Raw genomic sequence first — 230686 nt, 5'->3', positions numbered from 1 at the left:
GTCGGTGGCCACGGCGCGGATCACACCGGCCGAGACTTCAAGCAGCATGCCGTTGAGGTAGTAGCGCACGTCCTGCTGGGCCATGGCGAAGCTGGTGCGTTCGATCAGTCGACGCAGTTTGCTCTGCTCCAGGCTGCAGGTCAGCGAACCCGGGCCTTCTTCAACCGTCGGGAAATCGTTGGCCGGCAGGGTCGACAGGGTGAAACGGCTACGACCGGCCTTCACGACCAGCTTCTGCTCGTCGACCTTGATGTCGATCAGCGCGTCATTGGGCAGGCTCTTGCAGATGTCCATCAGCTTGCGCGCAGGCACGGTGATGGAACCGGTTTCGGCCGGCTCTTCAAGTTGCACGCGACCGACCAGCTCGACTTCCAGGTCGGTACCGGTCAGCGACAGTTGCTGGCCATCGACGACCAGCAGCACGTTGGACAGTACCGGCAAGGTCTGTCGGCGCTCGACGACGCCTGCGACCAGTTGCAGGGGTTTCAACAGGGCTTCGCGTTGAATGGTGAAATGCATGGTCTAGTCCCTTGCCTTAATAAGCTGCGCTGGTGTTCATCAAGTGGTCAGTGTACGCAGCAGGTTCTTGTAGTCCTCGCGGATGTCCGCGTCGGATTCCTTAAGTTCGTTGATCTTGCGGCAGGCGTGCAACACCGTCGTGTGGTCGCGACCACCAAACACATCGCCGATTTCCGGCAGGCTGTGGTTGGTCAGCTCCTTGGACAGCGCCATGGCCACCTGACGCGGACGTGCCACCGAGCGCGAACGGCGCTTGGACAGCAGGTCGGAAATCTTGATCTTGTAGTACTCGGCGACAGTGCGCTGAATGTTATCCACAGAGACCAGTTTGTCCTGCAGTGCCAACAAGTCTTTCAGTGATTCGCGGATCAACTCGATGGTGATGTCGCGGCCCATGAAGTGCGAGTGGGCGATCACGCGTTTCAGCGCACCTTCCAACTCACGGACGTTGGAACGAATTCGTTGGGCGATGAAGAACGCCGCATCGTGAGGCAACTCGACTTTGGCCTGGTCGGCCTTCTTCATCAAGATCGCCACGCGGGTTTCCAGCTCCGGCGGTTCGACGGCAACCGTCAGGCCCCAGCCGAAGCGGGATTTGAGGCGTTCTTCAAGGCCTTCGATTTCTTTCGGGTAGCGGTCACTGGTGAGAATGACCTGCTGGCCCCCTTCAAGCAAAGCGTTGAAGGTGTGGAAAAACTCTTCCTGGGACCGCTCTTTACGGGCGAAGAACTGAATATCGTCGATCAGCAGAGCGTCCACCGAACGGTAGAAACGCTTGAACTCGTTGATCGCGTTCAGCTGCAGCGCCTTGACCATGTCGGCCACGAAACGCTCGGAATGCAGGTACACGACCTTGGCATTCGGGTTCTTCTTTAATAGATGGTTACCCACTGCGTGCATCAAGTGGGTTTTACCCAGGCCGACGCCGCCATAAAGGAACAGCGGGTTATAGCCGTGCTTGGGATTGTCCGCCACCTGCCAGGCCGCCGCGCGGGCAAGCTGGTTGGACTTGCCTTCGACGAAATTCTCGAAGGTGAAGGTGCGGTTCAGGTAACTGGTGTGCTTGAGCGCGCCTTCGACCTGCACCGTGCGCTGTTCGGCGCGAACCGGGGCCTGTTGCGAGGCTGCACCGGCCATCGGGTCGAAGCTGTCGCGGGAAGGCTCTTCACTGACTTCCTCGGTTTTCTGCGTCGAGCGCTTCGCCGGGGCTGCACTTGGAGCAGGGGCTGGGGCACTGGCCGGCGCGGTATTGGCCTGAGCCTGAGACACCTGCGCAGCGGCCAAGGGCGCATTCGGCGCGGCACGCGGTGCCGAGCTGCGTTTGCTGCCTATTAATAAGGAAAGCGCTGGCGCCATGCCGTTGCCGTGCTCATCCAGCAGTTCAAGGACGCGACCGAGGTACTTTTCGTTGACCCAGTCCAGCACAAAACGGTTCGGTGCGTAGACGCGCAACTCGTCGCCTTCGGCTTCGACCTGTAGTGGACGGATCCAGGTGTTGAATTGTTGGGCAGGCAGCTCCTCGCGCAAAAGCTCCACGCACTGCTGCCAAAGTTCCACTGACACGGATATCCCCTAAGTTGAAAGCCGGTGAGGCAAAAACAAGCGGCCATTGTAGCGGCGAGCCGTCCACTTATCCACATGCAGGTTGTGTGGTGACCATGATTAATCAATGCGTTAACCGGTAAAAAGGCGACCAACGGTGTGTGCATAAGCTCTGTGGATAACCGCCTCTGAGGGCACTGGACAACTGGGGGTGGAACTCGGTGGATAACCAGCCTGTGGATAACAGGCCATTCCACACACAGGTTATCCGACAGCGCAGCACAGGCTGACCACGGTTTTCCACTGTAGTTGTCATTCTCTGTACATCATGCTGTACAAGGGCTGAAGATGGTTATCCACAGAAGAGGGCGGCCCTAGCTTTTACAAGCTTTACAGAAAAGCTTTAAATAATTCCCTTCTTTATTTTTATGTCTGGCAAACAGGTTTTCGGTTCCGGAAGCTCCAGAGATCTATTTATAAGGAAACGCTGGTTGGAAATTGACCTGAAGGCTTGCTTTCTCTAGAATCCCCGGTCTCTTAAAACGGGGGCCATTCCGGCCCGTTGTGGACGAACCAGGTAACACGACATGAAACGTACTTTCCAACCAAGCACTATCAAACGCGCTCGTACCCACGGTTTCCGTGCTCGCATGGCTACCAAGAACGGTCGCGCTGTCCTGTCGCGTCGTCGCGCCAAAGGTCGTGCGCGTCTGGCAGTTTGATAATCCGGTACTGGAGGTGAGTCAGGACTTCAGTCGGGAAAAGCGTCTGCTTACCCCCCGGCATTTCAAGGCAGTCTTTGACTCCCCTACCGGCAAGGTTCCGGGGAAAAATCTCCTGCTCCTTGCGCGCAACAACGATCTTGATCACCCCCGTCTCGGGCTGGTTATCGGGAAAAAGAGCGTAAAGCTCTCCGTTGAGCGCAATCGCCTCAAACGTCTGATGCGCGAATCGTTCCGTCTGCACCAGGATTCTCTGGTCGGCTGGGATATCGTTATCGTCGCGCGCAAAGGTTTGGGCGACGTAGAAAACCCCGAATTGATTCAGCATTTCGGCAAACTCTGGAAGCGTCTGGCCCGTAACAAGCCAGTTCCAGCGGTCAAAACCGAAACTGTAGGGGTAGACAGTCCAGATGCGTAAACTGGCACTCGTTCCGATCCAGTTTTATCGCTACGCCATTAGTCCTTTGATGGCCAGTCACTGTCGTTTCTACCCCAGTTGTTCTTGCTACGCGTATGAAGCCATCGAAAATCATGGCCTTCTGCGCGGTGGCTGGCTGGCCTTTCGTCGTTTAGGTCGCTGTCATCCGTGGAATCCCGGTGGTTATGACCCGGTTCCACCTATCCCTACCTCCCGTTCTTCTTCGATGGCCGAGTAATCATGGATATCAAACGCACGATCCTGATCGTCGCCCTGGCAATCGTGTCCTACGTTATGGTTCTTAAATGGAACCAGGACTATGGTCAGGCTGCCCTGCCGACTCAGAATGTTGCTTCCAGTACGACTGCATCCGGTTTGCCGGACACCGTTCCTGGCAATAACGCTTCCGCCAGTGACGATATTCCGCGCGCCGCAAGCGATACCAGCGCACCTGTGGAAACCCCGGTCGCTGCCAGCAAGGATCTGATCCAGGTCAAAACCGACGTGCTCGATCTGGCGATCGATCCACAGGGCGGTGACGTTGCTCAACTGACTTTGCCACTGTATCCACGTCGTCAGGATCGTCCTGATGTGCCGTTTCAGCTGTTCGACAACGGCGGCGAGCGTACTTATCTGGCACAAAGCGGCCTGATCGGCACTAACGGTCCGGACGCAAGCCCGGCCGGTCGTCCGGTTTACGCCTCGGAGAAGAAAAGTTATCAACTGGCTGACGGTCAGGACCAATTGGTCGTCGACCTGAAGTTCAGCAAGGATGGCGTCAACTACATCAAGCGTTTCACCCTGAAACGCGGCCTGTATGACGTAACCGTGACCTACCTTGTGGATAACCAGAGCGCGCAGCCTTGGTCGGGTTCGATGTTCGCCCAGCTGAAGCGTGACGCCAGTGCCGACCCTTCGTCGACCACTGCCACCGGCACCGCGACTTACCTGGGTGCTGCCCTGTGGACAAGTTCCGAGCCGTACAAGAAAGTGTCCATGAAAGACATGGACAAAGGTCAGCTCAAGGAAACCGTCACCGGTGGCTGGGTAGCCTGGCTGCAACACTACTTCGTGACTGCATGGGTTGCGCCGAGGGGCGAAAACAACATCGTTCAGACGCGTAAAGACAGCAAAGGCAACTACATCATCGGTTACACCGGTCCTTCGTTGACCGCTGCACCGGGTGCGAAAGTTGAAACCAGCGCCATTCTGTACGCCGGGCCGAAAAGCCAGGCCGTGCTGAAACAGTTGTCCCCAGGTCTGGAACTGACAGTCGACTACGGCATTCTGTGGTTCATCGCTCAGCCGATCTTCTGGTTGCTGCAACACATCCACGCGATCGTGGGTAACTGGGGCTGGTCGATCATCTTCCTGACCATGCTGATCAAAGGGATCTTCTTCCCGCTGTCGGCTGCCAGCTACAAATCCATGGCGCGCATGCGTGCCGTAGCACCGAAACTGGCTGCACTGAAAGAGCAACATGGCGATGACCGGCAGAAAATGTCGCAAGCCATGATGGAGCTGTACAAGAAAGAGAAGATCAATCCGCTGGGCGGCTGCTTGCCGATCCTCGTGCAGATGCCGGTTTTCCTTTCGCTGTACTGGGTTCTGCTGGAAAGCGTGGAAATGCGCCAGGCGCCGTTCATGCTGTGGATCACCGACCTGTCGATCAAGGATCCGTTCTTCATCCTGCCGATCATCATGGGCGCGACCATGTTCATCCAGCAGCGTCTGAACCCGACTCCGCCGGATCCGATGCAGGCGAAGGTCATGAAAATGATGCCAATCATCTTCACCTTCTTCTTCCTGTGGTTCCCTGCTGGTCTGGTGCTGTACTGGGTTGTGAACAACTGCCTGTCGATTGCCCAACAGTGGTACATCACGCGTAAGATCGAAGCGGCGACGAAAAAAGCCGAGGCGTAACTTACTCTGTGGATAACACCACTCAAAACGCCCCCTAGTGGGGCGTTTTGCTATCTGCCACTTTTGTCTGGATACCGGTTTATGAGCGCACCTCGTGAAACCATCGCCGCTGTCGCCACCGCTCAAGGTCGCGGCGGTGTCGGCATTGTCCGCATTTCCGGGCCGCTGGCCAGCGTTGCGGCCAAAGCCATTAGCGGCCGTGAACTGAAACCGCGTTACGCGCATTACGGTCCGTTTTTCAGTGCTGATCAGCAGGTGCTGGACGAAGGTCTTGCGCTGTATTTCCCGGGACCGAACTCGTTTACCGGCGAAGACGTGCTTGAACTGCAGGGGCACGGTGGCCCGATCGTTCTCGACATGTTGCTCAAGCGCTGTCTGGAACTGGGTTGCCGTCTGGCTCGCCCGGGTGAATTCAGCGAGCGCGCGTTCCTCAATGACAAACTCGACCTGGCTCAGGCCGAGGCCATCGCCGACCTGATCGAAGCCAGTTCTGCACAGGCTGCACGCAATGCCTTGCACTCCCTGCAGGGCGCGTTTTCCAAGCGTGTGCATAACCTAACCGAACAACTGATCGGCCTGCGCATCTACGTCGAAGCCGCCATCGACTTCCCGGAAGAGGAAATCGACTTCCTGGCCGACGGTCACGTGCTGAGCATGCTCGACAAGGTACGTGAAGAGTTATCCACCGTGCTGCGTGAAGCCGGGCAGGGTGCCTTGTTGCGTGATGGCATGACGGTAGTGATCGCCGGTCGTCCGAATGCCGGAAAGTCCAGCCTGTTGAATGCCCTGGCTGGACGCGAAGCCGCGATCGTGACCGAAATTGCCGGTACCACCCGGGATATCCTGCGCGAACATATCCACATCGACGGCATGCCGTTGCACGTTGTGGACACTGCAGGTCTGCGCGACACCGACGATCAGGTGGAAAAGATCGGCGTCGAGCGTGCGTTGAAAGCGATTACTGAAGCGGATCGGGTGCTGCTGGTAGTCGATGCCACCGCGCCGGAAGCTGCAGATCCGTTTGCCCTATGGCCGGAATTCCTCGAAACCCGGCCGGATCCGGCCAAAGTCACCTTGATCCGCAACAAGGCTGATCTGACAGGTGAGACGATTGCCCTGGAAGTCAGCGACGATGGTCACGTAACCATCAGCCTCAGCGCCAAATCCGCTGGCGAAGGTCTGGAGTTGCTGCGCGAACACCTCAAGGCCTGCATGGGCTATGAGCAAACCTCGGAAAGCAGCTTCAGTGCCCGTCGCCGTCATCTGGAGGCTCTGCGCCATGCCAGTGCAGCGCTGGAACATGGTCGCGCACAGCTGACGTTGGCCGGTGCCGGTGAACTGCTTGCCGAGGATTTACGTCAGGCCCAGCACTCTCTGGGAGAAATCACCGGGGCATTCAGTTCCGATGACCTGCTTGGCCGGATCTTCTCCAGCTTCTGCATCGGCAAATAACCAAAGGGGCTGTGGACAATTTATCCACAGCCCCTTTTCGTTTCACCAGTTGTAAGACACCGTACCGAGTAAGGTGCGATCTTCGCCCCAATAGCAACGGCCGGCATCGTTGCATCCCGACACATATTCCTTGTCGAACAGGTTCTTCGCATTCAGGTCGACGCTCCAGTGTGTGTCGATCTGATAGCCGATGGCCGCATCCACCAAGGTGACGTCGCCGGCATCCAGCTTCCCGTAGAGCGAAGGCGAGGTGTAGGCGAAGGCACTGTCGAAGTAACGCACGCCACCACCCACGTACAAACCTTTCAAATCGCCATTGAGGACACGGTACTTGGCCCAGACCGACGCCTGATTTCGTGGCACGCCGGTCATCTGGTGGCCTTTGACCAACGAGGTCACCGCGTCCTTGGTAATCCGCGCGTCGGTGTAGGTGTACGCCGCTGTCACATTGAGGTTCTGGGTCAGATTGCTGTTGAGTTCCAGCTCCACGCCTTTGGAACGGCTTTCGCCTACCTGGCGGTAGGTCGATGTGGTCGAGTCGAAGTAGGTGTCGTCCTTTTTGCGCAGGTCATATACCGACGCGGTGAACGCGGTATCCCAGCCGATCGGTTCGTACTTGAGGCCCACTTCGTATTGGCTGCTGGTGATCGGATCGAGCGGCGCGCCGGCATTGGATATCTGCTGCACCGGCACGAACGACGTGGAATAGCTGACATACGGCGTCATGCCGTTGTCGAACTGGTACATCACGCCGCCCTGGTAGGTGAACTTCTTGTCCTCGGAACTGATGTTGCTGCCCTTGGCCACCTTGTCGCGGAAGTCACTGTCGACCCAGTCCTGACGACCGCCAAGCAGGAACAGCCAGTGGTCATACTTGCTCTGGAGCTGTGCATAAACACCTTTCATCTGCTGCTCAAGCAAGGTGTTCTGCACTGCAATCGGCGTGGTCGGGTCGCGCAGATAAACTGGGTTATAGATGTCGATCGGCCCGACGATGCCGGCATTCCAGTCCTGATTGAACGAAGTGCGGTCGTAGCTGGCGCCGAAAAGCACGGTGTTTTCCAGCTCGCCGACCTGGAATCTGCCTTCCAGCTGGTTATCCAGCGAATACACCATGGATTTGTTGAAGCGATCGTACGCGGTCATGTTCAGGCGCGTGCCGAAGCCTGCGTTATTGAGGTTGCCCGGCCAGGTTTCATGGCGGGTGATCCGCGACTGCATGTAGCGCGAGTTCTGGCGGAACTGCCAGTCATCGTTGAAGGAATGGCTGAACTCATAACCGGTGCTCCAGGTTTCCCGTTCGAAGGTGTTCCAGTCCGGATCGCCAAGCATGGTGCCTTTGGATAGCTTGCCGTTGGGATTGCTCAGCAATGTGCCGGCCGCCGGCAGACCCAGTTCCATATTGGTGTGATCATTCTGGTAGTTGGCCAGCAGGGTCAGGGTGTTGAAGTCGTCGAAATTCAGCGTCAGCGACGGTGCGACGTAAATACGGTCATCCGGTACTTGATCAGTCTGGGTGTCCGACTTGCGCCCGAGCATCACCACTCGCCCCAGCACATTGCCGCTGTCGTTGAGTGGCCCGGATACATCGACGCCGATCTGCCGGCGATTATTCGAGCCATAACCCAGTTGCACTTCGCCGCGTGGAGCTGCGGTCGGCCGCTTGCTCACCAGATTCACCAGGCCGCCCGGTGCGTTTTCCCCATAGAGCAAGGACGATGGTCCACGGAAAATTTCCACGCGTTCCAAACCGTAAGGTTCGGTGCTGGTGTCATAACGGTTGCCCTGCACACGAAGTCCATCGCGCAACAGGCCGTAGCCGTAATCGGTGGCGTTGAATCCTCGTATGTAAAACAGATCGCCGGCCAGGCTGTCGCCCGCTGCAAACGGTGGGGCAAAGATGCCGGGAACGTAGCCGAGTACCTCGGTGAGTGTCTGAGATTTCTGATCTTCCATGCGCTGTGCGGTGACGACTGACACCGAACGTGGTGTTTCCGACAACGGCGTGCTGGTTTTCGTACCGATCCGGCTGTTCTGTGCCTTGTAACCGACGTCGGCGGCGTAATCCAGATCCATCGGGTTGGCGAGCTGGCCATTGATGTTGGTCGGTGCCAGTTCCAGCGAGTCACCAGTCGGCAGCGCCTGCAGAATGTAGCTGCCCGGCGCCTGAGGCACGGCTTGCAGACCGGAGCCTTGCAGCAGTTGGGCGAATCCCTGTTCGACGGTGAAGTTGCCGTTCAGTCCAGTACTGCGTAAACGGCTGGTCTGCTGCGGCGAGAACGACAGAATCACGTTTGCAGTGGAGGCGAATTGGCTCAAAGCATTGTCCAGCGGGCCGGCAGCAATGGTGTAGCGCTGCGCGACCGTTGCCGCGAAGGCGTTATTGGTCATTACCAGGCAGGACGCGGCACTGGTCATCAGTAGGCTGTAGGCAATGCAGTGGTGGGAAAAGCGCTGACGGAACGTGGGAAGACGCATGTGTGGATAAGCCCTGAAGGTGGCGAAGAGCCGCGTTTATCGCGATTACCTGTAGGGCCGGGTCAGGAAAAAAAAAGATAACCCTGTTTTCGATTTATTTTCCCCTGGTGATTTTCAATCAGACGTTATGGCTGATCGAGACCCAGTAACGACTGAAGTAGCGAACGTTGATCGGTAACGAGGCCTGAAGATTGGCCAGCACGGCATCGGTGGAATCGAGCCGAAAGGTGCCGGATACCCGTAGATCCCGGGCACGACTATCGCAGTGCATAACACCGCTGCGATAACGCCCAAGCTCTTCGATCACCTCGCCCAGCCGCGCATCGAGCACAATCAGCTGGCCATTGGTCCAGGCCACTGCCGAGGATTCGAAGGGTTGAATGAGCCCGATATGCCGACTATCGAAATCCGCACCTTCGCCTGCTTTCAAGATCATCGCGCGCGTTGATTGATCAGCGGGTTGCACGCTGACCCGATCTTCCAGCACGCCAACCCGCGTTGAACCCGACAGCTTATGCACAGAAAAACGGGTACCCAACGCTTGAATTCGGCCATCCCCGGTTTCGACCAAAAACGGCCGCTGATCGCCGAGCTTGCCGGTCTGAATGAGGATTTCACCCGAGCGCAAACGAATCAGCCGTTGCGTTGCGTCGAAAGACACATTGATGGCCGTATCGGTATTGAGCTGGATCTGGCTGCCATCCGCCAATGAGATGTTGCGACGCTGGCCAACGCCGGTTTTGTAATCAGCCCAGGCATTTCCAAGGGAGGTATGTTGTTGGGCGTTCCAACCCAGAATCCCCGTCCCGGTCGCGAACAGCAACAGTTTCAGGATCTGACGCCTTTGTTGGCCGGTATTCAGTGCGCGACGTTTCAAATCCAGCGGCAAAGTGCCGAGCTGACGCTGCAGTTGTTCCATCTGGTTCCAGGCCGCCAGATGTGCTGGATCGCTATCTATCCACAGCTGCCAGGCTTTTTGATCGGCGAGAGTCGGCGGATCGGCCTGAAACTGCACGTACCAACTGGCAGCCGCTTCGAAAACCTTGCGGTTCGGTGCAGTGGCCATCAACGCTGCGCCATGATCAGGGCACATTCCGTCAGAGCGCGGATCATGTGCTTCTTTACTGTGGTCAGGGAAACCTGCAACTGCACAGCGATCTGTTGATAAGTCAGGCCGTCGATCTGCGAAAGCATGAAGATCTTCTGGGTTCGCGCGCCCAGACCGGCCAAGGCTTTATCCACAGCGATCAGGGTTTCGATGATCTGCGCCTTGTCTTCTTCGCTGATGGCGGTGGCTTCTGGTCGAGCAGCCAAGGTCTGCAAGTAGGCAACTTCGATGGCCTGTCTTCGATAGCGATCAATGACGAGGCCGCGGGCAATGGTCGCCAGATAATCCCGCGGTTCGCGAATCTGCGACGCGTTACGTGCCGCGAGGATCCGCACGAAAGTGTCATGCGCGACATCGGCAGCATCGCAGGCGTCATGCAGTTTGCCCTTGAGCCATCCATACAGCCACGAATGGTGTTGCTCGTAGATTTGCTCGATCGCAGCATGATGGGCGGGTAGGGACATGGGAGAAACTGATGAGTTAATGATAATAGCTATTATTAGCCTCTGTTACGTTCTCTCACAATAGCCCTGTCACCTCCCTCTATCGGCTTCCTGCTCGTCATCGATCTCTCGGTGGCGTTTTATTGCGTCCTGAAAAAACCGTTTGGTTGAATTTCTGTGGATTAAGCCCTGTGAATAACCGCCTCTGAGGCCAGTTGATAACAGGGCCTGAAAACTGGATATAACTGCCCCTGTGGATAACCACCCCATTCATCCACAGGCTTAAACCGGTTATCCAAGGGCCTCATTGCCACCTAGCCACAGGGTTTTGAAACTCTGTACACATTGAATAATAAGGCCTGTAGCAATCTATCCACAGAAAGGTCGGTCAGTAAGAATAAGCATTAAAACAAAGGTTTTATAAATTTCTCTCTTTTTTATTCTTTTAACCTCGAGTTCTCCACAGCTGGTTAAATTTTGTGCAAAGGGTTCTTTAGGAAGGGCGAAGTCCCTATACTTGTCGACCAGGTCCAGAAACCTGATCTCAAAATATTCCTGAATACCTACTTAAGCAGGCACGAGGTGCGTGGTGGATTTCCCTTCCCGTTTTGAAGTGATCGTCATCGGCGGCGGTCATGCCGGTACCGAGGCAGCACTGGCCTCAGCACGTATGGGGGCAAAAACCCTGTTGCTGACGCATAACGTGGAAACCCTCGGTGCCATGAGCTGCAACCCGGCCATCGGTGGCATTGGCAAAAGCCATCTGGTCAAAGAAATTGACGCCCTTGGTGGCGCGATGGCCATGGCTACCGATCTGGGTGGCATCCAGTTTCGCGTGTTGAACAGCCGCAAAGGTCCGGCCGTACGGGCGACCCGTGCGCAAGCCGACCGTATTCTGTACAAGGCCGCTGTCCGCGAAATTCTGGAAAACCAACCGAACCTGTGGATATTTCAACAGGCCGCTGACGACTTGATCGTCGAGCAGGACCAGGTACGCGGTGTTGTCACGCAAATGGGTCTGCGGTTCTTCGCCGATTCCGTGGTGTTGACCACTGGTACGTTCCTCGGTGGACTTATCCACATCGGTTTGCAGAATTTCTCCGGCGGTCGTGCCGGTGACCCGCCGTCGATTGCCCTTGCACATCGTCTGCGTGAACTGCCGCTGCGTGTCGGTCGCCTGAAAACCGGTACGCCACCGCGCATCGATGGCAAATCTGTGGATTTCTCGGTCATGACCGAGCAACCAGGCGATACGCCGATCCCGGTCATGTCGTTCATGGGCAACAAGGAACAGCATCCACGCCAGGTCAGTTGCTGGATTACCCACACCAACGCCCGCACCCACGAAATCATCGCGGCGAACCTGGATCGTTCGCCGATGTACTCCGCTGCCGGCGAGATCGAGGGCATCGGTCCGCGTTATTGCCCGTCGATCGAAGACAAGATCCATCGCTTTGCCGACAAGGAAAGCCATCAGGTGTTCATCGAGCCGGAAGGCCTGACCACCCATGAGCTGTACCCGAACGGGATATCCACAAGCTTGCCGTTCGACGTGCAATTGCAAATCGTGCAATCGATCCGAGGCATGGAAAACGCGCACATCGTGCGTCCGGGTTATGCGATCGAGTACGACTACTTCGATCCGCGTGATCTGAAGTACAGCCTGGAAACCAAGGTGATCGGCGGCCTGTTCTTCGCTGGCCAGATCAACGGCACCACCGGTTACGAAGAAGCCGGTGCGCAAGGTTTGCTCGCCGGGGCCAACGCCGCGTTGCGTGCCAAGGGCAAAGAAGCCTGGTGCCCGCGTCGCGATGAGGCGTACATCGGCGTACTGGTCGACGATCTGATCACCCTCGGTACCCAAGAGCCGTACCGCATGTTCACTTCCCGTGCCGAGTACCGCCTGATTCTGCGCGAGGACAACGCCGACCTGCGTCTGACCGAAAAAGGTCGCGAGCTGGGTCTAGTCGATGACGCGCGTTGGGCGGCCTTCTGCAAGAAACGCGAAAGCATCGAACTCGAAGAGCAACGTCTGAAAAGCACTTGGGTTCGCCCAGGCACTCAGCAGGGCGATGCGATTGCGGAAAAATTCGGCACGCCGCTGACTCACGAATACAACTTGCTCAACCTCTTGAGCCGTCCGGAAATCGACTACGCTGGTCTGGTCGAAGTGACCGGGCAGGGCGCCGAAGATCCACAGGTCGCCGAACAGGTTGAAATCAAGACCAAATACGCCGGTTACATCGACCGTCAACAGGACGAAATCGCCCGTCTGCGCGCCAGTGAAGACACGAAATTGCCTGTGGATATCGATTACACCAACATTTCCGGTCTCTCCAAGGAGATTCAGAGCAAGCTCGGTGCCACGCGTCCGGAGACGCTCGGCCAGGCTTCGCGGATCCCGGGTGTGACCCCGGCAGCGATTTCGCTGTTGATGATTCATTTGAAAAAACGCGGCGCGGGCCGTCAGTTGGAGCAAAGCGCTTGAGTTCTAAGGTCACTTCGCAACACGCCGAAGAGTTATCCACAGGAGCCCGCGAGCTCGGTGTCAATCTCAGCGCAGCCCAGCACGAATTGCTGCTGGGTTACCTGGCCCTGTTGATCAAATGGAACCAGGCCTACAACCTGACTGCAGTGCGCGATCCTGATGAAATGGTTTCGCGGCATCTGCTCGATAGCTTGAGCGTGATGTCGTTCATCGAAAACGGCCGTTGGCTCGACGTCGGCAGTGGCGGCGGCATGCCGGGGATCCCGTTGGCGATCCTGTATCCGGACTCGCAAGTCACCTGTCTGGACAGCAACGGCAAGAAAACCCGCTTCCTGACTCAGGTCAAACTCGAACTCAAACTGGATAACCTGCAAGTTATCCACAGTCGCGTCGAAGCCTTCCAGCCTGCCCAGCCATTCAACGGGATCATTTCCCGGGCTTTCAGCAGTATGGAGAACTTCACCAACTGGACTCGCCACCTCGGCGATGCCGATACGCGCTGGCTGGCAATGAAGGGCGTTCATCCGGCCGATGAGCTGGTAGCATTGCCGGCAGACTTCAAACTCGATAGCGAACACGCCCTGGCCGTACCCGGTTGCCAAGGCCAACGCCATCTGCTGATACTGCGCCGCACGGCATGATTGGGAACACAAGCAAGAATGGCTAAGGTATTCGCGATAGCGAACCAGAAGGGTGGTGTGGGCAAGACCACCACCTGCATCAACCTCGCAGCATCCCTGGTCGCGACCAAGCGCCGGGTGCTGTTGATCGATCTCGATCCACAGGGCAACGCCACCATGGGTAGCGGTGTGGATAAACATGGCCTGGAAAACTCGGTCTACGACCTGCTGATCGGCGAATGCGATCTGGCCCAGGCCATGCACTACTCCGAGCACGGCGGTTATCAACTGCTGCCGGCCAACCGCGACCTGACCGCGGCAGAAGTGGTTCTGCTGGAAATGCAGATGAAGGAAAGCCGTCTGCGCAGCGCGCTGGCGCCGATCCGTGAAAACTACGATTACATTCTGATCGACTGCCCGCCGTCGCTGTCGATGCTCACATTGAACGCACTGGTTGCCGCTGACGGGGTGATTATCCCCATGCAGTGCGAATACTTTGCGCTCGAAGGCTTGAGCGACCTTGTGGATAACATCAAGCGCATCGCCGAACTGCTGAACCCCAACCTCAAGGTCGAAGGTCTGCTGCGCACCATGTACGACCCGCGGCTGAGCCTGATGAACGATGTTTCGGTGCAGCTGAAGGAACACTTTGGCGAGCAGCTGTACGACACGGTGATCCCGCGCAACATCCGCCTGGCCGAAGCACCGAGCTACGGTATGCCGGCACTGGCCTACGACAAGCAATCGCGCGGCGCGCTGGCCTATTTGGCCCTGGCGGGCGAGATGGTTCGCCGTCAGCGCAAAAATTCACGCATCGCCGCTGCCCAGCCAACTTAAGGAATCCCCATGGCCGTCAAGAAACGAGGTCTCGGACGTGGACTGGATGCACTGCTGAGTGGTCCGACCGTCAGCGCGCTGGAAGAACAGGCGGCGCAGGCCGATACCCGTGAACTGCAACACCTGCCGCTGGATCTGCTGCAGCGTGGTAAATACCAGCCACGCCGCGACATGGACCCGCAGGCGCTGGAAGAGCTGGCGCAGTCGATCAAGGCGCAAGGCGTGATGCAGCCGATCGTGGTGCGCCCGATTGGCGGTGGCCGCTTCGAAATCATCGCCGGTGAACGCCGCTGGCGCGCCAGCCAGCAGGCTGGCCAGGAAACCATCCCGGCGATGGTCCGTGATGTGCCGGATGAAACCGCGATCGCCATTGCGCTGATCGAGAACATCCAGCGTGAAGACCTGAACCCGATCGAGGAAGCCGTCGCCTTGCAGCGACTGCAGCAGGAATTCCAGCTCACTCAACAGCAGGTGGCCGAGGCTGTGGGTAAGTCCCGCGTGACTGTGGCTAACCTGTTGCGACTTATTGCACTGCCTGAAGTCATCAAGACCATGCTGTCCCACGGTGACCTGGAAATGGGTCATGCCCGTGCTTTGCTCGGTCTGCCGGACAATCAGCAGGTGGAAGGGGCGCGACATGTTGTCGCACGCGGCCTGACTGTGCGCCAAACCGAGGCACTGGTTCGTCAGTGGTTGAGTGGCAAACCGGAGCCTGTGGAAGCGGCCAAACCCGACCCGGATATCGCCCGGCTCGAACAGCGTCTGGCCGAGCGCCTAGGCTCTGCGGTGCAGATTCGCCACGGCAAGAAGGGAAAAGGTCAGCTGGTGATCGGTTACAACTCACTCGATGAGCTTCAAGGTGTGCTCGCACACATCCGCTGAAACATTTCCTCATGTAGCGCGCAGTCGGAAATCACTACCTGACAGTTGAATAGGGGCAGAACCGCCCCTATACTCTGCGCGCATTTTGTCGGCACAAATTATGCCAAGTTATTGAATTCTGGCAGCCGACCATTGGAGAGCAAACGTGATGGAAACCCGCAAGCCAAACCGCCTGCCGTTCCATCGCCTGGCGGTTTTTCCGGTGTTGATGGCTCAATTTGTCATTTTGCTCATTGCCGCTTTGGCGCTCTGGCAATGGCACGGAGTCGTTGCCGGATACTCGGGACTTTGCGGAGGCCTGATAGCCTTGCTGCCCAATGTTTATTTCGCTCACAAGGCATTTCGGTTTTCCGGCGCCCGAGCAGCCCAGTCCATCGTCCGGTCATTTTATGCCGGCGAGGCAGGCAAACTGATTTTGACGGCAGTGCTGTTTGCACTGGTGTTTGCAGGTGTGAAGCCATTGGCGCCGATCGCAGTATTCGGCGCTTTCGTGCTGACTCAGTCGGTCAGCTGGTTCGCTCCCCTGCTGATGAGAACAAGACTTTCGAGACCTTAGGGCGTTTGAGGCAACCATGGCAGAAACAACCGCTTCGGGCTATATCCAGCACCACTTGCAGAACCTGACCTTCGGTCAGCTACCTAACGGCGGCTGGGGCTTTGCCCATACCGCAGCAGAAGCCAAGGAAATGGGCTTCTGGGCTTTCCACGTCGATACCCTCGGCTGGTCGGTCGCGCTGGGTCTGATCTTCGTTTTCCTTTTCCGCATGGCGGCAAAGAAAGCAACATCGGGTCAGCCAGGTGCTTTGCAGAACTTCGTTGAAGTATTGGTCGAATTCGTCGATGGCAGCGTGAAAGACAGCTTCCATGGCCGTAGCCCGGTGATCGCACCGCTGGCACTGACCATCTTCGTCTGGGTGTTCCTGATGAACGCCGTCGACCTGGTACCGGTCGACTGGATTCCTCAGCTGGCCATCCTGATCACCGGCGACCACCACATCCCGTTCCGTGCCGTGTCGACCACCGACCCGAACGCGACCCTGGGCATGGCGTTCTCGGTTTTCGCACTGATCATTTTCTATAGCATCAAGGTCAAGGGCATCGGCGGCTTCATCGGCGAACTGACCCTGCACCCGTTCGGCAGCAAGAACATCTTCGTTCAGGCCCTGCTGATCCCGGTGAACTTCCTGCTGGAATTCGTGACCCTGATCGCCAAGCCGATCTCTCTGGCCCTGCGTCTGTTCGGCAACATGTATGCCGGCGAGCTGGTGTTCATTCTGATCGCTGTGATGTTCGGCAGCGGCCTGCTCTGGCTGAGCGGCTTGGGCGTTGTTCTGCAGTGGGCGTGGGCTGTGTTCCACATCCTGATCATCACTCTGCAGGCGTTCATCTTCATGATGCTGACCATCGTCTACCTGTCGATGGCGCACGAAGAAAACCATTAAGAGCAGCCTTGGCTGATCTGATGTCCCTCCCGGTCAAACGGGAGGGGGCTCTTAACCGGGCCTCTGAAACGATTTGTTTTACCGCTTTAATCTAAAAAACCTAAACCATACGACGTAAAAGTCGGGAGGAAAGATGGAAACTGTAGTTGGTCTAACCGCTATCGCTGTTGCACTGTTGATCGGCCTGGGCGCACTGGGTACCGCAATTGGTTTCGGCCTGCTGGGCGGCAAGTTCCTGGAAGGCGCAGCGCGTCAGCCAGAAATGGTTCCAATGCTGCAAGTTAAAATGTTCATCGTTGCCGGTCTGCTCGACGCCGTAACCATGATCGGTGTTGGTATCGCTCTGTTCTTCACCTTTGCGAACCCGTTCGTTGGTCAGATCGCTGGCTAATTACCCGGATTCTTCCGAGTAATTTGGTGTGATGGACAACGTAACTGCGAGGTGTTGGCGTGAACATTAATGCGACCCTGATTGGCCAGTCCGTTGCGTTCCTGATTTTTGTACTGTTCTGCATGAAGTTCGTATGGCCTCCGGTCATCGCGGCACTGCACGAACGTCAAAAGAAGATCGCTGATGGTCTGGACGCTGCCAGCCGTGCAGCTCGCGACCTGGAGTTGGCCCAAGAGAAAGCGGGTCAGCAACTGCGCGAAGCGAAAGCTCAGGCAGCTGAAATCATCGAGCAAGCCAAGAAACGCGGTAACCAGATCGTTGAAGAGGCTGTTGAAAAAGCCCGTATCGACGCTGACCGTGTGAAGGTTCAGGCTCAAGCCGAGATCGAACAGGAACTGAACAGTGTCAAAGACAAGCTGCGCGCCCAAGTGGGCTTGCTGGCTGTCGGCGGCGCCGAGAAGATCCTGGGTGCCACAATCGATCAAAACGCGCACGCAGAGCTGGTTAACCAACTGGCTGCTGAAATCTAAGCGAGGGCGATCATGGCAGAACTGACCACGTTGGCCCGACCTTACGCTAAGGCGGCCTTCGAGCACGCTCAGGCCCACCAGCAACTGGCCAATTGGTCAGCCATGCTCGGCCTGGCTGCAGCGGTGTCGCAAGACGACACCATGCAGCGCGTGCTCAAGGCCCCGCGACTGACGAGCGCAGAAAAGGCCGCCACGTTCATTGACGTGTGCGGCGACAAGTTTGATGCCAAGGCACAGAACTTCATCAATGTCGTTGCCGAAAACGACCGTCTCCCGCTTCTGCCGGAGATCGCCGCTCTGTTCGACCTGTACAAGGCCGAACAAGAGAAGTCGGTAGACGTTGAAGTGACCAGTGCTTTCGCATTGAACCAAGAACAGCAAGACAAACTCGCCAAGGTTCTCAGTGCACGACTCAACCGGGAAGTGCGCCTGCAAGTTGCGGAGGATGCTGCCCTTATAGGGGGTGTCGTTATCCGCGCCGGCGACCTGGTTATCGATGGCTCGATTCGCGGCAAAATCGCGAAACTTGCCGAAGCATTGAAATCTTGAGTTTGAAGGGGCAGCAGAGCAATGCAGCAACTCAATCCTTCCGAAATAAGTGAAATTATCAAGGGCCGCATCGACAAGCTCGATGTGACCTCCCAAGCCCGTAACGAAGGCACTGTCGTCAGCGTATCTGACGGCATCGTGCGGATTCACGGTCTGGCCGACGTCATGTACGGCGAGATGATCGAGTTTCCGGGCGGCGTCTACGGTATGGCCCTCAACCTGGAGCAAGACTCCGTAGGTGCCGTTGTACTGGGCGCATACACCAGTCTGGCTGAAGGCATGAGCGCCAAGTGCACCGGCCGCATCCTCGAAGTTCCGGTTGGTAAGGAACTGCTGGGTCGCGTAGTCGATGCACTGGGTAACCCTGTTGACGGCAAAGGTCCACTGGGCAACACCTTGACCGACGCGGTCGAGAAAGTTGCACCGGGCGTGATCTGGCGTAAGTCGGTAGACCAGCCTGTACAGACTGGCTACAAGGCTGTCGATGCCATGATCCCTGTCGGCCGTGGCCAGCGTGAGCTGATCATCGGTGACCGTCAGATCGGTAAAACCGCTCTGGCGATCGACGCGATCATCAACCAGAAAGACAGCGGCATTTTCTGCGTCTACGTAGCGATCGGTCAGAAGCAATCGACCATCGCCAACGTGGTTCGCAAGCTGGAAGAAAACGGCGCCCTGGCCAACACGATCATCGTGGCTGCCAGTGCTTCGGAATCTCCTGCGCTGCAATTCCTGGCACCGTACTCCGGTTGCACCATGGGTGAATTCTTCCGCGACCGCGGTGAAGACGCGCTGATCGTTTATGACGATCTGTCCAAGCAAGCAGTGGCTTACCGCCAGATTTCCCTGCTGCTGCGCCGTCCACCAGGCCGTGAAGCTTACCCAGGCGACGTGTTCTATCTCCACTCCCGTCTGCTGGAGCGCGCATCCCGCGTTTCGGAAGAATACGTAGAGAAGTTCACCAACGGCGCAGTGACCGGCAAAACCGGTTCCCTGACCGCACTGCCGATCATCGAAACCCAGGCTGGCGACGTTTCCGCATTCGTTCCGACCAACGTGATTTCCATCACCGACGGTCAGATCTTCCTGGAATCGGCCATGTTCAACTCGGGCATCCGCCCTGCAGTGAACGCCGGTGTTTCGGTATCCCGTGTGGGTGGTGCCGCTCAGACCAAGATCATCAAGAAGCTGTCCGGTGGTATCCGTACCGCTCTGGCTCAGTACCGTGAACTGGCGGCATTCGCCCAGTTCGCTTCTGACCTGGACGAAGCGACCCGTAAGCAACTTGAGCATGGTCAGCGCGTTACCGAGCTGATGAAGCAGAAGCAATACGCACCAATGTCGATCGCTGACATGGCGCTGTCGCTGTATGCCGCTGAGCGTGGGTTCCTGACTGACATTGAAATCGCCAAGATCGGCAGCTTCGAACAGGCGCTGATTGCTTTCTTCAACCGCGATCACGCCGATTTGATGGCCAAGATCAACGTTAAAGGTGACTTCAATGACGAAATCGACGCTGGCATGAAAGCCGGTATCGAGAAGTTCAAGGCCACCCAAACCTGGTAAGCCGCAGCGGGAGCCGCAAGGCTCCCGCTTGCTAACCTGATAGGTGTTACATGGCAGGCGCAAAAGAGATTCGCAGTAAGATTGCGAGCATCAAAAGCACGCAAAAAATTACCAGCGCCATGGAAAAAGTGGCGGTGAGCAAAATGCGCAAGGCACAAATGCGCATGGCAGCCAGCCGTCCTTATGCGGAGCGTATCCGCCAGGTAATTGGGCATCTGGCCAACGCCAACCCGGAATACCGCCACCCGTTCATGATCGACCGTGAAGTAAAGCGCGTTGGTTATGTCGTCGTGAGCAGTGACCGTGGTTTGTGCGGCGGCTTGAACACCAACCTGTTCAAGGCCCTGGTCAAGGACATGGCGGTAAACCGCGAAAACGGCGTCGAGATTGATCTGTGTGTAGTCGGTAGCAAGGGTGCGGCCTTTTTCCGCAACTTCGGCGGTAATGTCGTTGCAGCTATCAGCCACCTGGGTGAAGAGCCGTCGATCAATGATTTGATCGGCAGCGTCAAGGTGATGCTGGATGCCTACCTGGAGGGCCGTATCGATCGCCTGTCCGTGGTATCCAACAAGTTCATCAACACCATGACACAACAGCCTACCGTGGAGCAGTTGATTCCACTGGTGGCAACCCCGGATCAAGAACTCAAGCACCACTGGGACTACCTCTACGAACCAGACGCCAAAGAGCTGCTTGACGGCTTGATGGTGCGCTACGTGGAGTCGCAGGTTTACCAGGCGGTGGTCGAGAACAACGCAGCTGAACAAGCTGCGCGGATGATCGCGATGAAGAACGCTACCGACAACGCCGGTGATTTGATCAGCGATTTGCAGCTGATCTACAACAAGGCGCGTCAGGCTGCGATCACCCAAGAGATCTCGGAAATCGTCGGCGGCGCTGCCGCGGTTTAACGGTTCAAATATTCAGAGGATCCAGCTATGAGTAGCGGACGTATCGTTCAAATCATCGGCGCCGTTATCGACGTGGAATTTCCACGCGACAGCGTACCGAGCATCTACAACGCTTTGAAAGTTAAAAGCGATGCCGGCACCACTCTGGAAGTTCAGCAACAGCTGGGCGACGGCGTGGTTCGTACCATTGCGATGGGTTCCACCGAGGGCTTGAAGCGCGGTCTGGAAGTTACCGACTCCGGCGCAGCCATCTCCGTACCGGTCGGTAAAGCGACCCTGGGCCGGATCATGGACGTCCTCGGTAACCCGATCGACGAAGCTGGCCCGATCGACACCGAAGAGCGTTGGGGCATTCACCGTCCAGCGCCTTCGTTCGCTGAACAGGCAGGCGGTAACGACCTGCTGGAAACCGGCATCAAGGTTATCGACCTGGTTTGCCCGTTTGCCAAAGGCGGTAAAGTCGGTCTGTTCGGTGGTGCCGGTGTAGGCAAAACCGTAAACATGATGGAACTGATCCGTAACATCGCCATCGAGCACAGCGGTTATTCCGTGTTCGCCGGTGTGGGTGAGCGTACTCGTGAGGGTAACGACTTCTACCACGAGATGAAGGACTCCAACGTTCTGGACAAAGTGGCACTGGTTTACGGTCAGATGAACGAGCCGCCGGGTAACCGTCTGCGCGTAGCACTGACCGGCCTGACCATGGCCGAGAAGTTCCGTGACGAAGGTAACGACGTTCTGCTGTTCGTCGACAACATCTATCGTTACACCCTGGCCGGTACTGAAGTATCCGCACTGCTGGGCCGTATGCCTTCGGCAGTAGGTTACCAGCCGACCCTGGCTGAAGAGATGGGCGTTCTGCAAGAACGTATCACTTCGACCAAGGAAGGTTCGATCACCTCGATCCAGGCGGTATACGTACCTGCGGATGACTTGACCGACCCGTCGCCAGCGACCACCTTCGCCCACTTGGACGCCACCGTCGTTCTGTCCCGTGACATCGCTTCCCTGGGTATCTACCCAGCGGTAGATCCACTGGATTCGACTTCGCGCCAGCTGGATCCGAACGTAATCGGTCAGGACCACTACGACACCGCTCGCGGCGTTCAGTACGTTCTGCAACGTTACAAAGAGCTGAAAGACATCATCGCGATCCTGGGTATGGACGAGCTGTCGGAAGCCGACAAACAGTTGGTTAACCGTGCTCGTAAGATCCAGCGCTTCTTGTCGCAGCCGTTCTTCGTGGCTGAAGTCTTCACCGGTGCTTCGGGTAAATACGTTTCCCTGAAAGACACCATTGCTGGCTTCAAAGGCATCCTCAACGGTGACTACGACCACCTGCCAGAACAAGCGTTCTACATGGTTGGCGGCATCGAAGAAGCGATCGAGAAAGCCAAGAAACTGTAATCCCGGCGCCCGGCAACGGGCGCTAATTTAGGTTGAGGCAATCAGATGGCTATGACAGTCCATTGCGATATCGTCAGCGCGGAAGGGGAAATCTTTTCCGGCCTGGTCGAGATGGTGATTGCGCACGGTGCACTGGGTGATCTTGGTATCGCTCTGGGTCACGCGCCGCTGATCACTAATCTGAAGCCAGGTCCGATCCGCCTGATCAAGCAAGGCGGGGAAGCCGAGGTGTTCTACATCTCCGGTGGTTTCCTCGAGGTTCAGCCGAACATGGTCAAGGTGCTTGCCGATACCGTGCAACGTGCCGCCGACCTGGATGAAGCTCAAGCCCAGGCAGCTCTCAAGGCTGCCGAAGCTGCTCTGCACGAGAAGAGCGCAGATTTCGACTACGGAGCTGCGTCCGCACGTCTGGCCGAGGCCGCAGCTCAGCTGCGCACCGTCCAGCAGATCCGCAAGAAGTTTGGCGGTTAATCCGTCAGCCACTTGTTGTGCGATTGATAAAAAAGGGTAGCCTCGGCTACCCTTTTTTCTTTTCCGATTTTTACAACCCGGTCGCAGTTGCTGACCACCCAGGATTGGTAGCCAGTCATGTCTCTCGAAATCGTTATCCTCGCGGCCGGTCAAGGCACCCGTATGCGTTCGGCGTTGCCGAAAGTGCTGCACCCGGTAGCCGGCAATTCCATGCTTGGGCATGTTATCCACAGCGCACGGCAGCTCGATCCACAGCGCATTCATGTGGTGATCGGCCACGGTGCCGATGTGGTGCGTGAGCGTCTGGCGGCTGACGACTTGAATTTCGTGCTGCAGGACAAGCAATTGGGCACTGGTCATGCAACGGCTCAGGCTGTGCCGTTCATCAGCGCCGACACCGTGTTGATCCTCTACGGTGACGTGCCATTGATCGAAGTCGAAACCCTGCAGCGCCTGCTTAAACATGTCGTGCCGGGGCAGATGGGCCTGTTGACCGTCGAGCTGGAAGATCCGACCGGTTACGGCCGCATCGTGCGTGATGCTGACGGCAAGGTCGCAGCCATCGTTGAGCACAAAGATGCCAGCGAAGCCCAGCGCGCAATCACCGAAGGCAACACCGGCATCCTCGCCGTCCCGGCCAATCGCCTGTCCGACTGGATGAGCCGCCTGTCGAACAACAACGCGCAGGGCGAGTATTACCTGACCGACGTAATCGAAATGGCGGTTAACGACGGCTTGGTGGTAGCTACCGAGCAACCGCACGACCCGATGGAAGTGCAGGGCGCCAACGATCGCAAGCAACTCTCCGAGCTGGAGCGGCATTACCAGTTGCGCGCCGGCCGCCGTCTGATGGCTCAAGGCGTGACCCTGCGTGACCCGGCGCGTTTCGATGTGCGCGGTGAAGTGACCGTTGGTCGCGATGTGCTGATTGATGTCAACGTGATTCTCGAAGGCAACGTTGTTATTGAAGACGACGTGGTGATCGGCCCGAACTGTGTAATCAAGGACAGCACCTTGCGCAAAGGCGTGGTGATCAAGGCCAACAGCCACATCGAAGGTGCGGTTCTCGGTGAAGGCAGCGATGCCGGTCCGTTCGCCCGTCTGCGTCCGGGCACGGTGCTCGAAGCACGCGCGCATGTGGGTAACTTTGTCGAACTGAAAAACGCGCGCATGGGTGAGGGCGCCAAGGCCGGGCATCTGACCTATCTGGGCGACGCGGAAATCGGCGCCCGCACCAACATTGGCGCGGGCACCATTACCTGCAACTACGATGGCGCCAACAAGTGGAAAACCGTGTTGGGCGAGGACGTGTTCATCGGCTCCAACAACTCGTTGGTCGCACCTGTGGATATCTCGTCCGGGGCAACCACCGCGGCTGGTTCGACCATTACGCAGAATGTGGATAACGCGCAGTTGGCCGTTGGTCGGGCGCGGCAGAGAAATATCGATGGCTGGAAGCGGCCGGAGAAGATCAAGAAGAGTTGAGTTATCCACAGTAGCTTTACGATCAAAAGATCGCAGCCTTCGGCAGCTCCTACATGGGGTGCCGAGTCTGCGATTTTTTTATGGCCTGAGCTTGACGATCGACGGGCAATGGGTTTTGATTGCTTCCGTTATCTTTCGAATCGAAACTTATACCAACATGTCGAAACGCAATACGCCTCAACGCCGACATAATATTCTCGCCTTGCTCAATGAGCAGGGCGAAGTCAGCGTGGATGAACTGGCCAAGCGCTTCGAAACCTCGGAAGTTACGATCCGCAAGGATCTGGCTGCGCTGGAAAGCCATGGTCTGTTGCTGCGCCGTTACGGCGGGGCGATCACCATGCCGCAGGAATTGGTCGCTGAACCGGGCCAAAGCGTTTCAAAGTACAAACAGGCGATTGCCCGCGCCGCCGTCAAACGTATCCGCGAGCACGCCCGCATCATCATCGACAGTGGCAGCACCACTGCGGCGATGATTCCCGAGCTTGGCCAGCAGCCGGGTCTGGTGGTGATGACCAACTCCCTTCACGTGGCCAACGCCTTGAGCGAACTCGAACACGAGCCGGTGCTGCTGATGACCGGCGGCACCTGGGATCCGCATTCGGAGTCCTTCCAGGGCCAAGTGGCGGAGCAGGTACTACGCTCTTACGACTTCGACCAGTTGTTCATCGGCGCCGATGGTATCGATCTGGTGCGCGGTACCACCACGTTCAACGAGTTGCTTGGCCTGAGCCGGGTGATGGCTGACGTGGCGCGTGAAGTCATCGTGATGGTCGAGGCCGACAAGATCGGCCGCAAGATTCCCAACCTGGAGCTGCCGTGGAGCAGCGTCCATACCCTCATTACCGATGATCGCCTGCCTGAAGATGCGCGCGATCAGATTCAGGCCCGCGGTATCAGCGTGATTTGCGCGGCTGTCAGTCAGGAGAAATAAGCATGTGTGGAATTGTCGGCGCAGTAGCTGAACGTAATATCACCGCCATCCTGCTTGAAGGCCTCAAGCGCCTTGAATACCGCGGCTATGACAGCGCCGGTGTGGCAGTTTTCACCAACGACGAAAAGCTCGAGCGCATGCGCCGTCCGGGCAAGGTCAGCGAGCTGGAAGCGGCGCTGGCCGCACAGCCGCTGGTTGGCCGTCTCGGTATCGCCCACACCCGTTGGGCGACCCACGGTGCACCGTGCGAGCGTAACGCGCACCCGCATTTCTCCGGTGATATCGCTGTGGTGCACAACGGCATCATCGAGAATCACGAAGCCCTGCGTGAGCAACTGAAAGCGCTGGGTTACGTGTTCACTTCGGACACCGACACCGAAGTCATCGCGCACCTGCTGAGCCACAAACTCAAGGATCAGCCTGACCTGACCGTCGCGCTGAAAGCCACCGTCAAAGAACTGCACGGCGCCTACGGTCTGGCCGTGATCAACGCACAACAGCCGGATCGTCTGGTTGCCGCACGCAGTGGCAGCCCGTTGGTGGTCGGTCTGGGCCTGGGCGAGAACTTCCTCGCGTCCGACCAATTGGCCCTGCGCCAGGTCACTGACCGCTTCATGTACCTGGAAGAAGGCGATATCGCCGAAATTCGTCGCGATAACGTGCAGATCTGGGACGTCAACGGCAACGCCGTCGAGCGCCAGACCGTGCAGTACAGCGATGGTGCCGAGGCCGCTGATAAAGGCGAGTTCCGCCACTACATGCTCAAGGAAATCCACGAGCAGCCGTCCGTGGTGCAGCGCACCCTCGAAGGTCGTCTGAGCCCGAACCAAGTGCTGGTGCAGGCCTTCGGTCCACAGGCTGCCGAACTGTTCGCCAAAGTGCGCAACGTGCAGATCGTCGCCTGCGGTACCAGCTACCACGCCGGTATGGTCGCGCGTTACTGGCTCGAAGAACTGGCCGGTATTCCGTGTCAGGTCGAAGTCGCCAGCGAATTCCGTTACCGCAAGGTGGTGGTGCAGCCGGACACCCTGTTCGTCACCATCTCCCAGTCCGGTGAAACCGCCGACACCCTGGCCGCGCTGCGCAACGCCAAAGAGCTGGGCTTCCTCGCCAGCCTGGCGATCTGCAACGTCGGCATCAGCTCGCTGGTGCGTGAGTCCGACCTGACGCTGTTGACCCAGGCTGGTCGCGAAATCGGTGTGGCTTCGACCAAGGCGTTCACCACGCAACTGGTCGGCCTGCTGTTGCTGACCCTGTCTCTGGGTCAGGTACGCGGCACGCTCGGCAAAGGCGTTGAAGCCACGCTGGTGGAAGAGTTGCGTCGCCTGCCGACCCGTCTCGGCGAAGCGCTGGCGATGGACAGCACGGTGGAAAAAATCGCCGAACTGTTCGCCGAGAAGAATCACACCCTGTTCCTCGGCCGTGGCGCGCAGTTCCCGGTCGCAATGGAGGGCGCCTTGAAGCTCAAGGAAATCTCCTACATCCACGCCGAAGCCTACCCGGCCGGTGAGCTGAAGCACGGCCCGCTGGCGCTTGTGGATAACGACATGCCGGTGGTCACCGTAGCGCCGAACAACGAACTGCTGGAGAAGCTCAAATCCAATCTGCAGGAAGTCCGCGCCCGTGGTGGTGAACTGATCGTATTCGCTGACGAGAAGGCCGGGATGACCAACGGCGAAGGCACCCATGTGGTGCAGATGCCGCACATCCATGACATTCTTTCGCCGATCCTCTACACCATCCCTCTGCAGTTGCTGTCTTACTACGTCGCCGTGCTCAAGGGCACCGACGTCGACCAGCCGCGCAACCTGGCGAAGTCGGTGACGGTGGAATAAGTTATCCACAGCTGACATTGACCCGCAAAAATCGCAGCCTCGGCTGCGATTTTTGTATCTGAATCGAGGACATCCATGGACCGCTTCCAGGAAATGCAGATCTTCGCCACCGTGGCCCAGGAGCAGGGTTTCTCGGCAGCGGCGCGGCGTCTTGGCTTGTCCGCGGCCAGTGTCACCCGCGCCGTGGCGGCGCTGGAGCAGCGCATCGGTACACAGTTGCTGATTCGCACGACACGCACTGTGCACCTCAGCGAGGCCGGTCAGCGTTATCTGGAAGACTGTCGGAGAATTCTCGCCGAGGTGCAGGAAGCCGAGGATTCGGCGGCCGGCAGTCACGCCCAACCCCGTGGGCAATTGACGGTGACCGCGCCGGTTCTGTTCGGTGAGTTGTTTGTCACGCCCCTGATGACCAGTTATCTGACGCAGTATCCAGACGTTTCGATCAATGCGCTATTGGTCGATCGGGTGGTGAGCATGGTCGAGGAGGGCATCGATGTCGCGGTGCGCATTGGTGAGTTGCCGGACAGCAATCAGCACGCGATCCGGGTCGGCGAGGTGCGGCGAGTGATCTGTGGTTCGCCGGACTATCTGGCTCGACACGGCCGTCCCGCGCATCCGCAGGCACTGGCTGGTGCGCCGGTGGTGGCGACCTCGGCCATCGGTCAGTTGCGCAGCTGGCCGTTTGTGGATCAGGGCGAAGCGCTCAGCGTGCGACCCGAGCCTCGACTGGTGGTCACCGCCAACCAGGCGGCGATTGCCGCGGCCTGCCTGGGGTTGGGACTGACTCGGGTGTTGTCCTATCAGGTCGCCGGCAAGGTGGCCTGTGGTGAACTGGAAATTGTCCTCGCCGATTTCGAACTGCCACCGCTGCCGATTCACGTGGTGTATCAGGGCGGACGCAAGGCTCCGGCGCGGGTGCGCAGTTTTGTCGACCATGCGGTGAAGGCCTTGCGTGAGCATCCGGCGCTGTAGAACGCGGCTTTATTTCATCCGGTGAAATAATTGATTGCGATTGCTGGTGATTCTGTTGCTTTGAAGATGGGTGGAAGATGGCCTCCATCGGCGCTGCCATCCCGAACGGCGCCCTCTCCAGCGGAGTCGACCATGCAAGCGATCAAACTCTACAACTTCCCGCGTTCCGGCCACGCCCATCGGGTGGAGCTGATGTTGTCCCTGCTGCAACTGCCGACCGAACTGATCCTGGTCGATCTGGCCAAGGGTGAGCACAAGCAGGCACCGTATCTGGCAATCAACAGTTTCGGCCAGGTACCGGCGATTGACGACGGCGGCGTGGTGCTGGCCGACTCCAACGCGATTCTGGTGTACCTGGCGCTCAAGTACGGCAATGGCCGCTGGTTGCCGACCGATCCGGTCGGTGCGGCACGGGTACAGCGCTGGTTGTCGGCCGCTGCCGGGCCGATTGCTTTCGGACCTGCTGCTGCACGATTGGTGACGGTGTTTGGCGCACAGTTGAATGCTGAAGAAGCGATCACCCGCGCGCACAACCTGCTCAAAGTGATGGAGGTGGAACTGGGCAAGAACACTTACCTGGCCGGCAGCGAACCCACCATCGCTGACGTGTCCGCCTATAGCTACATCGCCCATGCGCCGGAAGGCAACGTGTCGCTGGACGACTACGCCAACGTGCGTGCCTGGCTGGCGCGTGTCGAAGCCTTGCCCGGTTTTGTCGGCATGCCGCGCACGGTCGCCGGTCTGCAAAAGACTGCCTGAGAGGTCGGCCCGATCTGATCGAGTTATCCACAATGCGCCGGCGGCGCGGGGAGATGCGTGATGGAACGTTCACCGTGGCACGCTGGCGAGCAACAACTGCAGGCCCATGTCGGCGTTGCCGAGCGTATGGAGGCCTTCGGCCGAAAAGTGATTCGCGACTGGATGCCGGATCAGCACCGCGCATTTTATGAGCAATTACCGTTCATGCTGTACGGCGCGGTCGATACCGACGGGCGTCCATGGGCCAGCGTGCTCGAAGGCGCGCCGGGGTTTGCTCATTCGCCTGATCCCGAGCATCTGCATTTCGCCAGCCAACCCGTTGCTGATGACCCGGCGCAATTGCGCAATGGCGAGCCGATCGGGTTGCTCGGCATTGAATTGCATACCCGCCGCCGCAATCGCCTCAACGGTCATGTCGACAATCTGACCGTGCAGGGTTTTGAGGTGAGCGTGGATCAGGCTTTCGGCAACTGTCCTCAATACATTCAACTGCGCCAGTTCCAGCGCGTGCCGCTGAGCGATCCGCAGACGCGGCCAGCGCAGCACGACGACGGTCTTGATGACGCAGCCAGAGCCATGATCGAAGGCGCCGATACCTTCTTTGTCGCCAGTTACGTCGATGTGGACGGACAACGTGCGGTGGATGTTTCCCATCGTGGCGGGCAGGCCGGGTTTGTCCGGGTTGAAGGTAATCGCCTGACCATCCCGGATTTTGCCGGCAACCTGCACTTCAACACGCTCGGCAATCTGCTGCTCAATCCCAAGGCTGGTCTGCTGTTCATCGACTTTTCCACAGGCGATGTGCTGCAACTGAGCGGGCGGACCGAAATCATCCTCGACGGGCCGCAGATCGAAGCGTTCCAAGGCGCCGAGCGCCTGTGGACGTTCGAGGTGGAGAAGTTAGTGCGGCGTCCGGCGGCATTGGCCTTGCGCTGGCGCTTCGACGGCATGTCGCCCACCAGCCTGCTGACCGGCACCTGGGCCCAGGCCGATGCACGCTTGCAGGCCAAGGCCCTGGGTGACCGCTGGCGGCCGCTGCGGGTGACCCGTATCGAAAGGGAGAGCCAGCACGTCCGCTCGATTTATCTGCAACCGGATGACGGTGCGGGGATGCCGGTGTTTCAGGCCGGCCAGCATCTACCGCTGCGCTTCAATCTGGGCGGTGAAACGCATATTCGCACTTACAGCCTGTCGAGTGCGCCATCGGATGATTTCCTGCGCATCAGTGTGAAACGCGAGGGCCTGGTTTCAGGCCATTTGCACCAGCGGGTCCGGGTCGGCGATGTCCTTGAGGCACGGGCGCCACAGGGGCACTTCACGGTGGCGCCGCTGGAACACAGGCCGCTGGTGCTGTTGGCGGCGGGGGTTGGTATCACGCCGTTGCTGTCGATGCTGCGTGAGGTGGTGTACCAAGGTCTGCGCACCCGGCGGATTCGGCCGACGTGGTTGTTGCAGAGTTCGCGTAGCCTGGTCGATCAGCCGTTTCGCGAGGAAATCGATCGCGTGCTGGAAAGTGCTGGCGATGCGGTACGGGTGATTCGCCTGCTCAGCCAGCCGGAAGCCGATGTGCACGAGGGCGAGGATTTCGACCGGCATGGGCGCATTGACGGGGCACTGCTGCGCGATCTGTTGGAGGTCGAGGATTACGACCAGATCGATTTTGCTGTCTGTGGTCCCGGCGCTTTTACCCAAAGCATCTACGACAGCCTGCGTGAGCTGGACATTCGCGACGCGCGGATACACGCCGAAACCTTCGGCCCGTCGACGCTCAAGCGCCAGCCGGATCCGGATGCGACGGTCATCGAGCAACCACCGGCCGCCATCACGTCCGTACCGGTGATGTTCGAACGTTCTGCCAAGGAGGCGCGCTGGCAGCCGGACGGCGGCAGTCTGCTGGAGCTCGCGGAAAGCCGCGGCCTGCGCCCGGAGTTCAGTTGCCGTGGAGGTTCGTGCGGCACCTGCAAGACGCGGTTGGTCAGTGGTGCGGTGAATTATCCACAGCCCCCGGCAGACATGCCGGAAGCGGGGCAGGTGCTGATTTGCTGCGCGGTGCCGGCGCAGAGCGAGCGGCCGTTGGTGCTGGATCTGTAATGCCCCCCTGCGGCAGCTCCTACAGAGGATTGATGTGTTGTGGTGGATCAGGCGTAAGACAGATCTTTCTCTTCGAGCAGCTCCTGATACAACTCGGTCCACTTGCGGCCCATTTCATCGGCGGTGAACAGCTGCCGGTAGCGTGCTTCGGCCTTGACGCCCATGGCCGCCGCGCGTTCGGGGTTTTCCCAGAGGGTGCGCATCGCCTCGCGAAACGCCTGAGGATTGCTCGGCGGCACCACCAGCCCGGTTTCGTTGTGGATATTGATGTAGCTGGTGCCGGTGCCGATTTCGCTGGAGATCATCGGTTTGCCGTACATCGCGCCTTCCAGCAGCGAAATGCCGAACGCTTCGGAACGCAGGTGCGACGGAAACACGATGGCGTAGCTCAGTTGCAGCAGGGCGACCTTGTCTTCATCGCCCAGGCGCCCGAGGAAGTGGATGTTACGCAGGCCCAGCGCCGCAGCCTGGGCGTGCAACTCCAGCTCGAGCGGCCCGGCGCCGACGATCACCACCGGATAGTCCAGGTCCTTCAAGGCATCGAGCAGGATGTGCAGGCCCTTGTAATAACGCATGACTCCGACGAACAGGAAAAACTTATCCCCAAGCTGCTGGCGCCAGCGATTCATCCGTTCGCGATCGGCCTGTGGATAACCGGCCTTGTTCAAACCGTACGGAATCACCCGGGTCTTGTCCTGGAACTGCTGCAACACATCGCTGGTGTGCAGGTAGTTCGGCGAGGCCGCGACAATCCGGTCGGCGCTGGCAAGGAAGCGGTTCATCAGCGGCCGGTAGAGTTTGAGCAGATGCTTCTGGCGAATTATGTCCGAGTGATAGGTCACCACGCTCGGTTTGTTCATGCCGCTGGCAAAGTGCACCAGGTCCATGAACGGCCACGGGAAGTGGTAGTTGACTACATCGGCCTCGGCCGCCAGCTCCCGAAACTGTTTGAACACGCTCCAGGAAAACCCGGTGGAGGCGAACTGGATGTCGAGTCGGGCGCGATGCACTTCGTGTTGGCCGAGTTGCATCACGGCAGGGGTCGGGTCGGCGCTGAGGGTCAGCACCTGGCCGTCGATGCCGTGATGCGCGCCGCTTTCGCAGAGCTGGAAGATCACTTGTTCGATGCCGCCGACCGAATCTGGCAGGTACGTCTTGAAAAAATGAAGAACTCGCATTCAGCCTCCCATGGCCTGGCGGTAGGCACCGGCGGTGGCCTGTGCGCAACGTTCCCAGGAAAAAAGCCGCGTCCGGTGCAATCCGGCTTCTCGGCAGGCCTGCCAATGCGCTTGATCGTCGATCAGACGGTTCAGCGCATCGCGCAAGCCGTGTGCATCGTCAGGTTCAATATAGTTGCCTGCCGCGCCGGCGACTTCCGGCATGGCTGAAGAACGGGTGAGAATCACCGGGGTGCCACTGGCCATGGCTTCCAGTACCGGTAAACCGAAACCTTCATACAGCGACGGAAACACCAGCGCACGGGCGCCGGCCAGCAGTTGTGCGACCTGTTCATCCGGCAGATAGCCGAGCAGGCAAACGTGCCCTGAGGCCAGGGCCTGGCGCAGTTCATCGCTGAACTGGGCCTGTTGCCAACCGGCCATGCCGACGATCAGCAGCGGAAAACGCTGGCGCACGGCCTCTGGTAGCAGGGCGTGGGCACGCAGCGCCAGGCTCAGATTCTTGCGCGGCTCCAGGGTACCGACACACAGGAAGTATTCGCGTGCGACAACGGCGTGGGCCTTGAGCACCGCCTCGATGGCGTCCGGTTCCCGCGGATGAAAGCGCTCGGCCACACCCAGTGGCGCCACCACGAAACGCTCGGCCGGCAGACCAAAATAAGCCTGCGCCTCGTCGGCAATTGCCTGCGAGTCGGTGATGATCCGTTGCGCCTGTTGCACGCCAGCCACCAGACGCCGTTCGATTTCCTTGAGACGCGCCGCCGGTTGGGTGTCAGGAAAGTGCAGGTGAGTCAGGTCGTGCAGAGTGATCACGGTCGGGCCGTCGAAGGCCAGCGGCCACAGGCTCGGCTCGTGATACAGATCGATGCCTTGCGCACGGCCTTGATCGAAACGTTTCTGCTCCAGCCAGCGCCGTGCCTGATAGGCCCCGGGGATCTGCCGCAGCAGTGGCGTCAGGCGCGAGTAGCCGGGCATGGCCGCCTCCGGCAAGACCGAGCTCCAGCCCCAGCCATGGAACAACGCTACTTCGACGTCGGTGGTGCTGCGCAAGGCGCGGACCAGTTCGGCGACGTAATGACCGATGCCGGCGCGTGGCGCCTGAAGAATCCGCGCGTTAAGAGCAATGCGCATGCTGGCCTTCGGATGCGGGCAGTGGATGGTTCAGATTGCGCTCGATGCGCTGCACCAGTTGCGCGCTCGCTTCGCGCCAGCTCAGCCAGCGCCATTGATCCAGGCTCATGGGCGCCGGAAACTGCCCCGAGCGCTCCATCCCGAGCACCAGGTCGGTAAGGCTCTGCGGGTTGTGCAGATCGAAATACGCCATGTAATCGCCGCCGATTTCGCGGAACACCGGGATGTCGCTGGCCATCGCCGGCAGCCCGCGTTGCATGGCTTCCACCAGAGGCAGGCCGAACCCTTCGACATGCGACGGGAACACCAGCGCCGTGGCGTGGGAATAGGCGTGCTCCAGGCTTTTGTCCGAGAGCGAGTTGAACATGAACAGGCGACGGTTGAGTTGTGGATGCTGGCGGATTCGCTCGATCAGCGCCTCGCACTTCCAGCCGATTTTCCCGGCAATGCACAAGCGCGCCGTGGAGCCGGCAGCCCAGGCCTGTTCGAAGGCATCGAGCAGGTAGGCGTGGTTCTTGCGCGGCTCGATGGTGCTGACCATCAGGAATACCGGCTCCGGGGTATTGAACAGGTTCAGCAGGTTGCGATCGACCTCCGCTGCGGCGTCGGTCAAGTCCAGTTCGGAACCGAGGTGGAAATAATCGAACCAGCGCTGCTGCACCTGTTGCGTGCCGATCCGGCGCAGCATCTCCTGGCGTACTTGATCGCGGATGGTGGTCGAGATCGCGACATAGCCATCGGCGGTGCGCGCAATCCAGTCGAACCAGTCGTTGAACACCTTGACCAGACCCGCGTCGCAAAACTGTGGATGGGTCAGCGGGATCAGGTCGTAGATCACCGACACGATACCGACGCCGTCGCGTTTGAGTTGTTCGGCCAAGGGGAAAAAGTTGGCGTGCCAGGACGAGTCGAGCAATACCAGTTGATCACCAGCCTGATGTTGCAATGGCACGCAGCGCTCGGGCACCGGCTTGCCCTTGAGCAGGCGCCCGAGCACGCGCATCGGCAGGCTCAAACAGGCGAACGCGGTGAGTCGGCAGAGTACGTACAACACTCGCCGGGTGAAATGTGACCGGCTGAAAGGCCAGCGTCGTTCCAGAGCGCGATGGCGCAGCCAGAAGCCGTTGGCCCATTGTTCGAGCTTCACCCGCAGGCTGGTCAGATTGATTTTCGGGGTTTTGATCGGCGCCAGGCTTTTAACCTGATACAGAGCGCCGTTGAGCATCACCACCGGGATGCATTCGCGCTCGGCGTTGGCGTCGGGCAACTGTTGAATGACGTTGCGCACTACCCGTTGAATGCCCGAGTTGGCGGACGGGTGTTCGAAAACGTAGGTGCACTCCACCAACAGTCGTGTCATTGCGAGATTTCCCTATCAGGCAGTTGCTCGGTGTTTTCGCTGGAGCGGCTGATCTCGGTCCGGGCTTGCAGCCATGAGCAACCGACAAAGTCTTCCTGACGGTTGTTGATGACGTGGAAGACCAGACCGTAATCGCGCCATTCGAAGTTGCGATCCAGATGCGAATCCAGGCGCGACAGGCTCAGCGCCACCGAATAGCTGCCCTTGCCCAGGCGCATGTCGAAGGCGAAGCGGAACGTCACCTGTTCCCCTGCACTCAGTTCGCTGATCGCTTGATCCTGGCGATGGGTATTGATGCCGTAGATCGCCTGGCCGAGGCGGTCCTTGATCAGAAAGCCCAGCACCAGCCGTTCGATGTCCTCGCGCACGGCGGTCTGAACTTCCAGCACCACCGGCTGGCCGACTTCCGCCACTTCCAGACTGCGTCCTTGAGCGTCGAGCAGACGCACGCTGACAATCCCCGCCTCACCAGTCCCGGAAATGGTCTGCACCTGGCCGTTGGCGAGCATTTCCTGGCGCACGATCTGGCCTTCGCGCTGGGCAAGCATGGCGTTGTAGTAGTCCATGACCTCTTCGGGTTTGCCGCGCATGGCCAGGCGGCCGTTCTCCAGGAGGATCGCGGTGTCGCAGATCGACTGAATCGCCGAGCGGTCGTGGGACACGATCAGCAACGTGGTACCGGCCTTGCGGAAGTTGCGGATGCGCTCGAAGCTTTTGTGCTGGAAGTAGGCGTCGCCCACCGACAGTGCTTCATCGACGATCAGGATGTCCGGACGCCTGGCGGTGGCAACGCTGAAGGCCAGGCGCATCTGCATGCCACTGGAGTAGGTGCGTACCGGGTGATCGATGGCTTCGCCGATTTCGGCAAAACTCTCGATTTGCGGCATCAGCGCTTCGATCTCTTCGACCTGCATGCCCAGCAACTGGCCGGCCATGAACGCGTTCTGGCGGCCGGTGAAGTCCGGATGGAAACCCATGCCCAGTTCCAGCAGGGCGGCGACGCGGCCTTGCAGTTGAATCTGCCCGCAACTCGGTTGCGTGGTGCCGGTGATCATCTTCAGCAGCGTGCTTTTGCCCGCGCCGTTGACCCCGACGATGCCGACCGCTTCACCGGGTTGAATCTCGAAATCGATGTCCTGCAGAACCCAGTGCAAGTGGTGTCGGGTGCCGGAAAATGGCACCAGCCATTCGAACAACCGACTCCAGCGATTGGGGTATTGTTTGTAGGCCTTGCCCAGGCCACTGACGCGTATATGCCCCATCAGAGTTCATCCACCATTTCGCCGACACGTTGCCGGAACAGGCGCAGGGCCATGGCGCAGAACAGCAGGCCGATGATCAGCAACGGCAGCAGCGACGGCCAGTTCGGCCACTGGTTATAGAGGAACACGTTCTGGTAACTGCTCATCAGCGCCGTCATCGGGTTGAGGCTGATCAGGTGCTGGATGCCCGGCGGCAGGATCGACAGCGGGTAAACGATCGGTGTCAGCCAGAACCAGAACTGCAGGCAGATGCCGAACATCTGCCCGACATCGCGGAAGAATACGTTGAGAATGCCGAGGATCATCCCCAGCCCGGCGGCGAAGATCACCTGTACCAGCAACAGCGGAATCAGCGCCAGCAAGGCCATGCCGGGCAGACGCCCGCTGATCAGCAGAAAGCCGAAGAACAGCGCGAGAATGATCGCGAAGTTGATCCCGGCGTTGAGCAGCGCAATCACCGGCAGGCAGATCCGCGGGAAGCTGATTTTCTTCAGCAGGTTGGCGTTTTCCAGAAACATGCTCTGACTGCGCGAGGTGATTTCCGCGAACAGTCCCCAGGTCAGCAGGCCGGCGCACAGGTACACGCTGTAGGCCAGACCGTCATCGACGCCCGGCAGGCGCGCGCGCATGATCTGGGAAAAGATCACCGTGTACACGACGATCATCGACAACGGGTTGAGCACGGTCCACAGCGCGCCGAACAGCGAATTGCGATAACGCGCCTGAAACTCCCGCTTGACGCTGCCGAGGATGAATCCGCGGTAGCTGCGTAGCGAGCGATACAGGGAAAGCAGCATCAAACCGTCCTGCCGTATTGGTCTTCGAAGCGCACGATATCGTCTTCACCGAGGTATTCGCCGCTTTGCACTTCGATGATCACCAGGTCGATCACCCCGGGGTTTTCCAGGCGATGGCGGTGGCCGGCGGCAATGAACGTCGATTCATTCTTGGCCACCAGATGCGTGCCGCTGCCGTTGTTGGTGACCTTGGCCATGCCCTCGACCACCACCCAGTGTTCGTTGCGGTGATGGTGCATTTGCAGTGACAGCTTGCCGCCGGGCTTGACCACGATGCGCTTGATCTTGAAGCGCGGGCCTTCCTCGAGCACGGTGTAGGTGCCCCACGGACGGCTGACCGTGCGATGCAGGCGGTAGGCTTCGTGGGATTTGTCCTTGAGCTGTTTGGCGACGCGTCGCACATCCTGGGCGCGATCAGCATGGGCCACCAGGACCGCGTCGGCGGTGTCGACGATGATCAGGTTATCCACACCCACGGCGGCCACCAGTCGGCCTTCGCTCTGCACGAAGTTGTTGTGGCTGTCGATGAACACCGCTTCGCCGCTGGCGCGATTGTTGTCGGCATCGGCCGGCACCAGTGCCGCCACGGCGCCCCACGAACCGATGTCGCTCCAGTCGAAACCAGCGGGCACTACCACGACTTTGTCGGAGCGTTCCATCAACGCGTAATCGATAGAGATGTCGGTGATTTCAGCGAACAGTGTCGGCGACAGTTCCTGTTGCAGACAGCCGACGGTTTCCACCGGGGCGCTGGCCTCCATGCAGGCACGGGTCTGCTCCAGCAACTCCGGCGCGTGCAATTGCAACTCGTTGATCAGGGTCGCGGTGGTGAAGCAGAACATGCCCGAGTTCCACAGGAAGTTGCCGCTTTCCAGGTAATGCGTGGCAGTTTGCAGGTCGGGCTTTTCCACGAAACGCTGCACTTTTGCTGCGCCTTTGGCATCCAGTGGAGCGCCGGTTTCGATGTAGCCGAAGCCGGTTTCCGGGGCGGTCGGCAGCACGCCGAAGGTCACCAGATAACCGTCCTTCGCCAGGTTGACCGCGTGTTCGACGGCGCTCTTGAGCGCTTCCTGATTAACGATCAGATGGTCGGCGGGCATCACCACCATGATCGCATCGTCGCCGTGCAGCGCCTGCAGCGACAGGGCAGCCGCAGCAATCGCCGGGGCGGTGTTGCGCCCGGTCGGCTCCAGCAGGAAGTGTCCGCGATGGCGCGACACGTGGGCGGCGCAATAGTGATCCTTGCTCTGGAAGTAGTATTCGCGGTTGGTCACCGTGACAATGTCGCCCCAGCCGTCCAGCAATGCGGCGGCACGCTGATAGGTCTTGCCCAGCAGCGACTGGCCGTCGGGCAGGGTCATGAACGGCTTGGGATGGCCCTCGCGGGACACCGGCCACAGACGAGTGCCGGCGCCGCCGGACAGAATCACGGGGATCAGCATGGCCTACTCCTTGGCGACGCGTTTCATGTCCGCATCCATCATCATGCGGATCAGGGTGTCGAGGTCGGTTTTCGGTTTCCAGCCCAGCACGCGCTGCGCCTTGGCCGGGTTGCCGAGCAGCACTTCGACTTCGGCCGGGCGGAAGAACGCCGGGTCGATCTTCACGTAATCGCGGTAGTTCAAACCGACGTGATCGAAGGCGATGCGACACATCTCGCGCACGGTGGTGGTGACACCAGTGGCGACCACGAAATCGTCAGGCTTGTCCTGTTGCAGCATCAGCCACATGGCTTCGACGTAATCGCCGGCAAAGCCCCAGTCGCGTTTGGCGTCGATGTTGCCCAGGGCCAGTTCCTGCTGCTTGCCCTGTTTGATGCGGGCGGCGGCGTCGGTGACCTTGCGGGTGACGAATTCAATGCCGCGCAGTGGCGATTCATGATTGAACAGAATGCCGCTGCTGGCGTGCAGGTCGAAACTTTCGCGGTAGTTGACGGTGATCCAGTGACCATACAGTTTGGCAACACCGTAGGGGCTGCGCGGGTAGAACGGGGTGTTCTCGTCCTGCTGCTCAGCCTGAATCAGGCCGAACATTTCGCTGGTCGAGGCCTGATAGAAACGCGTGTGCGGGCTGAACTGGCGGATCGCTTCGAGCAGGTGGGTCACGCCCAGGCCATCGACGATGCCGGTGGTCACCGGTTGATTCCAGGACGCGGCGACGAAGCTTTGCGCAGCCAGGTTGTAGACTTCGTCCGGTGCCGACTTGATCACCGCGCGCTGCACCGAGCAGGCATCGGCCATGTCACCGTCCAGGTAGACGATGTCGCCTTCGACGCCCATCTCGCGCAGGCGCCAGCGCGAATCGCTGCTGCGCCGTGCGACCAGACCGTGAACCTTGTAGCCCTTGTCGAGCAGCAGTCTGGCCAGATAAGCGCCGTCCTGGCCGGTGATCCCTGTGATCAGTGCACTTTTCATTCTTGTCGTACTCGCTGCTCCCAGTCGGACAGGATCGTCCGCAGGGATTGTTGTGTTGTAATTTTCGGCGTCCATCCCGTGGTCTGGGCGAGCCTTGCGTGACTGCCGCAAACGCGGCGCTGATCCGCACGGCGCATGCGCGCCGGATCCTGCACCAGTTGCAGGTCGACCTCGGCCAGATCGCCCAGCTGTTCGATCAGACTGCGGATGCTTTGCTCGCGGCCCGAGCAAATGTTGTAGACCTGCCCCGGCGTACCCTTTTCCAGCAGAGCGAAATACGCCGAGATCACATCGCCGACATCGAGGAAATCGCGCGTGACGTCAATGTCACCGACTTCCAGTTGCGCGGCTTGCAGGCCCTGTTTGATGCGGTTGATCTGGCGTGCAGCACTGGCGATGACAAAGTTGTCTTTCTGCCCGCTGCCGATATGGTTGAACGGCCGCGCCACCAGCATCGGCCAGCCTTCACTCAGGCCCCATTGCAGGCAGAGAAACTCCGCCGACAGTTTGCTCACGGCGTAGGGATTGCGCGGGCATGGCGGTTGCAGTTCAGTGATGGGCAGGGCGCTTTCGGCAACCTGACCATAGACGTCGCCGGAGCTGACATACAGGAAAGTCCCCTGAAATCCGCGCGCCTTGAGCGCCTGTAACAGATTGAGGGTACCGAGCAGATTGATTTCGAGCGTGCGGGCCGGATCGCGGAAGGCTTCGGGAACGAAGGTCTGGCCGGCCAGATGAATCACCGCGTCGGGCAATTGTGGCCACAGGTCGACGAGGCTGGCAGGTGCCGTGAGATCGTAGGGTGCAGCAGCAGGCAGCAGTTCCCATGTCGAGTCAGGCTGAGCCAGACGCGACTGGAGATGTTGTCCCACGAATCCACTGAGGCCCGTGATGAACAGACGCTTTTTCAAACAGCGACCCCTTGGTCTTTAACTTTCGCCACTTTCCCACAGGCTTTGAGGAGAAGTCTGTCAGGCCGGATGAAAAGACCGACATGATGGCAGGCGAAGTCGTTGTTGTAGTTGTTTGTTACCAATCTGTGCCAAATGCGCAGCAATTTCAACAGCGCAAACCGTGACCGGTCAGTTCTCGTCAGCGTAGCCCGATTTATTCTCGTCGGGCGGTTCCCGGATTCGCGACGGATGTGTTTAGAATGGCCCTCGTCGCCATCTCCCCAGGTTCGCCGGGGTGGTTGCGCAACAGGGTGAAACCAGCCACTAAAACAAGAACGAAGACGAGCTCCATGACGAAGGACGAGCAGCGGTGATCCCGACTCGCTCCAGCGCTTGGCCGTCATAGCGTGAAACTGCCGGGATGGTGGTTTCACCGTGGGATGCCATGAATTTCATTCTTTACTCGGACGTCAACGATCGCTCCATCAGCCAGAGCCTGGGGCGTCCGGAATACAGCTATTACTTCGTGCTCAAGGCCTACCGTCCTGTGCTGGAAAGCCTTGGGCAAGTGCACGTGGTGTCGTCGGCGGCCGAAGTCGACCCGCTGTACCGCCAGTTGCAACTGGCCGGTCAGGATTGTCTCTTCCTTTCGTTCGCTCCGCCGCATAAAACCCCGACCGACCTGCAATGCCCGGTGGTCTGCGTGATTGCGTGGGAGTACGACTCGATCCCGGTCGCTCCTCGCGAAGAAGACGCTCACCATGACTGGAGCCAGATCCTCGCGCGTCACGGTCGGGCGATCACCCTGTCCAGCCACACGGCACAGGCCATTCGCCGGACCATGGGCGAAGATTTCCCGGTCCTGGTGTTGCCGACACCTTTGTGGGAAGGCTTCGCCGGGGTGCGCCGGCAGTTCCCGCCTGCTGCGGTGAACCCGGGCGCGGTGTTGCAGATCAAGGGCTGCATTATCGATAGTCGCACGCTCGGGTTGTCGGCCGATGGGCTGATCGCGCCCGCAGTCGATGTGCAGGAGCCGCAGCCCGAAGCGGTGGTCAAGCCCGAAGCCGCGCCACTGCCGCCACTGACCTTGCGCCGACGTGCGTTCATCACCAAACACTACCTGCGCGAAAGTTACCGGGCCGCCGCGACACCGAACGAGCACGGGCCGCTGTTTCTGCTCAAGCACAACCTGCTGCTGTGGTACCGCGAAGCCGTGCGCGATTTGCTGCCGGTCGCTCTACGCCGCCAGCTCTTCCGGTTGCGCACTCCAGCCCCTGAGCCGTTGCCGCCAGCGGTCAGTGTCGACGCACCGACGGCGGCCGAGCATCCACAGGCCTGCCTGCCGGACACCAGTTCCACGATCCAGGCCGAGGTCAGCGGCGTGGTGTATGTGAGCGTGTTCAACCCCGAAGACGGGCGCAAGAACTGGCATCACCTGATCACGGCTTTCTGCTGGGCCATGCGCGATGTCGAAGATGCCACGCTGGTGCTGAAGATGACGCAGAACGATCTGGCGACCTATTACGTGCACCTGATCACCTTGTTGTCGCAGTTGTCACCGTTCGCCTGCCGGGTGGTGGTCATGCACGGCTATCTGGAGGACGAAGAGTTCGCCAGGCTTTACGGTGCGGCCAGTTTCTACGTCAATGCGTCGCGCTGCGAAGGTCTGTGTCTGCCGCTGATGGAGTTCATGTCCTGCGCGCGTCCGGTGATTGCGCCGGACCATACGGCGATGCACGACTACATCGACGAACGTGTCGGTTTCATCGTCAAGTCCAGCCGTGAGCCGACCATCTGGCCGGATGATGTGCGGATCCTCTACCGCACTCTGCGCCATCGCCCGGACTGGGGCTCGTTGAAAAAGGCCTACGAGGACAGCTACGCCATGGCCAAGAACGATCCTCAGGCCTATCAGGCCATGGCTCATGCTGCCAATGAGCGCATGCGCGAGTACTGCAGTTTTGCTCCGGTGCAGCAGCGTCTGGCGCAGTTTCTTCAATTGACGCCGAGTGCAACGCCGCAGCTGATCGCCGAGGCAGGGACTGCATCATGCTGATCATCATTCATTCCGAAACCAACAAGAGCAATATTCAGCAGAACCTCGGCCGGCCCGAATACAGCTACTACTTTGTGCTCAAGGAATTCCGCCCGGTTCTGGAGCGCCTGGGGCAAGTGATTGAAGTGAGCAATCCGGACGACCTGGTCGATCGCCTGTACTTCGATTGCCTGAGCCGTGGCGAGGCGTGCGTATTTCTGTCGTTCTCACCGCCGCATCGCACGCCGATTCATTACGCCTGCCCGACCATCCCGGTATTTGCCTGGGAGTTCAGCACCATCCCCACCGAGAGCTGGCACGGCGAGCCGCGTCACGACTGGCGCGTGGTGTTGAACGCCTGCGGCATGGCGATTACCCATTCGAGTTTCACGGTGAACGCGGTCTGCGACGTGATGGGCGCGGACTATCCGATCTGCGCGATTCCCGCTCCCGTGTGGGATCGCTTCGCCGCACGCGGTGCGCAGTTGCGCAAGCAGCCGGTGGTTGAAGCGGTGCAGTTGAAGTTGCGCGGCCTGTTGCTCGACAGCCGTACGGTGGATCTACGCGCGTACGGTCCACCGGGGTTGTGCGAAGGCACGCCGCTGTCGTTTGCCGGGCCGCCGCAGGACTGCCAGTTGCAACTGGACGGCGTGGTCTACACCTCGGTGTTCAACCCGTACGACGGGCGCAAGAACTGGCAGGACATGATCAGTGCCTTCTGCACCACGTTCCGTGAGGTCGCCGATGCGACCCTGGTGCTTAAGCTCACGCACCATGACATCGCCAACGCCCTGAGCGACATGCTGCATCACCTGTACAAGAACCAGTCCTACCAGTGCCGGATCGTGCTGATCCACGGGTATCTGGCGGACGCCGATTATGAGGCGCTGGTGCAGGCCACCAGCTACGTGGTCAACAGTTCCTATGGCGAAGGGCAGTGCCTGCCGCTGATGGAGTTCATGTCCTGTGGCAAACCGGCCATCGCCCCGTTGAACACGGCGATGGCCGACTACGTCGACAGCGAAAACGCATTCATCGTCGCTTCCACCGAGGAGCTGACGGCCTGGCCCCACGACCCACGCGCCGCCTACCGTACCCTGCGCTACATGACCGATTGGGACTCGCTGTGCGCGGCGTATCGCGACAGCTACGCGGTGGCGAAAAACGATGTCGAACGCTATGCGCGGATGTCCCGGCATGCCGTGCACAACCTGCAGAAATTCTGCAGTCAGGCGAGCGCTGAAGAACGTCTGCGGAGCTTTTTGGCCCAGCGTGCGCAAGCCATCAAACCGTCGTCCGTGGAAGCCGCGAGCGCATGATCCGGCGCCTGCTCGCACGCTTGCGTCCGGCACCCTTGCCTGTCGCACCTGAGCCGCCCGGCCTGGTTTCGCCACGGGATGTGGGGTTGCATGACGCGATTCTCGACGGCTGGTTTTTGCAAGGCAGCGGCGAGTTGCTCAAGGGCTTCGCGATCACGGCTGACGACACCTTGCTCGACGTCGGTTGCGGCGAAGGCGTGGCGACGCTGTTCGCGGTGCGGCAGGGCGCCTCGGTAATCTTCACCGACAGCGAACATGCCAAGGTCCGCGATCTGGCCCGGCAGGTTGAGGCGCAGAGCACCAAGCCGAATCTGGGGCTGGTCAGCAACAGTCTGCCACTGCCGCTGGCCGCCGGTTGTGCGAGCAAAGTGGTGTGCATGGAAGTGCTGGAGCACATCGACCAGCCCGAACCGTTCATGGCCGAACTGGTGCGCATGGGCCGCCCGGGCGCGCAGTACCTGCTGAGTGTTCCGGCACCGGTAGGCGAGCACCTGCAACAGGGCATTGCCCCGGCCAGTTATTACCAGACGCCCAATCATGTGCAGATTTTCACCGAGCAGCGCTTTGCCGAACTGGTGGAGAACGCCGGGCTGGTGATAGAGCATCGACAGGCCAGCGGGTTCTTCTGGGTGATGGGCATGATTTTCTTCTGGGCCAGCGAACGCGCTGCGGGCCGTGACCTCGGTGGCGCGGTGCGCGACCGGATTCAGGCGCCGTATCCGCCGTTGATGGAAAGCTGGGCGCGCACCTGGCAAGACCTGCTGGCGCAGCCCGACGGTTTGGCAATCAAGCAGATGCTCGACCGCTTCATGCCCAAGAGCCAGGTGATCATCGCCCGCAAACCGCTGGCTGGCGAAGCCCGGAGTCAGCCATGAGTGCCAGGCGAATCATGGACATCGAGGTGCTGCGCGCCATTGCGGTGCTCGGGGTGTTGTTCCATCACTTGCAGGGCAGTCTGTTCACCGACACGGTGCCGTTGCTGGAAAAAATCCATGCCTGGGTGCAACCGTGGTGGGGCGTCGATCTGTTTTTCGCGATCTCCGGCTTCGTCATCGCGCGCAGCCTGATCCCCGCGCTGCAAGGCTGCACGACGCGTCAGGAGTACTGGCAGCAGACGCGCAATTTCTGGCTGCGGCGGGTGTTTCGCCTGTTGCCGTCGGCCTGGTTGTGGCTGGCGCTGATTCTCCTCGCGTGTGTGTTTCTCAACCGCTCCGGTGCCTTTGGCAGCTTGCACGCCAACCTGCAGGCGACGCTGGCGGGGGTGTTGCAGTACGCCAATTTCCGTTTTGCCGACAGTTTCTTTCATTACGAGTACGGCAGCAGTTTCGTCTACTGGAGCCTGGCGCTGGAGGAGCAGTTTTACCTGCTGTTCCCGCTGCTGATTGTGCTGTGCCGCAAGCATCTGGTCTGGGCCTTGCTGGCGCTGGTGGCGGTACAACTTTTCACCCTGCGCACGCCGTTGCTGATGGTGGTGCGCACTGATGCCCTGGCGCTCGGCGTGCTGCTGGCGCTGTGGAGTGCGCAACCTTCTTACCAGCGCTGGCAGCCGACGTTTCTGCGGCGACCGTGGGCTGGCGTGTCAGTGTTGATCGGCGTGGCGCTGCTGATGAGTTTCATGGCCACCGACCGTTTCACTTTCGCGCCTTATCGCATCGGCTCGATTGCCGTGCTCGGCGCGTTGCTGGTGTGGATTGCTTCGTACAACCGCGATTACCTGCTGCCGGCGGGCCATTTGCAGCGGCTGATGGCGTGGATCGGCAGTCGTTCCTACGGCATTTACCTGATTCATATCCCGGCCTATCTGCTAGTGCGGGAGCTGATCTTCCGTTTGCAGGCTGCCGGTTTACCGAGCCCGGCCGGGCACCCGATTCTCACCTTGCTGATCGCCTTCGGCCTGATCGTGCTGCTCAGCGAGCTGAACTACCGCTTCATCGAAATGCCGATGCGTAATCGCGGTGCTGCTCTGGTGCGGCGCCTCGATACGTCCCGAACCGCCGTTTCAACCCCCGGAGCCACCTCATGCTGAGCCTCTTGAAAAAACTCACGGCGGCGACGCCTGCACCGGCCCCCGCGCAACCCGTCGCCCCGGCAGCGGACAAGGTCGATCCGTACATGCTCGGCCTCTACGATGCCAAGCTCAGCGGCTGGTTCAATCAGGAGACCGGCGAGCTGTTCAAGGGCTTCCCGGTCACCGCCGATGACACCTTGCTCGATGTCGGCTGTGGTGACGGCGGCAACGTGCATTTCTGCGGCATGCGCGGGGCGAAGATCATCATTGCCGACATCGATGGCGCCAAGGTTGAGGCTACTCGCCAGCGCCTGAGCGATACCCCGGCGCGCAGCGTCGAGTGCCACGTCACCGACTGCAATCCGTTGCCGATTGCCGACGGCACCGCCACCCGCGTGGTGTCCACCGAAGTCATCGAGCACGTCGACGACCCGGCGCAGTTCCTCGCCGAGCTGGTGCGGGTCGGCCAGTCCGGTGCGTTGTATCTGCTGAGCGTGCCGCACCCAAGCTCGGAAGATTTGCAGAAGGACATTGCGGCGCCGGAGTATTTCCAGAAGCCCAACCACATTCGCATCATCAGTGAAGAGCAGTTCAAGACGATGGTCAGCGACGCCGGGCTGGAGCTCATCAGCCACAGCCAGTACGGTTTTTACTGGTCGATGTGGATGCTGCTGTTCTGGGAAGCCAAGGTCGATTTCAGCAACCCGGATCACCCGTTGCTCGAGCATTGGGCCAACACCTGGCAAGCGGTGCTCGATTCGCCGCGTGGTGCGCAGATCAAGCAGGCGCTGGACGCAGTGGTGGCGAAGAGTCAGGTGATCATTGCCCGCAAGCCCTGAGTGCTTTTGTGTAACCTTGCAGCCTGATGTCTCAGGGATCTGCAAGGTATGCGCGTTATCGTCGGGTTGTCGGCCATGCTGGCGGTGTTGTTGCTCTGTGCTTGTGAACGACAGGACGCAGCGCCACTCGATCAGCAACTCTACGTCTGGCAACGCCAATGGACGTCCGCCCATGAGCTCGCGCTGAAAGACAGCCGCAGCGACTTTTCGACCCTGCGCGTGCTGGCTTTGCAGGCATTCCCCAATGACGGCTGGCATCGGGCGCGTATCGATGCGCCGTTGCTCAAGTGCGATGGCCGGCCTCTGATCGCGGTGATTCGCCTCGACGGTCAGCTCAAGGCGCTCGATCAGCAGCAGGTGAGCGCAAAGATCCTTCAGATGCTGGCTGACTGGCAAGCGCAGGGGCTGACCGTGAGCGGGGTCGAGATCGATCACGACGCCGGTAATGCGCGCCTGCCGGCCTATACCGATTTCCTTGTGAACCTGCGTGGCGCATTGCCGGCCAACCTGCCGCTGAGCATCACTGCGTTACCGGCCTGGCTCGACAGTCCGCAACTGCCGGCGCTGCTGGCCAGCGTCGACAGCAGTGTGCTGCAGGTGCACGCGGTCAGCGATCCGCGTCGTGGTCTGTTCGACCCCGAGCAGGCGCGGCGCTGGGCCAAGGCCTGGGGGCAGGTGACCGACAAAGCGTTTTATCTGGCGCTGCCGGCCTACGGCGTGGCGCTGCTGCCGGATGCCGATGGCGCCCCGGTGGTGGAAAGTGAAGTGCCACTCGAGCGCGGCGGCCAGCGGCGCGAATTGCTCGCCGATCCGCAACAACTGAGCCGACTGGCCAATGACATGCGCGAGGATCGCCCGGAACATCTGGCCGGGTTGATCTGGTTTCGCCTGCCGCTACCCAATGATCGCCGCGCCTGGAGCCTGGGCACGCTGCGCGCCGTGGCCCGCGGTGATGCGTTGAGCAGCCAACTCGGTCTGGCGTTCAGCGACCACGATGGCCTGCAGGACATCGCCCTGCGCAATGTCGGAAACCTCGACAGTGCCTGGCCCGCACGTATCACCGTCAAGGCCAGCGCTTGCGAAGGCGCTGATGCGCTTGCCGGTTACTCGTTGCAACAGAGCGCGGATCTGCTTACCTTCACCCGCCTGCGCGACGGTCGTCTGCCGGCGGGCGGACAGCGCGCCATCGGTTGGGCACGCTGTGCATTCATTGATCAAGGAGGTTCGCATGTTGACCCGTAACTGGCCCCGCCATCTGCTCTGCCTGAGCCTCAGCCTGCCGCTGGGTTCGGCGCTGGCCTGCGGTCCGGACTTCCCGATGCGCCTGCTCGACAATCGCGGGCAAAGCCTGGCCGATTTGCCGGAGGGCAACTTCAACTTCGAGATCAGCCGCCTCGGCAAGACCATTGCCGGGCTGAAGAACGTCACCGCTGCGACGCACAATCCCGACGACATGTACGGCGACGCAAGCGAGCCTGCTGCGCTGCGCGAAAAAGCCGAGCAGGTCGGTCTGAGCGCCGAGCAACAGGCACTGGTCAAGCAACTGCGTGGCCTGAGCGATGCGCGTCAGGTCGAGGCGCAGGGCGCCAGCCTGCCAGCGGAAATCCGCTTGTACGTGGCCGGCGCGGTGGCGTTTGCCACTGGCGATCATCCGCTGGCGATCGAATACTTCAACAAAGTGCTGGCACTGCCGGCCGATCAGCGCCCGCTGCGCAGCACCTGGGCGGCTTATTCCCTGGGCCGTGCCTGGTTTGCCACGAGTGCCGAGGCGGGCGATGTCATCGAAGTGCTGGAGGACGCACGTGCGGCCTTCCGTCAGGCTCGACAACTGAGCATCGATGGTTTCAGCGATCCGCTGGAGCTGGGGGTTGCCAGCCTCGGTGAAGAGGCGCGGGTGCTGCGCAACGCCGGTGACTGGAACGGCGCCATCGAACTGTACGAAGCGCAGAACCTGCACGGTTCGGCCGTGGGTTACACCTCGCTGAAACAACTGATGAATGAGCTGGCCGAACTGCCCGAGCCGCAACTGGCGAAGCTGCTGGAGCGCAAGGCGGTGCAGCAACTGGTCACCGCTTCGTTGATCAGCCGCATGGGCTGGTCATTCGACGAGCAACCGCCGAATGAGAAGAAACTCATCAAGCTGCTGCAGGACAGCACCCGTGGCAGCCTGGAAAACGCCGATCGGCTGGCAGCGATGAACTATCAACAGGGTGATTACGCCAGCGCCAAGGCCTTCCTTGAAAACGCCGGTGACGGTGGATTGGCGTGGTGGCTGCGGGCCAAGCTGGCAGTGCGTGACGGCGATAAAAATGCCGCGGCTGCCGCCTATGCCAAAGCCGCGCAGGCGTTTCCGCAGAGCGAAGATTGGGGTTACCGACGCACTCCGGACTGGGACTTTGAAACCGTTCAGCCGAAATGCCGGGTCGAGGGCGAAAGCGCGATTCTCGCGCTGCAACGCGGCGAATACCTGCAAGCGTTCGTGCAGCTGTATCGCAGCAACAGCATCTACTGGTTCGACGCGGCGACGGTGGCCGAGCGCGTGCTGACGGTCGATGAGCTCAAGCGTTATGTCGATGACAACGTGCCGGCGCCGCCGGCGCTGACCCAGCAACAGCGCGACAATTACGTGCCGCTGCCGGTCGCCGCCAGCCTGCGCAATCTGCTGGGGCGACGCTTGCTGCGTGAAGGGCATTACGAGGAAGCGGTCGGCTATTTCGACAATCCCGATCTGCAGCACAAGGCCCGTCTGTACGGCGAGCAAAGGATGAAGGCTGACGCTGCGTGGTGGCCGACCAAACGCGCCAGCGCCTTGTACAACGCGGCGTGGACCGCGCGTGAATGGGGCATGGACATTCTCGGTTACGAGATGGCGCCGGACTACGCCACGTTTGGCGGCAACTACAGCCTGGAAAGCACCGAGCTGAAAGTCGGGCCGCTGGTGGCCGAGGCTGAAGTACAGCGTCAGAAGGCCAGCCAGGCGCAGCCGGACGAGCGTTATCACTACCGTTTTGTCGCCACCGCGCTGGCCAGCCGGGCCGCGGATAACTTGCCGCACACCAGTCAGGCGTTTGCTGCGGTGTTATGCAATGCCGTCGGTTTCAACAGCAGCCTGGAAGAGCAGAGCGCGCTGTATCGGCGTTACGTCAATGAAGGCGCGTACGTGCTGTGGGCGGTGGACTTCGGTAATCAGTGCCCCTATCCGGATTTCGAAAACGCCGACAAGCGTTACGTCACCCAGGTGACCGATGCCGCGCGCATGGCTCTGCGGCCTTACAAATGGCCGGTACAGATCGGCGCGATCGTACTGGCGGTCGGCGTTGCATTGGCGCTGATCAGCCGGCGCCAACGCAAGTCCCGCAAACCCTAGGCCTGCTGGATAAACGTCAAGCGCACGGCGAAGCCGATCAACAGGCTGCCGAACAGCCATTGCTGAACGCGTTGGGCGGTTGGACTGTGTTGCAGCCAACGGCCCAGCGCCGCGCCGGTCAGGGCATAGGCGCTGTCGAACAGCAGCCCCACGCCCACCAGCAGAACACCGAGGGTGGCAAATTGGGTCAGCACCGCTGCGCCGTCACTGACGATGAATTGCGGTAACAGCACCGAGCAGAACAGCAGCGCCTTGGGGTTGAGCAAATTGGTCAGCAGGCCACGGCGAATCGCCTCGCGCCATTGTCCTTGGGTGTCAGTCACGGCAGCCGTATTCAGGTTCGGCAGCAAGCTGCTGCGCAAGCATTGAATGCCGATCCACAGCAAGTACGCCGCACCAGCCAGGCGCACCAGATCAAACGTCCACGGCGCCGCCTTGAACAGCGCCGCCAGACCCAATGCCGCCAATGCCACGTGACAGCCCCGGGCGATCGCCAGGCCAACGGCGGTTGCCAGCGCCGCACCGCGACCCTGGCGGGCACCGGTTTGCAGCAACAGAATCATGTCCGGGCCGGGCAACAGGAAGACCACCGCCAATGCCAGAAAAAACAGCCAGAAACTCGTCATGTCGCAGCCCTTTCGTTATCGACTCGGTGAGCAAAGTCTATGGCGCAAGGGCGGGGCAGGTGCTTGCGAAGTCAGCTTCAAAAACCCTTGGGATTGGCATAACCTGCTTTCTTTTTGCGCCTTGACCAGCAGGATCTGCCAACCATGAAACTCGATGCTTTTGATCGCAAGATTCTCGCCGCCCTGCAGCGCAACGGACGGCTGAGCAACGTTGAGCTGGCGGACGAGATCGGCCTGTCGGCGTCACCTTGCCTGCGCCGGGTGCGGATGCTGGAGGAGGCCGGGGTGATTCGTGGCTATCAGGCCAACCTCGATCGTGATGAAGTGGGACTGGGGCTGACGGTGTTTGTCGGGGTCAAGGTCGAGCGCCACAACGATGAGCAGGCCGAAGCTTTTTACGCGGCAGTCACCGCACTGCCGGAAGTGATCTCGGCGTTTCTGGTGTCGGGGGAGTCGGACTTTCTGTTGCAGGTGGTGGTGCCGGACCTGCGCGCGTATGACCGCTTTCTTAGCGGCTGTCTGCTGAAGCTGCCGGGGGTGAGTGACATTCGCAGCAACTTTGCGATTCACACGGTGAAGACGCCGGGGGCGTTGCCGTTGGGGCATCTTCCGCTGTAGAGCGGGTTGCTCCCACATTCGACCGCAATCCTCCAGCGGGAACACGGTCAACTGTGGGAGCTGGCTTGCCAGCGATAGCGGTGTGTCAGCGACCGCAACGGTTAAAGGACTGACGCCATCGCTGGCAAGCCAGCTCCCACAGGGTTTGGGTGACCACCTACATTTGCGTCGCCATCCCCTCGACATTCATCGCCGCCTGACGCAGCGCCTCGGAGCGGGTCGGGTGCGGATGGCAAGTCAGCGCGATATCTTCGGCAGACGCACTGAACTCCATGGCCACGCAGTACTCACCGATCATTTCGCTGACGCTCGGGCCGACCAGATGCACGCCGAGAATTTCGTCCGTGCGTTCGTCGGCGAGGACTTTGGCGAAGCCTTCGGTCTCATGGTTGATCTTGGCCCGGCTGTTGGCGGTGAACGGAAACTTGCCGACCTTGTAAGCACGCCCTTCAGCCTTGAGCTGCTCTTCGGTCTTGCCGACGCTGGCCAGCTCCGGCCGAGTGTAGATGACGTTGGGGATCAGCTCGTAGTTGACCTCGCCGGCCTTGCCGACGATCTGTTCCACGCAGGCCATCGCTTCGTCTTCGGCCTTGTGCGCGAGCATCGGCCCGGATGTCACGTCACCGATTACCCAGACGCCGGAGGCTTCGGTGCGGTGCTGGCGGTTGGCGAGCATGCCGCGCTTGTCGGTGCTCAGGCCGACGTTCTCCAGGCCCAGGCCTTTGGTGTACGGGCGCCGGCCGATCGCGACCAGCACGTAGTCGGCTTCCAGTAACTCGGCGCTGCCACCGGCGGCGGGTTCGACGCTGAGTTGCACACCGTTGACCGAGGGGGTGGCGCTGGTGACCTTCGAACTCAATTTGAAGCTGATGCCTTGCTTGCTCAGCGAACGCTGCAGGGTTTTGCCGGCCTCGCCGTCGACACCGGGGCAGATGCGGTCAAGATATTCGACCACGGTCACCTGGGCGCCGAGACGCCGCCAGACCGAGCCCAGTTCCAGGCCGATCACCCCGGCGCCGATCACCACCAGATGCTTGGGCACTTCACTCAGCGACAGCGCGCCGGTGGAGTCGAGGATGCGTTGATTGTCGATCTCGACGCCGGGCAGGGGCGTGGGTTCGGAGCCGGTGGCGATGATGATGTCCTTGGCGCTCAATTCGGTCTTGTTGCCCTGATCGTCGGTCACGCTGACTTTGCCCGGGCCATCGATGTGGCCCCAGCCCTTGATCCAGTCGACCTTGTTCTTGCGAAACAGAAACTCGATGCCTTTGGTCAGTCCGCTGACGCTCTCGTCTTTCTGTTTCATCATTTGCGCGAGGTTGAGCGTGGGTTTGACCTCGATGCCGAGGTTGGCGAATTCCGCACCCATGGCCGCGTCGTACAGCTCCGAAGCATGCAGCAAGGCCTTCGACGGCATGCAACCGACGTTCAGGCAGGTGCCGCCGAGGGTGGCGCGGCCTTCCACGCAGGCTGCCTTCAGGCCCAGCTGGCCGGCGCGGATCGCCGCGTTATAACCACCGGGGCCGCCGCCCAGAATGACCACGTCGTAGTTGCTCATGCTGTTGCTCCTCGTTGGGGATGCGGATCGCTAAAAGTAGTCGGTCGATAAAATTACGAACGTAATATGTGCGTTTCCGGACATTTCGGTCAAGGCTTCAGGCAAGCGACAGGTTGCGCATCTTTAGATAAGCGAATTTGTGTACGAATATTTCACGCTTTTCGTTATATCGTAACGATAAGACCGGTGAATCAATGGCTTTGGGGTGATATGCAAGTCGATCTGAATGTCGATGGCACGCAAGTGACCGGGTTGCCGCGCTTTCAACAAGCGGCCGCGCAAGGGCGACGCTTGCGTCGTCTGGCCATCGGCCTCGGCGGATTGGCCGGGGCAGGGTGGCTGCTGGCGTTGTTTGTCGAGCTGTTTGCCGCGCAATCGATATGGCCGGTCTTGCTGGTGAATTTGGGTGCGGCGTTACTGGTGCTGGTCGCCGGCCTGCAGTCGGCGTGGTGGGTGACGCAATGGCGTGCAGGGGTGATTGACCCGCCGATATCGGTGGCGCTGACCGAGGAGCTGGAGCCAGTAGCGCCAGATGGTTGGTACGAACGGCTGCTGGAGCGATTGAGTCAGCGTGGTCTTCACCTGCTCGGTCAGATTGGTGCGGCCACGTTGTGGCTGGGCGGCTGGTCAGTGCTGATTGTGCTCGCCATCGGGCAGGTGTGGAATCTGACGTTGCCTGCCGCAGCAGTCGGGTTATCGGCCACGGTGGGCGCCGCGCTGATGTTGCTGTTGGGTTTCGGCTTGCTGGTGCTGGAGCGGCAACTGGCTCAGGAGAGTCCAGCGCAATGGCCGGAAGCCGGGGCCCTCGCGCAACTGACGCGAGTGGCGATCATCAGCCTGGTGCTGGGCGCGTTGTGCCTGCTGTTCGCCAGCGAGGCGTCGGTGTGGCCAGTACGGCTTGCGGTGTTGATCGGGATCTTGCCGGCATTCGTCGCGATCGAGTTGCTATTGCGCGCATTTCTATCGGTGTTCAGCCCTCGACGCGAGCAGCTCGAACCGACCGTGCTGGCGCGCAGTTTTGTTGCCGATATGCTGCGCTGGCCACCGCAGCCGTTGCTCGCCTTGCAGCACGAATTGCACAACCGTTTCGGCATCGATCTGCGTCAGATCTGGGCGTTCAGCTACATGCGCCGGGCCTTTCTGCCGGTGCTGGCGCTGGTCGCCGCGATCGGCTGGTTGCTGACCGGTATCCACGAAATCCCGCTGCAAGGGCGCGGCATCTACGAGCGCTTCGGCAAGCCGGTGCAAGTGTTCGGTCCGGGATTGCACGCCGGTCTGCCGTGGCCATTGGGCCGTGTATTGAACGTCGAGAATGGCGTGGTGCATGAGTTGGCGACCAGCGTCGGCGATGCTCCTGCCCCGACCCAGGCTGATCCTGCCGAAGGCCCGGCGCCGATGGCCGCCAACCGCTTGTGGGATGCCAGCCACGTCAACGACAAATCCCAGGTGATCGCCAGCAGCCGTGGCGATCAGCAGAGCTTTCAAATCGTCAACATGGACGTGCGCTTCGTTTATCGCATTGGCCTGGGTGATCAGGATGCCTTGGCCGCCACTTACAACAACGCTGATGTGCCGACGCTGATTCGCAGCACCGCGAGCCGGATTCTGGTGCACGATTTTGCCTCGCGCACCCTCGACGGTTTGCTCGGTGCTGACCGGGTAGGGCTGGGCGAAGAAATCGGCCATGCGGTGCAAGGCGATCTACAGAAACTCGACAGCGGTGTGGAGATTCTCGCCACCGTGGTCGAAGCAATTCACCCGCCAGCCGGTGCCGCCAACGCTTATCACGGCGTACAGGCGGCGCAGATCGGCGCGCAGGCGTTGATCTCCCGTGAGCGCGGTGCTGCGGCAGAGGCGAGTAACCAGGCGCAGTTGCAGGCCAGTCTCGCCCGCGATCAGGCGAGTGCCAGCGCCCGTGAAATCAACGCCACCGCGCAGGCGGCGGATCTGAAATTCAAGGCTGAGCAGAAAGCCTATGCCAGCGCTGGCCAGGCGTTCGTGCTCGAGCAATATCTGAGTCAGCTCAGCCTGGGTCTGAACAAGGCCAAATTGTTGGTACTCGACCACCGTTTAGGCGGCAGCAGCAATGCGCCGACCATCGATCTGCGTACGTTTACGCTGCCGGCTGATCCGACGCCTGCGCGCACCACCGCTCAACCAGGAGTTGCCCCTTGAGCCAGTCGCACACTCACGATTCGCATGACCACAGCGGCCACGATCATGGCCACGCCGGGCATCACCATCATCATGGGCATCATCACCATCACCACGGAGCGCCGGAAGAGCCGGGTCCATTCCCGTGGCGGCGCATGGGCTGGGCGTTGTTGCTGGTGGGGTTTGCCATTGCGGCGGCAAGCCTGGTGCAAGTGCGCTCGGGCGAGGCCACCGTCATTACTCGTTTCGGTAATCCGTCGCGGGTACTGCTTGAGCCGGGTTTGAGCTGGCGCTGGCCGGCGCCGTTCGAAGCGGCGATCCCGGTGGATCTGCGCCTGCGTACCACCTCCAGTGGTTTGCAGGATGTCGGCACCCGCGACGGTTTGCGCATCATCGTTCAGGCTTACGTGGCGTGGCAGGTGCAGGGCGACCCGGACAATGTGCAGCGTTTCATGCGCGCGGTGCAGAACCAGCCGGACGAAGCGGCGCGGCAGATTCGCACCTTTGTCGGCTCGGCGCTGGAAACCACCGCCAGCAGTTTCGATCTGGCGGATCTGGTGAATACCGATGCCAGCAAAGTGCGTATCGCCGATTTCGAAACGCAACTGCGTCAGCAGATCGACCAGCAACTGCTCGCCACTTACGGTGTGCGCGTGGTGCAAGTCGGCATCGAACGCCTGACTTTGCCTTCGGTCACGCTCACGGCCACGGTTGATCGGATGCGCGCCGAGCGTGAAACAATTGCCACCGAACGCACCGCCATCGGCAAGCGGGAAGCCGCGCAAATTCGCTCTGCTGCCGAGCGCGATGCGCGAATTGTTCAGGCTGACGCGACAGTTAAAGCTGCAGAAATCGAAGCGCAATCCCGAGTCGAAGCCGCGCAAATCTACGGCCGTGCCTACGCTGGCTCGCCGCAGCTGTACAACCTGCTGCGCTCGCTCGATACCCTCGGCACCATCGTGACCCCGGACACCAAGCTGATCCTGCGTACCGACGCCGCGCCATTCCGCGTGCTGGTGGACGGCCCGCCGAATGTTGAAAATAAATTCGGATCGCAGCCATGAGTGATGAAGTTCCACGTGGAACACATTCGTTGAGCAGTCCGTGGATTCAGGCCGGACGTCTGGCGTTTTTCGCCTTATATGCGGTGACGGTATTGGCTGCGTTGGCGTGGGCGTTTTCCAATGTGCGGCAAATTGATCCGCAAAATCGCGCTGTGGTTCTGCACTTTGGCGCACTGCAACGCGTCCAGAATGCCGGGCTGTTGCTGGCCTGGCCGCAGCCGTTCGAGCAGGTGGTTTTGCTGCCGGCAGCGGATCGGGTCATCGAGCGCCGAGTGGAGAACCTGCTGCGCAGCAGTGAGGCTATCAAAGCTGATCGTGTAGCAACCTTCGCCACGCCACTGAGCGATGCACTGGCCGGTTCCGGCTATTTGCTGACCGGCGACGCCGGCGTTGTGCAATTGGATGTGCGGGTGTTTTACAAGGTCAGCGATCCCTATGACTTCGTGCTGCAGGGGGAGCATGTGCTGCCGGCACTGGATCGGCTGGTCACCCGCAGCGCGGTGGCACTGACCGCTGCTCGGGATCTGGATACGATTCTGGTCGCACGGCCGGAGTTGATCGGCGCCGACAATCAGGCCGCTGAACGCCGCGAACGCCTGCGCGGTGATCTGGTGCAAGGCATCAACAAGCGTCTGGCTGAATTGAAGGCGAGCGGGCAGGGCATCGGCATCGAAGTGGCGCGGGTCGATGTTCAATCGAGTCTGCCCGACCCGGCCGTCAGTGCCTTTAATGCGGTGTTGACCGCCAGTCAGCAGGCCGACAAAGCCGTCGCCAATGCACGCACCGAGGCGGAAAAACTCACCCAAACCGCCAACGAACAAGCCGACCGTACTCTGCAAGTGGCCCATGCTCAGGCCGGCGAACGGCTGGCAAAAGCCTCTGCCGACACTGCCACGGTAATGAGCCTGGCCAAGGCGCAACAACAGGGCACCGACCCGCAGATGCTCCTGCGGCTATACCGCGAACGCATGCCGAAGATCCTCGGCCAGGCCGGGTCAGTGACCACGGTCGATCCGAAAGATGATTCCCGCCTGATCATTCAGGGAGCCAGTAAATGACTGCGACCACCGCTGCACCGAGCCTGTTGTCCTCGGCCGAACAGCGCCGCGCTGCACGGCAATTGACACTGGCGATGCTCGCCCTTGGCTTGCTCGGCCTCGGTCTGATCTGGCGTTGGCTGGTGCCGGAGCAAACCGGTGTCAGTCAGTTGCTGCTGGGTTTCGCCTCCTTATTAGTGGCGGTGCCGGTGATGCGCTCGGCGTGGTACAGCCTGCGTTATCCAAGCCTGCACGGCATCACCGATCAACTGATTGCCCTGGCGATGCTCGGTGCGTGGGCGACCGGCGATCTGCTGACGGCGGCGTTGCTGCCAATCATTATGATCTTCGGCCATGTGCTGGAAGAGCGCAGCGTGATCGGCTCGCAGGAAGCGATTCATGCTCTCGGCCAATTGACCCGCAGCCACGCGCGCAAGATTCAGGCGGACGGCTCGATCATCGAAGTCGATAACGGCACGCTCAAACCCGGCGACACGGTCGAGGTGCGTGCAGGAGATCGGGTGCCGGCGGATGGCCGGGTGCTGTTCGGTCAGGCCAGCCTCGACACGGCGTCGATCACCGGCGAATCGGTTCCGGTGGAAACGGCGGTGGGCATGACGGTGTTTGGCGGGGCGATCAACCTCGACGGCTTGCTGCGCGTTGAGGTGACCCGTACCGGCGATCAATCGACGTTGGGCAAAGTCATCGCGCTGATGCAGAACGCCGAGCGCTCGAAGCCACCGATCACCCGCCTGCTTGAACGTTATGCCGGCAGCTACATGGTGCTGGTGTTGCTGTTGGCGGCGGTGACCTGGTTTGTCACTAATGACGCGCAAGCGATGCTCGCGGTGCTGGTGGCGGCCTGTCCCTGTGCCTTGGTGCTGTCGGCACCGGCCACGGCGATTGCCGGAGTGGCGGTGGCAGCGCGCCACGGCATTCTGATCCGTAGCTCGGCGTTTCTCGAAGAACTGGCGGACCTCACCTCGTTGGTGGTCGACAAGACCGGCACCCTGACTTACGGCACCTTGCGTCTGCAATCGATCAACAGCCCGCGTCTGCAACAGTCCGCGGTCATGGCGTTGGCGGCCAGTCTTGGCGCGGCCAGCAGTCATCCGGTCAGCCGGGCACTGGCGGGGCTGGTCAGTCAGGAGCAGAGCCTGCCGCTGACGGACATTCACGAGCGTCAGGGCCTCGGGGTCGTGGCCATGACCGCGCAAGGCGAGGCGGCGCTGGGACGTCCCGAACTGTTCGCGCAACTGGGCATCGTCACTACCATCGTTCCCGAGCACGACGGGCCGATTGCCGGATTGGCGCTGAACGGCGAATTTGTCGCCTGGCTGTTGCTGGCCGACAGCGTCAAACCGGAAGCGCGCTTTGCCCTCGCTGAATTGCGCGAACTGGGGCTGGGTCGCCAACTGCTGCTGACCGGCGACCGCCAAAGTGTTGCGCAGACACTGGCCCACGAGGTCGGCCTGCAAGAGGTGGAAGCGCAGGCGCTGCCTGAGGACAAGCTCAACCGCGTACTCAAGGAAATCGACAATGGCTTCCGGCCGATGGTGGTGGGCGACGGCATCAATGATTCGCTGGCGCTCAAGGCCGGTGTGGTCGGTGTGGCGATGGGCGCCGGCGGTGCCGACATTGCGCTGGCCTCGGCGGATATCGTGTTGATCGGCAGCGATCTGCGCCGTCTGGGCACCTGTGTGCGGCTCAGTCGTCAGTGCCGTCGAACCTTGCAGGTCAACGTGATCATCGGCCTGGGCTGGACCCTGGCGATCGTGGTGTTTGCGGCATTCGGCTGGCTCGGCGCGGCCGGGGCGATGATCGCCGCTCTGCTGCACAACCTCAGTACGTTGCTGGTGTTGGGCAATGCCGGACGACTGCTGCGGTTTCAGGAGCCATTGCTCAAGCTCAAGGATGATCACTGAAATGAGTTTCAGCGAACTGTGCGCCGAATAGGCAGTCATTTATGTAGAAGGCGCACACTTCATTGCCGGTTTCGGTGTCGAAAACACGAGTTGCATTCCGGCCTGTTGGAGCGTCTGAAACGATAGTCTCGGCTAATTAAATCGATAGCCTGCTATTTTTCAAGGATGGTCTACCCTCAGATCTGACGTCTGAAACAAGGGGGGATTTTCCATGCTCGCGCAACTTCCACCGGCCTTACAGAATCTGCAGCTTCCGCTTCGCTTGCGACTCTGGGATGGTCATGAGTTCAATCTGGGGCCGACGCCCAGCGTTACCATTGTGGTCAAGGACCCGACGATGGTCACCCAGTTCACCCATCCAAGTCTCGACGCGCTGGGGGCGGCGTTTGTCGAAGGCAGGCTCGAACTGGAGGGCTCGATCAGCGAGGTCATCCGGGTCTGCGACGAATTGAGCAGCGCCTTGCTCGATGAGGACGAAAGCGCCCAGCCAGTGCGTGCGGTGCACGACAAGGAAACCGACGCCAAAGCCATTTCCTATCACTACGACCTGTCCAACGCGTTCTATCAGCTGTGGCTGGACAGCGACATGGCGTATTCCTGCGCGTATTTCGAAACCGGCAGTGAAACCCTCGAACAAGCGCAACAGGCCAAGTTCCGCCATCTGTGTCGCAAGCTGCGTTTGCAGCCTGGCGATTACCTGCTGGATGTAGGGTGCGGCTGGGGTGGTCTGGCGCGTTACGCCGCGCGTGAATTCGGCGCCAAGGTGTTCGGCATCACCCTGAGCAAGGAACAGCTGGAACTGGCCCGCGAGCGCGTCAAAGCCGAGGGCCTGGAAGATCAGGTTGAACTGCAATTGCTCGACTATCGCGATCTGCCGCAGGACGGGCGTTTCGATAAGGTGGTCAGCGTCGGAATGTTCGAACACGTCGGTCACGCCAATCTCGCCGAGTACTGCAAGGTCCTGTTCGGCGCGGTGAAGGAGGGTGGTCTGGTGATGAACCACGGCATCACCGCAAAACATACCGACGGCCGTCCGGTAGGACGCGGCGCTGGCGACTTCATCGAGAAATACGTGTTCCCCAACGGTGAGCTGCCGCACCTGGCGATGATCTCGGCCGAGATCAGCGAAGCCGGGCTGGAGATTGTCGACGTCGAAAGCCTGCGTCTGCATTACGCGCGTACGCTGGATCACTGGAGCGAGCGTCTTGAGGACAACCTCGAAGCGGCCGGGAAACTGGTACCGGATCAGGCGTTGCGTATCTGGCGGCTGTATCTGGCTGGATGTGCCTACGCGTTCGCGCGTGGCTGGATCAACCTGCACCAGATTCTTGCGGTGAAGGCGCATCCGGATGGCAGCCATGAACTGCCCTGGACCCGCGACGACATTTATCACCCCTGAGGCCTGACGACCGTTCGCTCGTTCGAGCGAGCGGCCGGTTAAAGAATCGGTGAAATAAGCCGGGCGATCCGCATGCCGAGCTGTTGCAGGCGGTGGATCTCTCGGCTTTCTTCTTTGGCGACTTCATAAGCCTGCTCGAAATCATCGTTGAGCATGCGTTCCACGTGGGCGGCGAATTCGCTGTCGACGGTCAGCAGCATCACTTCGAAATTCAGCCGGAACGAACGGTTGTCCAGATTGGCGCTGCCGATGGCGCTGATTTCGCTGTCGATTAACACCACTTTCTGATGCAGGAACCCCGGCTCGTAGCGGAATACCCGCACGCCGGCGCGTACTGCTTCGAACGCGTAGAGGCTGGACGCGGCGTAAACGATGCGGTGATCAGGGCGTGAGGGCAGCAGCAGGCGCACGTCGACGCCGCGCAGCACCGCCAGGCGCAACGCGGCGAATACTGCCTCATCGGGAATGAAATACGGGCTGGTGATCCACACTCGTTCCGTCGCCGCGTGGATGGCTTCGACGAAGAACAGTGAACAGGTTTCGTAGGCATCCGCCGGGCCGCTCGCCAGCAATTGGCAGAGCACGCCATCTTCCGGGTAGACATCCGGCAGGATCAGCGGTGGCAACGTCCGTGCTGCCCAGAACCAGTCCTCGGCAAACGACTCCTGCATGCAGGCCACCACCGGCCCGCGCACCTGAACATGGGTATCGCGCCACGGCGCCAGGGGCGGTTTCTCGCCCATGTATTCATCGCCGACGTTATGCCCGCCGACGAAGCCGAGTACGCCATCGACCACTACGATTTTGCGGTGGTTGCGGAAATTCACCTGGAAGCGATTGAGCCAGCCGCTGCGTGTGGCGAAGGCTTTGACCTCGACACCGCCATCGCGCAGCGCCTGCACATAACTGTGGGGCAGGGCGTGGCTGCCGATGCGGTCGTAGAGCAGATGAATTGCCACACCTTCCGCGGCCTTCTTCAGTAACAGGTCGCGCAGGCGCTGCCCGAGGCGGTCGTCATGGATGATGAAAAACTGCACCAGTACGGCTTCGCGCGCTTGATCGATAGCCTGGAAAATCGCCTCAAAGGTCGCGTGGCCATTCACCAGCAGTTGCACTTGGTTGTTCGCCAGGCACGGCATGCGCCCCAGTTTGGGCATGGCGCGCAGCGAGGCGTAGGCATTCGAGGCGCGAGCGGTGAGGGCTTCTTCGACCCATGGGCGCCAGTTCAACTCGGAGATCGCCTGACGCATCTGTTCGTTGGCCTGACGTCGCGCCTTGATATAGCCGTCGAAGGTGCTGCGGCCGAAAACCAGATAAGGGATGAGGGTCAGGTAGGGAATGAAAATAAGCGACAATGCCCAGGCGATCGAGCCTTGGGCGGTGCGTACGGTCAGCACCGCATGGATGGCGGCGATCAAGCCGAGGCTATGTATCAGGGCGATCAGATAACCGAAAATGTGCGGTCCAAAATAATCCATGGGGCAGCCTTGCTCCTGAAGACTCAATGCGTAACAGACCATGTTCCGAGGCGAATGTCGCTATTTAATTGGTGCATGAACCGAAGCAATCGGCCGACGTCTAACGGCCACTACTGATCAGGAGTTTTTCGATGAACGTTCGTCTGCTGGGTTTGGCGCTGGGCCTGGGTTTGGCAATGCCGTTGGTAGCGCAGGCGCAAATGCTGCAGCCGGGGCTGTGGGAAATGACCTCAAGCAACGTCAAGGTCGATGACCAGCCCATGGATGTGCAATCGATTCTTGGCCAGTTGCAAGGCCAGATGACCCCGCAACAGCGCGCGGCGCTGGAGAAGAACGGGATCAACATCGGCGGCAAGGGCATTCGTGCCTGCCTGACGCCGCAGCAAGTGGCGACCAACGATATTCCGCTGGCCGATCCGCAATCGGGCTGCAAACAGCAGATCACCGAACGCACCGGCAACCAGTGGAAATTCCGCTTCAGCTGCCCGAAAGCGCAAGGTACGGGTGTCGCGACGTTCCTCAGTGATCGTGAGTTCACCACGGTGGCCAACGGCACGTTCAATGCGATCGGGATCAACCAGAAGGGCAGCCTGGAAACCCGCGCTGTGTGGTTGGGTCAGGATTGCGGCACTGTGAAGCCAAGAGCTTAAAAGCTTCGCGAGCAAGCTCGCTCCCACAGGGCTGGCGCTATTCCTGTAGGAGCGAGCCTGCTCGCGAAGACGTCCTGTCAAACGGCTGATCATTCAGCGCATAAACCGCAGCGCCAGCCCCTGACATCCTTCGTTGATACGCTGCTCCCGCCAGGCAATCTGCCCCGACACCAACGTGGTATTCACCCGATAGCGAAAAGTCCTGTCAGCAAAAGGCGTCCATCCGCACTGTGACAGGATCGGTTGCCGAGACACTTCCAGCGCCGCTGGCTCCACCAGCACCAGATCCGCCCAATACCCTTCACGCAAATAACCACGATCCGGAATCGCAAACAGATCCGCCACCCGATGGCTGGTCTTCGCCACCAACGTGGTGATCGGCAGCACGCCATCGGCCACCAGCTCCAGCAGTGCCGGCAAGGCGTGTTGGACCAGCGGTAAACCGGAAGGCGCATCGGCATACGGGCGCTGTTTTTCTGCCCAGGTATGCGGAGCGTGATCGCTGCCGATCACATCCAGTCGATTGCTCAACAGCGCCGCGCGCAAGGCATCGCGGTCGGCTTGTGTCTTGATCGCCGGATTGCACTTGATCAGGTTGCCGAGGGCCGGATAGTCGCGGTCATCGAATAGCAGATGATGCAGGCAGACTTCGGCCGTGATGTGTTTCTGTGCGAGCGGCTTGTCCTCGAACAACTCGAGTTCGCGAGCGGTGGTCAGATGCAAAACGTGCAGGCGGGTGCCGTGACGTCTGGCCAGTTCCACCGCCAGCGAAGAGGAGCGGTAGCAAGCCTCGGCATCGCGAATCAGTGCATGGATATTCGCTGGCAGGTGTTCGCCGAGGCGTTCGCACAGACGTGCTGCATTGGCCTCGATGCTCGGCGTGTGTTCGCAATGCGCCAGCAGTATTGTCGGCACTTCGGCGAATAAACGCTCGAGAGTCCTCGGATCGTCCACCAACATGTTGCCGGTGGACGCGCCCATGAACACTTTGACCCCGGCCACTTCGCAGGGGTTGAGTGCGGCGACGGTGTCGAGGTTGTGCCGGCTCACACCGAAGTGGAAGCCATAGTTGGCCACGGAGTTGATCGCCGCCCGGCGTTTTTTATCCGCCAGCGCTTCGAGGGTGAGGGTGGCCGGTTGGGTGTTGGGCATGTCCATGAAGCTGGTGATGCCGCCCGCCACCGCTGCGCGCGACTCGGTGTGGATGCAGCCCTTGGCCGGCGCCCCCGGTTCGCGAAAATGCACCTGATCATCAATCATCCCCGGCAACAGCCATTGGCCGTTGGCGTCGATTTCCACACAGGCATTTTCACCGTCGATGCTGCGCGCGATCTTGACGATGCGGCCATGGCTGACCAGCAGATCACCGTCGAACTCGCGTCCTTCATTGACCAGTCTGGCGTTGCGAATCAGCACACTGCTCATGATTCAGAACTCGTTCTGCAAGGCTTTGTAGCCGCGTACCAGATCGACATTGGTGCGTGCCACGTCTTCGGAAAACTCCGAGGCGCTGACACTCACCGGCGGGAATTGCGAGAGGTCGGTATTGGGACCGATGCGGGTGGTGGAGGGCACGTAGAACGCGTCCGGCAAATCGCGGCCATCGACCACCGAATTGTGCCGCACCACACAGCCGTCACCGACCACGCAATTGAACAGGACGCTATTGAAGCCGATGAACACTCGGTCGCCGACTACGCACGGGCCGTGCACGATCGAGCGGTGAGCGATCGAGGTGAATTCGCCGATGGTCACGGCAGCGCCGGATTTGGAGTGGATCACCACGCCGTCCTGGATGTTCGAATTGGCGCCGATGGTGATCGGCTCCATCGCGCCTGAAGCGTCTACTTCATCGGCGCGGATCACTGCGTAGGGGCCGACGAAGACGTTCTCGCCAATGACCACCTTGCCGCAGATGATCGCGGTTTTGTCGACGTAGGCCGACTCGGCAATTTGCGGAAGATCGCCGGAAGGATTTTTACGGATCATGGCTGGCTCAGTGCGTCGTAAAGGGTGTTGAGGTTGTATTCGAACAGTCCGGTAAAGGTGCTGGCCGGACCACTGGCAGCGAGGGCATCGGAGTACAACGTGCCGCCGATGTACGCGCCGCTTTCCTCGGCGATCTGCTTGAGCAGGCGCGCGTCCTTGATGTTTTCCATGAACACCGCTTTGACCTTGGCCTTACGGATCTGGGTAATCAGTGCGGCGACTTCGGCAGCCGAAGGTTCACGCTCGGTGGACAGACCTTGCGGCGCCATGAAGTCGATGCCGTAGGCCTGACCGAGATAACCGAAGGCATCGTGACTGGTGACGATTTTGCGATTGCCCGGTGGCAGCGAGCCGAGCTTGGCCTTGGCTTCGGCGAGCAGGGCGTAAATCTGTTTCAGGTAGGTCTGGCTGTTGCGTTGGTAGTCGGCCTTGTTCGCCGGGTCGGCGGCGCTCAGCGCCTTGGTGATATTGGCGATGTACAGCTCGGTGTTGGCCAGATTGTGCCAGGCGTGCGGGTCGGGAATGGTCTCGCCGTCTTCCTCCAACGAGCGTGGAATCACGCCATGACTGGCACTGATGACAGGGGCTCTGGTCTCGGTGCTGGTCGCCAGGCGATCGAGCCAAGGCTCGAAACCGAGGCCGTTCTTGATGATCAGTTTGGCTTTAAGCAGCGCTTTGGCGTCGTCCGGTGTCGGTTCATAGGTGTGCGCGTCGGCGTCCGGGCCGACCATGTTGGTGATCTGGACATGCTCGCCACCCACCTGGTGAACCATATCGGCGAGGATGCTGAAGCTGGTGACCACCGGTAATTTTTCCGCCGCCGACAACGACATCGACAGCAGCAGGCCGAACAACACGAGTAGAGCGCGCATCGGGAAACACCTCATTGGGATGTGAGCAAAGGCGGGCGGCGCAACAAGCCGTGCACCGGTCCGAACACCACGGACAGCAGATAACCGATACCGGCGACCAGAACGATCGCCGGACCGCTGGGCAGCGAGTAGTAGAATGAGATCAGCAATCCCAGCCACACCGACAGGCAGCCGATAAGCGCCGAGATGGCAATCAGGTTCGGCAGGCGACGACTCCAGAACCGTGATGCGGCGGCGGGCAGCATCATCAGGCCGACCACCATTAAGGCACCAATGGCCTGGAAGCCGATTACCAGATTGAGCACTACCAAGGTCAGGAACACGCCGTGGGCGAGGGGGCCGAGGCGGCTGACGGTTTGCAGGAATAGTGGATCGAGGGTATCGAGCAGCAGTGGTTTGTAAATGAGTGCCATGGCAATCAGGCTAAAGGCCGAGACCCATAGCATGCCGTGAAGAGTAGGGCCGTCGACCGCCAGTGCCGAGCCGAACAAGAGGTGCAGCAAGTCGAGGCGTTTGCCGGCGATGCCAAGAATCAACACGCCGCTGGCGAGCGAGATCGGATAGATCGCGGCGAGGCTGGCGTCTTCGCGCAGACCGGTGCGACGGGTGATCCAGGCGGCGAGACCGGCCATGCCCAGGCCGGCGCCCAGACCACCGAAGGTCAGCGCGGGCAGACTCAGACCGGCGAACCAGAAGCCCAATGCTGCGCCGGGAAGGATGCCGTGGGCGACGGCGTCACCGATCAGGCTCATGCGCCGCAGGATCAGAAAAACGCCGAGCGGCGCTGTGCTGCAGGCCAATACCAGTCCGCCGAGCAGCGCTCGGCGCATGAACACGAACTCGCTGAACGGTTGACAGAGGTGGGCGACGGTGAGCATCAGGCCACCTGCATATCGGGTGTTTGCTGGATCAGTTCGGTACTGGGGCCGAACAGGCATTCGCGGTTTTTGATCAGCAGTGTCCGCGGGATGTGTTGACGGACGGCGGCGAGGTCATGGCAGACCATCAAGAGTGTCCGTCCTTCGGAGTGCCAAGCGTGGATGTGCTGCCAAAGCAATTGCTGACCCAGTTCATCGAGCGCGGCATGGGGTTCGTCGAGGAGTAGCAACGGGGCGTCGGTCAGACTCAAGCGGGCGAGTAGAGCGCGTTGTAATTCGCCACCGGAAAGAGCCATCAGCGAACGTTTTTCCAATCCGCTCAAGTGCCAGTTTTCCAGGGCATTGAAGAGTCGTTGCGTGCGCAGTTGCGTCGACAGTCGACGGCCCCAGAAACCCGCAGCCACCAGCTCTTCGAGGCTGATGGGGAACTGTCGGTCGAGGTGTTGCTGTTGCGGCAGGAACGCCAGACCGCCTTGGCGTGGAACACCCAGCGCGACCTTTCCCGATAACGGCTTCTGCAATCCGGCTATGACTTTCAGCAGGCTGCTCTTACCGCAGCCGTTGGCGCCGATGATGGCGCTGAGGCTGCCGTGTTCCAGCGAGAGGGTCAGTGGCGAAGTCAGTGGTTGGCCGGGTGCGCCCCAACTCAGGGTGTGGCAACGGATCATGCGAGTTCTCGATGCCAGTGGCTTTCAGCGACAGCGTCGTGGGCGTGCAGGCTTTCAGCATGGATCACTCGCAGGTGGAATCCACTCACCCCGGGGGAGCGACGCAGGGCCAGATTAAGTCGTCGCGCGGCGTCTTCACAGAACATCAGATTCTGCCCATTGGCCAACGCGAAGGCTTGCTCGTCGGCGCGTTTCACGGCGGTTTGTACGGCAGTACCGAGCGCTGTTTCGGCGTCATTGATGATCACACTCAGGGGTAGCTCGTCGATGAACTCGTCGAGATGCATATGCAGTTGCGCGGTGCTGCGTTGGCTGTGCGGGGTGGCGACAATGCCTTGGCTTGATCCTAGCCAGGCCAACACTTTGGCATGTTGCAATGGTTTGTTGGCGAAGTCATCGATGAATTGTTGTTGAATCAACTGTCGCGCCAACGCTGCTGAACAGGGGCAGGTTGAGGAGTAGGGCACCTCAATTTTCAGTTCCACGTGGAACACTTTGTTTTTCAGGCTCGCAAAAATGCTCACTGGGTAGCTCTTCCAACCGGCCAGAGGGCTGACTAACGCAGGCCTTTTCAGCAGCACTTCGCAGTGGATTTTCAGGTAGGCGCTGTTGGATAAACCATCGTGGCTGACCAGAAATTCCTCGAGAACCTGGCGCAATAAGGAGGGAGAGAGGTCCTGCCGCTCAAGTGCCGCCAATGCGAGATATAGCCGCGACATGTGAATACCGCGCGCCTCGCCATCATCGAGACTGACGCCTGCATCTGCTTTTGCGCTCAGACGTTGGCCTTCCAACAGAACAGGCAGAGCAATGCCGCACATTCCCACCCAATCAAGCGGTAAAGCCTGCCGAGCGGCTTGAGTCGCAATATCCGGAAGTGTCAGCGAATTCATGTTCGGAACCATCGTGTTGATTGAATTAGATGTTACATTATAACAATTCAAATCACGATGCCTTTTTAATTAACAGGCTTTCATATGCACAGACGTCATCTGCTCAATCTGCTTCTGGCCAGCACGGCCTTGGCTTTTCCTTTTACTGTTTCGGCCACTCAAATTCGCAATGCACGCCTCTGGCGTTCGGATGACAAGCTGAGATTGGTCTTCGATCTTAGCGGTCCGGTGCGCTACAAAACCTTCTCCCTGAGCGCTCCCGAACGTTTGATCATTGACCTTTCCGGGGCGAGTTTGAGTGGCGATTTCAGCCAATTGACGCTTGCCGATACAGCTATTCGTTCGATTCGATCAGGGCACTTTGGTCAGGGTGATACACGCATCGTTCTCGATCTGAACCATCCAGTGCTATTGAGCAGCTTCCTTTTGGCGCCTCAAGATGGCCAAGGACACCGCTTGGTGCTTGATCTAGTAAACGCCAAACAAGCATCAAGTCCCGCAATGGTTCCACGTGAAACACCCTCGAATCAGACTCAGCCCAAGCGCGACATCATCGTTGTCGTTGATCCCGGGCACGGCGGAAAAGACCCAGGTGCGGTTGGCGCCAAGGGTGAGCGGGAAAAGGATGTGGTTCTCGCCATCGCCCAGTTGCTCGCCAAGCGCCTGAAAAAAGAGAAAGGTTTCGACGTCAAACTGGTACGCAATGACGACTTCTTCGTGCCGCTGCGCAAGCGTGTGGACATCGCCCGTCAGCATAAGGCCGACATGTTTATCTCGGTGCATGCCGATGCGGCACCGCGTCTGACGGCGTCGGGAGCGTCGGTATATTGCCTGTCCGAAGGTGGTGCAACGTCAGCGACTGCACGCTTCATGGCGCAGCGGGAGAACGGCGCGGACCTGCTCGGTGCGACCAGTCTGCTCAATCTCAAAGACAAGGATCCAATGCTCGCGGGCGTGATTCTCGACATGTCGATGAGCGCCACCATCGCCGCGAGCCTGCAACTCGGCAACACCGTTCTCGGCAGTCTGGCGAACATTACCACGCTGCATCAGAAGCGCGTGGAACAAGCAGGATTTGCCGTCTTAAAGTCGCCGGATGTGCCATCGATTCTGGTGGAAACCGGCTTCATTTCCAATGCTCGTGACAGTCAGCGCCTGGTCACTCCACGACATCAGCAAGCCGTGGCGGATGGTTTGTTCGAAGGGCTGCAGCGTTACTTTCAGAAGAATCCACCGGCCGACAGCTACATCGCTTGGCGGCAGGAGCAGCTAAAAGCGCAGGTTTAGCAGCCGGTGATCCGGCTGCAGGTGAACTTGGCGCTACTGCCGCCAGAGCTGGAAAAGCGATTGATCGTCGTCCAGCCGACGCGACGGGTGTAGCCGACCCACGCTTCCCCATCAGAGGCGATCCCAGTGAAGAACGTCAGTTGTCCGAAGCGACTGTTGGTCTGCGCCCAATAACGCTTGCCGTCCTTTTCAAATCCTCGCAGATAAATCGTGCTGCCCACCGTGTTCACGCTGTAGGCATTGCCCTGCGCGTCGATGCAGGCCAGCAGATTGGCGCTGTGTGTGCAGTTGGCGAGCGCGGGAATTTGCCCCCACGCGTTGGCTCCCGACAGCAACGCGAGACTCAGCAGCGAGCATTTCATGGCATCTTTCATCGCGGTTCCCGATGGGCGGATTGCGTACAGCTTCCTGCTCTTCATCGTTTCGGACAAGAGCAGGACTGGCTTATTCATGTTGTTATGCTATAACATAAAATTGAATTGAGCCTGAGCTCGCCGATTTCAAGCGTCTGCTTCTGCCATATCGCTGTTTTGAAGCTCTAGAGCGCGGTGCGCTACGCCAAACCAGGCCAAAACGCACATCGGCCACCACATGATGAGGATTATCCAATGTCATCACCGCTTCCCGTGACCGTTCTATCGGGCTTTCTCGGCGCCGGAAAAAGTACACTTTTGAATTACGTACTACGTAATCGAGAAGGTTTGCGCGTTGCGGTCATCGTTAACGATATGAGCGAAATCAACATTGATGGCAGCGAAGTCCAGCGCGATGTCAGCCTTAACCGTGCGGAAGAAAAACTCGTGGAGATGAGCAACGGTTGTATCTGCTGTACGTTACGCGAAGACTTGCTCGAAGAAGTCAGCAAATTCGCCCGCGAAGGAAGATTCGATTACCTGCTCATCGAATCCACCGGTATTTCCGAACCGCTACCGGTCGCCGAAACGTTTACCTTCCGCGATGAGCAGGGCGAGAGCCTGGCTGACGTCGCGCGGCTCGACACCATGGTCACGGTAGTCGACGGTGTGAATTTCCTCCTCGACTATCAGGCTGCCGAGAGCCTCGCGTCCCGCGGCGAGACACTGGGCGATGAAGATGAACGCTCGATCACCGATCTGCTGATCGAACAAATCGAGTTCGCCGATGTACTGCTGATCAGCAAGATCGACCTCATCAGCCGTCAGGAGCGCGAAGAGCTGATGGCCATCCTCAAACGCCTCAACGCCCAGGCGGAAATCATCCCGATGGTGATGGGCGAGGTGCCGCTGGAGAAGATCCTCAACACCGGGCGTTTCGATTTCGAGAAAGCCGCTCAGGCCCCGGGCTGGTTGCAGGAATTGCGTGGTGAGCACGTGCCGGAAACCACGGAATACGGCATCGCCTCGACGGCCTACCGCGCACGTCGCCCGTTCCATCCGCAGCGCTTTTTCGACTTCATCGATCGTCCATGGCCGAACGGCAAACTGCTGCGCTCCAAAGGCTTCTTCTGGCTCGCCAGCAAACCCTCCGACGCAGGCAGTTGGTCGCAGGCCGGCGGTTTGATGCGCCATGGTTTCGCCGGTCGCTGGTGGCGTTTCGTGCCGAAAAACCAATGGCCGCAGGATCAGGAAAGTACTGCAGCAATCATGGAAAACTGGACACCGAGCGTCGGAGATTGTCGTCAGGAGCTGGTGTTCATCGGCCAGAACATCGACTTCGTACAGCTCAAGTCGGAGCTCGACGCCTGCCTGCTGACTGACGAAGAAATGGCCATTGGCGCAGACGGTTGGCGCAGGCTGGCGGATCCGTTCGGCCCTTGGCACGAAGAGGCCGCCTGATGCTTGCGCTGAAACTGCAGCAAAACCGGGCACGCCATCAGCATCAGGGAGCGACGCCGAAAACGCTGGCGCGAATCCTCGAAGACGACGTCAATCTCGCGATCTGGCAGCGTCAAATGCCGCTGCACATCGCCGATTTCGCAGAGTTGCTGCTGTCGCTCAACGAGCCTTTGGCGGAATCGCTGTGCATCGAATTGCCGAATGAAGACGCCGACCTAGATCTGCAAGGACTGGCCGCCGGGTTCCGTGATCTGCAAGGCTACGAGGGCTTCATCGCTGACCTGCAATGGCTGGTGAGTGCCTTCGCCTGTCTGCTGGGCGCTCGCCGCATCGGTTTGCGCCTGCGGGTGTTGGACAAAGCCATGTGCCCACGCTTCCATGTCGATCATGTGCCGGTGCGCTTGATCACCACCTATGCCGGGATTGGCAGCCAATGGCTCAAGGAGGGCGTGATGGATCGCGAGCAATTGGGTCAGGCCAACGCCGAGCCACACGGCACGAGTCAAATCCAGCAACTCAAGCGTGGTGACGTGGCGCTATTGAAAGGCGAGAAGTGGCACGGCAACGAGGGCTTCGGCCTGATTCATCGTTCTCCGCAACCGGCAGCGGGCGAACGACGCCTGCTGCTGACCCTCGATTGGCTCGGCTGACGGCTCAAGGCTTGAGCCACTTGCCGTGGCTCTGGCTTTCGCAGTATGGCTGTAAATACGCGGCGTCAGAGGCGACGCCGTAATAGTGGATATCCTGGCGATAGGGCATATTGGCGACTTGTGCGTTGCTACACACGCCGAACGCGCCGCTCGGGCATTGATCGACGTACTGCACCTCGACTTTCTGCCCGGCCAATGTCGGTTGGCAGAAGCCGTCGCTGAACAGCTTCTCGGGAATATTGCGGTTCTGCTGGCAGACTTTGACGTCGAGCCGCACACCCTGGCTGTGCACCACGCAAGCCTGGGCCCATGCTTCGCTCGACAGCAGCATCAACAGCAACGACCATCCCATCCAACGCATGTCCAATCCCCTCAGAAAACGCCCAGTCATGTTGCAGAACATTCCTACCCATGTCATCGCCGGCCCTTTGGGCGCCGGCAAGACCAGCCTGATTCGCCAGCTTATGGCCCAACGGCCGGAAGGCGAGCGCTGGGCGGTGCTGATCAATGAGTTCGGTCAGATCGGCCTCGATGCTGCGTTGCTGACCCGCGACGCCGATGGTATCGCACTGGGCGAGGTCGCCGGAGGGTGCCTTTGTTGCGTGAACGGTGCGCCGTTTCAGATCGGCCTCGGCCGTTTGCTGCGCAAAGCCAGGCCGGATCGGCTGTTCATTGAGCCGTCCGGACTGGGCCATCCGGCGCAGTTACTCACGCAGTTAGGCGAGGCGCCGTGGTTGGGTGTACTGGCGCTGCAGCCCTGTGTGTTAGTGCTGGATGCTCAGGCGCTGGCCGCCGGGAAAGCCTTGCCGCCCGCTCAGCGGGAGGCTCTGGCCAGCGCCGGTCTGCTGTTGCTGAACAAGGCAGAAAGTCTGGATGAGGCTGTGCGGCAGACCATCGCCGAGCGTTTGCCGGCAGTCAAACTGATCTGGACGCAGCAGGCGCAACTGTCTTTACGCGAGTTGCCGGGTGTCACGGCGCAAGCAATGGCGGGTGTGGATAACCTCGTCGTGCCGCAGGGGGCGGGACCGATTCCGGCGCTCTGGAGCGATCCGGCCGTGCCGATCTGCCTGAGTCAGGCACAGGAGGGCGGTTGGAGCATCGGTTGGCGTTGGCACCCGGGACAGACGTTTGTTAGGCAACGTCTGAGCCAATGGCTGCAGAGCCTGGACTGGCGGCGGGCCAAACTGGTTATCCACAGCGCCGAGGGCTGGGTGTCGGCCAATGCCTTGGATAACGCTGGTCTTGATTGGCAACCCAGTGAGTGGCGACGGGATTCACGTATAGAGCTGATCTTTGCCGATGCACAACGTATCGATGCTTTGCAGTCAGGCCTGACGCAATGCCGGGTGCAGGCGGGTTAGCTCAAGGCTTCCACTTGTTGTGTTCCTGGCGCCACTGGCTCAGTTCGATCACTTCGGCCCGTGGGCGGGTAACTTCGACCACCGGCGGCGTATCGTCGAACGGCGCCGGGTAGGGCGCCAGTTCGATCTGTGCGCTGTGCGCGCCAAACTGGGTAATGGTGCCGTTGTGCCGGGTTTCGCCGGTCACGGTGAACTCGAAGTTATAGACCCGGGCCAGGCGCCGCCGCCCGCTGGCATCCTTGATCAGACCGATTTTTTTCAACGCGACGTTACCGTCCAGCAGTTCGACGCCGACGTTGATGCAATGCTGCTTGACCCGCTCCAGCGCCCGCTCGCGCAAGCCGTGGTTGTGCCATAACCATGCGCCGGCAGCGGCGAACAGCATCAGCACGAAGATGTTTTCGAGGGTCAGCATCAACAGGAAACTCCAAAAGATAAGCTCAGCTTAACTGCGTCGCCGGTCTGTCGTACAGGCTGTGTTTCGTCGCATACTGCGCGGCTTGAATTTCAATCGTTTTACGGAATAACCCGAATGAAACGTACGCCTCATCTGCTCGCCATTCAGTCCCATGTGGTCTTCGGCCACGCCGGCAACAGCGCCGCCGTGTTTCCGATGCAGCGGGTCGGGGTGAATGTCTGGCCGCTCAACACCGTGCAGTTTTCCAATCACACCCAGTACGGGCAGTGGGCCGGTGAAGTGCTGGCGCCGCAGCAGATCCCCGAACTGGTCGAAGGCATTGCCGCCATTGGCGAACTGGGTAACTGCGACGCTGTGCTTTCCGGTTATCTGGGCAGCGCGGCGCAGGGCCGGGCGATTCTCAGTGGCGTCGAGCGCATCAAATCGGTGAATCCGAAGGCGTTGTACCTGTGCGACCCGGTGATGGGCCATCCGGAGAAGGGCTGCAGTGTGCCGGCCGAAGTCAGCGATTTCCTGCTGGAGGAAGCCGCTGCGGTGGCGGACATCATGTGCCCGAACCAACTGGAGCTGGACAGCTTCTCCGGGCGCAAGCCGCAGTCGCTGTTCGATTGCCTGGCGATGGCTCGGGCGTTGCTGGCACGTGGGCCGAAAGCGGTGCTGGTCAAGCATCTGGATTATCCGAGCAAGCCGGCGGACGGTTTCGAGATGTTGTTGGTGACCGCAGACGAAAGCTGGCACCTGCGCCGTCCGCTGCTGGCGTTTCCGCGTCAGCCGGTGGGTGTCGGCGATCTGACGTCTGGGCTGTTCCTGGCGCGGGTGCTGCTGGGTGACAGTCTGGTGGCGGCGTTTGAGTTCACCGCAGCGGCGGTGCATGAGGTGCTGCTGGAAACCCAGGCGTGTGCCAGTTACGAGCTGCAACTGGTGCGAGCGCAGGACCGGATTGCGCATCCGCGGGTGAAGTTCGAGGCGACGGCGATCAGTCTGTAACCAGCTAAAAGCGAAAAGATCGCAGCCTGCGGCAGCTCCTACAAGGTAAACGTTAATCCTCTGTAGGAGCTGCCGCAGGCTGCGATCTTTTGCTTTTGATCTCAGGCGTCGCCCTTGATCTCCTGATAGCGCTTTTCCAGCTCCTGGCGAATCTGCCGGCGCTGCTGCGCCTGCATGTAGCGACGCTTGTCTTCGCTGTTCTGCGGTTGCAGCGGCGGCACGGGGGCCGGTTTGCGCTGGTCATCCACCGCGACCATGGTGAAGAAGCAGCTGTTGGTGTGACGCACCGAGCGCTCGCGGATGTTTTCGGTCACCACTTTGATGCCGACTTCCATCGAGGTGTTGCCGGTGTAGTTGACCGATGCGAGGAAGGTCACCAGTTCGCCGACATGGATCGGCTCGCGGAAAATCACCTGATCCACCGACAGCGTTACAACATAGCGGCCGGCATAGCGGCTCGCGCAGGCGTAGGCCACTTCGTCGAGGTATTTGAGCAGGGTACCGCCGTGGACATTGCCAGAGAAGTTGGCCATGTCGGGGGTCATCAACACCGTCATCGACAGTTGGGCGTTTCCGGGTTCCATAACGTTCTCACGGATCAAGGCTGGATGGCTGGACGCACCTCTGCGGGTGCCTGGTGGCTTTTTCAAAAGCACCGTTATCGGGACGCCAGACGACTGGCTGCCGTCACGCCGCGACCGATCTGTTTCCTTATATTGCACCGCCTTCCAGCCGGAAGTCGCGGTGTTAACCTGCAAAAGGCCCTGCCCAAGGGCAATTCCTACACGAAAAGCGGATTTTTACCCAACTCGCTCAGACCTTTCTGATGTCTGACGGCGAGTCACGTCATACAAGGAGCCCACACCATGCATGCCATCAGCTTTATTCAGGACCTGGCAGTGATCATGTTGGTCGCAGGTGTGGTCACCGTGCTGTTTCACCGCTTCAAGCAGCCGGTGGTGCTCGGCTACATCGTCGCCGGTTTCATCATCGGCCCGCACACACCGCCGTTCGGTCTGATCCACGACGAAGAAACCATCAAGACCCTCGCCGAGCTGGGGGTGATCTTCCTGATGTTCTGTCTCGGCCTGGAATTCAGTCTGCGCAAGTTGTTCAAGGTCGGGGCCACGGCGTTTATCGCAGCGTTCCTCGAAATCGTCCTGATGATCTGGATCGGCTACGAAATCGGCCGCTGGTTCGACTGGAACACCATGGACTCGCTGTTCCTCGGCGCGATCCTCGCCATCTCCTCGACCACCATCATCGTCAAGGCGCTCAACGACCTGAAGATGAAGAACGAGCGCTTTGCGCAGCTGATCTTCGGCGTACTGATTGTCGAGGACATCCTCGGCATTGGCATCATCGCCTTGCTGTCGAGCATCGCGGTCAGCGGCACGGTCAGCTCCGGCGAAGTGTTCTCCACGGTCGGCAAACTGTCGTTGTTCATGATCGTTGCGCTGGTGGTCGGCATTCTGCTGGTGCCGCGTCTGTTGGCTTATGTCGCCAAATTCGAAAGTAACGAGATGCTGCTGATCACCGTGCTCGGCCTGTGTTTCGGCTTCTGCCTGCTGGTGGTCAAGCTCGAATACAGCATGGTGCTCGGCGCCTTCCTGATCGGCGCGATCATGGCCGAGTCGCGGCAGTTGCTGAAGATCGAACGCCTGATCGAACCGGTTCGCGACCTGTTCAGTGCAATCTTCTTCGTCGCCATCGGCCTGATGCTCGATCCGATGATCCTGCTGCAATACGCGTGGCCGATTGCAGTCATTACCGTGGCGGTGGTGCTCGGCAAGATGTTGTCCTGCGGCCTCGGGGCGTTTATCGCCGGCAATGACGGACGCACCTCACTGCGTGTGGGGATGGGGCTGTCACAGATTGGCGAATTTTCCTTCATCATCGCCGCGCTCGGGATGACGCTGCAGGTCACCAGCAACTTCCTTTATCCCGTTGCGGTGGCGGTGTCGGTGATCACCACGCTGCTGACGCCGTATCTGATCCGTGCGGCCGATCCGCTGTCGATCAAGCTCTCGGCAGCGGTGCCCAAGCGTCTGGGCCGGGTATTCAGTATGTATGGCGAATGGCTGCGCAGCATTCAGCCGCAAGGTGAGGGCGCGATGCTGGCGGCGATGATCCGGCGGATCCTGTTGCAGGTCGGGGTCAATCTGGCGCTGGTGATCGCGATCTTCTTCAGCGGCGCGTTCTTTGCCGGACGGCTGTCGGTGTGGATGCAGGACTGGATCGCTGACCCGAGCTGGCAGAAGGCGTTGATCTGGGGCGGAGCGCTGCTGCTGTCGCTGCCGTTCCTGATTGCGGCGTATCGCAAGCTCAAGGCGCTGTCGATGCTGCTGGCAGAGATGGGCGTGAAACCGGAGATGGCTGGGCGGCACACGCAGCGAGTGCGTCGGGTGATCTCCGAAGTGATCCCGATCCTCTCGCTGCTGGTGATCTTCCTGCTGTTGGCAGCCTTGTCGGCCAGTATTTTGCCGACCAACAAGTTGCTGGTGCTGGTCGCCGTAGTCGCGGCCGCCGTGGCGGCGCTGCTCTGGCGCTGGTTCATCCGTGTGCACACGCGGATGCAGGTAGCCCTGCTGGAAACCCTCGATAATCACAAGGAGTCGTCGGGGCACTGACCGGCCCGGGCGTCTGGCGAATCAACTTTCCAGCCAGACGTCCCGCGCCCAGTGCCACACCGATTCCCAGGACTCTTCGGTGATCAGCTCTTCTTCGCCGGACCACAGCACCACGGTGCCGTCTTCTTCGACGCAGTAGTAGTTGTCGCCGTCCTGGCAGATCGGGATCAGGTCGCGCGGTACGCCAGCGTCCCAGGCGTTGGCCGCGACATCCGGCAGGTAAGTGTGTGATTGCGGGTCGGTGACGGTCACCGGCTCGAGGCTGCCGTACACCACGTCGCTGACGGTCAGCAGAAACTCTTTGAAGACGAACGGGATGTTGATGAAGAGTTCTTCTTCGATCTCCACCAATTGGTCTTCGTCAGGCAACTCCAGGGGAACCGGTACGGGTTCGTTGGCTTCGCGCAGTTGTTCGATGATTTCTTCCACGTCCGGGATCCTCTTGCTTGAATGGCGCGGTTTATATGGGCCGGTTTATACAGTAGCTCGCTATAGATGCAACCGTGAAATAGAAAACCCCGGCCGAGGCCGGGGTTTTTATTACCACATGCGTAACGCGATGGGGATCAGCCGTTCTGGCGGATACCGGCCACCAGCCAAGGCTGGTTTTCGCCCTGCGGACGTTCCATGTTCCAGCTTTCGCTGAACACTTCGCCCTGGTCGAAACGCGAGGTCTTCGACACACCGCTGAAGGTCAGGGTGGCGATGGTCTTGTCGGCACGATCATCCACGCCGTCCAGCTGTACCTGCAAGTTGTCGATGTAGGTCGACTGGAAGCCGTCGCCCAGGTCCGCACGCTCACGCTTGAGGAAGTCGAGCATCTGCGGGGTCACGAACTCAGCAATCTTGTCCATTTCGTTGGCGTCCCAGTGCTGCTGCAGCGACTGGAAGTGGCTGCGCGCAGCGGCAAGGAAGTTCTGCTCGTTGAACCAGGCCGGTGCGTTGATCACCGGACGAGCGGCAACCGGCGCGGCCGAACCACCGAAGATCGAGCCCATGGCGGCAGGCTTCTGCTCGAAGACTTCACGCTGCATCGGCGCGCCGGCCGGAGCCAGATGCTCCTGCTGCTTGCGTCGACGCGCAGCGATGAAGCGGAAGATCACGAACGCGATCACGGCCATGATCAGGATGTCGAAGATCTGCATGCCCTGGAAGCCGCCGCCCATGAACATGGACGCGAGCAGGCCACCGGCGGCGATACCGGCCAGAGGGCCGAGCCATTTCGAAGCGCCACCGGCCTTGGCCGCGGCACCGGCAGCGCCGGCAGCACCAGCGGTCGCTGCTGCGCCGCCCATGCCTGGGGAAGAAGGAGCCATCTGGCTGGTCTGGTGCGTCGGCGCAGCGCCGGCGCTTTTGCCACCACCAAAGCGCTTGGCGTTGGCGTCGAGGCTCATCGTCAGGCCGATGCACAACGCCATGGCGATGCTAAGAAAACGTTTCATAAAGGGAATTCCCGTTTGTGGAGACACGCGCGCCATGTTGCACAGCTGAAGTGTTACTGGCTAGCGAGAGAGTGTTTCGGGCTTTTGCCTGACAGGTTAGGTTCAGCTCCGTCGAAGCAATAAGGCCATGTACTTTTGTCTGTAGGAAAATGGGATAGGTTCAGCGGGAAACCTGCTTATCGACGCAACGCCAACATCACCACACCAGCGGTGATCAAGCCGATGCCGCCCCATTGGCGCAGGTCGAGTTTCTCGCCCAGCAGGATCACGCCGAGCACCGCCACCAGTACCACGCTGAGCTTGTCGACTGGCGCGACCAGCGAGGCTGGGCCGACTTTCAGCGCGCGGAAGTAGCACAGCCACGATGCGCCGGTACCCAGACCGGACAACAGCAGGAACAGATAGCTCTTGGCGGAAATTGATCCCAGTGACTGATATTGGCCCGTTGCGTACAAAATCAAGGCCAGGCTGACCAGTACCACAATGGTGCGCAGCAGTGTAGCGAAGTCGGAATTGACGTTTTCGATGCCGATCTTGGCGAAGATCGCCGTCAGCGCGGCGAAAGTCGCCGAGAGCAAGGCCCAGAATGTCCAGGAAGAGAAGAAGCCTGAGCCCATTGCACTGTCCTTTCCCGAATGGGGTGTAAATCAAAAGATCGCAGCCTGCGGCAGCTCCTGCATAAGCACGCCACCCCTGTAGGAGCTGCCGGAGGCTGCGATCTTTTCGCTTTTAGATAGCTTCCAGCTTTGCGTATCCCAGCATCAGCCACTTGCTGCCTTCGCTGAAGTTCACCTGCACCCGTGCCTGCGCGCCGGCGCCTTCGAAGTTGAGGATCACGCCGTCGCCGAAGATCGAATGTCGTACCGCCTGACCGAGGCTGAAGCCGGTTTCCGGGATCTCGCTACCGCTGAACAGGTTGCTGCCGCTCATCGACTGGTTGCCGCCGAACGGTCGGCTGACGCTGTTCGACAGGCGCACTTCCTGAATCAGCCCCTTCGGCACTTCACGGACGAAACGCGAGACCTTGTTGTAGGTTTCGCTGCCGTACAGGCGTCGGGTTTCAGCATAGGTCATCACCAGATTCTGCATGGCACGGGTGATGCCCACATAGGCCAGGCGGCGCTCTTCTTCCAGACGACCCGGTTCTTCCAGGCTCATCTTGTGCGGGAACAGGCCTTCTTCCATGCCCACCAGGAACACGTAAGGGAATTCCAGGCCTTTGGCGCTGTGCAGGGTCATCAGCTGAATGCTGTCTTCGTGCTCGTCGGCTTGAGTGTCGCCGGCTTCCAGCGACGCGTGGCCAAGGAATGCCGCCAGTGGCGTCAGCTCTTCGTCGTCTTCGGTGTTTTCGAAGTTGCGCGCGGCGCTGACCAGTTCCTCAAGGTTTTCCACCCGGGCCTGGCCTTTCTCGCCTTTTTCCGCTTCGTGATAGGCGATCAGTCCCGATTGCTCGATGACGGTCTGGGTCATCAGGTGCAGCGGCATCTCCATGCACTTGGCGGCAAGGTTCTCGATCAGCTCGATAAACGCACCCAAGGCGCCGGCAGCGCGACCGGTCAGGCCTTTATTGGCGACCAGTTGGCGCATCGCTTCCCACATCGATACATCGCTGTGGCGAGCATGGTCGCGGATCGCCTCGACGGTTTTCTCGCCAATGCCACGGGCCGGGACGTTGATCACCCGCTCCAGTGCGGCGTCGTTGCCACGGCCTTCAAGTAAACGCAGGTAAGCCATGGCGTTCTTGATTTCCGCACGTTCGAAGAAGCGCTGGCCGCCATAGATGCGGTAAGGAATGCGCTCGCGCAGCAAGGCTTCTTCCAAAACCCGCGATTGGGCGTTGGAGCGGTAGAGAATCGCGATATCGCTACGGGCCAAGCCGGTTTTCAGCGCGCTTTCGATGGTTTCGACAACATAGCGTGCTTCGTCGTGTTCGTTGAACGCGGCATACAGGTTGATTGCTTCACCGTCGCCGCCGTCGGTCCACAGTTCTTTGCCGAGGCGCCCGGTGTTGTTGGCGATCAAGGCGTTGGCCGCCTTCAGGATGCCGGCGGTGGAGCGGTAGTTCTGCTCCAGACGAATGGTCACCGAATCCGGGAAGTCGGACGAGTACTGATGAATGTTCTCGATTTTCGCCCCGCGCCAGCCGTAGATCGACTGGTCGTCGTCGCCGACCACCATCAGGCTGTCGCCGCCCTTGCCCAGCAGACGCAACCAGGCGTACTGCACGGCGTTGGTGTCCTGGAACTCGTCGACGAGGATATGACGGAAGCGCTTCTGATAGTGCGCCAGCAGGCCCGGGTGATCGCGCCACAGGTCGAGGGCGCGCAGCAGCAGTTCGGAGAAGTCGATGACGCCGGCGCGCTGGCAGGCCGCCTCGTAAGCTTCGTAAATGCCGCGCATGGTCGCCAGGTACAAGTCGCCGCTAGCCTGAATGTGTTGCGGACGCAGACCTTCGTCTTTCTGCCCGTTGATGAACCACTGGGCCTGACGGGCTGGCCAGCGTTGTTCGTCCAGTCCCAGCTCGCGGATCACCCGCTTGACCAGCCGCTGCTGGTCGTCGCTGTCGAGAATCTGGAAAGTCTGGCTCAAGCCCGCTTCCTGCCAGTGCGCCCGCAGCAAGCGGTGCGCCAGGCCGTGGAAGGTACCGACCCACATGCCAGCCGGGTTGATACCCAGCAACTGCTCGATGCGATGACGCATCTCGGCAGCGGCCTTGTTGGTGAAGGTCACCGACAGAATGGAGTGGGGCGAGGCGTTTTCGACCTGGATCAACCAGGCGATACGGTGCACCAGCACTCGGGTTTTACCGGAACCGGCACCGGCCAGGACCAACTGACGGCCAACGGGGGCTGCTACGGCCTGGCGTTGGGCATCGTTGAGGGAGTTCAGCAGAAGGGAGAGATCATCGCGCATCGGGGCATTCTAGGGTGCGCCGCAGGCCCGGGCAAACCGAGCTTTGCATTAGCCGATGAAAGTGCCGCCGATGACGACCGGTCGGTCACTGGCTACAGGCTTCGGCCCGCCTCACTCTGCGGGTTTTGCCAGTGATCGGACGGCGGAAAGTTTCCGGCAAATTATGATCTGGAGCAGTTTGGCAACGGGGTTGGCTTGTGTATGCTCCGTCCACGTTTCGGGCCCATGCTCACTCTTATAAGAACAACAACATTGCACAAGACCCTCAGCTCAGACCTGTCGGGCCCCTCTGTGGAACCCCGGGTCATCCGCAAGCATTACGCCGTCGAAATGGCGGTCGAACGCACGCGCCTGCTGTATCAGGGCTCGCTGCTGCCGACGATGTTCATGTTACTCAATGGTCTGGTCTGCGCCGCTTTGCTCTGGAGCCCGCAGCGCTATTTCGTGGTCAGCATCTGGCTGGTCTGGTTGTTGTCGCTGGTGGCACTGCGGGTGATTCAGGTCGCGGCGTTCGATTCGGCGATCCCGGATCGCCAGGCCCAGCCGATCTGGTTTCGCATGTTCCTGCTCGGCTCGACCATGACCGGTCTGACCCTGGCCGGTGCCGGCATCGCCCTGGTGCCCGCCGACAACTTCATGCAGCAAGCCTGGGTGTTCGGCCTGATCGGTGCCGCGACGTTATCGGCCAGCGTTGCCTACGCCGTCAGCCTGCCGGCGTTTCTGTCCTTTACCTTGCCGTGCCTGCTGCCGGCGATAGGCTACCTGTTCTGGGGCGGTGATGAGCAGGCGCGCGGTTGGGGCTGGCTCGGGCTGATTCTGCTCGGTTCGCTGAGCGTGGTCGCCTGGCAGGTCAATCGGCTGATTGATCGTGGCTTGCTGCGACGGTTTCAGAATCAGCACCTGATCGAACACCTGCAGCAAGCGCAGAACCGCAGCGAGCAGCTCAATCAGGCGCTGGCCAAGGAGATCGAACAGCGGCGCTGTGCCGAGGGCCAATTGCGTGAAGCACAGATCGAGCTGGAAGACCGCGTGGCCCAGCGCAGCCGCGAGCTGGACGTGGCCAATCAGGCGCTGAGCAAAAGCGAAGCCCGGCTGGCCCTGGCGTTGAAGGCCAGTGAGCTGGGGCTGTGGGACTGGAACCTGCAGACCGACGAAGTCCATCACACGCAGATTCAGGAGTTGTTCGGCCTCGCGCCTGAATACGTCACGGCGATCCTGCGCGACCTCAAGCCACGCCTGCACCCGGAGGATGTGCCAGGGCTCAAGCAGGCGCTGATCGAACACCTGAAAGGGCGCACCGAGGACTATCAGATCGAATACCGCGTGCGTCACGGCGACGGCCATTGGGTGTGGATCGAGGATCGCGGCCGCGCCGTGGAGCGCAGTGACAGTGGGCGGGTGATCCGCATGGTCGGCACCCGGCGCGACATCAGCGCGAGCAAAAGCCTCGAAGAACAGCAGCGACTGGCGGCCACGGTGTTCGAAGCGGCCAGTGAAGGCATCGTCATTCTCGACCCGAACTATGCCTTGATCGCGATCAATCAGGCGTTCAGCCGCGTCACCGGTTATGACATTGAAGACATGCTCGGACGCAACGTCGTCGAGCTGCCGTGCAGTCGTGATGCGCGGCGACATTACGTTTCGATCCGCCACGCGCTGGAGCAGTACGGCAGTTGGCAGGGCGAACTGGTGGAAACCCGCAAGAACGGCGAGCTGTATCCGCAGTGGCTGCAGCTCAACGCGGTGCGCGACAGTCGAGGAAATGTCAGCCATATCGTCGGCTTCTTCGCCGATCTGTCCGCACGGCGCGAATCCGAGGAGCGCATGCGCTTCCTGACGCACTACGATGAGCTGACCGGGCTGGCGAACCGCTCGCTGTTCCGCGAACGCCTGCACGAAGCCCATCAGCGCGTGCGTCAGGGCGGGCGCCGCAGTCTGGCGCTGCTGCACATCAATCTCGATCGCTTCAAGTTGCTCAACGATAGCCTCGGCCACGAGGTGGCGGATCAGCTGTTGCAAAAAATGGCCCGACGTCTGGTCAACGCCTTGCCGGAGGCCGACACCATCGCCCGACTGTCCGGTGATGAATTTGCCGTGCTGTTCGATGCCTACGGCAACCTGTCGAGCCTGGCGCGGGTCGCCACGCGGCTCTCGAGCAAGCTGCGCCTGCCGTTGACGGTCGAAGGGCATGAACTGGTGGTCAGTGCTTCGATGGGCATCAGCATGCTGCCGGACAACGCCCGGGAAATCTCTGCGCTGGTCAGTCAGTCGAACATGGCCATGCAACACGCCAAGCATCTGGGCGGCAACAATTTCCAGTTCTACACCGACAGCCTGCAGGCCAGTACCCTTGAGCGCCTGCAACTGGAAAACCAGCTGCGCAAAGCCATCGAAGACAAGCAGCTCAAGGTGTTCTACCAGCCGAAGCTGTGCCTGCAGACCGGGCGTCTGAATGCGGCGGAAGCGCTGGTGCGCTGGGATCACCCAAGCATGGGCCGGGTGCCGCCGGGGGACTTTATCGGTCTGGCCGAGGAAACCGGACTGATCGGGCCGATCGGCGAGTTTGTGCTGCGCCAAGCCTGCTGGCAGGCGTGCGAGTGGCAGCGGCAAGGGCTGGAGCCGATTCGGGTATCGGTGAACCTGTCGGTGCATCAACTGCGTCAGGGCAAACTGGTCAGTCTGGTGCGCCAGGTGCTGGAAGAAACCGGGCTGGCGCCGCACTACCTCGAACTGGAACTCACCGAGAGCCAACTGCTCGACAGCGTCGAACACATTATCGCGACCTTCCAGCAATTACGCGATCTGGGAGTGAAGCTGGCGATTGATGACTTCGGCACCGGCTATTCGTCGCTCAGTTACCTCAAACGGATCCCGGTGGATTACGTGAAGATCGATCAGGCGTTCATTCGCGGACTGGGGCAGGGCAGCGAGGATGCGGCGATCACTCGGGCGATCATTGCCATGGCTCACGGGCTGTCGTTGAAAGTGGTCGCCGAAGGTGTCGAGCGGCAGGAGCAGCTGGAGTTTTTACGTGCTGAGCGCTGCGACGAAGTTCAGGGGTATCTGATCAGCCGCCCGGTGGAGGCTGAGCGTCTGGCTGGGCTTTTACGCGAACAGGGAAATCCGCTTTAAGGGCTACATGCACTCCATCGCGCCTGATACGGGGACATGGAGTTACGCATTGAGCAGGCAAAAAGCCAATTCATGTAGTATAACTACAAGCGTGCTACATCCTTGCCCATAAGAAGAGTCCAGCCCCTTGAATCTGCTGCAACACATCGCCCAGTCACGTCACCTGTTACGCAAGTCGGAGCTCAAGGTCGCCGACCACGTGCTGCTTGACCCCGCGGCGGTGATGCACAGTTCCATGGCCGATCTGGCCCACAGTGTCGGCATCAGCGAGCCGACCATCGTGCGTTTCTGCCGGGCCATTGGCTGTTCCGGGTTTCAGGATCTCAAACTCAAACTGGCGCAAAGCCTGGCCGCTGGTGCCAGCTTCGGTCAGTTCGCGATCCATGAGGACGACTCGGTCGCCGACTACAGCCTGAAGATTTTCGACACCACCCTGCACACCCTGATGGAGGTTCGCGAGAAGCTCGATCCGGTGGAATTGCAGCGCGCGGTGACGCTGATGTCCCAGGCGCAGCGTGTCGAGTTCTACGGCTTTGGTGCGTCGGGCGCGGTGGCGGCGGATGCGCAGCACAAGTTCTTCCGTCTGCTGCTGACGGCGGCGGCGTATTCCGACCCGCACATGCAGGCGATGTCGGCGGTGACCTTGAAGCCGACCGATGTGGCGATCTGCATTTCCCAGTCCGGGCGCTCCAAGGATCTGCTGATCACCGCCAACCTCGTTCGCGAGAGCGGCGCTTCGCTGATCACCTTGTGCCCGAGCCAGACACCGCTGGCTGAGCTGTCGACCGTCAACCTGGCGATCGATGTGCACGAAGACACCGAGATCTATACACCGCTGACCTCGCGAATCGCGCATCTGGTGGTAATCGACGTGCTGGCGATGGGCGTGGCCATGGCGCGCGGGCCGAGTCTGGTCAACCACCTGAAGAGCGTGAAGCGCAGTCTTCGCAGCCTGCGCCTGTCGCCCAAGGCCGTGAAAGCCTTAGACGATTAACATCAAAAGATCGCAGCCTTCGGCAGCTCCTGTACCGATCCCTGTAGGAGCTGCCGAAGGCTGCGATCTTTTGCTTTTCGGCGGTGGCCTTCATCAAACCGTCATCCCGCCTGCCTATCGTGAAACTCCCGTACTCGCCTTGGGAGACTCGAAATGGCTCAGCCCTACGAAGAACGCAACAGCGCCGCGAAAACTCGTCGTCAGCAGGAAGACCAGCGTCGCATGGAATTCCGTCGTGCGATCGAAGATCGCTTCGAACTCCGTCAGCTTCAGGCTGAAATCGGTGGTTTTCCCGAGGAACTCGAACTTAATCACTGGCAGGCAGCGCCCGCAGCTTCCCGTCGAAGCGCTCAACCAGCGCGCTGATCTGCACCCGTTCGCTGCGGATAAACGCCAGGAAGGCGTGCGCCACCGGTGACAGGCGTTTGGCCTTGGCTTGCACCAGGCACCAGCTGCGAAACAGCGGCAACTCTTCGACCGGCAGCTCGACCAGGCCGCCGGTCGCCAGCTCCAGGTTCAGGGCGTGGCGCGTCAACAGCGCCAGGCCCAGACCCGCCACTACGCATTCGCGCTGGGCTTCAGCCGAGGCCACTTCCTGGGTTTGGGTGAAGTGCACGCGTTTCTCCTTGAAATACTCTTCACAGGCCAGTCGCGTGCCCGAACCCGGTTCGCGGATCAGCAGTGTGTAAGGCTCAAGATCCTGCAGGCGCAGCGGCCCCATGTGTGCCAACGGATGGTCCGGACGCGCGACAGCGACAATCGGATTATTGAGAAACGGCAGGAACTCCAGGCCCATGTCCTGTGGCACCATCGACATGATCACCAGATCATCGCGGTTGTCGGAGAGGCGGCGGATCACTTGGCCACGGTTAACCACCGTCAGTTGCAGATTCACTTCCGGATGCTGGCGCTTGAACGCGGCGAACAGATGCGGCACGAAGTATTTAGCGCTGGATTCCACCGCCAGTTTCAGTTGCCCCTGCAGCGAGCCCTGCATGTCCGACAGCTGCATGTCGAGGTTTTCCAGGCGGCCGAAGATATCCCGGCTGGCGCGCTGCAGGGCTTCGGCGGCCTCGGTCATGTAGAGTTTTTTGCCGACATAATCGAATAATGGTTGCCCGATCAGCTCTTCCAGCTGACGAATCTGTAGGCTGACGGCCGGTTGTGTGAGCGACATTTCATCGGCTGCGCGGCTGTAGGAACGTAAATCACACACTTCGTTGAAAATCTGCAATTGGCGTAATGTCATGCGCATCAAGGACTTACGCATTTTTTATGGGCTCCGACGGCAGGCTGATGGTTTAACTATAAGTCATTGCTTATGCCCGACCCAATTTTTATTCATTTTTGTTAATCCCTTGTGAGGGCTAGTGTGGGGCTGCGACTAAATTGAAACATTTAGTCACGCGTCGACCTGGGTCTAGCAGGTCGTGGTGCCACCGGCTCAAGGGAATTTCCAAGTGATAAAAAAGATCCTGATCGCCAACCGTGGTGAGATTGCCGTACGAATCGTGCGGGCCTGCGCCGAGATGGGCATTCGCTCGGTAGCGATTTTTTCCGACGCCGATCGCCATGCCCTGCATGTGAAGCGTGCGGACGAAGCCCACAGCATCGGTGCCGAGCCACTGGCCGGCTACCTCAACCCGCGCAAGCTGGTGAACCTGGCGGTGGAAACCGGTTGCGATGCATTGCACCCCGGTTACGGCTTCCTTTCGGAAAACGCTGAGCTGGCAGACATCTGCGCCGAACGCGGAATCAAATTCATTGGCCCGTCGGCGGAAGTCATTCGCCGCATGGGCGACAAGACCGAAGCCCGGCGCAGCATGATCAAGGCCGGCGTACCGGTCACCCCGGGCACCGAAGGCAACGTGTCGGGCATCGAAGAAGCCCTGACCGAAGGCGACCGCATCGGTTACCCGGTGATGCTCAAGGCCACCTCCGGTGGTGGCGGGCGCGGCATTCGTCGCTGCAACAGCCGCGAAGAACTCGAACAGAACTTCCCTCGGGTGATCTCCGAAGCGACCAAGGCCTTCGGTTCGGCGGAAGTGTTCCTGGAGAAATGCATCGTCAATCCCAAGCACATCGAAGCGCAGATCCTCGGCGACAGCTTCGGCAATGTGGTGCACCTGTTCGAGCGCGACTGCTCGATCCAGCGCCGCAACCAGAAGCTGATCGAGATCGCCCCGAGCCCGCAACTGACCCCGGAACAGCGCGCCTACATCGGCGACCTGTCGGTGCGCGCAGCCAAGGCCGTGGGTTACGAGAACGCCGGCACCGTGGAGTTCCTGCTCGCCGAGGGCGAGGTGTACTTCATGGAGATGAACACCCGGGTGCAGGTGGAACACACCATCACCGAAGAAATCACCGGGATCGACATTGTTCGTGAGCAGATCCGCATCGCCTCTGGCCTGCCGCTGTCGGTTAAGCAGGAAGACATCCAGCACCGTGGTTTCGCGTTGCAGTTCCGCATCAACGCTGAGGATCCGAAAAACAACTTCCTGCCGAGCTTCGGCAAGATCACCCGCTACTACGCCCCCGGCGGCCCCGGCGTGCGTACCGACACAGCGATCTACACCGGGTACACCATTCCGCCGTTCTACGATTCGATGTGCCTGAAACTGGTGGTCTGGGCGTTGACCTGGGAAGAGGCGATGGACCGGGGCCTGCGCGCCCTCGACGACATGCGTCTGCAAGGCGTGAAGACCACCGCCGCGTACTACCAGGAAATCCTGCGCAACCCGGAATTCCGTAGCGGCCAGTTCAATACCAGCTTCGTGGAAAGCCACCCGGAACTGACCAACTACTCGATCAAGCGCAAACCCGAAGAGCTGGCCCTGGCCATCGCCGCCGCCATCGCCGCCCACGCAGGCCTGTGAGGAATACAACAATGACCAAGAAAATTTTCGTAACCGACACCATCCTGCGCGACGCCCACCAATCGCTGCTCGCCACCCGCATGCGCACCGAAGACATGCTGCCGATCTGCGACAAGCTCGATAAGGTCGGCTACTGGTCGCTGGAGTGCTGGGGCGGCGCGACGTTCGACGCCTGCGTACGGTTTCTGAAAGAAGATCCGTGGGAGCGCCTGCGCCAACTGCGCGCCGCGCTGCCTAACACTCGTCTGCAAATGCTCCTGCGTGGGCAGAACCTGCTCGGCTATCGCCACTACAGCGACGACGTGGTCAAAGCTTTCGTTGCCAAGGCAGCGGTCAACGGCATCGACGTGTTCCGCATCTTCGACGCAATGAACGACGTGCGTAACCTGCGCGTAGCGATCGAAGCGGTGAAGGCTGCCGGCAAACACGCTCAGGGCACCATCGCCTATACCACCAGCCCGGTGCACACCATCGACGCGTTCGTGGCGCAGGCCAAGCAGATGGAAGCCATGGGTTGCGACTCGGTGGCGATCAAAGACATGGCCGGTCTGCTCACGCCATACGCCACCGGTGAACTGGTCCGTGCGTTGAAAGCCGAGCAGTCGCTGCCGGTGTTCATCCACTCGCATGACACGGCGGGTCTGGCGGCGATGTGCCAATTGAAAGCCATCGAAAACGGTGCCGATCACATTGATACCGCGATCTCCAGCTTCGCCTCGGGCACCAGCCATCCGGGCACCGAGTCGATGGTTGCTGCGCTCAAAGGCACCGAGTACGACACCGGTCTGAACCTGGAGCTGCTGCAGGAAATCGGTCTGTACTTCTACGCCGTGCGCAAGAAGTACCACCAGTTCGAAAGCGAGTTCACCGCCGTCGATACCCGCGTGCAAGTCAACCAGGTACCGGGCGGGATGATCTCCAACCTCGCCAACCAGCTGAAAGAGCAGGGCGCACTGAACCGCATGGCCGAAGTGCTGGCGGAAATCCCGCGGGTGCGTGAAGACCTCGGTTTCCCGCCGCTGGTAACGCCGACCTCGCAGATCGTTGGTACCCAGGCGTTCTTCAACGTGCTGGCCGGCGAGCGTTACAAGACCATCACCAACGAAGTGAAGCTGTACCTGCAGGGCGGTTACGGCAAGGCGCCGGGCGTGGTTAACGAAAAACTGCGTCGTCAGGCCATCGGCAGCGAAGAGGTGATCGACGTACGTCCGGCCGATCTGCTCAAGCCGGAGATGACCAAGCTGCGTGCCGACATTGGCGCACTGGCCAAGTCTGAAGAAGACGTGCTGACTTTCGCCATGTTCCCGGACATCGGCCGCAAATTCCTCGAAGAGCGTGCCGCCGGCACCCTCGTTCCGGAAGTGCTGTTGCCGATCCCTGAGGCCGGCGGTGTGGCGAAGGCCGGTGGCGAAGGCGTACCGACCGAGTTTGTCATCGACGTCCACGGCGAAACCTACCGCGTCGACATCACCGGTGTCGGCGTGAAGGCCGAAGGCAAGCGTCACTTCTACCTGTCCATCGACGGCATGCCGGAAGAAGTGGTGTTCGAACCGCTCAACGAGTTCGTCGGCGGTGGCAGCAGCAAACGCAAACAAGCATCGGCACCGGGCCACGTCAGCACCACCATGCCGGGCAACATCGTCGATGTGCTGGTCAAGGAAGGCGACACCGTCAAGGCCGGTCAGGCGGTGCTGATCACCGAAGCGATGAAGATGGAAACCGAAGTTCAGGCAGCGATTGCCGGCAAGGTCACCGCCATCCATGTGGCCAAGGGCGACCGGGTGAATCCTGGCGAAATCCTGATCGAGATCGAAGGCTGAGATAACTGCCGCGATTCAACGTTTTAAACCTCGGGGGGGCATGTGCTCCCCTTTTTTTGCCTGCAATATGGTGTTCTTTGTAGGAGCTGCCGCAGGCTGCGATCTTTTGATCTTCAAGAGCAAAGTCAAAAGATCGCAGCCTGCGGCAGCTCCTACACTAGCGTTGTGTCAGAACGCCATGCGCCACTGACCCGTCACGCCGTAGCTACGGCTATCAGAGCCGGCTTCGCCGCTGATGCCGACGCCCAGGGTGTTGCGAGTGGACAGCGTAAGGTCCAGACCTGCATCCAAGGTGAAGCTGTTGCGATCCATCTCGGCACCGATCACCCCGAAGCTTTTACCACCCTTGACCAGTTGTTGGCGCGTTTCGTTACTCAGATCGCCGTAGGTGTGTTTCATGCTCGCGCTGAGACGTGGCGTCAACTGCATGCCATTGGACAGGTGACTGGTGTTCGCCAGGCGCAGGCCGAAGGTGCTGCTCGGATTCGCCTGGGTCTGACCCTGAACCTTGAGCGCCGCATCGCCACCTTTCTCGGTGTAACCGTCACGCTGGTAGCGTTGATAACCGACGCTGGCGAACGGTTCGATGCTGACGCTACCAGGTCCCAGGTTGTAGCCGACTTCGGCAAAAACCTGCTGGGTGCTGGCGTCATAGCTACTCTTGAGGCGATCACTGAAACCCTTGAAGGCAACGCGACGTTTGCCACTACCGTCATGACTGCCGTACGAGGCCCCCAAACGCAGGGCAAACGGGCCGTCCTGACGTAGCGCGTAGGCGCCGAGGTGCCAGCTGTCGAGATCACCGTCGAACTGCCGGGCATCGAAGCGGGTTTGCGCTTTTGCGCCCATCAGGCCGACATGCCATTGCTCGTCGATTCGCCAGTCGGCCCCCATGATCAGACCTTGAGTGGAATGCTTCAGGACACCGTCGGCGTCCCGGTCGACCTTGCCCCCATTTCCCAGCGCTTGCAGCCAGACCCGTCCATTGCCTTCATCGGAAGCAGCCAGAGGTGGTGCATTCCCTGAGCTCTGCGCTCTGACGCGGTTGTCCAGTTGATGCATGGCCGAAAGCATGCTGGCGCTGAGCGGATTGACGCTGCTCAGTGTGGCTTTGGCGAGGTTGGCGTTGCTGCCGGCGGCGAGTTGTTCGAGAGCCACGCTGGCCGTTGGCTTGCTGGCGCCGAGCAGGGCCGTGACAGCAGTATTTTGAGGTGTGACCGCGCCCATGGCTGTGCTTGGTTGGCGAGGTGCCGCAGTTTCTTGAGGTTGCTGAGGTTGCTGAGGTTGCTGAGGTTGTTGAGGTTGCTGAGGGGTGGAGGGTGTCTCGTCAATGCTTTGCGCGAGCGCCTGACTATTCTGCGTGGTCGCAAGTTTTTCAAGCGGCACACCGTTACGGGCATAGAGCAAGCCCACTCGTTGTGTTTCGTAGTGCAGCGTCGGGGTCATGTATGCCAGATCGTTTTCAACGGTGCCGAACTGTCCCTCAATCTTTCCCGCTTCCAGAATGGTGTGCTGACTGCTTTGCGGGTAGTCGCCGGCGGTGACGAGTTTCAGGGTGGCGTCACCCAAATGAGCGGTTCCCTTGACGATCACGGTGGGACTGTTGCCGGAGGCATCCACGGCATAGGCCAGCATGGCAGAACGGGCCAGGCGCAGATCTCCCGCGACCTTGGGTGCGCCATAGACATCGTCGACGGTCATGCGTCCGTACACGTTCAAATGATTAATCGCACCATTCCCGGCTATATGGCCGTTTTCCTGAACCTCCACAATGCCGTCAATCAGGCCCTGGTTGGTCAGGTCACCGCCAGACGCGACAGTGGCGCCACCATTGATCGCCCCTTTGTTGATCAAGATGCCCTCGGTCACTGCCGTACCCAGAATTTGCCCTTCATTGACCAGCAATGCCTTTGGATGAACCAGTACACCGAGGCTGAAATCACCCGGTCCGCTGCGGGTCCAGCTCCCGCGCCTGACCTCCAGCCCACTGAAGTTACGGGTTTCACCCAGCACGCCTTTCCTGTTCGCGTCGAGTTGCAGCAGGTTGTCGCCCCCGCCACCGTCGACGAGGCCGGCGAAGCTGCCCCGAGATTGCACGGTGACAAGGTCATTGCGCTCATCAAGCGCCAGCGCCACACCCTCCTGTGCCGGATAGGCTTTGCTGACCTTCAGCTGGACGGTTTCCGGATGATTAGCGAAAGCGGTGATCGCTGATTTGAATGTTTTAGGGGAGGCGGCAGAGATGCCTTGAGTGTCGGGCGGTGCGTCCTGGGCGATGGACAGATCGGCACATCCCATGGCCAAAGCAATGGCTAATGTCAGGTGTTTTGGTCGAAAGTGGAATTGAACGGGCATCGAGTTCAGCCTCTCGTGGAAGGAGGCCAAACTCTAAGTTGGAGCCGGCAGGCGCCGATGTCAGCCGGATCGCTCGGTGCTGCGGGCTGCGTCTGTTTGATCTTCGGAAAAGAGCGGCTCGACAAAAATTGGCGGATTACGTCGTGCCGTCGCGTTGTCTTTTCCTACAAATTGAATTGCCATTAGCCGCTTGTAATGATCAGAAACTCATTTGCCACTGCCAATCAACCCGTGGTTGCGACTGTTGCTTCCAATCTCGCCGCTACAGGGCGAGAAAGGCATGGATGGAGGGCCTTTTGTTATTAGCGGGCCGTCCGTATAGCGAGGGGTTCTTACAGAATGAAGTCGGAGCATAACCTGCATTACTTTGCGTTCAGATGATCTTAAGCTCAGTCGTATCTGCATTTTGTTGCAGATTGCAACGCCCCATCATCCGTCGAAATGCACTATATTGCATCTGAGGGCAATAAATCCTCTGTTTGAATGCAATTAAATGCAGGTGTTGAGACATGTACGACCTGACATTACAGATATTCAGTGCTGGAAAATGGCACGACGCAATGATTCTAAGGTTCGACAATCCTGAAAAGGGGTTCGAAAGTCGCTGCAGTTTCGGCTACGAGACGCCATACCTTGTCGAAAATATTGAAGCCATAGGCTCTCCGTTTTCCAAGGCCGTCAGTGCGTTGTATCCATTGGATTGGGAAGGGCGACGCTCCAGTACGCCCGCATTTGTCTATGACATTGCCCCCGCAGGAGCAGCAAAAAGATTTCTGCTTGCGCATCTGGGGCAGGAGAAACCGGCGCATATCGGTGCCGATCTGTATCTGCTCGGCCAGAGCACTCCAGCCCCCATTGGCAATATGCGCATAAAAGAGTCGGCCGAGGCTGTCGATGAGCGTGAGCCCATCGGATTCAAGCGTGAGGATGTTGTTCACCGCGACAGTCGCTTTCTGGAATATGCCTATGAGCAAGGTGCGGCAATTGGTGGTGCTACAGGGGCAGGCGGTGAAGCACCGAAGCTATTGTTGACTGAAAACAAGGCCGGCCTTTTGTACCCCGATGCGGTATTGGGCGATGAAGAGGTCAGGCAGCATTGGTTTATAAAATTTGCCAGAAACAAAGGAAGTCTGGTCGATCAAGATATCCTGCGCAGCGAGTTCCATTACTACAAGGCGCTTCAGAAACTCGGCATTGAAACGATCGCGGTAGAAGGTTTGGCACTAGAAGAGGCGAGTAAGCCGAGCTTGTGGATGCAGCGCTTTGATCGAGAAGTAACGAACGGTGAAGTCAGTCGTTTTGCTGTCGAGTCGATTTATTCACTGGCTCAAGTAACGGCGCCGGGAAGTGCAATGAACCATATGGATGTCATCCGCATGCTCGCCGGGCTCTGGCGAAAAGCAGGACAGGCCAGTCAGATTCCCGAACTTGTGACGGATTACTTACGTCGGGACCTGATCAACAAGATCCTCGGTAACTCGGATAACCATGGTCGTAACACCGCGATAATTCGCCAGGAAAGTTCGTTTCGTCTGGCGCCGATCTATGACTTGGCCCCGATGGTCATGGATGACGAGGGTGTGACCCGGACAACCAAATGGCCAAAAGATCTGGAGAGGGCGGGAGAGGTCGATTGGCGGGGAGTGTGCCGCGCATTGGTTGATATCACCGATCCCAAAGACCCTTTGGCAGGTTTGACTGACGCATTAGATCCTTTCGAACGCTTGCGTGAAGATGCCCAGCGTCTGTCGGCGCTCCCCGACATATTGACGGCGAGTGGTTTGCCCGACAGAACGATGAACCACCCGGGAATCCATCTGAAAAATCTGGAGCAACGTTTGAAAGAGTGGGATCTGAAATGAGCATGACGGTAGCCGAGCGCACGGTGCTCATCGAAAACATTCAAGAGGCGCTGGCCCAAGGGACACTGGAGATCGGTGAAGCGGTTCGTCGTCTACGCGTGGAAGTGACCGGTCTGCATCAAACCCAGTTTGCCAGGATGTGCAAAATATCGGTTCGCACGCTGGTGCATATCGAGCACGGCGAGGGCAATCAGACATTGAAATCGTTGAATGCGGTGTTTCGTCCGTTTGGACTGAAAATGGGCGTGGTGCGGATCCGACGAGAGATCAATTAAAACCCGACGCTGCCGCAAGGTGCTGATTAACCTAGCTACGCCGCACATAAGCCTTTCCGTAATACCGCTCCATGCGCGCCTGGATCAGCTCCAGGCCGATCGACATCAGCCAGTAAATGATCGCCGCCGTGGTCAGCATCTCGATGTAGCGGTAGCTCGAGCGTCCGTAGGACTGCGCCAGAAACATCACTTCCCAGACGCCCATCACCGAGATCAGTGACGAGTCCTTGAGCATCGAGATGAACTGGTTGGTGGTCGGCGGGATGATCGTGCGCATCGCCTGGGGCAGGGTGATGCGCCAGAAGATCACGCTCTCGCGCATGCCCAGCGCCAGCGAAGCTTCACGCTGGCCATAGGGCACGCCGAGGATGCCGGCGCGGAAAATCTCGCTGAGGTACGCGCCGTAGTTGAGTGACAGGGCAATGATCCCGGCCACCACTGCACCGGGCACCACGCCCAGTTGCGGCAGGCCGAGGTAGATCAGCAGGATCTGGATCAGCAGCGGCGTGCCGCGAAAGAACGAGGTGTAGAAACTGGCGATCCCGAATGCCACGGCGCTTTTCGACAGGCGCGCCAGAGCGGTGACGAAGCCCAGCAAAGACGAAGCGACGATCGCGCAGGCGCAGAGAAACAGGGTCAGTGCCGCGCCCTGCAGAAAGCCGTTGGGCGCCAGGTGCACGCCGAGCAGATTCGGCAGCTTGTCGAGGATGATCGAGAGCTTCAGATCGAAGCTGAGGAAAAACCCGGCGAACAGGCTGAACATCGCCGCCCACGTCAGGTACAGGCGCGTGCGGAAACCTAACAGCCGTTGCAGGCGCGATTCAGCCACCGGTTGCGGCGGCTGTGGAGGTGTCGGGAAGGCAGTCATTGGCTGATATCGGCGCCGATCCATTTCTGCGACAGCTTGCTCAGCGTGCCGTCCTGCTTGAGTTGCGCGAACACCTCGCGCACTTTGGCGTCCCACTCGGCATCACCCTTTTCGATGGCCACCGAGTTCGGCTCCGAGTACAGCGGCGCGCCGGCCAGTTTGAAACGCTGATCCTGATTCAGGCGCGGCTGCGCGGTCACCAGATTGGTGAGGATGGCATCCAGGCGCACACCGGCGCCCAGGCCCAGATCCTGGAAGGCGACGTTGTCGGTATCGTACGGTGCGATCTGCACATCCTCGAACGGGTACTCCAGGCGCGTGTCTTCGGCGCCTTCGATGACCAGATTCTTGTTCAGATAGCTTTCGTAGCTGGAGGCGCTGGTCAGGCCGACTTTCTTGCCGCTCAAGTCTTTGGCGCCGTGGATGCGATCGTCCTTGGCGTTGACCACGATCACGGCGGGCGAGGCGTAGTACTCGACCGGGAAATCGAACACTTCGGCGCGTGCCTTGCTCGGAGTCATGGAGCAGATGCAGATGTCATAGCGCCCGCTCCATCGGCCGGCAGCGATCACGTCCCAGGATGGTGTTTCGAGGCGCAGCTTGACCCCAAGCTTGTCCGCAACGGCTTTGGCCACGTCCACGTCGAAGCCGTCGAGCTGATTCTGCTCATTGAGAAACGAGAAGGGTGGGTAGCTTTCCATCAGCACGCCGACCAGTTGTTTTTTCTGTTCGACGCGATCGAGTGTGGCGCCGCCGAAGGCTTGAGTGGACGCGGCCAGAATCGTCAGGCCCAGGGCCAGTAGCGGTTGAAGTTTCACAGTCGACACCTGAAAAAAGGGGTTGTTATTAACCGAATGGTGCGTATTAAATAGTTATAAGAACTACTCTGGTAGTGAGTAATTTTCATAAGCATATGAGCGAAAAGCATATGGGCACAGCAAGCACGGTAATTCTCGATGGCGGCATGGGCCGTGAGTTGCAACGCGCCGGGGCGCCGTTTCGGCAGCCCGAGTGGTCGGCGCTGGCCCTGATCGAAGCACCGCAAGCGGTCGAAGCGGTGCACGCCGCCTACATCGCCAGCGGCGCCAATGTGATCACCAGCAACAGCTATGCGGTCGTGCCGTTTCACATCGGCGAGGCGCGGTTTGCCGCTGAAGGTCAGGCACTGGCGGCGTTGGCCGGAGAGCTGGCGCAGCGTGCGGTGCAGGCCTCGGGCAAAGCGGTGCGAGTGGCCGGTTCGTTGCCGCCGCTGTTCGGCTCCTATCGCCCGGACCTGTTCGAAGCGGCGCGGGTGAACGAATTGCTGACGCCACTGGTGACCGGGCTGGCGCCATATGTCGACCTGTGGCTGGCGGAAACCCAGAGCTCGATCATCGAGGCGCGTTCCATTCGCGCCGGTCTGCCGCAGGACGGCAAACCGTTCTGGCTGTCGTTTACTTTGAAGGATGAAGACACCGACGAGGTGCCGCGTCTGCGTTCCGGCGAACCGGTGGCCGAAGCAGCGGCGGTGGCGGCGGAATTGGGCGTCGAGACGCTGCTGTTCAATTGCAGCCAGCCGGAAGTGATCGGTGCGGCGATTGATGCGGCGCGCGATACCTTCGAACGCCTGGGTGTGCAGATTCACATCGGCGCGTATGCCAACGCGTTTCCACCGCAACCGAAAGAGGCGACCGCTAACGACGGTCTCGATCCGTTGCGCGACGATCTGGATCCGCCGGGGTATCTGCACTGGGCGAAGGATTGGCAGCAGCGTGGTGCCAGTCATCTGGGCGGTTGCTGCGGGATCGGCCCGGAACACATCGCGGTGCTTGCACAAAAGCTGGGGTAAACAACAGATCAAAAGATCGCAGCCTGCGGCAGCTCCTTCATGGGATTGACGTTCACCCTGTAGGAGCTGCCGCAGGCTGCGATCTTTTGCTTTGACGATTTAATTACGGCACTCGACCAAACCTTTCACCTGCCCGGTCGGCGTCTGGTTGGCATCGCTCAACCACCGCTCGAACCCTGCCGCAATCGCCGGCCACTCCGAATCCACAATCGAATACCACGCGGTATCGCGGTTCTGGCCCTTGACCACCATGTGCTGACGGAACACGCCTTCGAAGCTGAAGCCCAGGCGTTCGGCGGCGTATTTGGAGCGGGCGTTGCCGTTGTTGCACTTCCATTCCAGGCGACGATAGCCCTGTTCGAAGGCGTATTTGGCCAACAGGTAAACCGCTTCGGTACTCTTCGGTGAACGTTGCATCGGCGCACCGAAGGTGACGTGGCCGATCTCGATGCGCCCCTGCGCCGGGACGATCGACATCAGGCTCAGAATGCCTTGCACCTCGCCCGTGACGCGGTCAATCACGCTGAAGAAATACGGATCGCTGCTGGCCGCGTGGTTGTTCAACCAGTCATTGAAAACGCTGCGCTCGGGGAACGGCCCATAGGGCAAGTAATCCCACAGCTTCGGGTCGGCGCCGGGGCCTTCGAGGGCGTTGAACAACTCGTCGCCGTGGCGCGCCGGGTCGAGGCGTTCCAGGCGGATGAACCGGCCTTCGAGTAAGGTGGCGGTGGGGGCGGGGACGCCTTTCCAGTCGGCAAGTGCAGTGGTCATGTACGCGGCTCCTTAAATGGCTTTGCGAAACTGGATGAATCCCGTGCGCTCGGCGATGCGCTCGTAGAGCTGAATCGCGGTGGCATTGGTTTCGTGGGTCAGCCAATGCACTTTGCAGCAACCGTCGGCCTTGGCAGTGGCGTAGACGTGTTCGATCAGCAAGCGACCGACGCCGGTGCCACGAGTCTCCGGTGCCACCAACAGATCCTGCAAGTAGCAGGAGTTTTCGATGCTCCAATTGGAGCGGTGATAAATGAAATGCACCATGCCCACTGCTTTACCGTCGGCCCAGGCGAGGGCGGCGTGGGTCGGCTCGCTCGGGTCGAGGAAACGCTGCCAGGTGCTCTGCGTGACGGCCTCCGGCAACTCGGTATTGTAGAAGCGCAGGTAGGCCTGCCACAGCGGCAACCAGGCGGCGTGATCACCGGCAGTCACCGGGCGGATCTGGATCTGACTCATGCTGATTTCCTTAACGCATCAAGTGGGCGAGGGTTCGGTCGGCGATGTCGGGACTGGCAGCCAGGCCTTCGCGCACGCCGGCAATGTCTTCGGCGCTGCGGTTCTGGCTGAGCTTGCGCTTGCCTTCGAGGCGGTCGATGGGAATGGCGAAACCGACGATGGCCTTGAGCATGCCGTCGATGTAGTCGGCCGGCGCATCGTCGACCTTCCACGGTTGTGCGCGACCGGCTTCATGGCGATCAGTCAGCGTGCTGACGATGTCGAGCAGGCGCCCGCCGTCGCTGAAGGTTTCGGCGTGGCCGTAGGCGTGCACGGCGACGTAGTTCCAGGTCGGCACGACTTTGCCGTGCTCAGTCTTGCTTGGGTAAAACCCCGGGCTGACGTAGGCGTCGGGGCCGGCAAATATCAGCATCGCTTCAGCGCCGTCGCGCAGGTCTTTCCATTGCGGATTGGCTTTGGCCAGGTGCCCGTACAGCGTGCCGTTCGGGCCTTGTTCGCGGTGCAGCAGCACCGGTACATGGCTGGCTTGCAGGCCGTTTTCACCGTGGCTCACCAGAATCGCGAGGCGAGTGGCGAGGATCAGTTCGTGCAGTTGCGACAGTTCGTCGATGGCAAAGGCGCGGGGCGTGTACATGGAGAGATTTTCCTTGGCGAATGCCTGCATCCTAGGCAGGCTATTGGTCTGTTGTAAGAGCCATTGATGACCAATTTCATAGGTCCATTGCCATGCCCGAGTCGCCCACGCTGTCCATGCCATTCAATCCGGCCGGTATCGAGCTCGACCGCCGTCAGGGTTTGAGCCGCCAGCTCTACCAGGCGCTGCGTTTGCGCGTGCTGGACGGGCGTCTGGCCAGTGGCACACGGCTGCCGGCCAGCCGTGATCTGGCGACGGCGTTGGCGATTTCCCGCAACAGCGTGGTGCGCGCCTACGATCAGCTGTACGCCGAAGGCTTCATCGAAGGCCGGATCGGGGACGGCACGTATGTCGCCCAGTTGCCGCAAAGCGCATTGCCCACGAAAAAATTATCCACAAAAGTATCCACAGGCTTTTCAACAGGCTTACCCACAGCCTTATCCACAAATTGGCTGGATTTACCTGTGGTTTCATCCAGTAAAGTTATCCACAGCGACGCATTGCGGCGAGTTGAAAACAATCATCTGGCCCTGCCACCCAGTGGTCCGCCGCGTGCTTTTCGGGTCGGCGTTCCAGCCTTCGATCTGTTCCCGTTTGACGTCTGGGCCAAGCTGAACGCGGCTTTCTGGCGCAAGCCGGATTTGCAGCAGTTGTGTTATGGCGATCCGGCGGGCGATGCGCGGTTGCGCGGGATGATCGCGGCCTATTTGCGCAGCTCACGGGGCATGCAGTGCACGGCTGAGCAAATTGTGATCACCAGTGGCGCACAGCAGGGCATAAGCCTTTGTGCACAGTTGCTGGTAGCGCCGGGCGACGGCGTAGCGATTGAAAATCCCGGGTATCGAGCGGCCGGTCATGCCTTCGCCGTGGCCGGTGCCCGGTTGCACGGGGTGGCGGTGGACAGCGAGGGAATCGACTGTCAGCAACTGGCAGGACTGACCGATTGCCGCCTGACCTATGTCACGCCATCCCACCAGTACCCCACGGGGGTGGTAATGAGTCTGGCCCGCCGCCTCGAATTGCTGGCGTGGGCCGAGCGCACGCAGGGCTGGATCGTCGAGGATGATTACGATGGCGAGTATCGTTACAGCGGCGCGCCGCTGGCGCCTTTGGCCGCTCTCGATCGACAGGGGCGAGTGCTGTATGTCGGCACGTTCGGCAAGGTCGCGTTCCCGGCATTGCGCCTGGGGTATCTGGTGTTGCCGCCGGGGTTGGTGGAGGCCTTTGCGCAAAGGCGTGCGGTGGATGTGCGTCACTCCGAAGTCAGTACCCAGGCGGTGATGGCCGAGTTCATGGCCGCCGGGCATTTCCAGCGGCACATCCGACGCATGCGCCGCGCGGCGCTGAGCCGACGCAATGTCCTGCTCGGTGGCTGGCCGCAGAATATTGCGGGCGTCGGCCAGTTGCCCGGCGTTGCCGCCGGGTTGCACCTGAGCGTACCGGTCGCCAGTGTGGCGCGAGAAAGCCAACTGATCGAACTGGCGCGTAGCGTTGACGTCGAGATCAATGGTCTGAGCAGCTATTGGCTGCCTGATTCCACGACCCCGGTCGACCAGCGCGCCGGACTGGTGCTGGGCTTTGCCGCGGTGCCTGAGCGCGCAATCGAAGCGGCGCTCGAGCGTTTGCGAACCGTGTGGCACACCCTCTGAAGCGGGCCCGGATCGATGCGCCCGACGGCGGTATCACGGTTGTGCTTCGAGTTGCAGGAACAGGCTCGGATCGCCAATCCTGCGCAGCACGTAGTCGATTGGCGTCAGACTTGTCAGGGCCTGTCGACGTTCTGCGCTGAGGGTCTTCAAATGCGCATCGGCGATTTTCAGGTGCGCCGCGGTGAATTGTTCCGGCGCAGCTTCGGGCGAGTCGTAGTGAAAATGCGCGAGCCATAACGGCTGATCATGCTGGGTGCTGTCGAGTATCTGATACTCCTGAAAGTAATCCTGGCGCTTTTTGGTCTTGATCCGGCCCAGGGCGTTCCTGACGATCCGTACCTGATGATTGTCCAGCAACCATTGCAAATAGGCTTGTCGAGGCTGGCGATCCTTGAGCAGACTGGCGCGCACGGCGATGCCTTGAGCACGTAACCGGATCGCGGCGCTGTTGAGTTCCGCACTCAAATTGCCCACCGGCAACCGCGTGCCGCCGGCGGCGACAATGCGTGCCTGCGCCTGGTCGACGCTGACAGCAATCTGCTCCAGTCGCCGAGCCTGCTGATCGAACAGATCCTGCATGTCTGCCGGTATACGGTTGGGCCTAAGAGCGTCACGCCGGGTCCGGTCAATGAACGCCTGCACCCGCTCATTCTGGGTCAGGGCATCGGCAATGAACTCGATGTCGCCCACCTGCGTCGTCGGGGAGGCGGTGGGTCTGACGGGAAGCATTTCTTCCAGAGGTGATTCGCTGGCGGCTGCGGGTCTGGCGGGCGCAGGGTCACGAGGCCGGCTCTTGGTGACCTTGCCAACCGGCCGAGACGGTCCTGCGACAGAGGGGCCCCGTGTGGCCGGCGTGCTGCTGGCTCCGGTTTCCGGCAGCAGTTCGCTCAGTTGCTCCTGCGCCAGTTGTCTGAATTCGCCGAGCAAGCTCCTTAGCCGCGTCAGTTCTGCCGCAACCACCATGCCCGGATATTCGCCTGGCAAGTCCCCCAGACGCTGATCGGCATCGACATAGACATCGATCAGTCGGCTCAGACGATCAATGCGCAGCGCAGTGCTGTCGCCGTTGTCGGGTTTCCTGATCAGGGCGGCATGGCGGTGTGTGGCGGTGGCGGCTTCGATTATCAGCCAACCGGTGGCTTCCCGCGCCGCTTCGGTGGCCGTTTCCTGCATGCACAACTCGTGAGACATGCCGATGGCATTGGATTTCAGGTCCCACTGGTTAAACGCCGGGAGCAGTTGGCGCAAGCGTTGCGCGGTGGTCATGCCTGCACTGCCGATGGTGTCGAGAGTTTCCAAGGAGGTACGGGACAGCTGCAGGCGGGCGATCATGTCCTGGCTCAAAGCCAGAGCCTGGTGCAATTCCTCGTTGTAACTTTGCAGCGCTTGCGGTGTATCGATGACCGTGTGTTGAGCCAATTTACGGGTCAATACTGCGTAAGCGTTGCGTTTGAAAACGAACCAGAGGCTGAGGTTTTTTTGCAGCAAAGTGGTCATGCGCTGCAATTCGACGAAATAGCCATCGCTCCCCCCTTTGAGGCGCCATTGGCCGAGTATTTTCAAGGCCTCGTCGTAATCCCCGATCAGCTTTTCGACTTGGTCAAGGTAACGCCGGGTCGCCTCTTCGTGGGCTTGTCCGGAGGCGCCAAGCATGGCTGACTGGGCTTGTTCCAGTGCAGCGTTGCCGACGGCTTCCTGACTTCTGAATGCTTCCAGAGCCGCTCCGAGCTGGTTCCTCTGGGTTTCCTTTTCCTTGCGCTGGGCCTTGAGCTGACTTTGCAGGCTGGTGCCCCCGGCGCCACCGCGCAGACGCAGTCGGGTATCCACGAACCATTGGCCTTGCTGATTGTGAATCAGCAGCGGACCGGTTTTTGACGGTGTCTGCGGATCAACGATTTGCACTTGCTGGTCATCGTTTTCAATCACGCGGAACCAGCGGTCGCCCACCTGCGCATAGGTGCTGGTAGCGAGGCGATACAAGGTCGCCTTGCCCCGCAGCAGGGTTTCCACCGCGGCTGCCGTGAGGTCGGGAGCCGGCACGGCCAGAGTATTCAGAAACGTTGCCAAGGCACCGGGCGAGCGCCGGGGCACCGAGCCGTAGGCCTCAAGCGAGGAGTAATGGCTGGCCGGGAGTGGGTCACTCAACAGCGTGGTGACGTGTGTAACCGTGGGCGGGACAGGCGTTTGTGCAGGGGTGGTCTGGATCCGGGGCAGTCCTTCGCTTTCGATTTCGCTGCGCAACGCTGTGCGGGGACCGGTTGTGCGTTGGGTGGCCGCATGATGGGCCAGGATCATGCCCAGGTTCAGCAACATATCGGCGACGGTGCTCCACTGCGCGTGGGTATCGCCACGATTGTGGGCGTCCACGACCTGATCGATTTCGCTGATGCTTTGCCAGACCCAGATCGCCGCGCCTGCCGGGCCGCAGAGAAAGTTCGCGGCAACGTTGAACAACGCCCACCCACTGTCTCGCAGCAAGGCCCAGCGGCGTTGTGCATTGGACAACGACTGTCGGTCGGCGAGTTCGGCCATCGCCAGTGCATGGGTCTTGAACAGCACCGGGAACACCTCGCCGGTCAGCGCCGTGGAGGCAAGCCCGACCGGCCCGGCCCACTTGACGCTGGTCCAGGGTTCCGCGAGCAACTGCGCGCCCAGCCACGGACTGGGCAGACCGATGGGGAAGGTGTATTGGGCATATTTGAAACTGGTTTGCGAATCCGCCAGCCACGCCAGCACCGAATCTCTCAATTCGCCTGGCTGATGTATGGCGTACAGCAGGTTTTGCGTTGAGGGGAATTGCAGCAATGGCTGCTCAAGCAGCGGACGATACAGCAGGCATGGCCCGGCTCCAGAAAGACGCGGGGCAATGATGAACATGTTGGTGACAACATCACCAACAGTCTCCCCGGCATGGATAAACGTCAGCGGGCGAATGACCACAGTGTGTGGATGGCCCGGAGTCGGTTTGAGCCACTCCTGAACGCAGCGATAACCCTGCTCATCCACGCCGCCGAGGCGACGCAGCTTGGATTCCAGTGCAATCAGCGGCAGCAGTGCGTGCAACTGGTGGAGGTAAAAGCGCTGCTGCAGGGTGGCCTGCAGCGGATCGTTGATCAGTCTGTCCCTGATCAATCCGGGGTAGACCTCACCCATGTCGATCTTGTTTGCCATCTTCGTCAGGTAGGCGACAGTCAGCCACTGCGGCAGCGCTTGTGGCGGGTCGAATTGCAGAGTCGCCAGATACGGCGTGCGGTTTTGCAAGGCGTACTCGCCCAGGGTTTCGATATGGGTGTCATGCGGATCGGGCAGTGTCACGCCTCCCGATTCGAAGCTGTTGGTGATGCGGATTTGCAATTTGTCCAAAGGCAGCCCGGCCGCCGATGGCTGATCGGCAATGATCGCCTCACGCATGCAATTGCGTGCATAGGTATCGATCGGCGGGATTGGCAACAGCGCCTTGTCTGCCTGCCGGTACAACTGGCCCAGCGCATTGATCGATTGGCTGTATTGATCGAGCTCGGAAGCCGAAGCGTCGAGCAGCCAGTCGGGTATCGAATCATCGAGGTCGATGAGGGTATTTTTCTGCGGTTCGCTGGCTTGCTCGATCAGGGGCGGGAAGGAGGTAGCGTCCTCGCTTTCCTCGTCGAGACTCTGCCGGGTGATTGCCCGAATGGCATCGAGCTGGTTGGCAATCAGGACCCAAGCCATGTGGTCGAAAAAATTGCCCTCGGGTTCGAACAACTGCCACTGCAGATTCTGTCCGGCCGGTAACAGTTCGATACGCTGCGGCAGTGATTCACCCAGTTGCTGCAGAGAGTCGAATGTCTCGTAACCATCTTCCACGGTATACATCATGACCAGATCGCGCAGGCCATAGCGTCCGAAAATCACCGCGGCGCCACCCAGAATCAGGTGCCGGGCAGCGCCTTGAGCATCGACCGAGTCGATGTCGATCAGGCACACGCGGATGTCCGACAGTGTCATGTCGTGACGCTGGCGCTCCTGTTTGTCCGGGCGTCGCGAAATCGCCCGGGCGACCAGGCACTGTTCATCGTCCCAGCCCTCGGCGTTATGGACGTTCAGGGCTTCGCGCAGGGCATCGGAGAGTTCTTGCCAGCGCGGCAATTGGCGTCGGGTGCTGTTCCAGTAATCCAGCTGTCGCTCGGCGAAGGCGACAAACAACAGGGGCGAATAATCGTTGAGCAGATCGGCAATGGCCTCGATATCGACATCCATATGCACCACTGGCGTGGCCTGGTGGTTCAAGGTCAGAAAGTGTTCACCCTCCAGATAGTTGGCGCTGGAGCCGTTGAAAAATTGCCGGACGAGTGCCTCTGTCAGTGATTCAAATCGGGTCGGCAGGGCCACTCGTTCCGCGTTCAGCCATTGCCATTGTGGCGTGCCGATCATGGCCTGCTCGGGATCGATCTTGCGTTGTGGATACAGCGCTTCGAGCGCTTGGCGCAGCACTGCGCTGGCGACTTCATCGACCGTGGGACCGCGACTGGTCTGATGGACGATCTGGCTCTTTTGCAGCAATGCATGGGTTTCGGTGTTCGCTGAATGCTCAGTCATTGTCATTGTCCTTTTTGACGTTTGGGGCTTATGAGAAAAACAGCGAACGCGCCAGCTGCGGGCTGATCGCGCTGCGATAGATAGCGATGATTTGCGGGCTGCTGGTGGCTGAGTCCAGGTCGAAGGCGCCGGCCATCCGCCGTTGCTCCTGCAGTTTCAAATGGGCGGCGGTGAAGGCGTCAGCCGGTGCATCGAGGCTGTTGTAATGGAAGTGCGCGTACCACAACGTCTTGCCGCTGCGCCGCTCGCGAATTTCGTACTCCTGCAGATAATCCCTGCGCGGGCCTTTGAGGCGACGCCGGGCACCGCCAGACACAATGTCGATCTCATCCTTGTGCAATAACCATTCGACCCGGGCAGCGGTTGGCGGTTGTTGCTTGGTCATCTCGACCCGTATCCGGTAGCCCTCGGCGTACAGGCGTTCACCCGCCTGGTTCAATTGGGCGATCAGGGCTGGCGGCTCCTCGGTGCTGTTGGCCCGCAGCCGGGCCTGTTCAAGGCTTTTCGCGCTTTCGTCGAGCTGTTCGGCCTTGCGCTGGAACTGCTCTTCGATCTCCACCGGAATCCGACCGGGTTTTTTGGCATGGGCTTCGGTTTGCCGGATGAAGCTTTCCACGCCATCGAGCAGCGCCTGGCCCTGGCTGATCTGGGTGGCGAGATCCGCTACCGGAGCAGGCGGGCGGCGCCGTCCGGGCTGAATGCGTTCGACCCAGACACCGGGCGTTTTCTCGTGAAAGGTGGCGATGACGTTCCCTGTCATGGGCGCTTTCACGTCCAGCAGGACTGGTTGACCTGGCGCCGAGGAACGCAACTCGCCGACCACTGTGCCCTTGAAGCGGGTTTTGATAATCCGTTTACGTGAGGCTGGCGCTGGCCTTGAAGGACCGGGCCGAGGCTCCACCGGCCGGTGTTCGAGAAGCAATTGCGCCAGGTGCTCTTCGGTCTGGCGTTGAAACTCGTTGATTCGTTTACGCGTGTGGCTGAAGGGCTCGTCGAGCAACACATCCTTGTGGTTGAGGGCGAAATCCTCGAACGACTGATCGATGGCGACGAACTGTTCGAGCATGCCGTTGAGGCCTTCGATCCGCTCGTTGGCCCCCAGGCTGGTCTGGTCGAGCAGCAGTTCCTGTGAGGTCTGAATCACCAGGTTGGTTGTATCGAGCAGGCGTACCAGATCGCCTTGTGCCTGAGTCAGCGCTGGCGAAGCCTGCTCTTGCAGGCAGATGTCGCGAGCCAGCGACACCTGAAGCGCCTTGAGATCATTGAGACTGAACACAGGCAGCTTTGCGCGATAGGTATTGGCGACTTCAGCGGCACGTTTGCCCAGTCGGCTCAACTCCTGAAAACGTGACTGGGCAAACTCGATCTTGCTGATCATGTCCTCGGTCAAATCGTACATTCTGCGGTAGGTGACGGGATCACCGGTGCCCGCAGCCGTTTCCTCGGCCTCGAGCAGCACCAGGGTTTCCTTGAGGGTTCTGGCGAAGAGGGGGTCACGTTGAGTGAGCCATGTCTGGTTGAAGAACAACTGGGTACCGAGCATCTCGGTCATGGCGGTGCGGAAATGGGGTACGGTCTCAAGCAGGTTCAGCGATTTCAGCTGGTCGATGGGAGCCGCGTATTCCCCGGTGCGGCGTTCAAGTGCTGCAAGAAACGTGGTCTGCTGCGCCACCAGAGTGTCATCGCTGGCCGCGGTCATGGCGGTGTGGGCGGCTGTCAGCTCTGCGCGGGCCTGCTCGCGCGTGTTATCGAACTCGGTCAGATGTTTCTTGAGTTCGGCGATGCGTTCATTGTTTTCCCGTCGTTTGGCCTTGCGCCGACTCGACAGACCACCGCCGCGCAGACGCAGGCGAGTGTCGACGAACCACTCGCCCCATCGATTGCGGATCAACCCCGGACCCTCACGTCCGGGCTGTCGCTGCGAATTGATGATCGATACCTCACCGGTGTCGGCGACCGCCACTTCGAACCAGCGCTCACCCACGGGTGCGTAGTACCCGCTGGCATGTCGATAAAGGTGACGATAAAGGCCGGCGTCGCTGGCGAGCGGGGTGAGTGCATCGGGGCGCGTAACGGCAAACCGATCCAGGGTTTGGGTCAGGCTCAGGGCGGTGTCGGTCATCAGCGAAGTCTGATGTTGCGCCGGATACTCACCGATCACATCAGGACGTTGCACGATGTTTACCGGCGTTGGTGGCACCGGCTCCCTGGGCTCGGTCTCGACGGTCACCGGCTTCTTTTCAGTGATGTCCCGAGGCGTCGCGTTACGGGTGCTGGCGTGATGGGCGAGCACCATGGCCAGGGTCAGCAACAGATCGGTCATCGCGGTTTTCTGCTGCCCGGTGTCGCCTGTGGCGGCGGCGTCGAAGGTTTGTTGCAGATCGTCCAGCACTTGCCAGATCCAGGCGGCGGTACCGACGGTTCGACCGAAAAACGGCAGTGCGGCGCTGAGGATCATCCAGCTCGCATGCTTGAAGGTCTCCCAGCGACTTTCGCTATTGGACACCGATTGCCGATTCGCCAGTTCGACCATTGCACTGACGTTGGCCTTGAACAGAACAGCCAGGTAATCGGTAGCGATGACTGCTGTTCCCAAGGTCAGCGTGCCGCTCATCTGCAAGGAAGTCAGTGGATCGGCGAGCAGTTGTGAGAGCGACCATACCGAGGGGCGATCATCGCAGAACACGTAATTGGCATAGTTGGCGCGCGCACTGTCCGGCAACCAAGCGAGGACCGCCTGACGCAATGTCGGTGAATGCTTGATGGCATACACCAGGTTGGCCGGCGACGGGTACTGGAGCAAGGCGTGATCGGACAGCGGCCGGTACAGCAGGCAGGGTCCCTTGTCCATCTGTCGGGGCCCGATCACGAACATGTTGGCCACTTCATCGGTGGTCGTCCCCGGGCGCCACGCAGGATTGAAGGCCAGCGGTCGAATGACGATCTCCTGACCGTCCACCCGGCGATTGGCGTCCAGCAACTGAACCACGGCCGCGACATAGCGATAGCCCGCCTCGTCGACCCCGCCCTGCGCGCGAATCTTCTGCTGCAACGCCAGTAACGGCAATTCGACACGCAGCCGGCTGGTGAACAGGTTCTGCCGTCGCAGGCTTTCCAGCGGGTCATCGCGCAGTTTTTGCCTGATCAGCGCAGGATAGGTCTGGCCGATGTCGACACTGACGATCAACCTTTCCAGATAATCAGCCGTCATCCATGCCGGCACCGCAGTGCTGCCGATACTGCTCACGGTCTTGTTGCCGAGCGGCAAGGCAATCAGATTCTGCAGCGCCAGATCGACCAGACTGAAGGTGCTGCGTTCGGGCTCCAGCAACGGTGTGAAACTGCCCCACACCACCACGCTGTCGACCACGATGCGAATCTCGGCCAGATTCAGTTCAGTGGCTTCGGGATGTTCCTTGAGCAGGGCCGCCTCCAGTTGCTCCAGCGCGAACTCGCGAATCGGTTTGATGCCGTCGTCAAAGGACTGCTCGGCGTTCTGACTTTGCACCTGCGCCAGATCCATCAGATGACGGCTGTAGGCAGTCAGGTCGCTGGATGAGGCGTCGACCATCCACTCTGGCAACGCTTGCTCGACCAGGTTGAAGCGTGAAGACGACTGCTTGTCCGTGGGATCGAGTTCGTTGGTCGTGCGGCTGACGTGGGGCGTCAGGTTGGTTGTCGCCGGTTCATTCGCCAACTCGCCAATCGCGTCGGCCTGCAGGGCGATCAGATTGCACGCCAGATGATCGAAGTAGTCACCGTCAGGTTCGATCAGCCGCCATTGCAGGGTTGCAGGCGGCGGTCCCTCCGTCTGGCTCTGCAGTGAGGCACCCAGTTCCTGCAGGGTATCGAAGGCCTGGAAACCGCGAGTGATGGTGTGGGTGAGAATCAGCGTGCGGCTGCCGAGCGTGCCGATCAGTACGGCCATGTCGAGGACGTGCAGGTGAGTGGAAGTGCCATCGTGCGTGGTGTCCAGATCGATCAGGCAGGCGCGGGACTGATAGCGATCATCGGTACTGCGGGCAGTTTTTTGCGGATGGTCGAAAAGACTCTGGGCCATGGCGCGCTGGTCGTCGTCCCACGCCGGGTTCGTCCCGACGTTCCACAGTTCGCGCAGGGACCTGGACAATCCCTGCCAGCGCGGGGCGGAGGCGCGGGTGAACTGGTTCCAGTAATCGACCTGTTGTTCCTCGAAGGCAACAAACAGCAGCGGCGCCAGTTCATTGAGCAGCCTGGCGATGGCCTCGATGTTGACGGGCAGTTGTACCGGCGTCTCGTGCGCAGGATGCAAGGTGAGGTAGTGCTCGCCATCCAGGTAGGTCACCGGTTTATTGGCGACGCCATGACGCACCAGCGCATCGGTCAGCGATTCGAAGTGTCGCGGCCCGGGGACGACACGCTGGTCACGCAAGGTCCAGCCAGGTGTCACCACCATTGCCAGTCGCGGGTCGATCTGTAACTTGGGGTATAGCGTCTTCAGTGCCGGTTGCAGGGCGCGAGTGGCGACTTCCCTGATTGAGGGGCCGGCGATCAGTTGGGTGAGCAGGGCGTCTTGATCATCCGGCAGCTTGTGGTCGGCGGGAGAGTTGAGGGTTTCTGGCATGGTCACATCCTTGGTCAGAACAGCAGGCACCGCGAAAGTGGCGGCGGGCGATGCGTTGCAAGGTAGTGACGGGCCGAGCACCGAAGGTGGTAGATAAATATCGCAGGCAAAAAAAGACCCGCACGGCGGCGGGTCTTGTCGTCAGCGTCGGCTCAGGTACCGGACTTGATCTTGGTCCAGGCCCGGGTGCGTGCACGCTCGGCATCCCGCGGCAGCGGTTGCAGGGTGTAAAGCGTGCCCATCGCCGCATCGGTCGGGTACAGGTTGGGGTTGTTGCGGATCGCCGGATCGACCAGTTGGGTGGCGTCCTTGTTCGGGTTCGGATACCCGACGAAGTCGCTGACCGGCGCGATCACCGCCGGTTGCAGCAGGTAGTTGATGAAGGTGTAGGCGTCCTCCGGGTTCTTCGCGCCCTTGGGAATGGCGAGCATGTCGAACCAGATCGGTGCGCCTTCCCTGGGCAGGCGCATGTCGACCACCACACCGTTCTTCGCTTCCTTGGCGCGGTTGGCCGCTTGCGAGAAACTGCCGGAGTAACCGACCGCGACGCAGATGTCACCGTTGGCGATGTCGGCCATGTACTTGGACGAATGGAAGTAGGTCACGTACGGCCGGATCTTCATCAGCAGCGCTTCGGCCTTGGCGTAATCTGCCGGGTTGTTGCTGTTCGGATCCAGACCCAGGTGCTGCAGCGCCAGCGGCAGGATCTCCGACGGCGAGTCGAGGAGGGCGACGCCGCACTGCTTGAGCTTGCTGATGTTCTCCTCCTTGAAGATCAGGTCCCAGCTGTCCACCGGCGCGTTTTCTCCCAGTGCGGCCTTGACCTTGGCCGGGTTGAAACCGATCAGGATGGTGCCGTACATGTACGGCACGGCGAATTTGTTGCCCGGGTCGTTGGCTTCGATCAGCTTCATCAGTTTCGGATCGAGGTGATTCCAGTTCGGCAGCTTGCTGCGATCCAGCGGCTGGAACACCCCGGCCTCAATCTGCTTGGCGAGGAACACGTTGGACGGCACCACCACGTCATAGCCGGAGTTACCGGTCAGCAGCTTGGCTTCCAGTGCTTCGTTGGTGTCGAAGATGTCGTAGACCAGTCTGGTCTGGGTGTTCTGTGCCTTGAAGTCTTCCAGCGCCTTGGGCGTGATGTAGTCGAACCAGTTATAGACGCGCAGGGTGCGTTCTTCGGCGTGGGCGCCGACGCTGAGCAGCGCGGCGCACAGGGCTGGCGCAATGCAGTGCTTGAGTCGGTTCATTGTTCGAACCCTTCGAGCACGTTCACTGCGTTGATGCCGATTTCCTCCACCGCGTAACCCCCTTCCATGACGAACAGCGTCGGTTTGCCGAGGGCGGCGATGCGTTTGCCCATGGCCAGGTAATCCGGGCTGTCGAGCTTGAACTGCGAGATCGGATCGTCCTTGAAGGTGTCGACGCCCAGCGACACCACGATGATATCGGCGCCATAGCTGTCGATCTCGTTGCAGGCCTGTTCCAGTGCCGCGCTCCACACATCCCAGCCGGAGCCGGCCGCTAGCGGATAGTTGAAGTTGAAGCCTTCACCGGCGCCTTCGCCACGTTCATCTTCGTAGCCGAGGAAGAACGGAAACTCGGCTTCCGGGTGGCCGTGGATCGAGGTGAACAGCACGTCGCTGCGCTCATAGAAAATCGACTGGGTGCCGTTGCCGTGGTGGTAATCGACGTCGAGGATCGCGACCTTCTTGTGGCCGGCATCGAGGAATGCCTGAGCGGCAATGGCGGCGTTGTTGAGGTAGCAATAACCGCCCATCAAGTCGCTGGCAGCGTGGTGTCCCGGTGGTCGGCACAGGGCGAAGGCGCTATGTGCGCCGCGCTGGATTTCGGCCTGGGCGGTGAGGGCGACCTGCGCTGCGCTGTACGCCGCTTGCCAGGTGCCGGCGGTGATCGGCGCGCCGCCGTCGAAGCTGTAGTAGCCGAGCTGGCCGTGCAGGCTGGTCGGTTTGATCTGCCGCAGAGTGCGTGCGGGCCAGGTGTAGGGCAGCAAGTCGCCGTCGGTGTTGAATTCAGTCCAGCGCTGCCACGCACCTTTGAAGAAGTCGAGGTAGTCACGGCTGTGGATGCGCGCGATCGGTTCGAGACCGAAATCCTTCGGTGCTTCCACAGGACCGATGTTCTGGTGCTGTACACGTTGCAGCACGTGGTCGGCGCGCGACGGCATCTCGAAGCAAGGCTTGAGCTGGCCGTCGATGAGTTCGCAGCGGCCGTGGTGCAGGTGGTGATCGTCCGAGTAGATCGTCAGCATTTGTTGTTCTCCGCAGGGGGCTGATTCGGTTGCCCCCAGTGTTGCGGCGCGCGGCGAATCGGAGAACGGCAGGAAAGGCCAAAAGGGGATCGATATGGCCAAAAACTCTGACCGCAATTCGCCCCTTTCCAGCAGATCAAAAGATCGGCGTAGGAGCTGCCGAAGGCTGCGATCTTTTGATCTTCAGGGTCTGAACTGACTCGGTGCCACGCCGCTCCAGCGCACGAACGCATGGCGGAAACTCGCGGTCTCGCTGAAGCCCAGAGTCTCGGCGATGCGGTAGATCGGCAACTGATCCTCACACAGCATCTGCTTGGCCCGCTCGAAGCGCAGTTCGTCGAGCAGTTCCTGATAGCTGCTGCCCATGTCCTTCAGGTGCCGGCGCAAGGTGCGCGGCGAGCACTTCATTTGCTGGGCCAGCCCCTCCAGGCCCGGCGCGGCGTTGAGCTGCGCACTGAGCAACTGACGAATCCGCCCCAGCCACGCCTGCCGCCCGGTGAACTCGATGTTCTGTTTGCGGCAGCGGTCGGCCATGGCCTGGTGGGTGATGCTGTCGGCCAATGGCAACGGTTGATCGAGCCAGCGCCGATCGAAGGCGAAGGCGTTGTCCTTGGCGCCGAAGTGCAACGGGCTGGCGAAGTGCTCGGCATAACTGTCGCGATAATCCGGCGCGGCATGTTCAAAGCGTGTCGCCAGCAACGGCAGCGGATGCCCGAGCAGGTCGTCGCAGATGACCTTCAACGACACCAGACAGAATTCCGCGTTGAACACCGCCATCGACGGACTCTCGCGGTAATCGGCGGCGACGAACCAGACCCGCTCGCCATCGTCTTCCAGGCTCAGTTCGAAAAGTGTTCCCAGCAGCGCCGGATAGCGAATCGCCAGGCGCAAAGCGTCACCTAAGGTGGCACTGGTGAGCAGCGCGTAACCGAGGATGCCGTAGCAGGAAACGTGCATGCGTCGGCCCAGTTCCAGGCCAATGTCATGCTTGAGCGCGACCGCGTTGGCGCAGACCTGCATTTCCTGATTGGTGGTGATGCGCGTGTCGGCACGGGCCAGATCCGCCGCACTGATGCCGCTGCCGGCCAACAGCGCGTCGCTCGACAAGCCTTCGGCCTTGAAGGTGTTGAGCACCAGTGAGACGGCGTTGAGCGTGGTGAGGTGGGAGTGGAGCATAAGATCTTCCAGCCTTGGAGGTACTGGAAACGGCAGCAAGTTATATGCCGGGTGAAGATCAAACGGTGTGAGGGCTGTTGTGGCGATGGAGCTTGCTCTCGCTGGGGCGCGTAGCGGCCCCAAAACACTGCGACTGCTGCGCAGTCGAGCGGGAGCAAGCTCCCTCGCCACAGGGGCTCACTCCTGCAAGGGTTCGGGTGGTGTCAGATCAGTTCGCCACACAGGTCGAGTTCGATCAGGCGCCGCACTTCGGCCGATCCCAGACCCGCACCCAGCAATGCCTGCAATTTGCCGAATGCCGCTTCACGGGTCATGCCGCCACCGGACAGCACACCGACGCCACGCAAACGGCTGCCAGCTTCATACACATCCAGCTCGACACCACCTTCATGGCACTGCGTGACCGCGACCACCACCACACCGTTGTCCTGCGCGCGACCGAGGCTGGCGAGGAACTCGGGATTGTCGCTTGGCCCGGTGCCGCTGCCGTAGCACTCCAACACCAGACCTTTGATACCGCTGGCCAGCAGGCCATCAACCACCTCGGCGTCGATGCCGGGGAACAGTGGCAGCACAGCAACCTTGGCCAATTGTTTCGGCTGGTTGTAGTTCAGCGCGGCCGGAATCGACGGCGCTTTCATCCCGCCGCCCTGACGCTCCAGGCGCTTGAACGGATGACGGCCGAAGCTGCGCACTTTCGCGCAACGTGTCGGCGCCAGCAGCTCGCCGTGAAAGTACAGGTGCACGCCCGGCGCCAGACCCTGGCCCAAAGCAACCAGCGCGCCACCGAGGTTTTCCCAGGCATCGCTGTCGGTCACGCCGGCCGGCAGCATCGAGCCGGTGAAACACACCCGGGCATGCAGGCCGAGCAACTGGAAACTCATCGCCGCAGCGCTGTAGGCCAGGGTGTCGGTGCCATGCAGGATCAGTACGCTGTCGCAGCCTTGCACGTCCACCGCATCGATCACCGCTTCGCGCAGTTGCTGCCAGTAGGCCGGGGTCATGTTGGCGCTGTCGATCAGCGGCGACATTTCCCGGAAGCGCCACTGCGGCACCACCAGTTCGGGCTGGCTGTGCAGGTAGTCGCGCATGCGGGCTTCGAAACCGGACGCCGGGGCCAGACCGTTGGCACTGGCCTGCATGCCGATGGTGCCACCGGTGTAGAGCACCATGACGTTTTGGGCGGCGGGGAAGGTGTTGGCAATCATCTGAGGGTCTCCACAAGAGATGACATTGTAGGAGTGAGCCTGCTCGCGATAGCGGTTCATCATTCAACATTAATGTTGGCTGAAAGACAGCTATCGCGAGCAGGCTCACTCCTACAGGTATTGCATCACAATAACTGACGGGCGCAGGGGATGCGCCCGTCATTCACCTGTCAGCGTTGCGCTGCAGGCACGCCTTGCGGCTCGGCTGCGGTCTTGTCGGCAGCTGGCGCCTCGGTCGGCCAGGCTTTCAAATCCAGATCCAGATCGGCAAATTTGCTGGAGTCGAACACCGGCTGCTTGATGCCGGCGCGGCGCTGTTCGTCGTAGTCGCGCATCACGCGCATGCCGACCTTGAACAGCATGGCCAGGGCCATCAGGTTGACGAAGGCCAGGCAGGTCATGGTGATGTCGGCGAAGGCGAACACGGTCGACAGATCCTGCATCGAACCCCATACCACCAGCGCCAGCACCAGACCGCGGAACACCATCAGCAAGGCGCGGTTGCGGCTGAGGAACTGCAGGCTGTTTTCGCCCAGGTAGTAGTTGTAGAGGATGCAGGTGAAGACGAACAGCGACAGCGCAACGCTGACGAAGATGCGACCCCAGTCACCGACCACGGCGGCCAGCGAGTTCTGGGTCAGAACGATGCCGTCACCTTCGAAGCCCGGTGTGTAGAAGCCCGACAACAGGATCAGCAGCGCGGTGCAGGTGCAGATCACGAAGGTGTCGAGGAACACGCTGAAGGCCTGAACCACGCCCTGGGCGCCCGGGTGTTTCACCGAGGCCACGGCGGCGACGTTCGGCGCGCTGCCCAGGCCCGCTTCGTTGGCGAACACGCCACGCTTCACGCCCATGACGATGGCGCTGCCGAGCAGGCCACCGAAGGCCGGGTCGAGACCGAAGGCGCTCTTGAAGATGGTTTCCAGCATGGCTGGCACGTGTTCGATCTGGGTGCCGATCACGTACAGGGTCACGCCGATGTAGGCCAGGGTCTTGACCGGTACCAGCAGGTCGGACACTGCAGCGATGCGCTTGATGCCGCCGATGAAGGTGATGGCCAGCAGCACCGCCAGGACGATCCCGGTGTGGCTTGGGTCGAAGGCAAAGGCATTTTGCAGCGAGTGGGTCACGGTGTAGGACTGCAGGCCGATAAAGGCGAAGCCGTAGGTGACCAGCAGCAGGACCGAGAACACCACTGCCATGCCTTTCAACTTCAGGCCGTGCTGGATGTAGTAGGCCGGGCCGCCACGGTACAGACCGTCGCCATCGGCGCGCTTGTAGACCTGAGCCAGGGTGCATTCGAAGAAGCTGCTGGACATGCCGACCAGTGCGGTCACCCACATCCAGAACACCGCACCCGGACCACCGAGGGTCACGGCGATGCCGACACCGGCGATGTTGCCTGCACCGACGCGGCCGGCAAGGCTGAGCATCAGGGCCTGGAACGAGCTGAGTTGCCCGCCGCTGCTTTTCAGGCTGTCGCGGAATACCGCGAACATGTGGAAGAAGTGGCGCAATTGAACGAAACGCGAGCGAATCGTGAAGTAGCTACCGAGCCCGACAATGAGCACGATCAGTACTTTCCCTGAGAGGAAGTCGTTGATGACTTCGAGCATGGATTTTTCCTCGCTGTTTTTTGTTTAAGCAAATGCTGGATGTTCCGAAACATCGCGTTACACCGGTTTGCGCGCGGCACGACAGGTGAGGCGAAGGTTTCGTCCCGGATCCATTTCGCGGGTTTGTTATTAGTTCGGGTTTCGCATGGGTTATGGCCTCGTTACCGACGACCGCTCACGCGAAGAGGGGCGGCACTATACCGATCAGTGCGGCGCCCGTCTGCACGCTCGTGGTGCAAGCGACGAAACGAAGCTTTGAAACACCCGGCGTTACCGGCGCCGGGCTTGTGCGGGAACTGCATTTGTGTTGATGCAAAGCCTGTGGCGAGGGGATTCATCCCCGATCGGCTGCGAAGCAGTCGCAAATCATTGCACGCGGTGTACTTGTTACATCGCGAATGCAGGTTTTGGGGCCGCTTCGCGACCCATCGGGGATGAATCCCCTCACCACAAGGCTCACCTCTACATTGATCAGTCCCCAGACATACGGGTCTCAGGGTCAGAAAGTTAAAAAAAAGGGCTTGGGGACTGATCCCCAAGCCCTCAAAAGGTGAGAGGTGTCTAGTCCCTCGACCTGGTGAGCGGTGCTACAAATAACGCGTCGGCTCAGGCTTTGAGCGGAACCAGACGCGGGGCAATCATGTTTTCCGGGCGCAGGATGTCGGCGAGCATGGCTTCGTCGAGCAGACCTTCTTCGCGCACCAGTTCCAGCACGCCGCGGCCGCTTTCAAGGGCGATACGGGCAATGCGGGTGGCGTTTTTGTAGCCGATGTACGGGTTCAGCGCGGTGACCAGACCGATCGAGTGCTCGACCAGTTCGCGGCAGCGGGCTTCGTTGGCGGTGATGCCGACGATGCAGTGCTCGCGCAGCATGTCCATGGCGCGTTGCAGCAGACGGATCGAGTCGAGGATCTTGAACGCGATCAGCGGCTCCATCACGTTCAGCTGCAGTTGGCCGCCTTCGGCTGCCATGGTCAGCGCCAGATCGTTACCGATGACCTGGAAGGCCACTTGGTTAACGGCTTCCGGGATTACCGGGTTGACCTTGCCAGGCATGATCGAGCTGCCTGGCTGACGCGCCGGCAGGTTGATCTCGTTGATGCCGGTGCGTGGGCCGCTGGACAGCAGGCGCAGGTCGTTGCAGATCTTCGACAGCTTGACCGCGGTGCGCTTGAGCATGCCGGAGAACAGCACGAAGGCGCCCATGTCGGAAGTGGCTTCGATCAGGTCGGCCGCTGGCACCAGCGGTTGACCGCTGATCAGCGCCAGACGCTGAACGGCCAGCGCTTGATAACGCGGGTCGGCGTTGATGCCGGTACCGATTGCGGTGCCGCCCAGGTTCACTTCAGTCAGCAGTTCCGGGGCCAGCGTCTTCAGACGGGCCAGGTCTTCGCCCATGGTGGTGGCGAAGGCACGGAACTCTTGACCCAAAGTCATCGGCACGGCGTCTTGCAGCTGGGTACGGCCCATCTTCAGGACGTGGTTGAATTCTTCACCCTTGGCCGCGAAGGCCTGAATCAGGCTGTCGAGGCTGGCCAGCAGCGCGTCGTGACCCAGCAGCAGACCCAGACGGATCGCGGTCGGGTAGGCGTCGTTGGTCGACTGCGCCATGTTGACGTCGTCGTTCGGGTGCAGGTACTGGTACTCGCCCTTCTGGTGACCCATTGCTTCGAGCGCAATGTTGGCGATCACTTCGTTGGCGTTCATGTTGGTGGAAGTACCGGCGCCACCTTGAATCATGTCGACCACGAACTCTTCGTGGAAATCACCGCGGATCAATCGGGCACAGGCTTCGCTGATGGCAGCGTGCTTGGCTTCGCTCAGATGACCCAACTCACGGTTGGCGTCAGCGGCGGCCTGTTTGACCATCGCCAGACCGACAACCAGTTTCGGGTAATGCGAAATCGGAACGCCGGAGAGACGGAAGTTGTTCACCGCTCGCAGGGTCTGGATGCCGTAATACGCTTGAGCCGGTACTTCGAGGGCGCCAAGCAGGTCGTTTTCTGTGCGGAAAGATGCAGCGGAGGACATGATAGAAATCATCTCGATATGGACCCGGTCTGTGCCGGAACGCTGCGAATGCTAGGCTTGTGGGATTTTTTGGGCCAATGCTGTTAAACACTGCCCTATGCACATTCGGCATAATGCCCGTGTGACGCCGTGTGCGCGGCAGACGTGTGACCTGTTTTGGTGCGTGTCCGGGAGGACGTGATGAATCTGGAAAGCAAATGGCTCGAGGACTTCAGTGCCCTGGCCGCCACTCGCAGCTTCTCGCAGGCGGCCGAACGGCGCTTTGTGACCCAACCGGCATTCAGTCGGCGGATCCGCAGCCTCGAAGCCGCATTGGGCCTGACGCTGGTCAACCGCTCGCGCACGCCGATCGAGCTGACGGCGGCGGGACAATTGTTCCTGGTGACCGCGCGCACCGTGGTCGAACAGCTCGGCGAAGTGCTGCGTCATCTGCATCACCTGGAAGGCGGGCAGGGCGAGGTGATCCAAGTCGCGGCGGCGCACTCGCTGGCGCTGGGTTTCTTTCCACGCTGGATCGCACAACTGCGCAACGAAGGGCTGAACATCGCGACGCGATTGGTGGCGACCAACGTCGGCGACGCGGTGCACGCGCTGCGCGAGGGTGGCTGCGACCTGATGCTGGCGTTCTACGACCCGGACGCGGCGATGCAGATGGACCCGGAAATCTTCCCGTCGCTGCACCTGGGTCAGACCGAAATGCTCCCGGTGTGCGCGGCAGATGCCGAGGGCAAACCGCTGTTCGATCTGGAAGGCGAGGCCAGTGTGCCGCTGCTGGCGTACAGCGCCGGGGCTTTTCTCGGGCGTTCGGTGAACGGTCTGTTGCGTCAGCGTCAACTGCGCTTTACCACGATCTACGAAACCGCCATGGCTGACAGCCTCAAGAGCATGGCGCTGGAAGGGCTCGGCATCGCCTGGGTGCCGCAGTTGAGTGTGCGCGCCGAACTTGGCCGTGGCGAACTGGTGGTCTGTGGCGGCCCGCAATGGCATGTGCCGCTGGAGATTCGCCTGTACCGCTGCGCACTGGTGCGCAAGGCCAACGTGCGGTTGCTGTGGCGCAAGCTTGAAGGCGGCGCTGCACAAGCTTCTTGAGTGGTGGGGGCTGTGGGAAAAGATCGCAGCCTCCGGCAGCTCCTACAGGTTGGAATGCGTTGCACTGTAGGAGCTGCCGAAGGTTGCGATCTTTTGATCTTTTCTGCTGACCTTCAAGTCAATAAAACCGGGCATTTCGCTGATTTGACAGATGGTCGTTTCGGGGGCTGTTTATTGCTTTCTTTGCGGTATACTGCGCGGCCTTCGGCCGGTACGTCCGGCCATTTTTCGTACAATCAAGCCACGCAATCCTGCGTGGCTTGTTGTTTTTGACGCGCCTGCGGGCGCCCAGAGAGAAGAGGCGCGACGATGAGTGCACTGGTTGGCGTGATCATGGGCTCCAAGTCCGATTGGTCCACCCTTAGCCACACCGCCGATATGCTGGAAAAGCTCGGCATCCCGTACGAGGTCAAGGTGGTCTCTGCCCACCGCACCCCGGATCTGCTGTTCCAGTACGCCGAAGAGGCTGAGGGCCGCGGCATCGAGGTGATCATCGCCGGTGCCGGTGGCGCAGCCCACCTGCCAGGCATGTGTGCGGCCAAGACCCACCTGCCGGTGCTGGGCGTTCCGGTGCAGTCGTCGATGCTCTCGGGCGTCGATTCGCTGCTGTCGATCGTGCAGATGCCGGCAGGCATTCCGGTTGCCACCCTGGCCATCGGCAAGGCCGGCGCGATCAACGCCGCGCTGCTCTCGGCGAGCATCCTTGGTGCCAAGCATCCACAGTTCCATGCGGTACTGAAAACCTTCCGTGCCGAGCAGACAGACAGCGTCCTGGACAATCCAGACCCACGTATTGCCTGAGGTTGTTGAGATGAAGATCGGTGTAATCGGTGGCGGCCAGTTGGGCCGCATGTTGGCGCTGGCGGGCACTCCGCTGGGCATGAACTTCGCTTTCCTCGACCCTGCGCCGGACGCTTGCGCGGCTGCGCTGGGCGAACACCTGCGGGCCGATTACGGCGATCAGGATCACCTGCGCCAACTGGCCGACGAAGTCGATCTGGTGACCTTCGAGTTCGAAAGCGTCCCGGCGGAAACCGTGGCGTTTCTCTCGCAATTCGTGCCGGTCTATCCGAGCGCCGAAGCCCTGCGCATCGCTCGCGACCGCTGGTTCGAGAAGAGCATGTTCAAGGACCTGGGCATCCCGACCCCGGCCTTCGCCGACATTCAATCGCAAGCCGACCTGGATGCCGCCGTGGCTTCGATCGGTCTGCCGGCCGTGCTGAAAACCCGCACCCTGGGTTACGACGGCAAGGGCCAGAAAGTCCTGCGCAAGCCGGAAGACGTGGTCGGTACATTCGCCGAGCTGGGAAGCGTGGCCTGCCTGCTGGAAGGCTTCGTACCGTTCACCGGCGAAGTTTCGCTGATTGCCGTGCGTGCCCGTGATGGTGAAACGAAGTTCTATCCGCTGGTACACAACACCCACGACAGCGGTATCCTCAAGCTGTCGGTGGCCAGCACCGATCACCCGCTGCAGGCGTTGGCCGAAGACTACTCCAGCCGTGTGCTCAAGCAGCTGGATTACGTCGGCGTGATGGCGTTCGAGTTCTTTGAAGTCGACGGTGGCCTCAAGGCCAACGAGATCGCCCCGCGTGTGCACAACTCCGGACACTGGACCACCGAAGGCGCCGAGTGCAGCCAGTTCGAAAACCACCTGCGCGCCGTTGCCGGCCTGCCGCTGGGTTCGACCGCCAAGGTGGGCGAGAGCGCCATGCTCAACTTCATTGGTGTGGTTCCGCCGGTAGAGAAAGTCATCGCCATCGAAGATTGCCATCTGCACCACTACGGCAAAGCCTTCAAGGCCGGGCGCAAGGTCGGTCATGCCAACCTGCGCTGCGCCGACATGGCCACGCTGCAGGCGCAGATCGTCAAGGTCGAAGCGCTTATCGCCGAGTAACCACAGTTTCATCTGGCAGCGGCGGAACCTTCGGGAGCCGCCGTTCTCTCATGGCAGGATGCCAAAGTCTGACTAGGCTTTGGCATATCTACCAAATCAGAGGGAAATGCCATGGGAATTATCGGAACCATCTTTATCGGCTTGATCGTCGGCCTGCTGGCACGCTTCCTCAAACCGGGCGATGACAGCATGGGCTGGATCATGACCATCCTGCTCGGTATCGGCGGTTCGCTGGCGGCCACTTACGGCGGCCAGGCCCTGGGTATCTATCAGGCAGGTCAGGGCGCAGGCTTTATCGGTGCACTGGTCGGCGCGATCGTGCTGCTGGTGATCTACGGCCTGATCAAAAAGAACTGATCCAAGCGACCAAGTCCTCTCTGCCAGCGTGGCAGGGAGGGCTAGAATGCTCGGCGATTCAACGTCCTTCCTTTATCCGAGCATCTTTTACCGAGCACCTCCATGCGCCGTCTTCTGTTGACTCTTCTTTTGCTGGGCAGCGGTCTGGCCCACGCCGGCGAACTGCCGGAAACCGACTGGCTGGAACTGATGCCCAAGTCGGACCAGAAAGCCCTCGAGGCCATGCCCGAAATCGACCATAACTCCCCGGAAGCCACCGGCACCTTCACCGAGAAGGGCGGGATGAAACAGGCTAAAGGCCTGCCGGCGGTGATGTATTCGACCAAGACCGTGGCGTCGATGAACGACAAGCACATCCGCATCGGCGGCTATCCGGTGCCGCTGGAATCCGACGCCAAGGGCCGCAGCACGCTGTTCTTCCTCGTGCCGTACCCTGGCGCCTGCATCCACGTGCCACCGCCACCACCGAATCAACTGGTGCTGGTGCGTTATCCCAAAGGTTTGAAGCTGGACGATATCTACACGCCGCTGTGGGTAACCGGCACGCTGAAGATCGAGAAAGTCAGCAATGACCTTGCCGATGCGGCGTATGCGCTGGAAGCGGACAAGGTGCGGGTGGTGCAGGAGTCTGATCTCTAACATCTGAACAATTGTAGCGAGGGGATTAATCCCCGATGGGTTGCGAAGCGACCCCCGCTTTGAATCAGGGGCAGGGGCCTGCTCCGCAGGCCATCGGGGATAAATCCCCTCACCACAAAGGCTTTCATTCACATTGAGATTGCGGTGTTGGCTAGAGCGGTTTACTGCCGATGCTGACACCCATCGTATGGCTCGCACCCGAGACCAGATTCACCACATCATCCATCACATTCGCCGTCTCGATGCACAGCATGCGCTGCCAGCCATCGTTGTCCATGTCGGTCAGCGCTGCCGCGCGGTCGATCCACGGGTTCCAGATCACTGCCGTGCGTGAGCCGCTGGCGGTCAGTACGATGTGCCGTTCCCAGGTCGGGTCGACAATGCTCAGTTGCGGCGGCGCGTCGAGGTAGATGCGGTCGGTTTCGCCAGCGAAATGCAGGTCACCTTGCTGGCTGTGGGTTTTCCACTCATCCAGCGTCTCGATGTAATCCAGACCGGCCACACCCTCGACGTGCACGTTGCGCACATCGCTGACCGCGAAATAAGTGTGCAGCGCCTGGCTGATGCTGACGGTTTCGACACCTCGGTTGTGGCTGGTCAGGCTGATGTGCAACTGATCATTCAGATGCAGGGTCAGGGTCAGATCGACCTGATGCGGCCAGCCCGGCAGGCCACCTTCGGGGTAGGGCAGCCTGAATTCAACCTTGACGCCGTCAGCCTCTGATTCGATGCCGCCCAGCTCCCAATCCATCGCCCGCACCAGACCGTGCGCGGGTGCCGGTTGCTCACCGGTGTACATGGCCTGCACGCTCTGCGGGTTGCGTTCGAACTTGCCGAACCACGGCCAGCACACCGGTACACCGGCACGGATGCTCTTGCCGGTCTTGAACACGGCCTTGTCGTTGAGCCAGATGATCGGCGGCTGGCCGTCGATCTGGTAACTGAGGATGTGCGCGCCTTGCTGGGCCACCAGCACTTCGGCCTGACCGTGGCGGATGCGCCAGCAGTTCAGTTCATCCAGTTTCACGGCTTCAACGTTGGGCGTGTTCATGGGGCAACTCTCGATCAGACACTTGGGACGACTATCGACCGCAAAACCGCGGCGATGTTTAACGCGCGCGCGGTGGCACTGAGCGGGTGCGACCGCTGCCGTCGATGGCGACGAAGACGAATACCGCCTCGGTCACTTTACGCCACTCGCTGGACAGCGGATCGTCGCTCCACACTTCGACCATCATCTGGATGGAGCTGCGGCCGATTTCCAGGGTCTGGGTATAGAAGGACAATTGCGCGCCCACCGCGACCGGCACCAGAAAGGCCATGCGGTCGATGGCGACAGTGGCTACGCGACCACCGGCCACGCGGCTGGCCATCGCGGTACCCGCCAGATCCATCTGGGCCACCAGCCAGCCGCCGAAAATATCGCCAAAGCCGTTGGTTTCGCGGGGGAGTGCGGTAATTTGCAGGGCCAGGTCGCCTTGCGGGATCGGATCTTCTTGTTCGAGCTCTATCATGCCGGGGGTGCCTCTGACCCGTGACTCTTCGTTGGTATTGCTGGTGGTAGCCGTCTTCAGGAAAAACGATTCAGCACCGAACATACTGCGTTCGTCACGTTTTCCATAGGCGTCTAAAGGGGAAACTCTGCGAAACCGGCTGATCCCGTTCAAAGGCCGGGCCAACGACGTTTTCGCACAGCAACCCCCTACAAACCGGAGCAAGGTTGCGAGTATATCGGTCGGTAGACTCCGCGACGACCATCGGGTTCTGATTTTGACCGGCAAATACGCGCCTCTATGTGCTTTTTCGAACAATTTGCTATGGTGCCGAACCTGCCCAAGCCACAGCCAGCGTTGTTGTGGCGGTAGATCCGCCTATAAGAGAAGCCCTTGCCATGACCACAGCGCCTTCGAGCCTCGCGCAGCCCGAGCAACCTGCACGCCCCCTGACCCGCAATGACTACAAGACTCTGTCGCTATCGGCCTTGGGCGGTGCGCTGGAGTTTTACGATTTCATCATCTTCGTGTTCTTCGCCACCGTGGTCGGCAAGCTGTTCTTCCCGGCCGACATGCCCGAGTGGCTGCGCCTGATGCAGACCTTCGGCATTTTCGCCGCCGGTTACCTTGCGCGGCCGCTGGGCGGCATCGTCATGGCTCACTTCGGCGACCTGCTGGGGCGCAAGAAGATGTTCACCCTGAGCATTTTCATGATGGCCGTGCCGACCCTGATCATGGGCCTGCTGCCGACCTACGCGCAGATCGGTATGTGGGCGCCGATCCTGCTGTTACTGATGCGAGTGATTCAGGGCGCGGCGATTGGCGGGGAAGTGCCGGGGGCGTGGGTCTTCGTTTCCGAACACGTGCCGCAAAAGCACATCGGCTACGCCTGCGGCACCCTGACCAGCGGCCTGACCGCCGGCATCCTGCTCGGCTCATTGGTCGCCACGGCGATCAACAGCATTTATACCCCGGGGGAAGTAGCCGATTACGCCTGGCGGATCCCGTTCCTGCTCGGCGGCGTGTTCGGCCTGTTCTCGGTGTACCTGCGCCGCTGGCTGCACGAAACCCCGGTGTTCGCCGAGCTGCAACTGCGAAAGGCGCTGGCCGAAGAAGTGCCGCTGCGCGCGGTACTGCGTGACCATCGCGGGGCGATTGCGGTCTCGATGCTGCTGACCTGGCTGCTGTCCGCCGGGATTGTCGTGGTGATCCTGATGACCCCGACCGTGCTGCAGACGGTCTATCACTTCTCAGCGACAGTGGCGCTGCAATCCAACAGCCTGGCGATCGTGTTCCTCAGCGTCGGTTGCATCATCTCTGGTGCCCTGGCCGACCGTTTCGGCGCCGGCCGGGTGTTTGTTTTCGGTTCCCTGGGCTTGCTGATCAGCTCCTGGACCTTCTATCACAGCCTCGCCGATCACCCGAACTGGCTGTTCCCGCTGTACGCATTGACCGGCTTGCTGGTCGGCACCATCGGTGCGGTGCCATACGTGATGGTCAAGGCGTTCCCGCCGGTGGTGCGCTTCAGCGGATTGTCGTTCTCGTACAACGTGGCGTACGCGATCTTCGGTGGCCTGACGCCGATGGTGGTTAGCCTGCTGCTTAAAGAGAGTGCGATGGGCCCGGCTTACTATGTGGCGGTGCTGTGCACGATGGGGATTCTGGTGGGGGCGTGGCTCTGGAAAAAGGGGCGCTGAGCCGGAATTTCCTCCAGCAGTACCGGCTCCTTCGCGAGCAGGCTCGCCCCACATTGGAATGCATTTCAACTGTGGAAGCGAGCCTGCTCACGAATGGGGCGACTCGAATCATCCAGTAAAAACTCCGATGCTGGCCTTTCATCCAATTGTCATATTTCAGCCATAGAGTGTTCACACGGCCTGCTGATACTTGGCCCCGACTTAACACACCCTATCTGCTAGGAGTAAGGCATGAAACTGAAGCGTTTGATGGCGGCAATGACTTTTGTCGCTGCTGGCGTTGCGACTGCCCACGCGGTAGCCGCTGGCGTTGACCCGGCAATTCCGGCTTACACCAAGGTCACCGGTGTATCGGGCAACTTGTCCAGCGTTGGTTCCGACACTCTGGCCAACCTCATGACCCTGTGGGCTGAGAACTACAAGAAAGAATACCCGAACGTAAACATCCAGATTCAAGCCGCTGGTTCCGCCACCGCGCCACCTGCGCTGACTGAAGGCACCTCCAACCTGGGCCCGATGAGCCGCAAGATGAAGGACACCGAGCTGGCGGCCTTCGAGCAGAAGTACGGTTACAAGCCAACCGCTATCCCGGTGGCCGTGGACGCCCTGGCGGTGTTCGTGCACAAGGACAACCCGATCCAGCACCTGACCATGGAACAGGTTGACGCGATCTTCTCGTCCACCCGTCTGTGCGGCGCCAAAGCCGACGTGAAAACCTGGGGCGACCTGGGCGTGACCGGCGACCTGGCCAACAAACCGGTTCAGCTGTTCGGTCGTAACTCGGTATCCGGCACCTACGGCTACTTCAAGGAAGAAGCCCTGTGCAAAGGCGACTACAAGCCTAACGTCAACGAGCAACCAGGTTCGGCGTCGGTCGTGCAGTCGATCAGCTCCTCGCTGAACGGCATCGGTTACTCGGGCATCGGCTACAAGACAGCCAGCGTGAAGACCGTTGCTCTGTCGAAGAAAGGCAGCACTGACTTCATCGAAGACACCGAAGAAAACGCCCTGAACGGCAAGTACCCGCTGTCGCGCTTCCTCTACGTTTACGTGAACAAGGCCCCGAACAAGCCTCTGGCCCCGCTGGAAGCCGAGTTCGTGAAACTGGTTCTGTCGAAACAGGGTCAGGAAGTGGTAGTGAAAGACGGCTACATCCCGCTGCCAGCCAAGGTTGCTGCAAAAGCACTGGCTGACCTGGGTCTGCAGGAAGGCGGCGCTGAAGTCGCAAAAAAGTAACAAACTGAGTCCGGGGTGAACCCCACTGGACTCAGGTAAAAGGCCGGATCTGCCCGCAGACCGGCCTTTTACACACCTCAAATTTTCGATCCTCTGCCAGTCCCGCTGGCGGTGGATTTGGTGCGTCACTGCATTGTCATCTTTCTGTCATACAGGATCGCTAGGGTGAGCGCATGAATGATCTGGCCAATTCCCCAATGACTACGACTTCCCCTCCCAAGCGCATTGATTTCAATACGCCTGAGCTGCAACGCAAGCGCCGCATTCGCGCGCTCAAGGATCGCTTCACCCGTTGGTACGTCCTCGTCGGCGGCCTCGCCGTGCTGGCAGCCATCACCCTGATCTTCTTCTTCCTCGCCTACGTCGTTGCACCGTTGTTCCACGGCGCCAGCCTGACCGCGAAGGATGCCATTACCCCGGCCTGGATGCAGGACGCCGGCAAGCCGCTGATGATTTCGCTCGAAGAGCAGAATCAGGTGGCGATGCGCGTTTCCGACAAGGGCCAGGCGCTGTTCTTCGACATCGACAGTGGCGCTGAATTGAAGCGCGTCGATCTGCCGGTGCCTGCCGGCGCCAGCGTAACTTCCATTGGCGAAGATCAGCCAGGTCATCCGCTGGTGGCGGTGGGCCTGTCCAACGGCCAGGCGCTGGTGTTCCGTCACACCTATAAAGTCAGCTACCCCGATGGCAAGAAAACCATCACCCCGGCCATTGAATACCCGTACGGCGAAGCCCCGATCGCAGTGAACGAGAGCGGCGGTGCGCTGGAGCACGTCAGCCTCAACGCCACCGATTCGACGCTGATGCTGGTCGGCTCGACCGGTTCGCAACTCAATGTGCTGGCGCTGACCAGCGAAGAAAACATGATGACCGGTGAAGTCACCAACGAGCAGAAGCGTATCGAGCTGCCGCAGATGACTGAGCCTGTGAAAAACATCTTCGTCGACCCGCGCCAGCAATGGCTGTATGTGGTCAACGGGCGCGCCCAGGCCGACGTGTTCAGCCTGCGCGACAAGAGCCTCAACGGTCGCTACAAACTGCTGGAAAACGCTGACGCCGAAGTCACCGCGAGCACGCAACTGGTGGGCGGCATCTCGCTGATCATCGGTGATTCCAAGGGTGGCCTGGCCCAGTGGTTCATGGCTCGCGACACCGATGGTGAACTGCGCCTGAAGCAGATCCGTACCTTCCAGATGGGCACCACGCCGATCGTTGAAATCACCGCCGAAGAGCGTCGTAAGGGCTTCGTTGCCCTCGATGCCAGCGGCAAGCTCGGCGTGTTCCACAGCACCGCGCACCGCACCCTGCTGGTCGAGCCGGTAGCCGAAGGCCAGGGCCTGTTCGGTCTGTCGCCGCGCGCCAACCGGGTGATCGTCGAGGCCGGCGGCAAGCTGCAACCGCTGCTGCTCGACAACCCGCACCCGGAAGTGTCGTGGAGCGCGTTGTGGAGCAAGGTCTGGTACGAGAACTACGACGAACCTAAATACGTCTGGCAATCGACCGCCGCCAACACCGATTTCGAACCGAAACTGAGCCTCTCGCCACTGACCTTCGGCACCCTGAAGGCGGCGTTCTACGCCATGCTGCTGGCTGCGCCGCTGGCGGTTGCCGCCGCGATCTACACCGCGTACTTCATGGCCCCGGGTATGCGCCGCAAGGTCAAACCGGTGATCGAGCTGATGGAAGCGATGCCGACGGTGATCCTCGGGTTCTTCGCCGGTCTGTTCCTCGCCCCGTATGTGGAAGGGCATCTGCCGGGCATCTTCAGCCTGCTGATGCTGCTGCCGATCGGCATTCTGGTCGCCGGCTTCACCTTCAGTCGTCTGCCTGAGTCGATCCGCCTGAAAGTCCCGGATGGCTGGGAAAGTGCGCTGCTGATTCCGGTGATCCTGTTTGTCGGTTGGCTGTCGCTGTACATGAGTCCGTACATGGAAAACTGGTTCTTCGGCGGTGACATGCGCATGTGGATCTCCCACGACCTGGGCATCACCTACGACCAGCGCAACGCTCTGGTAGTCGGTCTGGCGATGGGTTTTGCGGTGATCCCGAACATCTACTCGATTGCCGAAGATGCCGTGTTCAGTGTGCCGCGTGGCCTGACCCTCGGTTCCCTGGCGCTCGGTGCCACGCCGTGGCAGACCATGACCCGCGTGGTGATCCTCACCGCCAGCCCGGGCATCTTCTCCGCACTGATGATCGGCATGGGCCGTGCGGTCGGCGAAACCATGATCGTGCTGATGGCCACGGGTAACACCCCGGTCATGGAAATGAACCTGTTCGAAGGCCTGCGCACCCTGGCCGCCAACGTCGCGGTGGAAATGCCCGAGTCGGAAGTCGGCGGCAGCCACTACCGCGTGCTGTTCCTCTCGGCGCTGGTGCTGCTGTTGTTCACCTTCGTCATGAACACCCTGGCAGAACTGATTCGTCAGCGTCTGCGCAAGAAATACTCGTCGCTTTAAGAAAGGTAGAAGTCTGTGAAACAGAACTCCCTGAATGGATGGTTCAAGAGCGGCGCCCCGGGCGTCTGGATCAGCGGTGGCGCGGTGTCCATCGCGGTCATCATGACCATTGGCCTGCTGGCGGTGATTGCCGTGCGCGGTCTGGGTCACTTCTGGCCGGCGGACCTGATCCACGCCAGCTACGACGTACCGGGCCAGGCCAATCATCTGGTTATCGGCGAAGTGGTACAGAAAGAAGAAGTGCCGCGCGCACGCCTGAAGAGCGCCGGCCTGCCGGTGCCTGATCAGGGCCCGGAATTCATGACCCGCGAGCTGATCAAGGTCGGCAACCGTGACCTGAACGGCAACGACTTCACCTGGGTGGTCGGCGAGTGGCTGACCAAGCAGACCACGCCGCCGGAACTGATGGCGATCGAGCGTCGCGAGTGGGGCAACTTCTACGGCTACCTGGTCAACGTCAAACAGGAAGGCAAGGTGATCGCCGAAGGCGAAGCGGCCTGGCCTGAGCTGCAAGCGCGGATCAACCGTGTGAACGGCCTTGCTGCACAACTCAAATCCCTGGAAAAGACCGACATCGGTGCGATCAACGCAGGGCTCGAGCGCATCCGTCTGCACGGGCGCAAACTGGAACTCGACGGCAAGCTCGACGCCACCGCGCAAGCGGACATGGACGCCGAGCGTGCCGAGCTGAACGCGCGTTATCAGGACATCGAAGCGCGTCTGAGCGATCTGCATGCGCAGTTCAACCGCGACGCATTGACTGCTCGCGATGCCAACGGCAAAGAGATCGAAATCAGCCTGGGCAAAGTGGTTCACGCCTATCAGCCGAATGCCATGGGCACGATGACCAAGATCGGTTTCTACTTTAGCAAGGTCTGGGAATTCCTTTCCGACGACCCGCGTGAAGCGAACACCGAAGGCGGGATCTTCCCGGCGATTTTCGGCACGGTGATGATGACTTTGATCATGGCGATGATCGTCACCCCGTTCGGCGTGCTGGCGGCGGTATATCTGCGTGAATACGCCAAGCAGAACGCCCTGACCCGGATCATCCGCATCGCCGTGAACAACCTCGCCGGCGTTCCGGCGATCGTCTACGGCGTGTTCGGTCTGGGCTTCTTCGTCTACGTGCTGGGTGGTTCGGTCGACCGTCTGTTCTTCCCCGAAGCACTGCCGGCGCCGACGTTCGGTACCCCGGGTCTGCTCTGGGCCTCTTTGACCCTGGCGCTGCTGGCGGTGCCGGTGGTGATCGTGGCGACCGAGGAAGGTCTGGCGCGTATCCCGCGCACCGTCCGTGAAGGCTCGCTGGCACTGGGCGCGACCAAGGCGGAAACGCTGTGGAAGATCGTCCTGCCAATGGCCAGCCCGGCAATGATGACCGGCATGATCCTCGCCGTGGCCCGCGCCGCCGGTGAAGTGGCGCCGCTGATGCTGGTGGGTGTGGTGAAACTGGCGCCGTCGCTGCCGGTGGACGGCAACTACCCGTACCTGCACTTGGACCAGAAGATCATGCACCTGGGCTTCCACATCTATGACGTCGGCTTCCAGAGCCCGAACGTCGAAGCGGCACGACCACTGGTGTACGCCACGGCGCTGCTGCTGGTGCTGGTGATCGCCACGTTGAACCTGTCGGCGGTGTGGATTCGTAACCACCTGCGCGAAAAATACAAAGCTTTGGACAGTTAACACAGACCCTGTGGGAGCTGGCTTGCCAGCGATGCAGGCGACTCGGTCTGCCAGTAACACCGCGGTGATGCCATCGCTGGCAAGCCAGCTCCCACAGGAGTCGCGACAGATACAGAATTTGAGTAACCCGCTGGCGTTGTCCGGCGGTTCAACGAACCGAATTTGTTAGCACAGGGAGCCTCCCATGCAGCACGAAACACATACCCACGGCATCAACATGTCGGCCCTGGGTCGCGACAAGCAGAGCCTGAGCCTCGAGCAGGAAACCGTGGCCATCGAAGTCCCGGGCCTGAGCCTGTTCTACGGCGAGAAGCAGGCGCTGTTCGACGTCAGCATGAACATCCCGAAACAGCGCGTGACCGCGTTTATCGGCCCGTCCGGCTGCGGCAAGTCCACGCTGCTGCGTACCTTCAATCGTATGAACGACCTGGTTGACGGTTGCCGTGTCGAAGGTGCGATCAACCTGTACGGCAACAACATCTACCGCAAAGGTGAAGACGTTGCCGAGCTGCGTCGCCGCGTCGGCATGGTGTTCCAGAAACCCAACCCGTTCCCCAAGACCATCTACGAAAACGTGGTCTACGGGCTGCGCATCCAGGGCATCAACAAGAAGCGCATTCTCGACGAAGCGGTCGAGTGGGCATTGAAAGGCGCGGCACTGTGGGACGAAGTCAAAGACCGTCTGCACGACTCGGCACTCGGCCTATCCGGTGGTCAGCAGCAGCGTCTGGTGATCGCACGCACCATCGCCGTTGAACCGGAAGTGTTGCTGCTCGACGAACCGTGCTCGGCCCTGGATCCGATCTCGACCCTGAAAGTCGAAGAGCTGATCTACGAGCTGAAGTCCAAGTTCACCATCGTCATCGTCACCCACAACATGCAGCAGGCCGCGCGGGTGTCCGACTACACGGCGTTCATGTACATGGGCAAACTGGTGGAATTCGGCGACACCGACACCCTGTTCACCAATCCGGCGAAGAAACAGACCGAAGACTACATCACCGGTCGTTATGGCTGACAGTTGCGGTTATTCACAGAATTGACGCTGCGGCCCACCGCACCTTACCGGACGCTCCAAGGACGCCAACATGATTAGTAAAGAAGGCCTTACCCACCACATCTCCGCGCAGTTCAATGCCGAGCTTGAGGAAGTGCGCAGCCACCTCCTGGCCATGGGCGGGCTGGTCGAGAAGCAGGTCAACGACGCGGTCACCGCGCTGATCGAGGCCGACTCGGGTCTGGCTCAGCAGGTGCGCGAGATTGACGACCAGATCAACCAGATGGAACGCAACATCGACGAAGAATGCCTGCGCATTCTCGCCCGTCGGCAGCCGGCGGCGTCCGACCTGCGGCTGATCATCAGCATCTCCAAGTCGGTGATCGATCTGGAGCGCATCGGCGACGAAGCGACCAAGATCGCCCGCCGTGCCATTCAGCTGTGCGAAGAAGGCGAAGCGCCGCGCGGTTACGTTGAAGTGCGGCATATTGGCGACCAGGTGCGCAACATGGTTCGCGATGCGCTGGACGCGTTTGCCCGCTTCGATGCCGATCTGGCGCTGTCGGTGGCGCAATACGACAAGGTCATCGACCGTGAATACAAGACCGCTCTGCGCGAGCTGGCGACCTACATGATGGAAGACCCGCGCTCTATCTCGCGGGTTCTGAGCATCATTTGGGTGCTGCGTTCGCTGGAGCGCATCGGCGACCACGCGCGCAACATCTCGGAACTGGTGATCTACCTGGTACGCGGCACCGACGTACGCCACCTGGGCCTCAAACGCATGAAAGAAGAAGTTCAAGGCACAAGCGGCGAAACCGCTAATGTTCCGGGCGATGCTGACGATAAGTAAGATTGCCTGAGAAAAGCGCCCGGCCCTTTGGCCGGGCGTTTTTGTTTAGGGCGCCTGAATCAGGAAATCAAATTTAAAAGCAGCACCCGCGAACGAAAAGTCCCGGCGTGACTGAAGATTGTTGGCAATGTGCCATCAGCAAAAGCGGTATGCTTGCCGGGATTTTTATAGGGGTGTTGGATGAGCAAGATCAGTGTGTTGGTCGTGGACGATGCTTCGTTCATTCGTGACCTGGTGAAAAAGTGCCTGCGTAATTACTTCCCGGGGATCCGCACCGAGGACGCCGTCAACGGCAAAAAGGCTCAGGCCATGCTGGCCAGGGAAGCGTTCGACCTGGTGTTGTGTGACTGGGAAATGCCGGAAATGTCCGGCCTCGAGCTGCTGACCTGGTGCCGCGAGCAAGACAATCTCAAGACCATGCCGTTTGTCATGGTCACCAGCCGTGGCGACAAGGAAAACGTCGTCCAGGCGATTCAGGCCGGGGTTTCCGGCTACGTCAGCAAGCCGTTCACCAACGAACAACTGCTGACCAAGGTCAAGCAGGCGCTGAACAAGGTTGGCAAGCTCGACACCCTGATGAACAGCGCGCCGACCAAGATGAACTCGGCGTTCGGCAACGATTCCCTGAGCGCGTTGACCGGCGGCAAGCCTGCTGTGGTCGGTGCTGCGCCGGCAGCCGCTGCTGCGGTCAATCCGTTCGCCAAGCCAGCGGTTGTCGCGCCAACGCCAGCTGCTGCGCCGTCGCGCGGCTTGCTCAACAGCCCACCGGTGCAGGCACCGGCTGCCTCGAAAGCGCCGGCCGGTGGTCGTGGGCAGGGCCAGTTGCGCCTGCCAAGCGGCACCCAGCAGTGCGTGATCAAGGCGCTGAGCATCAAGGAAGCGCTGTTGGTGGTGAAACGCACCGACACCCTGCCGCAGATCCTCGACAGCGCCGTGCTCGACCTGGAGCAGGGCGACAACGCCGAAATCGCCCGCCTCAACGGCTACCTGCACGCCATCGTTGCCCACGAGCAGAAAGCCGACAGCGACTGGCTGCAACTGACTTTCCGTTTCGTCGACCAGGATGCGCAGAAGCTCGACTACATCTCCCGCCTGATTGCCCGCGGCACGGCGCAGAAGCACTTCGTTCCGGGCGCGTAAGCGGCGTCTGTGAAAAGATCGCAGCCTGCGGCAGCTCCTACATTGGAATGCATTTCCCTGTAGGAGCTGCCGCAGGCTGCGATCTTTTGCTTTGTGCGCTGCCCAATTTGAAACATCTGTCGACTAGCCTGGTCTGTCTCAGCTGCTAGGCTCATTTCCAGGCCTTACTCGACAGAACCTTTGCCCATGCTCGCGCGCCTGCTGTTTTTCTGTGGTCTTTTCCTGGCCTCCACCTCGACTGTGGCCATGACCATCTACAAATCCACCGATGCCAACGGCGTGGTCTCGTACAGCGACCGGCCGAGCAAAGGCTCGCAGGTGTTCGTGTTTCAGGACCGCATGGTCGAGCACCTGGAGCGCCAGGTGTACCTCGATATCAAGAAGCAGAAGGGCAGCGACGTGGTGTTCGTGCGCAACGATCTGTATGCGCCGGTCGAAATTGCCCTGGCGTTTACCGGCCTGAGTAATGTACGTGGCGCTCCGGCGCAGACGATTCGCCGGGTGCTGCCGGCACGCAGCAATACCCGGTTAGCGTTGCTCACAGCGATTACCAGCGGCCAGCCGCTGGTGTATTCCCCGCAATTCCAGTACTCGCTGGGTGACCCTACAGGAGCCGCGCAGAGCTATCGCTATCCGTTGCCGTGGCGGGGCGGGCCGTTCCGTCTCAGTCAGGGCGCCAACGGCCAGTACAGCCACTACGGGCCGAAGAACCGGTATGCGATGGACATCGCCATGCCGGTCGGCACGCCGATCATTGCCGCTCGGGCCGGGGTGGTGGTGAAAACCGAAAATTCACAGAGCGGACGCGGCAATGATGCGTCCGGCAATTTCGTTAGGGTGCTGCATGATGACGGCACGATGGGCGTGTACCTGCACCTCAAGCAAGGATCGGTGAGCGTGCGCGAAGGGCAGCGAGTTGCGGTCGGCAGCCCGCTGGCGCTGTCGGGCAATACCGGCAACAGCAGCGGCCCGCACCTGCACTTTGTAGTGCAGCGCAATACCGGGCAGGGGCTGGTGTCGATTCCGTATCAGTTCAACCAGCCACTGGGGGCGTTGCCCAACTTTGCGTTGGGCAAACAGTAGAAGCGTTAGGGGGCCGCTGTTGAGGGGCTTTTGTGGTGAGGGGATTTATCCCCGATGGACGGCGCAGCCGTCCCAAAATCATTGAAGGCATTGAGTCAGGAGTTACGCGATTGCAGATTACAGGGCCGCTCCGCGACCCATCGGGGATAAATCCCCTCACCACAGAAGCGTCTCCCAAAACACCCATCAATCCAGCATCAACACCTTCGCCAGCACAATCTTCGGCCCTTTCATCTTCTTGATGATGATCCGCAGGCCTTCGACTTCCAGCACTTCTTCCTCTTCCGGCACTCGTTTCAGGGTCTCGTAGACCAGACCGGCGAGGGTTTCGGCTTCGATGTGATCCAGGTCGATACCGAGCAGACGTTCAACCTTGAACAGCGGCGTATCACCACGCACCAGCAGCTTGCCCGGCTGATACGCGAGGATCCCACGCTCGGCCTTGCGGTGTTCGTCCTGGATGTCGCCGACCAGCACTTCCAGTACGTCTTCCATGGTCAGGTAGCCGATGATGTTGCCGTCGGCCTCTTCGACCACGGCGAAATGCGAGCCGCCCTTGCGGAACTGCTCCAGCAGCTGCGACAGCGGCATGTGCCGCGATACGCGCTCCAGCGGGCGGGTCAGTTCAGCCAGGTTGAACGACTCCGGAATGTGGTCCAGCGCCGCCAGTTCCAGCAGCAGGTCCTTGATGTGCAGCAGGCCGACGAACTCCTGGCGCTCGCTGTCGTACACCGGATACCGGCTGAACTTGTGGCGACGGAACATCGCGAGGATTTCTTTCAGCGGCGCGTTGAATTCGAGGGTGATCAGGTCTTCGCGGGAGTTGGCCCAGTCGACCACTTCCAGCTCGCCCATTTCCACTGCCGAGGCCAGCACGCGCATGCCTTGGTCGCTCGGGTCCTGACCACGGCTGGAGTGCAGGATCAGTTTCAGTTCTTCGCGGCTGTAATGGTGTTCGTGGTGCGGGCCGGGTTCGCCTTGGCCGGCGATCCGCAGAATCGCGTTGGCACTGGCATTGAGCAGGTAGATCGCCGGGTACATTGCCCAGTAGAACAGGTACAGCGGCACCGCCGTCCACAGCGACAGCAACTCGGGTTTGCGGATCGCCCACGACTTGGGCGCCAGTTCACCGACCACGATGTGCAGGTAGGAAATAATGAAGAACGCGGTAAAGAACGAAATGCCTTTGACCACTTCCGGCGACTGCACACCGACCGCGCTCAGCAGCGGCTCGAGAAGGTGCGCGAACGCCGGCTCACCGACCCAGCCCAGGCCGAGGGAGGCGAGGGTGATACCGAGCTGACAGGCCGAGAGGTACGCATCGAGCTGACTGTGTACGGTGCGCAGGATGTGTCCGCGCCAGCCATTCTTGTCGGCGATGGCCTCGACTCGGGTCGAGCGCAGTTTGACCATGGCGAATTCCGCCGCAACGAAGAAGCCGTTGAGCAAAACCAGGATCAGAGCGAAAAGAATCATGCCGAAATCGGCGAATATCGTAGCGAGGGACAAGCCAGGGGAAGGGTCCATGATGGAGTTTTGCAGGTTCCGTGTGATTCGTAAGAGAGAAGAAATCGCGCCTGAAAGGCAGACGCAAGTCAGCCAATGTAGCGGCTGACATGGCGATTGCCTAGTGGCGCGTGCTGGCCGGTATCACTCGGCGGCGCTGATGGCCCGTGCCTGGGCCACCTGGGCCGGGGCGAAATGGCAGGTGAACGTGCTGCCATGACCGGGCACGCTGCTGATCTCCATCCGCGCGCGGTGGCGCAGCAACACGTGTTTGACGATCGCCAAACCGAGCCCGGTGCCGCCAGTGTTGGAGTTGCGGCTGGAGTCGACGCGGTAGAAACGTTCGGTCAGGCGCGGCAGGTGCTTGCTGTCGATGCCGATCCCGGAATCCTGCACGCTCAGGTGCGCGCCTTGCTCGTCACCCCACCAGCGAATGCGGATGTTGCCTTCGGCCGGGGTGTATTTCACCGCGTTGAACACCAGGTTGGAGAAGGCACTGCGCAGTTCCGCCTCGCTGCCCTTGAGCAGGATTTTGCCGTCGGCTTCGAGGGTGATTTTCTGGTTCTTCTGCCCGGACAACTGCTGGGCGTCGCTCTTGATTGACTGCAGCAGGGCGTCGATCTGCACTGGCTGGTTGTCCGACGGGTAATCGGTGGCTTCCAGTTTCGCCAGCAACAGCAGGTCATTGAGCAGCGTCTGCATGCGCCCGCCCTGTTGCTGCATCTGTTGCAGCGCGCGGCTCCAGCGCGGGTTCACTTCCTCGACATTGTCGAGCAGGGTTTCCAAGTAGCCGCAGATCACCGTCAGCGGCGTGCGCAGTTCGTGGGAGACGTTGGCAATGAAGTCTTTGCGCATCTGTTCCAGCTGATGGATGCGCGTGACGTCTCGCACCAGCATCAGGTGTTCGTTGTTGCCGTAGCGCGTCAGGTACAGCTGAATGCGCACCCGATCATTGGTCGGCGAAGGGATTTCCAGCGGTTCGGCGTAGCTTTCCTGCTCGAAGTATTCCTTGAAGCGCGGATGGCGTACCAGGTTGGTCACCGGTTGGCCGCTGTCCTGCGGGGTCTTGAGGCCGAGCAGGGTTTCGGCAGCGCGGTTCCACCATTCCAGGTTGCCGTCGCTGTCGAGCATGATCACCGCATCTTTCAGCGCGGCGGTGGACTCCTGCACCCGGTCGATCACCGCTTGCAGGCGTCCGCGTACCCGTTGGTCGCGGCGTTGCAGGTGGTAGATGCTGTCGAACACCTCGCCCCACAGGCCATAGCCGTCGGGCGGTGCTTCATCGGGTTGGTGCAGGCGCAGCCATTCGTGCAGACGCAACAGTTGCTTGAGCGTCCAGGCCAGGTAAATGCCCAGGCCGGCAGCGAGGCTCCAGCCGTAGTAGCCGGTGATCAGGCCGATTACCAGACACGCTGTGACCAGCAACAGCATGTGGCGAATCAGGGTGCCATGCCAGTTTTGATTCACGGAAAATACGGTCCTTGTCAGCGAGTCTGGCGGTCGGATCAGGCCTTGGTGGAAAACCGGTAGCCGGTGCCGCGCACGGTTTGTACCAGATTTTCGTAAGCGTCGCCGAGGGCCTTGCGCAAACGCCGGATGTGCACGTCGACGGTGCGCTCTTCAACATAGACGTTGCCGCCCCAGACCTGATCCAGCAACTGGCCGCGCGTGTAGGCGCGTTCCTGGTGGGTCATGAAGAATTGCAGCAGACGGTATTCGGTCGGGCCCATCTCGGCCGGACGGCCGTCGATGGTCACGCGGTGGCTGATCGGGTCGAGCAGCAGGCCGCCGACTTCGATCGGCGCTTCGCCATCGGTCGGGCCGGCGCGGCGCAGCACAGCCTTGAGGCGGGCGACCAGTTCGCGGGGGGAAAACGGTTTGGTGATGTAGTCGTCGGCGCCGACTTCAAGACCCTGGATCTTGTTGTCCTCTTCGCCCTTGGCGGTGAGCATGATGATCGGGATGTCCCCGGTCAGCTCGTCGCGCTTGAGGCGGCGGGCCAGTTCGATGCCGGAGGTGCCGGGCAGCATCCAGTCGAGCAGGATCAGGTCCGGTTTGCGGTCAACGATGATGGCGTGTGCCTGCTGCGAGTTCTCCGCCTCGAGGCAGTCATAGCCGGCCATTTCCAACGCAACGGCGATCATTTCGCGAATGGGCGCTTCGTCGTCGACGATCAGAATGCTCCTGCCAACCATGCCTTAATCCTCTTGTCATTTAACTGTCTTGCGCCGCATTAGATAACGGAATTATTGCAGTCGTGTGACAGTATTTTAGTCGCCCGGCGTTTGGCGTGATCCTGGACTAAGCTCTAAGTCCGAATCCTGACAACCACAAAAGAAGGTTTCCATGAATCAAATGACTGCTTCCTTTAAAGCTCTGCTGATGGCTGCTGCCCTGACTCTGCCCGGCCTTGCGATGGCAGCCGAACCGGCGATGATGAAAGACGGCATGATGGTGGATCACAAAGGCATGACCGTTTACACGTTCGACAAAGACGCTGGCGGCAAGTCGATGTGCAATGACAAGTGCGCCGAAAATTGGCCGCCGATGATGGCGCCAGCAGGTGCGAAGGCGGAAGGCAAGTGGACGGTGATCAAGCGCGATGACGGCAAGATGCAGTACGCCTACGACGGCAAGCCGCTGTATACCTTCAAGATGGACGCCAAGCCGGGTGACATGATGGGCGACGGCAAGATGGACGCGTGGCACGTGGTGCACGAGCACAAGTAAACGCAAATCCCCTGTAGGAGTGAGCCTGCTCGCGATGACGGTGTGTCAGTTAACAGCAATGTGGCTGATACACCGTCATCGCGAGCAGGCTCACTCCTACAAAGGGGGGCGTTCAACGTATTGCGTAATCCAGCACAATCCCGACGAAAATCGCCAACCCGGCCCAATGGTTGTGCAAAAACGCCTTGAAGCAACGCATGCGGTCGCGATCACGGGTGTACCAGAACTCCCACGCATAACAGCCGGCAGCCACCAGCAAGCCGAGATGGAACCACGTCCCCAGCTCGAACTTCGAACCGGCCAGCAACAGGCAGCCGAGCGACAGCGCCTGCAACGTCAGGATGATCACCCGATCCGCCTCGCCAAACAGAATCGCCGTGGATTTCACGCCGATCTTCAGGTCGTCGTCACGATCGGTCATCGCGTAATAGGTGTCGTAACCCACTGTCCATAACAGGTTAGCGATCCACAGTAGCCACGCTGCCGCCGGCAGCTCACCGGTCTCGGCGGTGAACGCCATCGGCATACCCCACGAGAACGCCGCGCCCAGCACCACCTGCGGGTAATAGGTGTAGCGCTTCATGAACGGGTAGGTGAACGCCAGTGCCAGACCGCCCAGCGACAGCCAGATGGTCGGCGCATTGGTGCACAGTACCAGCAGGAAACTCACGCCCATCAGCAGCGCGAAGAACACCAGCGCCTCTTTCGAACTGATCTTGCCGCTGGCCAGCGGTCGTTGCGCGGTGCGTTTGACGTGGCCGTCGACCTTGCGATCGGCCCAGTCGTTGATCACACAGCCACCGGCACGGGTCAGCACTACGCCGAGGACGAAAATCACGATATTGGCCAGCGAAGGCGAGCCCTTACCGGCAATCCACAACGCCCACAGCGTCGGCCACAGCAGCAAGTAAATGCCGATCGGCTTGTCCATGCGCGTCAGCTGAATGAAATCCCAGGCGCGCGGGTTCAAGCGGTTCAGGGACTTGAGCAGGCTCTGGTACATCAGCAGTTCTCCGGATGGGCGCGGGCGGCGCTCCACAACGTCGGCAGGAAAATCTCCGCCACCAGCACGCTCAAGGCGCCACGGTCGAAGCGCGAGCGGCGGCCCCACAGTTCGGGCGCGCGGCAGGCTGGCGGCAGCCAGTCCTGCGGGTAGTGACAGACCTCAATGGCGCGGCGCTGAAAGGCGTGGTCGCAAAACAGCAATTCGCCCAGCGAGCGGCTGCCCAGTTCGTCCATGTGCAAGCCGTCGCCTTGCAGGGCGGCGCGGGAGGCCACGCTGCGGGCAAACACCCAGGCCTCGCCATGACCGCGCAGATACACCTCGCGCACCCAGCCTTCGCTGCCTTCGGCCAGATCCAGCGCCGCGCATTCGTCGCTGCGCAGAGTGTCCCAGCCTTCGAACAGCGGCGTGACGCTGAAGCCGTCATTCGACAGCCGTGTCAGACGGCGGGTCAGCGAGCCTTCGTCGAACAACCAGTTCAGGGTCAACGAATCTGGAAGGGGCGTCAGTCGGCTTTGAGTCAGCCAGAGCGGGGCCGGGCAGGCATTTGAATGTTGCACAATGAGTCATTATTGGCCGCAAATGAGGCGGCGAGCTTAACATGGCGTGTTGCGAATTTGATGGATCCGGGTCGCCGTTGCGCCGAACAGGCTTGCATCTGCCCGGCACCCTCAGTACAAAACGCCCTGAGCCGGATGGCAGCGCTCCCACCATCGACCGTCCGCGCCGACAAAAGCCTGAAACCTGAGGAAGTACCTGAATGAAAAAGTGGCAATGCATCGTCTGCGGCCTGATCTACAACGAAGCTGACGGTTGGCCGGATGACGGCATCGCGCCGGGCACCCTGTGGCAGGACGTGCCGGAAGACTGGCTGTGCCCGGACTGCGGCGTGGGCAAGTCGGACTTCGAAATGATCGAAATCAACTGAGAAAAACCAAGGAGTAAGGCATGAACGCACCTGTCGTAATCGTCGGCACCGGGCTTGCGGGCTACAACCTGGCCCGCGAGTTTCGCAAACTCGACAGCGAAACCCCGCTGCTGCTGATTACCGCAGATGATGGGCGCTCTTACTCCAAGCCGATGCTCTCCACCGGTTTCGGCAAGAACAAGGACGCCGATGGCCTGAGCATGGCCGAACCCGGCGCCATGGCCGAGCAGTTGAAGGCCGAAGTGCGCACCCACACGCGCATCAGCGGCATCGACGCCGGCCACAAGCGTCTGTGGATCGGCGAAGAAGCGGTGTACTACCGCGACCTGATCCTCGCCTGGGGTGCGGAAAACGTGCGGGTGCCGATCGACGGTGACGGTGGTGATCTGGTGTTTCCGATCAACGATCTCGAAGATTACGCGCGCTTTCGTGCAGCCGCTGCGGGCAAGCGCCGCGTATTGCTGCTAGGCGCCGGGCTGATTGGCTGTGAATTCGCCAACGACCTGATCCTCGGCGGCTACGAGGTGCAACTGGTTGCACCCTGCGAGCAAGTGATGCCGATGCTGCTGCACCCGGCCGCTGCGGCCGCCGTGCAGGCCGGGCTGGAAAGCCTGGGGGCGCGTTTTCACCTCGGTCCGGTGCTTACTCGCCTGCAGAAGGTCGCTGACGGTCTGGAAGCGCATCTGTCCGACGGTCAGGCGATTGCCTGCGATGTGGTGGTGTCGGCCATCGGCCTGCGTCCGCGCATCGATCTGGCCGCGGCGGCCGGAGTGCAGGTCAATCGCGGCGTTGTCGTCGACCGCTACCTGAAAACGTCCCACGCCAATATTTACGCCCTGGGCGACTGCGCCGAGGTCGATGGACTGAATCTGTTGTACGTGATGCCCCTCATGAGCTGTGCGCGTGCACTCGCACAAACCCTGGCCGGCAATCCGACGGCCGTGAGCTACGGGGCGATGCCGATCACGGTGAAAACCCCAGTATGCCCGTTGGTCGTTTCGCCACCGCCTCGGGGCAGCGAAGGTGTCTGGACCGTCGAAGGGCAGGGCGCCGACATCAAGGCCCTGTGCCACAGCGCCGATGGCCAACTGCTCGGTTACGCGCTGACCGGCACGGCGGTGATGGAAAAACTGGCCCTGAACAAACAGCTACCGGCCCTGCTGGCATAAATACCGGTCGTTCTGTCGGAATCACCCCGCTTTTGCCCCTACAAAGGTCGCGGGGAGACTGGCGCCGCCGGTATCCGCGTGCCATTCTCACTCCCGTCTGCCGCAGAGTAGAGCCTGCGGCGCCTTGGGCGCTGTTCCAACGAGAACAGCACGGACATAACAACAAAAAACCGTCAAAGGGGCTTCACTAATGCGTAAACCAGAACTCGCCGCTGCAATCGCTGAAAAAGCGGATCTGACCAAAGAACAGGCCAACCGCGTTCTCAACGCCGTCCTCGAAGAAATCACCGGCGCTCTGCACCGCAAGGACAGCGTCACGCTGGTGGGCTTCGGCACCTTCCTGCAACGCCACCGCGGCGCCCGCACCGGCAAGAACCCGCAAACCGGTGAGCCGGTGAAAATCAAGGCCAGCAACACCGTGGCATTCAAACCAGGCAAGTCGTTGAAAGACAGCGTCAATCCTTAAATTGCGGCGAACTCCCTGAGAACCGGGAGAACTGCAATAAAAAATGGGCACACCGATTGCGGTCGGGTGCCCATTTTTTGTGCCTGCCAATCGGCTTATTGACGCCGGAAGCAGGCCTTGCCGTTGCCGAAATCCACGGCCAGACAGTTCGGTTCGATTGCCAGTTGCAGATCCTGAAACAGGCCGGACAAATCGCTGTTCGACGCCGGTTGGGTATCGCTCTTCAGCGTCACGGTGTTGTTTTGCATCTGCCAGGTGCCCTTGGCAAAACCGTTAGCGCTGCCATATGCCACGCCTGCGTCAAACGTGCCGTCCTTGCGCAGCAGCAACTCGGCGCCCATTTCCATTGCACCGGTCAGATAGTAATGACCGTCCAGTGGCGGGGTGTCTGCTGACGCTTGAGAGACGGGAAGCCACATCAGTGCTGCGAACAACAGGGGTTTCAATTCCATGAGGTAAAGCTCCTTGGCGGCTCCGGGCTCAGGAGCCGAATGAGATGCAGGCTTCGGACCGTAGCTCAACAGTCAGCCGGCCTGGTTGACATTGCCGGGCGGAAAGAATTTACCAAGGCAAGCTGGCAACGTGGGAAATAAAACGATGTAAGAATTATCCCTGACATTTGTCAGAGTATTTTCAGCGTGGAAGTGTTGCGTAAGTGGTGGAAATGACTGTTGGATCGCACTTCGATAATTATTGAGTTGGCACTGAAGTGCAGCATTCACGAGATGAATAAAGTTTCAAAAAAATGAATTGCCATCAAATTGATGGCACTTTTGTTGTTGCGCGTTGTCGCCAGTGAATTGTTTGTAAAATCCAGCGGGTTTTCGGAAGAATCCTACTTCTATTTTTTTCGAGAGTTGTCATGCTGGCCGCCGTGTAATGGAACGGATGTTCGACGCGATTCGCGCAAGCTGGATCGGGCCGCTCTGGATCAAGGGTTCTGAGGGCGGAGGGCGAATGTTCACAATATAATTCGCCATCAGGGATTCCCCTGCCACATATAGGGCGATCTCCTACACAGCCCAATGAACACTTCGTCTTGTTGTTTAACCAGATGCTTGCTAGTGGCCATCATAGTGATTACGATGCGCCCACTTGAAAGAGCACATCTCAATTGGATGAGTCGCTTCACCGCTCTTCGATACTGTCCCGCGCCGCGGCAACTCCAATAGGCGCATGACTGTAATCCTAATTAAAGGCCATGGATGTCCTACTCAAGCAAACTTTCCGCCCATTACCTCGAACTCGCAAAAGTCTCTGTTTCCAAAGAGAATTTCGCGGGCGAAGACGTTCGTTTTTCGAGCGAATTCGAGGCGCTGGAAAGCGAGCTGGCCAAAGCCTCGTCGATGCACGAAAGCGGGCAGATCGACTGGCTGAAAATCCGTGAAAACAGCGAAAATCTGCTGCGTACCCAATCCAAGGATTTGCGTGTCGGCGCCTGGCTGACCTGGTCGTTGTACCAGCGTGAATCCTTCCCCGGGCTGCTGGCCGGCCTCGGTCTGCTGCACCATCTGTCGGAAAACCACTGGGCCGACGTTCACCCGCTCAAACCGCGCACCCGTGCCGCCGCCATCGGCTGGCTGGTGCCGCGTCTGGAGCAGGTACTCACTGAAAACATCGCGATCAAGGAACAGCTGCCGATGTTTCGGCAGTTGTCCGAGCATCTGGCCGGGCTCGATGCCGCGTGCACCGAGCACCTGGGCGACGATGCTCCGCTGTTGCTGCCGCTCTCGCGTCGCCTGAAAACCATGATCCAGCGTGCCGCCGACAATCAGCCGGCCCCCGGTGTGGTGGGCGCAGCAGTGGCGCAGGTCAAGCAGGCCGCGAGCCAGTTGCTGACCCCCGGCGCACCGATCGACAACGAAAAAGATGCCTACAAGGCTCTGCGCGCGCAGCAGGAAAGCGCGCGTCCGTTGTGTGCCTGGTGGCTCAAACAGAAAGCCACCGACCTGCGCGCCCTGCGCCTGAACCGCACTTTGCTCTGGCTGCCGATCGACGCGGTGCCCGAACGCAACGCTGAGCAGATCACCGTGCTGCGCGGTCTGCCGGTGGACAAACTCAAGCAGTATCAGGATCGCTTCGATCAGGGCAAATACGCCGACCTGCTGGTGGAACTGGAGGCGAGCCTGGCGAAGGCGCCGTTCTGGTTCGATGGCCAGAGGATGGTCTGGGAATGTCTCCAGAACCTCAACGCCGAGATGGCAATGCGCGAAGTGGAAATCCACTTCGCGCTTTTGGTTCAGCGCCTGCCCGGCATCATCGAATGTCGTTTCCATGACGGCGCGCCGTTTGCCGATCCGTCCACCCGGGCGTGGATCGCCGGCAATGTCATGCCGCACCTGCAAAGCGCCAGCGCCCCACGCAAAGTCGAAACCGACGACGTCGAAACCCAGCCCGCCTGGGAAAAGGCCCTGCAGGAAGTGCTGCCGCTGTTGCGCAAGGAAGGCCTCAAGCCTGCCGTGCAGACGCTCAAGCAAGGACTGCAATCGGCCCACGGCGGACGCGAGCGGTTTTTCTGGCAATTCGCCCTTGCCCGGCTGTGCTTCATGGCCAAGAAGTACGAACTGGCCAAGAACCAGCTCGAAACCCTCGATCAGACATTACAGGACTCAGGCCTGCACGCCTGGGAGCCCGATCTTGCATTGGAAGTGCTGCACCTGCTGCACAGTTGCTGCGAGTTGTTGCCGCAGAACCATGCCGTACGTGAACGCAAGGAAGAGATTTATCGCAGGCTGTGCCACCTCGATCTCGAAGTGGTACTCGAATAGGCCCCAGGGCCACAACCGCAAGGAGAAAAGCCATGGCCAAAGAAGGCTCGGTAGCCCCCAAGGAACGCATCAACGTCACCTTCAAACCCGCCACCGGCGGTGCTCAGGAAGAGATTGAACTGCCGCTGAAGCTGCTGGCAATCGGTGACTACACCCACCGCAAGGACGATCGCAAAATCGAAGATCGCAAGCCGATCAGCATCGACAAGATGACCTTCGACGAAGTGTTGGCCAAGCAAGAGCTGGGTCTGACGCTGAGCGTGCCGAACCGTCTGCAGGAAGATGGCGAGGCCGACGAGCTGGCTGTGCAACTGCGCGTCAATTCGATGAAGGACTTCAACCCGGCCAGCCTGGTCGAGCAAGTGCCTGAGCTGAAAAAACTGATGGAACTGCGCGATGCGCTGGTGGCCCTCAAAGGCCCGCTGGGTAACGCACCTGCGTTCCGTAAAGCGATCGAAGGCGTGCTCGCCGACGACGAATCCCGCGGTCGCGTACTCGGTGAGCTGGGCCTGAACGCCGCAGCCCCGGACGCCTGAGACTCCAGCCAAGGAAGCCAACACAATGAGCACTAGCGCAGCACAAGAGAAGAGCGCCGAAAGCGGCGAATACAGCATTCTCGACAGCATCATCGCCGAAACCCGTCTGACTCCGGACGACGAAGCCTACGACATCGCCAAGCGTGGCGTGTCGGCGTTCATCGAAGAACTGCTCAAGCCGCAGAACAACGGTGAACCGGTCAAGAAAGCCATGGTTGACCGCATGATCGCCGAGATCGATGCCAAGCTCAGCCGTCAGATGGACGAGATCCTGCACCACCCGGACTTCCAGGCGCTGGAATCGTCGTGGCGTGGCCTGCAGTTGCTGGTCGACCGCACCAACTTCCGCGAAAACATCAAGATCGAAATCCTCAACGTCTCCAAAGAAGACCTGCTGGACGATTTCGAAGATTCGCCGGAAGTCATGCAGTCGGGCCTGTACAAGCATATCTACACCGCTGAATACGGCCAGTTCGGTGGTCAGCCGGTTGGCGCGATCATCGCCAACTACTTCATGTCCCCAAGCTCGCCGGACGTGAAACTGATGCAGTACGTGGCCAGCGTATCCTGCATGTCCCACGCGCCGTTCATCGCCGCTGCCGGCCCGAAATTCTTCGGTCTGGAAAGCTTCACCGGCCTGCCGGATCTGAAAGATCTGAAAGACCACTTCGAAGGCCCGCAATTCGCCAAATGGCAGAGCTTCCGTACTTCGGAAGACTCCCGCTACGTCGGTCTGACCGTGCCGCGCTTCCTGCTGCGTAACCCGTACGATCCGGAAGAAAACCCGGTCAAATCGTTCGTGTACAAGGAAACCGTTGCCAACAGCCACGAGCACTACCTGTGGGGCAACACCGCGTTCGCGTTCGGCACCAAGCTGACCGACAGCTTCGCCAAGTTCCGCTGGTGCCCGAACATCATCGGCCCACAGAGCGGTGGCGCGGTTGAAGATCTGCCGTTGCACCACTTCGAAAGCATGGGCGAAATCGAAACCAAGATCCCGACCGAGGTTCTGGTCTCCGACCGTCGTGAATACGAACTGGCCGAGGAAGGCTTCATCTCCCTGACCATGCGCAAAGGCTCCGACAACGCGGCGTTCTTCTCCGCCAGCTCGGTGCAGAAGCCGAAGTTCTTCGGCATCAGCGCAGAAGGCAAGGCGGCAGAGCTGAACTACAAGCTCGGCACCCAACTGCCGTACATGATGATCGTCAACCGCCTGGCTCACTACCTGAAAGTGCTGCAGCGCGAGCAACTCGGTTCGTGGAAAGAGCGTACCGACCTCGAGCTGGAACTGAACAAGTGGATCCGCCAGTACGTGGCCGACCAGGAAAACCCGAGCGCCGAAGTGCGTGGCCGTCGTCCGCTGCGCGCTGCGCAAGTGATCGTCAGCGACGTTGAAGGCGAGCCGGGCTGGTACCGCGTGAGCTTGAACGTGCGTCCGCACTTCAAGTACATGGGTGCCGATTTCACCCTGTCACTGGTTGGCAAGCTGGACAAAGAGTAAGAGCGACTCATGGACGGATACGGCAGCCTGTTCGAGCGCCTCAACGGCGACGCGCAACTACGCAAAGGCAACAGCCTTGAGGCTTGTGCCATGGCGTCAGTGGCTGCCCATCTGGCCAAAATGCTCAGCACCCGGGCCGGCAGCGTGCAAACGCTGGCCGACTACGGGTTGCCCGATCTCAATGACATGCGTCTGAGCCTGCACGACTCCCTGAGTCAGGCCCGTCTGGCCATCGAAAACTTTATCGAAGCCTACGAGCCGCGCCTGAGCAACGTGCGTGTCATTTCCCTGCCGCGTGACCACGACCAGCTACGGCTGGCCTTCAGCATCGAAGGCCTGCTGGAAGTCGAGGGTTTCAAGCGTCAGGTCAGTTTTTCCGCGCGCCTGGATGGCAGCGGTCAAGTGAAGGTCACCTAAGGAGAATCCCGATGTCTGGCAAACCCGCAGCACGTGTATCCGACCCCACCGCTTGCCCACTTCCTGGCCACGGTACCAACCCGATTGCCGCCGGTTCCGGCGACGTGTTCTTCGACGGCCTCGCGGCCGCCCGCCAAGGCGATGCCTCGGCGTGTGGTGGTGCGTTGGTTGGCGATCTGGCGACCACGGTTTTGATCAACGGAAAACCGGCTGCGACCGTGGGTTCGGTTGGTGCTCACGGCAACAAGGTCACCGCCGGTTCCGGGACGGTGATTATCGGCAATTCGCATTCGCCGGCGCCGTTTGTGCCGCCAGTACCGTTGGTGATGCCCGGATTCGACGAGCAGTTTGTACTGACCGATACGACTGGAAAGCCTATGGCCAATTCACGTTACTTGCTAGTGCGTGAAGATGGTTCCGAGGAGGAGGGCGTTACAGACGATCAGGGGCTGACCCATCGCGTTTCTCGTCACAAGAATGCCGAGAAAATAGACATCTACATTGCATCGAGAGACTGATCAATGGGCGCGGATATCAAAACCACGGCAAACGGGAGTTTCGTCAAAGTCTCGACGCTGCAGAGTACGTCGACTAAAAGTCCTGAGCCGAAGCCCGTTGCAGTTGAGCATGGGCTTACGGTATTCCTTGGTGGTGCCGGTATGGTCGGCGCCTATAACGACGACATGATCGCGGCCTTTACGGAGGTGGGGATATCCAATGCCGTCTACGGAAACTATTCATCGCTTATTACTGGGATGGACAAATATGTTCCTGATCTCGTCGACATGCTTAGCGATGCCTCCTCGGTTGTACTTTATAACCAGGATGAAAAGGATCCGGTAGTTCTTGAGTACGGCGCGCTGCAAAAGTGCGAGTACGGAAATGAATATATAGAGAAAAAATACCTGTTTGGCATGGTTACGGTCAGAAGTTACAAGGAAGTCGTTTGTACACCTCCTGGCGACTTACTGGCGATGAAAATCAGTCGTGATGTCAGCAAGATAAAAGCAACTGAATTTCCATTGAGTGCCTTGCAGATCAGCAAGCCGCTTCCAAAAGTCGGGCAGTTCAACATTGTCGGTTATTCATGGGGGGCTGTTATTGCTGCGCGCAGTGCGATTTATTACGCACGTGCCGGTGTGAAAGTCGATCACCTCGTACTGATCGGCGCCCCGATAAACAAAAGCCTCAAGGTTGCCGTCACTACACATCCGAACATCGCGAGCGCAACGATCATCGACCTGAAAGACAAAGGAGATCCCATTTATGCGGGGATTTCCGATGAAGAACTCATGAAGGCTTCCATCGAACTAGGTCAGCAGATGTTGAATGGCGGTGGCCATTTTTACTATTCCGGCGATAACGCCCAAGGCAAAGCCCGGCGTCGGGACCTGGCGAAATTTCTTTATGCCAAAGGACTTCGCTAAGTGATCCGGTATTTTTATCTTGGCGTATCAGCACTGCTGTTGCTGATGTCTTTTACGCATCCGCGTTCTCAATCGTCGGTTGTTGATCTGAATTCATTGTCTGTCCCAGTCAATTTTTATGAGTTGCTTTTTCTGTTTTGTATTGTGATTTTTATTCCGATGATGGCGGTAGCTTTTTATTATTTTTTAAGTGCTCTGAGTCTTTACGTGCGACAGCGAAGTTTGCGAGCTGGTTCGTCAGTGTTACTGCTGTCAATTGTGATATCGACGGCGCTTTACAGTTTTAATCATTGGGTGTTCAGTGAATTGTTTTAGGCTTGGCTCTGGCCGTAAAAGGATTTTTATGAATTCCCTCCCGCAATGGAAAGAACAGTGGCAGGGCATATTTATTAACAATGTGCCCACTACTCATCCGGAAAGCTGACTGACATGTCCTTTAACCACTACTACCAAAGCGAACTCACCGCACTGCGCCAACTGGGCCGCCGTTTCGCCGAGCGTAGTCCGGCGTTGGCGCCGTTCCTGGGCCAGGCTGGGCGGGATCCGGATGTGGAGCGGTTGCTGGAAGGCTTTGCGTTCCTCACCGGGCGCCTGCGGCAGAAGCTTGATGACGAACTGCCGGAGCTCAGCCATTCGCTGATGCAACTGCTGTGGCCGAACTACATGCGCCCGCTGCCGGCGTTCAGCATTTTGCAGTTCGATCCGCTGAAGCGTTCCGGGCCGGCGCTGGTGGTCGAGCGCGATACGCCGATTGAAAGCAAACCGATCGAAGACGTGCGTTGCCGCTTCCGCACCTGCTACCCGACCGAAGTCCTGCCGCTGGATCTGGCCGCGCTGAACTACTCGGTGAAGGGCGACGGTTCGCTGCTCAGCCTGCGTCTGGAAATGAGCGCCGACGGCCACCTCGGTGAGCTGGAGCTGAGCAAACTGCGCCTGCACTTTGCCGGCGAACGCTACATCAGCCAGATGCTCTACCTGAGCCTGCTGCGCAACCTGGAAGGCATCGAACTGATCCCGCTCGACGGTGCCGGCAAGCCGATCGATGGCGTGTCCGGCAAGCCGATGGCGTTCAAGATTCCCGGTGACCGGGTCAAGCCGGTGGGCTTTGCCGAAGAAGAAGCGTTGATCCCATATCCGCTGAACACCTTCCGTGGCTACCGCTACCTGCAGGAATACTTCGCCTTCCAGGACAAGTTCCTGTTCGTCGACGTCAACGGTCTGGACATCCTCAAGGCTCTGCCGGAAGACACGCTCAAGCAGATGCGCGGCCTGGAGCTGCGTTTCGATATCCGCAAGAGCGGGATCATGCGCATGCGGCCGACCCTGGATAACGTGAAGCTGTTCTGCACGCCGATTGCCAACCTGTTCGCCCACGACGCGCTGCCGATCCGCCTCGATGGCAAACAGGATGAATACCTGCTGCTGCCGGCGGAATACGATCTGGAAAACTGCGGCGTGTTCTCGGTGGAAACCGTCACCGGCTGGAAGCCCGGCGGCCTCGGTTATCAGGAGTACGTGCCGTTCGAATCGTTCGAGCATGACCCGAGTTTCGACGTGCCCAACAGCCGTCCGCATTACAGCATCCGCCAGCGTTCGTCGTTGCTGCATGACGGCCTCGACACCTACCTGAGCTTCGGCATCCGCCACACCGAAGCCCACGAAACCCTGTCGATCGAGCTGATCTGCACCAACCAGAACCTGCCGCGCAAGCTCAAGCTCGGCGACATCTGCATGGCCTGTGAAGAGACGCCGGAGTTCCTGAGTTTCCGCAACATCACTCCGGCCACTTCGAGCTTTGCGCCGCCGCTGAACCGTGACTTCCTGTGGAAGCTGATCAGCAACATGTCGCTCAACTATCTGTCGCTGGCCGACGTCAACGCGTTGAAGGTGATTCTCGAAACCTACGACCTGCCGCGCTACTACGACCAGCACGCGGAGAAGGTCAGCAAGCGCCTGCTCGGCGGCCTCAAGCACATCAAGCACCACCACGTCGACCGGCTGCACCGTGGCTTGCCGGTGCGCGGTCTGCGCACCGAACTGACCATCGACCCGGAAGGGTATATCGGCGAAGGCGACCTGTTCGTTTTCGCTTCGGTTCTTAACGAGTTTTTCGCGCTTTACGCCAGTCTCAATTCGTACCACGAGCTGCGGGTAAAAAGCACACAGGGAGAGGTGTACCAATGGACACCACGTATGGGCCTGCAGCCCCTGCTTTAAGCGGGCTGACCAAGGTAATACGCGAGTACTCGCTGTTTCAGGCCGTGCTGCTGGTGATCGACCGGCTGCGCGAGGCGCACCCGTACCTGAGCGAAGACGATCTGTACGATCAGGTGGAGTTTCAGGCCAACCCGAGCCTGGGCTTTCCGCGCAGCGACGTCGATCGCGTGGAGTTTTTCGAAGAGCACGGGCAGATGCGCGCGCGCATGCGTTTCAACCTGATCGGGCTGGTCGGCTCCGGTTCGCCGCTGCCGGCGTTCTACGGCGAGCAGGCTCTGGGCGACAGCGAGGACGGCAACCCGACGCGCAACTTCCTCGACCTGTTCCACCATCGCCTGCAACGGCTGATGCTGCCGATCTGGCGCAAGTATCGCTATCGCGCCAGCTTCCAGAGTGGCGCGATCGACCCGTTCTCTTCGCAGCTGTTCGCCCTGATCGGTCTGGGTGGCGACGAGATCCGCAAGGCCAAGGAACTGAACTGGAAGCGCCTGCTGCCGTACCTCGGTTTGCTCAGTTTGCGCGCGCACTCGGCGGCGCTGATCGAAGCCGTACTGCGTTACTACTTCAAGCACGAAGACCTGGTCATCGAGCAGTGCATCGAGCGCCGCGTGGAGATCCTCGATGAGCAGCGCAACCGCCTCGGTCGCGCCAACAGCCTGCTTGGTGAAGACCTGGTGCTGGGCGAGCAGGTGCGCGACCGCAGCGGCAAATTCCGCATTCACATCACCGAACTCGACTGGGAGCGATTCCACGAATTCCTGCCGATCGGTTTCGGTTACCAGCCGCTGTGCGCGCTGGTGCGGTTCACCTTGCGTGACCCGCTCGATTACGACATTCGCCTGGTGCTGCGCCCGGAAGAAATCCGCGAACTGCGCATTGGTGAGAAGAACGACTGTCGCCTGGGGTGGACCAGTTGGCTGGGCTGCGAAAAAGCAGACGGCGTGGTCACCCTGGGCAGCAAAATTCATTAAGGACGTGAGCCATGATCAACGTAGACCTGCAACAACTCATCCAGGCGCTGGACGCCGAAACCCGTCGCGATCTGGAGCGTTCGGCCGAACGTTGCGTGGCCCGTGGTGGCAGCAAGATCCTCGTCGAAGACCTGCTGCTGGGTCTGCTGGAGCGCCCGAACGGCTTGCTCTCGCGCGCCTTGCAGGATGCGGATGTCGATGCCGGTGAACTGAGCGCCGCACTGCAATCTCGCGTTGAACACAGCGCCTCGCGCAACCCGGTGTTCGCCCCGGAACTGGTGCAGTGGCTGCAAGACGCGCTGCTGGTGGCCAACCTCGAACTGGGCCAGACCCAGGTCGAAGACGCCGCGCTGATCCTTGCGCTGCTGCGCAACCCGATGCGCTATGCCGGCAGCCGTTACCAGCCGCTGCTCGCCAAACTGAACATCGATCGCCTGAAGGAATTTGCCCTGTCGCAACAGGAACAACCGGCCGCCAATGGCAAGCCGGCAGCGCAGGGCGAATCGCTGCTGCAGCGCTTCACTCACAACCTGACGCAGCAGGCGCGCGACGGCAAACTCGACCCGGTGCTGTGCCGCGATGGCGCGATCCGGCAGATGGTCGACATCCTCGCCCGTCGCCGCAAAAACAACCCGATCGTGGTCGGTGAGGCCGGCGTTGGTAAAACCGCCATCGTCGAAGGCCTGGCCTCGCGCATCGCTGCCGGTGAAGTGCCGCAGGTGCTCAAGGGCGTCGAGTTGCTGTCGCTGGACATGGGCCTGCTGCAGGCCGGGGCCAGCGTCAAAGGTGAATTCGAGCGTCGCCTCAAAGGCGTGATCGACGAAGTCAAAGCCTCGCCGAAACCGATCATCCTGTTCATCGACGAAGCCCACACCCTGATCGGCGCGGGCGGCAATGCCGGTGGTTCCGACGCGGCCAACCTGCTGAAGCCGGCGCTGGCTCGCGGTGAACTGCGCACCATCGCCGCTACCACTTGGGCCGAGTACAAGAAATACTTCGAGAAGGATCCGGCGCTGGCCCGTCGTTTCCAACCGGTGCAGTTGCACGAACCGACCGTCAGCGAAGCGGTGACCATCCTCCGCGGGCTGGCGCAGGTCTACGAGAAGAGCCACGGCATCTACCTGCGGGATGACGCGGTGGTCTCGGCGGCTGAATTGTCCGCGCGTTATCTGGCTGGCCGCCAGCTGCCGGACAAAGCCGTCGACGTGCTCGACACCGCATGTGCCCGCGTGCGCATCAGCCTCGCCGCTGCTCCGGAAAGCCTCGAACGCCTGCGTGGCGAACTGGCTGAAGGTGGCCGTCAACGTCAGGCTCTGCGTCGCGATGCCGAGGCCGGTCTGCTGATCGACCACGAAGCGCTGGATGCGCTGGAAGCGCGGCTCGACGAAGCCGAAAGCGAAATGGTTGCGCTGGAAAGCCTGTGGACCGAACAGAAGCAGTTGGCCGAGCGCCTGCTGGAACTGCGTCAGCAACTGGCCAAGGCCCGTGAAGCTGCTGCCGTAGAGCCGACCGTCAGCGTTGAAGAAGACGCCGAAGGCACGGTGATCGAAACCATCGCCGCCGAGGTCGAGGAAGGCCAGAGCGTTGAAGCGCTGGAAGCCGAACTGCACCAGACCCACAGCGCCCTGACCGCTGCTCAAGTCAAAGAACGTCTGGTCAGCTTCGAAGTCTGCCCGCGTCTGGTGGCCGAAGTGATCAGCGCCTGGACCGGCGTGCCGCTGGCGCAACTGGCCCGCGAGCACAACGCCAAAGTCGCGAGTTTCGCCACCGACCTGCGCACGCGCATCCGTGGTCAGGAGCAAGCCGTGCACGCACTGGACCGCTCGATGCGCGCCACTGCTGCCGGCCTGAACAAACCGGATGCACCGGTCGGTGTGTTCCTGCTGGTCGGCCCGAGCGGCGTCGGCAAGACCGAAACCGCGCTGGCCCTGGCTGACCTGCTGTACGGCGGCGACCGTTTCATCACCACCATCAACATGTCCGAATTCCAGGAGAAGCACACCGTATCGCGTCTGATCGGTGCGCCACCGGGCTACGTCGGTTACGGCGAGGGCGGCATGCTCACCGAAGCGGTGCGCCAGAAGCCGTACTCGGTGGTGCTGCTCGATGAAGTCGAAAAGGCTGATCCGGACGTGCTCAACCTGTTCTACCAAATCTTCGACAAGGGCGTGGCCAACGACGGCGAAGGTCGCGAAATCGACTTCCGCAACACTTTGATCCTGATGACCTCGAACCTCGGTAGCGACAAGATCAGCGACCTCTGCGAAGACGGCGCCCGTCCGACCGCCGAGCTGCTCGAAGAGACCATTCGCCCGGTGCTGAGCAAACACTTCAAACCGGCGCTGCTGGCGCGGATGAAAGTGGTGCCGTATTACCCGGTGGGCGGCCCGGTGCTGCGCGAGCTGATCGAGATCAAACTCGGTCGTCTGGGCGAACGCCTCAACCGTCGTCAGCTGGATTTCAGCTGGTGCCAGAACCTCGTCGATCACCTGTCCGAGCGCTGCACGCAAAGCGAAAGCGGTGCGCGTCTGATCGACCATCTGCTCGATCAGCACGTGTTGCCGTTGGTAGCCGATCGCTTGCTCGATGCGATGGCCACCGGTGAAAGCCTCAAGCGTGTGCATGCCACGCTCGACGGCAACGCCAGCGTGACGTGCGAGTTCGCCTGAGGTGGGTGTGATGTTCACTCAAGTGCCGCAGCCACTGGTCTATGCCGAAGCCTTGCTGGCGCAGTTCGCCAGCCTGTCGCGCGCGGCGGACGGTGCTGCGCTGCTGGGTGACTTCGTGCGCGGGTTGGCCGAGCTGAGCGGTTGCGAATTGACCCAGCTGTACCTGCTCGACGCCACCCACACCTGCCTGGGGATGAACGCCGAATGCCTCGACGGCGCGCTGCAACCGCGCGCCGCCACCAGCCTGCCGGCGGACTACAACGGTGAGCAGCTGCTGCAGTTTGCCCTGTGCCAGAACCGCGTGGTCTGCCTCGATGATCTGGGTGCCAGCCTGCACGAAACCAGCTTTCTGCCGGCTACCGCTGGTGCCTGGCAATCGCTGCTGTGCGTGCCGCTGGTCAATCAGCAGAAGGCGGTTGAAGGCCTGTTGCTGTGCGCCAGTCGTCGTCACGTCGACCTGCAAGGCTTTGCCGATTCGCTCGGCCAGCTCGGCTCGTTCGTGCTCGGTCAGTTGCACTTGCTGCAGCGTCTGCGCCAGCCACCGGCAGAATCGGCCACGGTGGCGCGCAGTGTGCCGAGCATCAACGGCTATGGCCTGATCGGCAAAAGCGCCGCCATGCGCCAGACCCACTCGCTGATCAGCAAAGTCCTGCACAGCCCGTACACCGTGCTGTTGCGCGGCGAGACCGGCACCGGCAAGGAAGTCGTGGCCCGGGCGATTCACGATTGCGGCCCGCGCCGCTCTCAGGCGTTCATCGTGCAGAACTGCGCGGCCGTCCCGGAAAACCTGCTGGAAAGCGAGCTGTTCGGCTATCGCAAAGGCGCCTTCACCGGCGCTGACCGTGACCGCGCGGGGCTGTTCGATGCGGCCAACGGCGGCACGCTATTGCTCGACGAGATCGGTGACATGCCGCTGTCGCTGCAAGCGAAGATTCTGCGGGTGTTGCAGGAGGGCGAGATTCGTCCGCTGGGTTCCAACGATACGCACAAGATCGACGTGCGCATCATCGCCGCGACGCACCGCGATCTGTCGACGCTGGTCAGCGAAGGCAAATTCCGCGAGGACTTGTATTACCGTCTCGCGCAGTTTCCGATCGAGCTGCCGGCCCTGCGCCAGCGCGAAGGCGACATCCTCGAACTGGCTCAGCACTTCGCCGAGAAGACCTGCGCGTATTTGCAGCGTGATCCGGTGCGCTGGTCGAGCGCGGCGCTGGAACACCTGTCCGGTTACACCTTCCCCGGCAACGTGCGCGAACTCAAGGCCCTGGTCGAGCGCGCGGTGCTGTTGTGCGAGGGCGGCGAGTTGCTGGCCGAGCATTTTTCCCTGCGCATGGAGCCGATGCCCGAAGACCACAGCGGCCTGAATCTGCGCGAGCGCCTGGAAAAAGTCGAACGCACATTGTTGCTCGACTGCCTGCGCAAGAACGACGGCAACCAGACCCTCGCCGCCCGCGAACTGGGCCTGCCGCGTCGCACGCTGCTCTACCGCCTCGGGCGCCTGAATATCAATCTGGGTGACTTCGATGGTTGATCTGAACCTGGCTCTTGCCGTTTGCACAACTCCTGTCTTGAACGGTTTCTCTGTGGTGAGGGGATTTATCCCCGATCGGCTGCGCAGCAGTCGTAATCGAGCAAGCGCGGTTCTCCTGCAAGAACCGGTGATCAGGTCTTGGGGCTGCTTCGCAGCCCATCGGGGACAAGTCCCCTCGCCACAGGGAATCGGTGTATCCCTTGTGATGGCTCGAAGGCCCCGATGTAGAGCCTTCGAGACCACTCAAAGAATTAATTTCAGCGCCGCCCGCAAGGGTCGGCGCTTTGTGCTTTGTCTACCCCTGGAGACCCTCTGATGTCTGTTCGTCACTGGCACGCTGTCCTGCTGACCCTCGTCGTTCTATGCGGCCTTGGCGGCTGTAGCGGCAATTACAAATTCAACGACAACGACTATCGCCCGTTGGGTGATCCGCAAGCGGTCAATCGCGGCAAGTGACCGCAAGGAGCATCAAACATGGAACTGGTTTTCGAAATGCTGAACACCAAGCAGTTCGTGCCCACCGAGTTGTGCCAGAAGACCTTCAAACAGGCCGGCGGCGTAATCGGGCGGGGCGAGGACTGCGACTGGATCATTCCTGACCGCAAGCGTCACCTGTCCAATCACCACGCGATTGTCAGCTACCGCGAAGGCACGTTTTTCCTCACCGACACCAGCAGCAACGGGGTCCAGGACGGCGGCAGCGGCGCACGCCTGCACAAGGGCGAACCGGTGCGCATCGAGCACGGCAGCACCTACGTGCTCGGTGACTTCGAGATTCGTGCGCGGCTGGTGCGTGACCCGGCGACCTTCGACGGTGAAGTCGGCCGTCCGCGTGCCGCCGGCAGCATCATTCCGGACGACGCCTTCCTCGATCTTGATCCGCTGAACGCGATCGAACAGCAAGAGCGCGTCTATTCGGAAATCGACGAACTGTTGGCGCCGACGGCCAAGCCCGAGGACTCCCGTCAGCGTGCCGACTATGCGCGCATCGACATGGAAAGCCTGATGGTGCCGGAGCTGATCGCCCCGGTTGAACCCGAGCCAGCTCCGGCCCCGAAAGCCGTCGAGCGTCAGAGCGAAGGCTTCTGGGAGCATTTCGGTGCAGCACTGGGCGTGGATGTCAAAGGCCTGGATCACGACGCCCGCGAAGCCTTGGCGCTGAATGCCGCGCGTCTGCTGCGCCAGAGCATCGGCGGTTTGCAGCAGAGCCTGCGCACTCGTTCGGAGCTGAAAAACGAACTGCGTCTGGCCCAGACCACCGTGCAAGGCACCAACAAGAACCCGCTGAAATTCGCCGTCGATCCGAGCGAAGCGCTGCAGATTCTGTTGCAGCCGCACAAGCCCGGGCACTTGCCGGCCGAGCAGGCGATCTCCCGTGCATTCCGCGATCTGCAAGCGCATCAGGTCGCGCTGCTCACCGCCAGCCGCGCCGCCGTGCGCGGCACCCTGGAGCACTTCTCGCCAGAGCAGTTGACCCTGCGTTTCGAGCGCGACAACAAGCCGTTGATCGCCACCTCGGGCGGACGCTGGAGAGCGTTCGGCCGTTACCACCAGGCCCTGCGTCAGGACGATGACTGGAGCGAGCGTCTGCTGGCCCGCGATTTCGCCCAGGCCTACGAAGAACAGATCCGCCTGATCTCCACCCTCCACACCGACCACCAAGGATGATGCGCATGTCTCGCCGCTCGACCGCTTTTTTCAAGACGCTGACTGCGCTCACCGTGCTGGTGCTGCTCGCCGGTTGCTCGTCGCTGTCGCCGTACTCGAAAGTGACCAAGATCAATCTGAAGCTGACCGGCAGCGATCAGCTCAACCCGGACCTCAACGGCCGTCCTTCGCCGATCGTCGTGCGCCTGTTCGAACTCAAGCACCCGGTGACTTTCGAGAACGCTGATTTCTTCAGCCTCTACGAGCGCGCCAAGGAATCCCTCAACCCGGATCTGGTGGCCAGCGAAGAACTCGAACTGCGCCCGGGTGAAACCGTGGAAATGAAACTCAGCGTGGAGGAGGGCAGCCGCTACGTCGGCGTTCTCGCTGCGTACCGTGATCTGCCGGAAACCAAGTGGCGCTACACCGTTCAAGTCACCCCGCTGGAGCTGACCGAGGCCGATCTGACCCTCGATCAGGCCGGTATCCGCAACACCCATGAAGCGCTCGCCAAGGCGGATGACTGAACATGAATACCCATAAAGTCATTTGGCAGGAAGGCATGTTGCTGCGGCCGCAGCACTTCCAGCACAACGATCGCTATTACGATCACCAGATGAAAACCCGCACCCAGTTGCTGGGTGGCTACACCTGGGGTTTCCTCAATCTGGAGATCGACCTGCAGTTCCTCAACATGGGCAAACTGGTGATCAGTGCCGCCTCGGGGATCCTGCCGGACGGCAGCCTGTTCGAACTCGGTGGCAACACCGAGCCGCTGGCACTGGACGTGCCGCCGAACACCGGCAACACACCGATTTACCTGGCGCTGCCGTTGGTCACCGGTAACCACATCGAAGCGCGCCGCCCGGAGCAGTCCGATGTGCTCGCGCGTTACACCGCGTACGACGCCGAAGTGGCCGACTCCAACGCCGGCGATGATTCCGCCAGCCAGGTCAGCTGTGGCCGCCCGGATTTCAAACTGTTGCTCGGCGAGCAGCAGAGCGATCAGGCCTACGTGAAGCTGAAAATCTGCGACGTACTCGACACCACGCCTGATGGCGTGATCAGCCTCGACCCGGATTTCGTGCCGACCTACATCCAGGCCCACGCTTCCAGCTATCTGCTGTCGTGCCTCAAAGAAGTCATCAGCATGCTCAACCACCGGGGCGATACGATCGCCGAGCGGATTCGCTCCAACGGCAAGGTCGGTGGTGCGGAAGTCGGCGACTTCATGATGCTGCAATTGATCAACCGCACCGAACTGCTGCTGCGCCATTACCTCGGTCTGGAGCAGGTGCACCCGGAAGAGTTGTATCGCACGCTGCTGACCATGCTCGGCGATCTGGCGACCTTCTCCAGTGACAGCAAGCGCCCGCGACTGGACAGCCGTTATTCCCACGCCGACCAGGGCGCGAGCTTCCGCAAACTGATGGAAGCGATACGTCAGGTGCTGTCGATGGTGCTCGAACAGCACGCTATCGAATTGATTCTGCAGGCGCGTCAGTACGGGATCATCGTATCGCCGTTGCACGACCACAAACTGCTCGGCTCGGCGTCGTTCGTGCTGGCAGCGAGTGCCAACTGCGACTCCGAAGAACTGCGCCACCGCTTGCCGGCGCACCTCAAGGTCGGCCCGGTGGAGCGCATCCGCCAACTGGTCAACCTGCACCTGCCGGGGATCAAGGTCAAACCGTTGCCGGTGGCCCCGCGGCAGATCGCGTTCCACTCGAACAAAACCTACTTCATCCTCGAACTCAGTTCCGAAGACCTGGCGCAACTCGAGCGCTCCGGCGGCTTCGCGTTCCACGTGTCCGGCGAATTCGCCGAGCTTGAACTGAAATTCTGGGCCATCAGGAACTGACCGCCATGATCAAGGAAACGGATTACAACCAGGACGACAAAACCGTCCTGCTCGATCGTCAGGGCCACGGACCGGCAGCCAGTCCGCTGACCGACTTCGCCGCGCCGCCGCGCTTCGAGCAACTGGAAGAACGGATGATCTACGCCGCGCGCCTGCGCCCGGCGGAGGCGTTCAACATCAGTCTCAATTCGCTGGTGGCGGCGTCGTCCGAACTGCTCTCGGAAGTGGTGCGCCTCAAGCACAGCGAAACCCGCGAAGACCTCTACGCGCTCAACGAGCGCCTGACCGCCGGGCTCAAGCTGTTTGAAGTGCGCGCGTTGCACAACGGCGCCGAAAGCAGCCAGGTGATGGCCGCCCGTTACGTACTCTGCACCGTGGTCGACGAAGCTGTGGTGACCACGCCGTGGGGCAACGAAAGCGAGTGGTCGCAGATGAGCCTGCTCAGCAGCTTCCACAACGAGACGTTCGGTGGCGAGAAGTTCTTCCAGCTGCTCGATCGGCTGTCGAAAAACCCGGTCAAGCACCTGCCGATGCTTGAGCTGATGTACCTGTGCCTGTCCCTCGGTTTCGAGGGCAAGTACCGCGTGCAGGCGCGTGGCATGCTTGAGCTTGAAGGCATCCGCGACGCCCTGTACCGGCAGATCCGTCAGTTGCGTGGCGACGTGCCGCGCGAGTTGTCGCCGCACTGGGAAGGCCTCAACGACCAGCGCCGCAACCTGGTGCGCATCGTGCCGGCGTGGATGGTGGTGCTGTTCACGTTGGTCTGCCTGGTGGTGATGTATTCGGGCTTCGCCTGGGTCCTGGGCGAGCAGCGCGACACCGTTCTGCAACCTTATCAGCCGCTTGATCCGGCCGCGGTGCAACCGCAGTCGCAGCCGTAAACAGGGACGTGTGATGAAAAAGTTTTTCAAGAAAGTCGGCGCCTTCCTGCGCCAGACCTGGGTCTGGACTCTGCTGCTGGTGCTGTTCGTGGCGCTGCTGGTGTGGTTCGTCGGCCCATTGTTGGCGGTGGATGACTACAAGTTCTGGGAGAGCGCGACCTCGCGTCTGCTGACCATCGCCGTGCTGTTCCTGATCTGGGGCCTGACCATGGTCTTCGTCAGCTGGCGCGCGGGCATCCGCAAGAAAGCCGTCGAAGAAACCGAAGACGGTCAGGACCGCATCCGTCGTGACGAGCTGATCGAAGAAGAACAGAAAGAGTTGAAGGCGCGCTTCAAGGACGCGCTGAAAACCCTGAAGACTTCGAGCCTGTATCGCGGCCGCAGCGAACGCTGGCGCAACGACTTGCCGTGGTACCTGCTGATCGGTCCGCAGGCCTCCGGCAAGACCAGCCTGCTGGACTTCTCCGGGCTAGAATTCCCGATCAACAAGATCGACCGCAAGCTGACCCGCGACACCCTCGGCACCCGTCATTGCGACTGGTACTTCGCCGACCACGGTGTGCTGATCGACACCGCCGGACGTTACACCACACAGCCGGACGCGGAAGTCGACGGCAGTGCCTGGACCACCTTGCTCGAACTGCTGCGCAAGCGTCGTCGCGGGCGTCCGTTGAACGGTGTGCTGGTGACCATTCCGGTGGAATCGCTGATCGGTGGCAGCGAGCAGGACATCGACACCCTGGCGCGCCAGGTGCGCGGTCGTCTGCAAGACGTCTATCAGAAACTGCACGTCGATGTGCCGGTATATCTGGTGCTGAGCAAGGCGGACAAGCTGCTCGGGTTCGACGAGTTCTTCGATCAACTGACCCGCGAAGAAAGCGATCAGGTGCTGGGGACCAGTTTCCGCAAGGATCAGGTCGGTACCGACGTCGCGGTACTGCGCGGCGAGTTCGAAGAGCTGCTGCGGCGCCTGAATAATCAGGTGATCATGCGCATGCACTCCGAGCGCGATACCCAGCGCCGTGGCCGCATCCTCGACTTCCCGCATCAACTGGGGCAGATCGGCGAGCGTCTATGCCTGTTCGTTGACATGGCGTTCACTGGCAACCGGTATCAGCGCGCGTCGCTGCTGCGTGGGTTCTACCTGACCAGCGCTCCGCACTTGACACAGGAAATGGACGCGACCACCGCCGGCATCGGCGCCAGCCTCGGCATGAGTGCCGGCGTGCTGCCGACCCTGCGCAGTGGCCGTTCGCGCTTCATCCATCATCTGTTCAGTCGGGTGATTTTCCCGGAGTCGGATCTGGCCGGCCTCGACAAGCGCGAACGCAGCCGTATCCATTGGGGTCAGCGTGCGTTGTACGTTGGCGCACTGGCGGCACTGGCGCTGTTCGGCATGCTCTGGGCCGGTGGTTTCTCGGCCAACTATGAGCGTCTGGAAAACCTGCGCACGCTGGCGCAGAACTGGACTCAGCAGCGTTCGGCGCTGACCCCGCGTGATGATGCGATGGGCGTGCTGAAAACCCTCGATACCAGCTACGCCGCGACTCAGGTGTTCCCGAAGAAAGGCGACGTTTCGTACCACGAGCGTGGCGGCCTGTATCAGGGCGAAGACGTCAATCCGGTGGTCAAGCAAGCCTACGAGCACGAGCTCGAAGCGCAATTGCTGCCACGGGTCGCGACGATGCTCGAAGGGCAGATCCGCGCCAACATGAAGGACCGCGACAAGCTGCTCAACAGCCTGCGTGCGTACCTGATGCTGAACATGAAGGACCGTCGTGACGCTGCTTGGCTCAAGGATTGGGTCGCCACTGACTGGTCGCAGCGCTACACCGGCAACACCGCGGTGCAGAATGGTCTGAACACCCACCTCGAACGCCTGTTGAAGCAGCCGTTCATCTACCCGCTGAACGATCAACTGGTGACTCAGGCACGTCAGGTGCTGCGCGCCGAATCGCTGGCCACCGTGGTCTACCGCATGCTCCGCGAGCAAGCGCGCAACCTGCCGGAATACCGTTTCAGCCAACACCTCGGCCCGCAGGGCTCGCTGTTCATCGGCACCGAATACGTGATCCCGGGCTTCTACACCCAGCAGGGTTACCAGCAGTACTTCTCGGTGCAGGGTTCGGCGCTGGTCACCGACATCCTGCGTGACAACTGGGTGCTGGGCGAAGGCGCGGGCATCAGCGACATGGACTTGCGTCGCCTGATGGTCGAGCTGGAGCAGCTGTATTTCCGTGACTACGCCAACTACTGGAGCGAAGCCGTCGGCCAGGTAGCCTTGCCGCCGATCAGCGACGCCGGTGAAGGCGCCGAGCAACTGGCGGGCCTGACTTCGGCCAACTCGCCGGTGCTGGCATTGCTCACGGAAGTGCGCGAAAACACGCGCTTCCCGGCTGCTGCCGATCCGGTAGATGAAGCTGGTGATGCCGCCGATGCACTGGCAGGGCAGAAGGGCAAACTGGGCAAGGTCGGCAAACTCGCGTCTGCCGTGGCGGACAAGGCTTCGGCGATGGCCGTGGCGAAAAGCCTGCCGGACACCGCGAAGAAGTCGCTGCAACGCCGCTTCGAGCCGCTGCACCGTTTGCTCGATGACAACAACGGCCCGGCCGCAGACCTGACCCCGGCCATCAGCGCGCTCAACGACCTGCAACTGCAACTGTCCGGTCTGGCCCGTTCCAGCACGCCGGAACAAGCCGCGTTCGAAATGGCGAAAACCCGCATGAGCGGCCAGCGTGATGCGCTGACCAACCTGCGTGCAGCCTCGGGTCGCCTGCCGCGTCCGCTGAGCGTGTGGTTCAACGTGCTGGCCGAAGACTCGTGGCGCCTGGTGCTTAACGACGCTTACCAATACCTGAACGGCCGTTATCAGAATGAGCTGTACAGCGTGTATGGCAAAACCATCAGCAAGCGTTATCCGTTCAGCGCCAGCAGTACCAGCGATGTGGCGATCAGCGACTTCCGCGAGTTCTTCCGCGCTCAAGGCACCGTCGACCGCTTCTTCGACAGCTACATGCGTCCGTTCGTCAGCGGTGACCCGGGCAACTACCGGATGCGCAGCGTCGACGGTCACAGCCTGCCGGTATCGAAGATGTACCTCGACCAGATGGCAGCAGCCCTGACCATTCGTCAGAGCTTCTTCTCGATCAACCCGGCCGAGCCGACCGTGCAGTTCAAACTGGAGCCGTACACCCTCGATCCGGCCGTCAGCCGTTCCGAGTTCAAGTTCGGCGACAAGACCATGGAATACCGCCACGGGCCGATCCTGCCGATGACGTTCAAGTGGCCGACCGATGCTGAAGACGGTCGCACCAGCCTGGTGATGGACAAGATGGCCGGGCGTCCGATCGGTATCGAGAAGAACTCCGGCCCATGGTCGCTGTTCCGTCTGTTCGACCTGATGCAGACCGAGTACCTGACCGGTCGCGACGTGCTGGTGCTGAAAGCCGACGTGGGTGGTCTGCGCGCCAACTACCTGCTGACCAGCCAGCGCACGCCGAACCCGTTCGACATGGGCGTGCTGCGCACCTTCCGTATGCCGGTGCAGCTCTGATGCTGGTGGCCAGTCCCTGGCGCAGCGCGGCGCGAACCGATCCGGGCAAGGTGCGGGCGCGCAACGAAGATGCCTTCCTCGACAATCCGCAGCAGGGGCTGTGGGTGGTCGCGGACGGCATGGGCGGTCATCAGGGTGGCGACATCGCCAGCCAGTTGATCGTCGCCAGCCTGGCTGAACTGCCGCAACACGAGGACTTCGACGAACGCCTCAAAGCCATTCGCCAGTGCCTGCACTGGCTGAACCGGCGTTTGGGGCAGGAATTGACGGTCACCGCCGGGCGTCACGACAGCATCATGGGCAGCACCGTCGTGGCGCTGCTGGTGGAGGGCAATCGCGCGGCCTGCATCTGGGCTGGCGACAGCCGTTGCTATATGTGGCGCGGGCAGCGGCTGTATCAGCTGTCCAAAGACCATTCGCTGCAACAGCAACTGATCGACGAGCAACAGATGAGCGTCGAACAGGCGGCAGCGCACCCGGCGGCTCAGGCCTTGACCCGCGCCGTCGGTGCGGCCGAACAGCTGACCCTGGATGTCCTCGAACTCGAGGTCTATCCGGGCGATGCGTTTTTGCTGTGCAGCGATGGTTTGTATCAGGGCCTGAGCAGCGATGTCCTCGGCAACGCCCTCAGCCTCAGCGCGCCGCATGTGGCGCTGGAACGTCTGTTCGACGGCGCCCTGCGTGGCGCCGCCCGGGACAACCTGACTGCCGTGGTGATCCGCCAATGACTGAAATCGAATCCTCAGTCGATGACTTGCTGATGAGCGAAGAGCAGGCCAGCAACCTGACCTACTTCGCCTTCGCCAAGGCAAACAACGCAGAGCCGTTGCTGGCGCCGACCAAGGCCAGCATCGGTGCATTGCCGGACGTACTCGCCGGCCGCTACCACCTCGAGCGTCTGCTCGGGGCGGGCGGTATGGGTGCGGTCTACCGGGCGCGAGATCTGCTGCACGAGCAGTTCGGCGATCCCGATCCTTACATTGCGCTGAAAATTCTCAGCGAAGAATTTGCCGAATCGCCGGACGCCAGTGCCTTGCTCTACAGCGAGTTCGCCCTGACCCGACGCCTGCGCCACGACAACGTCGTGCGTGCACACACCTTTGAAGTCGACACCGACTGCCAGCGGGCCTTCATCACCATGGAATACATGCGTGGCCTGACCCTGGACAAATTGCTCTGCGAGCGGCCCCTCGGCCTGCCGTGGAAAGAAACGCGCGACATCGCGCTGCCGCTGCTCGACACGCTGGCCTACGCCCACCGTCGCGGCGTGCTGCACGGTGACATGAAGCCGAGCAACGTCATGCTCAGTGAAGACGGCCTGCGCCTCTTTGACTTCGGCTTGGGCCAAGCAGAAGAGGGCACCTTGCCCGGCCTGCCGCACCTGAGCCGCGAGCGCTTCAACGCCTGGACCCCGGGCTACGCCGCCCCCGAACTGCTTGAGGGCCAACCGTTGTCGGCCAGCGCGGACGTGTACGGCGTGGCCTGCGTGATCTATGAACTGGCGAGCGGCAAACACCCGTTCCGCCGCTTGCCCTCGACCCAGGCCCGCGACGAGCACCTGGAGCGCGAGCTGCAAGCCCCGGCGAACTTACCGAAACACGGCTGGCCAGCGCTGCGAACCGCGCTGAGCTTCAACGCGGCAGAACGCACCATCACTGCCCAACAATTGCGTGACGCCTTGGGCGCCACTTCGTCCTGGCTGCAACGGTTGCGACTTCGGGCGTAACGGACGACATTCGAACAGGGAGCGCTTTATGTTCAACCCAGCTAACGAAACCCACTTCAGCCTCAAGGTCGAAGACTACGTGGGCGACCTGCAAGTGCTGTCGTTCACCGGCACCGAAGGCATCAGCCAGCCGTTTCGTTTCGACCTCGAACTGGTCAGCGAAAACCCCGATCTGGACCTGGAAAAGCTCCTGCACAAGCAGGCGTTTCTGGCGTTCGATCCACAAGGGTCAGGCATTCACGGGCAGATCTACCGCGTGGCCCAAGGCGATGCCGGCAAGCGCCTGACCCGCTACAAGGTCTCGCTGGTGCCGCAGCTGCAATACCTGCATCACCGCACCAACCAGCGCATCTACCAGCAGATGTCGGCGCCGAAAATCATCGCGTTGATCCTCGACGAACACGGGATCAAGGGCAACGCCTACAGCTTCCAACTGAGCCAGCCGTGCCCGGATCGCGACTACTGCGTGCAGTACGACGAAACCGACCTGCACTTCGTCCAGCGCCTGTGCGAAGAGGAGGGTATTCACTACCACTTCCAGCACAGCGAAAAGGCTCACCTGCTGGTGTTCGGTGATGACCAAACGGTGTTCCCCGACCTCGGCCAGCCGACTGCCTACATACAGGGCAGCGGCATGGTCGCCGAAGAACCGGTGATCAAAGGCTTCAAGCTGCGCCTGGAAACCCGCACCAGCCGCACCACGCGTCGCGACTACGACTTCGAAAAACCGCGTCTGCAGATGGAAGCGGCTTACAAGCCGGATGGCGAGAGCACTGAACCGGATCTGGAAGACTACGACTACCCGGGCCGCTTCATCGACCGTGCGCGCGGCAAGTTCCTCAGCCAGCGCGCCCTCGAACGCCACCGCGCCGACTACCGCCAGGCCGAAGGTCGCGGCGACCAGACCAAACTGGTCAGCGGCCACTTCATGGCCCTGTCCGACCACCCGCGTAGCGAGTGGAACGACCTGTGGCTGCTCACCGAAATCTTCCACGAAGGCAAACAGCCGCAAGTCCTCGAAGAAGGCGTGACCAGCGACACCACCGACAACAAGGACGACTTCCACCAGGGCTACCGCAACACCTTCCTCGCCACCCCGTGGGACGTGTTCTACCGCCCGGCCCTCGAACACCCGAAACCGCGCGTGCTCGGCAGCCAGACCGCCATGGTCACCGGCCCCAAAGGCGAAGAAATCCACTGCGACCAATACGGCCGCATCAAAGTCCAGTTCCACTGGGACCGCGAAGGCCTGGCCGACGACAAAACCAGTTGCTGGCTGCGCGTCTCCAGCTCCTGGGCCGGCGACCGCTACGGCGCGATCAGCATTCCGCGCATCGGCATGGAAGTCCTCGTCACCTTCCTCGAAGGCGACCCCGACCAACCCCTCGTCACCGGCTGCCTGTACCACAAGGAAAACCCGGTGCCGTACGCCCTGCCGGCCAACAAAACCCGCAGCGTCTTCAAAACCCTCAGCTCCCCGGGCGGCGGCGGTTACAACGAACTGCGCATCGAAGACAAAAAAGGCGCTGAGCAGATCTACATCCACGCCCAGCGTGATTGGGATGAAAACATCGAGCACGACCAGAAAATCCGCGTCGGTAACGAACGCCACGACACCGTGGTGAAGAACACCTACACCGAGCTCAAGGCTGAAGAACACCGCACCACCATCAGCGATCGCAAGATCGAAGCGAAGCTGGATGATCACCTGACTGTTGGGCAGAACCAACACGTCAAACTCGGTACGGCGCAGCTCACCAGCGTGGGCAAAGAGATTCACCTCAAGGCTGGGGACAAAATTGTTATCGAGGCGGGGACGGAGCTGACCATCTTGGGGGGTGGGAGCTTTATCAAGCTCGATGGCGGTGGTGTGACGGTGGTTGGGCCGGTGGTGAAGATTAATGCCGGCGGCTCGCCGGGGAGTGGCACCGGGATCGGGATTCTGGCTCCGATCATTCCACTGATTGCTGATCAGGCTCGGGCGGGCAATACACTTAAATCCGGGACTGCGAATAGCCCGAAATATGATGAACAGATCCGTTTTGTGACTGGCCTAGGTCAACCTATCAAGTCGGTAAAAGCCGCAATTATTCTCCCTTCTTCAGTCGCTCCAAAAATCTCCAAAAGCAACACCGAGGGTCTGCACCCGCGTGTTGTAAGCGATAGCGAGGAAACCGCGGAAGTCCATTTGATGTGGGATGAACTCATCGTGCCGGAAGGCTCCGACGATTACGAAGCGAGTAGAAATAAATGAGCACACCTGTTGCTACCTTCAAAACAAACAATCAGAGCTGCTCCGTTCAAGACATTACGTTGAAATGTGACAAATTGTGGACGATGGGGCAGCAAGAGGCGATCAGTCGGCTAAGTGTGGCTGAGACGAGCTGGTTCTCTTCGTCCAGCAAGATGGTATTGGTGGGTGATTTCAGCGCACGAGCCGCACGCATCGCCGCTGCCTACGCCGAGTTTTATTTGGAGCGTGGTGAAGATGGAAAGCCAGACTTAAAAGGTAGATTTTATTGGATGGGGCTGGCAGCTTTCGCGAGTAAGCAGGTCATGTGCGGTCTGGATTACATTCCTTCGGAACCGTACCTGACAGGGATAGTGCCGTTGCCGTTTCAGATCCCCTACAAAATAGGTAAAAACGGCCTCGGTATGGGCAATTTTTGGCTGTTTCAGGATATTTTTGTTTGGCACTGGTTCTATAAAAAGTATCCAGAACAATTTAATGATTGTGCGCCGAAGCGAAATGCCAAGAGCTGTGATGCGCAAGTTCAGATGAATATTGATGAACTGCCTTGGGCAGACGATGCACTACCCGTTCTGAATAATCTGGGCTTGACCCCAGATATCACCACTGGCTTCAATCTTATAAAAAAATCCGAGACGACATCTGATCCAGTTGCGAAACGAAATCTTCAGCAGCAATCGCTTCTGGCAATTGCTGATCATGAGCAAAGAAGAATTCTTCAGCCGCTTATTTACAACGGGTTTCTGTTTCAGAAGGTTCTACAGACTCAAGCTGCTGCCGAAGGTGCCCCTTTTGTACCGTTACGGGTTGCCTCTTTTAGTTCTGCTTGTGATGTGAACAATAAGGAGTTGAGAGTTCAGATGACGAAAGGCGATTTGTTTAACGAGTCAGATCGAATGGTGTTCATTCAGGAAATTGCAGAGCAGTACCATAAAATGATGGGGCAGAAAAAAGAATATATGGAGCAGCAAATAGGGATGATCTCTACCTGGAAAAACCGGAAATGAAATTTTATGGCTTATTGGTTTTTTTATTGCTTGCAGCATGCGGCGATTCAGACAGTGTAGGAGCTGGCTCCATGACGAACAAAAATCCGCTAATCAGTGTTGAGATTGGCGAAGAGGTCAACGATCTACTTTCTAATTCCCCGGTGCCTTTCTCGAAAGAGTGCATCTCTGACGTAAACATGTGTTGGTATAAAGTCAAGAAGTCTTTCGGTGACGATGATCTGCCGTCAGTTGAGGTGAATAAAAATCTGCGATTGAATCAGGTCGCCAGCGTCAGCACTGCAGTAGATGGTGAGGTAGGTACGACTATAGAGAACCTTGACTTATCGGTTCGCAGCCTCCCGGATGGCAGCAAACATGATGAGTATCGAGCGTTTTTGTACGGGTTGATTAAAGACATAAAAAAAGCGGGTTGGATGCACTATTACGCACCTTCTGACCCAAGAATTTCGGGCAGTCAGATTGACAAGATTAATTCAGCTGATGAAGTTATGGGGGATTACGTATTAAGCCACCCGTGGCTGGATCCGAACTATGAACTGGATCTTGAGCGGTGGTTGAAGGTTGGTAAATTTTACAATTGGCATTTTCACAAAGATGGCAATCATCTGACGTTGAAGGCATGGCGGCGAGATTCTGATGATGCTCCTAATGAGCGCGGAACCTATTTGGTGAGTTTGAGCTTCACTACCGACCGTGAGTATTGGAGTGCTGCTTTTCCAGAGACTGAAGATAAAAAACACTGGAAAGAACTGCTACCAGGCAAGTTGAAAGAATACGCTGCGATTCGGCAGTCCCGGGAAAACAAGGCGGAAAAGGCGGGTATTGAAATTGATTCGAGCTATCAAGACCCAACCATCCAAGCATTAAAGTAAGCAGGTTGAATGGGGGCGGATTGTGTATTGAGTTTTGCCCGTCCCCCTTAAACTCTCCACCCCAAGTAATGCGCTCAGGACACGGAATGCCAGCCCCCTCGACCTCGCTTCGCCCCGCGGTAGTGTTCTGGTTATACACCGCCGCAATCGTGCACATACTTGCCGGCCTCACCCTGGCCTGGGCCGGTCACTCCGGTTTACTCGACGGCTACCTCCACACCCTCGAACTCGTATTCTGGGGCGCCGATGCGGTACCTATTGCCGGCCACGAACAACAGGTCTGGTGGCTCGCGCTGTTCGGCGCGACGCTGCAAAGCTATTCGTTGTACATGCTTGCGTTGGTGCACTTGGGCAATCGCCTGAAAGCTCCAGCAGTGTGGGGATGGTTGATCGCCGGCATCCTGTTATGGGCGCCGCAGGACATGTGGCTGTCTGCGCAAAAGCAGGTTTGGTCGCATCTGTGGCTCGACGGTTTTGCGTTGCTGGTGTTGTTGCCGCCGCTGGTGTGGCTGTATCGCCATGACCGCCGGAAGTCTCCTGCAGTAAACACAACGAGCCTGTCTAACCCGTTTGCCAGCGGCGCTTTCAAGCGCGTGCTGATCACCGGCGGCACCGGGTTCATCGGTGAAGCCTTGGTCAACCAACTGCTAGACGCCAGCCATTCGGTCAGCGTCCTAACGCGCGACCCGTTGAACGCGGCCAATCTATTCAACGGCCGCGCCCGCTGCGTGCATTCGCTCGGCGAACTCAGCCACGACGAAACCTTCGACGTAGTGATCAATCTCGCTGGCGCGCCCGTCGCCGGCCCACGCTGGAGTCCCAAGCGTCAGGCGCATCTGCTCGCCAGCCGAGTCGGCACCACCGAAGCGTTGATGACCTGGTTGAAGAACACCGAGCACAAACCAGCACTGTGGATTCAAGCCTCGGCCATCGGTTTCTACGGCGTGCGCGATGCCAGCGAAAGCCTCGACGAACACGCCAGCAAGGGCGACGGCTTCATGGCCGAACTCTGCGCGAGTTGGGAAGCCGCCGCGCAATCGGCCGCCGAGTTTGGCGTGCGTCAGGTGGTGTTGCGACTTGGCGTGGTGTTCGGCCCGGGCGGTGCGTTGACGCCGTTGCTGCTGCCGTTCCGCCTGAGTTTCGGCGGGCGCATGGGCGATGGTCGGCAGATCATGAGCTGGGTGCATCGCGACGATGTGCTTCAGGTGATCGCAAGGGCTTTCAATGACGACAGTCTGCGCGGCACCTACAACATGGTGGCGCCGGAAACGGTCAGTCAGGCAGCCTTTGCCGAGAACGTTGGCAAGGTCCTCAAGCGTCCGGTGTGGTTCCACATTCCAGCCGCGCCAGTACGTGCGCTGGCAGGGGAGATGGCGCAGTTGTTTTTTGACGGTCAGCGCGTGGTGCCGCAGCGTTTGACCGAGGCCGGCTACACATTCCGTTATCCAACCCTCGACGCCGCTCTGCGCGATCTGACCTGAGGATCGCTCATGAGCAAGCCGTTGATGTACCTGCTGGCCGGCAACGGCAGCGCTGCCGATTGGTGGGATGACGCGCTGCCGCACTTTCAGCGCTACGAAGTCGTGCCGCTGGAGTTGCCGGGCTTCGGCGCCAATCCGCAGCCACCCTGCGAGGATCTGGCGGACTACGCGCAGACTTTGCTGGCGATGACGGAACAGGGCAGCGCGATCATGGCGGTCGGGGTCAATGCGCTGCTGGTGCTGCATGCGCTGCAACGTCGTCCCGGGCACTTTTCCCGCAGCGTTTTGTTGGCGCCGGTCGGTGCATTTCTGTGGCAGCGGCGCTTGCCGGCGCTGATGTCGCCGCTGCCGATTCGCAAGACCATTCACTGGCTGCTGTCGAACAAACCCATGCTGTTCGCCCGCAAGTTCTCCAACCAGACCTGGACGCCCGCGCAGTACCTGCGCATGGGCGCCGGTTATGCGCGCTGTCGTGCGTTTGTGCCGCACTGGGATCTGATCCGTGCCGACACCGCGCTGCCATTGCTGGAGTGGGTCACCGATCCGGTCGAGCTGGTCTGGGGCGATCAGGACGCTGTGCTCGGCATCGAGCAAGCGGCGGCGTGGTCGGCGATTCTCGCTCGCGCTGATCTGACTATCAGCCTCAAACCCGGTTGGGGCCATTACCCGTGGATCGACTCGCCCGCGCAGTTCGCGCAATGGCTGGAGTCGGGCGAGCGCGGGTTTGTTGCGCACACCAAGGGCGGGCGTTTGCGCCTGGCTGAACTGGCGCGGCAAGCGGTGCCGGCGGCGCTGACGCTCAACGATTGCAATGATCCGCGTCTGCCAACATTTCTCTCTGCCCAAGCCGACGTGACCTGGGCGGTGCGCTCCTCCAGTTATGGCGAGGATCAGGCCGATTCGGCGAATGCCGGTTTGAGCACAACCTATCTGCGCGAACCGACCGCCAATGTGCCGAAACGCATCGCCGAACTGACGGCCGAAGGCGTCGAGGAAGTGGTGGTGCAGCGCTTCATCACGCCGGTAGTTTCCGGGATCGCGTTCGTGCGCCATCTCTCGGTAGAACTGGAATGGATTGAAGGTCATCTTGAGTCGCTGGCCGATGGACACGCTAGCCCTTCACGAGCAACGCTTTCGCGGCTAGGTGATGCGTGGCGCAGCGGCACGTTCACCCCGTCCCACGGCTTGACCGAAGACCGGCTCTGGCGCTTTCTGCAAGACGTGTTGCGCGTGTTCCACTACGTGCCCGGCGACGTCGAATGGGCCTGGGAAGGCTCGCAACTCTGGCTCCTGCAATACCGGCCGATCAGCGACTACGGCTGGCGCCGGCACCTGACCGCCGCCAACATTGCGGAGATTCTGCCGCCGCAACCGAGCGTGCTGGTCGAGTATGCCCAGCGCCGCGCGGCAGCGAGTATCCCGGCGATCATGGCGCGCTGGGATGCGCGGGTGCTGCAGGACAACGAGCCGTTCACCGCGGTGTTCGGCGGTGCTTCCTACATCAACAATGATCTGTTTCTCGCGCGACTCGCCGACTGGGGCATCAGCGCCAGCAACTACGCTGGTGAAGTCGGTGGGGCGACGCCGCATCTGCCGTGGCAACCGCTGAAGATGCTGCGTTCGTTGCCGCTGTTTTTGCGTATGCAACGCAAGGCTCGCGGCCATTTGCTGAACCTTGAAAACGGCTTGCAGCGCTTCGATCGGGAGCTTGCCGAACTGGTCGCCCAAGATGCCGATGGCCAGCAATTAGCAGACTGGTTCTCCCGGTTCTACGTGTTCGTGGTGCAAGGCAATCTGTGCATCGCCACGGCACTGGCCAGCAGCGGCGGCGATTGGCTGGGCCGCCCGCCGACCGCGTACGACAATCTGGAAAACAGTCCTCATCGACTGCCGTGGGAAACCGACCCGGCCACCCCTCGACCTGCGTCGAGCGAGCTGCCGCTACAGCCATTCCCGCAATGGTCCGGACTGATCCGCCTCGCGCACTCGACCGGCCTGCCGGGCCTGCGCGGCTACTACCTGCAAGTACGCGAGTGGTACCGCGACAACCTGATGCGCATCTTCTTCCGTCTGCACCACGCCATGCCACTGGCCGACCGCGAACACTGGTTCGCGCTGCATCCGGACGTGCGCGCCCGAGACGGCAGCTTCTGGCAGGACGGTCGCGAAGGTGCGGAGCAGGCCACCGGGTTCATGATTTATCCAGGACAAGTGCAAGGCATTCTCGGCGAGGACATCCTGCTCGAAGAGACCCTCGATCCTGGCCGTCATGCGCACTATCAAGCGGCGCGGGCGGTGATTGCGCGGATGGGCGGGCGGTTGTCGCATGGCTCGACGTTGTTGCGCGAGTTGCGCAAACCATCGGCTGTGATGCCGCAAGTGGATCCGGCGTGGTTGGGGTGTGAGGTGTTGTATCGAGATGGTGAGCTGGAATTGATCAATTCGAAGGATACGAAGTGAATAGAAGCTCTTTATTTATCGGCACCCTGTTAGCCCGGACCACTCGTCATTCTGTTCTTCCCTGCGCCAGTGCAATCGCGCGGTGTGATAGCCCTGATCCAGGCTTACTTTTTGGTAGATCATCCCGCCTTTGCCAATGAGCGAATCGTAAGCGGCTCAGGCTAAAAATTTATGGTTCGGTAATATTATCCATTCAAATTTCGAGACCCGAGAAGTTTCCATGAAGAAGTCCAAACATGAACCCAAGCCTATGATGGCTGCCCGGTTTCAGGCCGAAGCTCGTGAAATTTTGGCCAAGCGTTCCGGTAAGCGCAGCCGCTTTCTGGATGTAGCACTGTCCAAATCCAGTGATTTTGAGCCTGTCGGTCGACTGGCTGGCTGAAGGTTTCGGCTTGTTAAAAAGCTGCCCTTGTTGGCAGCTTTTTTGTGCCTGGGGTTTTTACAGGCACTTGCAGAAAGGGAACGCACGTCCCCTTTTTTCATCCGCTAATCCCGCTACGACTTGGCCGCCAGGTTCCGCACTTCAATGTGGTCGAGCGTCCCTTCCACCATCAATCGCACCCCATCCGCCATTCTGCTCAGGGCCAGTGCAACCGAGCGGCGGGAGCCGTGGAGGTCGTCGGCGAGGTCGCAGGCGATGGCGCTGATGGATAGGAGGTCTTCGGAGGCGTTGGCCATCAGGGCTTCGGCGTCGGTGCCGGGGGCGATGCTGAAGAGACCGGTTTCGCGTCTGGGTTGGGATTCGGTGCGCGGTTTGAAGTGGTGGTCGAGGGCGCGTTCGGCGGCTTCGTGGAATTTCTTGGATTCCAACGATTCGTAGGGCGATATGTCTGGGGTTTCGGGGGGATTGGGTGTTGGTTTGATCATGGTGCAGCTTCCTGGAGTTGTGAGGCCGACACCTATTCGCTTTGCACTTCGAAAGAGGTGGCAGCTGTGCGTTGGTGTGCAAGACCGGTCCAGGTGGCCGGCAGACCCGAAGGCCTCCGACGCACAGCCGCCATAACGATCCGCGAGCATAGGAAAACGCTCGGCGAAATGCCATCAACGAATGTGCACCTGAACCGGACTTGCACGTCCGAGTCGCCGATTTTGCGGCGACACACAGAGGCTATCGATGAACTGCCAACCTGCCTAGTTCATAGGTATCGCGGCACTTTGCAGGAAATTTCCCATAGGTTTGCAGGCTGGAAGATCAAAAGATCGCAGCCTTCGGCAGCTCCTACAGGGATGTGTTTCAACAGGTGTAGGAAGTGGAGTGCTGAGGCGTGACTTGGCGGTCATCGTGCGGGAAATGGTCTGCATCATCTTCCAATAGCGGCCGATAGTGGCGTTATCGTCTGAATCCCTTACACTGCCCCGGCCGTTCATTTTCCTTTTGAGGCTGTGCGCATGAAATTTCGTTTTCTTCTGTGGATGATGGGTTTGTTGATGGGTAAGGCCAGCCGGACAAATCCTGCATTCCAGCAGCAGTTGGGTGACAAGGATCTGGTGTTTCAGCTGCAGACGCTGGACGGGAAAGTGGCGCGGCATTTCGTGGTGAAGGATCAGCGCATCACCAGCAAGTCTGGCGTGGTGGCGGAGCCGGCGTTTGCGATTGCGTTCAAGGATGCGGGTTATGCCTTTGCCACGATGCAGGCGAAGAACAAGCAGTTGGCGTTTATGCAGGGGATTCAGGACAAGTCGATCCAGCTCAAGGGTAATCCGGCGCTGGTGATGTGGTTTCAGGGGTTGATGAAGTATTTGAAGCCGAGGAAGGCCAAGCCTAAGGCTTGAGTAGAAGGGCTTGAGTGGAGGGGCTGTTGTGGTGAGGGGATTTATCCCCGATGGGCTGCGCAGCGGCCCCAAAACCCGAGACCTCGATATAACTGACACACCCTGTTGGCTGGGTTTGCGACTGCTGCGCAGTCGGTCGGGGATAAATCCCCTCACCACAGGGTTTCGCTGAGTCAGTTGGATTGAGTTGGATTCTTCGCGAGCAGGCTCGCTCCCACAGGGGTTGTGTAAACCTTGGGGGAGCGGGCCTGTTTTGGTTCAGGCCTGGCTGAACTGCGACGCCAGTTCGCGCAGCAGGACTTCGGCTTCGAGGACTTTACTGACCACGTCATTGGCCTTGTCGCGGGTCAGGCCGACGCGTTCGAGCAGGGCGTCGGGGATGTCTTCGTCGGGGCCGGAGCCGATGCCGCGGCTGCGCAGCAGGCGTACGGCCAGGCAGACGAGGTTCGGGTATTCGGCGTAGGCGCCGTCGTAGCTTGGGTCGTGCTGGAAGCGCAGGGCGGTGGCCAGTTCATCGGGCATGTCCCAGTAGCGCATCAGCCACGAGCCGATCTGTTCGCGGCTGATGCCCAACAGGTGCTGCTCGATGTAGCTGTGGCACAGGTGCGGGTTGACTTCCAGGTGGCGGCAGATCAGCGAGAAGTGCGGCGGGAACACGTGGGCCAGCAGCAGGTAGCCGAAGTTGTGCAGCAGACCGGCCAGATAGGTCAGGCCGGCTTCCGGGCGCTGGGCGCGAGGCATGGCGCGGGTCAGGCCTTCGATGACGGCGGCGGTGTAGATCGATTGCTGCCAGTACGGTGTGGTGTGTTGCGGGTGGTCTTTCGGCAGGCTCAGGGTCTTGCCGAGGGCTAGGCCCAGCGCCAGGTTGATCACCAGATCGAAGCCGAGCACGCGAACGATCGCGTCTTCCACCGAACGGATCTTGCCCGGCGAGGCGTAGTACGGCGACGCCGCCCAGCTCACCACTTGCGCGGCCAGTGCCGGGTCGGTTTCGACCACGCCAGTGATGTCATCGATGGTGGCGTTGGGGTCGACGCGCAGCTTGATGATTTTTTGCGCGGTCTCGGCCAGCGGCGGAATTTCGATGGTCGCTTCCAGACGCTGCTGAATCCGGCGTGCAGTGAACGCCTGCACGGCCTGGGTGATTTCCTCGCGGTCATCGTCCGGGCGGTCGAGGTTCGGGCGGATGCTGCTCAGGGCTTCGCCGAAGTTGGCGGCGCTGGCCTTGGTCAGCATGGTTTTGAAGGCTTCGCTGGTGATTTCCAGCAGCAGGCCCGGCTCGCCAGAGTTGATCAGCAGTTTCGGCTCGCGCAGCAGGCTTTCTTCGTAGAGGCACGGCGAACTGGTGAGTGCCGGCAGGCCCGGCAGCAGGCTCAGGCTGTGTTTGCCGAGCATCTTTTCCAGGCGCTCGGTGGACACGGCGGTCAGGCGTCGGCCAGTGAGTTCGGCGAGGCGATTGAGGTCCAGCAACTGGCTCTGCGGAAACAGCACCATCAGCGCGCCGACGGCATCGTCCAGCAACACGGCTTGTACCTTGCGCGAAGCGTTGAGGCCGTGGTGGTCGAGCACTTCTTCGTAGGCGATCCCCAGCTTGCCGAGCAGCAGCCGAATTACAGACGGCGCGTGCGGAAGTTCGGGGGCGAGAGCTGCGTCAGTCATGGTCTGTATCCGTTTTTGAAACAATGGCAGGAGTATAACCAGCTCTGTAGGAACGATCCTGTACAAACTGCGACGGTGCTCACACTTGGCCGTATTGCTGCCCGTGACGCAGCCAGCGGTCGAGCAATGGGCTGACGTGAGTCGGCCAGCGTTCCAGCAGCGCTTGCGCGGCATCGCGCACGGCGGGCAGCAGGTCGGCGTCGCGCATCAGGTCGGCGACTTTGAATTGCAGCAGACCGGTCTGACGGGTGCCGAGCATTTCGCCGGGGCCGCGCAGTTCGAGGTCTTTTTCGGCGATGACGAAACCGTCGTTGGTCTCGCGCATGATGCCCAGGCGCTGGCGGCCGATCTGCGACAGCGGCGGATGGTAGAGCAGCACGCAATGGCTGACCGCGCTGCCCCGGCCAACGCGGCCACGCAACTGGTGCAATTGTGCAAGGCCGAGGCGCTCGGGGTTTTCAATGATCATCAGGCTGGCGTTGGGCACGTCGACGCCGACTTCGATCACCGTGGTGGCGACCAGCAGTTGCAGGTTGCCGGCCTTGAATTCGGCCATGACCGCTGCTTTTTCGGCAGGCTTCATACGCCCGTGGATCAGCCCGACTTTCAGCTCGCCGAGGGCTGCGGTGAGGTCTTCGAACGTGGTTTCGGCGGCCTGACAGGTCAGCTCTTCCGACTCTTCGATCAGGGTGCACACCCAATAGGCCTGACGCCCTTCGGCGCAGGCGCTGCGCACCCGTTCGATGACTTCGACGCGGCGGGTGTCGGTGACCAGCACGGTGTTGACCGGGGTGCGACCGGGCGGCAGTTCGTCGAGGATCGAGGTGTCGAGGTCGGCGTAGGCGCTCATCGCCAGCGTGCGCGGGATCGGCGTGGCGGTCATGATCAGTTGGTGCGGACACATGCGCCCGCCGACGCCTTTCTGCCGCAGCGCCAGACGCTGCTGCACGCCGAAGCGGTGTTGTTCGTCGATGATCACCAACGCCAGATTCTTGAATTGCACTTCGTCCTGGAACAGCGCGTGGGTGCCGACCACCATCGGCGTGCCGCTGGCGATCTGTTCCAGCGCGGTGACGCGATTCTTGCCCTTGAGCTTGCCGGCCAGCCACGCGACTTCAATGCCCAGCGGTTCGAGCCAGCGCTTGAAAGTGATGAAGTGTTGCTCGGCGAGGATCTCGGTCGGCGCCATCAGCGCGACCTGATAACCGGCCTCCAGCGCTTGCAGTGCCGCGAGGGCGGCGACCACGGTTTTGCCCGCGCCAACATCGCCCTGAATCAGCCGCAGCATCGGTTCGTGCTGGCTGAGGTCGTAGGCGATTTCGTTGCCGACGCGTTGCTGGGCGCCGGTCGGGTTGAAACCGAGGTTGGCCAGGTATTTCGGCGGCAGCTTTTTCGCCTTCGGCATCGCTGGCGCACGCAGGGAACGCATGCTTTCGCGCAGACGTTGTTGCGACAGTTGATGGGTCAGCAGCTCTTCGAAGGCCAGGCGATGCTGGGCCCAGTGATGACCGAGGGCGAGTTCATCGACGTCGGCGTCGGCGGGCGGGTTGTGCAGGTAGCGGATCGCGTCGGCCAGCGGCGCCAGTTGGTAGTCGCGGGCCAGTTCGGTCGGTAGCCAGTCGGGCAGGGTGTTCGGCTTGAGCAGGGTCAGGGTCTGCATGCACAACTGGCGCAGGCGCTGTTGGGTCAGGCCCTCGGTGAGTGGGTAAACCGGGGTCAGGGTTTCATCCACGGGCGGCGGTTCGTCACCGGTGATGGCGCGGTATTCCGGGTGATAGATTTCCAGCCCCGAAGCGCCGGGCCGGACTTCACCGTAGCAGCGAATCCGAGTGCCGCGCTTGAGGCCTTCTTTCTGTGCATTGCTGAAATGGTAGAAGCGCAGGCTCAGCCCGCCAGTGCCATCCTGCATGCGTACGACGAGGCTGCGGCGTCGGCCCATGACCACATCGGCACCGCTGACGGTGCCTTCGACCACGGCGTCCTGGCCCGGGCGCAAGTGGCCGATCGGCACCACGCGGGTGCGATCCTGATAACGCAGCGGCAGGTGAAACAGCACGTCCTGGAGGTTTTCCAGGCCGACCTTGGCCAGCTTCTCGGCCATGGCTTCGCCGACACCCTTGAGTGCCGTCACCGACACTTGCGACAGCTCGGTCATGACCCTGGCTTAACCGGCCGTGACCGGCGCGGCGGGCTTGGCCACCGAGCACAGGCGAACGGAGTCGGCGAGGATTTCGATGGCTTTCGGCCGCGGGAAGCTCGCGCGCCAGGCAATCGCCACGGTGCGGAATGGCACTGGCGCCGACAGCGGACGCACTTCGATCACGCCCGGGGCGTAGTGATGGCTGTCTACCGCCGACAGCGGCAGGATCGAAATGCCCAGACCGGACGCGACCATGTGGCGGATGGTCTCCAGCGAGCTGGATTCCACTGTGGTGTGCTTGGCGCCGTCGTTGCCCTTGGTCAGGGTCGGGCAGGCCTCAAGCACCTGGTCGCGGAAGCAGTGGCCTTCGCCGAGCAGCAGCAGGCTCTTGTCGTTGAGCAGGCCCGGGTCGATGGATTCTTTTTGCGTCCACGGGTGCTGGGCCGGCATCAGCACGTAGAACGGCTCGTCGTACAGCGGCAGGGTCAGCACGTCGGCTTCGTTGAACGGCAGGGCGATGATGATCGCGTCGAGCTCGCCGTTGCGCAGTTTGTCGCGCAGCACGTGGGTGAAGTTTTCTTCGATGTACAACGGCATCTGCGGGGCGACCCGGTGCAGTTGTGGAATCAGGTGTGGGAACAGGTACGGGCCGACGGTGTAGATCGCGCCGACTTTCAGCGGGGCGGTCAGCTGGTTCTTGCCAGCCTGGGCCAGTTCACGGATGCCTTGCGCCTGTTCCAGGACTTTCTGTGCCTGGGCGACAATGCCTTCACCGACCGGGGTCAGGCGCACGGCACTTTTGCTGCGCTCGAAAATCAGCACACCGAGTTCGTCTTCAAGTTTTTTCACGCCCACCGACAGGGTCGGCTGGCTGACGTGGCAACGCTCGGCGGCGTGGCCGAAGTGCTGCTCTTGGGCGAGGGTAACGATGTAGCGTAATTCTGTGAGGGTCATAGCAAGCGTCCATGAAGTTGCGGGCCAAGCATAACGGCTGCAATCGATAGACGCACGTTATCAGACTGAGTGAGGAATGCGACACCGGGCAATGTGAGTTTGCCGTTGCCAGATAGGCAAAAGGCACCTTTCGGTGCCTTTTTGGTCGGGTTCTTCTGGCTGACACAGAAACTTGTGGGAGCTGGCTTGCCAGCGATAGCGGAGGGTCAGTTCATAAATCCTTGTCTGACACACTGCAATCGCTGGCAAGCCAGCTCCCACAGGTTTTGCATCGCGTTAGCGACGTTTATCCAGCGAGTACACAAACGGCGCGACAATTTCGATCGAGCCGTTGTTGAGCATGTCGGCCGGTGGCTTGGGCAGCGGTTGCGCGCGGCGGATCATTTCCAGGGTGGCCCGGTCCAGATCGGCGTTGCCGGAGCGGCCTACCAGTTCGAACGACAGCACATTACCTTCGGCATCCACCACGAAACGCAGACGGTTCAGGCCTTCCTTGCCCCGTGCCTGTGCGCTTTGCGGGTACTTTTTGTACTTGCCCAAGTGCGCGAGCAGGGTGTTTTGCCAGCTGGCCTTGGCGGCCAATTGTGCGGGCGACGGTCCCGGTGCCGGCTGGGCGGATTTCTCCGTCGGTGCCTGGGTCGGCTGCGTCTCCGCCGGTTTTTCCTCGGAAGGTTTTTCCTTCACCGGCTCCGGTTTTTTCTCGACCGGTTTGGGCGGCTGCGGTTTCGGCTTTGGCTTGGGTTTGGGCTTCGGTACGGCAATCTCGGCCTTGGGTGCTTCAGCCAGTTTCGGAATCGGCAACTCTTCGACCGGAGCCGGAGGCTGCGGCGGTGTGACGACTTTCGGCGGAGCAGGCGGTGGCGGGGTCGGAACCGGTGCCAGCTCGACCATCATTGCCTGCGGCGGCAGTTCGATGGGCGGGCGGGCGGTCCAGTTCAGCGCCAGCGCGATGGCCAGCGCGTGAACGCCCAGCACCACGGCCAGGCTACCGCTGTAACGCGTCAGCTTATGGCGCGTCGTGATCATTTCTTGGCTGCGCTCTCGAGGCCCACCAGACCGACCTTCAGGTAACCGGCCGAGCGCAACTTATCCATCACGCTCATCAGGTCGCCGTAGTCCACGCCTTTGTCGGCCTGGAAGAAGATGGTGGTGTCTTTCTTGCCCTGGGTCTTGGCGTCGAGCACGGCGCCAAGGGTATCGGCATTGACTTCGTCGTCGCCGATGTACAGGCGCTGATCAGCCTTGACGCTGAGGAACACCGGTTTCTCCGGGCGCGGCGCAGGTTTGGCGGTCGAGGCCGGCAGGTCGACTTTGATGTCCACGGTAGCCAGCGGCGCGGCCACCATGAAAATAATCAGCAGCACCAGCATCACGTCGATGAACGGCGTGACGTTGATTTCGTGGTTCTCGGCCAGATCGTCGTCTGCGCCTTCTTTCAAATGCAGGCCCATGGCCGATTACCCCACTTTCACCATGTGTGGTTGCGAGCTGCTGCGCTCAGGCTGGTGATCGAGGTCACGGCTGACCAGCAACAGGACCTGCGCCGAAGCGTCGGACACCTGCGCCTTGTAGCCGGCGATAGAGCGGGCGAATACGTTGTAGATCACCACCGCAGGAATCGCGGCAACCAGCCCCAGCGCGGTGGCCAGCAGCGCTTCGGCGATGCCCGGCGCCACGACGGCGAGGTTGGTGGTCTGGGTCTTGGCGATGCCGATGAAGCTGTTCATGATGCCCCACACGGTACCGAACAGGCCGACGAACGGTGCGGTGGAACCGATGGTGGCAAGAACGCCGGTGCCGCTGCTCATGTTACGGCCACAGGCAGCGACCAGACGCTCAAGACGGAAGCTGACGCGCTCCTTGATGCCTTCTTTCTCGCGGCTGTTGACCGACAGGCGCATCTCTTCGAGGGCGTCGTGCACCAGCAGGTTGGCGAGGGTGCCTTCCTTTGCCGCAGTGGCGCTGGCTTCCTTGAGGGTCGCGGCTTTTTTCAGGGCAGCGATTTCACCGCGCAGACGACGCTTGGCGCCCATCAGCTCGAAGCCTTTGGCGATCCAGATGGTCCAGGTGATGATGGAAGCGATGGCCAGACCGATCATCACGATTTTCACGATGATGTCGGCGTTCTGGTACATGCCCCATGGCGACAGGTCGTGGGCCATGCCCAGGGAGTTGTCGGCTTCCAGCTGTTGCGGATCGACCTGCTTTGCCAGTTCACCGAACTTGGCCAGGGACGCTTGTACTTCTGGGGGCAATGAAGAGGTGTCGACGCTGCCATCAGCATTTCGCGGCACGTCCTGAGGAGCGGTGGCGGTCGATTGGCTGGCAGCGGGGGCAGTGGCGTCAGCGAAGGCGGTCGGTGCCAGCATCAGGCTGAGCAACAGGGCCGCCACCGCGCTCCAGGCGCGAGGTCGTGTGGTTGGCGAAGCGGGGAATTGATTACGTGTCATGCTGGCCGGACCTGAGGTAGAAAAACGGTGATGCTCTTCCAGGCCTCGTGAGGCCGAGAACAAAAGTGGGGTGCATTATTGCAAGTAATTCTTGTTAACAAAAGTAATAGAGTTTCTTTTTTTCCTTCATTGCTAGCCGTTCGTCCTTTGCGAGGGCTAATCTGTTCCTTTCGTTTGGGAGTTTTTTGATGTCCGCGCCTTCTGTTTTGATTGCCGGTTGCGGTGACGTCGGCAGTCGTCTGGCTACGCAATTGTTGGCCGCCGGCTGGGAGGTGCATGGTCTGCGCCGTGATGTTTCGCGTTTGCCGGATGGCGTCATCGGCGTCGCCGGAGACCTGTTCAAGGAAGATTGCCCGGAGACCTGGCCGGTCGGGGCGGTGGATTACCTGGTGTATTGCGCGGCGGCCACCGATCACGATGAAACCGGTTATCGTGCGGCTTACGTGCAGGGTTTGCAGAATGTACTGAGTTGGCTGGACGACTACGGGCAGACGCCTGATCGGCTACTGTTCGTTTCCAGCAGCAGTGTGTACGGGCAGCAGGAGGGGGAGTGGGTCGACGAACATTCAGCGACCGTCGCCAGCGGCTATTCCGGGCGCGTGATGCTTGAGGCTGAGCAAGTGGCGCTGAACAGCGGCATCCCGGCGAGCATTGTGCGCCTGACCGGTATCTACGGCCCGGGACGTGAGTGGCTGCTGACTCAAGTGCGTAGCGGTTATCGGGTGGCGGTCGAGCCGCCGCTGTACGGCAATCGCATCCATGCTGATGACGCGGCGGGGCTGATGGCGTTTCTGCTGAACGCGGCTCATCAGGGCAAGCCGTTGCAGGATGTTTATATCGGGGTGGACGATGCGCCGGCGCCGCTGGCCGAAGTGGTCGCCTGGTTGCGCGAGTATCTGGGGGTCACCGATTGGGCGGAAGACGCCAGCGTACGCCGCACCGGCAGCAAGCGCTGCAGCAATGCCCGGGCGAAGGCGCTGGGCTGGACGCCGACGTATCCGAGTTATCGCGAAGGCTATGCGGCGATTCTTGAAGGTAAGTGCTGACTTTCTAACGCCACAAACCACTGTGGGAGCGGGCTTGCCCGCGATGGCGGCCTGGCAGTCAACTAAGGTGTTGAGTCTGATGGCCTCATCGCGGGCAAGCCCGCTCCCACAGGGTTATATATTGTTCTCAGGTGTGGTTATTGCTTTTCAAGCAACCACTTGCGCTCACCCGGGGTGAACTGCGGCATTTCATCCGCCAGTGCGCTGTTCACCGCCTGGAAGATCTCCAGCACCTTGCCTTTGCGGGCAAAGATCCAGTTGTTGCCCTGGCCGTTGAGTTGCAGCCACATGCTGTCGTGGTCGCTGTTCATCGAGGCGCAGTCGCCTGCCAGGCACAGGGCATAGCGGTCGGCACCGGGCAGACCGGACACTTGGCCATCGGCCTGGAACTGCACGGTGTTGCCTTCGCCGTCGCCGCTGGCAATCTTCCAGCTGCCGCCCAGATAGGCCGAATACAGCGCGCGTTCGAAGCTGGCGCCGATTGGTGCGCCTTCCGGCACGGGGATTTGTGCGCGGTCGAACAGCTGGTCGGGTTCGTTCTCGGTGGCGGCTTGTTTCATCCGGCCGCCGTCACGTCTCAGCTCACTGCCGGAGCTGCCATAGAAGTCGACTTTCCAGGCGCCGGACTGTTCGCCCTGCAGCCGTCCTTCGACGTTCTCGAAGCCGTTGGTGTAGCGGGCCTGACCGGCCTTGGTGTTGACGTCCCACTCCAGGTTCGGGCCATAGGCCTGAAGCGCTTCGCGCAGGGGGCCGCCCTTGGCAGCAGCATCGATCGCCACCTGGTTGATCCAGGTGCCGCTGATGTCACGGTCGGCGGGGTCGCTGGCACAGCCGCCGAGGAAAATGGCGAGCAGCGAGAGAGCAAGCGCTTTGCGCATGGTGGAATCCTTTCAAAACCTTTTCTTTACCGCAGAGCAGTCGGCGCAGCGTTTGAAGGCTGCGCCGTGCGCATTACTCGATGACCAGGATGGCATCCATTTCGACTTGCGAACCCTTCGGCAGGGCAGCAACGCCGATGGCGGCGCGAGCCGGGTACGGCTGGTCGAAGTACTTGCCCATGATCTCGTTGACCTTGGCGAAGTGGCTGAGGTCGGTGAGGAAGATGTTCAGCTTGACGATGTCCTTGAACGAACCGCCAGCGGCTTCAGCCACGGCTTTGAGGTTCTCGAACACCTGGACGGTCTGTGCTTCGAAGCCTTCAACCAGTTCCATGGTCTTTGGGTCCAGAGGAATCTGGCCCGACATGTAGACGGTATTGCCGGCCTTGATCGCCTGGGAGTAGGTGCCGATGGCAGCTGGGGCCTTGTCGCTGGTGATAACGGTCTTGGTCATGTATGACTCCTTGTTAGGTGTGAATTAGGCACGCATGCGGGTGATGCGGATGACCCCGGTCAGGGCGCGCAGTTTCTTGATCACGCGGGCCAGGTGCACACGGTCGTGGACGCTGACCACCAGTTGGACGACGCTGATGCGGCCATCGCGCTCGTCCATGCTGATTTTCTCGATATTGCCGTCGGCCGCGTTGACGCTGCTGGCCAGCAGGGCGATCAGGCCGCGCTGGTGTTCCAGCTCGACGCGCAGCTCGACGTTGAATTCGCCGGTGACATCCTTGGCCCACGAGAGCTGGATGCATTTTTCCGGGTTGTGCCGGATTTCGCTGATGTTGCGGCAGTTGTCCAGGTGCACGACCATGCCTTTGCCCGCCGACAGGTGCCCGACAATCGGGTCACCGGGGATCGGCGTGCAGCACTTGGCGTAACTGAGCACCAGGCCTTCTGTACCGCGAATCGCCAGCGGGCCTTCCGGGCTCGGCAGCTGCTCGCCTTCGCCGAGCAGGCGGCGCGCCACGACATAGGCCATGCGGTTGCCCAGACCAATGTCTTCGAGCAAATCTTCGATCAGTTCGAGGCGGTATTCGGTGAGCATCGCCTTGACGCGCTCGGCCGGGATCTTCTCCAGTGAGCTGTCGAAACCGTTGAGCACCTTGTTCAGCAGGCGTTCGCCGAGGCTGATGGACTCGGAGCGACGTTGCAGTTTCAGTGCATGGCGGATGTGCGTACGTGCCTTGCCGGTGACCACGAAGTTGAGCCACGCCGGATTCGGCCGCGCGCCTGGCGCGCTGACGATCTCGACCGTGGAGCCGCTTTGCAGCGGTTCGGACAGCGGTGCGAGACGGCGGTTGATCCGGCAGGCGATGCAGCTGTTGCCGACGTCGGTGTGCACCGCGTAGGCAAAGTCGACCGCCGTGGAGCCTTTGGGCAGCTCCATGATCCGGCCTTTGGGCGTGAACACGTAGACCTCGTCCGGGAACAGGTCGATCTTCACGCTCTCGATGAATTCAAGCGAGTTGCCGGCACGTTGCTGCATTTCCAGCACGCCTTTGACCCACTGGCGGGCACGAGCGTGAGTGCCTTTGGGCTGCTCGTCACCGCTGGATTTGTACAGCCAGTGTGCGGCAATGCCGTTGTTGGCCATCTCTTCCATTTCGCGGGTGCGGATCTGGATCTCGATCGGTACGCCGTGCATGCCGAACAGCGTGGTGTGCAGCGACTGATAGCCGTTGGCCTTGGGAATCGCGATGTAATCCTTGAAGCGTCCCGGCAACGGTTTGTACAAATTATGCACAGCACCCAGCACGCGGTAGCAGGTATCGACCTTGTCGACGATGATCCGGAACGCATAGACGTCCATGATCTCGTTGAAGGCCCGACGCTTGCCGCGCATTTTCTTGTAGATGCCGTAGAGGTGTTTCTGGCGACCGCTGACTTCGCCCTGGATGCCGTCGATCGCGAGGCAATGGCCGAGGGACTCTTCGATCTTGTTGACGATTTCCTTGCGATTGCCCCGGGCGCGCTTGACCGCCTGGTAGATCCGCGCGGAACGCATCGGGTGCATGGCTTTGAAGCCGAGGTCTTCGAATTCGATACGAATGGCGTGCATGCCCAGCCGGTTGGCGATGGGCGCGTAGATTTCGAGGGTTTCCTTGGCGATCCGGCGGCGTTTTTCCCCGGACAGCACTTCCAGCGTGCGCATGTTGTGCAGGCGGTCGGCGAGTTTGACCAGGATCACACGAATGTCGCGCGCCATGGCCATGGCCATCTTCTGGAAGTTTTCGGCCTGGGCCTCGGCCTTGGTCTCGAAGTTCATCTGGGTCAGTTTGCTGACCCCGTCGACCAGTTCGGCCACGGTTTCACCGAACTGCGCTTGCAGCGCTTCTTTGGCGATACCGGTGTCTTCGATCACGTCATGCAGCATCGCGGCCATCAGGCTCTGATGGTCCATGTGCATGTCGGCAAGAATATTCGCCACCGCAAGAGGATGCGTGACGTACGCCTCGCCGCTGCGACGGCGCTGACCGTCATGGGCTTGTTCGGCGTAGAAATACGCTCGGCGGACCAGGTTGACCTGGTCGTTGCCGAGGTAGGTCGATAAGCGATCGGCGAGGGCGTCTATGCTCGGCATGATGACTCCTGCCGTAGGCTGTGTTCCCGCGCCGTGCTACGTCGACCAGGCATAGGCTTAGACGGCCTCGTTGGACTCGTCCTCAAACGCAGCGAAGACCGGGTCTTCGTGGACGATTTCCTGCTCGGCGATGAACTCGTAGCTCATCAGGCCTTCTGCGATTTCACGCAGGGCGACAACGGTCGGCTTGTCGTTTTCCCACTGGACCAGTGGCTCTTTGCCGCCGGTGGCCAGTTGACGGGCACGCTTGGTAGAGAGCATGACCAGCTCAAAGCGGTTTTCCACGTGTTCTAGGCAGTCTTCAACGGTTACGCGGGCCATGGTATTCCTCGGAGCGAATGCAATATGCGCGCTGCCCGGTTGGGCGAGCGGACTGAGCAGTTTAAAAAATCACCAGCGATTAGGGAAGCGCTGATTTTTTGACCAGACCCTTCAACGCGCTGCAAGCACCAATGTAAAGCGCTTGCAGCGGTTTTGGGAAGTGCTGATTAACCGAGCAGTTCGGCCAGTAATTTGCCGAAACGTACCTGCTGGCGTTTCTGTTGCAGCTGATTGGCGCGGAAAATCGCCTTCAGATCGTCCAGTGCATGGGCGAAATCGTCATTGATGATCAGATAGTCGTACTCGACATAGTGGCTCATCTCGCTGACAGCTTCGCGCATCCGCCCGTCAATGATCTCGTCACTGTCCTGGCCACGGTTGGTCAGGCGCTGGTGCAAGGCCTGCAACGACGGCGGCAGGATGAAGATCGAGCGTGCCTGCGGCATCAGCTTGCGCACTTGTTCGGCGCCTTGCCAGTCGATTTCCAGAATCAGGTCGTGACCTTCGTCCAGCGTCTGCTGCAGGCGGCTTTGCGAGGTGCCATAGAAGTTGCCGAAGACTTCGGCGCGCTCGAGGAAATCGCCGTGCTCGCCCATCTTCACGAACTCTTCGCGGGTCACGAAGTGATAGTTCACGCCGTCCACTTCACCCGGACGCATGGCGCGGGTGGTATGGGAGATCGAGACGCGGATCTCCGGATTGGCATCGGTCAAAGCCTTGACCAGGCTGCTCTTGCCTGCGCCCGATGGGGCGGAAATGATGTACAGGGTGCCGGTGCTGTGGGTCATGTCTGTTGCCTTACTCAATATTCTGCACTTGTTCGCGCATCTGCTCGATCAACACCTTGAGGTTGACGGCGGCCTGGGTGCTGCGCGGGTCGAAGGCCTTGGAGCCCAGTGTGTTGGCTTCGCGGTTGAGCTCCTGCATCAGGAAGTCCAGGCGCCGGCCGGCGGCACCGCCGGACTTGAGCACCCGGCGAACTTCGATGATGTGGGTGCTCAAGCGATCCAGTTCTTCGGCCACATCGCTCTTTTGCGCGAGCATGACCATTTCCTGTTCCAGGCGCTGCGGATCCAGTTCGGCCTTCATGTCGGTGAAGCGATCGAGGACTTTCTGACGTTGGGTGGCGAGCATCTGCGGAACCAGCTCACGCAACGTCACGACGTCCTCTTCAATGGAGGTCAGGCGCTCGTTGATCAGGCGTGCCAGCTCCGCGCCTTCGCGCTCGCGGCCGGCCTTGAGTTCCTTGAGACCTTGATTGAACAGGGCCAGCGCCTCGGCGTTCAGCGCTTGTGGATCAGTGGCGTCGGCCACCAGCACGCCGGGCCAGGCCAGCACTTCCAGCGGGTTCAGCGCCGCCGGGTTCTTGATCAGGCCGGCAACGGTTTCGGCGGCGGCGACCAGTTGCGCGGCGCGCTCGCGATCGACCTGCAACGGCTTGCCGGTGCTTTCTTCAGTGAAACGCAGGGTGCATTCCAGTTTGCCCCGTGAAAGGCCTTGGCGCAGGGCTTCACGCACGGCGCCTTCGAGGTCGCGGAACGACTCCGGCAGGCGCAGGTGCGGTTCCAGATAGCGGCTGTTGACCGAGCGCAGCTCCCAGCTCAGGGTGCCCTGGACGCCGGCTTTCTCGACGCGGGCGAAGGCGGTCATGCTGTGCACCATGGCGGTGACCTCGCAATGCAGATCGGCGCAGAAGGGATGTTCCGCAGGCTCGATATCAATGAATTTAAGCCGACTGGCAGCAAAGGCGCAGGATTGTAGCGCAGTGCGGCGGATGCGCCCAAACACACGGTGTGACAAAGGGCTGCAGGCCATCGGTTATGCGTGTTTCAGGGCCCTGGGTCGACGGTTGGAATTTTTAACCCGTGCCCAGGCGCGGTGCAGCGCTCTATAATGCTCGGCAGTTTTCCGTCCCCAGTACAGGTACTCCCTATGAAACGTCCAAGTGGTCGCGCTGCCGATCAGCTTCGCTCGATCCGCATTACCCGCAACTACACCAAACACGCCGAGGGATCCGTACTGGTCGAATTCGGTGATACCAAGGTCATCTGCACCGTCAGCGTCGAAAACGGCGTGCCGCGCTTCCTCAAAGGCCAAGGCCAGGGCTGGTTGACTGCCGAATACGGCATGCTGCCGCGCGCGACCGGCGAGCGTAACCAGCGTGAAGCGAGCCGTGGCAAGCAGGGCGGCCGCACCCTGGAAATCCAGCGCCTGATCGGCCGTTCGCTGCGCGCTGCGCTGGACATGTCCAAGCTGGGCGACGTGACCCTGTACGTCGACTGCGACGTGATCCAGGCTGACGGCGGCACCCGCACCGCCTCCATCACCGGCGCCATGGTGGCCCTGGTCGATGCACTGAAAGTGATCAAGAAGCGCGGCGGCCTGAAAGGCGGCGACCCGCTCAAGCAAATGATCGGCGCGGTGTCGGTCGGCATGTATCAGGGTGAGCCGGTGCTGGATCTGGACTATCTTGAAGATTCCGCCGCCGAGACCGACCTCAACGTGGTGATGACCAGCACCGGTGGCTTCATCGAAGTCCAGGGTACCGCCGAAGGCGCGCCGTTCCAGCCTGAAGATCTGAACGCCATGCTGGAACTGGCGAAGAAAGGCATGAACGAAATCTTCGAACTGCAAAAGGCTGCACTGGCCGACTGAGCAGGTTCGCAACCCGCAAGGAGGACGTGATGAGTGATGAGCAAGAGTTGCTGCCCAAGCCGAGCCAGGAGGTTCGCCAATGGGCGATGTTTTGTCACTTGTCCGCCTTGCTGGGGATCTGGATTCCGTTCGGCAACCTGATCGGGCCGCTGATCCTGTGGCAGATGAAGCGCGAAACCGATCCGTTCATTGACGCTCAGGGCAAGGAGGCGCTGAATTTTCAGATCACCGTGGCGATTGCTGCCGCGATCTGTCTGCTGCTGATGGTGTTGATCATTGGCTTCTTCCTGTTGGGCCTGCTGGCCATCGGGGCGCTGGTGTTGACGATCATTGCCGGGGTGAAGGCGAACGAAGGCTTTCCCTACCGTTATCCATTCACTTGGCGACTGATCAAATAAAGATCAATGCAAAGCCTCCGTGTCTCGCAAAGTTTTAATGCAAATGCCCTGACTTGTCAGGGCATTTGTGTTTTTGCAACTCGAATAATTACTCTTTCGTGTAGGAACAGTTCTATCTGCGACAAGCGGTAGTGGATATTTTTTATATATTTAACGCCTACACTTTTAGTCACAACTGCAACGCTTTAACGCGATCTCAGTCCTTGGCAACAGGACTTGTCGATTGTTAAGGTTGCTCCGCGCAACGTTGCTTCAGAAATATCTCGATATATTCAAGCCATCGAAGGCCCTTGAATTCCAAATCAATCAGTGTTGAGACAATCAGCCGATTCAATGGGTGTGCGCGGGTAAAAAGTGCGCCTGATGAATAAATAGCCAAGAATATCCCCAATGATCCAGCTCGATTTTTATGGAACGCTCGTGGCCGCCTCTCTGGTGCTATTACTGGGGCGCGGACTTATTGCACGAGTCGGTTTTCTGCGTAATTACAATATCCCTGAACCCGTCGCTGGTGGACTGGTGGTTGCGCTGGGTTTATTGATGTTGCGAATTTTTGATATAGAAATCAGATTTGATACTTCACTGCAGACGCCGTTGATGTTGGCGTTCTTTGCCACAATCGGTTTGAGCGCAGACTTTGCCAGCCTGAAGAAGGGTGGTCGCGTAGTCGGCATATTTCTACTGGCGGTTACCGGACTTTTGTTGGTTCAGAACGCGTTGGGCATTGGCCTTGCCACAACGTTGGGTCTTGATCCGTTGATGGGGCTCCTGACGGGTTCAATAACGCTTGCGGGCGGTCACGGTACGGGGGCGGCGTGGGGCACGGTATTCAGTGAAAAGTACGGCCTCGCTTCGGCCTCCGAGCTTGCAATCGCCTCGGCAACCTTCGGCCTGGTCCTGGGCGGTTTGATTGGTGGGCCGGTGGCTCGCCTGCTCATCAAGCGCGTTGCGGTGCCCGGTTGCCAGCCTCAACAAACGCCACGGATGCCAAAGGGTTTTGAGCAGCCGAACAAGGAGCGTTCGATCACGCCCTTTTCGTTTATCGAGACACTGGCATTGATTGCGGTCAGTTTATTGGCTGGTAATCTTCTGAATGGCTTTCTGCACGGAACCGCATTCGAGTTGCCGACATTTGTCTGCGTTTTGTTTGTGGGGGTGGTGCTACGTAACGGACTATCGGCGCTGGGCCTGTATCAGGTATTCGAGCGTGAAGTGTCGGTGCTGGGCAATGTCAGCCTGTCGCTGTTTCTGGCAATTGCCTTGATGTCTCTCAAACTCTGGGATCTGGCGGCATTGGCACTGCCGATATTCATCATCCTGGCTGCGCAAACGTTGGTCATGGCGCTGTTTGCGATTTTTGTGACATTCAGAGTGATGGGCAGTAACTACGACGCGGCGGTCCTGGCGGCGGGGCATTGCGGTTTTGGCCTGGGCGCAACGCCAACGGCCATTGCCAACATGCAGGCGGTGACGCAGCGTTTCGGGCCTTCGCAGATTGCGTTTCTGGTGGTGCCGATGGTCGGTGCATTCTTCATCGACATCATCAACGTGATCGTCATAAAGCTTTACCTGGCCTTGCCGTTTTTTGTCGCCGTCTGAGGTCAGGACTGCTTCAGGCGCGGCATAAAAAATACCCGTATCTCGCGATACGGGCATTTTCTAACGACGGATCGACGCTTAGATGGTCAGCGTCCAGTCGTAGTCGACGATCAGCGGCGCGTGCTGCGAGAACCGTGGCTGCCGCGGCAGGCGTGCGCTGCGTACGAAGCGGCGCAGGCCTGGGGTCAGCAACTGGTAGTCGAAGCGCCAGCCCAGATTCAGCATCTCGGCCTGTTCGTTGTCCGGCCACCAGCTGTACTGGTCGCCTTCGCGGCTGACTTCGCGCAGGGCATCGACGTAGCCCATGTTGCCGACAATCTCGTCCATCCAGGCGCGTTCTGGCGCCAGGAAGCCCGGGGATTGCTGGCTGTCGCGCCAGTTCTTGATGTCGAGCTTCTGCTGCGCAACGTACAGCGAACCACAATAAATGTACTCGCGACGTTTACGCCGCTGCTTGTCCAGGTACTTGCCGAAGTCGTCCATGAGCTTGAACTTCTGGTTCAAGTCCTCATCGCCGTTCATCCCCGAAGGAAGCAGCAAGGTGGCAATACTGACTTTGTCGAAATCTGCTTGCAGGTAGCGCCCGTAGCGGTCGGCCGTCTCAAAACCGAGACCGCTGATGACAGCCTTCGGTTGCAACCGCGAATACAAAGCCACGCCACCTTGGGCAGGGACTTCAGCATCGCAGGCATAAAGGAAGTAGCCATCCAGTTGGAAGGCTGGGTCATCCAGTTCAAAGGCGGAGGCACGGGTGTCCTGCAGGCAGATGACGTCGGCATTCTGTGCTTGCAGCCAACTGAGCAAACCACGCTCGACTGCAGCCTGAATACCATTGACGTTCACACTGATGATCCGCATAAATGGCCCCAAAAATCGCGTGCGTGTATGATACACGGCGTCAAGCTAATTAGCTAAATCCGTGGTATTTGGGGTTTTTTTCATGCAAGCGTATCAGCGCGATTTCATTCGTTTTGCCATCGATCGCGGCGTTTTGCGCTTCGGTGAGTTCACCCTGAAGTCCGGGCGCACCAGTCCTTACTTCTTTAATGCCGGCCTGTTCAACTCCGGTTCGGCCCTGGCGCAGCTGGGGCGTTTCTACGCGGCAGCCATTGCCGAAAGCGGCATTCCGTTCGACGTGCTGTTTGGCCCGGCCTACAAAGGCATCCCGCTGGCAGCCACCACCGCTGTCGCGCTGGCCGAGCATCACGACCGCGACCTGCCGTGGTGTTTCAACCGCAAGGAAGCCAAGGCTCACGGCGAAGGAGGTAGCCTGGTCGGCGCACCGCTGACCGGCGAAGTGCTGATCATCGACGACGTGATCACCGCCGGCACCGCGATCCGCGAAGTAATGCAGATCATCGCCTCCCAGGAGGGCGCCAAGGCCGCCGGCGTGCTGATCGCCCTGAACCGTCAGGAGCGTGGCAACGGCGAATTGTCGGCAATCCAGGAAGTCGAGCGTGATTTCGGTATTCCGGTGATCAGCATCGTTTCGCTGAACCAGGTGCTGGAATTCCTCGCCGACGATCCGCAGCTCAAGCAGCATCTGCCCGCCGTGGAAGCGTATCGCGCCCAGTTCGGCGTGTAACTGCATCTCCCTCTGTAGGAGCTGCCGCAGGCTACGATCTGTTGATCTTGTTTTTGAAAGCAAACGTCAAAAGATCGCAGCCTTCGGCAGCTCCTACAGAGATCGCAGGCAAAAAAAGACCTCGTCCAGTCAGGCTGGACGGGGTCTTTTTGTTTGCAGTTAGTGCAGGTTTCGCCATTTTCCAAGCAATTTTAAAGTCAATCTTGCGTTAATCAGCGTAAAGGCCAGCAATGCCACCACCACCATTACATATAACGTGTGATCAACATCGAAGTCCCACAGCGCCAGTCTGCTGCTTTGAATAATGCGCACGGCGGCGGGCAGGTTGACGTAAAACAGCGCGGCAAAGGCGCACGTCAGCGGCAATGCACAGCCCAGCAACGTCCCTATGACCTTTTCCCTGCTGCGCTTTCTGGCCTGAAGACCTGACTGATATTCATCCTGCGCCATTGCTTCGGTCAGCTTCGGCCAGGCCAGGTTGAACAGAAAAGTGGTCAAGGTCAGCAGCAAGCCGCTGACCGCGACGATGTCACTGAACGGCATTGAGGCCCAGCGTTGCGCACAGCAAATCGTGAGAGTCTTCGCTGATCTCGAACTGCCCCGCGCTGCCTTTGCGTTTGGTGATGGGTTTGAAGGTTGGCTCATTCTGGGTGATCAGCATGTTCAGCTCATCACGAATCACGTCCGAGCTGATGACCACCAGATACACGGTTTGCGCATATTCAGCAGACGCCACGACCGCCCGCATGCTGTGCTGCAGGATGTCATCGAGCTGATTGCGAAAGCGCGACACGGTGTTTTTCAGCAGGGTTTTGCTTTGGCTTTGAGTCAGCTGGAAGATCGTCGAGATTTGCGATTCCGTCGGTAGAGTCTGTCCGAAGTAGCTTTGAATCAGGTACAGCAGGCGATCCTGCTTGGCTTCATCGGCCCGGCTGGGCATTCCGCCCTCGACCAGCATTTTCAGGTATTCGGTCAGGCTCGCTTTGGCGATGCGCTGCAGCGCATGAGCGATTTCCGCGTCGCCGATGCGCAAGGTTTTTTTGACCGGTTCCTTTTGTTCCTGCTCGAAAGCGTCCGCGTCGATATTGAAAGATATCTGCATGGCTCGTCTCCCTTGTTTATTTGGAAGATTGGCCCGGATACGGATCGGCAGCAGCGTCGCCCTGGGCCGTCAGGATGTTCCAGCCATTGAGCACGTGGGTGCTGGGTTTGTAGTCAGGGCAGGGCGGCAGTGAAGTTTTCGACTGATTGGAATACTCGCGTCCGCAGTCTGCACATTCATAGGTGCCTGCGGAAACATCGCTGCCGTACGGTACGCGGTCTTTTTGCATGGGGAAGATCTCCTGTGGGTTCAGGGAAGATCCTAGGGCGATTTGTTCTGAGGAGATGTCGGACGTTTCGCTGAGTGGAGTCAGACGCTTCTTGCAGGCATAAAAAAGATCGCAGACTTCATCAGCTCCTACAGAAATTTCATACACACGAAATTTGCTTTTGCAGGAGCTGCCGCAGGCTGCGATCTTTTGCGTTTCAGCGATCAGTGACGCTTGCGATTGCTGATCAGCGTGCCCACACCGGTGTCGGTGAAGATTTCCAGCAGAATCGCGTTCGGTACGCGGCCGTCGATGATCAGCGAGCTGCCAACACCGCCCTGAACCGCTTCCAGTGCGCAGCGGATCTTCGGCAGCATGCCGCCGTAAATGGTGCCGTCGGCGATCAGGTCGTCGACCTGCTGGGTGCTCAGACCGGTCAACACGGTGCCCGACTTGTCCATCAGGCCGGCGATGTTAGTCAGCAGCATCAGCTTCTCGGCTTTCAGCGCTTCGGCGACTTTACCGGCCACCAGGTCGGCGTTGATGTTGTACGACTCGCCGTTCTCACCCACGCCGATTGGCGCGATCACCGGGATGAAGTTGCCTTTGACCAGCAGGTTCAGCAGCTCGGTGTTGATCCCGACCACTTCGCCCACTTGACCGATGTCGATGATTTCCGGCTGCGTCATCTCCGGGGTCTGGCGGGTGACGGTCAGTTTCTTCGCACGAATCAGCCCTGCATCTTTACCGGTCAGGCCGATGGCGCTCCCGCCGTGACGGTTGATCAGGTTGACGATGCTTTTGTTGACCTGACCGCCGAGGACCATTTCCACCACGTCCATGGTCGCGGCGTCGGTGACGCGCATGCCATCGACGAAGTGGCTTTCGATCGACAGGCGCTTGAGCAGATCACCGATCTGCGGGCCGCCACCGTGAACCACCACCGGGTTGATGCCCACGGCTTTCATCAAAACGATGTCGCGGGCGAAGCCGGTTTTCAGCTCCTCGCTTTCCATCGCGTTGCCGCCGTATTTGATCACCAGGGTCTTGCCGACATAACGTCGGATGTAAGGCAACGCTTCGGACAGGACCTGGGCGGTGTGGGCGGCGGCTTCGCGTTCGAGGGTCATTCAGGGCTCCGGGTGAATCAGAACGGTAGTTGGAGATCAGGTGCAACGCGTTTCAGTTGGGCGTGGAACACAGCCTTGATACGCGCAAGTTCTGCCTCGTCATCGGCCTCGAAACGCAGCACCAGCACCGGTGTGGTGTTGGAGGCGCGCACCAGGCCCCAGCCTTTGGCGTAATCGACTCGCACGCCGTCGATGGTGGTCAGGTCGGCGCCTGGGCCCCACTGTGCGTCGTGCAGTGCATCAATGATGCTGAATTTGCTCTCTTCGGTCACATGGATATTGATTTCCGGCGTAGAAATATCGTTCGGGAAGGTCGCAAACAGCTCTTCGGCGGTGGATTTTTCCTTGCTGAGGATCTCCAGCAGCCGTGCGGCGCTGTAGATGCCATCGTCGAAACCGAACCAGCGCTCCTTGAAGAAGATGTGCCCGCTCATCTCACCGGCCAATAGAGCACCGGATTGTTTCATTTTCTTTTTGATCAACGAATGGCCAGTCTTCCACATTAGCGGGCGACCACCGTACTCCTTGATCAGTGGCACCAGGCGGCGGGTGCATTTTACGTCGAAGATGATTTCCGCGTCCGGGTTGCGCGCCACCACGTCGCGGGCGAATAGCATCAGCAGACGGTCGGGGTAGACGATGCTGCCGGTGTTGGTCACCACGCCGACGCGGTCGCCATCGCCGTCGAAGGCCAGGCCGATGTCGGCGTTGGTTTCCTTGACCTTGGCGATCAGGTCGACGAGGTTCTCGGGCTTGCCCGGATCCGGGTGATGGTTGGGGAAGTTGCCGTCGACGTCGCAGAACAGCGGAATGACTTCGCAGTTCAGCGCTTCGATCAGTTGCGGGGCAATCACGCCGGCCGCGCCGTTGCCGCAGTCGACCACGACTTTCAGGCGTCGGGCCAGTTTGACGTCCTTGACGATTTCGGTGGTGTAGCGGTCAAGGATTTCGACCTGGGTCACGCTGCCCTGACCGCTGGTCAGGTCATTGGTTTTGATGCGCTCGTGCAGCACCTGAATCTGTTCGTTGGCGAGGGTGTCGCCAGCGATCACGATCTTGAAACCGTTGTAGTTCGACGGGTTATGGCTGCCGGTGAGCATTACCCCGGATTTGCCGGCCAATATGTTCGCCGCGTAATACAGCGCAGGCGTCGGGACCAGGCCGACGTCGCTGACGTGACAGCCGCTTTCGGCGATACCGCGGATCAGTTCTGCAACCAGCTCCGGGCCGGACAGGCGGCCGTCGCGACCGACGGAAACGTTCGGTTCGCCTTGGGCCAGGCTCTGCGAGCCGATGGCGCGGCCGATCCAGTAGGCGGTTTCGGCATTGAGGAATTCCGGCACGGTGCCGCGAATGTCATAGGCGCGGAAGATGCTGTCAGGAAGCTTCGGGGCGATCTTGGCGGGGGTGCTCATCTGCACAAATGCTCCATCTCGAAAGTGGCGGGACACACCGACGATTCACTCGACGGCAGGCTCAAACTGAAGGGTATGACGGCGTTTTCCACAGAGAGTTCGTGGTGTGAAAGGGCCATGACGCCTCGGCTGGCGTGGCTTGTGGCCGGCAAAACCTTGATTTTCGGTGTTAAAACCTGCTGCTCGAATCGCACAACTTTTCCCTGTAGGAGCTGCCGAAGGCTGCGATCTTTTGATCTTGCTCTTGAAAAACAAAGTCAAAAGATCGCAGCCTTCGGCAGCTCCTACAGGAGGCGTTATCCGGTTATCCGGTTATTTAGTGCCGGTATGGCCAAAGCCACCCGCGCCGCGCTCGGTTTCGACGAACTCTTCAACCATTTCGAAATGCGCCTGCACCACCGGAACCAGCACCAGTTGCGCCAGACGCTCGCCGACGGTCATGGTGAAGTCGCTCTGACCACGGTTCCAGCAGGACACCATCAACGGGCCCTGATAATCCGAGTCGATCAGGCCAACGAGGTTGCCCAGCACGATGCCGTGTTTATGGCCCATGCCCGAGCGCGGCAGGATCAGCGCGGCGAGGTTCGGGTCGCCGATGTAGACCGACAGACCGGTTGGGATCAGCACGGTTTCACCCGGCTTGATCACGATGTCCTGTTCCAGCATGGCGCGCAGGTCGAGGCCGGCGGAGCCCGGGGTGGCGTATTGCGGCAGCGGGAATTCGCTACCGATGCGTGGGTCGAGGATCTTGGCTTGCAAAGCGTGCATGTGAATTAAACCTGGTTCAGACGTTCGGCGATAAAAGTGACCAGTTGGCGAGCGATCTTGCTCTTGCTGGTCTGGGCGAAAACAGTGGCGTGAAGCTCACGGTCGATCACGCTGCAGGCGTTTTCTTCGCTGTTGAAACCGATGCTCGGGTTGGCGACGTCGTTGGCGACGATCAGGTCGAGATTCTTGTCTTTCAGCTTGCGTGCAGCGTAGTCGAGCAAATGTTCGGTCTCGGCGGCGAAGCCGACACTGAACGGACGGTCGGGGCGGGTCGCGATGGTGGCCAGGATGTCCGGGTTGCGCACCATTTGCAGGACGAAGCCGTCGCCGCTTGTAGGGTCTTTCTTGAGTTTTTGCGGGGCAACCACTTCCGGACGGTAGTCCGCCACCGCTGCCGAGGCGATGAACACATCACACGGGATGGCCGATTCGCAGGCCGCGAGCATGTCGCGAGCACTGACCACATCGATGCGCGTGACGCGATCCGGCGTCGGCAGGTGCACCGGGCCGCTGATCAGGGTCACGCGGGCGCCGGCTTCCACCGCGGCTTCGGCCAGAGCGAAGCCCATTTTCCCGGAGCTGTGGTTGGTGATGTAGCGCACCGGGTCGATGTTTTCCTGAGTCGGGCCGGCGGTGATCACCACGTGCTTTCCGGTCAGTGCCTGACGCTGGAAGCAATCCGCCGCGCACTGCGCCAGATCGGTGGCTTCCATCATCCGGCCCATGCCGACGTCGCCGCAGGCCTGGCTGCCGGAGGCCGGGCCGAAGGTCTTCAGGCCACGGCTTTCAAGGAGTTGCAGGTTGGCCTGGGTCGCCGGGTCGCGCCACATGGCCTGGTTCATCGCCGGCGCGACCGCCACCACGGCGTCGGTAGCAAGAACCAAAGTGGTCAGCAAATCGTTGGCGATGCCTTGGGCCAGACGGGCGATCAAGTCGGCGGTGGCCGGGGCGATCAATACCAGGTCGGCCCACTTCGCCAGCTCGATGTGGCCCATGGCCGCTTCGGCGGCCGGGTCGAGCAAGTCGAGGTGAACCGGGTGCCCGGACAGGGCCTGCATGGTCAGCGGGGTGATGAATTCGGCGCCGCCATGGGTCATGACCACGCGCACTTCGGCGCCCTGGTCGATCAGGCGACGAACCAGATCGGCGCTCTTGTAGGCCGCAATGCCGCCGCCGACGCCCAGAACGATGCGTTTCCGATACAGCCGCTGCATAGGTCTGCCTTTCATTTCGTGGGTGACATACGTGGCGAAACCCCCTCCCCAGGGTGAATTCGCCCGCAAAAAAGATGGGCTACGATATCACAGCGACCGCTACGGAACAGCGGCGCCCACAGACAAGGAAGGTGTATGAGTATTCGCGATTGGCCAGCGGCGGAGCGGCCGCGGGAGAAGCTGCTTGAACAGGGATCGGGAAGCCTTTCCGATGCTGAATTGCTGGCGATTTTTCTTCGGACCGGGGTCACGGGAAAAAGCGCGGTGGATCTGGCGCGACACCTATTGACGCAATTCGGCAGCCTGCGCGCATTGCTGGAGGCCGATCTTGCGGCGTTCAGCGGACAGTTGGGATTGGGGCCTGCGAAATTCGCACAGTTGCAGGCGGTGCTGGAAATGGGGCGGCGGCATCTGGCCGAGCGCATGCGTAAAAAACCGGCGCTGGAGAATCCGCAGGCAGTGCGGGATTACTTGAAATCCATGTTGCGTCATGAGCCGCACGAGGTGTTTGGTTGTCTGTTTCTTGATTCCAAGCATCAGGTATTGACGTTCGAGGCGCTGTTTCGCGGCTCGATCGACAATACCAGTGTGCATCCCCGGGAAGTGGTGAAACGCTCATTGGCCAACAACGCGGCGGCGGTGATTCTCTGCCACAACCACCCGTCGGGGAACAGCGATCCGAGCCAGGCGGATCGGCAACTGACCAAGCGCTTGCAGAAGGCTTTGGATCTGATTGATGTGCGGGTGCTCGATCACTTCATCATTGGCGACGGCGAGCCGCTGTCGATGGCGGAGTGTGGCTGGATGTAGCCGGCCTACCCCCTGTAGGAGCTGCCGGAGGCTGCGATCTTTTGATTTTGTTTTTCAGATCAAAAGATCGCAGCCTCCGGCAGCTCCTACAGGGGGATTGTGCTGTGGTGGGTTATTTGAGGTTGACCTTGGAGTAGTCTTGGCGGCCAAACGGGCTCACCGAATAACCCTGCACATCCTTGCGCGTCAGCGCATAGGCAGTCGGGTGTGCCAGCGGCAACCACAGCGCCTGCTGCTGAATCTGCGCCTGTGCCTGTTCGTACAGCTTGGTGCGCACGCCCTGCTCGCTGGTGGTCTTGCCGGCGCTGATCAGTTTGTCCAGGTCGGCATTGCAGTAGCGGGCGAAGTTGGTGCCGGACTTGACCGCTGCGCAGGAAAACTGCGGCGTGAGGAAGTTGTCCGGGTCGCCGTTGTCGCCGGCCCAGCCCATGAACAGCAGGTCATGCTCGCCAGCCTTGGCGCGGCGGATCAGTTCGCCCCACTCGATCACGCGGATTTCCGCCTGAATGCCGATTTCCGCCAGATCCGATTGCAGCAATTGCGCGCCCAGACTCGGATTCGGGTTAAGCAGACTGCCGGACGGACGCGTCCAGATGGTGGTCTGGAAGCCGTCCTTGAGTCCGGCCTTGGCCAGCAACGCCTTGGCTTTGGCCGCGTCGTGCGGATAGCCCGGCAGGTTCTTCGCGTAGCTCCAGGTGTTCGGCGGGTAAGGGCCATTGGCGGGTTCGGCGGTGTCTTCGAATACGGCTTTGACGTAGTTGGCCTTGTCGAAAGCGAGGTTGATCGCCTGGCGCACTTCCGGCTTGTCCAGCGGTGGATGCTGGCTGTTGATGCCGACGAAAGCGGTCATGAACGCGTCAGTCTTTTCTACTTTCAGCGTCGGCTCTTCCTGCGCCGCCTTTACGTCCAGCGGTTTTGGCGACAGAGCGATCTGGCATTCGTTGCGCCGCAACTTTTGCAGGCGCACGTTGGCGTCCGGGGTGATGGCGAAGATCAGCGGATCGACCGCCGGCTTGCCGCCGAAGTAGTCCGGGTTGGCCTTGTAGCGCACCGAGGCGTCTTTCTGGAAGCGCGTGAACACAAACGGACCGGTGCCGATCGGCTGGCTGTTGAGCTTGTCGGTCGCATCGGCCTTGAGCAGCTTGTCCGCATATTCGGCGGAATAGATGGAGGCGAAACCCATGCTCAGGGTCGCGAGGAACGTCGAGTCCGGGTGGTCGAGGGTAAAGCGCACGGTCAGCGGGTCGAGCGCGTCGATCTTCTTGATCAGCGCCGGCAACTGCATGGATTGAGCGTGCGGGAAGCCGCTTTGCGCGACTTTGTGCCATGGGTTGGCCGGATCGAGCATGCGGTCGAAGCTGAATTTGACGTCTTCAGCGGTCAGGGTGCGAGTCGGTTTGAAATAGTCAGTGCTGTGAAACTTCACCTGCGGGTGCAGCTTGAACACATAAGTCAGGCCGTCGGTGCTGACTTCCCAGCTGTCGGCCAGGCTCGGCACGACTTTGCCGCTGGCGGTGTCGAAGTCGACCAGGCGGTTCATCAGCACGTCGGCCGAGGCATTGGTGGTGGTCAGCGAGTTGTATTGCACCACGTCGAACCCTTCAGGGCTGGCCTCGGTGCACACACTCAGGGCGGCAGCCTGGGCCAGGGGGCTCAGCAGAAGCGGGGCGAGCAACAGGGGTAGGGCAGCGAGGCGCATGGTCGGCTTCCTTTACAGATCGAAGGCCATCTGCAGGTGCAGTCTGGAAAAGGGTTACCCTAGAGGGCTGGATTGCAAATGACTATCCCCTTTTTGCATTTTTGGGCCAGCGCAGTGGCGTTTTTCAGACCACGGAGCACGAGGAAAAGTCGAAAACCTCGTTGAGAGCGGTTTTCTGCGACGAGTGGTCAAAACTCGCGTCAGCCTTTATCCAAAGCGTCTGCAGGCGGAAAATGCGCCTTTTTACCTGTCGATTGCACATCCATTGTTGTTGCACCCCGGTCTTTCTGGTATAAAGCAGCGCTCTTTTCTAGGGGCCCGGTTCCTTCACTGTAGGTGTAGCCGGTAAGACCTCTAAAGAAACGCGGCGCCTGGCGCCAAATGACTGAGAGATTAAGCGGCCAACCCATGCCGGGTTGGGCATGTGGTTTTAGAGGGCTGAGGCATGTCGAGAGTATGTCAAGTTACCGGTAAGGGTCCGGTAACCGGGAATAACATTTCCCACGCAAACAACAAAACCCGTCGTCGTTTCCTGCCGAACCTGCAGCATCACCGCTTCTGGGTTGAAGAAGAGAAACGTTTTGTGCGTCTGCGCGTATCTGCCAAAGGCATGCGCATCATCGACAAGCGTGGCATCAGTGTCGTGCTCGCCGAACTTCGCCGCGATGGCAAGATTTAAGGGAGCTAATCATGCGTGAATTGATTCGTTTGATCTCGAGCGCCGGTACTGGTCACTTCTACACTACCGACAAGAACAAGCGTACTACTCCGGACAAAATCGAGATCAAGAAATATGATCCGGTTGTTCGTAAGCACGTGATCTACAAGGAAGGCAAAATCAAGTAATTGATTTTTCCCGACTTACGAAAAAGGCCCGTATCGTGAGATGCGGGCCTTTTTTGTTGCCTTGAGTTTTGTGCTGACTGTTGCGACGCTTTCGCGAGCAGGCTCGCTCCCACAAAGGAATGCGGTCGAATGTGGGAGCGAGCCTGCTCGCGAAGGGGCCGGTAATATCGGCGAAAGACTCAAACCTTCTGTTCAAAGATCACATAGATCTTGCGGCAAGCCTCCAGCACCTCCCAAGTGCCACGGAAACCGGCCGGGATCACAAAGCGGTCGCCAACACGCAAGGTCTTGGCATTGCCATCGCTGTCACGCAGCACCGAAACTCCTTGCAGTATTTCGCAGTATTCATGCTCGGTGTAGTTCACCGTCCATTGCCCGACCGCGCCTTCCCACACGCCGACATTCATTTGCCCACAAGGGCTGTCGTACTGGTTGAACACCGCCTGCTCGGGATCGCCCTTGAGCACTTTGGCCGGGTCCGGGCGATAGCGTTCGGCTTCGCTGCTGGTCAGGCTGATATCGACGACGTTCTGGATGTTCATTGTTGTTTTCTCCCGTGATGACGGCGCGGTGGCTTGAAAGGGCCAAAGTCTATGTTTATTAAAATGAACACCGCAAGGGCGTATGGCGCGCTTATGTCAAATATATTGAAACAACCCCGGTCGCTGGTTTAGGGTGGCGGGTGCCTTGGGCCGAAAAGCAGGCTGGCCGGGCAGCATTCCTGAAGACGACCGCGAAGAACGCGGCGCTCTATTCAACAAGAGGAGGACACTCGAATGACCACCCTGACTCGTGCCGACTGGGAACAACGTGCTCGCGACCTGAAGATCGAAGGCCGCGCCTACCTCAACGGTGAATACACCGACGCCGTCTCCGGCGAGACTTTCGAGTGCATCAGCCCGGTCGATGGCCGTCTGCTGGGCAAGATCGCCAGCTGTGACGCCGCCGACGCCCAGCGCGCCGTGGAAAATGCCCGCGCCACCTTCAATTCCGGCGTCTGGTCGCGCCTGGCGCCGACCAAACGCAAAGCCACCATGATTCGATTCGCCAGCCTGCTCAAGCAGCACGCTGAAGAACTGGCACTGCTCGAAACCCTCGACATGGGCAAGCCGATCAGCGATTCGCTGTACATCGATGTCCCGGGCGCGGCGCAAGCGCTGAGCTGGAGCGGTGAGGCGATCGACAAGATCTACGACGAAGTCGCCGCCACTCCGCACGATCAACTGGGTCTGGTGACCCGCGAGCCGGTCGGCGTGGTCGGTGCCATCGTGCCGTGGAACTTCCCGCTGATGATGGCCTGCTGGAAACTCGGCCCGGCGCTGTCGACCGGTAACTCGGTGATCCTCAAGCCGTCGGAAAAATCCCCGCTGACCGCCATCCGCATCGCTGCGCTGGCCGTTGAGGCCGGCATTCCGAAAGGCGTGCTCAACGTGCTGCCGGGCTACGGCCACACCGTCGGCAAGGCGCTGGCCCTGCACAATGATGTCGACACGCTGGTGTTCACCGGTTCGACCAAGATCGCCAAGCAGTTGATGATCTATTCCGGCGAATCGAACATGAAGCGCGTGTGGCTGGAAGCCGGCGGCAAGAGCCCGAACATCGTCTTCGCCGATGCGCCGGATCTGCAAGCCGCTGCCGAATCTGCCGCAAGTGCCATCGCCTTCAACCAGGGCGAAGTCTGTACCGCCGGTTCGCGTCTGCTGGTCGAGCGTTCGATCAAGGACAAATTCCTGCCGATGGTGATCGAGGCGCTGAAAGCCTGGAAGCCGGGCAATCCGCTGGATCCGGCGACCAACGTCGGCGCGCTGGTTGATACCCAGCAGATGAACACCGTGCTGTCGTACATCGAATCCGGTCACACCGACGGCGCCAAACTGGTGGCCGGCGGCAAGCGCATCCTTCAGGAAACCGGTGGCACTTACGTCGAGCCGACGATTTTCGACGGCGTGAGCAACGCGATGAAGATCGCCCAGGAAGAGATCTTCGGCCCGGTGCTGTCGGTCATCGCCTTCGACACCGCCGAAGAAGCGATCCAGATCGCCAACGACACGCCGTACGGCCTGGCCGCTGCGGTATGGACTCAGGACATTTCCAAGGCACACCTGACTGCCAAAGCGCTGCGCGCCGGCAGCGTGTGGGTCAACCAGTACGACGGCGGCGATATGACTGCACCGTTCGGCGGCTTCAAGCAGTCGGGCAACGGTCGCGACAAGTCGCTGCACGCGTTCGACAAGTACACCGAGCTGAAGGCGACGTGGATCAAGCTGTAAGCCATTGAAGGGAGCCTGACTCGGTCAGGCGCCCGAACATACAGAGATCCCCTGTGGGAGCAAGTCTCTGTGGTGAGGGGATTTATCCCCGATCGGCTGCGAGGCAGTCGCAAAACCAATGCATGCGAGGGTGCAGGTTTTGAGGTCGCCGCGCGGCCTGTCGGGGATGAATCCCCTCCCACAGGGTTTGCTCCCACATTTGGTTTTGTGGTGCATATAAGAATATCCACAGGAGCGTGGACCATGCGTTGGGCGACGTATTTCGCCGTGTTGGCGTCTGTCTTGAGTGTCGGCCTGGCCCTGGGGGTCAGCATGCCGCTGGTGTCGTTGCGTCTGGAGGGCTGGGGTTACGGTTCTTTTGCCATCGGCGTGATGGCGGCGATGCCGGCAATTGGCGTGTTGCTGGGGGCGAAGATCTCCAGTCATCTGGCGGCACGTTTCGGCACGGCGAACCTCATGCGCCTGTGCCTGTGGGCCGGGGCATTGTCGATCGGCTTGCTCGCGCTGTTGCCGAGTTATCCGGTCTGGCTGGTGCTGCGCCTGATGATCGGGGTGATCCTGACCATTGTATTCATCCTCGGCGAGAGCTGGATCAATCAACTGGTCGTCGAACACTGGCGCGGTCGTCTCGTCGCTCTGTATGGCAGCAGCTATGCGCTGAGCCAACTGTCTGGCCCGCTGTTGCTGGGCGCGCTTGGCACTGAGCACGATTATGGTTTCTGGGTCGGTGTCGGGCTGCTGACGGTCTCACCTTTGCTGTTGATGGGCCGCAGCGGTGCGCCGAGCAGTGAAGCCAGCAGCGTGACGTTCAGCGATCTGTGGGGGTTTGCCCGTGAGCTGCCGGCGATTGCCTGGGCGGTGTCATTGTTCGCCGCGTTCGAGGCGATGATCCTTACGCTGTTGCCGGTGTATTGCCTGCAACAGGGCTTCACCGCCGAGATTGCGTTGGCGATGGTCAGCACGGTGGTGGTCGGCGACGCACTGTTGCAACTGCCGATCGGCGCGCTGGCGGATTACCTGTCGCGGCGCACGTTGTTCGCCGGTTGCGCAGTGATCCTGATGCTGTCGAGCCTGGCGATTCCGCTGTTGATCGACACGCTGCTGATCTGGCCGTTGTGGGTGTTGTTCGGCGCCAGTGCCGGTGGCCTGTTCACCTTGTCACTGATCCTGATCGGCGAGCGTTATCGCGACGATGCGCTGGTGCGCGCCAACGCGCACATCGCGCAGCTGTGGGGTGTCGGTTGCCTGATCGGGCCTTTGCTGGCGGGGGCGGGCAGTCAGTGGATCAGCGGGCATGCGTTGCCGTTGTTGATGGCGGCGGGGGCGTTTGGATTGGTGATTCTGCTGATGCGCCAAGGTGCATTCGGGGCGGTGCAAACGGCTTAAGGTCAAAAGATCGCAGCCTGCGGCAGCTCCTACACTGGAATGCGATTTCCCTGTAGGAGCTGCCGCAGGCTGCGATCTTTTGCTTTTTTAAAGCATCCGTTCGAGGCCGACGCTGGTGCTGAACCACGCATTGAAGCGCCGCCACCAGCTCCCGGGTTCCTGGGTCAGCGTGTGCATCTGACCATTATCCTCGGTCACCCAGACAATCTTGCCATCCTGCAGTTTCGCCTGATAGCTCAGGGCCGGCGCCATGCCTTGCAGGGCCAGTTCGCGCACGTGTTCGGCCAGTTCCGGGCTGTCCACCAGAACCCCGACTTCGGTGTTCCACAGCACTGAGCGCGGATCGAAGTTGAACGAGCCGATGAATGCTTTCTGCCGATCAAAAATCATCGCCTTGCTGTGCAGGCTGGAATCCGAACCACGGAAAGACTTGCTGTAGAACAGATGTGGGCCGCTGCCATAGTTATCCCCAGGCTGACGGCGCAGCTCATACAGTTTCACCCCGTGTTCCAGCAACGCCTTGCGATACGGCGCATAACCTCCGTGCACCGCCGGCACATCGGTGGCTTCCAGCGAGTTGGTCAGCAGGCTCACCGAGACCCCGGCGTCGGCGCGCCCGGTCAGGTACACCAGCCCCGGCTGACCGGGCACGAAGTACGCCGAGATCATGATCAGCTCTTTGCTGACGCCGCGCAGTTCCGGCGCCAGTTGCGTGGTCAGCAGCAGTTGCGGGTCCGGCTCGTCCTTGGCCAGCACCTTGCTCGGCGCGTCCCATAGTGCCTGATTCCAGGCCCAGATCAGTTCCTTGCGCCAGATATCCATACGCGGCGCGGTTTTGAACGTCATCAGTTGTTGATACAACGCGTGGTTCTGTTTGCGGGTTTCCTCCAGCGATTCTTCGAGGCGCGTGCGGGTGTTCTGCAGGTCTTTGGCGCTTGGTTTACTGGAGAGGAATTCGTCGATCGGCTTGCTCAGCGCGCTGTTCCAGTACTGGTCGAAACTGTGCCCGAGCTGCTCGGCCACCGGGCCGACGCTGAGCATGTCGATGTCGGTGAAATTCAGGTTCGGCTCGGCATCGAAATATTCGTCGCCCAGATTGCGCCCGCCGACGATGGCCACGCTGTTGTCCGCCAGGAAAAGCTTGTTGTGCATGCGCCGGTGTTGCAGCGACAGGTTGAACAGGCGTCCGGCGGCGCGGGTCACGCCGGTGCTGCGGCCCAGGTGCAGCGGATTGAACAGGCGGATCTGGATCTTTGGATGCGCCGCCAGCGTGGCGATGATCGTGTCGAGGCCGTCGCTGGTGGTGTCGTCGAGCAGGATGCGTACGCGCACGCCACGGTCGGCGGCCTTGAGCAGTTCCTCCACCAGCATCCGCGTGCTGACGCCGTCATGGACGATGTAGTACTGCAAGTCGAGGCTGGTTTGTGCATTGCGAATCAGCTCGGCGCGAGCGGTGAACGCCTCGGTGCTGTTGGACAGCAAGCGGAAGCCGGAACGCCCCTGATAGGGAGCGGACTGAGCCTGGATCGAGCGGCCGAATGCGCCGACGGCCGGCAACGCCTGGCTGGGTTCGCGTGGCACATCGAGGTTTGCGCAACCACTGGCCAACGAACACAACATACAGACAGCGAGCAATTTTTTTCCGGGTCGCACGTTGCTTTCTCGGCTGGAGGCTGGGGGGCGGAGTATGGCATGCAGAGGATTTCCAGGGCCGCTTACAAGCGGACCCTCGCCACACTGGGTAAACAATTAGTCGTTCGAAAGTAGGAATGAGTTCGCATGTTGTTTTGGACTATTTGCTTTGTCGTTTTTTCTGCTGTTGATTGGTGCCTATTCCTACATACGGAGCCTACAAAAAACGAAATCATCGCCCCGGCGTTCACGGCTCGTGAAAGCGATGCACTGAACAACTGCCATTTATAAACAGCCGAACAGGTAGGGACTGATGAAAAAAACAACATGGATGGCGGCCGTTGCGGCTGCAGTGATACCCACGCTAGCCGTCGCCGAAAGCGTGGACCTGAGCGTGATCGGAACCATTATTCCGACTTCGTGCATCCCCGCATTTGCCGGTGGCGGCACAGTAGATTTGCGCAAGATATCGGCAGCCACACTCAACAAGACCACGCAGACGCTGCTGCCGACTCACGATATTTCGCTGCACATCAATTGCGATGCGCCGGCACCCGTTGAGGTATCGGTCAGAGACAATCGCGGGGCAACCAAACTGCCGGGTATCAGCGATGGGGCTGGCAACAGCGATGCGGCCTTGTTCTACGGCCTGGGTGAAATCAACGGGATCCGTATCGGTGGCTTCGCTCTGCGCCATGGTCGTCCGGAAGCCGACGGCGTCCAGCAGACCCTGATGACCCGAACCCTGGCGGCGCCGGCCTGGCAACTGCCTTCCTCGCCGTTGGTGAGCAATGCCCCGGCGCTGTACTCCTGGGGTACGGGCGTGGCCGCGGGTCCGGTCGCCGCGCGTCATCACGGGTTTCCGATGAGCCTGTTGCCGATCATCGGCCCGAGCAACGCGCTGCCGATAACCAGCGAGATTCCGCTCGATGGCTCGGTGACCTTCGATATGTACTACCTCTGATCGTCAGAACCCGGCCATTGCCGGGTTCTTTCTCGCTCATTCGGCGCGCCCTTTGAAGGGGCGTTGCAACTCCCAGCGGAACAATACCGATGCCGATTTCGATCTGTCGCCCTGTCTTCAGGGCGCTGCCACTGTGCCTGCTCGCCCTGATTTTGATGTCTGTCGCCCACGCTGCGGGCATGGTGCCGCAAACCCCGGTGCTGGTGGTGGATGAGGGAGTGGGTGAAGCAACCATGAACGTACGAAATACCGAAACGCGTCCGGCCCTGTTGTACACCACAGTCGAAAATATCGAGCCGCGTGATCAATCGCTGCTGGTGTTCACCCCGCCGATTGCCCGTGTCGAGGCCGGGGCAGTGCAGCAGGTGCGGTTCATTTTGCAGAACGCCGAACCGTTGCAGACCGAGCGTCTGAAGCGGGTGATCTTTGAGGGGATAAATCCGGTGTCAGGCGCGGACGGCGCTCGGGTCAATCTGGGGGTGCGGCAAAATCTGCCAGTGATTCTGCGGCCCGCCGGCCTGCCGGTCGAGCGCGAGCCATGGAAGCACCTGAGCTGGTCGGCCACGGTTGAAGGCTTGGTGGTCAGTAACTCCAGCCCCTACGTAGTGCGCCTGGCCAAAGCGATTGTTCCGCAGCCTGGCGTGCAGGTGGTGGACCTGCCGCGTACCTGGATCCTGCCTGGGGAGCGCCTGTCTGTCGGGTTGCCGTTGAGCTCGACGGTGCGGACCATGGCGGTACGGATTTTTCCGGCCACCACCTATGGCTTTGCGGTCGATCACTTTGATGCCCCGGTAACGCACTGATGCTCAGGTGTGCCCGTCAGGGACTGGCACTGCTGGTGGCAAATGCGGTGGGTAAGGCGATGGCCGGCGAAGTGGTGGAGTTCGATGCGCAAATGCTGCGCGAACGCGGACTCGACCCCGCACTGGCTGCGTATTTCCGCGAGGCGCCGCGTTTTTCCCAGGGCACATGGCTGGTCGCGCTTGAGGTCAATGGGCAGCCCAGGGGGCGGGTGTTTGTGACATTCGATGCGCAGGGCGAGCCGTGCCTGCAACCGGCCTTGCTCAAGGCAGCCGGGGTGCGCTCGCAAGCGAATGCGGTGTCTGCGCAGCGGCAGCAGTGCCTGACGCTGCGCGAGGGCCTGCCGGCGGCAACCGTTGCACTGCATCCTGGCAAGGAACAGATCGACTTGCTGGTGCCGACCGATCTGCTGGCGTTACCGCAATTACAATCGCGCAGCTTCGCCAATGGCGGTGTGGGCGGCGTGTTCAACTACGATGCGTTGGTCATGGGCAGCCAGTATAAAGGGCAGCGTAGCGACTTTCGCAGTGTGGGTTCGGAGATTGGCTTGAATGCCGGCAGCTGGGTTTTACGCAGTCGCCAGTCCTATACGCAATTGCCTGACAGCACACGCTTCGAGCATCTGTATGCCTATGGCACGCGCACTCTGGAAGCTTACGAAGCCAACGTACAAATTGGCCAGTTGAACTTGCAGTCGCCGTTGTTCGCCGGCGAATCGTTCAACGGTGTGCAGATTCTGCCGGAAGGTGCGTTCGCGCAAATGCGCGCGGCACAGGAGGGCGCACGTGGCGAGGTCGAGGGCATCGCCTGGTCGCCATCACGAATCGAAGTCCGGCAGAACGGCGTGCTGATCTACACCACGCTGGTTCCCGGTGGGCCGTTTACCTTGCGCGCGCTGCCGTTGTTGAGCAATCAGCTCGACCTTGAGGTCAGCGTGCACGAGCAGGAGGGGCAGGTGCGGCGTTTTCGTGTTCCCGCAGCCAGTCTTCAGGACTCGCAATTCGAACGGGCAGACGGCTTCAATCTGGCGCTGGGCACTGTGCGACGCCAGGGTTCGGATGATCGTCAGGCGCCGTCATTCGCCACCCTTGGCCGGGAATGGAGTCTGTCGCGAGCGTTGCGCGTGAGCGGCGGGATCCTCGGTGGTGCGGACTATCTGTCGGCAGGCTGGGGGCTGCAGCGTCAATGGCCGGGCGATATAACCAGCGGTGTACGCCAGGTGTTGTCCAGCGACCGGGATGCAGGCATTGCAGGGCATCAGTTGCAAATGACGGTCAGTGCCGTGCTGTCGCCGAACCTGTCCGCCAGCGTGGTTGCCGTGCGCCGTGGTCAGGGTTTTCGCACCCTGTCGGACACGGGATGGAACCAGCAGCGGGGACGCGCCGAAGCCTCCGGGCGCGAGCACTGGACGTTTGCCCTCAACGGCTCTGTCGAGCGCTGGGGGGCATTCGGCATGACCTGGTCGCGCTACACCAGCGTGGACGAGCCGCCCAACATGCGTCTGGGATTGTCGTGGTCGCAGACGCTACCCGCGCGGATCAGCCTGTCGTTGAGTCTTGAGCGGGGCGTCGGCGATGCCGATGTGTATCGCCGGGGCACCTCGGCTTATCTGACGGTCGGGATGCCATTGGGTGAGCAGCGCAGGGCCCGTAGCTATCTGCGCAGCGATCCGCGATCCGGGGTGCGCAGTGGCGTGTCGATGAGTGAAGTGCTCAGTGAAACCCTGGCCTATAGCGCCAGCGCCGAACACCGTGAAGCCGCGGCGCCATCCCTGGGTTTGCGAGTCAACGCATTGGCGCCTTACACCCATGTGGATCTGGGACTGAACCAGCGAGCCGGGGCAAGCGAATTCGACCTGGGGCTGCGCGGCGGCATGGCGCTGCATCGCGACGGTGTCACGCTGTCGCCGTATCCACTGCGAGAGACGTTTGCCGTGCTCAAGGCCGGGGATCGAGCGGGTCTGAAGCTGTACACGCCGCAAGGTCCGGTGTGGACGGACGATTCAGGCCGGGCAGTTGCGGCGAGTCTGCCGCCCTATGCGACGGCCAGGCTGGAGGTCGACCCGTTGAGCCTGCCGCGCAATGTGGAGGTGCTCTACGGTTATCAGGAAGTGGAGGCCGGGCGCGGCTCGGTTCAGCATCTGGATTTCTCCATTACCCGCGTGCGGCGTGTGCTGTTGAAGGCATGGACGCTTGATCGGCAATGGCTGCCCAGTGGCCTCGCAGTACAGGATGAGCACGGCGCATACGTGACCACGGTGCTTGAGGCCGGGACGATCTTTCTACCGGACATCAAACCCGGGCAGTTGCTGCGGGTGCAACTGTCAGATAGCGCGCACTGCGACCTGCAATTCAATCTGGCTGAATCGCCGGACGAGCAAGCATTGATCGAGCCCGTCGACGCGCTCTGTCAGCCTTTGAACCTTACATGACCGAGTTATTGCGCATGCATCGATGGATTGTCCTGATCACGCTGGCATCGTTGGCGTCAACCTCGGTCATGGCCAGCGAGGCCTGTCAGATGACACTCTCACCGAGCGCTGTGGACTATGGCGTTACGACGCGGGCGGAGCTGCTCGCCCGGCCATCGGGCAATGACGGCAGTTTTGGTGTGCGCACGGTTCATCTACGGATTCAATGTCCGGCTGCGCGCGCGATCAGGTGGTCCTTTGCTGCCCCGAGCAGCGATGCGCTGCATTACCGCTGGGCACCGGGACGGTTGCAAATACGCATTGTGGCGGCGCGTCTGGATGGCGCGCCGGTGCAATGGCGGCGCGATGAGAGCGACGTGGGCGCGGCAGGTCTCTTGCAGCCTGGCGATCGCATCACCGCATGGCGCGCAGGCAGTATCGCCGCCGGTCGTCATCTGGAAGTGGAGCTGGAAATCGAGGCTCGCGTCAGTGATGCCTCAAGCCGCGTCGCTGACCTTCAGCGGTTTGAGGGGTACGGCACCTTTCAGCTCGAATGATCAGGCTTCAGCCAGCAGTTTGATCGCTGCTGCGCCGACCTTGCGCACCGCTTCTTCGATCTGCGGTGTCGGTTTGGCCGCGTAATTCATCCGCAGACAATTGCGGTACTTGCCCGAGGCGGAAAAGATACTGCCGACGGCAATCTGTACGCCCTGATCGTGCAGCGCGCGGTTGAGTTTCAGCGTATCGAAACCTTCCGGCAATTCCACCCAGAGCATGAAGCTGCCTTGCGGACGACTGGCGCGGGTGCCGGCCGGGAAGTGGCGGGTGACCCAGTCGATCATGACGTCGCGATTGCGCTGATATTGAGTGCGCATCCGCCGCAAGTGCGGTTCGAAGTAGCCACCCTTGAGAAATTCGGCAATGGCAATTTGTGGCTGTGGCGCAGTGGAACCGGTGCTGATGTATTTCATGTGCAGCACCCGTTCCAGATACCGTCCCGGCGCGACCCAACCGATGCGCAGCCCCGGCGCCAGGGTCTTGGAAAACGAGCTGCACAGCAATACGCGGCCATCTTCGTCGAAGGATTTGATCGTGCGCGGACGCGGGTAGGTGTAGGCCAGTTCGCCATACACATCGTCCTCGATGATCGCCACATCGTAGCGTTGCGCGAGGTTGAGCAGGGCGCGTTTGCGCGACTCCGGCATGATGTAGCCGAGCGGGTTGTTGCAGTTGGGGGTGATCTGGATGACCTTGATCGGCCACTGCTCCAGCGCCAGTTCCAGCGCTTCGAGGCTGATGCCGGTGAGCGGATCGGTGGGGATTTCCAGGGCTTTCATGCCCAGGCCTTTGAGCGTCTGCATGGCGCCGTGAAAGCTTGGCGAATCCACCGCGACGATGTCGCCCGGCTCGCAGATCGCGTGGATACTGGTGGACAGCGCTTCGTGGCAACCGGTGGTAATCACCAAGTCGCTGGCGCTCAACTGGCAGCCGGAATCGAGCATCAGCCGGGCGATCTGTTCGCGCAGTTCGAGGGTGCCGTGGATGTTGTCGTAATACAGGCCGGGCATGTCTTGGCGGCGGCTGATTCGCGCCAGTCCGCGCAGCAGCGGTTTCAGGGTGGGCGTGGTCACGTCGGGCATGCCGCGACCCAGTTGCACCACGTCCTTGCGCGGCACCGCGCGAATCAGCTCCAGCACCTGATCCCACTGGGAAATCTCCACCGGCCGCTGCGCCGGACGCCCGACCGCAGGCAGCTCCGGCAGCTCGCGGCCCACCGGCACGAAGTAGCCGGACTTGGGCTTCGGTGTCGCCAGGCCGCTGTCTTCGAGCATGCGATAGGCCTGTTGCACCGTGCTCAGGCTGACCCCGTGTTCTACGCTCAAGGCGCGCACCGAAGGCAGGCGATCGCCAGGACGGTAGAAGCCTTGTTCGATGCGGGTGCCGAGCAGCTCGGCGAGGTTCACATACAGGGTCATGGCACTGCCTCGATGGAGGTGATTCGTTAAACCAGTACAGATGCAGCAAAAATCGGTAATTCAGTCTCAGGAATGGCAAATCTGTATGGAGTTAATACAGATGTGTTGAATCTGTAATGCTTTTGCCGACCCGCGCATCATGGAATCTCTGGCTACCCAAGTAAACAGGAGCGACAAAAATGAACGGCTTGAGCGATGTGCGGCTGACGTTACACAGTCAGGAACTGGCGGCAGGGCAGGAGGACAGTGCATGGAATAGCGCCATGCGCAACGCGCCGTCCGGCCTGAGTCGCTGGGGCCTGTTCTGGCATCGTCTGCACACGCGCAAGGCGCTTTTGAATCTGACGCCGGAGCAGCTCAAGGACGTCGGGTTGACCCGGGAGCAGGCGCGGGAGGAAGGGTTGAAGCCGTTCTGGCGGCTGTAACCTGATTTGGAATGCATTCCCCTGTAGAAGCTGCCGCAGGCTGCGATCTTTTGACTTTATTTTTGAAGAGCAGAAGATCGCAGCCTGCGGCAGCTCCTACAGGGGTAGCGGCTTTCAGACCAGCTCCTTGAGCCGATGCCACAACATCCCCAACGCCAGCAGCGGCGAGCGCAAATGCTTGCCGCCGGGGAAAGTGATGTGCGGCACCTTGGCGAACAGATCAAAGCCACCGCTGTGCTGGCCGCTGATCGCCTCTCCCAGCAGTTTGCCCGCCAGGTGCGTGGCATTCACTCCGTGCCCGGAATAGGCCTGGGCGTAATATACGTTCGGCTGATCATTGAGCCTGCCGATCTGTGGCAGACGGTTGGCGCCGATGCCGATCATCCCGCCCCATTGATAGTCGATCTTCACGCCTGCCAGTTGCGGGAACACTTCGAGCATCTTCGGCTGCATGTACGCGCCGATGTCTTTCGGATCGCGCCCGGAATAATGGCAGGCGCCGCCGAACAACAAGCGTCGATCCGCCGAGAGCCGGTAGTAATCCAGCGCCACCCGCTGGTCGCAGACCGCCATGTTTTGCGGCAGCAGGCTGTGCGCCAGTTCTTCGGACAGCGGTTCGGTCGCAATGATGTAACTGCCGGCGGGCAGTACTTTGCCGCTGAGTTGCGGATTGAGATCGTTGAGGTAAGCGTTGCAGCCCAGCACCAGGGTTTTCGCCCGCACTGAACCTTGAGCGGTGTGGACGCGAACCTCGGTGCCGTAATCGATACGTGTCACCGCCGATTGCTCGAACAGCTTCACACCCAATTGCTGTGCGGCAGCGGCTTCGCCAAGCGCCAGGTTCAGTGGGTGCAGATGCCCGGAACCCATGTCGATCAAGCCGCCGACGTAACGTTTGGAGCCGACCACGGTGTGCATTTCATCGGCTTGCAGCAGGCGGGTTTCGTAGCGATAGCCGAGACTGCGCAGCTCTTCGGCGTCTTCGGCAAAGCCTTCGAGGTCGGCAGGTTTGTTGGCAAGGTCGCAGTAGCCCCAGGTCAGGTCGCACGGGATCTGGAAACGTTCGACGCGCTGACGGACGATTTCCACCGCTTCCAGGCCCATCAGTTTCATCTGGCGAACGCCGTCAGCGCCGATGACGTTGCTGAACTGATCGAGACCGTGGCCGACCCCGCGAATCAACTGCCCGCCGTTGCGGCCGCTGGCGCCCCAGCCGATCCGGTGCGCTTCCAGCAACACCACACTGAGGCCGCGTTCGGCCAATTCCAGCGCGGTGTTCAACCCGGAAAAGCCGCCGCCGACCACGCACACGTCTGCGCTCAGCTCGCCTTGCAGCGCCGGATAGTCGGGCTGCGGCAGGCTGCTGGCGGCGTAGTAAGAGGCAACGTGGGGTTGGCTCGCGAAGGTTCGGGCGCGGGCATTCATGGGCATCATCCAACGGCTGGGTGTCGAGAAAATTTGACGGAGCATAAGCCGCACGGCCGAAGACGGGCAACACTGGTCGGCCGTTGCTGTGTGGATCTCGGCTTTTGCGGCACAATTGCCGCCTATTTCATATGGGTTACCGTTTCGATGAGTTGCAACCGCCAGACCATTCGCGACCTGCGTCAGCAGATCCCCACGTTCGAGTGCGTGCCAGGCTGCCATGACTGCTGCGGGCCGGTGACCACCTCGCCGGAAGAAATGTCGCGCCTGCCGCGCAAGACCCGCGCCGAGCAGGATGCGGCGATGGAGGAGCTGAACTGTGTGCACCTGGGGCCCAATGGTTGCATGGTGTACGGCGAGCGGCCGCTGATTTGCCGCTTGTTCGGTACCACCAAAACCCTGCCGTGCCCGAACGGGCGGGGGCCGGTGGAGTTGATTCATCCGCGGGTGGAAAAGCAGATCTTCGAATACATGGCTTCGAATCGGCAGGTGCTGGTCTGAAAAGATCGCAGCCTTCGGCAGCTCCTACATGGAAATGCGTTCTCCTGTAGGAGCTGCCGAAGGCTGCGATCTTTTGATCTTCCAGATTTCAGTCCGGAATCGGCAGGCTCAGGCTCTCCTTCACCTCTTCCATCACGATATAGCTCTTCGACTCACGCACATGCGGCAGCTTCAACAGAATGTCGCCCAGCAGCTTGCGGTACGAGGCCATCTCGGAGATCCGCGCCTTCACCAGATAGTCGAAATCCCCTGACACCAAATGGCATTCCAGCACGTGCGGCAGTTTCAGCACCGCGCGGCGGAACTCTTCGAAGGTGTCGCCGGATTTGTAGTCGAGGCTGATCTCGACGAACACCAGCAGGCTACCCTTCAAGTGCTGCGGATTCAGGCGGGCGTTGTAGCCCATGATGATCCCTTCGCGCTCCAGTCGCCGCACTCGCTCCGTACACGGTGTGGTGGACAGACCAACCTTCTCCCCGAGTTCGGTAAACGATATGCGCCCGTCCGCCTGCAGGATCCGCAGGATGTTGCGGTCGATCTTGTCCAGCTCACGTTTGGTCTGAGTGTTGGTACGCATAGGGGATGCGCCTCCGTGAAAAGGGTTTTTGCCGAGAATTGTCGCCAAATATAGGCGCTTATATAGTGAAATGCACTGGCCATTCTTTTTTACACTGCGCGCATCATTGCTCTAACAACAGACGTACGCGGCCCCGCCGCGATGAGGGATACAAAAATGCGCGTAATGGTCTTGGGTAGCGGCGTCATCGGTACCGCCAGTGCTTACTATCTGGCCCGTGCCGGGTTTGAAGTGGTGGTGGTCGACCGGCAGCCAGCCGTGGCCATGGAGACCAGTTTCGCCAACGCCGGCCAGGTGTCGCCGGGTTATGCCTCGCCATGGGCCGCGCCGGGTGTACCGCTCAAGGCCATCAAGTGGCTGCTGCAGCGCCACGCGCCGCTGGCGATCAAGGCCACTGCCGACATCGACCAGTACCTGTGGATGGCGCAGATGCTGCGCAACTGCACCGCTAGCCGTTACGCAGTGAACAAGGAGCGCATGGTGCGTCTGTCCGAGTACAGCCGCGATTGCCTCGACGAACTGCGCGCCGAAACCGGTATCGCCTACGAAGGCCGCAGCCTCGGCACCACGCAACTGTTCCGCACTCAGGCGCAGCTCGATGGCGCCGCCAAAGACATCGCCGTGCTGAAAGAATCCGGCGTACCGTTTGAAGTCCTCGACCGCGCCGGCATTGCCCGTGTCGAGCCGGCACTGGCCAATGTCACCGACATCCTCGCCGGCGCCCTGCGTCTGCCGAACGACCAGACCGGCGACTGCCAGATGTTCACTACGCGCCTGGCGGAAATGGCGGTGAAACTTGGTGTGGAATTCCGCTTCGGCCAGGACATCCAGCGCCTCGACTACGCCGGTGACCGCATCAACGGTGTATGGATCGACGGCAAGCTGGAAACCGCCGATCGCTACGTGCTGGCCCTCGGCAGCTACTCGCCGCAACTGCTCAAGCCGTTGGGCATCAAGGCCCCGGTGTATCCGCTCAAGGGTTACTCGCTGACCGTGCCGATCACCAACCCGGACATGGCCCCGACCTCGACCATTCTCGACGAGACCTACAAGGTCGCGATCACCCGTTTCGACAACCGCATCCGCGTCGGCGGCATGGCGGAAATCGCCGGTTTTGACCTGTCGCTGAACCCGCGTCGGCGTGAAACCCTGGAGATGATCGTCAACGACCTTTATCCTCAGGGCGGCAATCTGGCCGAGGCGAGCTTCTGGACCGGCCTGCGTCCGACCACCCCGGACGGCACGCCGATCGTGGGCGCCACGCCGTTCAAGAACCTGTTCCTCAACACCGGTCACGGCACCCTGGGTTGGACCATGGCGTGCGGTTCCGGTCGTTTGCTGGCCGATCTGATGGCGAAGAAAAAGCCGCAGATCAGCGCCGAAGGCCTCGATATTTCCCGTTACGGCAACAAGCCTCAGGAGTCCGCAAAACATGGCAATCCAGCGCCAGCTCACCAATGAGCGCATGAGTCAGATCGTCACCCACAACGGCACCGTGTATCTGGCCGGGCAGGTCGGCGACGACTTCGACGCCGGAGTCGAACAGCAGACCCGCGAGGTGCTCGCCAATATCGAGCGTTTGCTGGATCTGGCCGGGACTGACAAGCAGCATCTGCTGTCGGCAACGATCTACCTGAACGACATCGAGGCGCACTTTGCCGGGATGAACTCGGTGTGGGATCAGTGGCTGCCCAAAGGCGCCGCGCCGGCCCGGGCCACCGTCGAAGCGAAGATGGCCAAGCCGAGCATCCTGGTCGAGATCTCCATCGTCGCCGCGTTGCCGTAACCGATTCAAAGATCCCTCTCCCGGCGCTGTTGGCGGTTCACGTCGTCAGTCGGCGCCGGTTTTTTATTTCCATGACCGCCTAGAAGTCTGCCGCCATGCGTCCTGCCCGTGCCCTGATCGACCTAGAAGCCCTGCGTCACAACTACCGAATTGCCCGCGAAGTCACCGGCGCCAAGGCGCTGGCGGTGATCAAGGCTGATGCCTACGGTCACGGCGCGGTGCGTTGCGCCCAGGCGCTGGAAACCGAGGCCGACGGGTTTGCCGTCGCCTGCATTGAAGAAGCGCTGGAGCTGCGCGCGGCCGGCATCAAGGCCCCGGTGTTGTTGCTCGAAGGCATCTTCGAGGCTGACGAGCTGGCACTGATCGTCGAGCATGATTTCTGGACCGTGGTGCATTCGCTTTGGCAACTTGAAGCCATCGAGCAGGCGGCACTGAGCAAACCGATCACCGTGTGGCTCAAGCTCGATTCCGGCATGCACCGCGTCGGCCTGCATCCGAAGGACTACGCGGCGGCCTACCAGCGCCTGCTGGCCAGCGGCAAAGTGGCGAAGATCGTGCTGATGAGCCACTTCGCCCGCGCCGATGAACTGCATGAGCAGAGCAGCGCCAATCAGGTCGCGGTGTTCGAAGCGGCGCGTCAGGGTCTGGCTGCCGAAGTCAGCCTGCGCAACTCGCCGGCCGTGCTCGGTTGGCCGCAGATCCACAGTGACTGGGTGCGCCCGGGCATCATGCTCTACGGCGCCACGCCGTTCGAAGAAGCCAACGCCGTGGCCGAGCGCCTGCAACCGGTGATGACCCTCGAATCGAAAGTCATCTGCGTACGTGAGCTGCCCGCCGGCGAGCCGATCGGCTATGGCGCCAAATTCATCACCGACAAGCCGATGCGCATCGGCGTGGTTGCCATGGGCTATGCCGATGGCTACCCGCGCCATGCGCCGACCGGCACGCCGGTGTTGGTGGCCGGCAAACGCAGCCGGATTCTTGGCCGTGTGTCGATGGACATGCTCTGCATCGACCTCACCGATGTGCCGGAAGCGGACCTCGGTTCGACCGTCGAGCTGTGGGGCAAAAACATCCTCGCCAGCGAAGTGGCGCAGTGGGCGGACACCATTCCCTACCAGATCTTCTGCAACCTGCGTCGCGTGCCAAGGCTCTATTCCGAGGGTTGAGGCCACTGCGGGGGCCAAGTGTTGTAAATACTGAACGCTGTCGCCATGATAACGCTCAATATTCTTACAACATCAGGAGGCTCCCGCCTTGGACGTCGGTGAACGACTGCAATCGATCCGCAAGCTCAAAGGGCTTTCCCAGCGTGAACTCGCCAAACGCGCGGGCGTCACCAACAGCACCATTTCGATGATCGAAAAGAACAGCGTCAGCCCTTCGATCAGTTCGCTGAGGAAGGTTCTGGGCGGGATTCCCATGTCCATGGTCGAGTTCTTTTCCGAAGAAATCCTGCAGGAAGTTCCGACCCAGATCGTCTACAAGGCCAACGAGCTGATCGACATCTCCGACGGCGCGGTGACCATGAAACTGGTCGGCCGTGCGCACCCGAGCCGGGCCATCGCGTTTCTCAACGAAATCTACCCGCCGGGCGCTGATACTGGCGAAGAAATGCTCACCCATGAAGGCGAGGAAACCGGGATTCTGGTGGAAGGTCGTCTGGAACTGGTGGTGGGTCTGGAAACTTTTATTCTCGAAGCCGGCGACAGCTACTATTTTGAAAGTACCAAGCCGCACCGTTTCCGTAATCCGTTCGACGCGCCCGCGCGACTAATCAGCGCAGCCACGCCGGCGAATTTTTAAAGACAGAGGTGCCAGGCCATGACGGTGAAGGCATCCGATGAGTTTTTCCACAGCGCGGTATAACCCCTTCGACTATGGGGTTGTTTCAGTGTGGCGGGCTACCCGCTATACTTGCGCCCGCCTGCGAACCGTGGCCGCAGGCGTGAATAGCCACCATTGAGGGTGAACGCGTGAACCTAATTATGAAAATGCTGGCCGCACCAGCAACCGTACTGGCCCTCTGGGCTGTCAGCGCTCAAGCTGCGACGAATGACGACATTGCCAAGCGCCTCGAGCCGGTCGGCCAGGTGTGCGTTCAGGGGCAGGAATGCAAAGGGATGGAAGTCGCTGCCTCCGCTGGCGGCGGTGGTGGGGCGAAGACGCCGGATGAAGTGATTGCAAAACATTGCAACGCTTGTCACGGTACGGGCCTGCTGGGCGCCCCGAAAATCGGTGACGCAGCGGCCTGGAAAGACCGTGCCGATCACCAGGGCGGCCTCGACGGCCTGCTGGCCAAAGCCATCACCGGCCTGAACTCGATGCCACCCAAAGGCACTTGCGCCGACTGCTCGGATGACGAGTTGAAAGGCGCGATCCAGAAGATGTCCGGCCTGAAATAAGCCGCGCTTCTGACGAAAAAAACCGTCTTCGGACGGTTTTTTTGTGCCTGCGATTCACGGCTTTCGCTGTCCTTTGCAGCAAAGTCGAGGCAAGCTCGGTCTACCCCTATTCACGGAACGGGCAGGAGGCTTCAGATGGTGCAGTTGTGTTCGATCGAACAGGCAGTGGACGAGGTGCTCGCACGTCTGCCGGCGCATATCCATATGGGCATGCCGCTGGGGCTGGGCAAGCCCAATCACTTCGTCAACGCGCTGTACCGGCGGATCAAGGACTTGCCCGAACGACAGCTGACGATGTACACCGCACTGTGCCTGGGGCGGCCGACGCTGGGCGACGGTCTGCAGAAGCGCTTCATCGAACCCTTCGTCGAGCGCGTGTTCGGCGACTACCCCGAATTCGATTTCCTCGCCGATCTGCAACGTGACAGCCTGCCCGCCAATATCCGTATCGAACAGTTCTTCATGCAGCCCGGCAGCCTGCTCAACAGCGCGCCGGCCCAGCAGGATTACGTCAGCAGCAACTACAGCCACGCGGCCCGAGACATCAATGCCGCCGGCCTCAATCTGGTAGCGCAATTGCTCGCCAGCAGCAGCGAACATCCCGATCGCCTGAGCCTGAGCTGCAACCCGGACATCACCCTCGACCTGTTGCCGATGATCACCAAGCGCCGCGATGCCGGGGAGACCATTCTGCTGGTCGGCCAGGTGCACACCGATCTGCCGTACATGCCCGGCGATGCCGAAGTCGATATCGACACCTTCGACCTGCTGATCGACGCGAAGGACAGCAGCACGCTGTTTTCCACGCCGAACATGCCGGTGGGTTTTCAGGATCACTTCATCGGTTTGCACGCCAGCACGCTGGTGCGCGACGGCGGCACCTTGCAGATCGGCATCGGTTCGATGGGCGACGCACTCACCGCCGCGTTGCTCGCGCGGCAAGCGGATAACGCCGGTTATCAGTCCTTGCTCAACGACATCAATCTCAGCCAGTGGGCGCAACTGATCGAGCGCGAGGGCGGTACCGCGCCGTTCGCCAAGGGCCTGTATGGCTGCAGCGAGATGTTCGTCAACGGTCTGCTGGTGCTGGCCGATGCCGGGATCATCCGGCGTAAGGTCTACCCCGACGTGCACACTCAGGAGCGGGCCAACGCCGGCACCCTCGATGAGTCGGCGCAGACCGATGGCATCTCGGTGCACGGCGGCTTCTTCCTCGGTCCGCGCAGTTTCTATGAGCGCCTGCGTGAGTTGCCGCAGAGCAAACGCCTCGAATTCAACATGACCCGCATCAGCTACATCAACGAGCTGTACGGACAAGAAGAATTGAAGCGCTTGCAGCGTCTCGATGCGCGATTCATCAACACCGTGTTCACCATGACGCTGATGGGCGCGGGTGTGGCCGATCAACTGGAAGACGGGCGGGTGCTCAGCGGCGTCGGCGGGCAATACAACTTTGTCGCCCAGGGCCACGCGCTACACGATGCGCGCTCGATTCTGATCCTGCGCAGCTGGCGCGAGTCCGGCGGCGAGGTCAGTTCGAACATCGTCTGGGAATACGGCCATTGCACGATTCCACGGCACCTGCGCGACATTGTGGTCACCGAGTACGGCATTGCCGATCTGCGCGGCAAGACTGACGCGGTGGTGATCGAGTCGTTGCTCAATATCAGCGATTCACGCTTCCAGCCGGGGCTGATCGAGCAGGCACAGAAGGTTGGCAAACTGCCGAAGGATTTCCGCCTCGATCCGCGCTTTGCCGATAACACTCCGCAACGTTTGCAGGCGATCGCGTCGAAGCATCCGAACCTGTTTCCAGAGTATCCGCTGGGCTGTGATTTCACTGCGATCGAGCGGGATCTGCTGCGGGCGCTGAACTGGCTGAAGAGCAAGTTCAAGCTGAGCGAGATATTGGAGCTGGGCAAGGCCGCGCTGGATGCGCCGGAGGCTTCGACGTTCCCCGAGCACCTTGAACGTATGCGACTGACCAACCCGGAAGGCCTGAAAGAAGAGCTGTTCCAGCGCCTGCTGCTCACCGGCCTCAAAGCCACCGCACAATAATTGTCTACCGCAAACCTGTAGGAGCTGCGGCACGCTGCGATCTTTTGATGTTGATTGTAAAAATCAGGATCAAAAGATCGCAGCCTCGTTGCACTCGACAGCTCCTACAGGGGAGCTGCGGTGTGGCTTTATTCGATGAAGGTGACAACGCCATCCTTCAGCGACTTCACGCGGGCCAGCGATTCAACGCGGTAGCCCTGCGAATCCAGCTCGGCACGCCCACCCTGGAACGACTTCTCGATCACTATGCCCAGACCGGCCACGGTGGCACCGGCCTGCTTGATGATCGAGATCAGCGCCTGCGAAGCCTTACCGTTGGCCAGAAAGTCGTCGATGATCAGCACGCGGTCGCTGCTGGTCAGGTGACGCGGGGAGATGGCCACGGTGCTTTCGGTCTTCTTGGTGAACGAGTAAACGGTCGCCGACAGCAGGTTTTCGGTCAGGGTCAGAGACTGTTGCTTGCGGGCGAAGATCACTGGCACGCCGAGGTTCAGACCGGTCATGATCGCCGGGGCAATGCCCGAGGCTTCGATGGTGACGATCTTGGTGATGCCCGAATCCTTGAACAGCGTGGCGAATTCGTCGCCGATCAGCTTCATCAGGGCCGGGTCGATCTGGTGGTTCAGGAAGGCGTCGACTTTCAGGACCTGGTCGGAAAGCACGATGCCTTGTTCGCGGATTTTCTGCTGCAATGCTTCCATGAAGCTGTCCTCGTTCAGCGCCTGTGCGCCCTAAGCTTTAAAAAGTGGTCAATTCTAGCGCTTTAACATCGCGCGTATATCAGCCAATGCGCTATTGCCGCGCACAGCTTTGACTTCGGTCGGTGTGTCGTCGTTGCCTTCCCACGCCAAGTCGTCCGGCGGCAGCTCATCGAGGAAGCGGCTTGGCGCGCAGTCGATGATCTCGCCGTACTGTTTGCGCTTGGCGGCGAAGGTGAACGCCAGGGTCTGACGGGCGCGGGTGATACCCACGTAGGCCAGGCGGCGTTCCTCCTCGATGGTGTCGGCTTCGATGCTGGAGCGGTGCGGGAGGATTTCCTCTTCCATGCCCATGATGAACACGTAAGGGAATTCCAGGCCCTTGGACGCATGCAGGGTCATCATCTGCACGCCTTCGGCGCCGTCCTCTTCTTCCTGCTGACGCTCGAGCATGTCGCGCAGAACCAGTTTGCCGATGGCGTCCTCGACGGTCATCTCGCCGTCTTCGTCTTTTTCCAGGGTGTTCTTCAAGGCCTCGATGAGGAACCAGACGTTGCTCATCCGGTAGTCCGCAGCCTTGTCGCTGGAACTGTTGGTTCGCAGCCAGTTCTCGTAGTCGATGTCCATGACCATGCTGCGCAGGGCCGAGATCGGGTCTTCGCCGGCGCACTGCTCGCGCACCTTGTCCATGAAGCGCTTGAAGCGCGACAGGCGATCGGTGAAGCGGCTGTCGAGATGTTCGCCCAGGCCGATTTCGTCGGTGGCGGCGTACATCGAGATCTTGCGTTCGGTGGCGTAGTTGCCGAGTTTTTCCAGGGTGGTCGAGCCGATTTCCCGGCGCGGCACGTTGATCACGCGCAGGAAGGCGTTGTCGTCGTCCGGGTTCACGATCAGGCGGAAGTAGGCCATCAGGTCCTTCACTTCCTGACGGCCAAAGAAGCTGTTGCCGCCGCTCAGGCGGTACGGCACCTGGTGGTGCTGCAACTTCAGTTCGATCAGCTTGGCCTGGTAGTTGCCGCGATAGAGGATCGCGAAATCGCTGTACGGGCGGTCGGTACGCAAGTGCAGGCTGAGGATTTCCATGGCCACGCGCTCGGCTTCGGCGTCCTCGTTGCGGCAGCGGATCACGCGGATCTCGTCGCCGTGGCCCATCTCACTCCACAGCTGTTTTTCGAATTCGTGCGGGTTGTTCGAGATCAGTACGTTGGCGCAGCGCAGGATGCGGCTGGTGGAGCGGTAGTTCTGCTCGAGCATCACCACTTTCAGCGACGGGTAATCGTCCTTGAGCAGCATCAGGTTTTCCGGCCGTGCGCCTCGCCAGGCGTAGATCGACTGGTCGTCGTCGCCCACCACGGTGAACTGATTGCGCTTGCCGATCAGCATCTTCACCAGCAGGTACTGGCTGGCGTTGGTGTCCTGGTATTCGTCGACCAGCAGGTAACGCACCTTGTTCTGCCACTTTTCGAGGATGTCGGCGTGCTCTTCGAAGAGCTTTACCGGCAGCAGGATCAGGTCGTCGAAGTCCACCGCGTTGAACGCCTTGAGCGTGCGCTGATAGTGGGTGTAGACGATGGCGGCAGTCTGTTCTTTCGGATTGCGCGCGTTTTCCAGCGCCTGGGCCGGCAGGATCAGGTCGTTTTTCCAGGCGCCGATCATGTTCTTGATCTCGTCGACGCCGTCGTCGCCTGCGTATTCCTTCTGCATGATGTCGGTCATCAGGGCTTTGACGTCGGTCTCGTCGAAGATCGAGAAACCGGGTTTGTAGCCCAGCCGCGCATGCTCCTTGCGGATGATGTTCAGGCCCAGGTTGTGGAAGGTGCAGACCGTCAGGCCGCGACCTTCGCCAGCACGCAGCAGGGTGCCGACCCGCTCCTTCATCTCGCGCGCGGCCTTGTTGGTAAAGGTCATGGCGACGATGTACTGGGCGCGGATGCCACAGTTCTGGATCAGGTGCGCGATCTTGCGGGTAATCACGCTGGTCTTGCCGGAGCCTGCGCCGGCGAGCACCAATAGAGGGCCGCCGACGTAGTTCACGGCTTCTTGCTGCCGGGGATTGAGTCGGGACATACGAAAATTCGGGAGTCGTTGACGAAATGGGCCGGCATTTTAACAGGCTCAGCGATTTGTGCTGCTCTGTCCGACTTGTGACGTACTACGCGATTCAAATTTGCCGGTTTTGTTACTTTCGCGGAGGATGCACGGTGATTTTGCGGCTAATGTTCTCATTCGTGACACAAAATAACGTTCTGATAATCGTTGTCATTGAACATCGCAACGGCATAATGCCCCGCCCACATCATTGCAGAGTCTAGGGAGCTAGCTTGTCTACGCCTGTCGAACCCTTGCGTTTGCTGCTACTGGCCGAAGAGCCAGCGTGGACAGCGTTATTGCGCGAGTGTCTGGCTCCGATGGGGAGCGCGGCGGTGCTGATCAGCGCGCCGAGCTGGGAGTCGGTCAGCAGTCTGTTCGAAGACAATCGCCACGCGGTGTTGTTGACCGTTCCCGCGTTGCAGCCGGCCCCGGGCCGTTGCAGCCTGCCGACGGTGTTGCTGCTGGATCACGAGCCGGCCACCGCGCCGGTTGGCGTCAGTGACTGGCTGGTGTTCGACGCCCTCGACGCCGACATGCTGCGTCGCTGCCTGCGCCATGTGCGTGAACGCGGCGTCCTCGAAAATACTTTGCAACGCCTCGCCGAGCAGGATCCGCTGACCGGCATCGCCAACCGCCAGGGCTTCCAGACCCTGCTCGCGGCGCGTCTGGCGGAAAACGACGGGCGCGGCCTGGCCCTCGGGCATCTCGATCTCGACAACTTCCGTCACGCCAACGACGCCCTCGGTCATCAGGCCGGCGATCGCTTGATCTTGCAGGTCGTCGCGCGGCTGAAAAGTCAGCTCGAGGCTGGGGATCAACTGGCGCGGCTGGGCAGCGACGAATTTGCTCTGTTGATCGACACCCGCCGCGCGCCGCAACGCGCCGAGTGGATGGCCGAACGCATTACCGAAGCCCTCGCCGAACCGTATTGGGTCGATGGCGAAAGCCTGTTGATCGGCTCCAGCCTCGGTATCGCCCATGCCCGTGCACAGGGTGGTGCCGACCCGCTGATGTGGCACGCGCACATTGCCATGCAGCAGGCCAAGAGCACGCAGGGCTGTACCTTCCATATCTTCAACGAACGCATCAACCGCAACGCCCGGAGCATGGCCGACCTCGAAAGCGAGCTGCGCCGGGCCTTGCGCCGCGATGAGCTGGAGCTGCACTACCAGCCACGGCTGAATCTTGCAGACGGGCAGATCGTCGGCCTCGAAGCCCTGGTGCGCTGGCGCCATGGCGAGCGCGGCCTGTTGCCGCCGAGCGAATTCGTGCCGCTGGCCGAGCAGAGCGGTCTGATCGTGCCGCTGGGCTACTGGGTGATTTCCCGCGCGTTGCGCGACATGCAGGCACTGCGCGAGCGCGGGCTGCCGGCGCTGCACATGGCGATCAACCTGTCGTTCCGTCAGTTTCAGGACAGCCAGTTGCTGCCGACGCTCAGTCGGCTGATTGCCGAGCGTGGGGTCGAGGCGCAGTGGCTGGAGTTTGAGCTCACCGAAACCGCCGTCATGCGCCGCAGCGATCTGGTCAAACAGACCATGGACGCCCTCGGCCGTCTCGGCGTGCGTTTCTCACTGGATGACTTTGGCACCGGTTTCTCGTCGTTCGTGCACCTCAACAGCTTGCCGATCACCTTGCTGAAGATCGACAAAAGCTTTGTCGGCGGCATGGAGCAGCGCGAAGAGAATCGCAAACTGGTGCACGCGATGATCAACCTTGCGCACAACCTGCACCTGGAAGTGGTGGCCGAGGGCGTGGAGACCCCGGAGCAACTGGATCTGCTGCGCGGTTTTGGCTGTGATCAGGTGCAGGGCTATCTGATCAGCCGGCCGTTGCCGTTGGCGGAGTTGGTTGAGTACCTGACGTTTGGCTCAAGCCAGCAGGTTTCTGTGGAGGCCGTTTAAAAGATCGCAGCCTGCGGCAGCTCCTACAGGGATCTGTGTAGGAGCTGCCGAAGGCTGCGATCTTTTGACCTTAATCTGCGCGAACGGCCTCAAACCTCTGTGAAACCGGCTCCAGCCGAATCATCCGCTTCATCTTCCATTCAAACGCCAGCGTCAGGCTCACCGCTGCGCACGCCAGCCCCGACGCCAGCCCCCACCAGACGCCCGTCGGCCCCCAGTTCAGGTGGAACGCCATCCACCACGCCGCCGGTGCGCCAATCAACCAATAACAAGCGAGGCCGACCAGAAAGGTGGTTTTCGCGTCTTTGAGCCCACGGATGCAGCCCATGGCGATAGTCTGCGTGCCGTCAAACAATTCGAACCATGCCGCCACCGCCAACAGGCTCACCGCTAGACGAATGACTTCGGCAAACGCCGGGTCGTTGTGACTGAGGAACAGCCCGACCAGTTGATTCGGCAGCAGCCAGAACACCATGGCGAAACCCAGCATCACCACCGCACCAAAGACGATGCCGACCCGTCCGGACATTCGTGCATCGCTCAGTTGTCCGGCGCCGTAATGCTGGCCGACGCGCATGGTGATCGCATACGACATGCCCGCCGGCACCATGAACGCCACCGAAACGATCTGCAGAGCGATCTGGTGTGCGCCGAGTTGCGTGCTGCCCATGGTGCCCATGCACAGCGCCGCGAAGGCAAACAGTCCGACTTCCACCGCGTAGGTGCCGCCAATCGGCAGGCCGAGGCGCCACAGTTCTTTCAGATACTGACGATTTGGCCGTGACAGGCCGGCGCGCAATGGGTAGGCGTCGTAGGCCGGGTGCCGGCGAATGTGCCAGGCGAGGGCCAGCGCCATGCAGTTGGCAACGATTGCCGTGACCAGACCGATGCCGGTCAACCCCAGTTTCGGCAGGCCGAACATCCCGGTAATCAGTGCGTAATTGAGCAGGAAGTTGGCCACGGTGCCGCCGAGGCTGATGACCATCACCGGGGTCGCCCGGCCGATTGCACTGGTAAAGCCGCGCAGGGCCATGAAGCTCAGGTAGCCGGGCAGGGCGAAGGGCAGAGCGATCAAAAATTGTCCAGCGGCGTTGACGTTGGTTTCGGTCTGGCCGAACAGCAGCAACACCGGTTTCAAATTCCACAGCAGCAACCCGGCGCCCAGCGCCATCAGCCACGCCAGCCACAGCCCGGCCTGGGTCAGGCGTGCCGCGCCGATGATGTCGCCGGCGCCCTGACGGATCGCCACCAGCGTGCCGACCGCTGCAATCACGCCGATGCAGAAAATCGACACGAACGAATAACTCGCTGCCCCCAGTCCGCCGCCGGCCAGGGCTTCGGGGCTGAGTCGCGCCATCATCAGGGTGTCGGTCAGCACCATCAACATGTGCGCCAACTGTGAGGCGATCAACGGCCCTGCCAGCCGCAGGATGGCCCAGAGTTCGGTACGCACAGGATGCTGCATGGTCATCACCACTCATTGAAAGAGGGAACAGGGAGCCGTCGATTCTCGGCGCTTGGCAGGGTTTGCACAAAAGGATAAAAAGGATGGGTTGCATGATTAAAACTCATCATGAGAAAAAACCGCCTGGTTGGCCGGATGCCGCCAAAGGAGCTTTGTGCATGTCCCGTCGTCTTCCTCCGTTGTATGCCCTGCGCGCATTCGAAGCGGCGGCGCGGCACAGTTCGTTCACCCGTGCCGCCGAAGAGTTGTCGATTACCCAGAGTGCGGTGAGTCGGCACATTCGCACGCTTGAGGAGCATTTCGCCTGCAAGCTGTTTCACCGCAGCGGACGCAACCTGCAACTGACCGAATCAGCACGGATGCTCTTGCCGGGGATCCGCGACGGTTTTGCAGCCCTTGAGCGCGCTTGCAACACCTTGCGCGCCGAGGACGACATCCTGCGCATGAAAGCGCCGTCGACCCTGACCATGCGCTGGTTGCTGGCGCGGCTCAGTCGCTTTCGTCATCTGCAACCGGGCAACGAAGTGCAACTGACCAGCGCCTGGATGGATGTGGACTCGGTGGATTTCAACAATGAACCGTTCGACTGCGCCGTGCTGCTGAGTGACGGGCATTTTCCGCCGGACTGGGAGGCCAGCCTGTTGTTTCCGGAAGAGCTGATTCCTGTGGGTGCGCCGAATCTGCTGAATGACCAGCCATGGGATGTCGCACGCCTGGCCTCCACCGAACTGCTGCACCCGACCCCGGATCGGCGCGACTGGCGCAGTTGGCTGGAGCACAT

At 60.5% G+C, this 230686-nt stretch carries 201 protein-coding genes and 1 pseudogene (2 of these 202 only partly in view); 119 read left to right on the top strand and 83 right to left on the bottom strand.

What is annotated here, in order from left to right; translation table 11 throughout:
• On the bottom strand, positions 1 to 519 hold the start of the coding sequence (gene dnaN, locus JN524_RS10380) for a DNA polymerase III subunit beta (RefSeq protein WP_003220202.1). The gene continues 585 nt to the left of window position 1, outside the view; the window shows 519 of its 1104 coding nt (coding positions 1-519); its start codon is at positions 517 to 519; its stop codon lies off the left edge, out of view.
• Between the two features lie 39 nt (positions 520 to 558).
• Entirely contained in the window at positions 559 to 2082 is a 1524-nt protein-coding gene (gene dnaA, locus JN524_RS10375; RefSeq protein WP_041073598.1) for a chromosomal replication initiator protein DnaA, read from the bottom strand.
• Between the two features lie 566 nt (positions 2083 to 2648).
• Here dnaA and rpmH point away from each other — a divergent pair.
• The 5 genes from rpmH to mnmE all read left to right on the top strand — a co-directional run bounded on the left by rpmH (position 2649) and on the right by mnmE (position 6576).
• Positions 2649 to 2783 (top strand): 50S ribosomal protein L34, encoded by a 135-nt coding sequence (gene rpmH / locus JN524_RS10370; protein ID WP_003213577.1) that lies wholly within the window; start codon positions 2649 to 2651, stop codon positions 2781 to 2783.
• A gap of 16 nt (positions 2784 to 2799) precedes the next feature.
• A complete protein-coding gene (rnpA, locus tag JN524_RS10365; protein WP_011336726.1) occupies positions 2800 to 3201 on the top strand; it encodes a ribonuclease P protein component in 402 nt (133 codons plus the stop codon).
• A complete protein-coding gene (yidD, locus tag JN524_RS10360; RefSeq protein ID WP_080761984.1) occupies positions 3194 to 3439 on the top strand; it encodes a membrane protein insertion efficiency factor YidD in 246 nt (81 codons plus the stop codon). The genes rnpA and yidD overlap by 8 nt, the downstream gene beginning before the upstream one ends.
• A gap of 2 nt (positions 3440 to 3441) precedes the next feature.
• Entirely contained in the window at positions 3442 to 5124 is a 1683-nt protein-coding gene (gene yidC, locus JN524_RS10355) for a membrane protein insertase YidC (RefSeq protein WP_202369283.1), read from the top strand.
• An 81-nt stretch (positions 5125 to 5205) separates the two neighbouring features.
• Positions 5206 to 6576 (top strand): tRNA uridine-5-carboxymethylaminomethyl(34) synthesis GTPase MnmE, encoded by a 1371-nt coding sequence (gene mnmE, locus JN524_RS10350; protein ID WP_202369282.1) that lies wholly within the window; start codon positions 5206 to 5208, stop codon positions 6574 to 6576.
• Positions 6577 to 6618: 42 nt separating this feature from the next.
• Here mnmE and JN524_RS10345 read toward each other — a convergent pair whose 3' ends face one another.
• From JN524_RS10345 to JN524_RS10335, 3 genes are all read right to left on the bottom strand, one after another.
• Entirely contained in the window at positions 6619 to 9054 is a 2436-nt protein-coding gene (locus JN524_RS10345) for a TonB-dependent siderophore receptor (protein ID WP_202369281.1), read from the bottom strand.
• A gap of 118 nt (positions 9055 to 9172) precedes the next feature.
• Positions 9173 to 10120: a FecR domain-containing protein gene (locus JN524_RS10340; RefSeq protein ID WP_202369280.1), complete on the bottom strand. Its 948-nt coding sequence runs from the start codon at positions 10118 to 10120 to the stop codon at positions 9173 to 9175.
• Complete coding sequence (locus JN524_RS10335) at positions 10120 to 10626, bottom strand: sigma-70 family RNA polymerase sigma factor (protein ID WP_202369279.1); 507 nt, start codon at positions 10624 to 10626, stop codon at positions 10120 to 10122. Before JN524_RS10335 ends, JN524_RS10340 begins: the two co-directional genes overlap by 1 nt.
• A 568-nt stretch (positions 10627 to 11194) precedes the next feature.
• Between JN524_RS10335 and mnmG the strand changes: the two genes are divergently transcribed.
• From mnmG to JN524_RS10240, 19 genes are all read left to right on the top strand, one after another.
• A complete protein-coding gene (mnmG, locus tag JN524_RS10330; RefSeq protein ID WP_007960775.1) occupies positions 11195 to 13093 on the top strand; it encodes a tRNA uridine-5-carboxymethylaminomethyl(34) synthesis enzyme MnmG in 1899 nt (632 codons plus the stop codon).
• Positions 13090 to 13734 carry a 16S rRNA (guanine(527)-N(7))-methyltransferase RsmG gene (gene rsmG / locus JN524_RS10325; RefSeq protein ID WP_003229789.1) on the top strand — a complete coding sequence of 215 codons (645 nt, stop codon included), beginning with the start codon at positions 13090 to 13092 and terminating at the stop codon, positions 13732 to 13734. The genes mnmG and rsmG overlap by 4 nt, the downstream gene beginning before the upstream one ends.
• Positions 13735 to 13752: 18 nt before the next feature.
• Positions 13753 to 14550 carry a ParA family protein gene (locus tag JN524_RS10320; protein ID WP_202369278.1) on the top strand — a complete coding sequence of 266 codons (798 nt, stop codon included), beginning with the start codon at positions 13753 to 13755 and terminating at the stop codon, positions 14548 to 14550.
• Positions 14551 to 14559: 9 nt separating this feature from the next.
• The gene (locus tag JN524_RS10315; protein ID WP_007960777.1) at positions 14560 to 15432 is read left to right on the top strand and encodes a ParB/RepB/Spo0J family partition protein; all 873 of its coding nucleotides are present in this window, start codon (positions 14560 to 14562) and stop codon (positions 15430 to 15432) included.
• Positions 15433 to 15580: 148 nt separating this feature from the next.
• Positions 15581 to 15988: a F0F1 ATP synthase subunit I gene (locus tag JN524_RS10310; RefSeq protein ID WP_003229783.1), complete on the top strand. Its 408-nt coding sequence runs from the start codon at positions 15581 to 15583 to the stop codon at positions 15986 to 15988.
• A gap of 16 nt (positions 15989 to 16004) precedes the next feature.
• Positions 16005 to 16874, top strand: coding sequence for a F0F1 ATP synthase subunit A (gene atpB, locus JN524_RS10305; RefSeq protein ID WP_007960779.1), 870 nt, complete (start codon positions 16005 to 16007; stop codon positions 16872 to 16874).
• A 133-nt stretch (positions 16875 to 17007) separates the two neighbouring features.
• On the top strand, positions 17008 to 17265 hold the full coding sequence (gene atpE / locus JN524_RS10300; RefSeq protein ID WP_003097235.1) for a F0F1 ATP synthase subunit C: 258 nt from the start codon (positions 17008 to 17010) through the stop codon (positions 17263 to 17265).
• A gap of 59 nt (positions 17266 to 17324) precedes the next feature.
• A complete protein-coding gene (locus JN524_RS10295) occupies positions 17325 to 17795 on the top strand; it encodes a F0F1 ATP synthase subunit B (protein ID WP_011336718.1) in 471 nt (156 codons plus the stop codon).
• 12 nt (positions 17796 to 17807) lie between these two features.
• Positions 17808 to 18344, top strand: coding sequence for a F0F1 ATP synthase subunit delta (locus JN524_RS10290; protein WP_007911956.1), 537 nt, complete (start codon positions 17808 to 17810; stop codon positions 18342 to 18344).
• A 21-nt stretch (positions 18345 to 18365) separates the two neighbouring features.
• The gene (atpA, locus tag JN524_RS10285; protein WP_047596971.1) at positions 18366 to 19910 is read left to right on the top strand and encodes a F0F1 ATP synthase subunit alpha; all 1545 of its coding nucleotides are present in this window, start codon (positions 18366 to 18368) and stop codon (positions 19908 to 19910) included.
• 50 nt (positions 19911 to 19960) lie between these two features.
• Positions 19961 to 20821 carry a F0F1 ATP synthase subunit gamma gene (atpG, locus tag JN524_RS10280; RefSeq protein ID WP_010565870.1) on the top strand — a complete coding sequence of 287 codons (861 nt, stop codon included), beginning with the start codon at positions 19961 to 19963 and terminating at the stop codon, positions 20819 to 20821.
• A gap of 27 nt (positions 20822 to 20848) precedes the next feature.
• Positions 20849 to 22228 carry a F0F1 ATP synthase subunit beta gene (atpD, locus tag JN524_RS10275; RefSeq protein ID WP_016984062.1) on the top strand — a complete coding sequence of 460 codons (1380 nt, stop codon included), beginning with the start codon at positions 20849 to 20851 and terminating at the stop codon, positions 22226 to 22228.
• 45 nt (positions 22229 to 22273) lie between these two features.
• Positions 22274 to 22699, top strand: coding sequence for a F0F1 ATP synthase subunit epsilon (locus JN524_RS10270; RefSeq protein WP_007954164.1), 426 nt, complete (start codon positions 22274 to 22276; stop codon positions 22697 to 22699).
• A 117-nt stretch (positions 22700 to 22816) separates the two neighbouring features.
• Positions 22817 to 24184 (top strand): bifunctional UDP-N-acetylglucosamine diphosphorylase/glucosamine-1-phosphate N-acetyltransferase GlmU, encoded by a 1368-nt coding sequence (gene glmU, locus JN524_RS10265; RefSeq protein WP_202369277.1) that lies wholly within the window; start codon positions 22817 to 22819, stop codon positions 24182 to 24184.
• Between the two features lie 157 nt (positions 24185 to 24341).
• Complete coding sequence (locus JN524_RS10260) at positions 24342 to 25118, top strand: DeoR/GlpR family DNA-binding transcription regulator (RefSeq protein WP_027610294.1); 777 nt, start codon at positions 24342 to 24344, stop codon at positions 25116 to 25118.
• Positions 25119 to 25120: 2 nt separating this feature from the next.
• On the top strand, positions 25121 to 26953 hold the full coding sequence (glmS, locus tag JN524_RS10255; RefSeq protein ID WP_202369276.1) for a glutamine--fructose-6-phosphate transaminase (isomerizing): 1833 nt from the start codon (positions 25121 to 25123) through the stop codon (positions 26951 to 26953).
• Positions 26954 to 27028: 75 nt separating this feature from the next.
• On the top strand, positions 27029 to 27925 hold the full coding sequence (locus JN524_RS10250) for a LysR family transcriptional regulator (protein ID WP_202369275.1): 897 nt from the start codon (positions 27029 to 27031) through the stop codon (positions 27923 to 27925).
• A 132-nt stretch (positions 27926 to 28057) separates the two neighbouring features.
• Positions 28058 to 28684, top strand: a complete 627-nt coding sequence (locus JN524_RS10245) for a glutathione S-transferase family protein (protein ID WP_202369274.1) — start codon at positions 28058 to 28060, stop codon at positions 28682 to 28684.
• A 60-nt stretch (positions 28685 to 28744) separates the two neighbouring features.
• Complete coding sequence (locus tag JN524_RS10240) at positions 28745 to 30775, top strand: pyridoxamine 5'-phosphate oxidase family protein (RefSeq protein WP_202369273.1); 2031 nt, start codon at positions 28745 to 28747, stop codon at positions 30773 to 30775.
• A 47-nt stretch (positions 30776 to 30822) separates the two neighbouring features.
• Here JN524_RS10240 and JN524_RS10235 read toward each other — a convergent pair whose 3' ends face one another.
• From JN524_RS10235 to JN524_RS10200, 8 genes are read right to left on the bottom strand one after another with little or no spacing between them, the layout of a single operon-like run.
• Positions 30823 to 31953 carry a glycosyltransferase family 4 protein gene (locus tag JN524_RS10235; RefSeq protein ID WP_202369272.1) on the bottom strand — a complete coding sequence of 377 codons (1131 nt, stop codon included), beginning with the start codon at positions 31951 to 31953 and terminating at the stop codon, positions 30823 to 30825.
• Complete coding sequence (locus JN524_RS10230; protein ID WP_202369271.1) at positions 31954 to 33084, bottom strand: glycosyltransferase family 4 protein; 1131 nt, start codon at positions 33082 to 33084, stop codon at positions 31954 to 31956. It abuts the gene before it with no gap.
• Positions 33068 to 34444, bottom strand: coding sequence for a glycosyltransferase family 4 protein (locus JN524_RS10225; RefSeq protein WP_202369270.1), 1377 nt, complete (start codon positions 34442 to 34444; stop codon positions 33068 to 33070). The genes JN524_RS10230 and JN524_RS10225 overlap by 17 nt, the downstream gene beginning before the upstream one ends.
• Entirely contained in the window at positions 34441 to 35706 is a 1266-nt protein-coding gene (locus JN524_RS10220; protein ID WP_202369269.1) for an ABC transporter ATP-binding protein, read from the bottom strand. The genes JN524_RS10225 and JN524_RS10220 overlap by 4 nt, the downstream gene beginning before the upstream one ends.
• Positions 35706 to 36503 carry an ABC transporter permease gene (locus tag JN524_RS10215; protein WP_202369268.1) on the bottom strand — a complete coding sequence of 266 codons (798 nt, stop codon included), beginning with the start codon at positions 36501 to 36503 and terminating at the stop codon, positions 35706 to 35708. The genes JN524_RS10220 and JN524_RS10215 overlap by 1 nt, the downstream gene beginning before the upstream one ends.
• On the bottom strand, positions 36503 to 37945 hold the full coding sequence (locus tag JN524_RS10210) for a mannose-1-phosphate guanylyltransferase/mannose-6-phosphate isomerase (RefSeq protein WP_202369267.1): 1443 nt from the start codon (positions 37943 to 37945) through the stop codon (positions 36503 to 36505). The genes JN524_RS10215 and JN524_RS10210 overlap by 1 nt, the downstream gene beginning before the upstream one ends.
• A 3-nt stretch (positions 37946 to 37948) precedes the next feature.
• The gene (gene gmd, locus JN524_RS10205) at positions 37949 to 38917 is read right to left on the bottom strand and encodes a GDP-mannose 4,6-dehydratase (protein ID WP_007960806.1); all 969 of its coding nucleotides are present in this window, start codon (positions 38915 to 38917) and stop codon (positions 37949 to 37951) included.
• Positions 38914 to 39828, bottom strand: a complete 915-nt coding sequence (locus tag JN524_RS10200; RefSeq protein WP_202369266.1) for a GDP-mannose 4,6-dehydratase — start codon at positions 39826 to 39828, stop codon at positions 38914 to 38916. The genes gmd and JN524_RS10200 overlap by 4 nt, the downstream gene beginning before the upstream one ends.
• Before the next feature lie 427 nt (positions 39829 to 40255).
• Between JN524_RS10200 and JN524_RS10195 the strand changes: the two genes are divergently transcribed.
• From JN524_RS10195 to JN524_RS10165, 7 genes are read left to right on the top strand one after another with little or no spacing between them, the layout of a single operon-like run.
• Complete coding sequence (locus JN524_RS10195) at positions 40256 to 41866, top strand: glycosyltransferase (RefSeq protein WP_202369265.1); 1611 nt, start codon at positions 40256 to 40258, stop codon at positions 41864 to 41866.
• The gene (locus JN524_RS10190) at positions 41860 to 43164 is read left to right on the top strand and encodes a glycosyltransferase (RefSeq protein WP_202369264.1); all 1305 of its coding nucleotides are present in this window, start codon (positions 41860 to 41862) and stop codon (positions 43162 to 43164) included. The genes JN524_RS10195 and JN524_RS10190 overlap by 7 nt, the downstream gene beginning before the upstream one ends.
• Positions 43161 to 44039: a class I SAM-dependent methyltransferase gene (locus JN524_RS10185; RefSeq protein WP_202369263.1), complete on the top strand. Its 879-nt coding sequence runs from the start codon at positions 43161 to 43163 to the stop codon at positions 44037 to 44039. Before JN524_RS10190 ends, JN524_RS10185 begins: the two co-directional genes overlap by 4 nt.
• A complete protein-coding gene (locus JN524_RS10180; RefSeq protein WP_202369262.1) occupies positions 44036 to 45190 on the top strand; it encodes an acyltransferase family protein in 1155 nt (384 codons plus the stop codon). The genes JN524_RS10185 and JN524_RS10180 overlap by 4 nt, the downstream gene beginning before the upstream one ends.
• Positions 45184 to 46011: a class I SAM-dependent methyltransferase gene (locus tag JN524_RS10175; RefSeq protein ID WP_202369261.1), complete on the top strand. Its 828-nt coding sequence runs from the start codon at positions 45184 to 45186 to the stop codon at positions 46009 to 46011. Before JN524_RS10180 ends, JN524_RS10175 begins: the two co-directional genes overlap by 7 nt.
• 48 nt (positions 46012 to 46059) lie before the next feature.
• Entirely contained in the window at positions 46060 to 47253 is a 1194-nt protein-coding gene (locus JN524_RS10170) for a DUF3142 domain-containing protein (RefSeq protein WP_202369260.1), read from the top strand.
• Positions 47240 to 49378 (top strand): hypothetical protein, encoded by a 2139-nt coding sequence (locus JN524_RS10165; protein ID WP_202369259.1) that lies wholly within the window; start codon positions 47240 to 47242, stop codon positions 49376 to 49378. The genes JN524_RS10170 and JN524_RS10165 overlap by 14 nt, the downstream gene beginning before the upstream one ends.
• Here JN524_RS10165 and JN524_RS10160 read toward each other — a convergent pair.
• Positions 49375 to 50004, bottom strand: coding sequence for a LysE family translocator (locus JN524_RS10160; protein ID WP_202369258.1), 630 nt, complete (start codon positions 50002 to 50004; stop codon positions 49375 to 49377). The two genes, JN524_RS10165 and JN524_RS10160, sit on opposite strands and share 4 nt — an antisense overlap.
• A 144-nt stretch (positions 50005 to 50148) precedes the next feature.
• On the opposite strand from JN524_RS10160, the gene JN524_RS10155 reads away from it, so the two are divergent.
• Complete coding sequence (locus tag JN524_RS10155; RefSeq protein ID WP_007960832.1) at positions 50149 to 50622, top strand: Lrp/AsnC family transcriptional regulator; 474 nt, start codon at positions 50149 to 50151, stop codon at positions 50620 to 50622.
• Positions 50623 to 50779: 157 nt separating this feature from the next.
• Here the strand turns inward: JN524_RS10155 and lpdA are convergent, their stop codons facing one another.
• On the bottom strand, positions 50780 to 52180 hold the full coding sequence (lpdA, locus tag JN524_RS10150) for a dihydrolipoyl dehydrogenase (protein ID WP_202369257.1): 1401 nt from the start codon (positions 52178 to 52180) through the stop codon (positions 50780 to 50782).
• A 210-nt stretch (positions 52181 to 52390) separates the two neighbouring features.
• Here lpdA and hflK (JN524_RS10145) point away from each other — a divergent pair, with 210 nt between their 5' ends.
• From hflK (JN524_RS10145) to cfaB, 5 genes are all read left to right on the top strand, one after another.
• Positions 52391 to 54355, top strand: coding sequence for a protease modulator HflK (hflK, locus tag JN524_RS10145; protein WP_202369352.1), 1965 nt, complete (start codon positions 52391 to 52393; stop codon positions 54353 to 54355).
• On the top strand, positions 54352 to 55398 hold the full coding sequence (gene hflC / locus JN524_RS10140) for a protease modulator HflC (RefSeq protein ID WP_202369256.1): 1047 nt from the start codon (positions 54352 to 54354) through the stop codon (positions 55396 to 55398). Before hflK (JN524_RS10145) ends, hflC begins: the two co-directional genes overlap by 4 nt.
• Entirely contained in the window at positions 55395 to 56456 is a 1062-nt protein-coding gene (gene hflK / locus JN524_RS10135; RefSeq protein ID WP_139055057.1) for a protease modulator HflK, read from the top strand. The genes hflC and hflK (JN524_RS10135) overlap by 4 nt, the downstream gene beginning before the upstream one ends.
• Positions 56453 to 58360, top strand: coding sequence for a heavy metal translocating P-type ATPase (locus tag JN524_RS10130; protein WP_202369255.1), 1908 nt, complete (start codon positions 56453 to 56455; stop codon positions 58358 to 58360). The genes hflK (JN524_RS10135) and JN524_RS10130 overlap by 4 nt, the downstream gene beginning before the upstream one ends.
• Before the next feature lie 211 nt (positions 58361 to 58571).
• A complete protein-coding gene (gene cfaB, locus JN524_RS10125; RefSeq protein ID WP_027610322.1) occupies positions 58572 to 59759 on the top strand; it encodes a C17 cyclopropane fatty acid synthase CfaB in 1188 nt (395 codons plus the stop codon).
• A 38-nt stretch (positions 59760 to 59797) separates the two neighbouring features.
• Here cfaB and cls read toward each other — a convergent pair whose 3' ends face one another.
• Positions 59798 to 61237: a cardiolipin synthase gene (gene cls, locus JN524_RS10120; protein ID WP_202369254.1), complete on the bottom strand. Its 1440-nt coding sequence runs from the start codon at positions 61235 to 61237 to the stop codon at positions 59798 to 59800.
• Positions 61238 to 61368: 131 nt separating this feature from the next.
• Here cls and JN524_RS10115 point away from each other — a divergent pair, with 131 nt between their 5' ends.
• Entirely contained in the window at positions 61369 to 61887 is a 519-nt protein-coding gene (locus JN524_RS10115) for a DUF3617 domain-containing protein (RefSeq protein WP_007960849.1), read from the top strand.
• A 93-nt stretch (positions 61888 to 61980) separates the two neighbouring features.
• Here JN524_RS10115 and JN524_RS10110 read toward each other — a convergent pair whose 3' ends face one another.
• From JN524_RS10110 to folE2, 6 genes are read right to left on the bottom strand one after another with little or no spacing between them, the layout of a single operon-like run.
• A complete protein-coding gene (locus tag JN524_RS10110) occupies positions 61981 to 63312 on the bottom strand; it encodes a dihydroorotase (protein ID WP_202369253.1) in 1332 nt (443 codons plus the stop codon).
• A gap of 3 nt (positions 63313 to 63315) precedes the next feature.
• Positions 63316 to 63876: a gamma carbonic anhydrase family protein gene (locus tag JN524_RS10105; protein ID WP_025112617.1), complete on the bottom strand. Its 561-nt coding sequence runs from the start codon at positions 63874 to 63876 to the stop codon at positions 63316 to 63318.
• The gene (locus tag JN524_RS10100; protein WP_202369252.1) at positions 63873 to 64748 is read right to left on the bottom strand and encodes a metal ABC transporter substrate-binding protein; all 876 of its coding nucleotides are present in this window, start codon (positions 64746 to 64748) and stop codon (positions 63873 to 63875) included. Before JN524_RS10100 ends, JN524_RS10105 begins: the two co-directional genes overlap by 4 nt.
• Before the next feature lie 11 nt (positions 64749 to 64759).
• Complete coding sequence (locus JN524_RS10095) at positions 64760 to 65626, bottom strand: metal ABC transporter permease (RefSeq protein ID WP_202369251.1); 867 nt, start codon at positions 65624 to 65626, stop codon at positions 64760 to 64762.
• The gene (locus JN524_RS10090; RefSeq protein WP_202369250.1) at positions 65626 to 66294 is read right to left on the bottom strand and encodes a metal ABC transporter ATP-binding protein; all 669 of its coding nucleotides are present in this window, start codon (positions 66292 to 66294) and stop codon (positions 65626 to 65628) included. The genes JN524_RS10095 and JN524_RS10090 overlap by 1 nt, the downstream gene beginning before the upstream one ends.
• Positions 66291 to 67187, bottom strand: a complete 897-nt coding sequence (folE2, locus tag JN524_RS10085; RefSeq protein ID WP_202369249.1) for a GTP cyclohydrolase FolE2 — start codon at positions 67185 to 67187, stop codon at positions 66291 to 66293. Before folE2 ends, JN524_RS10090 begins: the two co-directional genes overlap by 4 nt.
• An 84-nt stretch (positions 67188 to 67271) precedes the next feature.
• Here folE2 and JN524_RS10080 point away from each other — a divergent pair, with 84 nt between their 5' ends.
• Positions 67272 to 68474 carry an N-acetylmuramoyl-L-alanine amidase gene (locus tag JN524_RS10080; protein WP_202369248.1) on the top strand — a complete coding sequence of 401 codons (1203 nt, stop codon included), beginning with the start codon at positions 67272 to 67274 and terminating at the stop codon, positions 68472 to 68474.
• Here JN524_RS10080 and JN524_RS10075 read toward each other — a convergent pair.
• Positions 68471 to 68848 (bottom strand): glutamine synthetase, encoded by a 378-nt coding sequence (locus JN524_RS10075; RefSeq protein ID WP_202369351.1) that lies wholly within the window; start codon positions 68846 to 68848, stop codon positions 68471 to 68473. The two genes, JN524_RS10080 and JN524_RS10075, sit on opposite strands and share 4 nt — an antisense overlap.
• A 234-nt stretch (positions 68849 to 69082) precedes the next feature.
• Between JN524_RS10075 and zigA the strand changes: the two genes are divergently transcribed.
• Entirely contained in the window at positions 69083 to 70288 is a 1206-nt protein-coding gene (zigA, locus tag JN524_RS10070) for a zinc metallochaperone GTPase ZigA (protein ID WP_202369247.1), read from the top strand.
• Positions 70288 to 70938 (top strand): DUF1826 domain-containing protein, encoded by a 651-nt coding sequence (locus JN524_RS10065; protein ID WP_202369246.1) that lies wholly within the window; start codon positions 70288 to 70290, stop codon positions 70936 to 70938. The genes zigA and JN524_RS10065 overlap by 1 nt, the downstream gene beginning before the upstream one ends.
• 4 nt (positions 70939 to 70942) lie before the next feature.
• Here JN524_RS10065 and JN524_RS10060 read toward each other — a convergent pair whose 3' ends face one another.
• Positions 70943 to 71299 (bottom strand): NADH:ubiquinone oxidoreductase, encoded by a 357-nt coding sequence (locus tag JN524_RS10060; RefSeq protein WP_202369245.1) that lies wholly within the window; start codon positions 71297 to 71299, stop codon positions 70943 to 70945.
• Between the two features lie 28 nt (positions 71300 to 71327).
• On the opposite strand from JN524_RS10060, the gene JN524_RS10055 reads away from it, so the two are divergent.
• Positions 71328 to 72299 carry a CobW family GTP-binding protein gene (locus tag JN524_RS10055; RefSeq protein ID WP_202369244.1) on the top strand — a complete coding sequence of 324 codons (972 nt, stop codon included), beginning with the start codon at positions 71328 to 71330 and terminating at the stop codon, positions 72297 to 72299.
• A gap of 1 nt (position 72300) precedes the next feature.
• On the opposite strand, the gene JN524_RS10050 is transcribed toward JN524_RS10055, so the two are convergent.
• Positions 72301 to 72714 (bottom strand): DUF3301 domain-containing protein, encoded by a 414-nt coding sequence (locus tag JN524_RS10050; protein ID WP_025112628.1) that lies wholly within the window; start codon positions 72712 to 72714, stop codon positions 72301 to 72303.
• A 117-nt stretch (positions 72715 to 72831) separates the two neighbouring features.
• Between JN524_RS10050 and pdxY the strand changes: the two genes are divergently transcribed.
• Positions 72832 to 73704 (top strand): pyridoxal kinase PdxY, encoded by an 873-nt coding sequence (gene pdxY, locus JN524_RS10045; RefSeq protein ID WP_202369243.1) that lies wholly within the window; start codon positions 72832 to 72834, stop codon positions 73702 to 73704.
• Between the two features lie 101 nt (positions 73705 to 73805).
• Here the strand turns inward: pdxY and JN524_RS10040 are convergent, their stop codons facing one another.
• Positions 73806 to 74288 carry an acyl-CoA thioesterase gene (locus JN524_RS10040; protein WP_041073853.1) on the bottom strand — a complete coding sequence of 161 codons (483 nt, stop codon included), beginning with the start codon at positions 74286 to 74288 and terminating at the stop codon, positions 73806 to 73808.
• A gap of 282 nt (positions 74289 to 74570) precedes the next feature.
• On the opposite strand from JN524_RS10040, the gene JN524_RS10035 reads away from it, so the two are divergent.
• The gene (locus JN524_RS10035) at positions 74571 to 76334 is read left to right on the top strand and encodes a cation:proton antiporter (RefSeq protein ID WP_202369242.1); all 1764 of its coding nucleotides are present in this window, start codon (positions 74571 to 74573) and stop codon (positions 76332 to 76334) included.
• Between the two features lie 21 nt (positions 76335 to 76355).
• Here JN524_RS10035 and JN524_RS10030 read toward each other — a convergent pair whose 3' ends face one another.
• The 4 genes from JN524_RS10030 to uvrD all read right to left on the bottom strand — a co-directional run bounded on the left by JN524_RS10030 (position 76356) and on the right by uvrD (position 80689).
• A complete protein-coding gene (locus JN524_RS10030; protein WP_024164487.1) occupies positions 76356 to 76763 on the bottom strand; it encodes an SMI1/KNR4 family protein in 408 nt (135 codons plus the stop codon).
• Between the two features lie 137 nt (positions 76764 to 76900).
• Positions 76901 to 77776, bottom strand: a complete 876-nt coding sequence (locus JN524_RS10025; protein WP_007962237.1) for a Tim44 domain-containing protein — start codon at positions 77774 to 77776, stop codon at positions 76901 to 76903.
• 176 nt (positions 77777 to 77952) lie between these two features.
• Positions 77953 to 78393: an EamA family transporter gene (locus JN524_RS10020; protein WP_027610340.1), complete on the bottom strand. Its 441-nt coding sequence runs from the start codon at positions 78391 to 78393 to the stop codon at positions 77953 to 77955.
• Between the two features lie 112 nt (positions 78394 to 78505).
• Entirely contained in the window at positions 78506 to 80689 is a 2184-nt protein-coding gene (gene uvrD, locus JN524_RS10015) for a DNA helicase II (RefSeq protein WP_202369241.1), read from the bottom strand.
• Between the two features lie 201 nt (positions 80690 to 80890).
• On the opposite strand from uvrD, the gene JN524_RS10010 reads away from it, so the two are divergent.
• From JN524_RS10010 to JN524_RS10000, 3 genes are all read left to right on the top strand, one after another.
• A complete protein-coding gene (locus JN524_RS10010; RefSeq protein ID WP_202369240.1) occupies positions 80891 to 83821 on the top strand; it encodes a GGDEF domain-containing phosphodiesterase in 2931 nt (976 codons plus the stop codon).
• Between the two features lie 127 nt (positions 83822 to 83948).
• The gene (gene hexR, locus JN524_RS10005) at positions 83949 to 84815 is read left to right on the top strand and encodes a transcriptional regulator HexR (RefSeq protein WP_007962240.1); all 867 of its coding nucleotides are present in this window, start codon (positions 83949 to 83951) and stop codon (positions 84813 to 84815) included.
• A gap of 153 nt (positions 84816 to 84968) precedes the next feature.
• Positions 84969 to 85181, top strand: coding sequence for a PA3496 family putative envelope integrity protein (locus JN524_RS10000; protein ID WP_202369239.1), 213 nt, complete (start codon positions 84969 to 84971; stop codon positions 85179 to 85181).
• Here the strand turns inward: JN524_RS10000 and JN524_RS09995 are convergent.
• Positions 85123 to 86085: a LysR family transcriptional regulator gene (locus JN524_RS09995; protein WP_097089426.1), complete on the bottom strand. Its 963-nt coding sequence runs from the start codon at positions 86083 to 86085 to the stop codon at positions 85123 to 85125. The genes JN524_RS10000 and JN524_RS09995 overlap by 59 nt on opposite strands.
• A gap of 190 nt (positions 86086 to 86275) precedes the next feature.
• On the opposite strand from JN524_RS09995, the gene JN524_RS09990 reads away from it, so the two are divergent.
• Both JN524_RS09990 and oadA read left to right on the top strand, forming a co-directional pair.
• On the top strand, positions 86276 to 87691 hold the full coding sequence (locus tag JN524_RS09990; protein WP_027610345.1) for an acetyl-CoA carboxylase biotin carboxylase subunit: 1416 nt from the start codon (positions 86276 to 86278) through the stop codon (positions 87689 to 87691).
• Positions 87692 to 87702: 11 nt separating this feature from the next.
• Complete coding sequence (gene oadA, locus JN524_RS09985) at positions 87703 to 89511, top strand: sodium-extruding oxaloacetate decarboxylase subunit alpha (protein WP_202369238.1); 1809 nt, start codon at positions 87703 to 87705, stop codon at positions 89509 to 89511.
• 168 nt (positions 89512 to 89679) lie between these two features.
• Here oadA and JN524_RS09980 read toward each other — a convergent pair whose 3' ends face one another.
• The gene (locus JN524_RS09980; protein ID WP_202369237.1) at positions 89680 to 91866 is read right to left on the bottom strand and encodes an autotransporter outer membrane beta-barrel domain-containing protein; all 2187 of its coding nucleotides are present in this window, start codon (positions 91864 to 91866) and stop codon (positions 89680 to 89682) included.
• A 509-nt stretch (positions 91867 to 92375) separates the two neighbouring features.
• Between JN524_RS09980 and JN524_RS09975 the strand changes: the two genes are divergently transcribed.
• Positions 92376 to 93728, top strand: coding sequence for a HipA domain-containing protein (locus JN524_RS09975; RefSeq protein ID WP_202369236.1), 1353 nt, complete (start codon positions 92376 to 92378; stop codon positions 93726 to 93728).
• Entirely contained in the window at positions 93725 to 94003 is a 279-nt protein-coding gene (locus JN524_RS09970) for a helix-turn-helix domain-containing protein (protein WP_027610348.1), read from the top strand. Before JN524_RS09975 ends, JN524_RS09970 begins: the two co-directional genes overlap by 4 nt.
• Before the next feature lie 31 nt (positions 94004 to 94034).
• Here JN524_RS09970 and JN524_RS09965 read toward each other — a convergent pair whose 3' ends face one another.
• Together JN524_RS09965 and JN524_RS09960 are read right to left on the bottom strand one after the other, a co-directional pair.
• Positions 94035 to 94871 (bottom strand): amino acid ABC transporter permease, encoded by an 837-nt coding sequence (locus tag JN524_RS09965; RefSeq protein WP_095137758.1) that lies wholly within the window; start codon positions 94869 to 94871, stop codon positions 94035 to 94037.
• Positions 94868 to 95689, bottom strand: a complete 822-nt coding sequence (locus JN524_RS09960) for an ABC transporter substrate-binding protein (RefSeq protein WP_027610350.1) — start codon at positions 95687 to 95689, stop codon at positions 94868 to 94870. The genes JN524_RS09965 and JN524_RS09960 overlap by 4 nt, the downstream gene beginning before the upstream one ends.
• Before the next feature lie 110 nt (positions 95690 to 95799).
• On the opposite strand from JN524_RS09960, the gene JN524_RS09955 reads away from it, so the two are divergent.
• On the top strand, positions 95800 to 96699 hold the full coding sequence (locus JN524_RS09955; RefSeq protein ID WP_202369235.1) for a homocysteine S-methyltransferase family protein: 900 nt from the start codon (positions 95800 to 95802) through the stop codon (positions 96697 to 96699).
• 99 nt (positions 96700 to 96798) lie between these two features.
• Here the strand turns inward: JN524_RS09955 and JN524_RS09950 are convergent, their stop codons facing one another.
• Genes JN524_RS09950 through JN524_RS09940 form a run of 3 tightly spaced genes read right to left on the bottom strand, consistent with a single transcriptional unit; the run spans position 96799 to position 98563 of the window.
• Complete coding sequence (locus JN524_RS09950) at positions 96799 to 97470, bottom strand: GNAT family N-acetyltransferase (RefSeq protein WP_202369234.1); 672 nt, start codon at positions 97468 to 97470, stop codon at positions 96799 to 96801.
• Between the two features lie 12 nt (positions 97471 to 97482).
• On the bottom strand, positions 97483 to 97929 hold the full coding sequence (locus tag JN524_RS09945) for a GNAT family N-acetyltransferase (protein ID WP_202369233.1): 447 nt from the start codon (positions 97927 to 97929) through the stop codon (positions 97483 to 97485).
• 10 nt (positions 97930 to 97939) lie between these two features.
• Entirely contained in the window at positions 97940 to 98563 is a 624-nt protein-coding gene (locus JN524_RS09940) for an FMN-binding negative transcriptional regulator (protein WP_098966347.1), read from the bottom strand.
• A 92-nt stretch (positions 98564 to 98655) separates the two neighbouring features.
• Between JN524_RS09940 and pdxR the strand changes: the two genes are divergently transcribed.
• Positions 98656 to 100212, top strand: a complete 1557-nt coding sequence (gene pdxR / locus JN524_RS09935; protein WP_202369232.1) for a MocR-like pyridoxine biosynthesis transcription factor PdxR — start codon at positions 98656 to 98658, stop codon at positions 100210 to 100212.
• Between the two features lie 33 nt (positions 100213 to 100245).
• Here pdxR and JN524_RS09930 read toward each other — a convergent pair whose 3' ends face one another.
• The 8 genes from JN524_RS09930 to aspA form a co-directional block, all read right to left on the bottom strand.
• On the bottom strand, positions 100246 to 104787 hold the full coding sequence (locus JN524_RS09930) for a hypothetical protein (protein ID WP_202369231.1): 4542 nt from the start codon (positions 104785 to 104787) through the stop codon (positions 100246 to 100248).
• Positions 104788 to 104815: 28 nt separating this feature from the next.
• On the bottom strand, positions 104816 to 109390 hold the full coding sequence (locus JN524_RS09925; RefSeq protein WP_202369230.1) for a hypothetical protein: 4575 nt from the start codon (positions 109388 to 109390) through the stop codon (positions 104816 to 104818).
• A 152-nt stretch (positions 109391 to 109542) separates the two neighbouring features.
• Positions 109543 to 110643: a polyamine ABC transporter substrate-binding protein gene (locus JN524_RS09920; protein ID WP_202369229.1), complete on the bottom strand. Its 1101-nt coding sequence runs from the start codon at positions 110641 to 110643 to the stop codon at positions 109543 to 109545.
• Positions 110640 to 111665: a histone deacetylase family protein gene (locus tag JN524_RS09915; protein ID WP_202369228.1), complete on the bottom strand. Its 1026-nt coding sequence runs from the start codon at positions 111663 to 111665 to the stop codon at positions 110640 to 110642. Before JN524_RS09915 ends, JN524_RS09920 begins: the two co-directional genes overlap by 4 nt.
• 183 nt (positions 111666 to 111848) lie before the next feature.
• The gene (locus JN524_RS09910) at positions 111849 to 112841 is read right to left on the bottom strand and encodes an AraC family transcriptional regulator (RefSeq protein WP_202369227.1); all 993 of its coding nucleotides are present in this window, start codon (positions 112839 to 112841) and stop codon (positions 111849 to 111851) included.
• Positions 112842 to 113044: 203 nt separating this feature from the next.
• The gene (locus JN524_RS09905; RefSeq protein WP_202369226.1) at positions 113045 to 114049 is read right to left on the bottom strand and encodes an asparaginase; all 1005 of its coding nucleotides are present in this window, start codon (positions 114047 to 114049) and stop codon (positions 113045 to 113047) included.
• Between the two features lie 170 nt (positions 114050 to 114219).
• On the bottom strand, positions 114220 to 115665 hold the full coding sequence (locus JN524_RS09900) for an alanine/glycine:cation symporter family protein (RefSeq protein ID WP_027610363.1): 1446 nt from the start codon (positions 115663 to 115665) through the stop codon (positions 114220 to 114222).
• A 606-nt stretch (positions 115666 to 116271) separates the two neighbouring features.
• On the bottom strand, positions 116272 to 117696 hold the full coding sequence (aspA, locus tag JN524_RS09895) for an aspartate ammonia-lyase (protein ID WP_003229645.1): 1425 nt from the start codon (positions 117694 to 117696) through the stop codon (positions 116272 to 116274).
• Between the two features lie 180 nt (positions 117697 to 117876).
• Between aspA and JN524_RS09890 the strand changes: the two genes are divergently transcribed.
• The 5 genes from JN524_RS09890 to JN524_RS09870 all read left to right on the top strand — a co-directional run bounded on the left by JN524_RS09890 (position 117877) and on the right by JN524_RS09870 (position 121675).
• Positions 117877 to 118785: a LysR substrate-binding domain-containing protein gene (locus tag JN524_RS09890; RefSeq protein WP_202369225.1), complete on the top strand. Its 909-nt coding sequence runs from the start codon at positions 117877 to 117879 to the stop codon at positions 118783 to 118785.
• Positions 118786 to 119094: 309 nt separating this feature from the next.
• Entirely contained in the window at positions 119095 to 119586 is a 492-nt protein-coding gene (gene purE / locus JN524_RS09885) for a 5-(carboxyamino)imidazole ribonucleotide mutase (protein ID WP_003229641.1), read from the top strand.
• Between the two features lie 10 nt (positions 119587 to 119596).
• Complete coding sequence (locus JN524_RS09880; RefSeq protein ID WP_047596872.1) at positions 119597 to 120679, top strand: 5-(carboxyamino)imidazole ribonucleotide synthase; 1083 nt, start codon at positions 119597 to 119599, stop codon at positions 120677 to 120679.
• A gap of 111 nt (positions 120680 to 120790) precedes the next feature.
• Positions 120791 to 121036 (top strand): GlsB/YeaQ/YmgE family stress response membrane protein, encoded by a 246-nt coding sequence (locus tag JN524_RS09875; protein WP_003229635.1) that lies wholly within the window; start codon positions 120791 to 120793, stop codon positions 121034 to 121036.
• Between the two features lie 102 nt (positions 121037 to 121138).
• Positions 121139 to 121675, top strand: a complete 537-nt coding sequence (locus tag JN524_RS09870) for a DUF3299 domain-containing protein (protein ID WP_027610367.1) — start codon at positions 121139 to 121141, stop codon at positions 121673 to 121675.
• A 151-nt stretch (positions 121676 to 121826) separates the two neighbouring features.
• Here the strand turns inward: JN524_RS09870 and JN524_RS09865 are convergent, their stop codons facing one another.
• Together JN524_RS09865 and JN524_RS09860 are read right to left on the bottom strand one after the other, a co-directional pair.
• Positions 121827 to 122726: a D-hexose-6-phosphate mutarotase gene (locus JN524_RS09865; protein ID WP_202369224.1), complete on the bottom strand. Its 900-nt coding sequence runs from the start codon at positions 122724 to 122726 to the stop codon at positions 121827 to 121829.
• Positions 122727 to 122784: 58 nt separating this feature from the next.
• Complete coding sequence (locus tag JN524_RS09860; protein ID WP_003229628.1) at positions 122785 to 123189, bottom strand: acyl-CoA thioesterase; 405 nt, start codon at positions 123187 to 123189, stop codon at positions 122785 to 122787.
• A 377-nt stretch (positions 123190 to 123566) separates the two neighbouring features.
• On the opposite strand from JN524_RS09860, the gene JN524_RS09855 reads away from it, so the two are divergent.
• The 8 genes from JN524_RS09855 to JN524_RS09820 all read left to right on the top strand — a co-directional run bounded on the left by JN524_RS09855 (position 123567) and on the right by JN524_RS09820 (position 134319).
• Positions 123567 to 124865 carry an MFS transporter gene (locus JN524_RS09855; RefSeq protein WP_202369223.1) on the top strand — a complete coding sequence of 433 codons (1299 nt, stop codon included), beginning with the start codon at positions 123567 to 123569 and terminating at the stop codon, positions 124863 to 124865.
• A gap of 231 nt (positions 124866 to 125096) precedes the next feature.
• Complete coding sequence (locus JN524_RS09850) at positions 125097 to 126101, top strand: phosphate ABC transporter substrate-binding protein PstS (RefSeq protein ID WP_086792482.1); 1005 nt, start codon at positions 125097 to 125099, stop codon at positions 126099 to 126101.
• Positions 126102 to 126526: 425 nt separating this feature from the next.
• Positions 126527 to 128560, top strand: a complete 2034-nt coding sequence (locus tag JN524_RS09845) for an ABC transporter permease subunit (protein WP_202369350.1) — start codon at positions 126527 to 126529, stop codon at positions 128558 to 128560.
• A 15-nt stretch (positions 128561 to 128575) separates the two neighbouring features.
• A complete protein-coding gene (gene pstA, locus JN524_RS09840; protein ID WP_202369222.1) occupies positions 128576 to 130246 on the top strand; it encodes a phosphate ABC transporter permease PstA in 1671 nt (556 codons plus the stop codon).
• Positions 130247 to 130430: 184 nt separating this feature from the next.
• On the top strand, positions 130431 to 131264 hold the full coding sequence (gene pstB / locus JN524_RS09835; RefSeq protein ID WP_007962289.1) for a phosphate ABC transporter ATP-binding protein PstB: 834 nt from the start codon (positions 130431 to 130433) through the stop codon (positions 131262 to 131264).
• 70 nt (positions 131265 to 131334) lie between these two features.
• Complete coding sequence (phoU, locus tag JN524_RS09830) at positions 131335 to 132096, top strand: phosphate signaling complex protein PhoU (RefSeq protein WP_007962290.1); 762 nt, start codon at positions 131335 to 131337, stop codon at positions 132094 to 132096.
• A 180-nt stretch (positions 132097 to 132276) separates the two neighbouring features.
• The gene (locus JN524_RS09825; protein WP_202369221.1) at positions 132277 to 133236 is read left to right on the top strand and encodes a response regulator; all 960 of its coding nucleotides are present in this window, start codon (positions 132277 to 132279) and stop codon (positions 133234 to 133236) included.
• A gap of 186 nt (positions 133237 to 133422) precedes the next feature.
• Positions 133423 to 134319: a peptidoglycan DD-metalloendopeptidase family protein gene (locus JN524_RS09820; RefSeq protein ID WP_202369220.1), complete on the top strand. Its 897-nt coding sequence runs from the start codon at positions 133423 to 133425 to the stop codon at positions 134317 to 134319.
• A 186-nt stretch (positions 134320 to 134505) separates the two neighbouring features.
• On the opposite strand, the gene JN524_RS09815 is transcribed toward JN524_RS09820, so the two are convergent.
• The 3 genes from JN524_RS09815 to phoB form a co-directional block, all read right to left on the bottom strand.
• A complete protein-coding gene (locus tag JN524_RS09815; protein ID WP_007962298.1) occupies positions 134506 to 135846 on the bottom strand; it encodes a hemolysin family protein in 1341 nt (446 codons plus the stop codon).
• Positions 135847 to 135969: 123 nt separating this feature from the next.
• Positions 135970 to 137256: a phosphate regulon sensor histidine kinase PhoR gene (gene phoR / locus JN524_RS09810; RefSeq protein ID WP_237403027.1), complete on the bottom strand. Its 1287-nt coding sequence runs from the start codon at positions 137254 to 137256 to the stop codon at positions 135970 to 135972.
• 74 nt (positions 137257 to 137330) lie between these two features.
• Entirely contained in the window at positions 137331 to 138020 is a 690-nt protein-coding gene (gene phoB, locus JN524_RS09805) for a phosphate regulon transcriptional regulator PhoB (RefSeq protein WP_003229608.1), read from the bottom strand.
• A 151-nt stretch (positions 138021 to 138171) separates the two neighbouring features.
• Between phoB and JN524_RS09800 the strand changes: the two genes are divergently transcribed.
• The gene (locus JN524_RS09800; protein ID WP_202369218.1) at positions 138172 to 138555 is read left to right on the top strand and encodes a COG4315 family predicted lipoprotein; all 384 of its coding nucleotides are present in this window, start codon (positions 138172 to 138174) and stop codon (positions 138553 to 138555) included.
• 112 nt (positions 138556 to 138667) lie between these two features.
• On the opposite strand, the gene ubiA is transcribed toward JN524_RS09800, so the two are convergent.
• Entirely contained in the window at positions 138668 to 139558 is an 891-nt protein-coding gene (ubiA, locus tag JN524_RS09795) for a 4-hydroxybenzoate octaprenyltransferase (protein WP_202369217.1), read from the bottom strand.
• Complete coding sequence (locus JN524_RS09790; protein ID WP_202369216.1) at positions 139558 to 140118, bottom strand: chorismate--pyruvate lyase family protein; 561 nt, start codon at positions 140116 to 140118, stop codon at positions 139558 to 139560. The genes ubiA and JN524_RS09790 overlap by 1 nt, the downstream gene beginning before the upstream one ends.
• Positions 140119 to 140318: 200 nt before the next feature.
• Here JN524_RS09790 and JN524_RS09785 point away from each other — a divergent pair, with 200 nt between their 5' ends.
• The 3 genes from JN524_RS09785 to JN524_RS09775 all read left to right on the top strand — a co-directional run bounded on the left by JN524_RS09785 (position 140319) and on the right by JN524_RS09775 (position 142121).
• A complete protein-coding gene (locus JN524_RS09785; protein ID WP_003229600.1) occupies positions 140319 to 140486 on the top strand; it encodes a rubredoxin in 168 nt (55 codons plus the stop codon).
• Between the two features lie 20 nt (positions 140487 to 140506).
• Entirely contained in the window at positions 140507 to 141655 is a 1149-nt protein-coding gene (locus JN524_RS09780) for an NAD(P)/FAD-dependent oxidoreductase (RefSeq protein WP_202369215.1), read from the top strand.
• Positions 141656 to 141845: 190 nt separating this feature from the next.
• Complete coding sequence (locus JN524_RS09775) at positions 141846 to 142121, top strand: HU family DNA-binding protein (protein WP_003213368.1); 276 nt, start codon at positions 141846 to 141848, stop codon at positions 142119 to 142121.
• 95 nt (positions 142122 to 142216) lie between these two features.
• Here the strand turns inward: JN524_RS09775 and JN524_RS09770 are convergent, their stop codons facing one another.
• Positions 142217 to 142573, bottom strand: coding sequence for a hypothetical protein (locus JN524_RS09770; protein WP_202369214.1), 357 nt, complete (start codon positions 142571 to 142573; stop codon positions 142217 to 142219).
• Between the two features lie 753 nt (positions 142574 to 143326).
• Here JN524_RS09770 and tssA point away from each other — a divergent pair.
• The 24 genes from tssA to JN524_RS09650 all read left to right on the top strand — a co-directional run bounded on the left by tssA (position 143327) and on the right by JN524_RS09650 (position 174282).
• The gene (gene tssA, locus JN524_RS09765; RefSeq protein WP_007962314.1) at positions 143327 to 144889 is read left to right on the top strand and encodes a type VI secretion system protein TssA; all 1563 of its coding nucleotides are present in this window, start codon (positions 143327 to 143329) and stop codon (positions 144887 to 144889) included.
• 32 nt (positions 144890 to 144921) lie between these two features.
• Entirely contained in the window at positions 144922 to 145425 is a 504-nt protein-coding gene (tssB, locus tag JN524_RS09760; protein WP_003229587.1) for a type VI secretion system contractile sheath small subunit, read from the top strand.
• A gap of 25 nt (positions 145426 to 145450) precedes the next feature.
• Positions 145451 to 146926, top strand: coding sequence for a type VI secretion system contractile sheath large subunit (gene tssC / locus JN524_RS09755; RefSeq protein ID WP_003229584.1), 1476 nt, complete (start codon positions 145451 to 145453; stop codon positions 146924 to 146926).
• 9 nt (positions 146927 to 146935) lie between these two features.
• The gene (gene tssE, locus JN524_RS09750; RefSeq protein ID WP_007920274.1) at positions 146936 to 147343 is read left to right on the top strand and encodes a type VI secretion system baseplate subunit TssE; all 408 of its coding nucleotides are present in this window, start codon (positions 146936 to 146938) and stop codon (positions 147341 to 147343) included.
• 11 nt (positions 147344 to 147354) lie between these two features.
• Positions 147355 to 147861, top strand: coding sequence for a PAAR domain-containing protein (locus tag JN524_RS09745; protein WP_202369213.1), 507 nt, complete (start codon positions 147355 to 147357; stop codon positions 147859 to 147861).
• Between the two features lie 3 nt (positions 147862 to 147864).
• On the top strand, positions 147865 to 148770 hold the full coding sequence (locus JN524_RS09740; protein ID WP_202369212.1) for a hypothetical protein: 906 nt from the start codon (positions 147865 to 147867) through the stop codon (positions 148768 to 148770).
• A gap of 429 nt (positions 148771 to 149199) precedes the next feature.
• Positions 149200 to 150987 carry a type VI secretion system baseplate subunit TssF gene (gene tssF / locus JN524_RS09735; protein WP_115988606.1) on the top strand — a complete coding sequence of 596 codons (1788 nt, stop codon included), beginning with the start codon at positions 149200 to 149202 and terminating at the stop codon, positions 150985 to 150987.
• Positions 150951 to 151958: a type VI secretion system baseplate subunit TssG gene (tssG, locus tag JN524_RS09730; RefSeq protein WP_003229570.1), complete on the top strand. Its 1008-nt coding sequence runs from the start codon at positions 150951 to 150953 to the stop codon at positions 151956 to 151958. The genes tssF and tssG overlap by 37 nt, the downstream gene beginning before the upstream one ends.
• Before the next feature lie 11 nt (positions 151959 to 151969).
• A complete protein-coding gene (tssH, locus tag JN524_RS09725) occupies positions 151970 to 154627 on the top strand; it encodes a type VI secretion system ATPase TssH (protein WP_095137721.1) in 2658 nt (885 codons plus the stop codon).
• A 10-nt stretch (positions 154628 to 154637) separates the two neighbouring features.
• A complete protein-coding gene (locus JN524_RS09720) occupies positions 154638 to 156158 on the top strand; it encodes a sigma-54 interaction domain-containing protein (RefSeq protein WP_097089472.1) in 1521 nt (506 codons plus the stop codon).
• Positions 156159 to 156473: 315 nt separating this feature from the next.
• Positions 156474 to 156614 carry a hypothetical protein gene (locus tag JN524_RS09715; RefSeq protein WP_003229566.1) on the top strand — a complete coding sequence of 47 codons (141 nt, stop codon included), beginning with the start codon at positions 156474 to 156476 and terminating at the stop codon, positions 156612 to 156614.
• 18 nt (positions 156615 to 156632) lie between these two features.
• A complete protein-coding gene (tagH, locus tag JN524_RS09710; RefSeq protein ID WP_134785008.1) occupies positions 156633 to 157826 on the top strand; it encodes a type VI secretion system-associated FHA domain protein TagH in 1194 nt (397 codons plus the stop codon).
• Between the two features lie 5 nt (positions 157827 to 157831).
• Positions 157832 to 158332, top strand: coding sequence for a type VI secretion system lipoprotein TssJ (gene tssJ / locus JN524_RS09705; RefSeq protein ID WP_007962325.1), 501 nt, complete (start codon positions 157832 to 157834; stop codon positions 158330 to 158332).
• Positions 158333 to 158334: 2 nt separating this feature from the next.
• On the top strand, positions 158335 to 159666 hold the full coding sequence (gene tssK / locus JN524_RS09700) for a type VI secretion system baseplate subunit TssK (protein WP_007962327.1): 1332 nt from the start codon (positions 158335 to 158337) through the stop codon (positions 159664 to 159666).
• 5 nt (positions 159667 to 159671) lie between these two features.
• The gene (gene icmH, locus JN524_RS09695) at positions 159672 to 160547 is read left to right on the top strand and encodes a type IVB secretion system protein IcmH/DotU (protein WP_003229559.1); all 876 of its coding nucleotides are present in this window, start codon (positions 159672 to 159674) and stop codon (positions 160545 to 160547) included.
• A gap of 13 nt (positions 160548 to 160560) precedes the next feature.
• Positions 160561 to 164100 (top strand): type VI secretion system membrane subunit TssM, encoded by a 3540-nt coding sequence (gene tssM, locus JN524_RS09690; protein ID WP_202369211.1) that lies wholly within the window; start codon positions 160561 to 160563, stop codon positions 164098 to 164100.
• Complete coding sequence (locus tag JN524_RS09685; protein WP_202369210.1) at positions 164100 to 164828, top strand: PP2C family protein-serine/threonine phosphatase; 729 nt, start codon at positions 164100 to 164102, stop codon at positions 164826 to 164828. The genes tssM and JN524_RS09685 overlap by 1 nt, the downstream gene beginning before the upstream one ends.
• Complete coding sequence (locus JN524_RS09680) at positions 164825 to 165826, top strand: serine/threonine-protein kinase (RefSeq protein ID WP_202369209.1); 1002 nt, start codon at positions 164825 to 164827, stop codon at positions 165824 to 165826. Before JN524_RS09685 ends, JN524_RS09680 begins: the two co-directional genes overlap by 4 nt.
• 28 nt (positions 165827 to 165854) lie before the next feature.
• Entirely contained in the window at positions 165855 to 168080 is a 2226-nt protein-coding gene (locus tag JN524_RS09675) for a type VI secretion system Vgr family protein (RefSeq protein ID WP_202369208.1), read from the top strand.
• The gene (locus JN524_RS09670) at positions 168077 to 169084 is read left to right on the top strand and encodes a DUF2515 family protein (protein ID WP_096795403.1); all 1008 of its coding nucleotides are present in this window, start codon (positions 168077 to 168079) and stop codon (positions 169082 to 169084) included. Before JN524_RS09675 ends, JN524_RS09670 begins: the two co-directional genes overlap by 4 nt.
• Positions 169081 to 169959, top strand: coding sequence for a hypothetical protein (locus JN524_RS09665; protein WP_202369207.1), 879 nt, complete (start codon positions 169081 to 169083; stop codon positions 169957 to 169959). Before JN524_RS09670 ends, JN524_RS09665 begins: the two co-directional genes overlap by 4 nt.
• A gap of 86 nt (positions 169960 to 170045) precedes the next feature.
• Positions 170046 to 171440, top strand: a complete 1395-nt coding sequence (locus JN524_RS09660) for a TIGR01777 family oxidoreductase (RefSeq protein ID WP_202369206.1) — start codon at positions 170046 to 170048, stop codon at positions 171438 to 171440.
• Between the two features lie 9 nt (positions 171441 to 171449).
• Complete coding sequence (locus JN524_RS09655) at positions 171450 to 173900, top strand: alpha/beta fold hydrolase (protein WP_202369205.1); 2451 nt, start codon at positions 171450 to 171452, stop codon at positions 173898 to 173900.
• Between the two features lie 220 nt (positions 173901 to 174120).
• Entirely contained in the window at positions 174121 to 174282 is a 162-nt protein-coding gene (locus JN524_RS09650; protein ID WP_202369204.1) for a hypothetical protein, read from the top strand.
• A 113-nt stretch (positions 174283 to 174395) separates the two neighbouring features.
• Here JN524_RS09650 and JN524_RS09645 read toward each other — a convergent pair whose 3' ends face one another.
• The gene (locus JN524_RS09645; protein WP_202369203.1) at positions 174396 to 174767 is read right to left on the bottom strand and encodes a DUF6124 family protein; all 372 of its coding nucleotides are present in this window, start codon (positions 174765 to 174767) and stop codon (positions 174396 to 174398) included.
• A gap of 522 nt (positions 174768 to 175289) precedes the next feature.
• Here JN524_RS09645 and JN524_RS09640 point away from each other — a divergent pair.
• Positions 175290 to 175673: a helicase gene (locus JN524_RS09640; RefSeq protein ID WP_086792441.1), complete on the top strand. Its 384-nt coding sequence runs from the start codon at positions 175290 to 175292 to the stop codon at positions 175671 to 175673.
• Positions 175674 to 175931: 258 nt separating this feature from the next.
• On the opposite strand, the gene JN524_RS09635 is transcribed toward JN524_RS09640, so the two are convergent.
• The 6 genes from JN524_RS09635 to exbB all read right to left on the bottom strand — a co-directional run bounded on the left by JN524_RS09635 (position 175932) and on the right by exbB (position 182876).
• Positions 175932 to 177332, bottom strand: coding sequence for an aminoacyl-tRNA deacylase and HDOD domain-containing protein (locus JN524_RS09635; RefSeq protein ID WP_202369202.1), 1401 nt, complete (start codon positions 177330 to 177332; stop codon positions 175932 to 175934).
• Between the two features lie 79 nt (positions 177333 to 177411).
• Positions 177412 to 179487: an ATP-dependent DNA helicase RecG gene (gene recG, locus JN524_RS09630; protein ID WP_003229518.1), complete on the bottom strand. Its 2076-nt coding sequence runs from the start codon at positions 179485 to 179487 to the stop codon at positions 177412 to 177414.
• A gap of 9 nt (positions 179488 to 179496) precedes the next feature.
• Entirely contained in the window at positions 179497 to 180426 is a 930-nt protein-coding gene (locus JN524_RS09625) for a hydrogen peroxide-inducible genes activator (RefSeq protein ID WP_007962352.1), read from the bottom strand.
• Positions 180427 to 180702: 276 nt separating this feature from the next.
• A complete protein-coding gene (locus JN524_RS09620) occupies positions 180703 to 181452 on the bottom strand; it encodes an energy transducer TonB family protein (RefSeq protein WP_097089485.1) in 750 nt (249 codons plus the stop codon).
• Complete coding sequence (gene exbD, locus JN524_RS09615; RefSeq protein WP_007962355.1) at positions 181449 to 181877, bottom strand: TonB system transport protein ExbD; 429 nt, start codon at positions 181875 to 181877, stop codon at positions 181449 to 181451. The genes JN524_RS09620 and exbD overlap by 4 nt, the downstream gene beginning before the upstream one ends.
• A 6-nt stretch (positions 181878 to 181883) precedes the next feature.
• Positions 181884 to 182876: a tonB-system energizer ExbB gene (gene exbB / locus JN524_RS09610; protein WP_202369201.1), complete on the bottom strand. Its 993-nt coding sequence runs from the start codon at positions 182874 to 182876 to the stop codon at positions 181884 to 181886.
• Positions 182877 to 183064: 188 nt separating this feature from the next.
• On the opposite strand from exbB, the gene JN524_RS09605 reads away from it, so the two are divergent.
• Positions 183065 to 183922, top strand: a complete 858-nt coding sequence (locus JN524_RS09605; RefSeq protein ID WP_202369200.1) for an SDR family oxidoreductase — start codon at positions 183065 to 183067, stop codon at positions 183920 to 183922.
• A gap of 137 nt (positions 183923 to 184059) precedes the next feature.
• Here JN524_RS09605 and JN524_RS09600 read toward each other — a convergent pair whose 3' ends face one another.
• From JN524_RS09600 to JN524_RS09575, 6 genes are all read right to left on the bottom strand, one after another.
• Positions 184060 to 184800, bottom strand: coding sequence for a hypothetical protein (locus JN524_RS09600; RefSeq protein ID WP_202369199.1), 741 nt, complete (start codon positions 184798 to 184800; stop codon positions 184060 to 184062).
• Positions 184801 to 184873: 73 nt separating this feature from the next.
• Positions 184874 to 185254: a RidA family protein gene (locus JN524_RS09595; protein ID WP_003229509.1), complete on the bottom strand. Its 381-nt coding sequence runs from the start codon at positions 185252 to 185254 to the stop codon at positions 184874 to 184876.
• A gap of 24 nt (positions 185255 to 185278) precedes the next feature.
• Positions 185279 to 187384, bottom strand: coding sequence for a bifunctional GTP diphosphokinase/guanosine-3',5'-bis pyrophosphate 3'-pyrophosphohydrolase (gene spoT / locus JN524_RS09590; RefSeq protein ID WP_007920338.1), 2106 nt, complete (start codon positions 187382 to 187384; stop codon positions 185279 to 185281).
• 57 nt (positions 187385 to 187441) lie between these two features.
• Positions 187442 to 187705: a DNA-directed RNA polymerase subunit omega gene (gene rpoZ, locus JN524_RS09585; protein ID WP_003229503.1), complete on the bottom strand. Its 264-nt coding sequence runs from the start codon at positions 187703 to 187705 to the stop codon at positions 187442 to 187444.
• Positions 187706 to 187872: 167 nt separating this feature from the next.
• Positions 187873 to 188493: a guanylate kinase gene (gene gmk / locus JN524_RS09580; protein ID WP_003229498.1), complete on the bottom strand. Its 621-nt coding sequence runs from the start codon at positions 188491 to 188493 to the stop codon at positions 187873 to 187875.
• A gap of 10 nt (positions 188494 to 188503) precedes the next feature.
• The gene (locus JN524_RS09575; RefSeq protein ID WP_102356281.1) at positions 188504 to 189367 is read right to left on the bottom strand and encodes a YicC/YloC family endoribonuclease; all 864 of its coding nucleotides are present in this window, start codon (positions 189365 to 189367) and stop codon (positions 188504 to 188506) included.
• Between the two features lie 270 nt (positions 189368 to 189637).
• Between JN524_RS09575 and rph the strand changes: the two genes are divergently transcribed.
• The 3 genes from rph to gltS all read left to right on the top strand — a co-directional run bounded on the left by rph (position 189638) and on the right by gltS (position 192357).
• A complete protein-coding gene (gene rph, locus JN524_RS09570) occupies positions 189638 to 190360 on the top strand; it encodes a ribonuclease PH (protein ID WP_027610407.1) in 723 nt (240 codons plus the stop codon).
• Positions 190361 to 190389: 29 nt separating this feature from the next.
• Complete coding sequence (locus JN524_RS09565) at positions 190390 to 190758, top strand: DUF4870 domain-containing protein (RefSeq protein WP_003229492.1); 369 nt, start codon at positions 190390 to 190392, stop codon at positions 190756 to 190758.
• A gap of 390 nt (positions 190759 to 191148) precedes the next feature.
• Positions 191149 to 192357, top strand: coding sequence for a sodium/glutamate symporter (gltS, locus tag JN524_RS09560; protein ID WP_202369198.1), 1209 nt, complete (start codon positions 191149 to 191151; stop codon positions 192355 to 192357).
• A 78-nt stretch (positions 192358 to 192435) separates the two neighbouring features.
• On the opposite strand, the gene JN524_RS09555 is transcribed toward gltS, so the two are convergent.
• Positions 192436 to 193215, bottom strand: coding sequence for an exodeoxyribonuclease III (locus JN524_RS09555; RefSeq protein WP_003229491.1), 780 nt, complete (start codon positions 193213 to 193215; stop codon positions 192436 to 192438).
• A gap of 82 nt (positions 193216 to 193297) precedes the next feature.
• Between JN524_RS09555 and pyrE the strand changes: the two genes are divergently transcribed.
• Positions 193298 to 193942 (top strand): orotate phosphoribosyltransferase, encoded by a 645-nt coding sequence (gene pyrE / locus JN524_RS09550; protein WP_202369197.1) that lies wholly within the window; start codon positions 193298 to 193300, stop codon positions 193940 to 193942.
• A 159-nt stretch (positions 193943 to 194101) separates the two neighbouring features.
• Here the strand turns inward: pyrE and JN524_RS09545 are convergent, their stop codons facing one another.
• The 7 genes and pseudogenes from JN524_RS09545 to coaBC all read right to left on the bottom strand — a co-directional run bounded on the left by JN524_RS09545 (position 194102) and on the right by coaBC (position 199779).
• Positions 194102 to 194485, bottom strand: coding sequence for a hypothetical protein (locus tag JN524_RS09545; protein ID WP_202369196.1), 384 nt, complete (start codon positions 194483 to 194485; stop codon positions 194102 to 194104).
• Positions 194472 to 195044, bottom strand: coding sequence for a hypothetical protein (locus JN524_RS09540; RefSeq protein WP_202369195.1), 573 nt, complete (start codon positions 195042 to 195044; stop codon positions 194472 to 194474). Before JN524_RS09540 ends, JN524_RS09545 begins: the two co-directional genes overlap by 14 nt.
• A 16-nt stretch (positions 195045 to 195060) precedes the next feature.
• A complete protein-coding gene (locus JN524_RS09535) occupies positions 195061 to 195273 on the bottom strand; it encodes a hypothetical protein (RefSeq protein WP_202369194.1) in 213 nt (70 codons plus the stop codon).
• A gap of 203 nt (positions 195274 to 195476) precedes the next feature.
• The gene (gene argB / locus JN524_RS09530; protein ID WP_007962366.1) at positions 195477 to 196382 is read right to left on the bottom strand and encodes an acetylglutamate kinase; all 906 of its coding nucleotides are present in this window, start codon (positions 196380 to 196382) and stop codon (positions 195477 to 195479) included.
• Positions 196383 to 196399: 17 nt separating this feature from the next.
• Positions 196400 to 197776 (bottom strand): annotated as a pseudogene (locus JN524_RS09525) (phosphomannomutase/phosphoglucomutase); the annotation flags it as partial.
• Positions 197777 to 198109: 333 nt separating this feature from the next.
• The gene (dut, locus tag JN524_RS09520; protein WP_123585864.1) at positions 198110 to 198565 is read right to left on the bottom strand and encodes a dUTP diphosphatase; all 456 of its coding nucleotides are present in this window, start codon (positions 198563 to 198565) and stop codon (positions 198110 to 198112) included.
• 5 nt (positions 198566 to 198570) lie between these two features.
• Positions 198571 to 199779 (bottom strand): bifunctional phosphopantothenoylcysteine decarboxylase/phosphopantothenate--cysteine ligase CoaBC, encoded by a 1209-nt coding sequence (gene coaBC / locus JN524_RS09515; protein ID WP_003229480.1) that lies wholly within the window; start codon positions 199777 to 199779, stop codon positions 198571 to 198573.
• 135 nt (positions 199780 to 199914) lie between these two features.
• On the opposite strand from coaBC, the gene radC reads away from it, so the two are divergent.
• Entirely contained in the window at positions 199915 to 200589 is a 675-nt protein-coding gene (gene radC / locus JN524_RS09510; RefSeq protein ID WP_098966267.1) for a RadC family protein, read from the top strand.
• 112 nt (positions 200590 to 200701) lie between these two features.
• Here radC and JN524_RS09505 read toward each other — a convergent pair whose 3' ends face one another.
• On the bottom strand, positions 200702 to 202288 hold the full coding sequence (locus JN524_RS09505; RefSeq protein ID WP_202369192.1) for an ABC transporter substrate-binding protein: 1587 nt from the start codon (positions 202286 to 202288) through the stop codon (positions 200702 to 200704).
• A 445-nt stretch (positions 202289 to 202733) separates the two neighbouring features.
• On the opposite strand from JN524_RS09505, the gene rpmB reads away from it, so the two are divergent.
• Positions 202734 to 202967: a 50S ribosomal protein L28 gene (rpmB, locus tag JN524_RS09500; RefSeq protein ID WP_003229474.1), complete on the top strand. Its 234-nt coding sequence runs from the start codon at positions 202734 to 202736 to the stop codon at positions 202965 to 202967.
• Between the two features lie 11 nt (positions 202968 to 202978).
• The gene (rpmG, locus tag JN524_RS09495; protein ID WP_003177274.1) at positions 202979 to 203134 is read left to right on the top strand and encodes a 50S ribosomal protein L33; all 156 of its coding nucleotides are present in this window, start codon (positions 202979 to 202981) and stop codon (positions 203132 to 203134) included.
• A gap of 179 nt (positions 203135 to 203313) precedes the next feature.
• Here the strand turns inward: rpmG and JN524_RS09490 are convergent, their stop codons facing one another.
• A complete protein-coding gene (locus JN524_RS09490) occupies positions 203314 to 203676 on the bottom strand; it encodes a cupin domain-containing protein (protein WP_202369191.1) in 363 nt (120 codons plus the stop codon).
• 234 nt (positions 203677 to 203910) lie between these two features.
• Between JN524_RS09490 and JN524_RS09485 the strand changes: the two genes are divergently transcribed.
• Positions 203911 to 205404 carry an aldehyde dehydrogenase gene (locus JN524_RS09485; protein WP_047596781.1) on the top strand — a complete coding sequence of 498 codons (1494 nt, stop codon included), beginning with the start codon at positions 203911 to 203913 and terminating at the stop codon, positions 205402 to 205404.
• A gap of 243 nt (positions 205405 to 205647) precedes the next feature.
• Positions 205648 to 206790 (top strand): MFS transporter, encoded by a 1143-nt coding sequence (locus JN524_RS09480; protein WP_202369190.1) that lies wholly within the window; start codon positions 205648 to 205650, stop codon positions 206788 to 206790.
• An 87-nt stretch (positions 206791 to 206877) separates the two neighbouring features.
• Here JN524_RS09480 and JN524_RS09475 read toward each other — a convergent pair whose 3' ends face one another.
• Complete coding sequence (locus JN524_RS09475; protein ID WP_202369349.1) at positions 206878 to 208410, bottom strand: phospholipase D family protein; 1533 nt, start codon at positions 208408 to 208410, stop codon at positions 206878 to 206880.
• Between the two features lie 325 nt (positions 208411 to 208735).
• On the opposite strand from JN524_RS09475, the gene JN524_RS09470 reads away from it, so the two are divergent.
• The 4 genes from JN524_RS09470 (at position 208736) to JN524_RS09455 (ending at position 213154) form a co-directional block, all read left to right on the top strand.
• Entirely contained in the window at positions 208736 to 209386 is a 651-nt protein-coding gene (locus JN524_RS09470) for a DUF1120 domain-containing protein (protein ID WP_202369189.1), read from the top strand.
• An 89-nt stretch (positions 209387 to 209475) separates the two neighbouring features.
• Positions 209476 to 210189, top strand: a complete 714-nt coding sequence (locus JN524_RS09465; RefSeq protein WP_202369188.1) for a fimbria/pilus chaperone family protein — start codon at positions 209476 to 209478, stop codon at positions 210187 to 210189.
• On the top strand, positions 210189 to 212618 hold the full coding sequence (locus JN524_RS09460) for a fimbria/pilus outer membrane usher protein (RefSeq protein WP_202369187.1): 2430 nt from the start codon (positions 210189 to 210191) through the stop codon (positions 212616 to 212618). The genes JN524_RS09465 and JN524_RS09460 overlap by 1 nt, the downstream gene beginning before the upstream one ends.
• On the top strand, positions 212615 to 213154 hold the full coding sequence (locus tag JN524_RS09455; RefSeq protein ID WP_202369186.1) for a hypothetical protein: 540 nt from the start codon (positions 212615 to 212617) through the stop codon (positions 213152 to 213154). Before JN524_RS09460 ends, JN524_RS09455 begins: the two co-directional genes overlap by 4 nt.
• On the opposite strand, the gene JN524_RS09450 is transcribed toward JN524_RS09455, so the two are convergent.
• Positions 213155 to 214573 carry an aminotransferase-like domain-containing protein gene (locus JN524_RS09450; RefSeq protein WP_202369185.1) on the bottom strand — a complete coding sequence of 473 codons (1419 nt, stop codon included), beginning with the start codon at positions 214571 to 214573 and terminating at the stop codon, positions 213155 to 213157.
• 179 nt (positions 214574 to 214752) lie between these two features.
• On the opposite strand from JN524_RS09450, the gene JN524_RS09445 reads away from it, so the two are divergent.
• Entirely contained in the window at positions 214753 to 214998 is a 246-nt protein-coding gene (locus tag JN524_RS09445) for a DUF1127 domain-containing protein (RefSeq protein ID WP_202369184.1), read from the top strand.
• A 114-nt stretch (positions 214999 to 215112) separates the two neighbouring features.
• Here the strand turns inward: JN524_RS09445 and JN524_RS09440 are convergent, their stop codons facing one another.
• On the bottom strand, positions 215113 to 216423 hold the full coding sequence (locus tag JN524_RS09440; RefSeq protein WP_202369183.1) for an NAD(P)/FAD-dependent oxidoreductase: 1311 nt from the start codon (positions 216421 to 216423) through the stop codon (positions 215113 to 215115).
• 147 nt (positions 216424 to 216570) lie between these two features.
• On the opposite strand from JN524_RS09440, the gene JN524_RS09435 reads away from it, so the two are divergent.
• Entirely contained in the window at positions 216571 to 216924 is a 354-nt protein-coding gene (locus tag JN524_RS09435; RefSeq protein ID WP_202369182.1) for a YkgJ family cysteine cluster protein, read from the top strand.
• An 88-nt stretch (positions 216925 to 217012) separates the two neighbouring features.
• Here the strand turns inward: JN524_RS09435 and JN524_RS09430 are convergent, their stop codons facing one another.
• Positions 217013 to 217501, bottom strand: a complete 489-nt coding sequence (locus JN524_RS09430; RefSeq protein ID WP_003177284.1) for an Lrp/AsnC ligand binding domain-containing protein — start codon at positions 217499 to 217501, stop codon at positions 217013 to 217015.
• Positions 217502 to 217657: 156 nt separating this feature from the next.
• On the opposite strand from JN524_RS09430, the gene dadA reads away from it, so the two are divergent.
• From dadA to JN524_RS09400, 6 genes are all read left to right on the top strand, one after another.
• Positions 217658 to 218962: a D-amino acid dehydrogenase gene (gene dadA / locus JN524_RS09425; protein ID WP_025112723.1), complete on the top strand. Its 1305-nt coding sequence runs from the start codon at positions 217658 to 217660 to the stop codon at positions 218960 to 218962.
• A complete protein-coding gene (locus JN524_RS09420; RefSeq protein WP_027610426.1) occupies positions 218934 to 219287 on the top strand; it encodes a RidA family protein in 354 nt (117 codons plus the stop codon). The genes dadA and JN524_RS09420 overlap by 29 nt, the downstream gene beginning before the upstream one ends.
• Positions 219288 to 219382: 95 nt before the next feature.
• Positions 219383 to 220456, top strand: a complete 1074-nt coding sequence (gene alr / locus JN524_RS09415; RefSeq protein ID WP_202369181.1) for an alanine racemase — start codon at positions 219383 to 219385, stop codon at positions 220454 to 220456.
• 88 nt (positions 220457 to 220544) lie between these two features.
• Positions 220545 to 221093 (top strand): cupin domain-containing protein, encoded by a 549-nt coding sequence (locus JN524_RS09410; protein WP_007920393.1) that lies wholly within the window; start codon positions 220545 to 220547, stop codon positions 221091 to 221093.
• A gap of 182 nt (positions 221094 to 221275) precedes the next feature.
• Complete coding sequence (locus JN524_RS09405) at positions 221276 to 221692, top strand: c-type cytochrome (RefSeq protein WP_025112727.1); 417 nt, start codon at positions 221276 to 221278, stop codon at positions 221690 to 221692.
• Between the two features lie 135 nt (positions 221693 to 221827).
• Positions 221828 to 223750, top strand: a complete 1923-nt coding sequence (locus tag JN524_RS09400; protein ID WP_202369180.1) for an acetyl-CoA hydrolase/transferase family protein — start codon at positions 221828 to 221830, stop codon at positions 223748 to 223750.
• A gap of 128 nt (positions 223751 to 223878) precedes the next feature.
• Here JN524_RS09400 and JN524_RS09395 read toward each other — a convergent pair whose 3' ends face one another.
• The gene (locus JN524_RS09395) at positions 223879 to 224451 is read right to left on the bottom strand and encodes a xanthine phosphoribosyltransferase (protein ID WP_007962388.1); all 573 of its coding nucleotides are present in this window, start codon (positions 224449 to 224451) and stop codon (positions 223879 to 223881) included.
• Between the two features lie 54 nt (positions 224452 to 224505).
• Positions 224506 to 226515, bottom strand: a complete 2010-nt coding sequence (gene rep, locus JN524_RS09390) for a DNA helicase Rep (protein WP_027610430.1) — start codon at positions 226513 to 226515, stop codon at positions 224506 to 224508.
• Positions 226516 to 226769: 254 nt separating this feature from the next.
• Here rep and JN524_RS09385 point away from each other — a divergent pair, with 254 nt between their 5' ends.
• The gene (locus tag JN524_RS09385) at positions 226770 to 228440 is read left to right on the top strand and encodes a putative bifunctional diguanylate cyclase/phosphodiesterase (protein WP_202369179.1); all 1671 of its coding nucleotides are present in this window, start codon (positions 226770 to 226772) and stop codon (positions 228438 to 228440) included.
• 70 nt (positions 228441 to 228510) lie between these two features.
• On the opposite strand, the gene JN524_RS09380 is transcribed toward JN524_RS09385, so the two are convergent.
• Positions 228511 to 229905, bottom strand: a complete 1395-nt coding sequence (locus JN524_RS09380; protein WP_202369348.1) for a NorM family multidrug efflux MATE transporter — start codon at positions 229903 to 229905, stop codon at positions 228511 to 228513.
• A 158-nt stretch (positions 229906 to 230063) separates the two neighbouring features.
• Here JN524_RS09380 and JN524_RS09375 point away from each other — a divergent pair, with 158 nt between their 5' ends.
• A protein-coding gene (locus tag JN524_RS09375; protein WP_202369178.1) for a LysR substrate-binding domain-containing protein crosses the window boundary here: on the top strand, positions 230064 to 230686 show its 5' portion. It continues 298 nt past the right edge of the window; the window shows 623 of its 921 coding nt (coding positions 1-623); the start codon lies at positions 230064 to 230066; the stop codon falls past the right edge of the window.

Source organism: Pseudomonas sp. MWU318, assembly GCF_016756945.1.
Classification (GTDB): domain Bacteria; phylum Pseudomonadota; class Gammaproteobacteria; order Pseudomonadales; family Pseudomonadaceae; genus Aquipseudomonas; species Aquipseudomonas putida_A.
Note: the sequence above shows the minus strand (reverse complement) of the source record. Positions and strands in the feature narration are given on the sequence as shown.

Bases quoted from the DNA above. Each gene is read 5' to 3' on its own strand.
- tssM (WP_202369211.1), top strand. From the start codon at position 160,561: ATGAAAAAGTTTTTCAAGAAAGTCGGCGCCTTCCTGCGCCAGACCTGG.
- JN524_RS10105 (WP_025112617.1), bottom strand. From the start codon at position 63,876: ATGATCCGTAAAAATCCTTCCGGCGATCTTCCGCAAATTGCCGAGTCG.
- exbD (WP_007962355.1), bottom strand. From the start codon at position 181,877: ATGGGCCTGCATTTGAAAGAAGGCGCAGACGACGATCTGGCCGAGAAC.
- phoR (WP_237403027.1), bottom strand. From the start codon at position 137,256: ATGCTGTTGCTGGTCACAGCGTGTCTGGTAATCGGCCTGATCACCGGC.
- JN524_RS10000 (WP_202369239.1), top strand. From the start codon at position 84,969: ATGGCTCAGCCCTACGAAGAACGCAACAGCGCCGCGAAAACTCGTCGT.
- JN524_RS10230 (WP_202369271.1), bottom strand. From the start codon at position 33,084: ATGCGCATTGCTCTTAACGCGCGGATTCTTCAGGCGCCACGCGCCGGC.
- JN524_RS09460 (WP_202369187.1), top strand. From the start codon at position 210,189: ATGCTCAGGTGTGCCCGTCAGGGACTGGCACTGCTGGTGGCAAATGCG.
- JN524_RS09720 (WP_097089472.1), top strand. From the start codon at position 154,638: ATGTTCACTCAAGTGCCGCAGCCACTGGTCTATGCCGAAGCCTTGCTG.
- JN524_RS10215 (WP_202369268.1), bottom strand. From the start codon at position 36,503: ATGCTGCTTTCCCTGTATCGCTCGCTACGCAGCTACCGCGGATTCATC.
- JN524_RS09395 (WP_007962388.1), bottom strand. From the start codon at position 224,451: ATGGAAGCATTGCAGCAGAAAATCCGCGAACAAGGCATCGTGCTTTCC.
- rpmG (WP_003177274.1), top strand. From the start codon at position 202,979: ATGCGTGAATTGATTCGTTTGATCTCGAGCGCCGGTACTGGTCACTTC.
- JN524_RS10060 (WP_202369245.1), bottom strand. From the start codon at position 71,299: ATGCGTTGGATGGGATGGTCGTTGCTGTTGATGCTGCTGTCGAGCGAA.
- JN524_RS10165 (WP_202369259.1), top strand. From the start codon at position 47,240: ATGTTGACCCGTAACTGGCCCCGCCATCTGCTCTGCCTGAGCCTCAGC.
- JN524_RS10250 (WP_202369275.1), top strand. From the start codon at position 27,029: ATGGACCGCTTCCAGGAAATGCAGATCTTCGCCACCGTGGCCCAGGAG.
- tssH (WP_095137721.1), top strand. From the start codon at position 151,970: ATGATCAACGTAGACCTGCAACAACTCATCCAGGCGCTGGACGCCGAA.
- JN524_RS09600 (WP_202369199.1), bottom strand. From the start codon at position 184,800: ATGCGCAAAGCGCTTGCTCTCTCGCTGCTCGCCATTTTCCTCGGCGGC.
- rep (WP_027610430.1), bottom strand. From the start codon at position 226,515: ATGTCCCGACTCAATCCCCGGCAGCAAGAAGCCGTGAACTACGTCGGC.
- gltS (WP_202369198.1), top strand. From the start codon at position 191,149: ATGATCCAGCTCGATTTTTATGGAACGCTCGTGGCCGCCTCTCTGGTG.
- recG (WP_003229518.1), bottom strand. From the start codon at position 179,487: ATGACCGAGCTGTCGCAAGTGTCGGTGACGGCACTCAAGGGTGTCGGC.
- JN524_RS09930 (WP_202369231.1), bottom strand. From the start codon at position 104,787: ATGACTGAGCATTCAGCGAACACCGAAACCCATGCATTGCTGCAAAAG.
- JN524_RS09900 (WP_027610363.1), bottom strand. From the start codon at position 115,665: ATGCTCGAAGTCATCAACGACTTCCTCTCAGGGAAAGTACTGATCGTG.
- JN524_RS09445 (WP_202369184.1), top strand. From the start codon at position 214,753: ATGAACGGCTTGAGCGATGTGCGGCTGACGTTACACAGTCAGGAACTG.
- JN524_RS09545 (WP_202369196.1), bottom strand. From the start codon at position 194,485: ATGCCGTTCAGTGACATCGTCGCGGTCAGCGGCTTGCTGCTGACCTTG.
- JN524_RS09605 (WP_202369200.1), top strand. From the start codon at position 183,065: ATGTCCGCGCCTTCTGTTTTGATTGCCGGTTGCGGTGACGTCGGCAGT.
- argB (WP_007962366.1), bottom strand. From the start codon at position 196,382: ATGACCCTCGAACGCGAAGCCGCCGCCCACACCGCCCAGGTCCTGTCC.
- atpA (WP_047596971.1), top strand. From the start codon at position 18,366: ATGCAGCAACTCAATCCTTCCGAAATAAGTGAAATTATCAAGGGCCGC.
- rpoZ (WP_003229503.1), bottom strand. From the start codon at position 187,705: ATGGCCCGCGTAACCGTTGAAGACTGCCTAGAACACGTGGAAAACCGC.
- JN524_RS10240 (WP_202369273.1), top strand. From the start codon at position 28,745: ATGGAACGTTCACCGTGGCACGCTGGCGAGCAACAACTGCAGGCCCAT.
- JN524_RS10130 (WP_202369255.1), top strand. From the start codon at position 56,453: ATGACTGCGACCACCGCTGCACCGAGCCTGTTGTCCTCGGCCGAACAG.
- JN524_RS09490 (WP_202369191.1), bottom strand. From the start codon at position 203,676: ATGAACATCCAGAACGTCGTCGATATCAGCCTGACCAGCAGCGAAGCC.
- JN524_RS09485 (WP_047596781.1), top strand. From the start codon at position 203,911: ATGACCACCCTGACTCGTGCCGACTGGGAACAACGTGCTCGCGACCTG.
- JN524_RS09940 (WP_098966347.1), bottom strand. From the start codon at position 98,563: ATGTACACGCCCCGCGCCTTTGCCATCGACGAACTGTCGCAACTGCAC.
- JN524_RS10320 (WP_202369278.1), top strand. From the start codon at position 13,753: ATGGCTAAGGTATTCGCGATAGCGAACCAGAAGGGTGGTGTGGGCAAG.
- JN524_RS09865 (WP_202369224.1), bottom strand. From the start codon at position 122,726: ATGAACACGCCCAACGTTGAAGCCGTGAAACTGGATGAACTGAACTGC.
- JN524_RS09475 (WP_202369349.1), bottom strand. From the start codon at position 208,410: ATGTTGTGTTCGTTGGCCAGTGGTTGCGCAAACCTCGATGTGCCACGC.
- JN524_RS09400 (WP_202369180.1), top strand. From the start codon at position 221,828: ATGGTGCAGTTGTGTTCGATCGAACAGGCAGTGGACGAGGTGCTCGCA.
- JN524_RS09925 (WP_202369230.1), bottom strand. From the start codon at position 109,390: ATGCCAGAAACCCTCAACTCTCCCGCCGACCACAAGCTGCCGGATGAT.
- JN524_RS09860 (WP_003229628.1), bottom strand. From the start codon at position 123,189: ATGATAGAGCTCGAACAAGAAGATCCGATCCCGCAAGGCGACCTGGCC.
- tagH (WP_134785008.1), top strand. From the start codon at position 156,633: ATGGAACTGGTTTTCGAAATGCTGAACACCAAGCAGTTCGTGCCCACC.
- JN524_RS09620 (WP_097089485.1), bottom strand. From the start codon at position 181,452: ATGATCACGACGCGCCATAAGCTGACGCGTTACAGCGGTAGCCTGGCC.
- JN524_RS09505 (WP_202369192.1), bottom strand. From the start codon at position 202,288: ATGCGCCTCGCTGCCCTACCCCTGTTGCTCGCCCCGCTTCTGCTGAGC.
- tssF (WP_115988606.1), top strand. From the start codon at position 149,200: ATGTCCTTTAACCACTACTACCAAAGCGAACTCACCGCACTGCGCCAA.
- JN524_RS09535 (WP_202369194.1), bottom strand. From the start codon at position 195,273: ATGCAAAAAGACCGCGTACCGTACGGCAGCGATGTTTCCGCAGGCACC.
- JN524_RS09675 (WP_202369208.1), top strand. From the start codon at position 165,855: ATGTTCAACCCAGCTAACGAAACCCACTTCAGCCTCAAGGTCGAAGAC.
- gmd (WP_007960806.1), bottom strand. From the start codon at position 38,917: ATGAAAAGTGCACTGATCACAGGGATCACCGGCCAGGACGGCGCTTAT.
- hflK (WP_202369352.1), top strand. From the start codon at position 52,391: ATGCAAGTCGATCTGAATGTCGATGGCACGCAAGTGACCGGGTTGCCG.
- JN524_RS09785 (WP_003229600.1), top strand. From the start codon at position 140,319: ATGAAAAAGTGGCAATGCATCGTCTGCGGCCTGATCTACAACGAAGCT.
- JN524_RS10210 (WP_202369267.1), bottom strand. From the start codon at position 37,945: ATGCTGATCCCCGTGATTCTGTCCGGCGGCGCCGGCACTCGTCTGTGG.
- uvrD (WP_202369241.1), bottom strand. From the start codon at position 80,689: ATGCGCGATGATCTCTCCCTTCTGCTGAACTCCCTCAACGATGCCCAA.
- JN524_RS09575 (WP_102356281.1), bottom strand. From the start codon at position 189,367: ATGGTGCACAGCATGACCGCCTTCGCCCGCGTCGAGAAAGCCGGCGTC.
- JN524_RS09480 (WP_202369190.1), top strand. From the start codon at position 205,648: ATGCGTTGGGCGACGTATTTCGCCGTGTTGGCGTCTGTCTTGAGTGTC.
- dut (WP_123585864.1), bottom strand. From the start codon at position 198,565: ATGCACGCTTTGCAAGCCAAGATCCTCGACCCACGCATCGGTAGCGAA.
- JN524_RS09380 (WP_202369348.1), bottom strand. From the start codon at position 229,905: ATGCAGCATCCTGTGCGTACCGAACTCTGGGCCATCCTGCGGCTGGCA.
- JN524_RS10195 (WP_202369265.1), top strand. From the start codon at position 40,256: ATGAATTTCATTCTTTACTCGGACGTCAACGATCGCTCCATCAGCCAG.
- pdxY (WP_202369243.1), top strand. From the start codon at position 72,832: ATGAAACGTACGCCTCATCTGCTCGCCATTCAGTCCCATGTGGTCTTC.
- JN524_RS10095 (WP_202369251.1), bottom strand. From the start codon at position 65,626: ATGCTCACCGTCGCCCACCTCTGTCAACCGTTCAGCGAGTTCGTGTTC.
- cfaB (WP_027610322.1), top strand. From the start codon at position 58,572: ATGCTCGCGCAACTTCCACCGGCCTTACAGAATCTGCAGCTTCCGCTT.
- JN524_RS10260 (WP_027610294.1), top strand. From the start codon at position 24,342: ATGTCGAAACGCAATACGCCTCAACGCCGACATAATATTCTCGCCTTG.
- JN524_RS10100 (WP_202369252.1), bottom strand. From the start codon at position 64,748: ATGCGCGCTCTACTCGTGTTGTTCGGCCTGCTGCTGTCGATGTCGTTG.
- JN524_RS09640 (WP_086792441.1), top strand. From the start codon at position 175,290: ATGAAATTTCGTTTTCTTCTGTGGATGATGGGTTTGTTGATGGGTAAG.
- mnmE (WP_202369282.1), top strand. From the start codon at position 5,206: ATGAGCGCACCTCGTGAAACCATCGCCGCTGTCGCCACCGCTCAAGGT.
- JN524_RS10180 (WP_202369262.1), top strand. From the start codon at position 44,036: ATGAGTGCCAGGCGAATCATGGACATCGAGGTGCTGCGCGCCATTGCG.
- tssJ (WP_007962325.1), top strand. From the start codon at position 157,832: ATGTCTCGCCGCTCGACCGCTTTTTTCAAGACGCTGACTGCGCTCACC.
- JN524_RS09910 (WP_202369227.1), bottom strand. From the start codon at position 112,841: ATGCTCCACTCCCACCTCACCACGCTCAACGCCGTCTCACTGGTGCTC.
- JN524_RS09465 (WP_202369188.1), top strand. From the start codon at position 209,476: ATGCCGATTTCGATCTGTCGCCCTGTCTTCAGGGCGCTGCCACTGTGC.
- JN524_RS09770 (WP_202369214.1), bottom strand. From the start codon at position 142,573: ATGGAATTGAAACCCCTGTTGTTCGCAGCACTGATGTGGCTTCCCGTC.
- rph (WP_027610407.1), top strand. From the start codon at position 189,638: ATGAAACGTCCAAGTGGTCGCGCTGCCGATCAGCTTCGCTCGATCCGC.
- JN524_RS09955 (WP_202369235.1), top strand. From the start codon at position 95,800: ATGGGCACAGCAAGCACGGTAATTCTCGATGGCGGCATGGGCCGTGAG.
- JN524_RS10010 (WP_202369240.1), top strand. From the start codon at position 80,891: ATGCTCCGTCCACGTTTCGGGCCCATGCTCACTCTTATAAGAACAACA.
- JN524_RS10235 (WP_202369272.1), bottom strand. From the start codon at position 31,953: ATGCGAGTTCTTCATTTTTTCAAGACGTACCTGCCAGATTCGGTCGGC.
- JN524_RS09540 (WP_202369195.1), bottom strand. From the start codon at position 195,044: ATGCAGATATCTTTCAATATCGACGCGGACGCTTTCGAGCAGGAACAA.
- pdxR (WP_202369232.1), top strand. From the start codon at position 98,656: ATGCCCGAGTCGCCCACGCTGTCCATGCCATTCAATCCGGCCGGTATC.
- JN524_RS09995 (WP_097089426.1), bottom strand. From the start codon at position 86,085: ATGCGTAAGTCCTTGATGCGCATGACATTACGCCAATTGCAGATTTTC.
- JN524_RS10345 (WP_202369281.1), bottom strand. From the start codon at position 9,054: ATGCGTCTTCCCACGTTCCGTCAGCGCTTTTCCCACCACTGCATTGCC.
- alr (WP_202369181.1), top strand. From the start codon at position 219,383: ATGCGTCCTGCCCGTGCCCTGATCGACCTAGAAGCCCTGCGTCACAAC.
- JN524_RS09440 (WP_202369183.1), bottom strand. From the start codon at position 216,423: ATGAATGCCCGCGCCCGAACCTTCGCGAGCCAACCCCACGTTGCCTCT.
- JN524_RS09850 (WP_086792482.1), top strand. From the start codon at position 125,097: ATGAAACTGAAGCGTTTGATGGCGGCAATGACTTTTGTCGCTGCTGGC.
- JN524_RS10065 (WP_202369246.1), top strand. From the start codon at position 70,288: ATGCTTGCGCTGAAACTGCAGCAAAACCGGGCACGCCATCAGCATCAG.
- JN524_RS10160 (WP_202369258.1), bottom strand. From the start codon at position 50,004: ATGACGAGTTTCTGGCTGTTTTTTCTGGCATTGGCGGTGGTCTTCCTG.
- purE (WP_003229641.1), top strand. From the start codon at position 119,095: ATGAGTGCACTGGTTGGCGTGATCATGGGCTCCAAGTCCGATTGGTCC.
- atpB (WP_007960779.1), top strand. From the start codon at position 16,005: ATGGCAGAAACAACCGCTTCGGGCTATATCCAGCACCACTTGCAGAAC.
- dadA (WP_025112723.1), top strand. From the start codon at position 217,658: ATGCGCGTAATGGTCTTGGGTAGCGGCGTCATCGGTACCGCCAGTGCT.
- JN524_RS10245 (WP_202369274.1), top strand. From the start codon at position 28,058: ATGCAAGCGATCAAACTCTACAACTTCCCGCGTTCCGGCCACGCCCAT.
- yidD (WP_080761984.1), top strand. From the start codon at position 3,194: ATGCGTAAACTGGCACTCGTTCCGATCCAGTTTTATCGCTACGCCATT.
- phoB (WP_003229608.1), bottom strand. From the start codon at position 138,020: ATGGTTGGCAGGAGCATTCTGATCGTCGACGACGAAGCGCCCATTCGC.
- JN524_RS10270 (WP_007954164.1), top strand. From the start codon at position 22,274: ATGGCTATGACAGTCCATTGCGATATCGTCAGCGCGGAAGGGGAAATC.
- JN524_RS09635 (WP_202369202.1), bottom strand. From the start codon at position 177,332: ATGACTGACGCAGCTCTCGCCCCCGAACTTCCGCACGCGCCGTCTGTA.
- JN524_RS10050 (WP_025112628.1), bottom strand. From the start codon at position 72,714: ATGCTGACCCTCGAAAACATCTTCGTGCTGATGCTGTTCGCCGCTGCC.
- pstB (WP_007962289.1), top strand. From the start codon at position 130,431: ATGCAGCACGAAACACATACCCACGGCATCAACATGTCGGCCCTGGGT.
- JN524_RS09555 (WP_003229491.1), bottom strand. From the start codon at position 193,215: ATGCGGATCATCAGTGTGAACGTCAATGGTATTCAGGCTGCAGTCGAG.
- aspA (WP_003229645.1), bottom strand. From the start codon at position 117,696: ATGTCCTCCGCTGCATCTTTCCGCACAGAAAACGACCTGCTTGGCGCC.
- oadA (WP_202369238.1), top strand. From the start codon at position 87,703: ATGACCAAGAAAATTTTCGTAACCGACACCATCCTGCGCGACGCCCAC.
- gmk (WP_003229498.1), bottom strand. From the start codon at position 188,493: ATGACCCACAGCACCGGCACCCTGTACATCATTTCCGCCCCATCGGGC.
- JN524_RS09915 (WP_202369228.1), bottom strand. From the start codon at position 111,665: ATGCTGACGATCTACTCGGACGATCACCACCTGCACCACGGCCGCTGC.
- JN524_RS10315 (WP_007960777.1), top strand. From the start codon at position 14,560: ATGGCCGTCAAGAAACGAGGTCTCGGACGTGGACTGGATGCACTGCTG.
- JN524_RS09660 (WP_202369206.1), top strand. From the start codon at position 170,046: ATGCCAGCCCCCTCGACCTCGCTTCGCCCCGCGGTAGTGTTCTGGTTA.
- tssA (WP_007962314.1), top strand. From the start codon at position 143,327: ATGTCCTACTCAAGCAAACTTTCCGCCCATTACCTCGAACTCGCAAAA.
- JN524_RS09780 (WP_202369215.1), top strand. From the start codon at position 140,507: ATGAACGCACCTGTCGTAATCGTCGGCACCGGGCTTGCGGGCTACAAC.
- JN524_RS10090 (WP_202369250.1), bottom strand. From the start codon at position 66,294: ATGATCCGTTGCCACACCCTGAGTTGGGGCGCACCCGGCCAACCACTG.
- phoU (WP_007962290.1), top strand. From the start codon at position 131,335: ATGATTAGTAAAGAAGGCCTTACCCACCACATCTCCGCGCAGTTCAAT.
- JN524_RS09565 (WP_003229492.1), top strand. From the start codon at position 190,390: ATGAGTGATGAGCAAGAGTTGCTGCCCAAGCCGAGCCAGGAGGTTCGC.
- JN524_RS09740 (WP_202369212.1), top strand. From the start codon at position 147,865: ATGGGCGCGGATATCAAAACCACGGCAAACGGGAGTTTCGTCAAAGTC.
- rpmB (WP_003229474.1), top strand. From the start codon at position 202,734: ATGTCGAGAGTATGTCAAGTTACCGGTAAGGGTCCGGTAACCGGGAAT.
- JN524_RS09800 (WP_202369218.1), top strand. From the start codon at position 138,172: ATGAATCAAATGACTGCTTCCTTTAAAGCTCTGCTGATGGCTGCTGCC.
- JN524_RS09655 (WP_202369205.1), top strand. From the start codon at position 171,450: ATGAGCAAGCCGTTGATGTACCTGCTGGCCGGCAACGGCAGCGCTGCC.
- spoT (WP_007920338.1), bottom strand. From the start codon at position 187,384: ATGCCGAGCATAGACGCCCTCGCCGATCGCTTATCGACCTACCTCGGC.
- JN524_RS09950 (WP_202369234.1), bottom strand. From the start codon at position 97,470: ATGACCACTGCACTTGCCGACTGGAAAGGCGTCCCCGCCCCCACCGCC.
- yidC (WP_202369283.1), top strand. From the start codon at position 3,442: ATGGATATCAAACGCACGATCCTGATCGTCGCCCTGGCAATCGTGTCC.
- JN524_RS10080 (WP_202369248.1), top strand. From the start codon at position 67,272: ATGCACAGACGTCATCTGCTCAATCTGCTTCTGGCCAGCACGGCCTTG.
- JN524_RS09870 (WP_027610367.1), top strand. From the start codon at position 121,139: ATGCGCCGTCTTCTGTTGACTCTTCTTTTGCTGGGCAGCGGTCTGGCC.
- JN524_RS09775 (WP_003213368.1), top strand. From the start codon at position 141,846: ATGCGTAAACCAGAACTCGCCGCTGCAATCGCTGAAAAAGCGGATCTG.
- JN524_RS09670 (WP_096795403.1), top strand. From the start codon at position 168,077: ATGAGCACACCTGTTGCTACCTTCAAAACAAACAATCAGAGCTGCTCC.
- radC (WP_098966267.1), top strand. From the start codon at position 199,915: ATGAGTATTCGCGATTGGCCAGCGGCGGAGCGGCCGCGGGAGAAGCTG.
- JN524_RS10220 (WP_202369269.1), bottom strand. From the start codon at position 35,706: ATGGGGCATATACGCGTCAGTGGCCTGGGCAAGGCCTACAAACAATAC.
- JN524_RS09745 (WP_202369213.1), top strand. From the start codon at position 147,355: ATGTCTGGCAAACCCGCAGCACGTGTATCCGACCCCACCGCTTGCCCA.
- JN524_RS09855 (WP_202369223.1), top strand. From the start codon at position 123,567: ATGACCACAGCGCCTTCGAGCCTCGCGCAGCCCGAGCAACCTGCACGC.
- JN524_RS09455 (WP_202369186.1), top strand. From the start codon at position 212,615: ATGACCGAGTTATTGCGCATGCATCGATGGATTGTCCTGATCACGCTG.
- JN524_RS09405 (WP_025112727.1), top strand. From the start codon at position 221,276: ATGAAAATGCTGGCCGCACCAGCAACCGTACTGGCCCTCTGGGCTGTC.
- JN524_RS09680 (WP_202369209.1), top strand. From the start codon at position 164,825: ATGACTGAAATCGAATCCTCAGTCGATGACTTGCTGATGAGCGAAGAG.
- JN524_RS09975 (WP_202369236.1), top strand. From the start codon at position 92,376: ATGTACGACCTGACATTACAGATATTCAGTGCTGGAAAATGGCACGAC.
- JN524_RS10035 (WP_202369242.1), top strand. From the start codon at position 74,571: ATGCATGCCATCAGCTTTATTCAGGACCTGGCAGTGATCATGTTGGTC.
- JN524_RS09815 (WP_007962298.1), bottom strand. From the start codon at position 135,846: ATGGACCCTTCCCCTGGCTTGTCCCTCGCTACGATATTCGCCGATTTC.
- icmH (WP_003229559.1), top strand. From the start codon at position 159,672: ATGATCAAGGAAACGGATTACAACCAGGACGACAAAACCGTCCTGCTC.
- JN524_RS10025 (WP_007962237.1), bottom strand. From the start codon at position 77,776: ATGAAACGTTTTCTTAGCATCGCCATGGCGTTGTGCATCGGCCTGACG.
- JN524_RS09595 (WP_003229509.1), bottom strand. From the start codon at position 185,254: ATGACCAAGACCGTTATCACCAGCGACAAGGCCCCAGCTGCCATCGGC.
- JN524_RS09715 (WP_003229566.1), top strand. From the start codon at position 156,474: ATGTCTGTTCGTCACTGGCACGCTGTCCTGCTGACCCTCGTCGTTCTA.
- JN524_RS10115 (WP_007960849.1), top strand. From the start codon at position 61,369: ATGAACGTTCGTCTGCTGGGTTTGGCGCTGGGCCTGGGTTTGGCAATG.
- JN524_RS10040 (WP_041073853.1), bottom strand. From the start codon at position 74,288: ATGGAACCCGGAAACGCCCAACTGTCGATGACGGTGTTGATGACCCCC.
- coaBC (WP_003229480.1), bottom strand. From the start codon at position 199,779: ATGCAGCGGCTGTATCGGAAACGCATCGTTCTGGGCGTCGGCGGCGGC.
- tssE (WP_007920274.1), top strand. From the start codon at position 146,936: ATGGACGGATACGGCAGCCTGTTCGAGCGCCTCAACGGCGACGCGCAA.
- exbB (WP_202369201.1), bottom strand. From the start codon at position 182,876: ATGACACGTAATCAATTCCCCGCTTCGCCAACCACACGACCTCGCGCC.
- JN524_RS10310 (WP_003229783.1), top strand. From the start codon at position 15,581: ATGGAAACCCGCAAGCCAAACCGCCTGCCGTTCCATCGCCTGGCGGTT.
- JN524_RS09820 (WP_202369220.1), top strand. From the start codon at position 133,423: ATGCTCGCGCGCCTGCTGTTTTTCTGTGGTCTTTTCCTGGCCTCCACC.
- JN524_RS10155 (WP_007960832.1), top strand. From the start codon at position 50,149: ATGAAACTCGATGCTTTTGATCGCAAGATTCTCGCCGCCCTGCAGCGC.
- JN524_RS09450 (WP_202369185.1), bottom strand. From the start codon at position 214,573: ATGACCCTGTATGTGAACCTCGCCGAGCTGCTCGGCACCCGCATCGAA.
- JN524_RS09430 (WP_003177284.1), bottom strand. From the start codon at position 217,501: ATGCGTACCAACACTCAGACCAAACGTGAGCTGGACAAGATCGACCGC.
- cls (WP_202369254.1), bottom strand. From the start codon at position 61,237: ATGGATTATTTTGGACCGCACATTTTCGGTTATCTGATCGCCCTGATA.
- JN524_RS10225 (WP_202369270.1), bottom strand. From the start codon at position 34,444: ATGACACGACTGTTGGTGGAGTGCACCTACGTTTTCGAACACCCGTCC.
- JN524_RS09665 (WP_202369207.1), top strand. From the start codon at position 169,081: ATGAAATTTTATGGCTTATTGGTTTTTTTATTGCTTGCAGCATGCGGC.
- hflK (WP_139055057.1), top strand. From the start codon at position 55,395: ATGAGTGATGAAGTTCCACGTGGAACACATTCGTTGAGCAGTCCGTGG.
- JN524_RS09825 (WP_202369221.1), top strand. From the start codon at position 132,277: ATGAGCAAGATCAGTGTGTTGGTCGTGGACGATGCTTCGTTCATTCGT.
- JN524_RS10175 (WP_202369261.1), top strand. From the start codon at position 45,184: ATGCTGAGCCTCTTGAAAAAACTCACGGCGGCGACGCCTGCACCGGCC.
- JN524_RS10055 (WP_202369244.1), top strand. From the start codon at position 71,328: ATGTTGCAGAACATTCCTACCCATGTCATCGCCGGCCCTTTGGGCGCC.
- tssB (WP_003229587.1), top strand. From the start codon at position 144,922: ATGGCCAAAGAAGGCTCGGTAGCCCCCAAGGAACGCATCAACGTCACC.
- JN524_RS09945 (WP_202369233.1), bottom strand. From the start codon at position 97,929: ATGAGTCAGATCCAGATCCGCCCGGTGACTGCCGGTGATCACGCCGCC.
- atpE (WP_003097235.1), top strand. From the start codon at position 17,008: ATGGAAACTGTAGTTGGTCTAACCGCTATCGCTGTTGCACTGTTGATC.
- folE2 (WP_202369249.1), bottom strand. From the start codon at position 67,187: ATGAATTCGCTGACACTTCCGGATATTGCGACTCAAGCCGCTCGGCAG.
- glmU (WP_202369277.1), top strand. From the start codon at position 22,817: ATGTCTCTCGAAATCGTTATCCTCGCGGCCGGTCAAGGCACCCGTATG.
- JN524_RS10075 (WP_202369351.1), bottom strand. From the start codon at position 68,848: ATGAAAGATGCCATGAAATGCTCGCTGCTGAGTCTCGCGTTGCTGTCG.
- JN524_RS10335 (WP_202369279.1), bottom strand. From the start codon at position 10,626: ATGTCCCTACCCGCCCATCATGCTGCGATCGAGCAAATCTACGAGCAA.
- JN524_RS09685 (WP_202369210.1), top strand. From the start codon at position 164,100: ATGCTGGTGGCCAGTCCCTGGCGCAGCGCGGCGCGAACCGATCCGGGC.
- zigA (WP_202369247.1), top strand. From the start codon at position 69,083: ATGTCATCACCGCTTCCCGTGACCGTTCTATCGGGCTTTCTCGGCGCC.
- tssG (WP_003229570.1), top strand. From the start codon at position 150,951: ATGGACACCACGTATGGGCCTGCAGCCCCTGCTTTAAGCGGGCTGACC.
- JN524_RS09920 (WP_202369229.1), bottom strand. From the start codon at position 110,643: ATGAACCGACTCAAGCACTGCATTGCGCCAGCCCTGTGCGCCGCGCTG.
- tssK (WP_007962327.1), top strand. From the start codon at position 158,335: ATGAATACCCATAAAGTCATTTGGCAGGAAGGCATGTTGCTGCGGCCG.
- JN524_RS09970 (WP_027610348.1), top strand. From the start codon at position 93,725: ATGAGCATGACGGTAGCCGAGCGCACGGTGCTCATCGAAAACATTCAA.
- JN524_RS09650 (WP_202369204.1), top strand. From the start codon at position 174,121: ATGAAGAAGTCCAAACATGAACCCAAGCCTATGATGGCTGCCCGGTTT.
- JN524_RS09645 (WP_202369203.1), bottom strand. From the start codon at position 174,767: ATGATCAAACCAACACCCAATCCCCCCGAAACCCCAGACATATCGCCC.
- JN524_RS09880 (WP_047596872.1), top strand. From the start codon at position 119,597: ATGAAGATCGGTGTAATCGGTGGCGGCCAGTTGGGCCGCATGTTGGCG.
- ubiA (WP_202369217.1), bottom strand. From the start codon at position 139,558: ATGTACCAGAGCCTGCTCAAGTCCCTGAACCGCTTGAACCCGCGCGCC.
- JN524_RS09875 (WP_003229635.1), top strand. From the start codon at position 120,791: ATGGGAATTATCGGAACCATCTTTATCGGCTTGATCGTCGGCCTGCTG.
- JN524_RS09890 (WP_202369225.1), top strand. From the start codon at position 117,877: ATGAATCTGGAAAGCAAATGGCTCGAGGACTTCAGTGCCCTGGCCGCC.
- pyrE (WP_202369197.1), top strand. From the start codon at position 193,298: ATGCAAGCGTATCAGCGCGATTTCATTCGTTTTGCCATCGATCGCGGC.
- JN524_RS09965 (WP_095137758.1), bottom strand. From the start codon at position 94,871: ATGACTGCCTTCCCGACACCTCCACAGCCGCCGCAACCGGTGGCTGAA.
- JN524_RS10340 (WP_202369280.1), bottom strand. From the start codon at position 10,120: ATGGCCACTGCACCGAACCGCAAGGTTTTCGAAGCGGCTGCCAGTTGG.
- JN524_RS09420 (WP_027610426.1), top strand. From the start codon at position 218,934: ATGGCAATCCAGCGCCAGCTCACCAATGAGCGCATGAGTCAGATCGTC.
- JN524_RS09435 (WP_202369182.1), top strand. From the start codon at position 216,571: ATGAGTTGCAACCGCCAGACCATTCGCGACCTGCGTCAGCAGATCCCC.
- JN524_RS10020 (WP_027610340.1), bottom strand. From the start codon at position 78,393: ATGGGCTCAGGCTTCTTCTCTTCCTGGACATTCTGGGCCTTGCTCTCG.
- JN524_RS09980 (WP_202369237.1), bottom strand. From the start codon at position 91,866: ATGCCCGTTCAATTCCACTTTCGACCAAAACACCTGACATTAGCCATT.
- JN524_RS09470 (WP_202369189.1), top strand. From the start codon at position 208,736: ATGAAAAAAACAACATGGATGGCGGCCGTTGCGGCTGCAGTGATACCC.
- JN524_RS10170 (WP_202369260.1), top strand. From the start codon at position 46,060: ATGCGCGTTATCGTCGGGTTGTCGGCCATGCTGGCGGTGTTGTTGCTC.
- atpD (WP_016984062.1), top strand. From the start codon at position 20,849: ATGAGTAGCGGACGTATCGTTCAAATCATCGGCGCCGTTATCGACGTG.
- JN524_RS10185 (WP_202369263.1), top strand. From the start codon at position 43,161: ATGATCCGGCGCCTGCTCGCACGCTTGCGTCCGGCACCCTTGCCTGTC.
- JN524_RS09625 (WP_007962352.1), bottom strand. From the start codon at position 180,426: ATGACCCTCACAGAATTACGCTACATCGTTACCCTCGCCCAAGAGCAG.
- JN524_RS10290 (WP_007911956.1), top strand. From the start codon at position 17,808: ATGGCAGAACTGACCACGTTGGCCCGACCTTACGCTAAGGCGGCCTTC.
- glmS (WP_202369276.1), top strand. From the start codon at position 25,121: ATGTGTGGAATTGTCGGCGCAGTAGCTGAACGTAATATCACCGCCATC.
- JN524_RS09905 (WP_202369226.1), bottom strand. From the start codon at position 114,049: ATGATTGCCAACACCTTCCCCGCCGCCCAAAACGTCATGGTGCTCTAC.
- rpmH (WP_003213577.1), top strand. From the start codon at position 2,649: ATGAAACGTACTTTCCAACCAAGCACTATCAAACGCGCTCGTACCCAC.
- tssC (WP_003229584.1), top strand. From the start codon at position 145,451: ATGAGCACTAGCGCAGCACAAGAGAAGAGCGCCGAAAGCGGCGAATAC.
- JN524_RS09845 (WP_202369350.1), top strand. From the start codon at position 126,527: ATGCAGGACGCCGGCAAGCCGCTGATGATTTCGCTCGAAGAGCAGAAT.
- JN524_RS10190 (WP_202369264.1), top strand. From the start codon at position 41,860: ATGCTGATCATCATTCATTCCGAAACCAACAAGAGCAATATTCAGCAG.
- atpG (WP_010565870.1), top strand. From the start codon at position 19,961: ATGGCAGGCGCAAAAGAGATTCGCAGTAAGATTGCGAGCATCAAAAGC.
- JN524_RS10110 (WP_202369253.1), bottom strand. From the start codon at position 63,312: ATGAGCAGTGTGCTGATTCGCAACGCCAGACTGGTCAATGAAGGACGC.
- lpdA (WP_202369257.1), bottom strand. From the start codon at position 52,180: ATGAGCAACTACGACGTGGTCATTCTGGGCGGCGGCCCCGGTGGTTAT.